This is a genomic window from Janthinobacterium sp. LM6 (assembly GCF_002002885.1).
GTDB classification, from domain to species: Bacteria; Pseudomonadota; Gammaproteobacteria; order Burkholderiales; family Burkholderiaceae_D; genus Janthinobacterium; species Janthinobacterium kumbetense.
This window is the reverse complement of the sequence record NZ_CP019510.1, coordinates 3554323-3779669: the sequence shown is the minus strand read 5'-3', so window position 1 is coordinate 3779669 and position 225347 is coordinate 3554323. Positions and strand designations below refer to the sequence as shown.

215 protein-coding genes and 1 pseudogene (2 of these 216 only partly in view) are annotated in these 225347 nt (G+C 63.7%); 115 read left to right on the top strand and 101 right to left on the bottom strand.

The features are described 5' to 3' along the window. From BZG29_RS16625 to BZG29_RS16610, 4 genes are all read right to left on the bottom strand, one after another. Positions 1-394 carry the 5' portion of an RES family NAD+ phosphorylase gene (locus BZG29_RS16625; RefSeq protein WP_150130949.1) on the bottom strand. The gene continues 287 nt to the left of window position 1, outside the view, so only the first 394 of its 681 coding nucleotides appear in the window; its start codon is at positions 392-394; its stop codon lies beyond the left edge, outside the window. A gap of 6 nt (positions 395-400) precedes the next feature. Further along, positions 401-1045 (bottom strand): hypothetical protein, encoded by a 645-nt coding sequence (locus BZG29_RS28530; protein WP_253192607.1) that lies wholly within the window; start codon positions 1043-1045, stop codon positions 401-403. A 117-nt stretch (positions 1046-1162) separates the two neighbouring features. After that, positions 1163-3037, bottom strand: coding sequence for an alpha/beta fold hydrolase (locus BZG29_RS16615; RefSeq protein ID WP_077405101.1), 1875 nt, complete (start codon positions 3035-3037; stop codon positions 1163-1165). A gap of 13 nt (positions 3038-3050) precedes the next feature. Then, complete coding sequence (locus BZG29_RS16610) at positions 3051-3821, bottom strand: YdiY family protein (RefSeq protein ID WP_077405098.1); 771 nt, start codon at positions 3819-3821, stop codon at positions 3051-3053. 236 nt (positions 3822-4057) lie between these two features. On the opposite strand from BZG29_RS16610, the gene BZG29_RS16605 reads away from it, so the two are divergent. From BZG29_RS16605 to hmgA, 12 genes are all read left to right on the top strand, one after another. Beyond that, positions 4058-4456, top strand: a complete 399-nt coding sequence (locus BZG29_RS16605; protein WP_077405095.1) for a hypothetical protein — start codon at positions 4058-4060, stop codon at positions 4454-4456. 90 nt (positions 4457-4546) lie between these two features. Beyond that, a complete protein-coding gene (locus BZG29_RS16600; RefSeq protein ID WP_077405092.1) occupies positions 4547-5233 on the top strand; it encodes a winged helix-turn-helix domain-containing protein in 687 nt (228 codons plus the stop codon). Further along, entirely contained in the window at positions 5226-6578 is a 1353-nt protein-coding gene (locus BZG29_RS16595; RefSeq protein ID WP_077405088.1) for a HAMP domain-containing sensor histidine kinase, read from the top strand. Before BZG29_RS16600 ends, BZG29_RS16595 begins: the two co-directional genes overlap by 8 nt. A 227-nt stretch (positions 6579-6805) precedes the next feature. After that, the gene (locus BZG29_RS16590; RefSeq protein WP_077405085.1) at positions 6806-7645 is read left to right on the top strand and encodes a DUF535 family protein; all 840 of its coding nucleotides are present in this window, start codon (positions 6806-6808) and stop codon (positions 7643-7645) included. A 112-nt stretch (positions 7646-7757) separates the two neighbouring features. Further along, positions 7758-8732, top strand: coding sequence for a porphobilinogen synthase (gene hemB, locus BZG29_RS16585; RefSeq protein WP_070218449.1), 975 nt, complete (start codon positions 7758-7760; stop codon positions 8730-8732). 114 nt (positions 8733-8846) lie between these two features. Next, positions 8847-10190 carry an MBL fold metallo-hydrolase gene (locus BZG29_RS16580; protein ID WP_077405082.1) on the top strand — a complete coding sequence of 448 codons (1344 nt, stop codon included), beginning with the start codon at positions 8847-8849 and terminating at the stop codon, positions 10188-10190. A 66-nt stretch (positions 10191-10256) separates the two neighbouring features. Continuing rightward, positions 10257-10766 carry a peptide-methionine (S)-S-oxide reductase MsrA gene (msrA, locus tag BZG29_RS16575; RefSeq protein ID WP_077405079.1) on the top strand — a complete coding sequence of 170 codons (510 nt, stop codon included), beginning with the start codon at positions 10257-10259 and terminating at the stop codon, positions 10764-10766. Positions 10767-10776: 10 nt separating this feature from the next. Then, positions 10777-11592 (top strand): helix-turn-helix transcriptional regulator, encoded by an 816-nt coding sequence (locus BZG29_RS16570; protein WP_077405076.1) that lies wholly within the window; start codon positions 10777-10779, stop codon positions 11590-11592. Positions 11593-11767: 175 nt separating this feature from the next. Further along, complete coding sequence (locus tag BZG29_RS16565) at positions 11768-13102, top strand: MFS transporter (protein ID WP_216350310.1); 1335 nt, start codon at positions 11768-11770, stop codon at positions 13100-13102. Positions 13103-13123: 21 nt separating this feature from the next. Next, positions 13124-14857: an FAD-dependent oxidoreductase gene (locus tag BZG29_RS16560; protein ID WP_077405070.1), complete on the top strand. Its 1734-nt coding sequence runs from the start codon at positions 13124-13126 to the stop codon at positions 14855-14857. Continuing rightward, on the top strand, positions 14854-15039 hold the full coding sequence (locus BZG29_RS16555) for a hypothetical protein (protein WP_077405067.1): 186 nt from the start codon (positions 14854-14856) through the stop codon (positions 15037-15039). Before BZG29_RS16560 ends, BZG29_RS16555 begins: the two co-directional genes overlap by 4 nt. After that, entirely contained in the window at positions 15036-16340 is a 1305-nt protein-coding gene (hmgA, locus tag BZG29_RS16550; RefSeq protein WP_077405065.1) for a homogentisate 1,2-dioxygenase, read from the top strand. The genes BZG29_RS16555 and hmgA overlap by 4 nt, the downstream gene beginning before the upstream one ends. 11 nt (positions 16341-16351) lie before the next feature. Here hmgA and BZG29_RS16545 read toward each other — a convergent pair whose 3' ends face one another. After that, positions 16352-17683: an LLM class flavin-dependent oxidoreductase gene (locus BZG29_RS16545; RefSeq protein WP_077405062.1), complete on the bottom strand. Its 1332-nt coding sequence runs from the start codon at positions 17681-17683 to the stop codon at positions 16352-16354. A gap of 154 nt (positions 17684-17837) precedes the next feature. Between BZG29_RS16545 and BZG29_RS16540 the strand changes: the two genes are divergently transcribed. The 4 genes from BZG29_RS16540 (at position 17838) to BZG29_RS16525 (ending at position 24137) form a co-directional block, all read left to right on the top strand. After that, positions 17838-19037 (top strand): sigma 54-interacting transcriptional regulator, encoded by a 1200-nt coding sequence (locus tag BZG29_RS16540; RefSeq protein ID WP_077405059.1) that lies wholly within the window; start codon positions 17838-17840, stop codon positions 19035-19037. 233 nt (positions 19038-19270) lie between these two features. Then, a complete protein-coding gene (locus tag BZG29_RS16535) occupies positions 19271-20362 on the top strand; it encodes an LLM class flavin-dependent oxidoreductase (protein WP_077405056.1) in 1092 nt (363 codons plus the stop codon). A gap of 27 nt (positions 20363-20389) precedes the next feature. Continuing rightward, positions 20390-21544 (top strand): LLM class flavin-dependent oxidoreductase, encoded by a 1155-nt coding sequence (locus tag BZG29_RS16530; RefSeq protein WP_077405053.1) that lies wholly within the window; start codon positions 20390-20392, stop codon positions 21542-21544. A 220-nt stretch (positions 21545-21764) separates the two neighbouring features. Further along, entirely contained in the window at positions 21765-24137 is a 2373-nt protein-coding gene (locus tag BZG29_RS16525; RefSeq protein WP_077405050.1) for a TonB-dependent receptor, read from the top strand. A gap of 64 nt (positions 24138-24201) precedes the next feature. Here the strand turns inward: BZG29_RS16525 and BZG29_RS16520 are convergent, their stop codons facing one another. Then, on the bottom strand, positions 24202-25254 hold the full coding sequence (locus BZG29_RS16520) for an ABC transporter substrate-binding protein (protein WP_077405047.1): 1053 nt from the start codon (positions 25252-25254) through the stop codon (positions 24202-24204). A 225-nt stretch (positions 25255-25479) separates the two neighbouring features. On the opposite strand from BZG29_RS16520, the gene BZG29_RS16515 reads away from it, so the two are divergent. The 8 genes from BZG29_RS16515 to BZG29_RS16480 all read left to right on the top strand — a co-directional run bounded on the left by BZG29_RS16515 (position 25480) and on the right by BZG29_RS16480 (position 33395). Next, positions 25480-26229, top strand: coding sequence for a class II aldolase/adducin family protein (locus tag BZG29_RS16515; protein ID WP_077409142.1), 750 nt, complete (start codon positions 25480-25482; stop codon positions 26227-26229). A 148-nt stretch (positions 26230-26377) separates the two neighbouring features. Continuing rightward, complete coding sequence (locus BZG29_RS16510; protein ID WP_077405044.1) at positions 26378-27451, top strand: ABC transporter substrate-binding protein; 1074 nt, start codon at positions 26378-26380, stop codon at positions 27449-27451. Further along, the gene (locus BZG29_RS16505) at positions 27448-28290 is read left to right on the top strand and encodes an ABC transporter permease (RefSeq protein WP_077405041.1); all 843 of its coding nucleotides are present in this window, start codon (positions 27448-27450) and stop codon (positions 28288-28290) included. Before BZG29_RS16510 ends, BZG29_RS16505 begins: the two co-directional genes overlap by 4 nt. Then, positions 28287-29051 carry an ABC transporter permease gene (locus BZG29_RS16500; RefSeq protein ID WP_077405038.1) on the top strand — a complete coding sequence of 255 codons (765 nt, stop codon included), beginning with the start codon at positions 28287-28289 and terminating at the stop codon, positions 29049-29051. The genes BZG29_RS16505 and BZG29_RS16500 overlap by 4 nt, the downstream gene beginning before the upstream one ends. Further along, the gene (locus tag BZG29_RS16495; RefSeq protein WP_077405034.1) at positions 29044-30309 is read left to right on the top strand and encodes an MFS transporter; all 1266 of its coding nucleotides are present in this window, start codon (positions 29044-29046) and stop codon (positions 30307-30309) included. Before BZG29_RS16500 ends, BZG29_RS16495 begins: the two co-directional genes overlap by 8 nt. Next, the gene (locus tag BZG29_RS16490) at positions 30306-31187 is read left to right on the top strand and encodes an ABC transporter ATP-binding protein (RefSeq protein WP_077405031.1); all 882 of its coding nucleotides are present in this window, start codon (positions 30306-30308) and stop codon (positions 31185-31187) included. Before BZG29_RS16495 ends, BZG29_RS16490 begins: the two co-directional genes overlap by 4 nt. A gap of 33 nt (positions 31188-31220) precedes the next feature. Next, positions 31221-32294, top strand: coding sequence for an ABC transporter substrate-binding protein (locus BZG29_RS16485; protein WP_077405028.1), 1074 nt, complete (start codon positions 31221-31223; stop codon positions 32292-32294). Positions 32295-32342: 48 nt separating this feature from the next. Next, positions 32343-33395: an ABC transporter substrate-binding protein gene (locus BZG29_RS16480; RefSeq protein WP_171985033.1), complete on the top strand. Its 1053-nt coding sequence runs from the start codon at positions 32343-32345 to the stop codon at positions 33393-33395. A gap of 19 nt (positions 33396-33414) precedes the next feature. On the opposite strand, the gene BZG29_RS28680 is transcribed toward BZG29_RS16480, so the two are convergent. Beyond that, complete coding sequence (locus BZG29_RS28680; protein WP_255206395.1) at positions 33415-33537, bottom strand: hypothetical protein; 123 nt, start codon at positions 33535-33537, stop codon at positions 33415-33417. A gap of 162 nt (positions 33538-33699) precedes the next feature. Here BZG29_RS28680 and BZG29_RS16475 point away from each other — a divergent pair, with 162 nt between their 5' ends. Together BZG29_RS16475 and BZG29_RS16470 are read left to right on the top strand one after the other, a co-directional pair. Then, the gene (locus tag BZG29_RS16475) at positions 33700-36393 is read left to right on the top strand and encodes a polysaccharide deacetylase family protein (RefSeq protein WP_150130947.1); all 2694 of its coding nucleotides are present in this window, start codon (positions 33700-33702) and stop codon (positions 36391-36393) included. A gap of 2 nt (positions 36394-36395) precedes the next feature. After that, a complete protein-coding gene (locus tag BZG29_RS16470) occupies positions 36396-36776 on the top strand; it encodes an immunity 22 family protein (protein ID WP_077405020.1) in 381 nt (126 codons plus the stop codon). Here the strand turns inward: BZG29_RS16470 and BZG29_RS16465 are convergent. Beyond that, entirely contained in the window at positions 36761-37981 is a 1221-nt protein-coding gene (locus tag BZG29_RS16465; RefSeq protein ID WP_171985032.1) for a response regulator, read from the bottom strand. The genes BZG29_RS16470 and BZG29_RS16465 overlap by 16 nt on opposite strands. A gap of 149 nt (positions 37982-38130) precedes the next feature. Here BZG29_RS16465 and BZG29_RS16460 point away from each other — a divergent pair, with 149 nt between their 5' ends. Both BZG29_RS16460 and BZG29_RS16455 read left to right on the top strand, forming a co-directional pair. Continuing rightward, the gene (locus BZG29_RS16460; protein WP_253192606.1) at positions 38131-40155 is read left to right on the top strand and encodes a TonB-dependent receptor; all 2025 of its coding nucleotides are present in this window, start codon (positions 38131-38133) and stop codon (positions 40153-40155) included. Between the two features lie 17 nt (positions 40156-40172). Further along, positions 40173-40718 carry an RNA 2'-phosphotransferase gene (locus tag BZG29_RS16455; protein WP_077405011.1) on the top strand — a complete coding sequence of 182 codons (546 nt, stop codon included), beginning with the start codon at positions 40173-40175 and terminating at the stop codon, positions 40716-40718. Here BZG29_RS16455 and BZG29_RS16450 read toward each other — a convergent pair. The 8 genes from BZG29_RS16450 to BZG29_RS16415 form a co-directional block, all read right to left on the bottom strand. Then, a complete protein-coding gene (locus BZG29_RS16450; RefSeq protein WP_077405007.1) occupies positions 40702-41844 on the bottom strand; it encodes an aldo/keto reductase in 1143 nt (380 codons plus the stop codon). The two genes, BZG29_RS16455 and BZG29_RS16450, sit on opposite strands and share 17 nt — an antisense overlap. 12 nt (positions 41845-41856) lie before the next feature. Then, the gene (locus tag BZG29_RS16445; RefSeq protein WP_077405004.1) at positions 41857-42708 is read right to left on the bottom strand and encodes an aldo/keto reductase; all 852 of its coding nucleotides are present in this window, start codon (positions 42706-42708) and stop codon (positions 41857-41859) included. A 109-nt stretch (positions 42709-42817) separates the two neighbouring features. Continuing rightward, positions 42818-43933, bottom strand: a complete 1116-nt coding sequence (locus BZG29_RS16440) for a HupE/UreJ family protein (protein ID WP_077405002.1) — start codon at positions 43931-43933, stop codon at positions 42818-42820. Positions 43934-43941: 8 nt separating this feature from the next. Continuing rightward, entirely contained in the window at positions 43942-45153 is a 1212-nt protein-coding gene (locus BZG29_RS16435; protein ID WP_077404999.1) for a hypothetical protein, read from the bottom strand. 86 nt (positions 45154-45239) lie between these two features. Further along, positions 45240-45488 (bottom strand): hypothetical protein, encoded by a 249-nt coding sequence (locus tag BZG29_RS16430; RefSeq protein ID WP_077404997.1) that lies wholly within the window; start codon positions 45486-45488, stop codon positions 45240-45242. Positions 45489-45506: 18 nt separating this feature from the next. Continuing rightward, positions 45507-47015 carry a DUF4331 domain-containing protein gene (locus tag BZG29_RS16425; protein WP_216350309.1) on the bottom strand — a complete coding sequence of 503 codons (1509 nt, stop codon included), beginning with the start codon at positions 47013-47015 and terminating at the stop codon, positions 45507-45509. 118 nt (positions 47016-47133) lie between these two features. Continuing rightward, a complete protein-coding gene (locus BZG29_RS16420; RefSeq protein WP_077404994.1) occupies positions 47134-47781 on the bottom strand; it encodes an NrsF family protein in 648 nt (215 codons plus the stop codon). Next, positions 47778-48362 carry a sigma-70 family RNA polymerase sigma factor gene (locus tag BZG29_RS16415; protein ID WP_077404991.1) on the bottom strand — a complete coding sequence of 195 codons (585 nt, stop codon included), beginning with the start codon at positions 48360-48362 and terminating at the stop codon, positions 47778-47780. The genes BZG29_RS16420 and BZG29_RS16415 overlap by 4 nt, the downstream gene beginning before the upstream one ends. 130 nt (positions 48363-48492) lie before the next feature. Here BZG29_RS16415 and BZG29_RS16410 point away from each other — a divergent pair, with 130 nt between their 5' ends. From BZG29_RS16410 to BZG29_RS16365, 10 genes are all read left to right on the top strand, one after another. Further along, complete coding sequence (locus BZG29_RS16410; protein ID WP_077404988.1) at positions 48493-49299, top strand: DUF1223 domain-containing protein; 807 nt, start codon at positions 48493-48495, stop codon at positions 49297-49299. Continuing rightward, the gene (locus tag BZG29_RS16405) at positions 49299-49895 is read left to right on the top strand and encodes a cytochrome b/b6 domain-containing protein (RefSeq protein ID WP_077404985.1); all 597 of its coding nucleotides are present in this window, start codon (positions 49299-49301) and stop codon (positions 49893-49895) included. The genes BZG29_RS16410 and BZG29_RS16405 overlap by 1 nt, the downstream gene beginning before the upstream one ends. 11 nt (positions 49896-49906) lie before the next feature. Continuing rightward, on the top strand, positions 49907-50677 hold the full coding sequence (locus tag BZG29_RS16400; protein ID WP_253192605.1) for a molybdopterin-dependent oxidoreductase: 771 nt from the start codon (positions 49907-49909) through the stop codon (positions 50675-50677). A gap of 83 nt (positions 50678-50760) precedes the next feature. After that, positions 50761-51057 carry a pentapeptide MXKDX repeat protein gene (locus BZG29_RS16395; RefSeq protein WP_077404979.1) on the top strand — a complete coding sequence of 99 codons (297 nt, stop codon included), beginning with the start codon at positions 50761-50763 and terminating at the stop codon, positions 51055-51057. 20 nt (positions 51058-51077) lie between these two features. Further along, a complete protein-coding gene (locus tag BZG29_RS16390) occupies positions 51078-51827 on the top strand; it encodes an energy transducer TonB (RefSeq protein WP_077404976.1) in 750 nt (249 codons plus the stop codon). 38 nt (positions 51828-51865) lie between these two features. Further along, positions 51866-53086, top strand: a complete 1221-nt coding sequence (locus tag BZG29_RS16385; RefSeq protein ID WP_077404972.1) for an MFS transporter — start codon at positions 51866-51868, stop codon at positions 53084-53086. Then, a complete protein-coding gene (locus BZG29_RS16380; RefSeq protein WP_077404969.1) occupies positions 53083-53505 on the top strand; it encodes a DUF5071 domain-containing protein in 423 nt (140 codons plus the stop codon). The genes BZG29_RS16385 and BZG29_RS16380 overlap by 4 nt, the downstream gene beginning before the upstream one ends. 140 nt (positions 53506-53645) lie before the next feature. Then, entirely contained in the window at positions 53646-54518 is an 873-nt protein-coding gene (locus BZG29_RS16375; RefSeq protein ID WP_253192604.1) for a hypothetical protein, read from the top strand. A gap of 81 nt (positions 54519-54599) precedes the next feature. Continuing rightward, positions 54600-54926, top strand: coding sequence for a hypothetical protein (locus BZG29_RS16370; RefSeq protein WP_077404966.1), 327 nt, complete (start codon positions 54600-54602; stop codon positions 54924-54926). A 98-nt stretch (positions 54927-55024) separates the two neighbouring features. Then, entirely contained in the window at positions 55025-55666 is a 642-nt protein-coding gene (locus BZG29_RS16365) for a CatA-like O-acetyltransferase (RefSeq protein WP_077409139.1), read from the top strand. Here the strand turns inward: BZG29_RS16365 and BZG29_RS16360 are convergent. Beyond that, a complete protein-coding gene (locus tag BZG29_RS16360; protein ID WP_150130946.1) occupies positions 55663-56421 on the bottom strand; it encodes a helix-turn-helix transcriptional regulator in 759 nt (252 codons plus the stop codon). The two genes, BZG29_RS16365 and BZG29_RS16360, sit on opposite strands and share 4 nt — an antisense overlap. Before the next feature lie 86 nt (positions 56422-56507). Here BZG29_RS16360 and BZG29_RS16355 point away from each other — a divergent pair, with 86 nt between their 5' ends. Further along, positions 56508-57275 carry an alpha/beta hydrolase gene (locus tag BZG29_RS16355; RefSeq protein WP_077404960.1) on the top strand — a complete coding sequence of 256 codons (768 nt, stop codon included), beginning with the start codon at positions 56508-56510 and terminating at the stop codon, positions 57273-57275. Here BZG29_RS16355 and BZG29_RS16350 read toward each other — a convergent pair whose 3' ends face one another. Both BZG29_RS16350 and BZG29_RS16345 read right to left on the bottom strand, forming a co-directional pair. Then, on the bottom strand, positions 57276-57917 hold the full coding sequence (locus tag BZG29_RS16350) for a LysE family transporter (RefSeq protein WP_070218425.1): 642 nt from the start codon (positions 57915-57917) through the stop codon (positions 57276-57278). Between the two features lie 105 nt (positions 57918-58022). Further along, the gene (locus tag BZG29_RS16345; protein ID WP_253192603.1) at positions 58023-59105 is read right to left on the bottom strand and encodes a YeiH family protein; all 1083 of its coding nucleotides are present in this window, start codon (positions 59103-59105) and stop codon (positions 58023-58025) included. A 105-nt stretch (positions 59106-59210) separates the two neighbouring features. Here BZG29_RS16345 and BZG29_RS16340 point away from each other — a divergent pair, with 105 nt between their 5' ends. Genes BZG29_RS16340 through BZG29_RS16330 form a run of 3 tightly spaced genes read left to right on the top strand, consistent with a single transcriptional unit; the run spans position 59211 to position 61268 of the window. Then, a complete protein-coding gene (locus tag BZG29_RS16340) occupies positions 59211-60113 on the top strand; it encodes a LysR family transcriptional regulator (protein WP_077404954.1) in 903 nt (300 codons plus the stop codon). 50 nt (positions 60114-60163) lie between these two features. Then, on the top strand, positions 60164-60736 hold the full coding sequence (locus tag BZG29_RS16335) for a helix-turn-helix domain-containing protein (RefSeq protein ID WP_077404951.1): 573 nt from the start codon (positions 60164-60166) through the stop codon (positions 60734-60736). A 7-nt stretch (positions 60737-60743) separates the two neighbouring features. Then, positions 60744-61268, top strand: coding sequence for a GNAT family N-acetyltransferase (locus BZG29_RS16330; RefSeq protein ID WP_077404948.1), 525 nt, complete (start codon positions 60744-60746; stop codon positions 61266-61268). A gap of 35 nt (positions 61269-61303) precedes the next feature. On the opposite strand, the gene BZG29_RS16325 is transcribed toward BZG29_RS16330, so the two are convergent. After that, positions 61304-62692: a methyl-accepting chemotaxis protein gene (locus tag BZG29_RS16325; RefSeq protein WP_077404945.1), complete on the bottom strand. Its 1389-nt coding sequence runs from the start codon at positions 62690-62692 to the stop codon at positions 61304-61306. 321 nt (positions 62693-63013) lie between these two features. Between BZG29_RS16325 and BZG29_RS16320 the strand changes: the two genes are divergently transcribed. Beyond that, positions 63014-63277 carry a DUF378 domain-containing protein gene (locus BZG29_RS16320; RefSeq protein ID WP_077404942.1) on the top strand — a complete coding sequence of 88 codons (264 nt, stop codon included), beginning with the start codon at positions 63014-63016 and terminating at the stop codon, positions 63275-63277. A gap of 12 nt (positions 63278-63289) precedes the next feature. Continuing rightward, on the top strand, positions 63290-63640 hold the full coding sequence (locus BZG29_RS16315; protein WP_077404940.1) for a hypothetical protein: 351 nt from the start codon (positions 63290-63292) through the stop codon (positions 63638-63640). Positions 63641-63712: 72 nt separating this feature from the next. Here BZG29_RS16315 and BZG29_RS16310 read toward each other — a convergent pair whose 3' ends face one another. Both BZG29_RS16310 and BZG29_RS16305 read right to left on the bottom strand, forming a co-directional pair. Further along, positions 63713-64120 carry a cytochrome c family protein gene (locus BZG29_RS16310; RefSeq protein ID WP_077404937.1) on the bottom strand — a complete coding sequence of 136 codons (408 nt, stop codon included), beginning with the start codon at positions 64118-64120 and terminating at the stop codon, positions 63713-63715. A 157-nt stretch (positions 64121-64277) separates the two neighbouring features. Beyond that, positions 64278-65156: an EamA family transporter gene (locus BZG29_RS16305; RefSeq protein ID WP_171985031.1), complete on the bottom strand. Its 879-nt coding sequence runs from the start codon at positions 65154-65156 to the stop codon at positions 64278-64280. A 407-nt stretch (positions 65157-65563) separates the two neighbouring features. On the opposite strand from BZG29_RS16305, the gene BZG29_RS16300 reads away from it, so the two are divergent. Next, a complete protein-coding gene (locus BZG29_RS16300) occupies positions 65564-66367 on the top strand; it encodes a hypothetical protein (protein WP_150130945.1) in 804 nt (267 codons plus the stop codon). 321 nt (positions 66368-66688) lie between these two features. Next, positions 66689-67102 (top strand): hypothetical protein, encoded by a 414-nt coding sequence (locus BZG29_RS16295; RefSeq protein ID WP_077404931.1) that lies wholly within the window; start codon positions 66689-66691, stop codon positions 67100-67102. An 82-nt stretch (positions 67103-67184) separates the two neighbouring features. On the opposite strand, the gene BZG29_RS16290 is transcribed toward BZG29_RS16295, so the two are convergent. Both BZG29_RS16290 and BZG29_RS16285 read right to left on the bottom strand, forming a co-directional pair. Continuing rightward, positions 67185-69044, bottom strand: a complete 1860-nt coding sequence (locus BZG29_RS16290) for a phytase (protein ID WP_077409137.1) — start codon at positions 69042-69044, stop codon at positions 67185-67187. Between the two features lie 17 nt (positions 69045-69061). Then, positions 69062-71599, bottom strand: a complete 2538-nt coding sequence (locus tag BZG29_RS16285; protein WP_077404928.1) for a TonB-dependent receptor — start codon at positions 71597-71599, stop codon at positions 69062-69064. A gap of 305 nt (positions 71600-71904) precedes the next feature. Here BZG29_RS16285 and BZG29_RS16280 point away from each other — a divergent pair, with 305 nt between their 5' ends. From BZG29_RS16280 to BZG29_RS16255, 6 genes are all read left to right on the top strand, one after another. Further along, positions 71905-72813 (top strand): GGDEF domain-containing protein, encoded by a 909-nt coding sequence (locus BZG29_RS16280; RefSeq protein ID WP_077404925.1) that lies wholly within the window; start codon positions 71905-71907, stop codon positions 72811-72813. Then, positions 72813-73838, top strand: a complete 1026-nt coding sequence (locus BZG29_RS16275) for an AraC family transcriptional regulator (protein ID WP_077404922.1) — start codon at positions 72813-72815, stop codon at positions 73836-73838. Before BZG29_RS16280 ends, BZG29_RS16275 begins: the two co-directional genes overlap by 1 nt. Positions 73839-74112: 274 nt before the next feature. Beyond that, the gene (locus BZG29_RS16270) at positions 74113-75507 is read left to right on the top strand and encodes a class I SAM-dependent methyltransferase (protein ID WP_077404919.1); all 1395 of its coding nucleotides are present in this window, start codon (positions 74113-74115) and stop codon (positions 75505-75507) included. Then, positions 75507-76850, top strand: a complete 1344-nt coding sequence (locus tag BZG29_RS16265) for a HAMP domain-containing sensor histidine kinase (protein WP_077404916.1) — start codon at positions 75507-75509, stop codon at positions 76848-76850. The genes BZG29_RS16270 and BZG29_RS16265 overlap by 1 nt, the downstream gene beginning before the upstream one ends. Position 76851: 1 nt before the next feature. Then, positions 76852-77949, top strand: a complete 1098-nt coding sequence (locus BZG29_RS16260; RefSeq protein WP_077404914.1) for a hybrid sensor histidine kinase/response regulator — start codon at positions 76852-76854, stop codon at positions 77947-77949. Beyond that, on the top strand, positions 77942-78955 hold the full coding sequence (locus tag BZG29_RS16255; protein WP_077404911.1) for a response regulator: 1014 nt from the start codon (positions 77942-77944) through the stop codon (positions 78953-78955). The genes BZG29_RS16260 and BZG29_RS16255 overlap by 8 nt, the downstream gene beginning before the upstream one ends. Before the next feature lie 76 nt (positions 78956-79031). Here BZG29_RS16255 and BZG29_RS16250 read toward each other — a convergent pair whose 3' ends face one another. Continuing rightward, positions 79032-79559, bottom strand: coding sequence for an SRPBCC family protein (locus BZG29_RS16250; RefSeq protein WP_077404908.1), 528 nt, complete (start codon positions 79557-79559; stop codon positions 79032-79034). Between the two features lie 227 nt (positions 79560-79786). On the opposite strand from BZG29_RS16250, the gene BZG29_RS16245 reads away from it, so the two are divergent. Together BZG29_RS16245 and BZG29_RS16240 are read left to right on the top strand one after the other, a co-directional pair. Then, entirely contained in the window at positions 79787-80572 is a 786-nt protein-coding gene (locus tag BZG29_RS16245; RefSeq protein WP_077404905.1) for a DNA/RNA non-specific endonuclease, read from the top strand. A gap of 20 nt (positions 80573-80592) precedes the next feature. Next, positions 80593-80847: a hypothetical protein gene (locus BZG29_RS16240; protein ID WP_077404902.1), complete on the top strand. Its 255-nt coding sequence runs from the start codon at positions 80593-80595 to the stop codon at positions 80845-80847. Between the two features lie 15 nt (positions 80848-80862). Here the strand turns inward: BZG29_RS16240 and BZG29_RS16235 are convergent, their stop codons facing one another. From BZG29_RS16235 to BZG29_RS16210, 6 genes are all read right to left on the bottom strand, one after another. Then, positions 80863-83214: a M20/M25/M40 family metallo-hydrolase gene (locus BZG29_RS16235; RefSeq protein WP_077404899.1), complete on the bottom strand. Its 2352-nt coding sequence runs from the start codon at positions 83212-83214 to the stop codon at positions 80863-80865. Positions 83215-83384: 170 nt separating this feature from the next. Then, on the bottom strand, positions 83385-86249 hold the full coding sequence (locus BZG29_RS16230; protein WP_253192602.1) for a pitrilysin family protein: 2865 nt from the start codon (positions 86247-86249) through the stop codon (positions 83385-83387). Between the two features lie 88 nt (positions 86250-86337). Continuing rightward, positions 86338-86670 (bottom strand): type II toxin-antitoxin system RelE/ParE family toxin, encoded by a 333-nt coding sequence (locus BZG29_RS16225; protein ID WP_077404896.1) that lies wholly within the window; start codon positions 86668-86670, stop codon positions 86338-86340. 1 nt (position 86671) lies between these two features. Then, a complete protein-coding gene (locus tag BZG29_RS16220; RefSeq protein ID WP_077404893.1) occupies positions 86672-86959 on the bottom strand; it encodes a type II toxin-antitoxin system Phd/YefM family antitoxin in 288 nt (95 codons plus the stop codon). Positions 86960-87043: 84 nt separating this feature from the next. Then, a complete protein-coding gene (locus BZG29_RS16215; RefSeq protein ID WP_150130943.1) occupies positions 87044-88030 on the bottom strand; it encodes a diguanylate cyclase in 987 nt (328 codons plus the stop codon). 103 nt (positions 88031-88133) lie between these two features. Beyond that, positions 88134-89039, bottom strand: a complete 906-nt coding sequence (locus BZG29_RS16210; protein ID WP_077404887.1) for a sensor histidine kinase — start codon at positions 89037-89039, stop codon at positions 88134-88136. Between the two features lie 283 nt (positions 89040-89322). Here BZG29_RS16210 and queE point away from each other — a divergent pair, with 283 nt between their 5' ends. The 8 genes from queE to BZG29_RS16170 all read left to right on the top strand — a co-directional run bounded on the left by queE (position 89323) and on the right by BZG29_RS16170 (position 97940). After that, positions 89323-89958 carry a 7-carboxy-7-deazaguanine synthase gene (queE, locus tag BZG29_RS16205; protein ID WP_077404884.1) on the top strand — a complete coding sequence of 212 codons (636 nt, stop codon included), beginning with the start codon at positions 89323-89325 and terminating at the stop codon, positions 89956-89958. Positions 89959-89967: 9 nt separating this feature from the next. After that, positions 89968-90414 carry a 6-carboxytetrahydropterin synthase QueD gene (gene queD, locus BZG29_RS16200; protein ID WP_035819191.1) on the top strand — a complete coding sequence of 149 codons (447 nt, stop codon included), beginning with the start codon at positions 89968-89970 and terminating at the stop codon, positions 90412-90414. Continuing rightward, positions 90407-90916, top strand: coding sequence for a tRNA adenosine(34) deaminase TadA (tadA, locus tag BZG29_RS16195; protein ID WP_077404881.1), 510 nt, complete (start codon positions 90407-90409; stop codon positions 90914-90916). Before queD ends, tadA begins: the two co-directional genes overlap by 8 nt. A gap of 236 nt (positions 90917-91152) precedes the next feature. Further along, complete coding sequence (locus BZG29_RS16190; protein ID WP_077404877.1) at positions 91153-93510, top strand: TonB-dependent hemoglobin/transferrin/lactoferrin family receptor; 2358 nt, start codon at positions 91153-91155, stop codon at positions 93508-93510. Positions 93511-93572: 62 nt separating this feature from the next. After that, a complete protein-coding gene (locus BZG29_RS16185; protein WP_077404874.1) occupies positions 93573-94727 on the top strand; it encodes a ChuX/HutX family heme-like substrate-binding protein in 1155 nt (384 codons plus the stop codon). 152 nt (positions 94728-94879) lie between these two features. Further along, the gene (locus BZG29_RS16180; RefSeq protein WP_077404871.1) at positions 94880-95797 is read left to right on the top strand and encodes an alpha/beta hydrolase; all 918 of its coding nucleotides are present in this window, start codon (positions 94880-94882) and stop codon (positions 95795-95797) included. Between the two features lie 32 nt (positions 95798-95829). Next, positions 95830-96747, top strand: coding sequence for a muramoyltetrapeptide carboxypeptidase (gene ldcA / locus BZG29_RS16175; protein WP_077404868.1), 918 nt, complete (start codon positions 95830-95832; stop codon positions 96745-96747). Between the two features lie 14 nt (positions 96748-96761). Then, entirely contained in the window at positions 96762-97940 is a 1179-nt protein-coding gene (locus tag BZG29_RS16170; protein WP_077404865.1) for a DUF418 domain-containing protein, read from the top strand. Here the strand turns inward: BZG29_RS16170 and BZG29_RS16165 are convergent. Then, the gene (locus BZG29_RS16165; protein WP_077404862.1) at positions 97937-98653 is read right to left on the bottom strand and encodes an SOS response-associated peptidase; all 717 of its coding nucleotides are present in this window, start codon (positions 98651-98653) and stop codon (positions 97937-97939) included. The two genes, BZG29_RS16170 and BZG29_RS16165, sit on opposite strands and share 4 nt — an antisense overlap. A gap of 144 nt (positions 98654-98797) precedes the next feature. On the opposite strand from BZG29_RS16165, the gene BZG29_RS16160 reads away from it, so the two are divergent. Continuing rightward, complete coding sequence (locus BZG29_RS16160; RefSeq protein WP_077404859.1) at positions 98798-99019, top strand: hypothetical protein; 222 nt, start codon at positions 98798-98800, stop codon at positions 99017-99019. A gap of 13 nt (positions 99020-99032) precedes the next feature. Here the strand turns inward: BZG29_RS16160 and BZG29_RS16155 are convergent, their stop codons facing one another. The 6 genes from BZG29_RS16155 to BZG29_RS16130 form a co-directional block, all read right to left on the bottom strand. Next, the gene (locus BZG29_RS16155; protein WP_150130942.1) at positions 99033-99269 is read right to left on the bottom strand and encodes a hypothetical protein; all 237 of its coding nucleotides are present in this window, start codon (positions 99267-99269) and stop codon (positions 99033-99035) included. A gap of 80 nt (positions 99270-99349) precedes the next feature. Further along, entirely contained in the window at positions 99350-99655 is a 306-nt protein-coding gene (locus tag BZG29_RS16150) for a hypothetical protein (protein ID WP_077404852.1), read from the bottom strand. A gap of 233 nt (positions 99656-99888) precedes the next feature. Next, positions 99889-100095: a hypothetical protein gene (locus BZG29_RS16145; protein WP_070259409.1), complete on the bottom strand. Its 207-nt coding sequence runs from the start codon at positions 100093-100095 to the stop codon at positions 99889-99891. A gap of 102 nt (positions 100096-100197) precedes the next feature. Next, positions 100198-100767, bottom strand: a complete 570-nt coding sequence (gene mntP / locus BZG29_RS16140; RefSeq protein WP_070218395.1) for a manganese efflux pump MntP — start codon at positions 100765-100767, stop codon at positions 100198-100200. Between the two features lie 47 nt (positions 100768-100814). Continuing rightward, a complete protein-coding gene (locus tag BZG29_RS16135; protein WP_077404849.1) occupies positions 100815-101669 on the bottom strand; it encodes an undecaprenyl-diphosphate phosphatase in 855 nt (284 codons plus the stop codon). 76 nt (positions 101670-101745) lie between these two features. Then, complete coding sequence (locus BZG29_RS16130) at positions 101746-102366, bottom strand: LysE family transporter (RefSeq protein ID WP_077404847.1); 621 nt, start codon at positions 102364-102366, stop codon at positions 101746-101748. Between the two features lie 172 nt (positions 102367-102538). Here BZG29_RS16130 and BZG29_RS16125 point away from each other — a divergent pair, with 172 nt between their 5' ends. After that, complete coding sequence (locus BZG29_RS16125) at positions 102539-103426, top strand: LysR substrate-binding domain-containing protein (RefSeq protein ID WP_077404844.1); 888 nt, start codon at positions 102539-102541, stop codon at positions 103424-103426. A 9-nt stretch (positions 103427-103435) separates the two neighbouring features. On the opposite strand, the gene BZG29_RS16120 is transcribed toward BZG29_RS16125, so the two are convergent. The 5 genes from BZG29_RS16120 to BZG29_RS16100 all read right to left on the bottom strand — a co-directional run bounded on the left by BZG29_RS16120 (position 103436) and on the right by BZG29_RS16100 (position 107939). Beyond that, complete coding sequence (locus BZG29_RS16120; RefSeq protein WP_077404841.1) at positions 103436-104299, bottom strand: alpha/beta hydrolase-fold protein; 864 nt, start codon at positions 104297-104299, stop codon at positions 103436-103438. 86 nt (positions 104300-104385) lie between these two features. Next, positions 104386-105027, bottom strand: coding sequence for a hypothetical protein (locus BZG29_RS16115; protein WP_150130941.1), 642 nt, complete (start codon positions 105025-105027; stop codon positions 104386-104388). An 84-nt stretch (positions 105028-105111) separates the two neighbouring features. Then, complete coding sequence (locus BZG29_RS16110) at positions 105112-105444, bottom strand: hypothetical protein (RefSeq protein WP_077404835.1); 333 nt, start codon at positions 105442-105444, stop codon at positions 105112-105114. Between the two features lie 25 nt (positions 105445-105469). Further along, entirely contained in the window at positions 105470-106156 is a 687-nt protein-coding gene (locus BZG29_RS16105; RefSeq protein WP_077404832.1) for a hypothetical protein, read from the bottom strand. A gap of 112 nt (positions 106157-106268) precedes the next feature. Continuing rightward, entirely contained in the window at positions 106269-107939 is a 1671-nt protein-coding gene (locus BZG29_RS16100; RefSeq protein WP_077404829.1) for a DUF6138 family protein, read from the bottom strand. Positions 107940-108371: 432 nt separating this feature from the next. On the opposite strand from BZG29_RS16100, the gene BZG29_RS16095 reads away from it, so the two are divergent. Continuing rightward, a complete protein-coding gene (locus BZG29_RS16095; RefSeq protein ID WP_034784631.1) occupies positions 108372-109064 on the top strand; it encodes a DUF3334 family protein in 693 nt (230 codons plus the stop codon). A gap of 59 nt (positions 109065-109123) precedes the next feature. On the opposite strand, the gene BZG29_RS16090 is transcribed toward BZG29_RS16095, so the two are convergent. From BZG29_RS16090 to BZG29_RS16080, 3 genes are all read right to left on the bottom strand, one after another. Further along, positions 109124-109570, bottom strand: a complete 447-nt coding sequence (locus BZG29_RS16090) for a GNAT family N-acetyltransferase (RefSeq protein ID WP_150130940.1) — start codon at positions 109568-109570, stop codon at positions 109124-109126. A gap of 63 nt (positions 109571-109633) precedes the next feature. Continuing rightward, a complete protein-coding gene (locus BZG29_RS16085; RefSeq protein ID WP_077404825.1) occupies positions 109634-110308 on the bottom strand; it encodes a hypothetical protein in 675 nt (224 codons plus the stop codon). A 69-nt stretch (positions 110309-110377) separates the two neighbouring features. Next, positions 110378-110920: a DUF2939 domain-containing protein gene (locus BZG29_RS16080; protein ID WP_171985030.1), complete on the bottom strand. Its 543-nt coding sequence runs from the start codon at positions 110918-110920 to the stop codon at positions 110378-110380. A gap of 223 nt (positions 110921-111143) precedes the next feature. Here BZG29_RS16080 and BZG29_RS16075 point away from each other — a divergent pair, with 223 nt between their 5' ends. From BZG29_RS16075 to BZG29_RS16055, 5 genes are all read left to right on the top strand, one after another. Then, positions 111144-112742, top strand: coding sequence for an ABC-F family ATPase (locus BZG29_RS16075; RefSeq protein ID WP_034756044.1), 1599 nt, complete (start codon positions 111144-111146; stop codon positions 112740-112742). Between the two features lie 236 nt (positions 112743-112978). Then, on the top strand, positions 112979-114112 hold the full coding sequence (gene nadA, locus BZG29_RS16070; protein WP_077404819.1) for a quinolinate synthase NadA: 1134 nt from the start codon (positions 112979-112981) through the stop codon (positions 114110-114112). Continuing rightward, positions 114109-114975 carry a carboxylating nicotinate-nucleotide diphosphorylase gene (gene nadC / locus BZG29_RS16065; protein ID WP_077404816.1) on the top strand — a complete coding sequence of 289 codons (867 nt, stop codon included), beginning with the start codon at positions 114109-114111 and terminating at the stop codon, positions 114973-114975. Before nadA ends, nadC begins: the two co-directional genes overlap by 4 nt. After that, positions 114975-115733, top strand: coding sequence for a transporter substrate-binding domain-containing protein (locus tag BZG29_RS16060; RefSeq protein ID WP_077404813.1), 759 nt, complete (start codon positions 114975-114977; stop codon positions 115731-115733). Before nadC ends, BZG29_RS16060 begins: the two co-directional genes overlap by 1 nt. 115 nt (positions 115734-115848) lie before the next feature. Continuing rightward, entirely contained in the window at positions 115849-116931 is a 1083-nt protein-coding gene (locus BZG29_RS16055; protein ID WP_150130939.1) for a TIGR03118 family protein, read from the top strand. 53 nt (positions 116932-116984) lie between these two features. On the opposite strand, the gene BZG29_RS16050 is transcribed toward BZG29_RS16055, so the two are convergent. Beyond that, positions 116985-117866 (bottom strand): neutral zinc metallopeptidase, encoded by an 882-nt coding sequence (locus BZG29_RS16050; RefSeq protein WP_077404810.1) that lies wholly within the window; start codon positions 117864-117866, stop codon positions 116985-116987. 165 nt (positions 117867-118031) lie between these two features. Between BZG29_RS16050 and BZG29_RS28525 the strand changes: the two genes are divergently transcribed. Further along, positions 118032-118925, top strand: a complete 894-nt coding sequence (locus BZG29_RS28525) for a GNAT family N-acetyltransferase (protein ID WP_077404806.1) — start codon at positions 118032-118034, stop codon at positions 118923-118925. Between the two features lie 6 nt (positions 118926-118931). Here BZG29_RS28525 and BZG29_RS16040 read toward each other — a convergent pair whose 3' ends face one another. Then, positions 118932-119630 carry a hydrolase gene (locus tag BZG29_RS16040; protein ID WP_077404803.1) on the bottom strand — a complete coding sequence of 233 codons (699 nt, stop codon included), beginning with the start codon at positions 119628-119630 and terminating at the stop codon, positions 118932-118934. 106 nt (positions 119631-119736) lie between these two features. Between BZG29_RS16040 and BZG29_RS16035 the strand changes: the two genes are divergently transcribed. Then, positions 119737-120429, top strand: coding sequence for a TetR/AcrR family transcriptional regulator (locus tag BZG29_RS16035; RefSeq protein WP_077404800.1), 693 nt, complete (start codon positions 119737-119739; stop codon positions 120427-120429). Here BZG29_RS16035 and BZG29_RS16030 read toward each other — a convergent pair. The 7 genes from BZG29_RS16030 to BZG29_RS16000 all read right to left on the bottom strand — a co-directional run bounded on the left by BZG29_RS16030 (position 120392) and on the right by BZG29_RS16000 (position 125862). Then, complete coding sequence (locus tag BZG29_RS16030; protein ID WP_077404797.1) at positions 120392-121072, bottom strand: DNA alkylation repair protein; 681 nt, start codon at positions 121070-121072, stop codon at positions 120392-120394. The two genes, BZG29_RS16035 and BZG29_RS16030, sit on opposite strands and share 38 nt — an antisense overlap. Before the next feature lie 190 nt (positions 121073-121262). After that, a complete protein-coding gene (locus BZG29_RS16025; RefSeq protein WP_034756072.1) occupies positions 121263-122039 on the bottom strand; it encodes a peptidylprolyl isomerase in 777 nt (258 codons plus the stop codon). Positions 122040-122149: 110 nt separating this feature from the next. Continuing rightward, positions 122150-122929, bottom strand: a complete 780-nt coding sequence (locus BZG29_RS16020; RefSeq protein ID WP_077404793.1) for a peptidyl-prolyl cis-trans isomerase — start codon at positions 122927-122929, stop codon at positions 122150-122152. A gap of 112 nt (positions 122930-123041) precedes the next feature. After that, complete coding sequence (locus BZG29_RS16015) at positions 123042-123344, bottom strand: BolA family transcriptional regulator (RefSeq protein ID WP_077409134.1); 303 nt, start codon at positions 123342-123344, stop codon at positions 123042-123044. Continuing rightward, the gene (locus tag BZG29_RS16010; RefSeq protein WP_046682773.1) at positions 123344-123973 is read right to left on the bottom strand and encodes a septation protein A; all 630 of its coding nucleotides are present in this window, start codon (positions 123971-123973) and stop codon (positions 123344-123346) included. Before BZG29_RS16010 ends, BZG29_RS16015 begins: the two co-directional genes overlap by 1 nt. A gap of 83 nt (positions 123974-124056) precedes the next feature. Continuing rightward, positions 124057-124458 (bottom strand): peptide-methionine (R)-S-oxide reductase MsrB, encoded by a 402-nt coding sequence (gene msrB / locus BZG29_RS16005; protein WP_034756083.1) that lies wholly within the window; start codon positions 124456-124458, stop codon positions 124057-124059. Positions 124459-124467: 9 nt separating this feature from the next. After that, positions 124468-125862: a protein adenylyltransferase SelO gene (locus BZG29_RS16000; RefSeq protein ID WP_253192601.1), complete on the bottom strand. Its 1395-nt coding sequence runs from the start codon at positions 125860-125862 to the stop codon at positions 124468-124470. Between the two features lie 310 nt (positions 125863-126172). Here BZG29_RS16000 and BZG29_RS15995 point away from each other — a divergent pair, with 310 nt between their 5' ends. Next, entirely contained in the window at positions 126173-127825 is a 1653-nt protein-coding gene (locus BZG29_RS15995; protein ID WP_077404790.1) for a 3-(methylthio)propionyl-CoA ligase, read from the top strand. A gap of 6 nt (positions 127826-127831) precedes the next feature. On the opposite strand, the gene BZG29_RS15990 is transcribed toward BZG29_RS15995, so the two are convergent. Genes BZG29_RS15990 through BZG29_RS15975 form a run of 4 tightly spaced genes read right to left on the bottom strand, consistent with a single transcriptional unit; the run spans position 127832 to position 132703 of the window. After that, positions 127832-129358, bottom strand: coding sequence for a chemotaxis protein CheW (locus BZG29_RS15990; protein ID WP_253192600.1), 1527 nt, complete (start codon positions 129356-129358; stop codon positions 127832-127834). Beyond that, positions 129345-129878, bottom strand: a complete 534-nt coding sequence (locus BZG29_RS15985; protein WP_077404787.1) for a chemotaxis protein CheD — start codon at positions 129876-129878, stop codon at positions 129345-129347. Before BZG29_RS15985 ends, BZG29_RS15990 begins: the two co-directional genes overlap by 14 nt. Continuing rightward, entirely contained in the window at positions 129875-130699 is an 825-nt protein-coding gene (locus tag BZG29_RS15980; RefSeq protein WP_077404784.1) for a protein-glutamate O-methyltransferase CheR, read from the bottom strand. Before BZG29_RS15980 ends, BZG29_RS15985 begins: the two co-directional genes overlap by 4 nt. A gap of 3 nt (positions 130700-130702) precedes the next feature. Next, the gene (locus BZG29_RS15975) at positions 130703-132703 is read right to left on the bottom strand and encodes a PAS domain-containing methyl-accepting chemotaxis protein (protein ID WP_253192599.1); all 2001 of its coding nucleotides are present in this window, start codon (positions 132701-132703) and stop codon (positions 130703-130705) included. A 618-nt stretch (positions 132704-133321) separates the two neighbouring features. Here BZG29_RS15975 and BZG29_RS15970 point away from each other — a divergent pair. Then, positions 133322-135409, top strand: coding sequence for a 3-hydroxyacyl-CoA dehydrogenase NAD-binding domain-containing protein (locus BZG29_RS15970; RefSeq protein ID WP_077404777.1), 2088 nt, complete (start codon positions 133322-133324; stop codon positions 135407-135409). An 84-nt stretch (positions 135410-135493) separates the two neighbouring features. Here BZG29_RS15970 and BZG29_RS15965 read toward each other — a convergent pair whose 3' ends face one another. The 3 genes from BZG29_RS15965 to BZG29_RS15955 form a co-directional block, all read right to left on the bottom strand. Next, positions 135494-136342, bottom strand: coding sequence for an alpha/beta hydrolase (locus BZG29_RS15965; RefSeq protein WP_077404774.1), 849 nt, complete (start codon positions 136340-136342; stop codon positions 135494-135496). Between the two features lie 101 nt (positions 136343-136443). Continuing rightward, positions 136444-136842, bottom strand: a complete 399-nt coding sequence (locus BZG29_RS15960) for a VOC family protein (RefSeq protein WP_077404771.1) — start codon at positions 136840-136842, stop codon at positions 136444-136446. Between the two features lie 101 nt (positions 136843-136943). After that, positions 136944-137237 (bottom strand): DUF2798 domain-containing protein, encoded by a 294-nt coding sequence (locus tag BZG29_RS15955; RefSeq protein WP_077404768.1) that lies wholly within the window; start codon positions 137235-137237, stop codon positions 136944-136946. A gap of 111 nt (positions 137238-137348) precedes the next feature. Between BZG29_RS15955 and BZG29_RS15950 the strand changes: the two genes are divergently transcribed. Both BZG29_RS15950 and BZG29_RS15945 read left to right on the top strand, forming a co-directional pair. Next, complete coding sequence (locus BZG29_RS15950) at positions 137349-138290, top strand: LysR family transcriptional regulator (RefSeq protein ID WP_077404765.1); 942 nt, start codon at positions 137349-137351, stop codon at positions 138288-138290. 113 nt (positions 138291-138403) lie between these two features. Then, positions 138404-138604: a hypothetical protein gene (locus BZG29_RS15945; protein ID WP_077404762.1), complete on the top strand. Its 201-nt coding sequence runs from the start codon at positions 138404-138406 to the stop codon at positions 138602-138604. A gap of 88 nt (positions 138605-138692) precedes the next feature. Here the strand turns inward: BZG29_RS15945 and BZG29_RS15940 are convergent, their stop codons facing one another. Continuing rightward, the gene (locus tag BZG29_RS15940) at positions 138693-140393 is read right to left on the bottom strand and encodes an MFS transporter (RefSeq protein ID WP_077404758.1); all 1701 of its coding nucleotides are present in this window, start codon (positions 140391-140393) and stop codon (positions 138693-138695) included. 233 nt (positions 140394-140626) lie between these two features. Here BZG29_RS15940 and BZG29_RS15935 point away from each other — a divergent pair, with 233 nt between their 5' ends. The 4 genes from BZG29_RS15935 to BZG29_RS15920 all read left to right on the top strand — a co-directional run bounded on the left by BZG29_RS15935 (position 140627) and on the right by BZG29_RS15920 (position 143817). Next, positions 140627-141805 (top strand): acetyl-CoA C-acyltransferase, encoded by a 1179-nt coding sequence (locus BZG29_RS15935; RefSeq protein ID WP_077404755.1) that lies wholly within the window; start codon positions 140627-140629, stop codon positions 141803-141805. A 124-nt stretch (positions 141806-141929) separates the two neighbouring features. Then, on the top strand, positions 141930-142232 hold the full coding sequence (locus BZG29_RS15930) for a Dabb family protein (RefSeq protein WP_077404752.1): 303 nt from the start codon (positions 141930-141932) through the stop codon (positions 142230-142232). Positions 142233-142332: 100 nt separating this feature from the next. Continuing rightward, on the top strand, positions 142333-143328 hold the full coding sequence (locus BZG29_RS15925) for an NADP-dependent oxidoreductase (RefSeq protein WP_077404749.1): 996 nt from the start codon (positions 142333-142335) through the stop codon (positions 143326-143328). 60 nt (positions 143329-143388) lie between these two features. Then, positions 143389-143817 carry a GNAT family N-acetyltransferase gene (locus BZG29_RS15920; RefSeq protein ID WP_077404746.1) on the top strand — a complete coding sequence of 143 codons (429 nt, stop codon included), beginning with the start codon at positions 143389-143391 and terminating at the stop codon, positions 143815-143817. A 115-nt stretch (positions 143818-143932) separates the two neighbouring features. On the opposite strand, the gene BZG29_RS15915 is transcribed toward BZG29_RS15920, so the two are convergent. The 9 genes from BZG29_RS15915 to BZG29_RS15875 form a co-directional block, all read right to left on the bottom strand. Next, positions 143933-144943, bottom strand: coding sequence for a ribose ABC transporter permease (locus BZG29_RS15915; protein ID WP_077404743.1), 1011 nt, complete (start codon positions 144941-144943; stop codon positions 143933-143935). Positions 144944-144967: 24 nt separating this feature from the next. Next, positions 144968-146467 carry a sugar ABC transporter ATP-binding protein gene (locus BZG29_RS15910; protein ID WP_077404740.1) on the bottom strand — a complete coding sequence of 500 codons (1500 nt, stop codon included), beginning with the start codon at positions 146465-146467 and terminating at the stop codon, positions 144968-144970. 77 nt (positions 146468-146544) lie between these two features. Beyond that, positions 146545-147480: an ABC transporter substrate-binding protein gene (locus BZG29_RS15905; protein ID WP_077404737.1), complete on the bottom strand. Its 936-nt coding sequence runs from the start codon at positions 147478-147480 to the stop codon at positions 146545-146547. Positions 147481-147536: 56 nt separating this feature from the next. Continuing rightward, positions 147537-148484 carry a transaldolase gene (tal, locus tag BZG29_RS15900; protein WP_077404728.1) on the bottom strand — a complete coding sequence of 316 codons (948 nt, stop codon included), beginning with the start codon at positions 148482-148484 and terminating at the stop codon, positions 147537-147539. 2 nt (positions 148485-148486) lie between these two features. Further along, positions 148487-149971 (bottom strand): xylulokinase, encoded by a 1485-nt coding sequence (xylB, locus tag BZG29_RS15895; RefSeq protein ID WP_216350400.1) that lies wholly within the window; start codon positions 149969-149971, stop codon positions 148487-148489. A gap of 32 nt (positions 149972-150003) precedes the next feature. Then, positions 150004-151011 (bottom strand): LacI family DNA-binding transcriptional regulator, encoded by a 1008-nt coding sequence (locus tag BZG29_RS15890; RefSeq protein ID WP_077404722.1) that lies wholly within the window; start codon positions 151009-151011, stop codon positions 150004-150006. A 208-nt stretch (positions 151012-151219) separates the two neighbouring features. Next, positions 151220-151957, bottom strand: a complete 738-nt coding sequence (locus BZG29_RS15885; protein ID WP_077404719.1) for an NRDE family protein — start codon at positions 151955-151957, stop codon at positions 151220-151222. Further along, on the bottom strand, positions 151948-152238 hold the full coding sequence (locus BZG29_RS15880; RefSeq protein ID WP_077404716.1) for a DUF4936 family protein: 291 nt from the start codon (positions 152236-152238) through the stop codon (positions 151948-151950). Before BZG29_RS15880 ends, BZG29_RS15885 begins: the two co-directional genes overlap by 10 nt. A gap of 7 nt (positions 152239-152245) precedes the next feature. Next, positions 152246-153361, bottom strand: a complete 1116-nt coding sequence (locus BZG29_RS15875) for a folate-binding protein YgfZ (RefSeq protein WP_077404713.1) — start codon at positions 153359-153361, stop codon at positions 152246-152248. Positions 153362-153537: 176 nt separating this feature from the next. On the opposite strand from BZG29_RS15875, the gene mltG reads away from it, so the two are divergent. The 3 genes from mltG to BZG29_RS15860 are packed head-to-tail and all read left to right on the top strand — an operon-like array spanning position 153538 to position 156234. Next, the gene (gene mltG, locus BZG29_RS15870) at positions 153538-154524 is read left to right on the top strand and encodes an endolytic transglycosylase MltG (RefSeq protein ID WP_077404710.1); all 987 of its coding nucleotides are present in this window, start codon (positions 153538-153540) and stop codon (positions 154522-154524) included. 24 nt (positions 154525-154548) lie between these two features. Further along, positions 154549-155190 carry a dTMP kinase gene (gene tmk / locus BZG29_RS15865; protein ID WP_077404707.1) on the top strand — a complete coding sequence of 214 codons (642 nt, stop codon included), beginning with the start codon at positions 154549-154551 and terminating at the stop codon, positions 155188-155190. 15 nt (positions 155191-155205) lie between these two features. Continuing rightward, positions 155206-156234 carry a DNA polymerase III subunit delta' gene (locus BZG29_RS15860; RefSeq protein ID WP_077404704.1) on the top strand — a complete coding sequence of 343 codons (1029 nt, stop codon included), beginning with the start codon at positions 155206-155208 and terminating at the stop codon, positions 156232-156234. Between the two features lie 63 nt (positions 156235-156297). On the opposite strand, the gene BZG29_RS15855 is transcribed toward BZG29_RS15860, so the two are convergent. Continuing rightward, positions 156298-156651 carry a hypothetical protein gene (locus BZG29_RS15855; protein ID WP_077404702.1) on the bottom strand — a complete coding sequence of 118 codons (354 nt, stop codon included), beginning with the start codon at positions 156649-156651 and terminating at the stop codon, positions 156298-156300. A 199-nt stretch (positions 156652-156850) separates the two neighbouring features. On the opposite strand from BZG29_RS15855, the gene BZG29_RS15850 reads away from it, so the two are divergent. The 7 genes from BZG29_RS15850 (at position 156851) to BZG29_RS15820 (ending at position 161079) form a co-directional block, all read left to right on the top strand. After that, positions 156851-157237 (top strand): VOC family protein, encoded by a 387-nt coding sequence (locus BZG29_RS15850; protein ID WP_077404699.1) that lies wholly within the window; start codon positions 156851-156853, stop codon positions 157235-157237. Between the two features lie 47 nt (positions 157238-157284). After that, a complete protein-coding gene (locus BZG29_RS15845; RefSeq protein WP_077404696.1) occupies positions 157285-157632 on the top strand; it encodes a hypothetical protein in 348 nt (115 codons plus the stop codon). Positions 157633-157714: 82 nt separating this feature from the next. Next, on the top strand, positions 157715-158494 hold the full coding sequence (locus BZG29_RS15840) for a TatD family hydrolase (protein ID WP_077404693.1): 780 nt from the start codon (positions 157715-157717) through the stop codon (positions 158492-158494). Positions 158495-158510: 16 nt separating this feature from the next. Next, complete coding sequence (locus tag BZG29_RS15835; protein ID WP_077404690.1) at positions 158511-159161, top strand: ankyrin repeat domain-containing protein; 651 nt, start codon at positions 158511-158513, stop codon at positions 159159-159161. 296 nt (positions 159162-159457) lie between these two features. After that, a complete protein-coding gene (locus BZG29_RS15830; protein ID WP_077404687.1) occupies positions 159458-160381 on the top strand; it encodes a methyltransferase domain-containing protein in 924 nt (307 codons plus the stop codon). A gap of 99 nt (positions 160382-160480) precedes the next feature. Next, positions 160481-160729 (top strand): hypothetical protein, encoded by a 249-nt coding sequence (locus tag BZG29_RS15825; RefSeq protein ID WP_077404685.1) that lies wholly within the window; start codon positions 160481-160483, stop codon positions 160727-160729. Between the two features lie 152 nt (positions 160730-160881). Further along, positions 160882-161079: a hypothetical protein gene (locus BZG29_RS15820; RefSeq protein ID WP_070218341.1), complete on the top strand. Its 198-nt coding sequence runs from the start codon at positions 160882-160884 to the stop codon at positions 161077-161079. Positions 161080-161136: 57 nt separating this feature from the next. Here BZG29_RS15820 and BZG29_RS15815 read toward each other — a convergent pair whose 3' ends face one another. Continuing rightward, the gene (locus BZG29_RS15815; RefSeq protein WP_077404682.1) at positions 161137-162195 is read right to left on the bottom strand and encodes a phospholipase A; all 1059 of its coding nucleotides are present in this window, start codon (positions 162193-162195) and stop codon (positions 161137-161139) included. Positions 162196-162539: 344 nt separating this feature from the next. Here BZG29_RS15815 and fusA point away from each other — a divergent pair, with 344 nt between their 5' ends. Then, entirely contained in the window at positions 162540-164648 is a 2109-nt protein-coding gene (fusA, locus tag BZG29_RS15810) for an elongation factor G (RefSeq protein ID WP_077409131.1), read from the top strand. A gap of 105 nt (positions 164649-164753) precedes the next feature. Here fusA and BZG29_RS15805 read toward each other — a convergent pair whose 3' ends face one another. Genes BZG29_RS15805 through BZG29_RS15790 form a run of 4 tightly spaced genes read right to left on the bottom strand, consistent with a single transcriptional unit; the run spans position 164754 to position 169413 of the window. Beyond that, positions 164754-165923: an HlyD family efflux transporter periplasmic adaptor subunit gene (locus tag BZG29_RS15805; RefSeq protein WP_077404678.1), complete on the bottom strand. Its 1170-nt coding sequence runs from the start codon at positions 165921-165923 to the stop codon at positions 164754-164756. Positions 165924-165944: 21 nt separating this feature from the next. Beyond that, entirely contained in the window at positions 165945-167411 is a 1467-nt protein-coding gene (locus BZG29_RS15800; protein WP_077404675.1) for an efflux transporter outer membrane subunit, read from the bottom strand. Between the two features lie 5 nt (positions 167412-167416). After that, complete coding sequence (locus tag BZG29_RS15795; protein WP_171985157.1) at positions 167417-168922, bottom strand: DHA2 family efflux MFS transporter permease subunit; 1506 nt, start codon at positions 168920-168922, stop codon at positions 167417-167419. 56 nt (positions 168923-168978) lie between these two features. Further along, positions 168979-169413: a MarR family transcriptional regulator gene (locus BZG29_RS15790; RefSeq protein WP_077404669.1), complete on the bottom strand. Its 435-nt coding sequence runs from the start codon at positions 169411-169413 to the stop codon at positions 168979-168981. A 130-nt stretch (positions 169414-169543) separates the two neighbouring features. On the opposite strand from BZG29_RS15790, the gene BZG29_RS15785 reads away from it, so the two are divergent. Beyond that, entirely contained in the window at positions 169544-170074 is a 531-nt protein-coding gene (locus BZG29_RS15785; protein WP_077404666.1) for an SRPBCC domain-containing protein, read from the top strand. A 263-nt stretch (positions 170075-170337) separates the two neighbouring features. Further along, a pseudogene (locus tag BZG29_RS28520) lies at positions 170338-170526 on the top strand (integrase core domain-containing protein); the annotation flags it as partial. A 140-nt stretch (positions 170527-170666) separates the two neighbouring features. On the opposite strand, the gene BZG29_RS15780 reads toward BZG29_RS28520, so the two are convergent. Continuing rightward, entirely contained in the window at positions 170667-171566 is a 900-nt protein-coding gene (locus tag BZG29_RS15780) for a hypothetical protein (RefSeq protein ID WP_077404663.1), read from the bottom strand. Positions 171567-171788: 222 nt separating this feature from the next. Beyond that, the gene (locus BZG29_RS15775) at positions 171789-172700 is read right to left on the bottom strand and encodes an alpha/beta hydrolase (protein WP_077404659.1); all 912 of its coding nucleotides are present in this window, start codon (positions 172698-172700) and stop codon (positions 171789-171791) included. Between the two features lie 140 nt (positions 172701-172840). Here BZG29_RS15775 and BZG29_RS15770 point away from each other — a divergent pair, with 140 nt between their 5' ends. Further along, positions 172841-176041 (top strand): PAS domain-containing protein, encoded by a 3201-nt coding sequence (locus BZG29_RS15770; protein WP_253192598.1) that lies wholly within the window; start codon positions 172841-172843, stop codon positions 176039-176041. Here BZG29_RS15770 and BZG29_RS15765 read toward each other — a convergent pair. From BZG29_RS15765 to BZG29_RS15750, 4 genes are read right to left on the bottom strand one after another with little or no spacing between them, the layout of a single operon-like run. Continuing rightward, positions 176038-178920, bottom strand: coding sequence for a PAS domain-containing protein (locus BZG29_RS15765; RefSeq protein ID WP_171985029.1), 2883 nt, complete (start codon positions 178918-178920; stop codon positions 176038-176040). The two genes, BZG29_RS15770 and BZG29_RS15765, sit on opposite strands and share 4 nt — an antisense overlap. A 7-nt stretch (positions 178921-178927) precedes the next feature. Beyond that, complete coding sequence (locus BZG29_RS15760; protein ID WP_077404650.1) at positions 178928-180118, bottom strand: hybrid sensor histidine kinase/response regulator; 1191 nt, start codon at positions 180116-180118, stop codon at positions 178928-178930. Further along, complete coding sequence (locus BZG29_RS15755) at positions 180115-180993, bottom strand: CheR family methyltransferase (RefSeq protein WP_077404647.1); 879 nt, start codon at positions 180991-180993, stop codon at positions 180115-180117. Before BZG29_RS15755 ends, BZG29_RS15760 begins: the two co-directional genes overlap by 4 nt. A gap of 28 nt (positions 180994-181021) precedes the next feature. After that, positions 181022-184501 carry a response regulator gene (locus tag BZG29_RS15750; protein ID WP_077409130.1) on the bottom strand — a complete coding sequence of 1160 codons (3480 nt, stop codon included), beginning with the start codon at positions 184499-184501 and terminating at the stop codon, positions 181022-181024. 282 nt (positions 184502-184783) lie between these two features. Here BZG29_RS15750 and BZG29_RS15745 point away from each other — a divergent pair, with 282 nt between their 5' ends. Next, positions 184784-185236, top strand: a complete 453-nt coding sequence (locus BZG29_RS15745; RefSeq protein WP_077409129.1) for an Hsp20/alpha crystallin family protein — start codon at positions 184784-184786, stop codon at positions 185234-185236. Positions 185237-185334: 98 nt separating this feature from the next. On the opposite strand, the gene BZG29_RS15740 is transcribed toward BZG29_RS15745, so the two are convergent. After that, positions 185335-186681, bottom strand: coding sequence for an MFS transporter (locus tag BZG29_RS15740; RefSeq protein ID WP_077404645.1), 1347 nt, complete (start codon positions 186679-186681; stop codon positions 185335-185337). Between the two features lie 217 nt (positions 186682-186898). Between BZG29_RS15740 and cyoA the strand changes: the two genes are divergently transcribed. The 7 genes from cyoA to BZG29_RS15705 all read left to right on the top strand — a co-directional run bounded on the left by cyoA (position 186899) and on the right by BZG29_RS15705 (position 193682). Then, positions 186899-187882: a ubiquinol oxidase subunit II gene (cyoA, locus tag BZG29_RS15735; RefSeq protein ID WP_170909664.1), complete on the top strand. Its 984-nt coding sequence runs from the start codon at positions 186899-186901 to the stop codon at positions 187880-187882. An 84-nt stretch (positions 187883-187966) separates the two neighbouring features. Then, positions 187967-189970, top strand: coding sequence for a cytochrome o ubiquinol oxidase subunit I (gene cyoB / locus BZG29_RS15730; protein ID WP_077404642.1), 2004 nt, complete (start codon positions 187967-187969; stop codon positions 189968-189970). Beyond that, positions 189963-190601 (top strand): cytochrome o ubiquinol oxidase subunit III, encoded by a 639-nt coding sequence (gene cyoC / locus BZG29_RS15725; RefSeq protein ID WP_034788486.1) that lies wholly within the window; start codon positions 189963-189965, stop codon positions 190599-190601. The genes cyoB and cyoC overlap by 8 nt, the downstream gene beginning before the upstream one ends. Next, positions 190598-190984, top strand: a complete 387-nt coding sequence (gene cyoD / locus BZG29_RS15720; RefSeq protein ID WP_034748058.1) for a cytochrome o ubiquinol oxidase subunit IV — start codon at positions 190598-190600, stop codon at positions 190982-190984. Before cyoC ends, cyoD begins: the two co-directional genes overlap by 4 nt. A 77-nt stretch (positions 190985-191061) precedes the next feature. Further along, on the top strand, positions 191062-191823 hold the full coding sequence (locus BZG29_RS15715; protein WP_253192597.1) for an SURF1 family protein: 762 nt from the start codon (positions 191062-191064) through the stop codon (positions 191821-191823). Next, complete coding sequence (locus BZG29_RS15710) at positions 191807-193156, top strand: ATP-binding protein (protein WP_034788477.1); 1350 nt, start codon at positions 191807-191809, stop codon at positions 193154-193156. The genes BZG29_RS15715 and BZG29_RS15710 overlap by 17 nt, the downstream gene beginning before the upstream one ends. Beyond that, entirely contained in the window at positions 193146-193682 is a 537-nt protein-coding gene (locus BZG29_RS15705; RefSeq protein WP_034788474.1) for a response regulator transcription factor, read from the top strand. The genes BZG29_RS15710 and BZG29_RS15705 overlap by 11 nt, the downstream gene beginning before the upstream one ends. Before the next feature lie 13 nt (positions 193683-193695). Here BZG29_RS15705 and BZG29_RS15700 read toward each other — a convergent pair whose 3' ends face one another. The 11 genes from BZG29_RS15700 to BZG29_RS15650 form a co-directional block, all read right to left on the bottom strand. Continuing rightward, positions 193696-194355 (bottom strand): hypothetical protein, encoded by a 660-nt coding sequence (locus BZG29_RS15700; protein ID WP_077404635.1) that lies wholly within the window; start codon positions 194353-194355, stop codon positions 193696-193698. A 274-nt stretch (positions 194356-194629) separates the two neighbouring features. Then, positions 194630-195124: an N-acetyltransferase gene (locus BZG29_RS15695; protein ID WP_077404632.1), complete on the bottom strand. Its 495-nt coding sequence runs from the start codon at positions 195122-195124 to the stop codon at positions 194630-194632. Continuing rightward, positions 195121-195495 (bottom strand): hypothetical protein, encoded by a 375-nt coding sequence (locus BZG29_RS15690; protein ID WP_150130938.1) that lies wholly within the window; start codon positions 195493-195495, stop codon positions 195121-195123. The genes BZG29_RS15695 and BZG29_RS15690 overlap by 4 nt, the downstream gene beginning before the upstream one ends. Before the next feature lie 172 nt (positions 195496-195667). Beyond that, positions 195668-196033: a hypothetical protein gene (locus BZG29_RS15685; RefSeq protein WP_077404626.1), complete on the bottom strand. Its 366-nt coding sequence runs from the start codon at positions 196031-196033 to the stop codon at positions 195668-195670. A 25-nt stretch (positions 196034-196058) separates the two neighbouring features. After that, entirely contained in the window at positions 196059-196856 is a 798-nt protein-coding gene (phnE, locus tag BZG29_RS15680; protein WP_077404623.1) for a phosphonate ABC transporter, permease protein PhnE, read from the bottom strand. Continuing rightward, entirely contained in the window at positions 196853-197665 is an 813-nt protein-coding gene (locus tag BZG29_RS15675; protein ID WP_077409128.1) for an ABC transporter permease, read from the bottom strand. Before BZG29_RS15675 ends, phnE begins: the two co-directional genes overlap by 4 nt. A gap of 17 nt (positions 197666-197682) precedes the next feature. Then, positions 197683-198495 (bottom strand): ATP-binding cassette domain-containing protein, encoded by an 813-nt coding sequence (locus BZG29_RS15670; protein ID WP_077404620.1) that lies wholly within the window; start codon positions 198493-198495, stop codon positions 197683-197685. A gap of 76 nt (positions 198496-198571) precedes the next feature. Continuing rightward, entirely contained in the window at positions 198572-199441 is an 870-nt protein-coding gene (locus BZG29_RS15665) for a putative selenate ABC transporter substrate-binding protein (RefSeq protein WP_077404617.1), read from the bottom strand. A 25-nt stretch (positions 199442-199466) separates the two neighbouring features. Further along, a complete protein-coding gene (gene selD, locus BZG29_RS15660; protein WP_077404614.1) occupies positions 199467-200531 on the bottom strand; it encodes a selenide, water dikinase SelD in 1065 nt (354 codons plus the stop codon). A gap of 104 nt (positions 200532-200635) precedes the next feature. Continuing rightward, positions 200636-201715, bottom strand: coding sequence for a tRNA 2-selenouridine(34) synthase MnmH (mnmH, locus tag BZG29_RS15655; protein ID WP_077409127.1), 1080 nt, complete (start codon positions 201713-201715; stop codon positions 200636-200638). Positions 201716-201794: 79 nt separating this feature from the next. Further along, positions 201795-202937, bottom strand: a complete 1143-nt coding sequence (locus BZG29_RS15650; protein WP_077404611.1) for an NAD(P)/FAD-dependent oxidoreductase — start codon at positions 202935-202937, stop codon at positions 201795-201797. A gap of 89 nt (positions 202938-203026) precedes the next feature. On the opposite strand from BZG29_RS15650, the gene BZG29_RS15645 reads away from it, so the two are divergent. Beyond that, on the top strand, positions 203027-203710 hold the full coding sequence (locus tag BZG29_RS15645) for a TetR family transcriptional regulator (protein ID WP_077404608.1): 684 nt from the start codon (positions 203027-203029) through the stop codon (positions 203708-203710). Here BZG29_RS15645 and BZG29_RS15640 read toward each other — a convergent pair. Both BZG29_RS15640 and BZG29_RS15635 read right to left on the bottom strand, forming a co-directional pair. Then, entirely contained in the window at positions 203707-204396 is a 690-nt protein-coding gene (locus BZG29_RS15640) for an LrgB family protein (RefSeq protein WP_077404605.1), read from the bottom strand. The two genes, BZG29_RS15645 and BZG29_RS15640, sit on opposite strands and share 4 nt — an antisense overlap. Next, complete coding sequence (locus BZG29_RS15635; protein WP_077404602.1) at positions 204393-204851, bottom strand: CidA/LrgA family protein; 459 nt, start codon at positions 204849-204851, stop codon at positions 204393-204395. Before BZG29_RS15635 ends, BZG29_RS15640 begins: the two co-directional genes overlap by 4 nt. A gap of 103 nt (positions 204852-204954) precedes the next feature. Between BZG29_RS15635 and BZG29_RS15630 the strand changes: the two genes are divergently transcribed. From BZG29_RS15630 to BZG29_RS15600, 7 genes are all read left to right on the top strand, one after another. Continuing rightward, positions 204955-205863 carry a LysR family transcriptional regulator gene (locus tag BZG29_RS15630; protein WP_077404599.1) on the top strand — a complete coding sequence of 303 codons (909 nt, stop codon included), beginning with the start codon at positions 204955-204957 and terminating at the stop codon, positions 205861-205863. Between the two features lie 26 nt (positions 205864-205889). Beyond that, on the top strand, positions 205890-206714 hold the full coding sequence (locus BZG29_RS15625) for a glutaminyl-peptide cyclotransferase (RefSeq protein ID WP_150130936.1): 825 nt from the start codon (positions 205890-205892) through the stop codon (positions 206712-206714). Positions 206715-206753: 39 nt separating this feature from the next. Next, positions 206754-207650, top strand: coding sequence for a hypothetical protein (locus BZG29_RS15620; RefSeq protein WP_216350308.1), 897 nt, complete (start codon positions 206754-206756; stop codon positions 207648-207650). Continuing rightward, positions 207647-208294, top strand: coding sequence for a hypothetical protein (locus tag BZG29_RS15615; protein ID WP_077404596.1), 648 nt, complete (start codon positions 207647-207649; stop codon positions 208292-208294). Before BZG29_RS15620 ends, BZG29_RS15615 begins: the two co-directional genes overlap by 4 nt. A 281-nt stretch (positions 208295-208575) precedes the next feature. Next, a complete protein-coding gene (locus tag BZG29_RS15610) occupies positions 208576-210600 on the top strand; it encodes a ferritin-like domain-containing protein (RefSeq protein WP_077404593.1) in 2025 nt (674 codons plus the stop codon). Further along, entirely contained in the window at positions 210600-211526 is a 927-nt protein-coding gene (locus BZG29_RS15605) for a DUF692 domain-containing protein (protein WP_077404591.1), read from the top strand. The genes BZG29_RS15610 and BZG29_RS15605 overlap by 1 nt, the downstream gene beginning before the upstream one ends. Beyond that, positions 211516-212382, top strand: a complete 867-nt coding sequence (locus tag BZG29_RS15600; RefSeq protein ID WP_077404588.1) for a DNA-binding domain-containing protein — start codon at positions 211516-211518, stop codon at positions 212380-212382. Before BZG29_RS15605 ends, BZG29_RS15600 begins: the two co-directional genes overlap by 11 nt. Before the next feature lie 65 nt (positions 212383-212447). On the opposite strand, the gene BZG29_RS15595 is transcribed toward BZG29_RS15600, so the two are convergent. Together BZG29_RS15595 and BZG29_RS15590 are read right to left on the bottom strand one after the other, a co-directional pair. Further along, complete coding sequence (locus BZG29_RS15595; RefSeq protein ID WP_010398340.1) at positions 212448-212696, bottom strand: DUF3297 family protein; 249 nt, start codon at positions 212694-212696, stop codon at positions 212448-212450. Between the two features lie 110 nt (positions 212697-212806). Beyond that, positions 212807-213169 carry a GFA family protein gene (locus tag BZG29_RS15590; RefSeq protein WP_077404585.1) on the bottom strand — a complete coding sequence of 121 codons (363 nt, stop codon included), beginning with the start codon at positions 213167-213169 and terminating at the stop codon, positions 212807-212809. Positions 213170-213325: 156 nt separating this feature from the next. Here BZG29_RS15590 and BZG29_RS15585 point away from each other — a divergent pair, with 156 nt between their 5' ends. The 4 genes from BZG29_RS15585 to BZG29_RS15570 all read left to right on the top strand — a co-directional run bounded on the left by BZG29_RS15585 (position 213326) and on the right by BZG29_RS15570 (position 223403). Beyond that, complete coding sequence (locus BZG29_RS15585; RefSeq protein ID WP_077404582.1) at positions 213326-213706, top strand: hypothetical protein; 381 nt, start codon at positions 213326-213328, stop codon at positions 213704-213706. A 7-nt stretch (positions 213707-213713) separates the two neighbouring features. After that, complete coding sequence (locus BZG29_RS15580; RefSeq protein ID WP_077404579.1) at positions 213714-214049, top strand: hypothetical protein; 336 nt, start codon at positions 213714-213716, stop codon at positions 214047-214049. Positions 214050-214135: 86 nt separating this feature from the next. After that, positions 214136-221740, top strand: a complete 7605-nt coding sequence (locus BZG29_RS15575) for a glycoside hydrolase family 18 protein (RefSeq protein ID WP_077404576.1) — start codon at positions 214136-214138, stop codon at positions 221738-221740. Positions 221741-221927: 187 nt separating this feature from the next. Further along, positions 221928-223403 (top strand): serine hydrolase, encoded by a 1476-nt coding sequence (locus tag BZG29_RS15570; protein WP_077404573.1) that lies wholly within the window; start codon positions 221928-221930, stop codon positions 223401-223403. Here BZG29_RS15570 and BZG29_RS15565 read toward each other — a convergent pair. After that, on the bottom strand, positions 223400-223975 hold the full coding sequence (locus BZG29_RS15565; RefSeq protein WP_077404570.1) for a type 1 glutamine amidotransferase family protein: 576 nt from the start codon (positions 223973-223975) through the stop codon (positions 223400-223402). The genes BZG29_RS15570 and BZG29_RS15565 overlap by 4 nt on opposite strands. Positions 223976-224192: 217 nt before the next feature. Between BZG29_RS15565 and BZG29_RS15560 the strand changes: the two genes are divergently transcribed. Next, a protein-coding gene (locus tag BZG29_RS15560; RefSeq protein WP_077404567.1) for a phosphoethanolamine transferase crosses the window boundary here: on the top strand, positions 224193-225347 show its 5' portion. The gene runs 492 nt beyond the window's last position; the window shows 1155 of its 1647 coding nt (coding positions 1-1155); it begins with the start codon at positions 224193-224195; the stop codon falls past the right edge of the window.

Here is a 225347-nt window from a genome sequence, read left to right as displayed (position 1 = left end):
CTGTCAGGTCGAGCAGTCGCAGCGGCACGCTGAATGGCAAGGTCGCGATCAGCGCTTGTTCCGCCCTGTGCGCGATGTAAAAGGTGCCCGGACGCGTCACGTCGTTTTGGCAAAGCTGGGCTTCCCAGGCCGCCGTGTCGGCATCGCCAGCAATATATATCCAGTGATAGGGGAAACCGCTCGGACCAGCCAGCTCGGCGGGCGGACCGAAGCGGTAGGTACGTTCAACCTTCGCCGGCCAGATGGAGGCCGTGTTCCACGCCGCGCGCACGAGGGCCTGGCCGGCCGGAAGGATGATGATATTGCTCAATAATTCAGTGCGCAGCGATGCCAATGCCGGCAGGCGTGCGGCCATGTCTGGCGGAATTGGTGTTTCTTGCAGTGCAGGCGTCATGCGGGACTAGCCTATGATGTCAGCCATCCCCCTATGCTGCCACTTTGCCGACGCCATGACCTTGCGTAATCTCTCGCTGGCCGGCAGATCCAGCAGCGCCTGCTGGCTGGGATGCACTGCGGGCCGCGTTTCAAACGATTTGCCTGCGAGCATCTCTGCCGGCGAAAGTTCGTTGAGTTCGTCTGCGCTGCTGATCCAGAAGGCATGGATGTCACTACTCGGCTGGCCGGCCAGGATGGCCAGCACGGGCGCGATCAGTTCCGGCACGGGCTGCACAAATTGCCATGCCGGAAATTCCTTGCCGATACTGCGCCCCTTGGGCGTCACGCAATAAAACCGCTGGCTTTCCACGGCGCGATACAGCGACGCCTGCGACAGTTCCACCCATCCTTGCCCAATGACATCGGAGACCTTGAGTTTTGACACGGGAAGCTGGAGCGGCATGCCTGGCGGCGCTGCGCGCAGCGAGGCGCGCGCCGCATCGAGCGCGCGCGTGGCCACGTCGATCAGGCGCTCGCGCTCGGGGCCTTGCGCCAATAGGTCGAGCTGTGCGCTCACCAATTGCGAGAATTGCTCCACTACCCGCAGGTCATTGTCGGTCCATTCCTGGCGCTCGGGCGCCAGGGTGGCGTGATGCAGATGCGCTGTCATGTTCGCTCCTCGGGTATATGCAACAAGCATATCACACACAAGATTATCATGTTTCGCAACTTTATCAAGCGGGGAGCGCATTTTTCCGGCATCGGACAGCAAGATATATGCGGCCGATCAGGGCAGGGTGTCCGGCAGCCGCAAGATCCGCCGTATCTCCAGGATCGCCTGCGGGCTTTCCTGCACGCTGTGCCACGAGGGGATGACTTTTTCCGATTGCGCGCCGTCGAGGTGGGCGCTGGCGTAGGGCACTACGCCGTCGCTCGATTCCGCCAGCGGCAGGTCCGGCGTGTCGTTGCCCATGATGGAGTAGTAGCGCACTTTCGGGCTGATGGGCAGTTCCGCCACCAGGCGCACGAACGGGTCCTTGTCGCTGAGGTTATCGATGCTGTTGGGGATGCGCAGCGGCTCGCTGCTGCCAGTGTCGAGCTGCGCCAGGCTGCCGGCCGCGTCGGACAGCTGGTCGAGCATGGTGATCGGCAAGGTGACGAGGTTGGCGATCCAGCGCGCCACCTTGTGGTTGGCGAACGAGGTGCCGCGGTGCGGCGCGGCGATGAAGATGGCGCGGTTCACCTGCGGCATGGCCGTGAAATTGAGGTAGGGCGCCAGGCCGGCGCGCACTTTTTCTGCCTTCTTGCCCTTCAAATTGTATTCTTCCGTGATGGCGTCGAGCAGGGTGTTGCTGGCATCGGACACCATCAGGCGCGCCAGCACGCCGCCCATGCTATGGCCGATCAAGACCATCTCGTTCGCCGCAATCGCCTTGCCAGCCGGGTCGAACTGCGCCAGGGTGGCGGCCAGCGCCTGGCGGATGGCGGCGTTGTTGGCCGCCAGCGGCGCATTGCTCGGGTAGTAGACCTGCCAGATCTGGTAGCGGCGGCGCAGCTGTTCGTCGCCCATCAGTTCATTCGCCACGTTGATCCACGCTTCCGGGCTGCTGGCCAGGCCGTGCAGCATGACGATGGTGCGCTTGTTCGGGTCGTAGGGCTGCATCAGGTGCACCTGCGGGCGCGAAATGCCGTCGGCGCGGCCGAACAGGGTGCGCAGCGCCTGCACGCCGAAGCCGGAACGGGCCAGCCACAGGCCATAGCCGGCCGTGAAATTGGCGGCCACGGGCAGTTCCTGGCCCGCCATGCGCGTCGATTCGCTGCGCGTCGGGTCGACCAGCATCACCAGCAGCTGCTGCGTGGCCAGCACTTCCTGCAGGCTGTTGCCGTCGAAGCGGATCAGCGCCGTGACGACGGGGAAGCGCGTTTCCTGGTAGGGCACATAGTCGCCTTTCGGCGCCCGGGGCTTTGGCATGACGGCCACCAGGTCGGCGCCGAAGCCGTCGCGCCGGTACACATTGCGCAGGCCGGAAAACGACAGCGAGGTGGCCGGCAGCAGTTCTTCGGGCAGGGTGCCGTCCTCGGGCAGGCGCAGGGCCGACAATTCGCTGTCGATCTGCCAGCCGGCGACGCGGATCACATGGCCGTCCGGCCGGTATTCGCCGCGGTGGCGGAACAGGTTGCCGACAGCCTTTTGCACGGCGTAGTTATAGTAGTCGCGGATTTGCGTCTGGCGCTCTTCGAAGGCGCGCTGGCCCGGCGTGCGCGTCGTGTAGAACAGGTAGGCATACGCATAGCGGGCCGATTCCAGCCAGGCGGCCAGCAGTTCGGCGCTGGCGTGGCCGCCCTGTTTTTCTTCCGCCAGCGCGCTTTCCAGCCACAATTCGGACAGGGTGGCCAGGCGCTGCTCGTCGCTGAGCAGCTCGGAGCGGGCCAGGTCGGCGCGGCAGCTGCCCGTATTGGCTTCGCAGGCGGCGATGTCGCTGCCGATGATGCGCAGCACCTCGCTGGCTGCGGCGCTCAGTTTCCCCGTGGTGAGGATGTCGCCGCGCCGCTGCTGCAGGTAGTCGGCCGGGGAAATCGCGCTGACGGTGACGGCGGCGCAGCCGCTCAGGAGCGCCGCGGCGCACAGGAGGGCGCATACGCGCAGACGCCGCATCAGCATGGCCGGTTCTCGCCTAGAACGAGTAGACCAGGGTCAGCGACGTTTGCGTATCCGTGTTCTTCTTGTCGTCCGGTACGCGCGTGTCGTTGCGGGCGCTGAAGGCGGCCTTCATCTGCATGGTGCCGTTGATTTTCGTGCTGAGGGCCGTCTCGGCGATCGAGTGGGTGTTCGAGGTGCCCCGTTCCACGCTGACCGTTTGCGTAAACATGGCCGACTGGCTGATCTTCCACTTCATGGCGGCCGCGCCGCGCACCGTCAGGCCGTGTTCCGATTCGCCCGCATCATTGGTGCCGCTGAAATAGCCGGGACCGATTTCCACGTCGACGCTTTTGTCGCTCGACTGGTACCAGCGCGAGCCATGACCGACGGCCAGGGTCGAGTACTTGGTGTAGGCGCCGAACTTGTCGTTCACGTGCGAGGCCAGCACGAACAGTTTTTCATGGTCGGCCATCAGCTTGTAGGCGGCCTTGGCGGAGGCGGAAAAGCGTTCCGCCGAGCGTTCGCGCACTTTCTCGCCGTCGTCGTTCGTCGTTTCATCTTCCTTGAAGTAGCCGCTGAAGATGTACTGGTTGCTCCAGTCATCGAGTTCCTGGCGCGCGTCGATCTTGCCCGTGACGGAGGTGCCGACCGTGTTGCCCGAGGTGGTGATGGCGCCCAGTTCGGCGGAAGTGCTCCAGCTGCCGATGGGGATTTCATCGAACAGCATGCTTTGCTTGGTGTCTGCGGCGGCGGCGCTGCCGCAGGTGATGGCCAGCGCCAGTGCGAGAGAGTGGGTCGATTTCATGGCTGTATTTGTCTGTGGCGCGCGCCAGGCGTGCCTGCTGTTCGTTAATGGCAGTGGTGGCTATGCAGGCCGCGGCAAGCCGGGAGGCGCCGATAAACCTGCGCACATGCGCGCGCGGGCGCGGCCAAAAATTGTCGAGGCTGTATTGTACCCGACCCTGCCATCGTTCGCCGCACGCGGCGGCGCGCATGAATGCTGCTATATTATGAGAAATATTGCAAACCTGGCATGCATGAATGATGACGATGAAAATGGCAAGCAAGATTGTTACCTTGATATGGCTGTGCGCTGCGGCGCCAGCGGGCGCGCAGACGCCCGAAGCAGCGCCGGCGCCGGGGCCTGGGCCGGCACCGCAAATGACGCAAACGATGATACGCGAGGCTGTGCGCGCCGTGCTGGCGGAAGAGGCGCAGGCGCGCGACGCTTTGCCGCAGCCGGCCATGCAGCAGGTGACGATACGCGCCGACAGAAAATACGAGCAGTTCGCCGCCGCCTTCGCCGAGGCGAAGGTGCCCGACTGCCTGCACGCCGACGGCTTGAAGCGCCAGCCCACCGGCATCGGCCCGATCGGCATCGGCGGCGTGTATGCCTTGCCCTTCGTGGCGATCGCCAAGCTGCGCGGAAAATGTAACTAGCCGGGGATGCCGCCCGGCGGGGCTGGCAAGTGGCGCGCGCCTGGCGTATGCTGCGCCTATCTGCTGCCCTGATTTTTACAAGGAACTCCCGTGCGCTGCCTGGTCATCGAAGACGAAGCTGAAACTTCCCGCTATATCTGTGCCGGCCTGCGCGAGGCTGGCCACGACGTCACCGCCTGCGACAATGGCATCGACGGCATGCGCCTGGCCTGCGGCGAAGACTGGGATGCGCTGGTGCTCGACCGCCTGCTGCCCGGCGAGATCGACGGCCTGGCCATCGTCGCGCGCCTGCGCGGCATGGGCCGCAACACGCCCGTGCTGGTATTGTCGGCCCTGTCCAGCGTCGACGAGCGCGTGCGCGGCCTGCGCAGCGGCGGCGACGATTACCTGTCAAAACCGTTCGCCATCGCCGAACTGCTGGCGCGCATCGAGGCGCTGCTGCGGCGCGCCGCGCCCGTGCCCGAAGCGACGCAGCTGCAGGTGGCCGACCTGGTGCTCGACATGCGCACCATGCGCGTGACGCGCGCCAACCGGCAAATCGCCCTGCAGCCGCGCGAATTTCGCCTGCTCGAATACCTGATGCGCCACCAGGGCCAGTCCGTCACGCGCGCCATGCTGCTCGAAGCCGTGTGGGACTACCATTTCGACCCGCAGACCAACGTCATCGACGTGCAGGTGAGCCGTTTGCGCACCAAGGTGGACAAGGAATTTTCGCCGCCGCTGATCCACACGGTGCGCGGCGTCGGCTACACCCTGGGCGTGATCGACAGTGCGTAACTGGCACCGCTCGATCGCGGCCCGCCTGGCGCTCGGCTATGGCGTGCTGGTGGTTGTCTCGATCAGCATCGTCTGCGCCGTCTTCTATTTCGGCACCATCGGCGTGCTCGATCGCAGCGTGGACCGCAAGCTGACCCTGCTCTCGGAGCGCCTCGCCGCGCTGTACCAGCAGGACGATGCCAGCCGCACGACGGCGGAAATCGCCCATTTGCTGACCGACCGCACCGACAGCGACACGGAAATCTTCCTGCTGGTGGGCGCCGATGGCCGCCGCGTGGCGGGCAATCTGTCGTCCTGGCCCGACGTGGGCAGCCCCGTGGGCCGCTTGCTGCACCGCGACGTCACGCGCGAAGGGCGCCGGGTGCCCGCGCGCATGCTGATCCGCGACCTGGCGGGCGGCGCGCGCCTGTTCGTCGGGCGCGACATGGAAGAGGGCAAGTCGATCCGCACCCTGGTGCTGCGCTCGCTGGCCTATGGCGGCGGGGTGGCCATCCTGCTGGTGGTGGCGGGCGCCTGGCTGTTCCGCCGCCAGCTCGAGGCGCGCATCGGGCAAATCCGCCGCACGGCGGGGGAAATCGAGGCGGGCGACCTGAGCCGGCGCATCCCCGTCGCCAGCGAGGATGAATTCGGCTTGCTGAGCCGCGACATCAACCGCATGCTCGACCGCATCGAACACTTGATGGAAGGCGTGCGCCACGTGTCGAACGCCATCGCGCACGACTTGCGCACGCCGCTGGCGCGCATCCGCAACAAGCTCGATGGCGCCTTGCGCCAGCATCAGGACGTGGCCGGCTACGAGAGCGCGGCGCAGGCGGCCATCGACGACATCGACGACCTGACCCGCGTGTTCGACAAGCTGCTGCAGATCGCGGCGGCCGAATCGGGCATGCGTCCCGAGAATTTCGACGACATCGACCTGCAGCAGATCGGCGCCGACATCGTGGAAATGTACGAAGCGACGGCCGACGAGCAGGGCGTGCTGCTGGTGCAGATGTATGGCGAGGGCGTGCCGGCGCGCGGCGACCGCAATCTGCTGGGCAGCGCCCTGGCCAGCCTGGTCGACAATGCCATCAAGTACGCGGGCCCGGGCGCCACGGTGGAAGTGTCGGCCGGCAGCGATGAACGGGGCTGCTGGCTGGCCGTGCGCGACAACGGCCCCGGCGTGCCGACGGAGGAATTGCCGAAGCTGACGCAGCGCTTCTACCGGCTCGACAAGAGCCGCCACTTGCCCGGCAATGGCCTGGGCCTGTCCATCGTGGCGGCCATCGCGGCCCTGCATGGCGGCAGCCTGGATATCGAGGATGCGGCGCCGGGCCTGCGCCTGCGCTTGCGGCTGCTGCGCTAGGTTGCCAGTGCACGTGGCATATCCGCACATTACCAACTTGTAACCCCCTTCATTTTCGCCTCCCCCTATCATCCGCTCTACCCCGCGTAGAGCGGCTGCGTGCGCGCAGCGGCCCGTGCCGGGCTGCCTGCGGCCGTCGCCGCGTCCCGTTCAGTAGAGCCGTTTCATGCATACATTTACCGCCACCGGCGACAACGCCGCGCCGCAACCGGCGCCACTGCGCCAGCATGGCCACCGGATCAAGGCGGCGCTGGGCGCGCTCGTCTTTCCCGTGCAGCGCGCGCTGGCAAGCGGTCATCGCCGCGACGCCGGGCCTGGCGGCGCTGGCGCAAGCCCATCCCAGCCTGCGCTACAAGATCTATCGGCCCTACGCCAGCCGCCAGCTCGGTTGCGCGGCGAGAGTGGACCTGCTGTGCGGGCATTACCGTTTCCTGTGGCAGGCGGGCGCGCGGCCGCTGGTGGAATACGCGGCGCGGCGCGCGCTGGTGCTGGCCAGCATCGAAGGCAAGGATGGCGCCAGCTACCGCCTGCAGCTGACGGCCATCCACGACAGCCACCGCGAAGGGGAGCTGTGCCTGCGCCTGACGCGCGACGGCGTGTCGCTGTACCTGGCCAGTTTCCTGTTTCGGTCGCAGCCTGGCGGCGCCGTCATCCAGCTGGGCGCCTTGCAGGGTTTGCGCTCGCCCGCCGGCGCGCAGGCGGTGAAGGAAGCCACGCGGGCGCTGCACGGCTGCCGGCCGAAAAACCTGATGGTGGCCGCCTTGCGCGACCTGGGCGACTTTTTCGGCTGCGGCCACCTGGACCTGGTCAGCAACGCCAACCGCATCGCGCTGAACTGGCGCCGGCGCCGCCATATCTCGTGCGACTACGACCTGGCGTGGCGGGAACTGCATGCGCTGCCCACCAGCGACGGCAACTACCGCCTGCCTTGCGGCCCTTGCCGGATGCCGGAACTGGAGCTGCTGCCGTCGAAAAAGCGCGCCGATGCGCGCCGCCGCGGCGCCATGCTGGTGCAGCTGGCGGCCGACATGCGCTGGCAGGTGGCGGCCCTGTTGCAGCCGCAATGAAAGCGCAGGGCGGCATTTTTTGACCTGCGCGGCTTTTTTGCCGGGCAGCCCGGCGCAAACGGCGCGATCGGCGTATACTTGCTGGCGTTGTTAACCTGAAGCCAGTCACCCCATGCCAGCACAATTCCCCACATCGCGCATGCGCCGCCTGCGCGCGACCCCGCAACTGCGCGAGCTGTTCCGCGAAACCGAGATCAATCCGCGCGACCTGGTCCTGCCGATCTTCGTCGACGAAGGTTCCAGCGATTTCATCGACATCAAGTCCATGCCCGGCGTGCGCCGCATTCCCGAAGCGAAGCTGGCGCAGGAAATCGAGCGCTATGCGCGCGCCGGTTTGCGCTCCGTCATGACCTTCGGCATTTCGCACCACAAGGACAGCCACGGCACGGACACCCTGAACCCGGACGGCCTGGTGGCGCGCATGTCGCGCATCATCAAGGACGCCGTGCCGGAAATGGTGGTCATGTCCGACACCTGCTTCTGCGAATACACGGACCACGGCCATTGCGGCATCCTGCATGGCGACACGGTCGACAATGACAGCACGGTGCTCAACCTGGGCAAGCAGGCCGTCATCGCGGCCCAGGCGGGCGCCGATATCATCGCGCCATCGGCGGCCATGGATGGCCAGGTGGCGGCCATCCGCAGCGCGCTCGACGCGGCCGGCTTCCACGACACGCCCGTGATGGCGTATTCCACCAAGTTCGCCTCCGGCCTGTACGGCCCGTTCCGCGACGCGGCCGGCAGCACCCTGAAGGGCGACCGCAAGACCTACCAGATGGACCCGATGAACCGCCGCGAAGCGGTGCGCGAATCGTTGATCGACGAAGCCGAAGGCGCCGACGCGCTGATGGTCAAGCCGGCCGGCGCCTATCTGGACATCATCCGCGACCTGCGCGAAGTGACGCGCCTGCCGATCGGCGCCTACCAGGTCAGCGGAGAATATGCGATGATCAAGTTCGCCGCCCAGGCGGGCGCCATCGACGAGCGCCGCGTGGTGCAGGAAACCCTGGGCGCCATCAAGCGCGCGGGCGCGGACATGATCTTTACGTATTTTGCGATGGATGTGCTGAATAATCCGTATTGAGGTTTGTCTCTGGCGCGCCGTTAGCGTTCTTTTTCACCCCAAAAGCAAAGTCTGGGGTCGGACCCTCAGGGTCCGACCCCGGGTTCTATGCGGTTGGGTTTATTCAGCTTCCCCATGCCCCTGAAAATCTCCCGCATCCTGCACGCCGGCTATGTCTTCGAATGCGAAGGCACGGCCATCGCCTTCGACCCCATCGTCGAAAACCCGTTCAGCCGCAACTGCCACGCGTTTCCGCCCGTGCGCTTCGACCTGGACGCCGTGCGCCGGCTGCGCTGGGATGCCGTCTTCATCTCGCACTTCCACGACGACCACTGCTCGCTCGACAGCCTCGATGCGCTCGACCGCGCCACGCCTATCTATTTGTACTGCGTCTTCGACGAACTGTTCGCGATGCTGCGCGCGCTCGGTTTTACGCAGGTAGAGAAGCTGCACGTGGACGTGCCCGTGCAGGTGGGCAGCATCGAGGTGATCCCGCGCCGCGCGCTGGACGACGATGTCGACTCGCTGTTCCAGGTGCGCGCAGCGGGCTTGAATGTACTCAACGTCGTCGATTCCTGGATCGGCCCCGAGACGCTGGCGCAGCTGGCCGCCTTCGCGCCCTGGGACATGGTGCTGTGGCCGTTCCAGACCATGCGCGAGATCGCCGTCATCGCGCCGTCGCAGGCAGTGCAGGGGTCAGTCGAGCTTCCCGACGACTGGGTGCCGCAGCTGCGCGCGCTGGCGCCCCGTTACCTCGTGCCCAGCTCCTGCCAGTTCGTGCAGGAAGACTGGTCCTGGTACAACCATGCGATGTTCCCGATTACCTACCGCCGCTTTGCCGATGAAATGGGCGCCGCGCTGCCCGAGACGCATATCTTCCGCCTCGACCCGTCGACGGCCGTGCTGCTCGACGCGCACGGCATGGCGCCTGCCGCGCCGCTGCCCTGGGTCATTCCCGTGGGCCCGCAGGACGTGGATTTCGACTACCGTCCCGATGCGGCGCCGCCCGCCACGGCGGACATCGCGCGCCGTTTCGCCCCCTTGAGCGCCGCCGACACGGCGCTGGTGCTCGATTTCTGCCGCAATGGTTTGCTTGAGCGCTACCGCGACATGGAACTGCCCGAAGACAGCTATTTCCAGGCCCCGCGTGTATGGCGATTGTCGCTGTACGGCCATGACGGCGCGGCCACCATCCTGCATTACCGCACGCACGGCGACTTGATCGACCTCGTGCCGGACACGGGCGAGGCGCCGGGCTGGACGACGCAAGTGCCGCAGGTGAAATGCCACGCGGCGCTGGTGCTGGGTGAATCGCTGACGTCGATGTACATGCGCATCAACGACGGCCCCTTCGACGAAGCTACGCGGGCGGAACTGATGGAAGCCGACATCGTCGACGATCCCTTGATCCGTTGCCTGTTCAACGACGCCATCGGCGCTTACCAGGCGGCGCAGCTCAAGCGCTTGCTGGCCCGCTGAAGAAAATCGCGCGACAGGGTAAGATAAACGATTAATCCCAGTATCTCAGATCAAGGAATGATCAACATGACACAAGACAAGGAAACCGCGATCCTGGCCGGCGGCTGCTTCTGGGGCGTGCAGGACTTGCTGCGCCGCTATCCGGGCGTGATCGCCACGCGCGTGGGCTACAGCGGCGGCGACGTGGCCAACGCCACCTACCGCAACCATGGCACGCATGCGGAAGCGATCGAGATCATTTTCGACCCGACCGCCATCAGCTACCGCAAGATCCTGGAATTCTTCTTCCAGATCCACGACCCCAGCACGGAAAACCGCCAGGGCAATGACCGCGGCACCAGCTACCGCTCGGCCATCTTCTACACCAGCGAAGAACAGCGGCTGGTGGCCGAGGACACGATCCGCGACGTCGACGCCTCCGGCCTGTGGCCCGGCAAGGTGGTGACGGAAGTGGCGCCGGCCGGCCCGTTCTGGGAAGCGGAACCGGAGCACCAGGATTATCTGCAGCGCTTGCCGCATGGCTACACCTGCCATTACATCCGGCCGGACTGGGTCTTGCCGCAACGCGGGCAGTAAGGAGCCAGGCATGCGTTACTGGCGCGTCGAGCGGCCGCCGGCGGAAGGGCAGCTGGACTTCGGGCGTACCCTGGAGCTGATGGCGGCCATCGGCCATGCCGACGTGAACGCCGTCGCCGGGGCAATCCTGAAGACGGTCAGCACGGTCGCGCCCATTGCCCAGTGCACGATCTTTGCCTATGAATTCGGCAACCGTCCCCGCACGGTGGCCGTGGCGGACCGGCGCGGCGGGCGCTTTTTGCAGGATATCGCCGACAGCTACGCCCGCCATTACTATGCGCTCGATGGCAACCAGCGCGTGATCGCCCCGGCGCCGGGGCGGAAAATCGATCCCGCCATCGTGCTGCACCAGCAGGCCAGCGACGAAATCGACCATCCCGGCTACCGCGCCGTCTGCTACCAGAAGCCGAATGTGTCGGACCGCCTGTCCCTGCTGGTGCAGCCGGCCGGCGATATCTGGCTGTCCGTCAATTTCTACCGCGACAGCAGCCAGGGCCAGTTCCAGCCCGGCGAAGTGGCGGGCATCGAAACCCTGTCACCGCTGTTTGCCCATGCCGTCAAGCATCACTACAGCTTGAAGGGCCAGGCCACGCAAGGCGTCGCGCCGCTGATGCTGGCAAGGCTGCGTCAGCATTGCCCCGCCCTGAGCAAGCGCGAACTGGACGTGCTGCGCTGCGTGCTCGAAGGCCTCACGGCCGTGGAAATCGCCGAGACCATGGGCGTGCAGCCATCGAGCGTGATCACGTACCAGAAGCGCGCCTATAAGCGCCTGGGCATTTCCAGCCAGCGGCAACTGTTTGCGCTGTGCATGGCGCCAGCCCCTTAGTCCTTTTGGCGTAGGGATGGCTTCGCCTTTTTGACAGTTTTAGCCGTGAAACGTCCCCAAAATGGGGACAAGGTTTGCGGCGCGCGTCTGCATACTGTGTTGCAAGCCGGGATCACCCGGCCGCTCTCACCCAATAACAATAGCAAGGGGAGAGCGACACCTTATGGAGACAAGCATGACCATCGCCCCCGCGGCCATCCCCGCCACCGCCGTGCCCGTCCTCGACGCGGCCACCCTGCAACTGGAACAGCAAGTGATGCGCAAGGTGTCGCGCCATCTGCTGGGTTTTCTGTTCCTGCTGTTCGTGTTTTCCTTTCTCGACCGCATCAACATCGGCTTCGCCGGCCTGACCATGATGCAAGACCTGGGCCTGTCCGGCACCCAGTTCGGCTTTGCCACCACCCTGTTTTATATCGCCTACATCGCTTGCAGCATTCCCAGCAACATCGTGCTGGCCCGCATCGGCGCCCGTAAATGGATAGGCAGCATGATGATCGCCTGGGGCCTGGCCTCGACGGCGACCCTGTTCGCCAGCGGTCCGGCCAGCCTGTATGCGCTGCGCTTTTTGGTGGGCGTGACGGAAGCGGGCTTTCTGCCCGGCATGCTGCTGTATCTGACCTACTGGTTTCCCAGCGCCTACCGGGCGCGCGCCAATGCCCTGTTCATGATCGCCATGCCTGTCACGGCTGCCATCGGTTCGGCCTTGTCGGGCCTGATCCTGGGGCTGGACGGCCACTGGGGCTTGAAGGGCTGGCAATGGCTGTTCTTGCTCGAAGGCATGCCTTCCGTGCTGCTGGGGCTGGCCGTGTACGGCTACCTGGACGACTCGCCCGCCAAGGCGAACTGGCTGGGCAAGCTGGAGCAGCAGGTGCTGGCGCGCATGCTGGCGGCCGAGCAGAAACCTGTTGCGCCGCAGCAAAAAACGTCCGTGCTGGCGGAAATGCTGTCGCCCACGGTATTGAAATTCGGCGTCGCCTATTTTTGCCTGGTCAACACCCTGGCGATGGTGGCCGTGTGGACGCCATTGATCGTGAAAAGTTTCAATAGCAACGCCAGCAACACGCAAATCGGCTTGCTGGCGGCCATCCCGCAAGTGTGCACCGTCGTCGGCATGATCGCCTGGGGCCGCCGCTCGGACCGCCTGCAGGAACGCCGCTGGCATATCGTCTGGCCCATGCTGCTGTCGGCCGCCGGCTGGTTGTTGACGGCCTATGCAAGCAATCCCGTGGTGCAATTGCTGGGCGTGTGCATGGCGTCGACGGGCGCTTATACGGCCATGTCCGTCTTCTGGACGACGCCGGACCGGGCATTGAGCCTGGGCGCGCGCGCCATCGGCATCGCCGTCATCAATGCCACGGGCAATATCGGCTCGGCCCTGAATCCCGTCGTCGTGGGCTGGCTGAAGGATTTGACGCACAGCTTTGCCACGGGCTTGCTGTACGCCAGCGTGCTGCTGGTGGCGGGCGCGGCCATCGTGCTGACCCTGCCGATCGCCCGCAGCAGCAAATAACATTGTTGAAGAGGAAACATCATGAGCGATACATTCCACCCTTATCCCCATGTGCCGAAAGTGTATCCGCCCGGCAAACCGGCCGGCGCCGCCACGCAGCATGTCCCGGTCCTGATCGTCGGCGGCGGCCCCGTGGGCCTGGCCACGGCCCTGGGCCTGGCCCGCCACGGCGTGCGCTCGGTGCTGATCGAGGCGGACGACGGCGTGTGCACGGGCAGCCGCGCCATCTGCATCTCGCGGCGCAGCCTGGAAATCATCGAACGCCTCGGTGCACTCGACGGTTTTTTAGCCAAGGGCTTGCCGTGGGCGGGCGGACGCAGTTTTTACCGCGACGAGGAAGTGCTGCACTTTACGATGCCGCAAGACGCGAACCAGAAGCTGCCGCCGATGGTTAACCTGGCGCAATACCATATCGAACAATTCCTGCTCGATGCGGCCGAGCGCCGGCCGGAATTGATCGATATCCGCTGGCAAACGCGGGTGACTGGCGTGGACAAGCGCGCCGACGGCGCCACCGTCACCGTGGCGACGCCCGATGAGACCTATAAAATCGAGGCGGATTGGCTGGTGGCGGCCGATGGCGGGCGCAGCGTGGTGCGCGAGGCGCTGGGGCTCAAATTGCAGGGCACCAGCTATGAAGGGCGCTATGTGATCGTCGATATCCACCTGAAGAGCGAGCGCCTGACGGAGCGCCTCGCGTATTTCGACCCGCCGTCGAATCCCGGCTCGACCGTGCTGGTGCACAAGCAGCCCGACGATATCTGGCGCATCGACTACCAGTTGCGCGACGACGAGGATGCGCAGGCGGCCGTGCTGCTGGAAAACGTGGCGCCCCGCGTGGACAGCCTGCTGGCCATGATGGGAGAAACGGCGCCCTGGCATCCCGTGTGGATCACCATTTATAAAGCCAATGCCTTGACCCTGGAAAAATACCGGCACGGCCCCGTGCTGTTCGCGGGCGATGCGGCCCACCTGGTGCCCATCTTCGGCGTGCGCGGGGCGAACTCGGGCATCGACGATGCGGACAACCTGGCCTGGAAGCTCGCCTACGTCGTCAAGGGTCAGGCGCCGCATGCCTTGCTGGACAGCTATTCGGACGAGCGCGTGTTCGCTGCCCGTGAAAACTTGCGCCACGGCACCAAAAGCACGGAATTCATGGCGCCGCCCACGTTTGCCTTCGAACTGATGCGCACGGCCGTGCTGGGCCTGGCGGGCAGGCATGCGCACGTGCGCTCGCTGATCAACCCGCGCCAGACGAGCGCCATCGCGTATGCGCAGTCGGCCCTGAATGCGCCGGATAGCGAGACGTTTGCCGCCGGCCCCGCGCCGGGCACGGTCTTGCCGGAATGCCCGCTGGCGCTGCCGCACGACGGCGGGCAAAAAGCGGGGTATATTACCGATTTGCTCAAGCGCGCAGATGGCCATTTCACGGGACTGTACTTCAGCGAGGACGGGTCTGTACCATCCGCACTGGCGGCGCTGGGCGACACCTTGCCGCTGACGACCGTGGCGATTTCCCGCAGCGGCGCGCAAGGGTGCGCCTGGGACCACACGGCGCAGGTATTCTCGCTGTTCGACGCGCAGCCTGGCACGTTTTATCTCGTGCGCCCGGACGGCCACGTGCTGGGGCGCTGGCGGCAAGTGCAGGCGGGGCAGGTGCTTGAAGCGCTTGCAAAAGCCGGGGTCAGACCCGGCGGGTCTGACCCCAGTACTTTGCGCAGCGGGTCATTAAAAGTTATTAAGGAGGCAGCATGACCGACATCGAACTGGATAATCTTTACACCGAGCTGTGCCACACCATGGGCGGCCTGGGCGAACAGCGTTCGCCCCTGTTCCTGGCCCGCTTCGCCTTGCTGGCCATGGGCGCCATCGGCCGTGCCGATGTGGTGCAGGGCTTGCTGCGCGACGCGGCCGACGGCCTGGCGGAGGGCGCATGATAGGCGCCGGCTACCAAAGCGGCTTCGGCAACGAATTTGCCACGGAAGCCATCGCCGGCGCCTTGCCGCAGGGGCAGAATTCGCCGCAGCAGGCGCCGCTGGGCCTGTATGCGGAACAATTGTCGGGCACGGCCTTCACGGCGCCGCGCGCGCAGAACCGGCGCTCGTGGCTGTACCGCATCCGTCCCGCCAGCCAGCATCCGCCGTTTACCTTGCTGGAAAATACCCGCATCGTCAGCGACTTCCACGCCATGCCGCCGACGCCGCCGAACCAGCTGCGCTGGGACCCGCTGCCGCTGCCCGACAGTAGTACGCCGGTCGACTTCATCGACGGCTGGCAGACCATGGCCGGCAACGGCAGCGCCGAAACCATGAGCGGCTGCGCCATCCACGTGTACGCGGCCAACCGCTCGATGCAGCGCTTCTTTTACTCGGCCGACGGCGAATTGCTGGTCGTGCCGCAGGAAGGCCGGCTGGCCATCGCCACGGAACTGGGCTTGATCGAGCTGGAACCGCAGGAAATCGCCGTGATTCCCCGCGGCGTGCGCTTCCGCGTGACCCTGCCGGACGGCGCGGCGCGCGGCTATGTGTGCGAAAACTTCGGCACGGCCTTCCGTCTGCCGGACATGGGCCCCATCGGCTCGAACGGCCTGGCCAACAGCCGCGATTTCCTCACGCCGCACGCGGCGTTTGAAGACATCGACGGCGCATGTGAACTGCTGGCCAAATTCGGCGGCCACCTGTGGCGAACGACCCTCGACCATTCGCCGCTGGACGTGGTGGCCTGGCACGGCAATTACGCGCCGTACAAATACGATCTGCGCCGCTTCAACACCATCGGCTCGATCAGCTACGACCACCCGGACCCGTCGATCTTCCTGGTGCTGCAGGCGCCCAGCGAAAATCCCCTGTTCGGCGCCATCGATTTCGCCATCTTTCCGCCGCGCTGGCTGGCGGCCGAGCATACCTTCCGCCCGCCGTGGTTCCACCGCAACGTGGCCAGCGAGTTCATGGGACTGATCCACGGCGTGTACGACGCCAAGGCGGCCGGCTTCGTGCCGGGCGGCGCCAGCCTGCACAACTGCATGTCCGGCCACGGCCCCGATGCGCAGACCTTCGACAAGGCGTCGCACAGCGACACGTCCGCGCCCGTGAAGGTAGGCGACACCATGGCCTTCATGTTCGAGACGCGCACCATCCTCAGGCCCACGCCATTCGCGCTGGACGGCGGCCTGCTGCAAAACGACTATTTCGAATGCTGGCAAGGCTTGCGCAAGCATTTTGATCCGGACCAGGCTTAGCCAGGTCCAGCTCAAGTGGCCCGTGCCCGCGTATGCGGGTTGGCGGGCCGGTTCAGGCCCAGGTGGCCGCGCAGGGTGCTGGCCGCATATTCGGTGCGGAACAGGCCGCGCCGCTGCAGTTCCGGCACCACCAGCGTTGTAAATGCCTCGAAGCCTTGCGGCAGCAGGGGCGGCACGACGTTGAAGCCGTCTGCGCCCCGCTCCGCGAACCACTGTTCCATCAAGTCCGCCACCGTTCTGACGGAGCCGATCGCTTGCAGGTGGCCGCGCGCGACCCTGAAGCGCAGCACCAGCTGGCGCAAAGTCAGGTTCTCGCGGCGGGCCAGCTCCAGCTGCTGCAGGAAGCGTCCCTTGCCGTTTTCTGGCGCCTGGTAGGGCAGGTCGGGCAGCGGGCCGTCGAGCGGATAGCCGGATAAATCAAAACCGCCAAATTCCAGGTGGCTGAAATCGACCAGTGCCTGCAGCTCGCCGAACTGGTCCTGCGCCTGCTGGTCCGACTCGGCTACCACCACCGACAGCCCCGGCGTCACTTTCAATTGATCCTCGGCGCGGCCATACTTTGCCATGCGGCCCTTCACGTCCGCGTAGTACGCCTGCGCCACGGGCAGCGAGGTGGCCGAGCAGTACACCATCTCGCCCAGGCGCGCGGCAAATTCGCGGCCCGTTTCGGAATTGCCTGCCTGGACCAGCACCGGGTGGCCCTGCGCGGGGCGGGGCAAGTCCAGCAAGCCTTGCGAGGCAAAGTACCGGCCCTGGAAATCGAGCGCATGGCCCGCTGCCGGCTGGTAGAACTGGCCGCCGGCGCGGTCGGGCCGGTCGAAAGCATCATCATCCCAGCTATCCCACAGCATCTTGGACAGGGACACGAATTCATCGGCGCGCGCATAGCGCTCGGCGTGGCTGCGCGGCGCATCGATGCCGAAATTGCGCGCCGCGTGTTCGCCAAACGAGGAGACGATGTTCCAGCCCGCGCGCCCGCCGCTCAGGTGGTCGAGCGAGCTGAATTTGCGCGCCACGTGGTACGGGTGCTCGTAATTGGTGTTGACGGTGGCGATCAGGCCGATATGGCGGGTGACGGCGGCAATGGCCGACAGCAGGGTAAATGGCTCGAACGGCAGGCCGATGGCGGCGCGGCCCGTGTCCGGCGTGACGTCGCCGGCGCGGCCGATGAAGTCGGCGATAAAAAAACTGTCGAACTTGGCCGCCTCGGCCAGCCTGGCGGCGTTTAGCCACCAGGCCAGGTCGGGCCGTCCGCTGGCGCTGGCCGATGGATGGCGCCAGGCGGCAGGATGGTGGCCGTGGCGTTGTAAAAAGACATTCAGGACAAGCTGGCGTGCTGGCATGGCGGCTCCGTGGTAAGTTGGCGACGTGGCGTTTTGCCTTGACCTTGCAAGCTTCGGGCCAGCATTGGACCGGCGTCCGCATATGCAAAATCCGGATAAGCTAGCGCGGCACCATTCGTTCACGCCTGGAGATGGCGCGCGGTATAGTCGCCCCATGGAACTCTTAGCCCACAATTTCAGCAGCGATTTCGCGCGCAGCGCCCACCTTGCCCGCGGCGCGGGCGCGGGCGCTGACGGCGACAGCGAGGCGCTGGTCGCCTTCCGCGACCCGCAGCAAATGAGCTTGCTGGTGCGCGCCACGGCCTTTGTCTTTGCCGATCCCCGTTCGCGCCAGTTGCACGAGCTGATCGAGCGCATCGCCCCCAGCGAGGCGACGGTGCTGATCACGGGCGAAACGGGGACGGGAAAAGAGCTGATTGCGCGCCACGTGCACGGCTTGAGCGGGCGCGCCGAGCAGACTTTCGTGGCGATCAACTGCGGCGCGTTTTCCGAAACCCTGGTCGAGAGCGAACTGTTTGGCTACGAAAAGGGCGCGTTTACGGGCGCGCAGCAGGGCAAGCCTGGCTGGTTCGAGACGGCCAGCGGCGGCACCCTGTTCCTCGATGAAATCGGCGACTTGCCGCTGGCGATGCAGGTCAAGCTGCTGCGCGTGCTGCAGGAGCGCGAAGTGGTGCGCCTGGGCGCGCGGCGCGCCATCCCCATCGACGTGCGCCTGATCGCCGCCACCAACGTGGACCTGGCCGAAGCCGTGCGGGCCGGGCGCTTCCGCGAAGACCTGTATTACCGGCTGCAGGTGATCGGCCTGCCGCTGCGCCCCCTGCGCGAGCGCCCGGGCGACATCATGCCGCTGACGCGCCACTTCATGGCCATCTATGCGCAGCGCCTGCACCTGGGCGAGGTGGAACTGGGCCTGGACGCGCAAGAGGCCTTGCTGGCCTACCCATGGCCGGGCAATATCCGCGAACTGGAAAACGTCATTCACCGCGCGCTGCTCGTCTGCCGCAGCGGCGTCGTGCGGGCCGAGGATTTGAGCTTGTCGGGCTGGCACCGCGCTCCGGTGCCTGCATCCGCCCCCGTGCCCGTATCGGACGCGTGGGCCGGCGGCGCCGATATCGCCTACGCGGCCCACGGCGCGGCGGGCCAGGACGATTTATTGGCGGCCGAGCGCTTCGCCCGCGCCTGGCAAGCCTTGCTCGACTCGGGCGAAGCCGTGGAATTCGAAGCGATGCAGCAGGAACTGGTGCGCGCGGCGTGGGAGCGTAATGAGCGCAACCAGGTGCGCACGGCCAGGCACTTGAATTTGAGCCGCAATATCCTGCGCACCTTTTTGAAAAAGGCGGGCGCCATCGACTAGGCGCATCAGCGGCCTCCCGGAGCCGGACCCGCAGCGATGCGGCTCCGGCTTTTTTCATGGCTGCTGCGCGCGCAGCAATCTGCTGGCCAGGGTGCAGCCGATTGCTGCCTGGGCAGCAGCTTTGGGCGCCGTTGGGTGTCCAGTGGATGGCATGTTTTCTGCGAGGAGGGTAGGGCAGGCCGCTGCGCGATGCGCATAAGGCCTTTTCTTCGACCCACGACAGGAGTCCACGCATGACCATCGAATTCATCTGGCAATTGCCCACCAGCGGCGACGGCCGTTACGCGGCGCCCGGCATCACGCGCCGTGGCGAACGGGCCGCCGGCGCGCCCAGCCCCCTGCAGGCTGGCGTGAGCGACCCGCGCGGCGCGCGTCCGCCCTTTAACTATTTCGATTATCTGCACCAGATCGCCCGCGCGGCCGATCTTTCCGGCTTCGACGGCATCCAGGTGCGCCACGATACGCAGGGCGATGAAAGCTGGATCGTCGCCGGCTACCTGGCCCGCAGCACGCGCCATCTGAAGCTGATCGCCGAATTCGACGCCGCCTGGGGCTCGGCCGTGTACGCGGCGAAAAACGCCGTCAGCTTCCAGCGTTTTACGGGCGGGCGCTTCGCCTGGCAGATCGGCCATGGCGGCGATGCGGCAGCGCGCCGGCGCCAGGGCGATGCGGCGCCGGATGCCGACATTGTGCCCCGCATCGATGAATTCATCGCGGTGGCGCGCGGCGTGCAGAATACGTCGCCGTTCAGCTTCAAGGGCAGGTTCTTCGAAGTGCAGGACGGCGGCTTCAAGGGGCCGCTGGCGAACCACCCCGTCAACGGCATCTATTTGACTGGCGATAGCCCCGAGGCGCTGGCCCTGTCGGCGCGCCAGGCCGACGTGCATGTGTTCGATGCGGCGCCCGTGGCGCACTTGCAACCCTCTATCGACCGTCTGCACACGCAGGCGCGCCAGCTGGGCCGCGCCGTGGCGGCGGGCCTGCGCATCGATGTGCTGGCCCGCGAAACCTTCGACGAAGCCTTGCGCGATGCGCGCCGCTACCGCGGCGGGGCGGGACTGCCTGACGAAGCCCCGTCGGCTGATGGCACGGCGGGTGGTGCAGCCCTGTTCTGGCCCGGCTTTGCGCAAGCGCAAACGGGCGCTCACGGCGCCCTGGTCGGCAGCTATGCACAGGTCAGTGCGGCGCTCGAAGCCTACGCGCAGGCGGGTGTGTCCAGCTTCGTGCTGGCGGCCATCCCCCATTTCGAGGAAGCCTACCGCATCGGCGAGCACGTGCTGCCCCGTGTGCGGGCCGCTTTGAGCGCGCCGCTGCAAGCGGCCTGAATTCAACCCATTCAAGGAGTAACCCACATGGCTATCGATTTTTTCTGGCGCATCCCCACGCATGGCGAACCGAGTTCGCACCGCGCCCGCACGCCGTTTCGCGGCGACTGGTTTCCCGGCAATGACAACCTGCGCCAGGCCGGCCTCGGCGGCGGCGGCGCCGACGGCTTTACTTACATCGACTACCTGGCGGAAATCGCCCGCGCGGCCGAATTATCCGGTTTCCAGGGCGGTTTGATTCCATCCTTCCCCATGACGGACGAACCATGGGCCATTTCCGCGCTGCTGGCGCGCGAAACGAGCACTTTCCGCTTCATGATCCCGTTCCAGCCCGGCTTCCTGAACCCCGTGGTGGCCGCGCGCATGACGGCCAGCCTGCAGCGGGCCACGGGCGGGCGCGCCCTGTACAACGTGATCACGGGCGGCGGCGGCCCTTCGCAGCTGTGGTGGGGCGATTCGGCCGGCCACGACGACCGCTACACGCGCACGACGGAATTTCTCGACGTGGTGCGCGGCGTATGGCGCGGCGGGCCGTTTTCCTATCAGGGCAAGTTTTACCAGGTGGAGGATGCGGGCCTGGCCACGCCGCTGTCGGAGCAGGATTTCCCCGAGATTTATTTTTCCGGTTCCTCCGACGCGGCCTTGGGTTCAGCTTCGAAACACGCCGATTACTACCTGACGTGGCTGGAACCGTTCGAGCAGCTGCGCGAGAAATTCGCCCGCGTGCATGAAAAGACGGCGCTGCTGGGCCGCAAGATCAAGTGCGCCGTGCGCGTCGACATCGTCGCCCGCGCCACGGAAGAAGAGGCGTGGGACGAGGTGCGCAAGGGCTTTGACGCTGTCGATGCGGCCACCCTGCGCCAGTTCCTCGGTGCCGACGGCGGCGACTCCGTGGGCGCGGCGCGCCAGCGGGGCAACCGCCCGACCACCCTGAACAGCTACAAGGACTTGATCACGGCGCCGAATATCTGGTCCGGCTTCAACCTGCTGCGCGGCGGCCAGACGCAGGGCATCGTCGGCAGCTACCAGCAAGTGGCCGAGCGCCTGGACGAGCTGGTGCAACTGGGCGCCGACGCCTTCATCCTGGCCAGCACGCCGCACCTGGAAGAAGCGTACCGCGTGGGCGAGGAAGTGCTGCCCCTTGTGCGCGGCCACACGGCGGCACTGCTGCGCGCCGCCTGAGTATCCGCTGTTGCCGCGACAGCAGCGCCATCGCCTGCTGTCGCGCAGGCAGCACGCGGCGCCGGCGCTGCTGCCAAATCAACAGCACTATCATGCCGATAGTCTGCCTTTTAAATCAATCACTTAACGACGATTTTGCTGCGCTGCGGCAGCGGGCATGCCCCTTGCAATACAGGTCATCACCATCTCGCGTTTTGACTTTACTCAAGGATAATCACCCATGCGCCGTTCGACTGCCCCCGCCGCCTTTTCTTCTTTCCCCTTTCATTTGACGCCAGTGCGCCGTGCGCTGCGCTCGGCCTTCGCCATCGGCGGCCTGATGCTCGTCCATGGCATGGTCCATGCCGAAGCGCCTGGCGCCGAGGTCATCGCCGCGGCCGACGCGAACGGCGCCGGCGAGGGCGCCGCGCTGCAATCGGTGACGGTGACGGCGCAAAAGCGCGAGGAATCCGCGCAGAAGGTGCCGAGCGCGATCACGGTCCTGGGCGGCAAGGAGCTGCTTGACACGGGCATCGGCCGCTCGGCCAGCGAAATCCTCAATTACGTGCCGAACGCCTCGGCCGGCACGCAGCAGCATGGCCGTCCGCGCTGGTGGATACGGGGCGTGGGCGCGGGCCAGCAGCAGGTGGATTTCCCGAATCCCGTCGGCTTCTACCTCGATGACGTCTACATCAGCAATTCCAGCGCCACGGGCTTTCCCCTGTTCGACCTGGACCGGGTGGAAGTGCTGCGCGGCCCGCAAGGCACCCTGTGGGGCAAGAACACGACGGGCGGCGCCATCAACGTGATTTCGCGCAAACCCTCGTTCAAGTCCAGCGGCTACGCCAAGCTCGATTACGGCAGCTACGACACCAAGCTGGCCGAAGGGGCCATAGGCGGCGCGCTGGTCGACGAGGTGCTGGCGGGGCGCTTGTCCTTCCATACGGAGCAGCAGGACAGGGGCCGCTTCCACAACCAGTTTACGGGCGAGCGCGATGGAAAGCTCAAGGACAGCGCCATCCGCGGCCAGCTCAAGGCCCTGATCGGGCGCGACCTGACGGCGAACCTGAACCTGCACTACCGCGACTACACGACCAAGGGCGCCACCACCACCGTGGCCAGCTATGGCGCGAACGGCGTCTACCGCAACGGCTACGTCCCCAGCACCAATCCCGATGACGTGAGCACGAATGCGCCGGCCGACAGCGACGTGAAACAGGGCGGCGCGCAGTTGAACCTCGAATACGCGCTGGGCGAGCTGACCCTGACGTCGATCACCGGCTATGAAAACTTCCGCAACGAAGCGACGGGCGACAGCGACAATACGCCGCTGGAAGTGGGCCGCAGCCGCTCGAAGGCCAGCAGCCGGCAAGTGTCGCAGGAACTGCGCCTGACGTCGCCGCAAAACGGCACCCTGAGCTGGGTGGCGGGCCTGTTCTACTTCAATGAAAAGATCGATTCCGATTCGGCCGGCGCGCGCCTGCCCAACGGCACCGTGCCGGCGCTGGCGGGCAGCACGCAGCCCGTCGGCTACAACCGCACCGTCTACCAGCACAAGGCGCGCAGCGCGGCCATCTTCGGCAGCACGACCGTCAACTTCAGCGAGCAGTTCCTGTCGACGTTTGGCCTGCGCTGGACCACGGAAACCAAGGATCTCGATTTGCAGCGCGTGCAGGCCGCATCGAACACGGTGACGTTTGGCGATGCGGCCAACTGGTGGAACACGGTCCGGGGCGGCAATTACACGGCCGCCTCGGTGGCCAACAACAACTTCACGTCGAACCCGTCGACCACGTGGAATGCGCTGACCTACGACGTGACGCCCGAATACCGCTTCAGCCGCACCCTGCGCGGCTATCTGAAGTACGTGCACGGCATCAAGTCGGGCGGCTACAACACGAGCGCCACGGACGTGCGGGCATTGAATACGGTGAAGCCGGAAACCCTGAACTCGTTCGAGGCGGGCATCAAGTCGGAGTGGCTGGACGGGCGCCTGAATTTCAACGCCAACGTTTTTCACTATGATTACAAGAACGTGCAGGTCAATATCACGGGCGTGTACAACGGCGACCCCACGCAAAGCGTCAATTACCTGCAAAACGTGCGCAAGGCCCACGTGAACGGCGCGGAATTCGAGATCGAGGCGCAGCCGACGGACAACCTGCACCTCAACGCCAATATCGGCCTGCTGCGCACGGAATTCGACGACTTCGCCATCCAGAACAATGGCGGCGACCGCTCCGGCAATGAATTCGTGCGCTCGCCCCACGTGACGGCCCTGCTGGCAGCCGACTACCGCTACCCGCTGGGCGATGGCGCGCAGCTGGTCTTCAGCGGCGACGTGCGCTACACGTCGAAGCAGTACTATTATGTCGACCCGCAAAATGCCGCGCGCGACCTGCTGAACCAGGGCGGCTTCGCGCTGGCCAATGCGCGCCTGTCGTACGTGCTCCCGGGCGGCAAGCAGCGCATCACGGCATATGCGAACAACCTGGCCGACAAGGTCTACCGCAACCACACGCTTACCAGCTTCGTGCCCGGTGCCGTCAACGGCGACACGGTGATCATCGGCCAGGGCCGCACGGTGGGCGCGTCGTACACGATCCAGTTCTGATGGCGCTACCTTGATCCAGGACAAGGCCGGTGCATGCGCCGGCCTTGTCGTTGATGGCGCCAGCTTACGCCGCCGCTTGCAGCAGGGAGTCGAGCCGCCGCTGCGCCTCCGCCAAAGGCCGGCGGTCGATCCACGCCTCGATATCGACGTCGCGATCGAGAAAACCGTGCTGCAATTGAAAATCCTTTTGCTGGCGGAACAGCGCCACCTTGTCGTCGGACAGGTCGGGCGCCAGGGTCAGGTGAAAACCGTCGCTGTAGGCTTCGGCCACGGCGTCGGCGCCGGCCCGCGTCTCGCCCTGCAGGATGGCCAGCACGTCTTCCTTGTGGCTGCGGGCCCAGTGCGCAGCGCGCAGGGTTTGCGTCAGGAAGCGCACGACCAGCTCGAAATGCTGTTCCAGCATCGTTGCATGCACGGTGATCGGCCGTGGCGTGCCGTTGTTCACGCGGAAGCGCCGGTCGGGCAGGGCGTCGATGGCTATGCCCACTTCCAGTCCCGCCGCGCGGGCCGCTTCGGCCGCCGCCGCGCCTTTTACGTAGACGGCGTCGACTTCGCCGCGCAGCAGCGGCGCGATGCCTTGCCACAGTCCCGCGCCGAGATTGGCTTGCGCCGGCGCCTCGCCGCCCACCTCCACCAGTTGCACGTCGTCGAGCGTGAGGCCGGCCGACGCCAGCACGCCCTTGTAGCCGGCCAGGCTCATGCCGCGCGCGATGCTGCGTCCGCGCCGGTTGTCGCGCAAGTCCTCGGCGCGGAACACGGGCAGCGCCAGACGCTTGCCCTGCAGCTGCGCTGGCGTCGCGATGCCGGAACCGGGGCGCACGAGGATGGCTTGCCACTCGTCGATCCACGTCAGGCCGATCAGCCGCGTGGGCGCCCCTTGCGCGTGCGCGGGCAGGGCCAGCAGGTTGCCGCCTTCGCGCACGAGCGTGGACAGGCCATGGTCGTAATGGTGGCGCGCCAGTTCGCCGCCCACTTCCTGCAGGGTCTTTAGCGCGATGCCGTCGCGGGCGAATTCCTCGTCCAGCCAGCCCAGTTTGTAGGCCAGGCCCGTGGCCGTGGGCACGGGGCAGCGGGTGAACCAGACGGTATCGACGGAGGGGACAGTTACGGTAGTCATGGAATTCCTTGGTGGTGGTGGAAGCCTGGAACCGTGCAGGAAACGTGCCTGCGCCGCTTGCTGGCTGGCCGACAGCGCGTGCGGATGGTGCTGCTGCCGCGCCAGCAGCCGCTGTTGCGCAGGCAGCAGCCATTCACCATTTTCCCGGCGCTGGCGCTGGCACGCGTCTTGCGAAAGTAGAGGCAGGACTGACCCGTATTCCAACCCCAACGAATGGAGCATGACATGACGGACGTGGCACAAGCACAACAAGTACAGGTACAGGAGTTGACGGCGGCCGAACTGGCCTTCGTGGAGCAGGTGCGGCGCGATGCGCAGACCGCCTTCGACGGCTTGCGCGAGACGGGCAGCCTGACGGCCAATGGCACGGTGGGCTTCGTCGAGCGCACGCCGGGCGGCGACAAGGTGGTGGTGGTCAACGATCCGGGGCCGTTCCGCCGCGGCCAGCCCCTGAAGGCGGCCGTGCTGGCGCTGGACGGCACGGTGCTCGTGGGCGATGCGAACAACGGCGGCGCGCGTTACTTGAAACTGTTCCGCGAGCGCCCGGAGGTCACGTCGATCTCGCACGTGCACTCGCCGTCGCTGGGTGCGTGGGCGCAGACGCACCGCACCCTGCCGATCCGCTACGTGCCCGTGCAGCGCTACCAGCTGGTGCGCGAAATTCCCATCTATATCGACCGCCGCCAGCCGGAAGTCGATTTCATCCTCGGCGAAATCGCCCGCAACACGCACGCGACGGCCATCCTGGAAGCGAATGGCGGCGCCACCGTGTGGGGCAAGCAGGGCTTGCTGAAGCTGGCCGAGTTCATCCTGCTGCTGGAAGAGGGCGCGAAAATCCAGATCGCGGCCGAAGCCATCGGCGGTTCGCGCGACTTCGGCCCGGGCGTGCTGCTGCAGCAATGGAAGATGAGCAAGCTGATCGACACGGCGCGCGCGCTGTCCTTGTTGCCTGCCACCGACCTGGTCAACACCTGACCAAACCTGCTGCGCGTCGCGCCTTGCGGCCTGTGATGCTCGCTGTGCCTGTGCACAGCTGCGCTTCTCGGCCACAAATCGCTGCCGCTCGCGACGGTTTTGTCAGGTGTCGTTGTGTAAAAAATATTTAATTAAGAACAGGCCCCAGATGTCATTGAAATTCTTAGGTTTGAGCTGGCGCAAGCTGTCTGTCGCCGTAATTGCAGCCAGCCTGCTGGCGCCAGCCATCGCGGCGGCGGCCGAGCCGCTGCCGGCTGCCGTGCGCATCGCCGTCGTGGCCCGCACGGCGGCGTCCGGCAAGACCGTGTTTGCCGGTTCCGCCGTCCAGGTGGCGTCAACGGGCTGGCTGGCGGCCGAGCTGGGCAAGCTGGGCGTGAAGCTGGAATGGGTGCCCGTCACCACCAATTCCGTGGCGACGCAAGTCAACGAAGCGTTTGCCAACCATTCGATCGACCTGGCGCAGTATGGCGACTTGCCGTCGATTATCGCCAATGCCTCGGGCTTGCAGACGCGGCTGATCTTGCCCGGCGGCAGCGCCAACAACACCTATCTGGTGGTGCCGAACGGTTCCACGGCGAAATCCATCCAGGATTTGAAGGGCAAGAAGATCGCCCTGCACCGTGGCCGGCCGTGGGAATACCCATTTGCCCGGCTGCTCGAAGCGAATGGCATGACCTTGCGCGACGTCAAGATCCTCAATCTCAATCCGCAGGCGGGCGCGGCGGCCGTGGCGACGGGCGGCGCGGACGCCTTCTTTACCCTCAGCGACGCCTTTTTGCTGGAAGATAAAAAGGTCGGCAAGATCATCTGGTCGAGCAAGGCGCCGCCGCAGGACTGGAAGATGCGCGCGGAACTGTGGGCCGACAGCGGCTTCCTGCAACGCTGGCCGCAGCTGGCCCAGCTGGTGGTGACGGCCTATGTGCGCGAGCACCACCGGGCCGCCGGCGCCGGCGGCGAAGAAGACTATGTGCGCACCGAGGCGGCCGCGGGCCAGGTGGAAAGCGTGGTGCGGCGCGAACTGGCGGGCGACCACACGCCATGGCAGGCGCGCTGGTCGCCCCTGTTCACGGCCAGCCTGCGCCAGCATTACGTGGGCGAGGCGGCGTATGCGAAGAGCGCGGGCCTGATCGGGCGGCCGCTGCAAGTCGACAGCCTGTTCGCGCCCCAGTTCGTCAACACGGCGCTGGCGCAGCTGAAGCTGCAAACGTACTGGTCGCCATGACTTCCATCGCCCGCGCCATCGCCTTGCCGCGCGCTCCCGCGCCAGCGCGTGCAGCCTCAGTCCCCTTGTTGCAGCGCTTTATCCGTTCACCCTGGTCCGTGTGGGCGTCGCCGCTGGCCTTGCTGCTGCTGTGGACGGCCGCCACCACCTTCGAGTGGATGCCTGCGCATATTTTGATGTCGCCATGGCAAGTGCTGCTGACGGCGGCGGACCTGGCCGAAAGCGGCGAACTGGGCCAGCACCTGGGCATCAGCCTGTTCCGCCTGCTGGCCGGCTTCGGCCTGGGCGCCAGCTGCGGCCTGGCCTTTGGCGTCGTGCTGGGGCTGTCGCCGGGATTGCGCGCCTATGTCGACCCCACCTTCAATATCCTGCGCCAGTTGCCGACCGTCGCCCTGATCCCTTTATTTATCTTGCTGTTCGGCATAGGCGAGAGTTTTAAAGTGTTTATCGTCGCCAAGGCCAGCTTCTTCATCGTCGCGCTGGCCGTGCATGACGCCATCCGCAACCTGTCGCAGCGTTACTTTGAGGTGGCGCAAGTGTATTGCTTCTCGCGCTGGCAGCGCATCCGCCTGATCGTCTTGCCCGCCATCGTGCCGGCCGCGCTGACGGGCATGCGCATCGCCCTGTCGCGCTCGTGGATGGTGCTGGTGGGCGCGGAATTGCTGGCTGCGGACAGCGGCCTGGGCCAGATGATGGAAATGGGCCGGCAAATGTTCCGCCTCGACGTGGTGATGGTGGGCGTGGTGTTGACGGGCGTGATCGGCTTCGGCCTGGACCGGGCCTGCCACGCGCTGGAAGCACGGCTGATGCGCTGGAAACGGAGTGGAGAGAACTCATGAAGCAACGTTTAAGTGTGATCTTCAAGGGCGCGCTGCTGCCGCTGGCCTTGCTGGGCGCCTGGCAATGGGCTTCCGGCCAGGGCGCTGCCGCGGCCTACATCTTTGTGTCCTTGGGCGACCTGGCGCACAGCCTGCGCGACCTGGTCTTCACGGGCGAGCTGTGGGTGCATCTGCGCGCCAGCCTGGGCCGTACCCTGGCCGGACTGTTGCTGGGCGGCAGCGCCGGCATCGTCACGGGGGCGCTGATGGCGCAGTCGCCGCTGGCGGACCGGTTGATCGGACCCCTGTTCCACAGCATCCGCCAAGTACCGTTGCTGGGCTTGATCCCCTTGCTGGGCTTGTGGGTGGGCAATGGCGACGGCGCCAAGCTGCTGGTGATCGCCATCGCCGCCTTTTATCCCACCGTGCTCAACACCTATGCGGGCATGCGCCAGGTGGAAGGGCGCTTGCGCGAAGTGGGGCAAGTGCTGACCCTGACGCGCACGCAGACCCTGCGCCAGATTTTGTTGCCGGGCGCCATGCCGGCCATCGTCACCGGTGTCACGCATGCGCTGGCGTTCGCCTGGCTCGCTTGCCTGGGCGGCGAACTGCTGTTTTCGGCCGGTCCCGGCATGGGTTCATTATTGCTCAATGGCGAAGTGTCGGGCCGCATGGATGTCGTGCTGCTTGCCGTGCTCGTGATCGCCTTGCTGGCGCAAGCGATGAACGTGGCGTTTGCGGGTCTCGCGCGCTTGCTGGTGAAGGGGCGCAGCAGTGAGTGAATCCCTGCCATTCCAGTCGGACGCGGCCGTCAGCGCCCGCGAAGGCGAGCTGCGCGCCTTCTTGCTGCGCTTTATCGGCTTGACCCTGCTGTCGGGCGTGACCATCGGCATGAACAAGGTGCTGGCCACCTTGCTGGGCTTGCATCTGCACGTGAGCAACTTCCAGCTGGCCGCGATCAGCAGCGCGGAAACCCTGGCCATGGCGCTGGGCACGATTCCGGCCGGCTACATCTTGTCGCGCGGCAACCCAAAGCACTTGTACGCTGGTGTCAGCCTGAGCCTGGCGCTGGCCTTTTGCGTGCTGCCGTGGCTGCCCGGCTGGCAATGGGTGGCCCTGCTGATGTTTTTGGTGGGCCTGTGCATTTCGCTGCGCATCGTGGCCATGAGCACGGTGTTCCTCGTGCGCCTGCCGGAACTGGGGCAGGGCAAGGCGGGCTGGTACAAGGGGACATTGATCCTCGGCATGCAGTTCCTCGGACCCCTGTGCGGCAATTACCTGATCGCCCAGCTGGGGCTGAAGGCAGGCTTTTTGATCTCGGCCCTGATGTTCGCCATCCTGGCCGTGCTGGGCTGGCAAGTGTTGCCTGACAATACGGCGCCGCGCAAGCAGGCAGGACAGGGTGCGCTGCCCGGTGCGGCCAGTCTGCGTGAACTGCTGCGCCTGCCCATCGTGCGCGTAACTTACCTGTTTGAAATCCTCGCCAGCTTCACGGCGTCCAGCGTGGGCGTGTTTTCCATCCTGCTGGCGATCCGCGTGCTGCACTGGCCTGCGCACCACTCCGTCTGGCTGATGGCCGTGCAGGGACTCAGCTGTGTACTCGTGCTGCTGTTCCTGGGGCGTTTCGTGCTGGCCAGCCGCTACCGCGAGCAGCTGTATGGCGGCGCGCACCTGGCCATCATGGGGGCCTTGCTGATCCTGGGTCTGTGGCCCTCCAGCATCGCCTACCTGGCCGCGTCAGTGCTGCTGGGATTGGGCCTGGGCGTGAATAACCTCGTCAATACGGACAATATCGCCCGCGCTCCCGTCGACAAGGCCCGCGTTTCCGCCCATCTGACCCTGTTCGGCATGGTGGGCGGCACGGCCGGCGCGCTGGCGGCGGGCCGCCTGGCCGACCTGACGGGCTTGCGCAATGTGTTCCTGATCTGGCTGTTTCCCTGGCTGGCCGCCTGGCTGGTTTTCCACGGCAGCCGCTGGCTGCGCCGCTCGCCGCCAGCCGCCATTCCTTCCCTCGCCCCCACTGCAGAGAGTGCGCCATGAATGATTTTGTTTCCCCATCGGCCTTGTCGCCGCAACAGCAGCACCTGAGCGGCGGCTTGCAAGTGCAGCACGTGAGCAAGTCGTTTTCCCTGAAAGGCGTGCCGCTGCCCGTGCTCGACGATATTTCGCTGACCATCGCGCCGGGCGAATTCGTCGCCATCGTCGGCGCGTCCGGTTGCGGTAAATCAACCCTGCTGCGCCTGCTGGCTGGCCTGGATACGGACTACACGGGCTTGCTGCTGCACGACGGCGTGCCGATCCGCGGCACGGATTTGCGCCGGGGCCTCGTGTTCCAGGACCACCGCCTGTTTCCCTGGCTGACGGTGCAGCAAAACGTGGCCGTGGCCTTCAGCAATACCAAGGTGCCGCTGGCCGAGCGGGCCGCCCGCGTGGCGGCGGAAATCACGCGCGTGGGCCTCGATGGTTATGCGGATGCCTATCCGCATCAGTTATCTGGCGGCATGTCGCAGCGGGCCGCGATTGCCCGTGCCCTCGTCGGGCGGCCCGACGTGCTGCTGCTGGACGAACCGCTGGGCGCGCTCGACGCGCTGACCCGCTTGCGCCTGCAGCAGGAATTGCGCCGCTTGTGGCAGGACGAGGGCATCACCATGGTGATGGTCACGCATGACATCGATGAAGCCGTCTACCTGGCCGACCGCATCGTCGTGCTCGATGCGCGTCCGGGCAAGGTGCGCCGCGTGCAGGACGTGCCGCTGGCCCACCCGCGCCAGCGCGGTTCGCCAGGTTTCGTTGCCATCCGTGACGGCTTGCATGCGGATTTCAGCGACCTGGACGAATCGCATGCGCCCGTGGCGCGGGAAGAACACCCCAGCAGTTTGTGGGATGGCAATGAATGGGCGCGCAGGATGGCGCTGTAGTTTTTTTGATATCCATCAACCTGGAGAGACAGCATGAGCAATGAAAGTCAGGCAGCAAACCCGGCACTCGACACCCTGTGGTACACGCGCTGCCCCGTCCCGACGGGCCTGGGGATAGCTTTACAGCAAGGCTGGCTGGAAGAAGCATTGCGCGCCAACGGCACCAGCTTGCGCTCCTTGCGCGAGTCGGACCAGGAAGCCGTGCGCGAATCGCATTTCGACCACACCCTGCAAAATTCCGTGCGTCACGGCGGCAATATTCCCGCCCTGTGGGCGCGCGCGGCGGGGCGCGAAACGCGCGTGATCGGCCTGTCGTGGTCGGACGAGACGCAGCTGATATTGACCTTGCCCGGCAGCGGCATCCAGACGGTGCGCGACTTGAAGGGCCGACGCTTCGGCTTGCCCCTGTGGGCCAGGGCGCAGATCGACTTTGCGCGCGCGCAAGCCTTGCGCGGACTGGAAAACGCGCTGAGCCTGGAAGGGCTGGCCGTGGCGGACGTGGAGCTGGTCGATTATGTGGTCAACACGGGCCAGAGCGAGGCGGCGCCGGAAAAGGGCGCAGCGACGAATCTGTTCAGCGGCGCGCAGCGCGGCGGACAAAGCCCGGAATTGCTGGGGCTGTTGCGGGGCGAGGTGGACGCCATCTTCCTGAAAGGCGCCTCGGCCGCCCAGCTGGCGCAGCAGTTCGGTTTGCATACGGTGATCGACACGGGCATCCATCCGGAACCCTTGATCCGCGCCAACAATGGCACGCCGCGCACGCTGAGCGTGGATGCGCACTTGCTGGACAACCATTTTGCTTCCGCCGTCACCCTGGTCGAGCAGGTGCTGCGGGCCGAAGCGTGGGCGCGCGGTCACGCAGATGAGACGCGGCGCTTCCTGGCGCGCGAATCGAATGCCAGCGAGCACTGGGTGCAAGTGGCCTATGGCAAGGATGCGCATTTGCGCCTGGACACGGACCTGGCGGAAACGTCGGTCGCGGGCTTGCAGGATTTCAGCGACTTCTTGTTCCGCTGGAACTTCCTGCCCAGCAAGGTCGACGTGCGCGCGTGGATCGACCCCCGTCCTTTCGAAGCGGCGCTGGCGCAGACGCGCCGCGCCGCCTGAGCGGGAAGCACGTCAACGGTGGCCATGTTCGATGATGAGGAGAATGCGATGCGGCGACGCACGGTGATGGGCGGGCTGGCCTTGCTGCCCCTGGCGGGACAGGCAGTGTCGGCGGTGAAAGCGGCGGGGCCGCCGGCGGCCCTGCGCATCGCCTCGACGGGTTTTGCGGAAAACGGCAAGGCGGAACTGGGCGGCATCGCCTACCGCGTGCAGCAGGAAGGCTGGCTGGCCCGCGAACTGAAGCTGCGCGGTGTCCGGCTGGAATGGCTGCCCGTCACGGGCGACACGGGCGCGACGACGAATGAGGCGTTCGCCAGCGGGCGCATCGACATGGCCGCGTATGGTGACTTGCCGTCCGTCATACTCAACGCGGGCGGCGTGCGCACGCAAGTGATCGTGCCGGCGGGGCGGGGCACGGACCAGTTCCTGCTGGTGCCCACCGGCTCGCGCGCCACGTCCCTGGCCGAACTGAAGGGCAAGCGCATCAGCGTGCACCGGGGCCGGCCGTGGGAACTGGGCTTGCGCCAGCTGATCGCCGACCAGCGCATGTCGCCCACGGATTTCCGCCTGATTAATATGGACCTCAAGCCGGGCACGGCCGCGCTGGCCACGGGCGCCGTCGACGCCTTGTTCATGATCAATGGCTATCCGCTGGAAGACAAGGGCATCGGCCGCATCATCTGGTCCAGCAAGGGCTTGCCGGAACGCAAGATGCGCGCGGAACTGTGGGCACGGCGCGACTTTACGCAAGCCCATCCCGACATCGCGGAACTGGTGGCCACGGCCTGGCTGCGGGCCCAGCACTGGGCGGCGCTCGACGGCAACCGCGAAGCCGTCATCAAGGATGGCACGCGCAATGGAACACCGGACAGCGTGGTGCGCCGCAGCTACGACGATCCGGGCTTGCAGTGGAAGGAGCGCTGGTCGCCCCTGTACGACGACGCCGTGTACCGCCATTACCGCCGGGTGCTGGCGTTTGCGCAGGAACAAAAACTGATCCGGCAACCGTTGACGGCGGAAGAATTGCTGGAACCGCGTTTTGTCGCGGCCGGCTTGAAAAAGCTGGGTCTGGCCAATTACTGGGAACCGGCCAAGGTGTAGCGTCAGCGCGGGACGTGGCTCAATGCGGCAGGCACACGCGTCCCGCCACGTTGATCACGTCGTCGCCCGCATGCGCGCGCAGTTGCAGCAGCATCAGGGCCACGCCCAGCATCAGCGCGGCTGCGCAGAGTTTCTTGTGCATCGTCTTTTCCGTTTTCACTATCTATGGGGGTGTTCAGCGATATTATTGCCGAAATTCATGTGTGCGGGCTGAGCTTGTGCCAAGCGTGCTTTACAATTATGCATCTTGCGCATCCGCGCCATCTGAATGCTATGCATAGTATGTGAAGGGAATGACAAGCCTGTGACTTCCAAGCCGATCAAGATCGCCGCCACCGTTGTCGTGGCACTCGCCGCTGGGGCCGGCATTTATACGTACACCCGTCCCGCCGCCACCGCCGCGCCGGGCGCTCCCGCCGCGGGCAGTCCGGCCGCCGCGCCCCAATCGACCGTCGACACGGCCGCCGTGGCCGCCCAATTCCGCGACTTGCTGGCCAACTTCCGCAAGATTATCGTGCTGCTGGCCGACGAGCAAAGTCTGCCGGAAGGCGCGCGCGACGAAGCGCGTAAAGTGGGGCAGGCGCTGTTCCATGAAAACCAGGAACGCATCGCCAGGCTCGATCTTGCGCTGGATCAATTGACGGCACCCACCAATCCGGGCCGCTTCGAGGCGCTCGACAGCTTATTGACGTATATCGAATCCGATCCCGGCCTGTACGACGCGGACCGTCTGGCTTTCCGCGAACTGCTGCAAAGCATGCTGGCCGACGTGGCCAAGGATTCGTCCTTGCCGGCCATCAAGCTGCACAAGCGCATTTCCGAAGACCTCGACGCGCTGGGCGAGATCGAGCGTAATTACGAGAAGGAAATCCGGCAAATCTTCGGCAACCTGGGCCAGCGCGCCATCGAACTCAAGCGCGAACGGTGGGACGATTATGTGGCACAGCTGAAAAAGCTCTACAGCCGCGAACAGATCCTCAAGGAAAACGGCATTGTCGTACCGTATGCAGTACCTCCAGCCGGTTCTGTGCCCGAAGCCAAGCCGGTGCCAAAAAAAGATGAGGCGGAAATCTTCGGCCTCGGCTTGCCGAAGAAAACCATCGTGCTGACCTTCGACGACGGCCCGCACCGCCGCTACACGGAAGAAATCAGCGCCATCCTGAAACAGTATGGCGTGCCGGCCGTGTTCTTCAACGTGGGCCGCAATCTGGGTAGCCTGGATGCGCAAGGCCACGCCAAGCTGGGCGCGGGCGCGGAAGTGAGCCGCAAGCTGATGAAAGAGGGCTATGCCGTGGGCAACCACAGTTTCAGCCACGCCCAATTGTCGAAACAGACGGGCGACAAGCTGAAGGGCGAAATCCTCGGCACCGATACGCTGTTGAAGGCCATCAGCCCCGAGCGGGCCGCGCTGTTCCGCTTTCCGTATGGCGCGCGCAACAGCGAAGGCATGGCCGCGCTGGCCGATGCGCACTTGAAATCCGTGATGTGGAATATCGATTCGCTGGACTGGGCCGACCCCGTGCCCAGTTCCATCACGAACCGGGTGCTGGCGTCCGTCGACAAGGCGGGGCGCGGCATCGTCCTGTTCCACGACATCCATGAGCGCACGGTGAAAGCCTTGCCTGCCGTGCTCGACAAGCTGATCGCCGAGGGCTATCAATTCGCGGGCTGGGATGGCACGAGCTTCCAGGTGGCGAAAAGCACGGCCCCGGCGCCGGAAAAGGTGCCCGTCACCACCGGTTACGCCAATTCCTGGGCCGTGGTGATCGGCATCGACGATTATGCGAAATGGCCGAAACTGCAATATGCGGTGCGCGATGCGCAAGGCATCCGCGAGACGCTGATCGAGAAATTCGCGTTTGCGCCCGAGCGCGTCGTGACCCTGAAAAATGGCGAAGCGACGCGCAACAATATCCTGGCCGCCTTCCACGACAAGCTGGCGCATGGCGGCGTGCAAAAGAATGACCGCATCTTCGTCTTCTTCGCCGGCCACGGCGCCACGCGCAAGCTCAGCTCCGGGCGCGACCTCGGCTACATCGTGCCTGTCGATTCCGACCCGGCGCAGTTCGCCACGGATGCGATTCCAATGACGGAAATCCAGAATATCGCGGAATCCCTGACGGCCAAGCATGCGTTCTTCGTCATGGATGCCTGCTACAGCGGCCTGGGCCTGACGCGCGGCGCCGGTTCCAGTTCCTTCCTGCGCGACAATGCCAAGCGCATCGGCCGGCAAATGCTGACGGCGGGCGGCGGCGACCAGCTGGTGGCCGACGGCGGACCGAACGGCCACTCCGTGTTCACGTGGACCCTGCTGCAAGGCCTGGCGGGCAAGGGCGACCTGAACGGCGACGGCCTCATCACGGCCACGGAACTGGCGGCGTATGTGGCGCCGGCCGTGTCCAGCGTGTCGAACCAGACGCCCGCATTCGGCAGCTTGCCCGGCTCGGAAGGGGGCGATTTCGTCTTCGAATTGCCGGGCGAGACGGAATTCCTCAGCCCGAACACGACGCAGCTGTCGACGGAAGCCATCGCCCTGAACAGCAAGCTCGATGCCAAGCCGCAAACGGCCAGCGTCACGGTGAAGGATTTGCAGGGCGGCGAACAGAAGATCGTCACGCCGGGCGCCGTGCCGACGTCCACGCGCCAGTTGGCGCAGCGGGCCAACGACCGTGGCTTGCAGCTGTACAAGGAGAAACAATACGCGGCGGCGGAAGCGCAATTTACGGAAGCGCTGAAATTGCGCCCCGACTTTGCGCTGGCGGCGAACAACCTGGGTTTTGTCTTCTACAAGCAGGAAAAATACCGCGAAGCGGCCCGCTGGTTTGAAAACACGGTCAAGATGGATCCGTCGCGCGCCATTGCCTACCTGAACCTGGGCGACGCGTATGCCAAGGCCGGCGATGCCGCCAAGGCGAAAGCGGCCTATAAAACCTATCTGGAACTGGCGCCGACGGCTTCGACGGCGCCGGCCGTGCGGCAAAAGATGGAGAAGCTGTAAGCGTGTGCGGCAGCGTGCCCATCGTCTACGTATTTGCCTGCAACGGGCGCTTTCCCAGCTGGGAAGCGCTGCAGGCCTTCCTTGTGCCCACGTACACGGAAGACGGCGATGCCGTGCCGTCGCCATTCTTTCTGGAAACGGGCCTCACGTCCTATGAGCCGGCCTGTTTCGAGAGCGCCATGCTGGCGTCGGCCGCACCGCTGGCGCAGCTGCTCGACGGCGTGTCGTATGGCGACAGCTGGCTGGCGCAGGCATGCGCGGACGCGCAGGCGCAGGGCGTGCTGGCCGATGCCAGCGTGTGCGTGTTTGCGCCGAACCAGCTGGCGCACCCGCAGCGCAGCTCACTGCATTACGTGGGCAGTTACCGTTACCGGGTGGATTGATCGCCGTCCTGGTGTTGTTCATGTAGTAACTTGTTGACGCTGGCCAGCAGGCTGGTGCCCGAGGTGGTGATGAAGCGGGCGCCGGCCGCCTCCGCTTCCACGCCGTAACTGGCCACCGTATCCTTGCTGCAATACACGATGATGGGTAACGCGGGCTGCGCCTGCCGCACTTCGCGCACCGTGCGCACGCCCGCATCCTTGATGCGCCGGCGGTTTTCCACCCGCGCCATGTCCGTGATGAGCAGCGCATAGGGCTTCTGTTGCAGCATGGCCAGCGCCTGCCGCGTCGAGACCGCCTGGTCCACCTTGATGTTTTCCCGTTCCAGCTGTTCCACCAGCAAGGTATTGTTGCGCGGATGGTCGTCCAGCCACAGCACCAGGCTGGCGGGTTTTTTCTCCGCCGGCATGCCGGCCAGGGCCGTGACTGCCTCGCCCTCGCACGGCGGATGGGCCAGCAACAGCTGCGTCACGGCTTCCTGCATGTCCTCGAGCGATTTTTGCTGCAAGCGACTCAGTTCAGTCACTTCGATTTCCTTGCCGCTTTGCAAGCGCACGGACTCGTTCTTGACCATGCTGTCGGCGCGCTTGATCATGATGGACAGGTAAATACGCGTGAGCAGGTAGCCGATCAGAAAACCATGCACGGAAAAGAACAGCATGATGCCGCCCACGACGGCCATGGCCGTGGGCGTGTCCGTGTCCAGGCTCGGTGCGATGAAGGCGGCCATGTTGCGCGCGCTGCCGGGCAGGCTTTTGAGCTCGATCAAGCCCACGCCGACGATGATTTTCGTCAGCCAGTCCGACACTTCCACCAAATTCGAATTGATTTCCATGGGCGTGGGCGTGCCCAGGAACAGGGTATTGCTGGCGTTGCCCGTCGCCGCATCGGCTCCGGCGGCCGGCGGCTCGTCCGTGGGGCGGTCCTTGCCATTGCTGCGCTCGTCGTGCGGCGCCATGTTGACGGTGCCCGAGGGCAGGGTGCGCGGTATGCCGAACAGGAATCCCAGCAGCATGCCGCTGACGCAAAAGCCCAGGCTCCACAGCAGGGCCGGCACGGCATGGTAGTAGGGCGGCAGCATGGCGCCCGCCAGCACGGCCAGCAGCCCCGCCAGCAGGATGAACAGCAGGATATACGGCAGCACGTCGCGCTTGCGCACGTCGGAGGGGGGATTGCTTGCCTTGCCGGTGCTGTCGTTCAGGTTCACGGTCGCTCCTTGAACAGGCTGAATCCAGGCGCCCATCCGCCGCGTATATATAGCCAGCAGAAGCCTGTACTGACATCATAAAAAGGGGAGACGCGATGCTATTGAGAAAACGCAAACTGGTGGCAGCTTGTGCACTGGCATTGTTGGGCATGGGGCGCCAAGTGGCGGCGCAAGTTCCGGCCGACGGGGCCACAGCGGCCGAAGCGTCGCGCACCGTGCGCGTGACGGGCCACTATGACAACGCCGTCGGCACGTCGGACGCGGCCAGCCAGGGCGTCATTACCAATGAACTGATCGTCAACCGGCCCGCCTTGCGCACGGGAGAATTGCTGGAGTTCGTGCCGGGCCTGATCGTCACCCAGCACAGCGGCGACGGCAAGGCCAACCAGTATTTCCTGCGCGGTTTCAATCTCGACCATGGCACGGATTTCGCCACCCACGTCGACGGCATGCCCGTCAACATGCGCACGCATGCGCATGGGCAAGGCTATTCCGACCTCAATTTCCTCATTCCCGAACTGGTGCAGCGCATCGATTACAAGAAGGGGCCGTATTTCGCCGGCGAAGGCGATTTTTCCTCCGCAGGCAGCGCCCGCATCCGCCTGGCCGACAAATTGCCGCAAGGCCAGGCCAGCGTATCCGTCGGCCAGCACGGCTATGTGCGCGGCGTCGTGGCCGATTCGGCCGCTGCCGGGCCTGGCACCTTGCTGTACGGCCTGGAAGTGAACCGCAACAACGGTCCCTGGGACGTGCCGGAAAACGTGCGCAAATACAGCGGCGTGCTGCGCTACAGCCAGGGCACGCCGGACGACGGGTTCAGCGTGACGGGCATGGCGTATCGCAACAGCTGGAACGCCACGGACCAGGTGCCGCTGCGCGCCGTGGTGTCGGGCCAGATCGGCCGTTTCGGCTCGCTGGCGCCCAGCGACGGCGGCGACACGTCGCGCGCCAGCCTGTCGTACGCGCAGCGCCGCCGCACGGAAAACCGGCTGTTCGAACTGGATGCCTACCTGATCCGCTCGCAACTGGAACTGAACAGCGATTTCACCTATTTCCTCGCCAACCCGGCCACCGGCGACCAGTTCCAGCAAAGCGAGCGGCGCACGGTGGCGGGCGTGAACGCGGCCGAAAGCTGGAGCACGGAGCTGGCGGGACTGCCCATGCGCAACAAGGTCGGCGTGCAGGCGCGCTACGACCGCTTGTCGCCCGTGGGCCTGTACAACACGGCGGAACGGGTGCGGCAGAGTACGGTGCGCGAAGACAGCGTGCGCGAGGCCAGCATCGGCCTGTACGGCGAAAACACCGTGCAATGGCTGCCGTGGCTGCGTTCGGTGGCGGGCTTGCGCTACGACGCCTACCGTTTCAAAGTCGATAGCAGCATAGCCGGCAACAGCGGCGCGGCGAACGACCACGTGGTGTCGCCCAAGCTGTCCCTGATTCTTGGCCCTTGGAGCAAGACGGAATTTTTCGTGAACTACGGAAAAGGTTTCCATAGCAACGATGCACGGGGCACAACGCAGACGCGGCTGCCTGACGGGCAAGCTGCCACGCCCGTGACGCCCCTGGTGCCGACGAAAGGCGTGGAACTGGGCGCGCGCACGGAATGGCTGCCGGGCGTGCAAAGCTCGCTGGCCCTGTGGCGCCTCGATATCGCGTCGGAACTGCTGTTCGTCGGCGACGCGGGCGGGACGGAAGCGAGCCGCGCCAGCCGCCGCCACGGCATCGAGTGGAACAACCATTACATTGCCGCGCCGTGGCTGCTGTTCGACCTGGACCTGGCCGCTTCGCGCTCGCGCTATACGCAAAGCGATCCGGCGGGCAACCATATCCCCGGCGCCATCGACAAGGTGGCTTCGTTCGGCGTAACGGTGACGGACCAGGGCCCGTGGTCGGGCGCTTTTCAATTGCGCTATTTCGGCCCGCGTCCCTTGATCGAGGACAATAGCGTGCGCTCCGCTTCGACGACACTGGCGTATGCGCGCCTGGCGTACCAGCTCAACCGCAAGACGCGGCTGTCGCTCGACGTGTTCAACCTGTTTAACAAGCGCGCCAGCGATATCGATTATTACTATGCGTCGCGCCTGCCTGGCGAAGGGGCGGACGGGGTGAACGACCGGCATTTCCATCCGGTCGAACCCCGTTCCGTACGCCTGACCTTGTCATATGCGTTCTGATAACGGTAGACTGGGGCATGGCAGATCATTTAGTAAATACCAGCAAATTCCTTTCCCTCATCCTGCGCCACGCCCCCGAAAAAATCGGCCTTGCACTCGATACCAACGGCTGGGCCGACATCGGCCAGTTGCTGGCGCAATCGGCCCGGCATGGCCGTCGCCTTTCCCGTGAACAATTAGAGGACGTGGTGGCGCGCGACAGCAAGACGCGCTACGCCATCAGTGGCGACGGCTTGCGCATCCGCGCCAACCAGGGCCATTCCCTGGCCGCCGTCGATATCGCTCTGCCGCCCGCCACGCCGCCCGCCATGCTGTACCACGGCACGGCCAGCCGCTTTGTCGAGGCGATTCGTGCCGGCGGTCTGCTGCCGGGATCGCGCAATCACGTGCACCTGTCGTCCAGCCGCGAAACGGCCGTGGCCGTCGGCGGACGCCATGGCAAGCCCGTCGTGCTGACGGTGGATGCGGCCGCCATGCAGGCGCAGGGCCACGTGTTTTACGTGTCGGCCAATGGCGTGTGGCTGGTTGATACCGTGCCGGCGGGAGTTATCGGCTTTCCCTGAAGGGCGCTTCCACGCCCGAATACGCCAGCACGGCATCGGGCAGCCTTGCCCCTTGTACCCGAATGGCGGCCACGGCCTGGTTCAATTCCGCTATTTCCGCAGCTGTAAACCGAACGGCGGCCGCGCCCAGATTGTCTTCCAGGTGCGCCATCTGCGTGGTGCCGGGAATGGGCACGACCCAGGGCCGCTGCGCCAGCAGCCAGGCCAGGGCAATTTGCGCCGGTGTCGCCTGCTTGCGCAGGGCCCAATTTTTTACCAAGTCCGCCAGCGCCAGGTTGTGCGGCAGGTTTCCCGGTGAGAAACGCGATTCGATTCGGCGGATGTCGCCGTCGGCAAAGCGGGTTTTCGCGTCGATGGCGCCCGCCAGGAAGCCGACGCCCAGCGGGCTCCACGGCACGAAACCGATGCCGAGTTCCTCGCACAGGGCCAGCACGCCATCTTCCGGCCCGCGCCACAGCATCGAGTATTCGCTTTGCACGGCGGAAACGGGCAGGGCGGCATGGGCGCGCCGCAGGGTGGCTAATCCCATTTCCGACAGGCCCCAGTGCAGCACTTTGCCTTCGCGCATCAGGTCCTGCACGGCGCCGGCCACGTCCTCGATCGGCACTTGCGGGTCCACCCGGTGCTGGTACAGCAAGTCGATGCGGTCCGTGCGCAGGCGCTTGAGCATGCCGTCGACGACCAGCTTGACGTGATCGGGGCGGCTGTTGGTGCCGGGGCGGCGCTCGCCCGTCTGCTGGTCGATATTCCAGCCGAATTTGGTGGCGATGACGACGTCATTGCGGAATGGCGCCACACCTTCGCCCAAAATCCTCTCCACCTCGTGCGGGCCGTAGGCCTCGGCCGCGTCGAACAAGGTGACGCCCCGTTCGTAGGCCGTACGGATGATGCGATGCATTTCGGGACGGCCGGGTATCGTCGTCTGGTAGGTGCGGCTCATGTTTTGCACGCCCAGGCCGATGCTCGATACTTCCAGCGTGCCCAGCTTGCGGCGGTTCGCCAGCGCTGCTGGCGCCATAGTCTGCACCACCTGGCCTTGCGCCTGGCCGATCAACGGCGCGGCGGCCAGGCCGCCCGCCGCCAGCAGGAAGCCGCGGCGGCCCGTGCTTGTATCTTTTGTTGGCATGTGTGTTTTCCCTTAAATATCAAGCTTGCGTTCGGCCATCCACTGGACGATGGCGGGATCGCGGTGCGAAAAGAAGCTGCTGACGCCCGTTTCAAGCGTGGCGATGGCGGCCATGTCCGCTTCATCGAGGTCGAAACCGGCGATGTCCAGGTTTTCCGCCATGCGTTCGCGGCGCACGGTCTTGGCCAGCACGGCGATGCCGCGGTGCGTCAGCCAGCGCAAGACGATTTGACCCACGGACTTGCCGTGCTTGCCGGCGATGCCCAACAGCAACTCATTGTGGAACAGGTGGTTGCGGCCCTCGGCGAATGGCGCCCACGCTTGCGGCTGCACGCCGTGCTCGAGCATGAAGGCCACGCTGTCCGCCTGCTGGTGGAAGGGGTTGATCTCGATCTGGTTGACTGCGGGCGCGATGTCGTTGAATGCGATGAGGTCCATCAAGCGGTCCACATGAAAATTGCTCACGCCGATGGCGCGCAGCTTGCCGCTGCGATACGCATCCTGCATGGCGCGCCAGGATCCGTGCACGTCGCCGAACGGCTGGTGGATCAGGAACAAGTCCAGGTAATCGAGCCGCAGGCGTTGCAGCGACTGGTCGATGGCTAGTGCCGTGCGCTCGTAGCCCGTGTCCTGCACCCACAGCTTGCTGGTGACGAACAGCTCTTCGCGGGCCACGCCGCTATGCCGGATGCCCTGGCCGACGGCCGCTTCGTTCAGGTAGGAAGCGGCCGTGTCGATCAGGCGGTAGCCGGAGGCGATGGCGTCGATGACGCTGCGCTCGCATTCGGCGGGGTCGGGAATCTGGAAGACGCCGTAGCCGGCGACGGGCATGGCGATGCCGTTATTCAGGGGGAGGCGGTGCATGGCTGGCTCCTTCGGTAATTGACAGGAGCTACTCTAAGGCGACATCCACTCGTTGATAAGCCGTTGTAATCGACATAGGCTTATAAGCCGTACTAATGAATCTGTCCCTTCATGCGCTGATCAGCCTGATATCGGCCACCCGCTCCACCAGCCACACGCAAGCGACCAGGGCGATGGCCAGCGAGCCGACGGTCAGCACTTGCCGGTACAACCACGTCTTGCGCAGCAGCCAGGCGAGCGGCAGGAAGGCGGCGACGATGGCCAGCTGGCCGATTTCCACGCCCACGTTGAAGCCGAACAGGCTGGCCAGCAGGGAACCCTGCGGCAAGCCCAGGTCGCGCAGCACGCTGGCGAAGCCGAAACCGTGGATCAGCCCGAATACGAAGGCGGCCACGGGGCGCTTGCCGCGGAACAGGGGCAGCAGGTTGTTCAGCGCGGCCAGGATCACGGAAGCGGCAATCGCCGATTCCACCCAGCGCGACGGCAGCGAGACGAGCGACAGGCTGGCCAGGGTCAATGTGATGGAATGGGCCAGCGTGAACGCCGTGACGACCTTCAGCACGTCATAAAAAGCCGTTTTCAGGCCTTGCCGCTGGTCGCGCAAGCCAGGCAGCAGCACGGCCGGCAGCAGCAGCGACAGCAGGAACAGGATATGGTCGTAGCCGATCCAGATATGCCAGATGCCGTGTTTGACATACGCGCCGAACTGGGCCAGGCGGTCGGGCGCGGCCAGGGACAGCGTCTGGCGCGGGCTGTCCGGGTCGAAGATGGCCGTTTGCGTGGCGCCGCCGCTGTCGATCTTGAACAATCCCTTGTGCTGCGGGTCAAGGTCGGCGAACAGCGTGTAGCCGATGCTTAAGGTGGCTGGCGCGGCGTTGCCGGGGCAGGTGGCCGCAAAGCGCAGCACGCTGTAGGCGCCGTCCGTATGCCGGTCGATCAGCTGCTCGACGGCCTTCAAGGGGCAGACGCCCCGGTCGCTGGCCAGCTGCAGGCGCTGCAGCGCGTAGGCGGCGATCGTCGCGTGGCGCGCGCGGATTTCATCCCAGGTCAGCGCGCCGTCGCCATTGCCATCGAGGCCGATGGCGAAATCGAGGTCGCGCAGGGCGATGTCCCATTGCCCGTCGATCTGCTGGCCGTGCACGGCCAGGCGCAGGTAGCTGTCGCTGGGCTTGTGCGCTTGCGCGGGGGCCAGCCAGGCGCACAGGGTGAGCAGCAACGCGAGCATGCGGGCGTTCACAGCGCACCTGCTTTCTTTGCGGCACTAAGTTTTTGCCCATCCTGCGGCCCCAGCTGCCTGACGAGGCGCTGCAGGGCCACGTCTTCCACGCCATGCGCGGCGATCCAGGCCAGCACCGGTTGCGCCGCGGCGTAGTTGCGCGCGGCCACGGATGCTTCCAGCAAGATGCGCATGTCGGGTACTTCCTTCTGGATGGCCCAGTTTTTCTGCGCCAGTTGCAGGGCGGCCGGCACATCCTGTTGCAAAAACAGGGCGAAACGGGCCTGTTCCCGCTGGTGCACGGTGTCGCCGCGTTGCATGGCGGCATTGAAACGGGCCGCCAGTTCCGCCTTTGCCGCCAGGAACGGCGCTTGCTGGCCGGGCAGTGCCTGCAGCGCCAGCGCGTAACGCAGCAGCAGGGCGTCGATGCGCTGCTGCTCTTTCAATAACCTGGCGACTTCCTGCGGGCGCTGCCGGTCGAGCAGGAAATCCGCGTACGCACCCAGCAGATAGCTGTCGCGCGGCTGCCGCGCCAGCGCCTGCTGGTAGCGCGCCTCGGCCAGCGCTGCCTCTCCGCGCCGCGTGGCCATTTCCGCCAGCAGGGTTGCGGCCCAGCTGTCGAGCTCGGGCGCCGCGCCGGTGCTTCTCTGCAGGGTCAGGTCCAGCAGGCGCTCGCTGTTGGCGGCCCGGCCCGTGACGCTGGCGATACTGGCAAGGCAGGTGACGGTGACGAGCTGCGTCGTCAAGGCGGACAGGCGCGCGCAGGCCGCCGTCGCCTGGGCGTAGTCGCCCTGCACGGTGAGGACGGTGGCGCGCGTCAGCCAGGCCTGGCCGTTTTGCGGCTGCTGCGCGATGACAGCGTCGAGGTCTTGCAGGGCGAGACCGAACTTGTGGGTGCTTTGCAATATGGTGGCGCGCAGCAGGCGCACGGCGACGGGCGGCGCCGCTTGCCGCCACCAGGGGGCCAGCGCCGCCTGCGCGTAGCCCAGGTAGCGCGGGTCCGTTTCGCTGCGCGCCAGGGCAATGTAGCGCTGGGCCAGGCTGGTGGCCAGGGCAAGGTCTTGCGGCGTGTCATTCAGTTGCTGGCGCAGGCCGCGCAAGGCGAGCTGCGTGGCGTCGGCGCGGCGCGGCAATTGCTCGATGACGGCGCTGCCGTCTTTCGGCGTGTAGGGCGCGGCCAGCACCAGCACGGGCAGGCAGGCGCACAGCAGGGAAATCGGTGTTTTCATCGTGGACGCCATCGACGGTGGAGTAGGGCGGCAAGGGCGGACGCCGGAGACCGCTGTCTCCGGCGCCCGCACTCAGTGACTGCGTATTACAGCGGTACCGGCTCCGTATTTTCCGGAGAGGTCGCCACGATGGCGTCGATGGCGACGCCGTCCTTGTCATCGCTGGTGGTCAGGATGACGTTGCTGACGGCCACATAGAAGGCGTCGAGCAAGACCACGGGCGGAGGGGTGACGCCGCCGTCGCCGTTATCGCCGCCGTGGCTGCTGCCGCCGCCACCGCAGCCGGCCAGCAGGGTGGTGAGCGCCAGGGCGCCGCATGCATGGAGCTTTTTCATCGTATTCTCCTCGTAGGCTTACAGTTGCGGCGAACCGGCGACAGGGTTTTTCAGGTAAGGAAAACCTGCCGTGAAGTAGGTTTCATCGAGGAAAGCGCCATCCGTGAAGTGCAGGGCGCCGGCCGGGGCGTCGGCCGGGGCGCAGCCGATGTTCAGGGTGCACAGCTTGCCCATGGCCACGCGCAGCACCACGTCGACCACGTCGTCGCCGGGGCGGCGGCCGTTCGGGAAGCCCGCGCTGTCGCCGTCGATGACGCCCAGGCGCTTTTGCGCGCCCACGGCGGTGGGCGCGATCGAAGTGTTCAGGCGCAGCATTTCGGACGCCGTCACGGTGACGGGCTGGTTCACGCCCTTGATGCCTGTCAAGAAGGCGGCCACCAGGTCGTTGCGGGGGAAGTTGGTGGGCGCCTTGGCGCCTGCCGAGCCGAACAGCACTTCCACCAGGGCCGGCACGGTGGGATTTTTCACGTAGTCGGCAAATTGCGCATCGCCCGACGGCTTGCTGGCGTTGAAGCGGTCCTTGTCCTTCAGGCCGATCACCACTTCATTCACCAGCGGCATGCCCAGCCGCGACACTTGCACCCAGGCGCCGCCTTCCTTCGATGCCGGAATGGCGCCCGGTGCCGGGTTCAGCAAGCGTCCCTGGCGCAGGCTGGCCGTGGTCCAGCCGCCGATGACGGGGTCGTTGCCCGCCGTCAGGCAGGCGGTCGGCACTTCCATCTCGATGGCCGTGACGTTCTTGCGTGCCAGGTCATCCCTGGCGGCCGACTCCGCATTCGCGGCGAATTCCGTGGCGGGCGCCTTGATGTTGATCAAGTCGAACGTTTCGCCCAGGTTCACGACGAACGGGTCCTTGCGCTGGCCGACGAACATGCGCGCCGGCGTGGCGCAGCCGGGAATATTGACGGCATACACATGTTGCGCGGCATACGCGGCGTAGTTGGGGATGGCCTTGTTGCCGATATTGTCGACGGGCTTGTCGAAGGTCGTGCCGCCGCCGCTGGCGTTGGTGACGGCGCTCCTGGTACCCGTGCGCCGGTCGCCCCGCACCACGGTCACGCTGTACGTTTCGCGCACGTTCAGGCCGGCCGGGTTGACGCTGTCGATGGCGCCGCCGTTGATGACGAGCGGAATCGAGACTTTCTTGCCGCCCACGGTGAACTGGCCATCCTTGATGGTGTTGGTGAAGCGGAACTGGAAGGTGAGGTCTTCCTTGCCGTCGCCATTGTTGTCGATATGGATTTCGTACAGGGCGTTGGGGTCCATGGCGAAATAATTCGGGCCGCCATAGGCATCCTGCAGGGGAAGGTAGTCGGCCACCAGGGTGGTGTAGGCGCCGCGACCCGCCTCATAGCTGCGGAACATATAGAAGTCGGTGGCGTCGACTTTGGGGTTTTGCGTGATGAATGGCGCTTCGCGGTGGCTGGAAGCGTGGGCCGCTGGCGCGATGGCCAACGTGAAGGATACGGCGAGCAGGTTGCCCATGAGGGCTGCGCCCAGCGCGGTTTTCGAGTGTGACAAGGACATTTCGATTCTCCCGGTTTTTGTTAGCGTTGACAGACAAGTCCAAGAAACTGCAGGCTGCCTGACTTATACGCACGGGGAACGAAAACGGATTCACTGCGTCGAAAAGGAGGTCATTGGCTTACCAGGCCAGCACCTTGGGGCCAAGGGCCGCGCCGATGGCGGTCGGCACCAGCATGCCCAGCACGTACCAGAAACCGACGAAGCTGGCCGCCAGCTCGGGGCAGTGCAGGCAGTAGACGAGGGCCGCCACGGCGCCGGCCGCGAAGCCGGCAGCCGCGCCCGCCAAGCGCAGGCGCGTGGGCGCCAGCTGGCGCATCAGGCGCAGCACGGCGGCCAGGATGGGCAAGGAAAGGGTGGCGATCAGCAAAGGGCAGCTGCGCCAGGTGGCGCCCCAGAACAGTTCGGCGCGCTGCCCGGGCGGGGCTTCCTGCAGGATGAGGGCGCCCAGCCCCCACATCAGCAACAGGGGCAGGGCGAGCAGCAGGGGCAGGGCGCGCGTCGGCGCACCGGGCACGCACAGGCGGCGGGTGACTTGCCAGGCCGCCAGGGAGAGGCACATGACGAAACCGACCTTGATCCAGAAGTCGGGCAGCCGGGCCAGCTGTTCCAGGTTGGGCCGCACGCCCAGCAACACGGCCATCAGCGCCACGCTGCCCAGTACGCCGGCGGTCAGAATGCCTGCGGCGCGCCAGCGGGCGCCCGGGGGCGGCGCGGCGGCCACGTCGGGGCCGCTGGCCAGCATGGCGATCAAGTCATCGGTTTTCATGGTGTCGTTATCCTCAAGTTGGCTGCCAGTGCCTTCAAGCCGCGATGCACGGCCACTTTGACGCTGGCTTCCGAAATCTGCATGGCCGCCGCCGTGTCGCGCACGGACCAGCCGTCGAGCTTGGTATGCACGATGGCGTCGCGCTGCTGCGCCGGCAAGCTGGCCAGCAATTTGCCCAGGTCGCGGCTGGCTTCGGCCGCCTCGGCATCGGCGCTGGAAAACAGTTCCTGCGCGCTATCTTCTTCATCGTACGGCAAGTGCTGCGCTTCGCGCCGTCCATGCCGGCGCAGCCAGTCGATCAATTTATAGCGGGCGATCGCATGGAGCCACGACGTCAGCGGCACGCCCGTGTCATACGTCAGCCGCTGGTTGTGGATGGCCAGCAGACACTCCTGCACCAGGTCTTCCACCTCGTCCGGCCAGCGCTGCAGGCGGCGCCGCAGGAATGCGCGCAAATGGCTGCTGCTGGCCTGCAAGAAGCTGCGATACGCCGCCGCATCGCCATCGAGCCCGCGCAGCATCAAGCCATGCAGCCGCAATTCCGTGCCATGCAGGTGCTCGCTTACAGGTATTCGTTGCATGCAGGCCTTTGGTGACAGGCGTTGGAAAAAATAAATTCAAAAATAATTGAGGGTGGCTGTAACCAATCCGGCCGTTGCGGCGAATTGACAGGCAAGCACGCTTCTTCATTCACTATAACGGGTAGTCATCATGCATATCAAGCACCGCCTTGCCGCCAGCCTCGTTCCGCTCTGCCTGTGGACCGCGACGGCACCCGTGTACGCGCAGCTGGCGGCCGGCCAGCGCTGTGCCGTGCAAAGCGGGCCGCAGACGGCGGCGCTGGTGGAGCTGTACAGCAGCGAAGGCTGTTCCAGCTGCCCGCCCGCCGACCAGCGCCTGAACGCCTTGCGCAGGGAAGCGGGGGCGGCCAGCCTGGTCGTGCCGCTGGCCCTGCACGTCACGTACTGGGACCAGATCGGCTGGACGGATCCGCTGGCGCAGGCGCAATTCGATGCGCGCCAGGCCGAATTGCTGCGCCACCAGCCCCGTCACGTGGCGTACACGCCCCAATTCTTTGTGGGCGGCACGGAATTGCGCGGCTGGGATACGCAGCTGCCGGCCGCCATCCGCCGCATCAACGCGACCGCCGCGCCCGTCAATATCAGCCTGTCCGCCACGCCTGGGGCGGGTGGAAAATTATTGCTGGAAGCCAATGCCAGCGCGCCGGACGGGCAGACGGGCGGCCAGCTGTACGTGGCCATCAGCGAAAGCGCCATCGTCTCGAAAGTGCTGCGCGGCGAAAACCGCGGCGCCACCCTGCATCACGATGCGGCCGTGCGCCTGTGGCTGGGACCAGTTGCGCTGGCGCAAGGCCACGCCCGGCTGCGCCGCGAGGTCAACTTGCCCGCCAGCTGGCGCCCGGAGCAGCTGCAAGTGGTCGCCTTCGTGCAGCGTGCCGACAGCAGCGCCATCCTGCAAGCCGTCAGCACGGCATCCTGCGCGAAGGGGGTGATGTGATGAACGGAGAAGCGAGCGTGATCCACCCCGCCTGGCTGCGCCTGACGCACTGGCTCAACGCCGTGGCCGTGGTAGTGCTGGCCGCCAGCGGCTGGCGCATCTACAACGCGGCGCCATTTTTCCCCTTCGAGCTGCCGCGCGCGCTGACTCTGGGCGGCTGGCTGGGCGGCGCCCTGCAATGGCATTTCGCCGCCATGTGGCTGCTGGTGGCCAATGGCTTGCTGTACCTGATCATCAATATCGCCTCTGGCAGGCTGCGGCGCCAGTTCTTTCCCCTGACGCCGCGCCTGCTGCTGGCCGATTTTATCGCCGCGCTGAAGGGCAAGCTGGCCCATGCGGATCCGCGCCGCTACAACATGGTGCAGCGCGCCGCCTACCTGTTCGTCATGCTTGACTGCATCGTGCTGGTGCTGTCCGGCCTGGTGCTGTGGAAGTCCGTGCAGTTTCCCCTCTTGCGCGAACTGATGGGCGGCTACGAGAGCGCGCGCAGGGTCCACTTCATCGCCATGGCGCTGCTGACGGGCTTTGTCGGCGTGCACTTGCTGATGGTGGCGCTGGTGCCGCGCACCCTGGTCGCCATGCTGCGCGGCCGCTGAAGGAGATGATCATGAAAAAAACCATCCTCGTGCCAAGGCAGGGCCAGGCCATGCTGGACGACGCCTTGCGCCAGATCAAGCAGCCGTCGCGCCGTTTGTTCCTGCAGCGCAGCCTGACCCTGGGCGGCTTGTCCTTGTTGACCGGTTGCAACGTCGGCGACCCGTCCGGCATCGAGACAGCCCTGACGGCCGTCTCGCGCTTCAACGACACGGTACAGGGCTGGCTGTTCGACCCGACCAAACTGGCGCCGACGTATCCGGACTCCATGATCACGCGGCCGTTCCCCTTCAACGCGTATTACGGCGAAGATGAAGTGGAAGAGGTCGATGGCGACGCCTGGCGCCTGGAATTGAGCGGCTTGATCGCCGACAGGAAGCCGTGGACCCTGCCGCAGCTGCGCGCCTTGCCGCAGGAAACCCAGATCACGCGCCACATCTGCGTGGAAGGCTGGAGCGCCATCGGCAAGTGGGGCGGCGTGCCGTTTTCCCACTTCCTGAAGCGGGTCGGTGCCGACACGACGGCAAAATACATCGGCTTCAAGTGCGCCGACGATTACTTTACCAGCATCGACATGGCCACGGCCCTGCATCCGCAAACCATCATGGCCCTGACCTACGACGGCCAGGAATTGCCGCCCAAGTACGGCTACCCCATGAAATTGCGCATGCCGACCAAGCTGGGCTACAAGAACCCGAAGCACATCCAGGCCATTTTCGTGACGAATACGTATCCGGGAGGGTATTGGGAGAATCAGGGCTACAACTGGTTCGGCGGCTCTTGAACAATTTTGGCAGTACCCGCAGCACGGCAACAGCTTTACCACCGGGCAATCTTGCCCATATAACCCAGAGACAAGGACATATCATGAAAACCACGTTCAGCACCTTCGCCGCCATCCTCGCATCCGCCATCCTCATGTCGGGCGCCGCGTTTGCCCAGGACGCCATGAAGAAAGACGCCATGGCCAAGGATGCCCCGGCCGATGCCATGCACAAGGATGCCATGGGCAAGGACGGCATGCACAAGCCGATGGCGAAGAAACACATGAAGAAGGACCACATGGCCAAGGATGGCATGGCGAAAGATGCCATGGCAAAAGACGGCATGAAGAAGGATGAAATGAAAAAGGATGGCATGGCCAAGGATGCGATGGGCAAATAAGCGGGCAAGCGAGGTTTTGCATGGGCAGGCGCACCATCCATCGCCGGATGGCGCGCCTGCCGTCGTTTGGCCAGCGGCTTGCTGATGTTCATGGCAATTTGCTAAAATTGAAAACTTATTTAATAGCAATTGCTGGAGTAACGATGCCGATGCATGAAGCAAGCTTCCCATTACGCTGTGCGGCAGCGGTGCTGGCCATCCTGCCCGGGCTTGGCCAGGCGATGCCGGGCGCGACCTGTCCGCCGCAAGTGTATCCGCGCGAGGCGCGCCTGTATGAACTGGAAGGTAAAACGAGCATGCGCTTTTCCGTGGGGCAGGATGGCAAGGTGGCAACGGCATCCGTGGCACGCAGTTCGGGGTGGAAAGTTTTGGACGATGCGGCGCTGAGCAATGTGCGGCAGTGCGTATTTCCTGCCGATAGAGCGGCCAAGGAAAATTTTAGTGTTCAATATGTATGGGACCTGGACGATACCGAGCTCTTGCGTCCCTTGCTGGTACCCGGCAGCTGCCAGCCTTCCCCGCGCGTCCAGGGCTATAACAACCTCGACAAATCGGCCAGCAATGACAGCGGCGTAGTGCTGCGCATGTTTATCGGCAGTGAAGGAGCCCCCGCACGCATCGTGGCCGAAGCGCCAGGCCTGCCAGCGGAACTGGTCGAGGCGGCTGTTGCCTATGTGCAGGGTTGTCGTTTTGCCATCGATCCTGAAGTTGGCGGCACGCGTAGCTGGAGCACGTATGGCAAGGTGCTGCTGCGCCGCCAGGCCCTGTAGTAAGCTTGCACTCTCCATATTGTTTCCCCGCCGAAGTCATGACCGAACCGTCCGCCGCCGCTGTTGCCACCGTATCGTCCCCCTCCGACAAATCGATCCGCCGCCGCTCGCTGTTCGCCGCCTGCAGCGCGCATGCCGTGCATGACGGCTTGACGGATGTGATCTATGTGCTCCTGCCCATCTGGCAGGCGCAGTTTGCCATCAGTTACGCCATGGTGGGCCTGTTGCGCGGTTCCTACTCGGGCATGATGGCCGGATTCCAGCTGCTGGCCAGCCGCCTGGCGAAGCGCTGGGGGCGCGAGCGCATGCTGGTGGGCGGCACGGCGCTGGCCGGCGTCGCCTACCTGATCGCGGGGCAGGCGGGCGGCCTGGCCGTCTTGCTGATCGCCTTGCTGCTGGGCGGCCTGGGCGCCAGCACGCAGCATCCGCTGGCGTCTTCCATCGTCACAGACACGCACGAGGCGGGCGGCGGCGTGAAGGAAGCGCTGTCGCACTACAACTTTGCCGGCGATATCGGCAAGACCCTGATTCCCGCGCTGGTGGGCTTGCTGTTATTGGTGTGCAGCTGGCAAGCGAGCGTCTCCTTGCTGGGCTTGCTGGGCCTGGCGGCGGCCGGCTTGCTGTGGTGGCTGCTGCCGAAACCGGGCGAGCTGCCGGCGGGCGCGAAGAAGGCGGGCAAGACCATCGCCGGCAGCGGCTCGAAGGCGAGCTTTCGCGCGCTGCTGGCCACGGGCACCCTGGACAGCGCCGTGCGCATGGGTTTTCTCACCTTTTTGCCATTCTTGCTGAAGAGCAAGGGTGCGGGCACGGCCGGCATCGGTGTGGCGCTATCGCTGCTGTTCGTGGGCGGCGCCTTCGGCAAGTTGCTGTGCGGCTACCTGGGCGCGCGCATCGGCATGATGAAGACCGTGTGGCTGACGGAATCGATGACCTCGCTGCTGATCGTGCTGGCCTTGTGGCTGCCGCTGGCCGGCGTCATGGCCATGCTGCCCCTGCTGGGACTGGCGCTCAATGGCACCTCGTCCGTGCTGTATGGCGTGGTGCCGGAATTGGCCGAACCCGGCAAGCGCGAGCATGCGTTCGCCCTGTTCTACACGGGCAGCATCGGCGGCGGGGCGCTGTCGCCCGTGCTGTTCGGCGCGCTGGGCGACCATACGAGCGTGCACATGGCCCTGCTGGCGCTGGCGGCCGTATTGCTGCTGACCTTGCCGCTGGCGTGGAAGGTGCAGCGGGGCCTGGCGCACGGCGGCATCTCATGAAACGGACCGGCAAGACGCCCCGCACGCCTCTGCCGTTGCCACGCGATAAACACGATACGCGGAACGCGCGAGCACTGGTTGCCTTGAGCTGGGAGGAAATCCGTCCAGCCATGCCGCAGATTCTGGAATGGACGCAAGATGTCAATTGGCCGGTGGCCGGCGTGCTCCTGCCGTATCTTGCCGGCATCGGTGTGCGCCTTGCTCCGTATATAAAAACGGTGCTGGCCGGTAATGACGAACCATGGAAGTACTTTATATTGCAGGGCATCGTGCGCCATTCACGGGAGCTGGCATTCGAATTGGACGGGGAATTGCAACGCTTCGCCCATGCACCGACAATGGGAGAACGGGAAGAAGGCGTGGCCGAGGTGGCCCGGGAAATTCTGCAATGCCAGATAATAACTGCGGTCGGCCAGTAATCAGGGGCATTATTGTAAGAAATTAGTATTGAATGTGCGTGCGTGTGGCCATTCCTGTAAGAGATAGGAGACAATCCGGGCCGAATATATTTCGACCTCCGGGTTGTAAAACCCTCCCTATCATTTAACAGGAAGATTACATGGGCAATTTTAGTATCCCGCAAACCAATAAAGCACTCGCCGTGTATTTTCATGGCAAGACGGTGCCTATGCTGTTTGCGGTATTTGCGGCGATCCTGGCGGCAGTGGCAGGTTTTGTCTTGTACCTGAGCACGACCATCCCTCAGAAAACACTGACCGATACGCAGGCCATGACCTTGCGCAATGGCGCCAAGCTGGGCACACACAGCAATTTGACTATTTTGTACGGCACGGCGGCTTTTCTATTGCTGCTCGCCGTGCTGGTGCTGGTCATGCGCGCGATAATGCTCAAGCGGCGGAAAAGCCGTTTTGAATTGCATGAAGACGGTGTGGTGCATGAATTGAACGGCATTCGCAGTTACGCCGCCTTTGCCGATATCGAGGATCTGTATCTGTTTGCCGGCGGTTCCACCGCCATGACCGGCATGATCAATAACCTTGCCTACCGCACGGGCGCCGACCAGCCATGGATATGGGCTACCGGGGAACTCAAGCGCTTTGACGAATTCATGGACGACTTCCGCTCCCGTTACCTGGAATACCGCATGCCCGTCTTGAAGCAAAAGCTGGCGGACGGCGAAAGCGTGACTTTCCGCTATATCAGCAGCGGCGATGTGTACAAGAAGCGCTTGTTCGGTAATTTCCTGAATGTCAAGACACAGGAACTGGCCTTGTCCGCACAGGGCTTGCATGTGGACGGCGTCACCTGGCCTGGCGCCAGCCTGAAGTGCATGAATCAGAATGACTGGACCGAAAGGCTGACGATCAAGGATGCGGCCGGTACGACAGTATTTTCATGCATCGGCACGGGTATCCTGAGTTTCGACCTGTTCGCCAATATGCTGGACGACGAGATTAATCAGGCCGGGTAAAGTTCCCGCGGAAATATGCCTCCCGTTACGGGGAGGCCAGCGACCGGGCTATCCCGGTCGGCGGCCAAATTCAGATAAAAAATGAAAACACATTTACTGTCGAATGACGAATATCAAAAAACGTTTCATGCGCCTATGCTGAAGGTGACTGAAACCGCCAGGGAAGTCGTCGATCTTTGGGCATATGCCGATCTGGTCATCGGCAGTGACTTTGGCGACGCCGCGGACTGGAATTGGCAGGTCGCGCATATTTATGAATCGTCGGATGGAAAGTTTCAGCATATCGGCATTCCCGTTCCCCGCGATGATACTTATTTGACGGTGATCGTCGATATGCACGGCAGAAAAATCCTGGGGCATGTTTTTCTTGATTTGCGCGCCAGGCAGTCAAGTCGCAGTGAGCAATAACAGGGAGCGATTGGTGCTGCATGTCGCATTGGCAAGCTATTGGCAAGCCGGTACGGCATGACTTGCCCGCCAGCACCCTCGTCGACTACACTCGCCGCATGAAAAATTTTGCAAAGCGGCGCGACCGCTATGATTTGTTCCGGGCGTTTGACAATCCCCTAGTCAACATCAACTTCCAGCTCGACGTGCCGGACTTCCGGCCCTGGTGCAAGGAACGGAAAATCCCCGTGTTTCACTTTTTCCTGTTTTGCCTGCTCAATACGGTCAGGGATATCGACAACTTCATGTACCGCATCTACCAGGGCGAAGTGATCCGCATCGACGATTTTCCCGCCTCGTACACCGTCATCAACGGCGACGAGAATCTCAACTACACGCGTTTCGCGATGACGGACCAGCTCGACCTCTTCATCGAACGCAGCCTGGCGGCCAAGCGCTTAGCGGAAGCCAGCGCTGCGCTGATCAATACGGGCGAGGGCGAGACCGAGCGCGAGCAGCGCAACAATATCTTCATCACCTGCCTGCCGTGGCTGGAACTGGCGGCCATCGAACACCCGATCCACCGCCACCGCGACGCCGACATCCCGACCTTTACCTGGGGCAAGTTCGGCCCCGCGCAGCAGGATGGCCGCATGCGGGTGCCGTTTTCCGCGCAAGCCCACCATGGCTTTGTCGATGGATACCATGTGCAGAAACTGGCGCAAGCATTGTCGCAGCGCATCGCTGCCACCATTGCCTAGGCCAGATAGTCGCTGGGCGCCTGTCCCAGCACGCGGCGGAAGGCGGCCGTGAAGGCGCTGGGGCTGGCATAGCCGAGGTCGAGCGCGACACGGGTGACGGCTTGCCCGTCCGCCAGCCGCGTGATGGCCGCCAGCAGGCACGCTTGCTGGCGCCATTGGGCAAAGGCCAGGCCCGTCTGGGCGCGGAATTGCCGCGTAAAGGTGCGCCGGCTCATGCCGGCCTGCGCCGCCATCGCATCGAGGCTGCTGTCCAGGCTCGGTTGCCGCAGCATGTCCATGCACAGGCGCGCCAGCCGGGGTTCCTGCGGCAAGGGCGCGTTCAGGGGCAGGGGGCTGGCGGCGGCAATCTCGTCGAGCAGCAAGGCCATCAGTCGTCCCGCGCGCGATGCTTCCGCATACAAGGCTTCCACGGTCACGGCTTCGGCCAGCAACTGGCGCAGCAGCGGCGAGGCGTCCAGCACCTGGCAGTGGGATGGCAAGCCCATCCCGGCGATGGCCGGTGCGTCGATAAACACGTTGTGCATGGTCACGGCGCCATGCATGCGCATGCCGTGCGAAAGCCGGGCTGGTACCCAGCAAGCCCGTTGCGGCGGCACCAGCCAGTTGCCTTGCGGCGTGTGCACGCTGATGACCCCGCGCGCCGCATAGGCGAATTGTCCGCGCGCATGGCTATGGCTGGGAAAGACGGTATCGGCGGCATGGTCGCGCGCCGTGGCGATCAAGGGGCGGGGTACTTCCGTATAAAAATCATCCATGGCCCATACTCTACAGTATTTGACCTGCCATCGAAGGCGGGCCGCTTGCCGGCCGCTTACCATTACACTCTTTTTCAGGAGTGAACATGCACAATACCTATCATCGCGTGGGCCATGGCCCGCACGCCGTCATCGTCCTGCACGGCTGGTTTGGCGACGCCCACGCTTTTTCTCCGATGGAAGCGGGTCTCGACGGCGGCGCGTTCAGCTATGTCTTCATGGATAATCGCGGCTATGGCGGCATGCGTGGCGCGGCCGGTGAGTATTCGATGGATGAAGTCGCCCGCGACGCGCTGGCCTTGGCCGATGCGCTGGGTTTTGCCACCTTCAGCGTGGTGGGCCACTCGATGGGCGGCATGGCGCTGGAACGGCTGGCCTTGATGGCGCCCTTGCGCTTGCGCAAACTGGTGGCCGTGGCGCCCGTGCCCAGTTGCGGTGTGGCGTTCGACGGGGCGGCGCGGCAACCGTTTCTCGACGCCAGCGGCAACGTGCAGGCGCGGCGCGCCATCATCGACCGCAGCACGGGCGGGCGCTTGCCTGCCGCCTGGCTGGACTGGAAGGCGCAATATTCGTGGGAGAGTGCGGATCGGGCCGCGTTTGCACGCTACTTCCTCGCGTGGAGCGGGACGGATTTCAGTGAAGAAATCAAGGCGGCGCGCGTGGAACTGCCGTTGCTGGCGCTGGTGGGGGAGCATGACCCCCGTTTTGACGCGGCCCTGATGCGCCGCACGTATCTGGCGTGGTACCCGCAAGCCCGGCTGGAGGTGCTGGGCAATGCGGGACACTATCCGATGAATGAAACGCCGCTGGCCCTGGCGGCCAGCATCGAGGCATTCTTGACAGAAAAAGACTAGTTACGCTGCCTTGCTGCGCAGGCGCAGCAGGCTCAGGCCCAGCAAGACGAAGGCGCCGCCCGTGATGCGGTTGAACAGCTTGGCGCGGCCCGGCGTGGCCAGCTGGGTTTTCAGCAGGCGCGCCAGGTTGGCGTAGAACAGGTGGGCCAGCATGGCGCAGGCGACAAACGAGGTCGTCAGCACGGTGAACTGGATGGCCACGGGTTCGCCCGGCGTGATGAATTGCGGAAACAATGCCGAGAAGAACAGGATGGCCTTGGGATTGGTCAGCGCCACCGTCAAGCCCTGGCGAAACAGTTTCCAGAATGAATTTGGATTCGCCGCGCCTTGCACCACGGGCGCATCGGCCACGACGCTGGTTTTGCTGCGCCATTGCTTGATGCCCAGGAACACCAGGTACAGGGCACCAGCCAGTTTCAGCAGCATGAAGGCCGTGGCCGAGGTGGCCAGCACGACGCCCATGCCGGCCATGGCCACGCCGGAAATGATGAACAAGCCGAAACCATTGCCCATGCTGCTGATCATGGCGCGGCGCGGGCCGACGGCGATGGCGTTCGAGATGGCCAGCAGGACGGCCGGGCCGGGAGAAAACGTGACGAGCAGGGCGACGCTGCAGAAAAGCAGCCAGTTCGAGAGATGCATGGGTGTTCCTGGGTGGGGCCGGAGCCGGATTGAGAGTCAAAACACGCTTATTGTACGAAGTTTTCGACTCCCGTGTCGGCTACCCCGGCCCGACACGGGCGAGTGTTATGCAAACAGGCTGGCGACCACATGGTTGATGGCGGCGCCGCCGGCGATCAGCCAGCAGAACAGCAGGCCGGCCAGCAGCAGGGGCTTGATGCCGGCGCGGCGGATGGCCGACATGTGCGTCGTCAAGCCCAGGGCCGCCATGGCCATGGCCAGCAAGGCCGTATCGAACTCGGTGATGGTGGCCACCATGCTTGCCGGCAGCAGGCCCAGCGAATTGAAGGCGACCACGCCGATGAAGATGAAGGCGAACCAGGGGATGGCCAGCTTGGCCGCCTTGTCGTGGCCGCCGTTGCCACTCCGGGCCTTGCTGCGCGCCAAGACCGCCGACAGGATGACGAGAAACGGCGCCAGCATCATCACGCGCACCATCTTGGCGATCACGGCCGCATTCGCCGCCTCTTGCCCGATCGACTTGCCGGCCGCCACCACTTGCGCCACCTCATGCACGGTAGAACCGATGTACACGCCGAACGCGGTGGGCGTGGCGCCCAGCACATGCCAGCCCAGGTTCCACCGGTACAGCAAGGGATACAGGAAGATGGCGATGGTGCCGAACACAACGACGGTGGAGACGGCTACGGTGACATCCTCGCTGCGCCCCTTGACGACGGGCTCGGTCGCCATCACGGCCGCCGCGCCGCAGATGGAGCTGCCCGCGCCGATCAAAATGGCGCTGTTGCGTTCCAGTTTGAATACCCTGGTGCCGAGGAACATGGCCAGGCCAAACGTGGACGCCAGCACCAGCGCGTCGATGGCGATGCCGGCCAGGCCGACCTGGCCGATATCCTGAAAGGTCAAACGGAAGCCGTAGAGGATGATGCCGAGTCGCAATAATGTCTGTTTGGAAAAGGCCACGCCCGCACCGCAGGTGGGCGCCAGGCGGCCATACACGCTGTTACCCAGCACGATGCCGAGCATGATGGCCAGGGTGAGCGCGCTCATGCCGTGGCTTTGCATCCATTCCAGCTTGCCCAGCGCAATGGCGCCCCAGGCGATTACGCCGCTGAGCAGCAGGCCGGGCAGCAGGCGGCCGTAGCGGTCGCTGAAACTTGTTGTATTGGTGCTTGAGAGGGAAGACATGCCGTACTCCATGTTTTTATGCGTATGGCATGACTGTACAGTTCGTCGATTAAATGGTAAAACGGATTGTTTTTGTATGTTTAACCGATAAAATAGGTAAATTAGATGGCATTGACCTTGCGGCAGTTACAGATTTTCCTGGCCGTGGCGGACACGGGCAGCACCAGCGCGGCGGCCGAACACATTGCGCTGTCGCAATCGGCCACCAGTGCGGCCCTGAATGAACTGGAAACCTTGCTGGGCGCGCAACTGTTCGACCGGGTGGGCAAGCGTTTGCTGCTCAACGACAATGGCCGCTTGCTGTTGCCGCAGGCGCGGCAGATGCGCGACGGGGCCGCCAGCATCGAGCGCCAGTTCGCGGGCGCCGACCCGTCCGTGCCCGTCAGCCTGCAGATCGGCGCCAGCACGACCATCGGCATTTATCTGCTGCCGCAGATCCTGGCGCAGGCGGCGCAGCAGTACGGCCGCAGCATCCCGCAAGTGACGATTGCCAACACGGCCGACATCGCGGCCGCCGTGGCGGAATTCCGTGTCGATATCGGCCTGATCGAAGGGCCGTGCCACGAGCCGGGCTTGCTGGTGGAGCCGTGGCTGACGGACCAGATGCTGATCGTGGCCGCGCCCACGCACCCGCTGGCGCAGCTGCGCCATCTGCTCAGTTTTACGGAGCTGAACCAGGCGGGCTGGCTGCTGCGCGAAGCGGGCTCGGGCACGCGTGAAGCCGTGGAGCAAGCCTTGGTGCCGTATCTGCACTATCTGCGCGCCGCGGGCGAGTTCAGCAACTCGGAAGCGATCAAGTATGGCGCGGCAGCCGGCCTCGGCATCGCCTGCCTGTCGCGGGTGGTGGTGGCCGATCTGCTGGCCAGCGGGCAACTGGTGGAACTGGACACCATGCTGCCGCCCCTGGGGCGCAACTTTTACCTGATCCGCCAATCCAAAAAGATCCTTTCGCCCCGTTTGACGGGTTTCCTGGAACTGTGCCGCCACGCTTCGCGCATGGCGGGGTAACACGCTGAAACAGCTTGACTGTTTTTCATATGAGGGATAAATTCCCATATATGGAAAATTCGGCACTCACAGAGAACGATACGGAACAGCGGCTGGCGGCGCGTTTAAAACAGTTGCGCGTGGAGCGGGGCTGGTCGCTGGATCAGCTGGCCAGCGCCAGCCAGGTCAGCCGCGCGACGTTATCGCGCCTGGAAAATGGCGAAGTCAGCCCGACAACGAACGTGCTGGGCAAGCTGTGCGCCGCGTATGGCTTGGCGATGTCGCGCTTGCTGCGCATGGTGGAAGACGATTTTCCGCCCCTGCTGCTGCGGGCCCAGCAAAGCGTGTGGAGCGACCCGGACACCGGTTTTATCCGCCGCTCCGTCTCGCCCCCGGCGCGGGCGCTGGCTGGCGAAGCGCTCGAATGCGAGCTGGGCGCTGGCGTGACGATCGCCTATGCGGCCTCGCCCCGGCCCGGCATGGAACACCATCTGTTACTGCAGCAAGGCAAGCTGAATGTGACCGTCGACGGCCGCTCGCACGATTTACTGGCCGGCGACTGCCTGCGCTACCAGCTGCACGGCGCCAGCGCGTTCATGACGCCGCCGGACAGCGGCGCCCGCTATTTTCTCTTTCTCGTCTGAGGTCGCCATGCCCGCATCGCTGCGCCATTTTTCATCCACCGATATACGCGAACGCCTGCCGGAGCTGGGCACGCTGCTGCAGGCATGCGTGCACGACGGCGCCAGCATCGGTTTTATCTTGCCGTTCGACACGGCGGCCAGCCAGGCGTTCTGGACGGACAACGTTTTGCCGGCCGTCACGCGCGGTGTGCGCCTGTTGCTGGTGGCCGAGGTGGAAGGGGCGGTGGCGGGCGCCGTGCAGCTGGATTGGGATACCAATCCCAACCAGGCGCACCGGGCCGAAGTGCGCAAGCTGCTGGTCGCACCCGCTTTCCGCCGGCGCGGCCTAGCGCGCCAGCTGATGCAGGCGCTGGAAGAGCAGGCGCGCCTCTTGCGGCGCAGCCTGCTGACCCTGGACACGCGCAGCAGCGACCATGCCGAACCGCTGTACTTGTCGCTCGGCTACGTTGCGGCGGGCAGCATCCCCGGCTATGCGCTGGCGCCGGCCGGCGACCGGCTGGACGCCACCACGGTCATGTACAAGCAGCTATAGCGAATTTATCGCGGCGCGGCGATGAGCTGGCGAACTCAGGCTTGCAGCCGCGCTCTAACGCTTGCGGCAGACAGGTTTGCCGGCGCGGTAACAGCGTGAGTGGTCTGTGCGGCTACCAGGCTGATGCCGTGCGCGGCTTGCGCTGACACTTGGTCGCGGCTCAGCTTGAAAATGCCCACCGTGCCTGACAGTAGAGTGGCGCGCTGCTGCATGCTGGCCGCCGCTGTCGATGCCTGTTCCACCAGGGCCGCGTTTTGCTGCGTCACCTGTTCCATTTGCACGATGGCGGCATTGACTTGTTCGATGCCGGACAATTGTTCGCCGCTGGCCATGCTGATTTCGCCCATGATGTCCGTGACGCGGTGCACGCTGGCCACGATGTCGCGCATGGTGGCGCCGGCCGTATCGACCAGTCGCGCGCCTGCGTCGACCCGCTCGACGGAGTCGCCGATCAGTTGCTTGATTTCCCTGGCCGCGCCGGCCGAGCGTTGCGCCAGCGTGCGGACTTCAGCGGCCACGACGGCAAAACCGCGCCCTTGCTCTCCGGCGCGCGCCGCTTCAACGGCCGCGTTCAAGGCCAGGATATTCGTCTGGAAGGCGATGGCGTCGATGACGCCGATGATGTCAACGATCTTTTTCGACGAAGCGTTGATCGAGCTCATGGTATCGACCACTTGCGCCACCACCGTGCCCCCTTTGCCTGCCACAGCGGCGGCCGATTGCGCCAGCTGATTGGCTTGCCGTGCGTTATCGGCATTTTGCTTGACGGTGCCCGTCAGCTCGTCCATCGAGGCGGCCGTGCGTTCCAGCGAACTGGCTTGTGCCTGCGTGCGTTGCGACAGGTCCAGGTTGCCGGCGGCGATTTCGCCCGAGGCGCCCGCGATGTCGTGCGTGCCGCCGCGCACCTCGCCCACAATCGTGATCAAGCTGGCATTCATGTCTTTCAGGGCTTGCAGCAGTTGCCCCACTTCATCGCGGGAATCGACGCGGATATGTTCGCTCAAGTCGCCGCCAGCCACCTTGCGCGCCACTTTGACGGCGTGCCGCAAGGGCCGCACGATGCCGCTGCTGATGAACCAGGCCGTCGCCAGGCTCAACACGCCGCCGACCAGGCCCAGCGCAATGATCAGGACGCTGGTATCGTGGGCGCGGGCCATGGCCGCCTCCGCCGCCGTGCGCATCTGCGCCGATTGCGTGGCGATCTGCTGGTCGAGTTCGCGCAGGGTGGGTTGTTCCTGCGTGCTGTTGCGCGTGGCCTGCAATTGCGCGATGCGCGCATAGCGCTGGTTCACGCTGCTGTCGATTTCCCCGCTCACGGTCGACAACTGCCATGTGCTGATGACCACCACCACGGCCAGTAAAAGCGAAGTGAGCAAAAAGCCTGTCGTCAGGCGCACACCGATACGTATGTTTGAAATATTCATGTCCCCTCAGCTGTTGTCCCATGGTGGCCGTCTCCCATGCCTGCGGCAGGGCGTGGCGCTTGTCCCCTGAAGTTGCTGGGGTGAAATGAGTGTAGCAGTGCGGTACTAAGTAATCTATAAATATTTCCATATTGGAATTAGTCACTGCCTGTTTAGCAACAGCAGCATGGTTTATTGCCAGATAAAATCACTCGCCGTATTACAGACGCGTCCTACCTCGATACCCGGCATCGTCCGACTGGCGCATGCCGGTGCCGCGTCTACACTGTTCCTTGCACAGACCCGGCGGCGGGTCTTTCTTCTTATTCACAGGAGGCTGACATGGCGAATATCCAGGCAGGATCGGACGGTGCGGCAAAACAGGAAATGTCGGCCAAGCGCCTGAACGTGGTCGACTGGATCTCGATGATCCTGCTGATCGTGGGCGGCTTGAACTGGGCGCTGGTGGGCTTGTTCGATATCGATATCGTGGCCCGTATCCTGGGCGCCATGTCGACGGCGTCGCGCGGCGTGTACGTGCTGGTGGGACTGGCGGCGCTGTATTCCATCTATCTGTGCGTGCGCAAGCTGCCGGCCAAGCCCTAGACGGGAGGACACATGCCTGTTGGTGCCAGCCCCAAGCGAGAACGCGAATTCAGGCAACTGGAAAAAGAGTTCAAGCAGGAAGGGCGCTATCCGGGCCGTGAGGACGAGGTCGCCGCGCGCATCGTGAACAAGCAAAGGGCGCAGGCGGGGGAAACGCGGGAGGCGCCGAAGCGGGAAAAGGCCAGCAGCCCGGCCTCGGATGCACCGGCGTCAGATCTGCCCATCGCCGGCTACCAGCACCTGACGGTGGCGCAGATCCGCGACAAGCTGGGCGGTTTGTCCGCCGCCCAGTTGCGTCGCTTGCGCGACTATGAAGCGGCGCACAAGAAGCGCAAGGGCGTGCTGCAAGCGCTGGGAGCTTGATCTGGCGTCAGGACTTGATGCCGTGTGCGCGTACATGCATGCGCGCTGGTTACATCCGCTTATTTCACGCGATTACTGCGTGCGCAGGTAGGCCAGCAGATCGGCCACTTGCTGCGCATTGCCGATGCCCCAGAAGCGCATGTTATTTCCAGGAATGAAATCGCTCGGTGCTTGCAGGAAGCCGGCCAGGTTTTGCTCGGTCCAGATGATATTCGCGTTTTTCATGGCTGCCGAATACTTATAGTCGGCGGTGGCGCCGGCCTTGCGGCCGATCACCCCCGTCAGCTTGGGGCCGAAGCCGCCGCGCGCCGAAGGCCCCACCTGGTGGCAAGAGGCGCACTTGCGAAACGCGGCCTTGCCCGCTTCGGCATTGCCCGTGAGGGCGGCAGGAGCGGTCGCCTGTGCGGCGGCGACTGGCGCCAGCAGCAAGGCTGCGGCGGCAAGAGGAGAGGACCAGCGAAAAAGAAATGGGGATGTCATCGGTGAGGCGAAAGTGCGCGATATGGCAAGTAATGACGCATTTTACAGGCGGGCATCAAAACCTGCCCGTCAGCTATGCAACCATGCCAGGCTAGCCATGCCAGGCGGCTAGGCGAGGGGACGGTGTCGCAAGCGCTGCGGGACAGGCTCCATACCGCTAGCGCTTGCCGCCCTGTGCACCGAGCGCCGCCATGGCCGAGGCAAACACGATGCAGGCGATGGCCAGCCACTGGGTCAGGCTCAACAGTTCTCCCAGCACGGCCATTGCCGCCAGGGCGCTGACGGCCGGCGCGGCGCTGCTGAACATGCCGAACACCCCTTGCGGCAAGCGGCGCAGGGCAAAGATTTCCAGCGAATACGGCAGGGCGCTGGACAGCATGGCAATGGCCAGGCCCATCAGCGCAATCGATGGCGCCAGCAAGGCCGTGCCCGAATAGGTGATGCCGATGGGCACCGTCACCATGGCCGCTACCGTCATGCCCCAGGCCACGGCTTGGCCACCTTGCAAGGTCGAGGCCCGCTTACCGAAGATGATATACAGCGCCCAGCACAGCGCCGCGCCCAGCGCGTAGGCCACGCCGACGGGGTCCAGGCTGCCCGGACTGCCTTGCAGTGGCAGCAATAAATACAAGCCGAACGCGGCGCAGGCGACGGCAAATAAATCGCGGGGCCGCCGCGACGACAGCATGGCCACGGCCAGCGGCCCCGTTACCTCGATGGCGACGGCGATACCGATCGGTATCAACGCAAAAGCCCGGTAAATCAGCAAGTTCATCAGCCCCAGCACGGAGCCGTAGACCAGCAAGTTCAGCACATCCTTGCGCGTCAGCCGGTAGCGCCAGGGCCGGAATATCGCCAGCAGTATCAGCGCCGAAAATCCCACCCGGTATGCCGTAATCCCTTCCACGCCAATGACAGGAAACAGATTCTTCGCAATCGCCGCCCCCAGATTGACGGAAATCTGCCCTCCCAATACGGCCAGGGAAGGGAGCAGGATGCTGTCGGAGAGGGGGGAGGTCGAGGCGGGGGAGGTCATGGGGCGCCATTTTAATACGCAACAGGCCGCCAGTCGCTGGCAGATTGGTAAGCCGAGGAGATTTAACGAGGTAGTTGCTGACATGACTGGCGCATCGCGGCTTCTTTTTCGATATCATGTTGCAAAATGCGCTACAGTTGTGGAATCGTTTACTAATGATCGGGAGTAGCCGCTCCTAATCGAATAGTCTTTTAATTAGCACATTAAAGACTGATACTAATGCTAATCGGCATTTCGACTAAAAGAGTCGGTAATCGGCTGCGGATTCAAGCGGTCGTTCGCGGCAGCGTGACAATGTGTGAATTTTTCCGCTTGGCAATCCGCTATGCTCTTGTGCCGCCATTGGTCATAAACGGCCTCTCATATAGAACGTCGGGCCTTACCCATTTACGTGATCGGAGTAAATATTGAATGCCACTACGCAAGAAGAACAATTAAATGTTTCAAGCAATTCGACTCCTTCTGGGCCTGCAAAAAACCACGAACATGACGGGGTTCTGCAGAGAGAGAGAGCCGCAGCGATTGCCGGAGAAATTGCAAGCTCCGAGTCCATATTGAAAGGGGAGACTCGGCAAACTATTTGGATTCAGCTGCTCGTTGTCCTGGCTTTGGTAGCAACGGGTTTAGTTATATGGAAAGATTTAAGTGGTTGGGCTATAGGTGGGGCTGCCGTTGCAGATTTCGTTTTCATAACGCTGCTGGTCGGTCACATGGACGGTATCTATAAAATACAGGGACAGATAGATCGCCTTAACGCAGAATGGACGATCCTCAGAGAGTTACCTCTTTCTGACGCAAAGGACTCGTCGTCGTACTTTCAGAACCTCGTGACTATCAACGTCACAAATCTCAAGGAGTATTATTTCTTAGTCAAACAGCACACCAATGGTAGCTTTCGCGCCGCAATCGGTGCAGGCATCATTGGCTTTCTTCTCATTCTCTTAGGACTTCTCGCCGGATACTTGAAATCTGACCTTGGCACCGTCACATACATTGCCACAGGAGCAGGATTAATTACCGAATTCATTTCGGGAATATTCTTTTTTCTCTACAGCAAAACAGTACGTCAGCTGAAGGATTATCACGACAGCTTAATTGATGTTCAGAACGTTCTTTTGTCATTGAAGCTCCTTGAATCAGTGGATGACCCTGCGCTGCGCGCGCCGATGATTACAAGAATGTTGGAATACCTCATGGGCATCAAAAGTTAATACCTCTATCGGCCTAGCTGTCGAAACGCTGATACTGTGCTCTTATTCCTAGTACACTGTGCTCCTTTAGCGATAGTTGAGGGGCCGCATATAGAACGTCGCTATCGTCCGTTCGGGGGTACAGACGTTACAAGTTTTACCTGTTTTGCGGAGTAAACGGCCCTTTCTTGCATTCATTGATATTATTAAAGATGGTAAAGTTTAATGTCATTGCTGTGCGCATTGACAATAGTTGAATGAATATGGTGAAGGCAGGGCAATCCTGCATTTCTTGCTGTTTATCGCGCCGTATATTTGCTTGTAACTCAGGAGAAGTATTGAATGACTGTTTTCAGTATCGGCAACACCAATTTTGAAGTGGATGTAGCGAAATCAAACATTAGTCTGGAAGCGCATGGCAGCGGCATGCTGGAGCTCAATATCGATATCCATGGGGATGACGATGTGTTCATGCGCTTGACCGAGCCGGAGGATGCGGAATGGTCGTGGGCGCTGTATCCGCCGGCGTTTTTCCTGCACGGCTTGCGCATACCGGAAGGGCAGGGAGGAGCGCTGGCGATCGGGATGCTGGATATGCATCCCGAGGCGGAGGAATCGGGTATCTATATGATGGAATATAGTGACGTGTCGGCTGTCAACATCATTGAATTGTCGGCGGATCGACTAGCCATGTCGGGCATGGTGGACTTGTGCGGCAAGCGCCTGCCATTTCATATCGATATGCCGCGCAGATAGTCTCGGGGCCAGGCTCGTCGGGATTGGGATGCGCCCCATTAGGGCGCATTCCCCCGGCGGGGCCGGCCCCGCTCCAGTCTGATTATTCCAGCTTCAACGCCTTCGCCACATCCCCCCACGCTACATACTTGAAGTTCTGCGGGCCGTCCGGCAGGCGCTTGTAGCCGTCCTGGATTACCAGCATGCCTTGCGCGTATGCGCCGCCCAGGTTGGCGGAAGTCACGTCGAGGCCGTCCGTTTCCGAGGTGCCGTCTATGCCGGCGGGCAGGTTGAAGCCCACCTTGAAGCGGCCGCGCACTGTATACGGCGCTTGCGCGTCGAGCACCACGTAGCTGCTGTCGCCCTGGCTGGAAACGATCAGGTAGCCGGTGTCCGGCTTGGCGCCGGGCTGGCGGTAGATGGCCATGCCTTCCACGTCGGCCGTCAGGTTCGCGCCCACGGGCAAGACCATGGACAGCGCGTCCGGCTTGGCGGCGTCGGCCGAGGTGGTCCACACGCCGCGCGTTTCCTCACCGAGGAACAATCTGGCGTTGGCGTCGTCGGCCACGCAGCCTTCCGGCTGGGTGGCGACCTTGAAGCTGCGCAACAGAGTGGCGCTGAACTTGTTGTCTTCCAGACCGATGCTGTACTGCTGGAAAGTGCCGTCCTTGTCGTTGATGAACGCTTGCACGCCGCCGCTGGCCGGTTGGTACAGACACATGCCGTAGATGCTTTTCAGGCCGGTAGGGAAGCGGCCCGCTTCCGCCACTTCGCCGCTGGCATTGATCGTGAACAACATCATGCTGTTATCGTCGCGCTGGGTAGCGACGGCCAGGTCGACCTTGCTGCCATTCAACTGAATATTCTGCCGCACGTCGACGTTGTTCAGGCGGCCCACTTCCAGCAGTTGCGTCTGCTTGCCTTGCAGGTCGTAGACGAGCAAGCCTTGCTTCTTGTTGGTGCCGAGGATGCGAGAGTCGGCCGGGTTGCTGGACAGCCAGATGGCCGGATCGTCGGCCGCGTCGCCCTGGCGCGCCATCGGCGCCGTTTGCGCCTGCGGGGCGATGATGGCCACCGCAGGCTGCGTTTCCGCTTGGCCAGCCCATTTCAAGGGCCGCGCTTGCCAACCTTTCTTGCCGCGCAGCAGCAAGGAGTCCTTGTCCAGCGCCAGCTGGCTGTCGCCCTTGCGCACGTGCAGGGCGACGGCCTGGGCTGGCTGCGCCGTCCATTTACTTCCCTGATGGGTGACCAGGTGCAGTTTTTCCGCCTTGCCGTCGAGCACGGCCACGCCGCCCGGCAACACGGCCAGCGCGCCGGCGCCGCCATCGAGCTGGCCATACGGTTTGCGCAGGGCCACCACTTCGCGCTTGCCCATGCCTTCGGACTCGGCGTCATACGCCCACACGCCCATGTTCGACTCGCTCACCAGCAGGCGCTGGGCGCCATCGTCGGCGCGGCAATGTTTCGCGTGCGGCGGCAAGGCCAGTTTGCGCACCAGGCTGCGCTGCTCGCCCTGCATCACCCACTGTTCCGCTTGCCCATCCTTGCCGATCAAGAACAGATGAGCCAGCTGCTGGGCGTCGCGGTACAGGCAAGACGCTTCCACGGAAAACGTGGGCACGGGAAATGGCGCCAGCTTCACGAGCTTGCCGGCTTGCACATCGACGGAAACGGGCAGCGGGCGCTGCGTGTCCGCTTCCAGGAAGACGGCCAGCACCTTGCCGCCATCGCTGCGCGTGTCGAGTTGCTTGGCGCGCACGGCGATGCGGTCCTGTTCCTGGCCGGCTGCGTCGAACAGGCGCAAGCCATGCTTGTCGAGTAGCAGCCAGCCGCCGCCGGGCAGGCGCGCCAGTTCCTCCGCTTCCTGCGTGAAGGAAGGCACAGCGTTGGCAGGCGCGGCTTGCGCCGTGCCCGCGAGGCAAAAGGCAGCCAGCAAAGCGCTGCAGAGTACGGTTTTTTTCATGTTGTTGAGAATCATCATCAGAAGGCGCTGGCTTTCAGGCTCACTTTAAAGGTGCGGCCATATTGTTCGTTCTGCACGTTGTATTGCTTCGTGCCCTGGTAGACATAGTATTTTTCGTTGTTCAGGTTAGCCGCCTCGAACATCAGCTGGAATTGCTTGTTTATCTGGTACGACAGCGAGAAATCGAGCTGTTTCTGGCTGGCGACGATATGGTCCTGGCTTGGGTCGAGGATGTCGCCGCCCATTTCCAGCAGATAGGGCGACTTGTAGTTGAGGGCCAGGCGGGCGCTGACCGGGCCTGTTTCATAGCCCAGCATCAAGTTCATCACCTGGTTCGACTGGCCCGGCAGGCGGATGTCGCGGTTCATCTGTTTGTTCGTCGCCTTGTCGAAGCGGCCGATTTGCGCGCTCGAGGTGCTCAGGGTGCCGTTCACGCCGACGAGGAAACGATTGAACGGCGCCGGCAGCATGCGCAGCGGCTGCATGTAGGCCAGTTCGATGCCTTTCACTTTTGCCGCGTCGCCGTTCGCATACGACGTTGCCGTCGTGTAGCCGGCCCACTGTCCCGTGCCGGCCAGGTTGGTCGTGTACGTAAAATTCTTGATGTCCTTGTAGAAACCATACGCCGACATCACGCCGTCATTGCCCAGGACTCTTTCGATGCCCAGGTCCAGGTTGTTGGCCTTCAGCGGCTTCAGGTCCGGGTTGCCGATCACGGCTTCCGTATTGCTGGCCAGGCTGATGCCCGGCGCCAGCTGGCTGAAGTTGGCGCGCACCACGGCTTGCGTCCAGGCGGCCCGCACGCTGGTATGTTGATCCAGGTCATAACGGGTTTGCAGGTTCGGCAGCCAGTTGGTGTACGAGCGTTCGCGCGTCAATGGCGTGGCGACGCCGGCGCTGTCCACTTGCGAGCCGTTTGCTTCGAAACTGGTGCGTTCGGCGCGCACGCCGCCGAGGATGTGCCAGGCGTCGAAGTCATAGCTGTTTTGCACATACATGGCGTTGATGTCTTCATGCATGCGGTAATCGTTGATGATGGATTCCGTGGCCAGGCGCGCCTTGGCGCGGTCCAGTCCCGCCACGCGGGCACGGATGAGGGCCGGGTCCAGGGCCACGCCGATGTTGCCCAGGTCATAGTCGAGATTGTGGCCCTGCACGAAGTTGCTCATCGAGGTGGAACCGGCGCCCCAGTAATTGCCGCTGGACGCCTTGCTGCTGTTATATACCCATTGATCCGTGTCATTGGTCTTTTCGCGGCGGCTGACTTTCGCGCCGAACTTCAGGGTGGCGATGTCGAACTTGCGCGCCAGGTCGATGCGCGCGTGGCGTTCATTGTCCTTCGAGTAGCGTTTTTGCAGGGTGATGGCGTTCAGTGCATAGCTGGCCGGGTCGTACAGCGAGGCGGGGCCGCTCAATTTCGGTTCCTGCGTATCCGTGAAACTGATGCCGGCGAAATTGCTGGTGCCGCGGAAACGGCCATCGTTCAGGGATTCCGGCGTGTCTTCCGTGGCGCGGCTCAGGCCGCCTTTCACGTCCAGGGTCCAGTCGCCCGATTTCTGCTGCGTGCCCAAGACCAGGGAGCGCACTTGCTGCGTGTACTTGCGCTGGCGGATGCGGCGCTCGGCGCGCGCGCTGGCCGTCTGGCCTTCGGCCAGGCTGCCGCCCGCGATATTGCTGATGGTCAAACGGTCGCGCACTTCATCGTCGGAAAATTCGCTCACAAAAGAGCGCAAGAACCAGCTGTTGCCCGCTTCCGGGCGGTAATCGAGGTTGACGGCCAGGGCGCCGCGCTTGCGCACGGGCAGGTAGTCGCGCAATTCCAGGCCCGACAATTTCCCCTTGCTCCAGGCGCCGCCCGTTTCCACGTCATCCGAGCCGAACGAGCGCTTTTCCGCGCTCAGGCCGGCTGCCACGCCCAGCTTGCCGTCGAGGAAGCGCTGGGCCCACAGGGCGCCGCCGCTGGGGCTGGTCTTGCCCGTCTTTTCATCGTAGCTGGCGCCCACGTTGGCCGACAGCAGCTTGCCCGGCAAGTCGAAGGCGGACAGCGATTTGACTTCGACGGTGGCGCCCAGCGAGTTGGCGTCCATTTCAGGGAGTAAAGTCTTCGAGACTTCCAGCGTGCGGATCAGGCCGGCAGGCAGGATGTCCAGCGCCACGGCGCGGCGGCCCGCTTCCGGCGACGGCACCAGCGCGCCGTTGATGGTCACCGCATTCAAGTCCGGCCCCAGGCCGCGCACCGTGATGTAGCGGCCTTCGCCCTGGTCGCGCTGCACGGACACGCCCGGCAAGCGGGCCAGCGCCTCGGCCGCGTTTTTATCGGGCAAGCCGCCGATATCGTCGCTGCTGATGACGCTGATGATGTTGTCGGCTTTCTCTTGTGCGGCGATGGCGTTGCGCAGGCTGGCGCGCTGGCCGCTGACGACGACGGTGGCGGCCGGCTGGCCATCCGCATCTTGCGCTTGCGCATGGCTTTGGCCGCTGAAGACGGCCATGACGCCGAGGGCCAGGGCCGTGAGGCGCAGCGGGGAGGGGAAGGAAGTGTGCATGGTTTTCATGAAGAGCTCGGTTAGGGGAGGGAACCGGGCGGATTCTAGGCAGCAAATATGACGGTTGCGTGACAGGCAAGGGCTTGCCACCTTGAAAACAACGGCCTGTGCGCGCTTTCCAGCTGGAAATGAATCATGGTGAGCTGAAATGACCCGCCAGCGCAGGGCGCATAGGGCGCGGCATGCCGTATTTACAGGACGGTAACTAGTAATGCTGAGCCGTTTGCACCTGCCGCACGGGCGCGGGGCATGTCATCGTGCCGTCATGGGCGGGCGCTATCGTGGCGACAGCACCACTTTTAAAGGTTTCCCACATGCTGCCGTTGCACCGTAACAGCCTGATTGCCGCCGCGCTCGCGTTGCCCCTGTTCTTGTTCCTGTACGCCACACTGGGGCACCTTAAACCGTTTGCCATCTGGAAGTGGATGGATATCGTCTGCGAAGGCGGCACGGCCGTCATGGCGGGCATCTGGTTCTTGTTTACCCTCAGCAGCCGTCCCCGCGGGCTGGTGACGCGCCTGATCGCGGGCGGCCTGTGCGCCATCATGCTGGGCTCCTGGGCCGATTGCCTTGACGAATTCTTTGCCGTCGATAAGAGCGCCGTGTGGGATAACTGGCTGGAAGCATTGATTCCGTTCGGCATGCTGGTGCTGACGATCGGCATGTATTACTGGCGCCAGGAACAGTTCCGCCTGAACGAGCACCTGCAAAAGCGCGAACGCCTGTTCCGCGACCACCGCGCCTTCGACCGCATCACGCAGCTGGCCGACGCCAGCTACCTGCGCACGCAGATGCGCCTGGAACAGGAGCGCCGGCCCGGCCTCGATTGCGCGCTGGTCTTGCTCGACATCGACAGCTTTCATTTGATTAACCGCGAATACGGCCACCGCGAAGGCGACCGCGTGCTGCAAGCCGTGGGTCACATGCTGCTGTTGAACCTGCGCAATGACGACTTGCTGTGCCGCTATGCGGGCGACCGCTTCGCCGTGCTGATGCCGGGCGTGTCGCGCGAGGATGCGGCCGCGAAGGCGCGCCACCTGTGCGCCATGGTGGGGCAGATGCGCCACCACGCCAACGACAACCGTGAAATCCGCTTGAGCCTGCGGCATGCGTGCGCGCTCACCGATGGCGTGCCGGAAGTGGTGTTGGCCGAGCTGAGCCGGGCCGTGGAAACGCCCGGCCGCAGCGCCGGCCCCAGGGCCAGTTCCGCCGCGCCTGCCTGATGCCGCTGAACCAGCAGGGCGACCCCAGCATCGCGGCCCATCACCAGCCGGCGCTGGTGCTCGATTATGCGCGCAGCCGCGAACTGGCCGTGGCGCCGCTGCTCAAGGGCACGGGTCTCGATGGCGGCGCGCTGCCGTCCGCGGAAAGCCAGGTCAGCGCCGCGCAATACCTGCAATTGCTGGCCAACGTGGCGCGCGGCCTGGACAGTGCCGACACCAGCTTCATGCTGGGCCAGCAAATGCTGCCCGGCCATTACGGCGCGGCCAGCCATGCCTTGCTGCAGGCGCAGAATCTGCGCCAGGCGCTTGGCATCCTGTGCGGATTTCATACCTTGCTGTGTCCGCTGTTGCAACCGCGCTTGCGCGAGGCGGGCGACATGCACGTGCTGTATTGGGTCGATGCGTTCGGCGCGCCCAGCCAGCTGCCGTTTCTGGTGGAAATGCACATGACGGCGCTGGTGGCCATGTGCCGCTGGCTGGCCGGCGAAGCACTGCCGTGGCGCTTCTGCTTCAACCGCGCGCGGCCCCGCCACGTGGAGCAGCACGAAGTGCATCTGGGCCAGGCGCTGCGTTTCGATTGCCAGGTGGACGCCATGCTCATCGATTCCAGCTGGCTGGATAAGCCCTGGCCGCGCGGCAATGCGACGGCGGCGGCGCTGGCCTTGCGCGCGGCGGCCGTGGCGCCCGTGCCGGCGGCGAGCCTGCTCGGTGCGCTGTACGACTATCTGCTGGCGAACATCCGCTGCGCGCCGACCCTGGAGCGCACGGCGCAGGAGTTCGGCGTCAGTCCCGCCACCCTGAAACGCCACCTGGCGCGCCATGGCACGCATTTCCAGGCCGAGCTGGACCAGGTGCGCGCGCACAAGGCGATCTATCTGTTTCAGGCGCATGGCTACGACAACGATGCCGTGGCCGCCTACCTTGGCTTTCATGATGCCACCAACTTCCGCCGCTCGTTCAAGCGCTGGACGGGGCAAACGCCGCAGTTATTGCGTCACGCACTGGCCTTGTTTGTTGCTGGTTAAAGACGTTCCGCACGCGGCGTTGCGCGCCAGCGCCACGGACAGTCGTTCCTGCGGGAACAATTGCCCGTTCTGCTACATCCATAGTACACTCGATCAGAGAGCGAACAGACGCGCTTTGAGGCGCTCCGGCACGGCGTCACGCGACGCCGCAATACCGTCATCCTGATGGCGGTGCCGGCGGCAGACGACCGGTGTGCCGTGCCTTAACCCAGCCTGGAAACTGGCGTCACCCGTGGGGTGCGCCGGAAACCGGGCAACTTGATAATGCTCAATCGTGTATTCACAATCGCAGATCGATCCAGTCGTCAGTTTCCGCAACACCCAGGGTGAGGCGGTGCGCGGCACGATTTTCAACTTGCAGCGCAATTCGCTGGTCATGGAAATCTATAATCCATACTCGATTGTGCAGGTCAGCGAGGTGCTCAATGACGTAACGGTGCGCATGGGGGCGAAAAACGCCTACGTGGGCAAGGCCGTCGTCATCAGCAGCGTCAACACGGGCCTGACCGCCATCGTTTCCGTGACCCTGATCGACGAGTGGCGCGAGCTGAGCGACGTGGTGGTGGTCAAGGGCGCCGTGCAGAAAGAGTCCAGCGCCTTTGTTGCCGGCTGGGGCGAGCGCTTCCGCATCCGCCGCGATTACCAGATCGTCGTCAACGAAATGCGCGCCTTCCTGTCGGAAGTGTCGCGCTGGGTCGAGCAAGTCGACTTGTCCGACTCGCTGCCCAAGGAAAACGGCCGGCTGCGCCCCGATATCTTCGACGAACTGGCCTTGCCGCTGATGGAGCAGACCCAGCTGTATCTGCGCCAGCTGGAAGTGGAAGCGTCGCTCGTCGAGGAAGAGCGGGCGCCCGCGCACCGCGCCTTCGCCCAGGCGGCGCTGCATCCATTGATCCTGCGCGCGCCGTTCGTCTTCCGCACGTTTACCAAGCCGCTCGGTTACGCGGGCGATTACCAGATGGTGAACCAGCTGCTGGACGACCCGCGCCAGGGGCCGAGCACGTACTTTCAGATCGTCAATGCGGCCTTCCTGCAGGCGGCCGTAGCCACGGCGCACCGCAACCGCATCGATATCCTGACGGAATTCCTGTCGCAGAAAGCGGCCGCGGCGCGCGCTGCCGGGCGCGTGTATAAAGTGCTCAACGTGGGCTGCGGCCCGGCCATCGAGGTGCAGCGCTTCCTGGAAACGTGCCCGGACGCGCAGTGGCTGGCCTTCGAACTGGTCGACTTCAGCAGCGAGACCCTGGACTGGACGCGCGCGCGGCTGACGACCATCATGCAGCGCACGGGAAGAGTGGTCGAGATCGATTATGTGCACGATTCCGTGCACAACCTGCTCAAGCGCCGCCATGGCGCCGGTATCACGGGCTTGCCCGGCAGTTTCGACGCCGTGTATTGCGCCGGCCTGTTCGACTATCTGTCCGACAAGGTGTGCGCGCGCCTGCTGATGCACTTCGCCTCGCGCGTGGGTCCCGGCGGGCGTCTGCTGGTGACGAATGTGCACGCGGATAATCCGGGCAAGTTCGGCATGGAGCATTTGCTGGAATGGCATTTGATCTATCGCAATGAGGCGGGCCTGTCGGCCTTGCTGCCCGAACATGCAACGGACCCGAAAATCTATGTCGACGCCACGGGCGTGAATGTGTTCGCGGAAGTGAGCATTCCTTGATGGATACTCCAGGCCTGCACGCCGGCTATACGGCCGTTTTGCGCGACTTCCGCCTGGAATTCAGCCGCGGCGGGGCGTACACGGGCATCGTGCTGATCCTGCTGGGCATGGGCCTCGATTCGGCCCTGTATCCGGACAAGCAGTCGGCGTTTACCAGTGCGCGCATCCTCGTGTCCGTGCTGATCTTTTGCGTCGTGCTGGCCATGCGCACGCGCTGGGCGCAGGACCGCATCCAGGGCTTGACCTTTGTCTGGCTGATCCTGCCGCAAATCATGATCGCCTGGATGATCGCCGTCACGGAAGGCGCCACCTCGATCTATTACGTGGGCATGACCCTGGCCATCTATTCGTCGGGCATCGTGCTGGCCTTCGGCTTGTGGCAGAATATGGTTTTCGGCGCCATCTCCTGCCTGCTGTATGTGGGCGCCTGTGCCTGGCATGCGGGCGGCTTCGACCTGGCGGGTACGTTTGTCGTCAATTGTTTGTTCCTGATCATGTCGGCCAGCATCAGTGCCGTGTTTACCTATTTCAATGAGCGCGCCCGCTTCATGCTGTTCCAGCTGAAGGCGGAAGTGGCGCAAAAGAACACGCAGCTGGAAGAAACCAACAAAAGTCTGGCCGATATCAAGGGGCAGATGCTGCAGCAAGAGAAAATGGCTGCCATCGGCACCCTGGCCGCCGGCATGCTGCACGAGGTAAACAACCCCGTGAATTTCTGCATGATGGCCATCGAGGTGGCCATCGAAGACCCGGCCGCCAAGCAAAGCGCGCTCGTCAGCGAATGCCTGGCCGACGCCAAGCAGGGCATGCTGCGCGTGCAGCACATCGTGTCCGATTTAAAAACCTTTGCCTACCGCAAGAGCGGCAACCAGCTGGAGACGGGCCACTTCCAGTTCCGCAGCGCGCTCGACGCGGCCATCCGCCTGGTGGGCCATGAAACGAAGAATGTCAGCATCAGCCACGACTTGCCGGTCGACACCCTGGTGCGCGGCGACGAGGCGGCCATCGTGGGGGTGCTGATCAACTTGCTGGGCAATGCCGTGCTGTCCATGCGCAAGGGCAATGCGCCGCCGTTCGAGATCCGCATCACGGCCCACTGGGACGAGAACCGCCTGCGCATCAGCGTGCGCGACAACGGCCCCGGCATCGCCCCGGAAAACCTGGCGCGCGTGTTCGAACCGTTCTTCACCACGCGCGAAGTGGGGCAGGGCCTGGGTCTGGGCCTGAGCATCAGCTATGGCGTGATCGAGCGCCACGGCGGCACCCTCACGGCCGAAAGCGTGCTGGGGGAATGGGCCAGCATGAATTTCGACTTGCAGCGCTCCGATTGGGAGGGCCGTTAGCATGGATAACGATAGCCGCGCCAGCGTGCTGTACGTGGACGACGAAGCGCTCGCCTGCAAGTATTTCGAGCGCGCCGCCGGGGCCCGCTACCGCGTGTTGACGGCGCTCAGCGTCGATGCGGCGCTGGCTTTGCTGGCAGACGAGGCCGGCCAGATCGACGTGCTCGTCACCGATTACCGCATGCCGGACCGCCTGGGCAGCGAATTGCTGCAGGAAGTGGCGCAGCGCTATCCGCACATCGTCTGCATGCTCGTCACCGCGTACGCGGACAAGGACGTGCTGCTCGAACTGATCAACGGCGGCACCTTGTTCCGCCTGCTGGAAAAACCGCTCGACCTGACCGTCATGCAAACGGCGCTGCAACTGGCCGTGCAGACGGGGCGCGAGCGCGCCGCGCGCCGCCAGGGCCTGGTGGCGATGGAAGAATCGCTGGCGTTTCTTGCGCATGAATTGAACACGCCGCTGGCGGCCATCGCCAATTTTGCGCGCGGCATCGCCCGGCGCGCGCAGGCGGAGGCCGCGCCGCAGGCCGAGATCGGCGAAGCGGCCGCCTTGATGCACGACAATGCGCGCTATTGCCTGTCGGTCCTGGCCAGCTTTGTCGACACGGTGCGCCTGGCCAGCGCCGGGCCCGGCATGCAGGGCGGACGCCGCGCCGGCAGCGCGCGCCAGCTGCTGGCCGCCTTGCTCGACAGCTATCCCTTGAGCACGGCCCAGCGCGCCGCCATCACGGTGGACGTGGGCGACGATTTCTCCATTGCCGAGTCGCCCAATTGCGTCGCGCTGATCCTGTCGTCCGTGCTGGCGAATGCCTTGCGCTCGGCCGGTGAGCAGACTCATCCGGCGATCGGCATCCGCATCGACGCGGGCCGCATCATGGTGCGCGACAACGGTGCCGGCATCGCCCCCGAGATTGTCGAACAGCTGTTGATCGACCCCGTCAGTGCCAGCGGCGACGAAGGCAAGGGCTGGGGCATGGTGTTTTGCCACCGCATGATGCAGTCGTTCGGCGGCAACCTCGACATCGCCACCGAGTTTGGCATTTCCACCACGGTAACCCTGAATTTTCCAGTACATATAAGGAACGAGCATGATTGACGCCAATCTGCGTTTACCGGCTCAGCGTGAGCCGGCGCAAGGCTTGCCGACGATACTCTATGTCGATGACGAGGCCAACGCCCTCAAATACTTCCAGCGCGCCATCGCGCCGCTGGCCGACGTGCTGACGGCCACCTCGGTCGAGGAGGGCAAGCGCATCTTAGACGAGCAGGCCGACCGCATCGCCGTGCTGGTGTCGGACCAGCGCATGCCGGGCGCCTATGGCAACGAGCTGCTGTCGTATTGCTGGGACCGCCATCCGCACATCGTGCGCATCCTGACCACCGCGTATTCGGAGCTCGAACATACGGTGGAAGCCGTCAACCAGGGGCAGATCCACCGCTACATCCAGAAGCCGTGGGATATCGCGGCGTTGCGCATGGAACTCAAGCAGGCGCTGGAACTGGCGCGCTTGCGCAACGAGCACGCGCAATTGCTGCGCGAAAAGCTGATGGTGCGCCAGCGGCAAGCCGTCGCCAACCGCATCGGCACCCTGTATGCGCTGTGCGCCAGCCTGGCCGGTCCGGAACAGCAGCTGCCCGTGGAAGCGTATTTGTCGGCGGCCCTGACGGCCGGCGTCACGCCGCCCGAGCCGGACTGGCTGTTGATGGATTATGCCGACCTGGTCAGTTCGGAAGCCTTCCGCGGCACGGCCTTTGCCGCTGCCGTGCGCCAGCAGCTCGACACGCTCGAGCGCGAGCATCCGGGGCGCGGCGTGGAACAGGCGGTCGACATGCTGCTGCCCGTGTTCGGCGCGGCGCTGCAAAACCAGGGCGGCACGGCGCTGTTCCTCGATGGCCGGCTGTTGACGGAATTCCTGGAAACGCCCACCACCACGCCCGTCTCGGCCATCCACTCCTTCTGGCTGGCCAGCTTGCTGTGGCTGGCGCGGCGCGGCTGGTCCTTGCAGCTCAGTAAAACGGAAATGGGCTTGCAGGGCAAGGTGGTGCAGGCTGAACCGGCGCTCACGCCGGATCACCTGGCGGCCTGGATCGAGCAGTTCTAGGCGGGCTGCCCCGCAAGGGGCGGCGCCAACGACAACAGGGCCGCGCGGCCCTGTTTTTCATCGCGACGGGGAAGGCTTAGCGCTCCGCCGCCGCCTTCAGGTTGTTCAAGCCCTTCTCGAAATCCTTGCCGATCATGGTATCCATGCTGACGAAGACCGTCATGACCTTGCTCACGTAAGGGCTGGGACCTGTCATGGTCCAGTTCACCTTGGTGCTGTCGCCTTCTTGTGTCATGGCAAACGTGGTGGTGTTATGGCTTTCGAACGGCTTGAGGAAGTCCAGCTTGATGACGGTGCGTTCGGGCTGGGCCGCTTCCGTGATTTCCATGCGGCCGGCGCCCACCTTGTCATTGCCCGTCCACGCATATTGCGCGCCCAGGCCGTTGGCGGGGCCCGTAAACGTGCGGCGCATGGCCGGATCGAGCTTTTCCCACGGCGACCAGGCGGCCCAGTAGTGGAAGTCCGTGATCAGGGCGGCGATTTTCTCGGGCGGTGCCTTGATGGTGATTTCGCGCTGGACACTGAAGGTGTCGGGTTTGGTGGTGGCATAGCCGAGGATGGCGGCGACGACGACAACGATCAGCAGCAGGGTTTTTTTGATCATATGCTCTCCAAATCTTGAATGGTCGATGCGAACGAATCAAGGCAATCTTAGCAGATATGAATGGCTGTGCGCGGCCTGTTGGCCTTTATTTGCGCCAGCTCTGCACAGGGCCGCCCGCACGCCCGCCTGCACGCCCGTTCACCGCCGCGCACGCCAGGTTTGCGCGGGTTTGTGGCGAGGGTCGCCGTCCGCTAGAATGCTGGCCTGCAAAGATTTCAGAGGGAAATATGATTCAACGATCGATCGCCAGGCTGACCCTGGCGTGCGGCCTGCTGGCTTCCGCCTTTGCCGCGAACCTGGCGCATGCCGATGCCTGTCCTGCCCATTACGTCGATGGCCGCAAGCCGGAAATCACCAACCCCAAGCTGGACGTGGCAACCAGGGAGCTGTGCTACAACGTGTTTGGCGTGATGCATTCGGGTATCACGCGCACGCCGCTGTGGTCGGCCGAGCACTTGACGGCGAACAACCTCGAAGCGGCACAGGACTTGTCGCGCGAAAATTCCTTCCACGCGGAGCGCAAGCTGCCCGCCGCCCAGCGCGCCGAGCTGGCCGATTATGCGCGCAGCGGCTTCGACCGTGGCCACATGGCGCCGAACGGCGACATGCCGGACCGCCAGAGCCAGCGCGACAGCTTTACCCTGGCCAACATGGTGCCGCAGGATGCGCGCAACAACCGCTATGTGTGGGCCGGCATCGAGGGCGCCGTGCGCAAGATGGCGAAGAAAGAGGGCGACCTGTACGTGATCACGGGGCCGGCGTTCATTGGCGGCAACCTGCGCAAGGTGGGACGAGTCATCGTCCCCAGCCACCTGTACAAGGCCGTGTACAGCCCGCGCCAGCGCGCCGGCGCCGCCTACTTCATTGAAAACGTCGATACCAAGGCGTATGAAGTGCTGAGCATTGCGCAACTGGAAGACAGGATAGGCATCGATCTGTTACCGTCGCTGACGCGGCAGCAAAAGTTGCGCATGCTGAGTTTGCCCAAGATCAATAGCAAGTCGAAAAAATAATCCCTTTGAGAGGAAATCCCATGTGCGCAAAGAAATTCGTCCCGTACGCCAATGAAAGCGATGTGCTGGAGATCGGCAGCCTGAGCATCGAAAACCGGATCGACCGCATCAGCATCAGCGGCGACATCGACCTGACCCTGGACAAGCCGGGCCTGGCCCTGGCGAAACAGTTGCAAAAACTGCTGGGCGACGTGGTGGCCCAGCTGGAGAAGCAGGACTTGCCCGACCAGCTGCCGCCGCCCGAAGTGACCTCGGTGGCCAATCCCTTCGAGTGACGCTGGCGGGGACGTCTACGGCGCCGCCTTGGCGGCGCGATAGTAGCCTTTCCGGCTGAGTTCTTCCGGTGCATTCGCCACTTCATACGCGGTCAAGGCGATGGCGATGGCCGAGTATTGCTGCGCCGCGCCGAATGGCTGCACGTTGTCGTACGTGTCGAGCAGCGTGTGATGCACGCGCGCATAGTCGAAATCGCCGAGCACGGTAAATTTCGGCGTCGGCACGCCATGCAGGCTGAAGACGGCGTCATCGCTGCCTGCCCGCGCGCTCATCGCCTTGCCGGCATCGCGCGGCACGTCGTTGATGCTCGTGGCGAAGCCGAACACGGGGTGGATGTCTTGCAATGCCCGTTCGACACGGCCGAACACGGGCTGCCAGGCCGTGGGAATGGCGATGCCGTCGATGGCGCCGGGCCGGCCGTCGCGGTTGAGCATCATGACGATATGCTCCAATTGTCCCGCATGCCGCTCGGCGAACGCGAACGATCCCTTGCGGCCGATTTCCTCCGCGCCGAAGGCCACCAGCATGATGGTGCGGCGCGGCTTCGCCCCGGAGAGCGCCAGCAGGCGCATCGCTTCCAGCATCGTGGCCACGCCGCCGCCATTGTCGGCCGCGCCCGTGCCGCCGTCATAGCTGTCGAGGTGGGCGCCGATCAGCACGATTTCCTCCGGCTTTTCCGTGCCCGGAATGCGGGCGACGACGTTGTGATACGTCACCGGGCCCGGATAAAACCAGTTGCGGATGTCAAACTCCAGGGTGACGGCTTCACCGCGCGCCAGGCGCTGGCGGATGTCGGCATACTGTGGCGCGGCCAGCTTGATGTCGGGCAAGGTCGGCAGGGCCGCCCACGCGGCGGGCGCGGCGCTGGCGGCATACAGCGGTTCTTCGCCGGACTGGATGGTGCCGAGGGCGCCCGCCTGCATCAGCACCCGGGTGATGGCCCTGGGCTTGTGGATGGTGCTGCCATCGCGCCCGCCGCCCCCGTTTTCACCGCCGATCAGCACCCATTTGCCCTTGAATTGCGCGGCGCGCGCCTGCGCCTCTTCCAGGGTGGCCGGTCCCATCATGGCCAGGCCCTGCTGCACGCCACGCGTGCCGGCCGAGTAGGCGGGCGTCGCCAGGCGCAGCGGCTGCTCTTCGGGTGCCAGCATCTTGCCCGACCAGGGGCCGCGGTTGAAGCCGGCTGGCATCTGGCCCGCTTTTTCCAGTTCGGCTTGCACGCCCCATTGCCGCAGTTGCATGCGCGCCCATTGCGCCGCATGCGTGTAGGCGTCGCTGCCGGCCATGCGGCCGCCGAAGCGGTTGCTGAGGATGTCGAGCCAGTCCATCGCGCGTGGCTCGCCGGTGCCCAGCGCAACAATCCGGCGCGCCGTGGCGTCGCCGGACGGCGACGTTGCGGCTTCGATGCCGGCATTCCTGCCGGACAGCGTGGCGACGAAGGCGGGCAGCCTGCCTTGCCGGCGCGCCGCCAGCGCCGCATCCAGCTTCGCGGAACGGTTCAGCTTATCCTGGCGCAACAGGGTTTCGTAGGCGCGCAGCACGCCCTGCATGCCCGCCAGGTCGCTGGCGCTCTGCTGCCCGGCCTGCTCCGGGTGTTCGATCTGGAAGGCCATCGCGCTGGCCAGGTATTGAAAGACCGTTGCCTCGCGGATGGCCGGCCGGCTGGCGATGGAAAGCCAGCTTTCCAGCGCGCTGGCCGGTAGCGTGAAGTCGGGAATCGCTTCGATCCATGCGCCCAGCCAGGCGCCGTCGCGCTGTTGCACGGCCAGCGGATCGCGCTGCGCCTCTTGCGCCATCTGCACCGCGCGCGCGCGCTCGGCCGGCGTGGAAGGGCCGCGCGCGGCGCCGCTTGCCGCTGGCGGTGCGGCTGGCAGCGCGGGCGCCACATAGCGTTCCCTGAGCCGCGTGCCGCTCACGGGCTTGGGCTCGTTCTCATCGGTTTCGACCAGGCGTTCGCCGCTCAGCGCATCGCCCCTGGCTTGCAAGGTCCAGCGTATCGTCACGTCGGTGCTGACCTCCTTGCCGTTGCGCCCCGTGCTGATGCGCTTGCCGCCATGCCGGAAGACGGTGCCGGCGGGACCGTTTGTCCCGTGCACCGTGCGCGGCGCGGTGAGCTGGCCCCGTTCGTCGAGCCACGCGATCGTCGCGCGCAAGCCGCCTTGCTCTTCGCTAATGTCGAGGATGCCCGTGTCGATCAGGTCGGCCTCGACGCCATTCGTCGTGGTCGTGCCCGTCGCCGTCCGGAATTGCCACTGTCCGGCGAGGGCCGGCGCTTGCGCGTACAGGGCGCCCGGCAGCGCGGCAGCGGCGAGGATGCAGCTGGCGTAAAGGTGGGGATGGAACAGGTGCATGGTTGTCCTTGTCATGGTTTTCACTCGGGAAGAGTCGAAAAACAGTATGCGGATAACCAGATTGCCAAGATGCTACTTTCCGACCAAGGCCGGGATTTGCGGAATGAAGGCGGGTTTGGCCGCGCCGAATGCCAGGTCAACCCCATCCGGCAAGCTGCATCGGACGAGGTTGATCTGGCACAAACTTACTTGGCGAACGCCTGTGCCGCCGGCGTGACGGTGACGGCTGCCGGTTGGATGCCCAGCTTCATCGCGCCGATGACCTTGTCTTCATCGAGCAGCGCCTGCGGCTTGTTGCCGTCGTACTTGATGGGCGAAAACGCGTCGCTGACGAGCTTTTCCTTCAAGCCGGCCGCATCCTTGGCGACGATCACCACGGACAGGTTCTTTGCCGACAGATGCTGTTTGATGGCGCGGTTGACGTCTTGTACCGTCAGTTTCGACAAGCCGTCACGCATCAGCTTGGTGAACTCGGGCGTGCCATACCATTGCGAATCGAGCGCATAACCGAGTTGCTGGTCCTGCGTCGACGTCATGACGAAGACGTTCTTCATCAGGTAATCGCGCGTGGTGGCGAAATCGTCCTGCGTCAAGCCATTGTCGACCAGCTTGCCCAATTCCGTCAGGGCCACGCGCAGGGCGAAATGGGCGTTGTCCGGCGCCACGGGGCGGATCCAGATTTCGAACAGCTGCGCCTTGCGGCCCAGGTTCGGGTTCGGGAAGAACTGGTACATGCCGCGCGGGAAGGCTTCGATGTACGCGTAGTCGCCATAGTTCATGCCGCGGATTTCACGGATGCGCTGGTACAGGTAGGAATTCGAGGCGCGGTGTTCGCCCAGCCACGTCTTCGCCAGCCACAGGGCGGGGAAGTCCGGGTGCGTGCGCGTCACCTCCAAAGGCAAGCCGAAGGAAATGGCCGTGGCGCGCGTGTTTTTCTCGATGATTTCCACTTCCAGGCCCTGCGCCTTGCGGCCCGCGGGTTTCACGGTGGCGGGCAAGCCTGGGCCGGCCGGCAGGCTTGCCAGCGCCTGCGTCAGCGAGGCCGTCATGGCGTCCGACACGTCGCCGGAAATGCCGACCTTGACGGCGCCTTGCGCATACGCGCTCTTCCAGAACTGTTTCACGTCGTCCAGGGTGATGGCGTCGATGCCGGCGACCGTGCCCAGCACGGGGTGGCCGTACGGCGTGCCCGCATACACATTCGTTTGCAGGCGTTCCTTGGCGAATTCCTCTTCGTTATTGTCCTTCAGGTCCAGCAGCAGCGCGTTCTTTTGCGCATCCTTCAGGCGGCGGAAGTCGTCTTCGCGGAAACCGGGCGAGAGCAGCAGCGGCAGGGCGATGGCGTTGAACTGGGTCCAGTTATCCCGGTGGATGGAACCCGTAAAGGTCGTCATTTCCTTGTCCGTCTGCTGGCTGAAACTGCCGGCCAGCGGGAACAGGGCCTGGTTGACTTCGTCGATCTTGCGCTCGGACGAGCCGCCCGACGCCACCATGGATGCCGTCAGCGCGGCCAGGCCTTCCTTACCTTGCGGGTCTTGCGCGGAACCGGCCGTAAACAGCAGCTTGTAGCGGATTTGCGGCAGCGCGGACTTTTGCACCAGCACGTCGAACTTCGCGGTCGAGGCGGCCGGCAGCAGGCTGGCCAGTGTCGGCGTGGCGGCGATGGCGGCCGCCATCGGCTGGTGCGACAGGGTCGTCACCACCAGGCCCTCGTCCGTCAGGTATTTGCGCGCGGCCGCCTGCAGGTCGGCCGGCGTGAGCGTATCGATCAGGCGGTAGTACTGGTTGATGGTGGCGTAGGAACGGTCGAAATGCACGAAGGACGCCAGGGTGCCGGCGATCTGTTCCGTGTTGTCGAGCGAGCGGATCAAGCCGTATTTTTCCGCCGACTTGGCGTCCGCCAGGTCTTTGTCGCTCACTGGCGTGTCGCGCAGCCGCGCCACGGTGGCCAGGATGGCGTCGCGCACGTAGACGGCATCGTCGATGTTCTTCACGCGCGCGCCCAGCACGGCCAGGGTCGGGTCGACCCGGTCCGGCGTCATCTCGAACAGCTGGTCGACCTTTTGCTCGTTCTGCACCAGGCGTTTATACAGGGGCGAGGTGCGGCCGAAGGACAGCGACAGCAACGTCGCCAGCGCCGCCTGGTCCTTGTCCTTCACGGAAAACGCGGGCGCGTGGAAGCCCACGGCCACCCACGGCAGGGTCGGCGTGGGCCAGGCCACGTGCTTGTAGACGGGGCCGCGCGGCTTTGGCTCCACGGGCACGGCCGCCTGCTGCTTGCCGCGCTGCCAGCTGCTCCAGTATTTTTCCACCAGCGCGATCGCTTGCTGCGGTTCCACGTCGCCGGCGATGATGATGGTGGTGCGCTCGGGACGGTACCAGCGGTCGAAGAAGAGCTTCGAGTACGCGTACTGGTTCGGCATGTCTTCGATGTCCTGAATGAAACCCATCGTCGTGTGCTTGTAGGTATGCGTCGTGTAGGCGCTGTCGCGCATCACTTCGAACAGTTTCGACACGGGATTGGCGCTGTTCTTGTTGTATTCGCCCAGCACGGCACGCGATTCCGTCTTGAACGCGTCTTCCGCATAGTCGAGGTGCTGGAAGCGGTCCGCTTCCACCTTCAGCACGGTTTCCAGGTCTTGCTTGGCAAACGTCGTGTGGTAATTGGTCAAGTCGTCGCTCGTATACGCGTTCTGGCGCGCGCCGGCGCGGGTGATGACTTCCTGGTATTTCTCGGGCGGATAAGCCTTGGTGCCGCGGAACATCATGTGTTCGAAGAAGTGGGCGAAACCGGACTTGCCCGGTTCGACTTCGTTGCGCGAACCCGTCTGCACGGGAATCTGCAGCGAGACGAGGTTCGGGAAGCCGGTCGGCACGATGATGATCTTCAAGCCGTTGGGCAAGGTCTTTTCCGTGGCCTTGAACGGCAGCAGATCGGCCTTGGCGGCGGTGGCGCCGTGGGCAGCGGCCGGCTTGACGGGCGCGGCGCCCAGGTTCGACGAGGCCATGGCCGACAGGGCCAGGGCGAAAGCGGGTAATAAAGCGGGCATGATTCTTGACACGAGGGCTCCTTCTTTTTTGGATGTTATGAAAGTGCAACGCCGCAGCATAGAATATTCGTGCCGCCCTGCATAGGGGCTAACAGTCGGGCCGCAGGATGCGTGTCGTCAGATGCGTCAGAAAATCGCGCCGGGTCGCCAGGAACATGCGGATATACACGATGTCGTGCGCCCGGACATGGTGATACACGACGCGGATTTCTTCGCACAGGCATTGCCGCACATCCATGCCGAGGTCGCGGGCGGCTTCGACGGGGGTGCCGCTGGCGGGGAGGGTCTTGAGATCGGCGAATAATTGCCGGAAAGCCAGGAGCAACTGCGCATGGGCCGCCGCCGCATGGCGCGCCTGGAAGTCGCTGCGCAATTCCCTGAAATCGGCTGCGGCGCTGTTCAGCACGACGATGCGCGTCATCTCAATCCTGGTCGAGGCTGGCCAGGAAATCTTCTTCGGACACCACGTCGCCGCGCGCGTTGTCCCGGTTGCCCATGGCGATCAGTTTCATAAATGCATGCTGTTCCTGCATCTGCCGCGCCTGCCGCTTGCCTTCCTGATAGGCATGCATCGACAGCACGACCATCTTCGCTTCGCCATTCTGCGTGATGATCAGCGGTTCGTCCTGACCCGCGTCAAAGCTGCTGACGATTTCCGTCGTGTGGGCCTTCAAATAGGAAATCGGCTTGATGCGTTCCTTGAGGTCCATGGCGGCTCCGCGATTGAATGTAAATTAGATCGGACTAAATATACGCCAAATTTGGTCGTGTTTCCTGATGCGGGCACTTGCCGCTTACGTCAGCGTCGTTTCCGGCAGGCTGATGCGGTTGCGGCCCAGGTGCTTGGCGCGGTACAGGGCGCAGTCGGCCGTGTGGATCAGTTGGCCCAGTTCCGTGCCGGGGCCGGGCAAGGCCGTGGCGGCGCCGATGCTGACGGTGACGCAGGCGCCGTCGGGACGCTTGCGCGGCAGTTGCAGCCGTTCCACGCGCTGGCGGATGCGTTCGGCCACGATGGCCGCGCCCTTCAGCGACTGGTTCGGCAGGATGACGGCAAATTCCTCGCCGCCGTAGCGCGCCACCAGGTCGTTCGTGCGCATTTCGCTGGCCACGGCGCCGGCCACCTTGCGCAGGCACAGGTCGCCGCCCTGGTGGCCGTGGCTGTCGTTGTATTCCTTGAAATTGTCGACGTCGACCATCAGCAGCGACAGGGGCTGGCCCTGCCGCTGGGCGCGCTGCCACTCGGCCAGGAGGGTGTCGTCGAAGCAGCGCCGGTTTGCCAGGCCCGTCAGGCCGTCGCGCGTGGCCAGGCGTTCCAGTTCCACGTGCGCGCGTTTTTCATCCGTCATGTCGCGCAGGGTTTCGACGACGGCGATCAGCTCGTCGTGGTTGCCATAGATGGGGCTGGCATCGACGGCCAGGTAGCGGCGCCGCCCCGTGCGCGGCATGTCGCACCAGTTTTCCGCGCACAGATTGCCGCCCGAGCTGCTGCGGTATTGCTGCTGGGCGTGCAGCGCGCGCATGTCGCCGCCGCGCCCGGCCAGCAGCAGGTCGGCCAGGGTGGGGCGCTCGTCGTTGTAGAAGCAGCGGCCCGGCTCGCGCGTGCGCAGCACTTCGGCCGCGGGCACGCCCGTCAGCTGCTCGCAGGCGCGGTTCCAGATCATGACCTGGCCATGCACGTCGAGGACAAAGGTGGGCACCACCAGCAACTCCATCATCTTGACGGCGAAACCCTGGGCTGCATCGCAGGGCGATGCGCTGGCATGAGCATGGCTATCCGGCATGTAAGCATCCTTCTTGGGGTGAATGGGGCTGGCTCGTTGGCCATGATGCAGTGCAGCGGGGCGGAGGGTGTTGATATTGAGCAATACTTATTGCGCAATACGATCAGTCGTGCAGCAGGGTCGCCTCCTCGCAGTCAGCCAGCGGCAGGGACAGGCGCAAGGTGGTGCCGGCGCCGCTGCGGCTTTCGATGTGCAGGCTGCCGCCGGCGGCAGCCACGCGCTCATGCATGCCGGACAGGCCGCAACCGAGGCGCGGCGGCGAGCCCGACAGCCCGATGCCGTCGTCGCTGATGCGGCATGCCAGGGCGGCCCCCTCTTGTTGCAGGCTCAGCTGGACATGCGTGGCGCGCGCATGGCGGGCGATGTTCGCCAGCGCCTCCTGCAGCACGTGATACAGCAGGGGGCCGTGCGCGCTGCCGGCGGCGGCGTCGAGCCGGTAGTCGCAGCTGCAGTCGATGCCCGTGGTGCGCTTGAAATCCGCCAGCAAGCCGTCGCACGCCGCTTGCAGTCCTGCGTCGAGGGCGGGCGGGCGCAGGTCGTGGATGACGCAGCGCAGCGCCGCGATGCTGAGGTCGATATTGCGCGCCATCATGGCCAGTTGCCGCGCCAGCAAGGGTGCGGCGTCATGCGTGCTGGTCTGCAGCATGGCCAGGTCGATTTTCAGGGTCAGCAGATGCTGGCCCAGGTCGTCGTGGATGTCGCGCCCGATGCGCAGGCGTTCCTGCGCGCGCGCCTTGTGCTGTTCGCCGGCCAGGCGTGCCTGTTCCGCCTCCGCGCGCAGCTGTTCCAGTGCCTGCAGACGCAGCGCCAGGCGGTGCTGGCGCCACAGCAGCAGCGCCAGGGCGCCGAGCAGGATGGCGCAGGCCAGTGTTGGCGGGGAGGGCGTGCCGGCCTGCTGCATCGACCCGGCGGCATGGCCGGCGTGCAGGGCCGCGAGTGCGGCCGCCGCCAGGCAGGCCAGAATACTCAGGCGGTACGGCGGGCGTAGCCAGCGTTGCAGCATGTCCATGCTCCCTTAAAGTTTTCCATCAGGCAATGTTCTTACAGAAAATATATTAACTTGGGATTATTTATATTGTCTAAACGCAAAAGCCGCGCAGTTTTGCCCGCCCGTGTCGCTTTCCGGCCCCCGGATGCCGCAGCGGCAGGTGACGGGCACGGCATTTGCACGGGAAGTGTCGTGGCGGCATATAATAGAGGGTTGTCAATCGGCTTTTGCGGTAACGGCGCCACGCGCCGGCTCCGATGCGTTCGCCCTGCGCGATGACGCCAGCCAGCTCTTAGGAAATACAGTGACTTATAGCATCAAAGAGATTTTTTATACCCTGCAGGGCGAAGGTGCGCACGCGGGCCGTCCGGCCGTGTTTTGCCGCTTTTCCGGCTGCAACCTGTGGACGGGCCGCGAAAGCGACCGCGCCACGGCCGTGTGCCAGTTCTGCGACACGGATTTCGTCGGTACCGATGGCGAACTGGGCGGCAAGTTCAAGACGCCGCAGGAATTGGCCGCGCTGATCGACAGCCTGTGGCCGGCCAGCTATACCGCCAGCAAATACGTGGTGTTTACGGGCGGCGAACCGCTGCTGCAGCTGGACACGGCCCTGATCGACGCCATGCACGCGGTCGGCTTTACCATCGCCATCGAAACCAACGGTACCTTGCCCGTGCCGGCCGGCGTGGACTGGATCTGCGTCAGCCCGAAGATGGGTTCCACCCTGGTGGTGCACAAAGGCAATGAAATCAAGGTCGTCATCCCCCAGTTCCAGCAAGACCTGGCCGCCTACGAACAACTGGACTTCGAGAACTTCTTCGTGCAGGCGATGGACGGCCCCCTGGCCGCGCACAACATGAAGCTGGCCATCGAAACGTGCAAAAGCAACCCGAAGTGGAAGCTGAGCCTGCAAACCCATAAACTCCTGCAAATACCTTAACAAAACAATATGCTGACTATCACACGCAAGCTCGAATTCGACGCGGGCCACCGCATTCCCGACCACAAAAGCCAGTGCCGCAACCTGCACGGCCACCGCTACACGGTGGAAATCACCCTGGTCGGCAAGGTCATCGAAGCGGAAGGCAATTCCGACAACGGCATGATCATGGACTTTTCCGACGTCAAGACGCTGGCCAAGCAGCACCTGGTCGATGTCTGGGACCACGCCTTCCTCGTGTATGAAAAAGATACGGCCGTGCGCGACTTCCTGGCCAGCCTGCCCGACCATAAAACCGTCGTCATCGACCGTATCCCGACCGTGGAAAACCTGGCGCGCATCGCCTTCGAGATCCTGAAAGCGGCCTTTACCGACCATTTCGGCACGGGCTTGCACCTGCATAAGCTGGTGCTGCATGAAACGCCGAATTGCTGGGCAGAAGTGACCGATGATTGAAACGCACGCTGGCGCGCAGGACGCGCGCTATATGCAGCTGGCCCTGGAGCAGGCCCAGCACGCTTGGGACCTGGGTGAAGTGCCCGTCGGCGCCGTCGTCGTCAAGGATGGCGAAGTCATCGCCGTGGGCTACAACCAGCCCATCGGCCGCCACGACCCCACGGCGCACGCGGAAGTCATGGCCTTGCGCGCGGCCGCCGAAAAGCTGGGCAACTACCGCTTGCCCGGCTGCGAGCTGTACGTGACGCTGGAACCGTGCGTGATGTGCTCGGGCGCCATGCTGCATGCGCGGCTGGCGCGCGTGGTGTACGGCGCGGGCGACCCGAAGACGGGCGCCTGCGGTTCCGTGCTGAACCTGTTCGAGCAGCCGGCGCTGAACCACCAGACGGCCATCGTTGGCGGCGTGCTGGCCGACGAGTGCGGCGCTTTCCTCAAGCGTTTCTTTGCCGAACGCCGCCGCGCGCAGGCGGAAGCGCGCAAGCTGGCCCATCCTCCGGCCTGATTTCGGCCCAGGCAGGGCAGGGTCGCCATGGCCTTGTCCCGCGTGCCAGCCACCCCGGCTGGCATTTTTTATAATTGTTGCGAAATAACATCTGTCTAGACCACTTTGCCATTCTCAAATGAGAATGATTCGTGTTACAGTATTGTTTTCGCCAGCAAACTTTCCTTATGCATCGTTAACACTTTCGTTATCGATCCGGGTTCAAGAGCCAGCCTCCACTCTTAAACCGGATCATCATGACTACAGTGCTTCTGCAGCGTTCCGCTGCGCCCGTCGTATCTCCCGTTCTTGCCCGCCGCCACAACCTCGTGCTGCGTGCCGCCTTGCTGGGCTTGTTCGCCGCGCCGCTGCTGCCTGCCGTGGCGCAAACGGCCGCCATCAACGCGGGCACGGCCGCCCAGGAACCGGCCAGGCTGCCTGTCTTCCCGGAAATCGTCGTCAACGCCAAGCAGGATTACGAACGCCGCGCCGGCACCAAGACGGTGATCCGCAGCGACGACCTGGAGCGCCGCAACGTGACGGACATGGCCGGCGTCGTGCGCTATCAGCCGCTGATCAGCACGCCAATGGCGGCTTCGGGCGGCGGCGGCATGTGGGATGGCGCGGGCAATACCGGTTACAACATCCGCGGCCTGGAAGGCAACCGGGTCAGCCTGGAACTCGACGGCATTTCCCTGCCCGACGCGTCACCGAAGCCGGACAGCAGTAACATGAACGCGTTTGGCATGGGCCGCGATTATTTTGATCCAGAAACTTTCCGCGAAGTGCGCATCGATTCGGGCACGACGGCCGTCAGCGGCGCCAATCCCGGCCTGGGCGGCGGCGTGGCCTTCATCACCAAGTCGCCCGAAGATTACCTGGGCGAAGGGGTGGACCATTATGTGGCGTATAAATACGGCCGCGCCACGGTGGACCGCAGCAATGCGCACACCCTGACGGGCGCCGCCAAGATTGGCGCCAATCTGCAAGGCCTGGCCGTGTACGTGCACCGCGACGGCGAGCAGCTTGACAGCCGCGGCAGCGCCACCGTCAACCCGGATGACTGGCATTCGAACGCCTTGCTGTCGAAGCTGGTGTGGGCCTTGCCGGGCGAACAAAAGCTGGACTTGACGGTCGACATGTTCGAACGCAAGAACAAGCGCGACCTCAACAATAAAGTCAGCGCCATGTACCCGGACGGCGTGCAGCAGGATTCCACCACCAAGCGCACCCGCGTCAGCCTGGGCCACGAGGTGGTGCTGAAGGATTTCGCCCTGTTCGACCGCCTGACCTCGAAAGTCTACCTGCAGAATGCGAAGATCGAGGACAAGAGCAAGGGGCGCTATGTCTACCGCGGCAACGCCCAGCGCGCCATCGATACCAGCTTCAAGAATGACAGCATCGGCTTGAGTTCGGAAGCGTTCAAGCAGCTCAACGCGGACAACGCGCTGCTGTACGGCGTGCAGCTGGAACAGGCCAAATCGCGCCGGCCCTGGATGGAAGACCGCACCCTCATCGCCACGGGCGAGCACCAGATCACGCGCAAGAACCGCATGGCCGACATGGATGTCACCAAGCTGGCCCTGTACGTGCGCGACGACCTCAGTTTCGACCTGGGCGGCAAGAAAGCCGTGCTGACGCCGGGCCTGCGTGCCGACTACCGCAAGCTGGAGCCGAAAAACCTGCAGAACTACCTGATCGGCGTGCCGAATGCGGCCAAGGAAGTGCGCAAGGAGAGCGATTCCTACTTCACGCCGAGCCTGAGCCTGTCCGTGGAAGTGCTGCCGCAAATGCAAGCCTACGCCACGTTCACGCGCGGCACGCGCCTGCCGACGGCGATCGAACGCACGGGTACCTATGATTCCATCAGCTATACGGGCACGGGTAATGGCTATGCCGTGCTGGGCAATCCGAATCTGGGCAAAGAAACCAGCAAGGCGTATGAGCTGGGGCTGAAAGGCGACGTGACCAGGGGCTTGAGCATGCAGGCGTCCGTCTACCAGACGGAGTACAAGAATATGATCGAGTACGTGGCGCAAGAGCTGGATCCGGTGAATTACCCGACCCTCACCCTGGGCCTGTTCCGTCCGGAAAACATCGGCAATGCCCGTACCTGGGGCGCCGAGCTGAGCCTGCGCGCGGAGCTGGGCACCTGGTTGCCCGCCATGCAGGGCTACCGCGTCGACCTGGCCACGGGCGTGGCCAAGGGCCGCTCCTTCAATACCCTGACGGGCGACAGCGGCGGCCTGGCCTCGGTGGCGCCGGCCAAGACGGCGCTGACCTTCGGCTATGACCATGCGAACAAGTTGTTCGGCCTGGAACTGACGGCGCTGCATGCCGGCGAGAAACAGGCGCCGAACGATTTGCTGATGGGCTCGACCGCACCGCTCTTCAAGGTGCCGTCGTACACCATCTTCGACCTGTCGACTTACTGGAACGTGCACAAGAACGCCAAGATCATCGTCGGCGTGTACAACTTGACGGATCGCAAGTACTGGGATTACGCCGCCGCGCGCAGCCTGGCCGCCGGCACCACGGCGGCCAGCCGCCTGGAGATCGAGCGCTACGCCAAGCCGGGCCGCAACGTCGCCGCCAGCCTCAGCGTGAATTTCTAAATTTTTACCGGGGGAGGGGCGCCTGTCCCTCTTTTTTCCATGTTTGATTGAATGGTCTCTCTATGAAGTTATCCAAACTCGTTCTATCCCTGCTAGGCAGCCTGCTGATTGCAAACGCATACGCGGCCCCAGCCACCCTGGCGGAACGCTGGTCCACCTTGCGCACGGAGCAGCCGAAGCTGCAGATCCGCGACGCGGCGCGCGCGCTGGGTGTATCCGAAGCACAATTGCTGGCAACCAACATCGGCAAGGGCGTCACGCGCCTGCAGGCCGACGGCAACCAGCCGCGCGAAATCATGCGCGCCGCGCTGGACCTGGGCATCGTGCAAGCGATCACGCGCAATGAAAACGGCGTCATCGAAACGACGGGCGTCGCCAGCAAATTCAAGCAGGCGGGCGACAAGTCCGAGCAGGCCGACGCCAAGGACCCGGAAGCGGCAGCGCGCCAGCGCAATATCGCTGGCGGCTACCTGGGCGGCCAGATCGACCTGCGTTTCCACTTTGAAAACTGGAAATACGCATTTGCGGTAGAACAAGCAGGCCGCGACGGCAAGCCGACGCGCAGCCTGCAATTTTTCGACGCCAACGGCACGGCCGTGCACAAGATTTACCTGCGCAACGAGCCGGGCGTGGCCGTCTACGATAAATTGGTGACGGCCTTCCGCATGCCCCAGCAAAGCGCTGAATTGAACGTGCTGGCCGTGGCGCCGAAAGCGGCGGAAAAGCCGGACAGCGAAATCGACGTCAAGGAATTCCAGCTGGCCTGGAAAGACATGACGGACGTACACCAGTTTGCGCAAATCATGCGCGAATTCCACCTGTCGCGCGAACAGGCGCTGCGCCTGGCGCCGGCCGGCGTGGTCGAGCGCGTGACGCCGCAAGCGCTGCGCACCCTGCTGGAAAACACGGCGAAGGACAAGGTCGCCATCATGGTCTTCCTGGGCAATGAAGGCTTGACGCAGATCTACAGCGGCAAGATCGAGAAAACCATGGCCGCCGGCGGCTTCTTCAACGTGCTCGACCCGGATTTTAATTTGCACATCCGCGACACGGCGCTGCGCAGCGGCTGGATCGTCAAGCGCGGCGGCGTCACTTCCGTCGAGTTCTTCGACAACGACGGCACGCAAGTGGTCTCTTTCTTCGGCGTGCGCGAGCGCGGCAAACCGCAGCCGCAAAGCTGGGTGGACCTGGCCGATTCCTTGCCTAAGGCCAAGTAAGTAGCAGCAGAGTTGCCGCGCGCCGTACCGGCGCGGCAACACTTCAGATGTACTTCCGCATGAGTCATGATGGCAAGATCACAATAGTGGTATGCTGACTCCATGGCCGCAGCGATCGTGCCTGCGTGCTGGTTTCTGGAAGAGAGGCAATCATGGCAACCATCATGGCGAACGGCCTCAACATAGCTTATGAGAGCCACGGCAACCCCGATGACCCGTGCGTGCTGCTGGTCATGGGCCTGGGCATGCAACTGATTGCCTGGCCGGCGGACTTCGTCGAAGGCATCGTCGAGCAAGGCTTTCGCGTCGTGCGTTTCGACAACCGCGACAGCGGCTTGTCGAGCAAGATGGCGCTGGGGGGCAAACCGTATCTGCCGCTGGCCTACGTGAAAAACCTGCTGGGCTGGCCCCTCAAGACTTCCTACACCCTCGATGACATGGCGGAAGACGCGCTGGGCTTGCTGGCGTCCCTGCGGATTGCCCAGGCGCACGTGATCGGCGTGTCGATGGGCGGCATGATCGCGCAAGTGATGGCGGCGCGCGCGCCGCTGCAGGTGCTCAGCCTGACTTCCATCATGTCGAGCAGCGGCCGGCGCGGCTTGCCCGGCCCCACGCGGGCCGCGCGCAATGCGCTGTTGCAACGCCCGAAACGCAACGCCAGCCGCGCCGAACTGATGGCGCACATGGCCGCCACCGTGCGCGTGATCGGTAGTCCCGCTTATCCCGTGTCGGAAAAACTGCTGTACCAGCGCATCGAAGCGGCGTTGCAGCGCGGCAGTTGCCCAGAAGGCGTGGCGCGGCAAATGGTGGCGATTGCCGCCTCGGGCGAGCGCACGGCTTTGCTGCCGAGCATCAATTGTCCGGCGCTGGTGATCCATGGCGCGGCCGACCCGTTGATCCCCGTCGCCTGCGGCATCGATACGGCGGCGCTGATTCCCGGCGCCCGGCTGGAAGTGATCGAAGGCATGGGGCACGACATGCCGCCCCAGCTGATCGAGCGCCTGCTCGCCTTGATCGATGTGCATCTGCAAGGTAAGATGGCGCCCCAGATGCGCTCCCAGCCAGCCTAGGCGCGCCCACCACTTTTGAAGGCACGGGCATTTTGAAGATACCTGAGATTGGCATCGCCATCGTCGCGCCGGGCGGTTGTGCGCCCGACGAGGCGGCTTTGGCGCGCGGCATCGCCCGCTTGCAGGCGCAAGGCGCCACCGTCCACAATTACTACGACCCCGAGCACACCTTCCAGCGCTTCGGCGGCACGGATGCGGGCCGCCTGGCGCAGCTGAACGCGGCAGCCGCCGACCCGGCAGTGCAAGTGGTGATCGCCTTGCGCGGCAGCTACGGCATCAGCCGCATCCTGCCCGACATCGATTTCGACCGCATGGCGGACAGCGGCAAGCTGTTTGTCGGCTACAGCGACTTCACGGCCTTCCACATGGGCTTGCTGGCCAAGACGGGCCGCGCCAGCTTTGCCGGCCCCATGATTTGCGACGATTTTACGCGTGACGAGCCCGAGCAATTTACGCTGGATCAACTGTGGTCGTGCCTGGCCGGTCCCACGCACACGGTCACGGGCGCGGCGGCGGGCAATCCGCAGGTCGAGCTGACGGGTAAATTGTGGGGCGGCAACCTGGCCATGCTGGTTCACTTGCTGGGTACGCCGTATTTCCCCCAGATCGATGGCGGCATCCTGTTCCTGGAAGACGTCAACGAACACCCGTACCGGGTCGAGCGCATGCTGCTGCAACTGCTGCACGCGGGCGTGATCCAGCGCCAGCAAGCGGTCGTGCTCGGCGATTTTTCCGGCTATAAACTGAGCCCGATGGACAAGGGCTACGATTTCGACGCCATGCTGGCCTACGTGCGCCAGCGCCTGCCCGTGCCCGTGCTGACGGGACTGGAATTCGGCCACATCCGCCGCCGCGTCACCTTGCCGTTCGGCGGCCAGGCGCGGCTGCAATCGGATGCGTCCGGCTTCAGCCTGCAGGTGGGCGATTACCCGACCATGGCGCGCGCCTGAGCGCCCTCGGTCCCATGAGCGCCAGACCCGGACGCCTGCTGCAGCTCGATGTGCTGCGCGGCCTGGCCGTGTTTGGCATCTTGCTGGTGAATATCTGGTCGTTTGCCTGGGGCAGCCTGTCCTTGCGCTACGGCACCTTGCCGGCGCAGCCGCCAGTGCTCGACCAGCTCGTCATTTTCGGCGTGGCGGCGTTGGCGCAATTCAAGTTTTACCCCATCTTCGCCTTTCTGTTCGGCGCCGGTTTTGCCTTGCAGACACGTTCCCTGCGGCGCCAGCTGGGGAGCTGGGAGGCGGCGCAAGCGGCTTACCGGCGCCGTTTGCGCTGGCTGCTCGTGTTCGGCCTGCTGCACGGCTTTTGCATCTGGAGCGGCGACGTGCTGACCTCGTATGCCGTCGCCGGCATGCTGATCCTGCCCCTGCTGTCCGCCAGGCTCAGCCGCGTGCGCAACCGCGCCTGGCTGGTGGCGGCCGGTTTTCTATTATTCATGTGCCTGTTGATTCCTGTGGGCCAGCAGGGCGGCGCGCCGGACATCGCGCGCGACCTGCAAGCCTTTGCGGAACGTTACGCGGTCTACACGCAGGGCGGCGCATGGGCCGTCGCCAGGCTGCGCGCCAACGATTTCCTCGTCTCCTTGCTGTACTCGGCCGTCATGCTGCCGCATATCGTCGTGCTGTTCTTGCTGGGCATCTTGTCCGTGCGTTTCGGCTGGCTGACGCAGCCGCTGCGCCACCAGCGCCTGTGGCGCCGGGTGCGCGCCGTGGGCCTGGGCGCAGGCTTGCCGTTCAACCTGCTGGCGGCGGGAGCCGTCGCGTGGCAGGTGGCCGATCCGTATCAAACCGTGTTTGACACGGCCCTGTTCGAAGTGGGCCTGTTCGCCGGCGGCCCCGTGCTGGCGGCCGGCTATGTGGCCGCGCTGATGCTGGCCGGCCCCTTCATGCTGCGCTGGCTCGGTGCATGGCTGGCGCCCGTGGGACGCATGGCGCTGAGCAATTACCTGCTGCAATCGCTGATCGGCACCTGGCTGCTGCAGGGGCCGGGCCTGGGCTGGGGCGCCAAGTTGCGTCCCGCCGAGATGCTGGGCCTGGCGGTCGTGATGATGGCGAGTCAGGTGCTGCTGAGCCGCTACTGGCTGCGCCATTTCAGGCAAGGCCCCATGGAAGCGCTGTGGCGCCGCCTGGCGCGCCTGCCTTAATCCGTACCCCAGTCGAATGTACTTTGCGCCGCGGCCGGCGGCGGCGCCTTGGCCCTGGCGGAGGGCACCAGCGGATTGTCGACGGCATGCCATTCGAACAGGTCCGCGTCGAGCATGCAGGTGCGCGCCAGGTGCAGCGCCTGCTCGGGTGTCAGGGCGGGGTCCAGCCAGCGGTGCGCGTCTTCCCGGCTGACGGCCACGGGGCGGCGGTCGTGGATATCGACCATGCCGCCCATACTGTCGGCCGTCACCAGCACGAAGCCGGCTTCTTCCCGATTGACCTTGTAGGGACCGAACTGGGCCAGCGCCAGCAGGAACAGGGGCGCGCGGTCCTTGCGGTGGATGTGCCACGGCTGCTTGCCGCCTTTCTCGCCCGTCCATTCATACCAGCCGGAAACGCAGACGATGCCGCGTCCCGCGCGCAGCAAGGGTTTCCAGTAGGCGCCGGCGAGCTTTTCCAGGCGGGCATTGATGGCGATGGGGATTTTCTTCTTGCCGGGAGCGGGCGTGGCCTGCGCCGCCCAGGCGGGGCGGTAGCCCCAGAAGACATCGTCGACCCGGTGCACGCCATCCTGGATGTGCAGGATGGGCCGGTAGGTGCCGGGCGCGACGTTCAGGTGCGGTTCCGCCTCGCTGTCGAACACCGCGTCGGTCCAGCCGAAGGATGACGCCAGCACGCGCGCCGTGTCATTTTGATCGAATCGTCCACACATGGGGAAATCATACCCGATCGCCTGCCGGCGCGAGCGCGGCGCGCGCCCTTTTCGTGAGTGTGGTCAAACGTACAGACGTGGGCGGCCGCAAGGCGCACAGTGAAAGCCAGTCAGGTCCCTGACGTTTCTTGCATCGGAGGAATTATGCCTTTTGAAAATCCCACCATCCACAAAGGTTTTACCATCAGCGCCACGGCCAGCCAGCGCCGCGACGGTCGCTGGGTCGGCTCGTACGTCAGCCAGAACCAGGCGTGCGGCGCCTATGCGGACACCTGCGATTACGACGATTGCAGCAACGAAAAAGAGGCGCAGCAACTGGCGCTGTCCGTCGGCTGGCGCCTGGCCGATGGCTTGCCGGCACGCTGAGGCAGCTTGCCGGTCAGCGCTTGCGCCGCAGGGCCAGCAGCAAGCCGGCCACGGGGAAGAGCAGGGCGGTGCCCAGCCGTACGGAGGTCAGCGTAGCGGCCTCCGCGCTCACCACATGCGGCAAGGCCAGCAGCAACAGGGGCGGGGGGACGGCGATGGCAAAGAAAAACAGGTACCACGAATAGCCATTCTTCTTGGCCAGCAAGGCGATCAGGGCGCAGCCGACGAGGAAGACCAGCGGTAAATTCACATATTCCATATTCTGCGTTTTCATCCGGGAAAGCGCGTCATTATACGCGCGCCCAGGGTAGCCGGATGGGCTCGCCGGCGTCAGTTGCCGACGAAATCCGGCGGCTGCGGCGCCTGCTTTCCGGCGAGCGGCGCATCGGCCGGCAGCAGGGCCTTGATGGCGCCGTTATAGATGAGTTCCTGGGCATACGCCGAGGCCTCGATCAAGGCCGCGTGCACGGACTTGAAACTGCTGGGCGTTTCAATCAGCACGGGCTTGGCGTACACCTGCAAGGTATCGCCGCGCTTGCTGATCAAGATCATGCCCCGGTAGCGCCCATCCTTCTCCAGCGCCCCCGCCACATGAAATTCATAGCCCCTGATCTGGTGTTTTTGTTCCTGATCCATGTTTGCCGCCTCCAGACCTGATTGTGGTGGCTCAGACCTTTTTGAGCGTATCAAACAGCTGAGTGTTTGATTTGTATCAATACGTCCCTTGAACGCATTCAACTAGCGTATCGACGCTTGCTGCAAGCGTAGCGAGCGGCGGCGATTTGCGGCTAAGAAGCGCAACCGTACATGAGTACGGTGAGCATCGCAGGCCGCAAAGCGCCCCGCGCAGTAGCTTGCGGCAAGCGTCATCAGCCAGCGCGAATGGCGCGGATCTGCTGGGCGGTTTCTTCGATCTCGCGATACGCTTCCTGGATATAGCCATTGATCGGATGCCCGTCCATCCACTCGAAATAGGCGCGCTCGTCGTGCTTGATGGCAAAAGGGACGTGGTGGTCGCGTATCGATTCGGCCGTTTCGCGCACCAGCGAGGCAAAAAGCAGCTCCAGAGTTTCCATGATGGTCACCTTGCGAGACAGGAATGCAGAGCCTTGAATGTAGCACAAAGTGGCGCGTCGCCTGCGCCGCCGGCCATGGCGTGCGCAGGTCTTGCCCAGGCCTCAGGCCGGATGGCCGATATGCTCGTACAGGATCACGCAGCCGATGACGATCAGCACCAGGCCGCCCACCAGTTCGGCGCGCCGTCCGGCCACCGTGCCCAGCACGCGGCCCAGCATCACGCCCAGGGTGACCATGACGAAGGTGGAAAAGCCGATGGCGGCGGCCGTCACGACGATGTTGGCGCCCAGCAAGGCCAGGCCCGCGCCCACCACCATGGCGTCGATGCTGGTGGCCAGGCCCGTCACGGCCAGCACCCAGAACGAGTGCGACTGGGCCGGCGCTTCTTCCTCGTCGGCATCGGAAAGGGCATTGCGTATCATTAGCAAGCCGATGATGCCCAGCAGGCTGAAGGCGATCCAGTGGTCCCACGCTTCCACGTAGGGCGCGGCCACGCTGCCCAGGGCCCAGCCGATGATGGGCGTGATGGCTTCGATGACGCCAAAGATCAGGCCCGTGCGCAGCGCTTCGCGCCATTGCGGTTTGTGCAGGGCGGCGCCCTTGCCCACGGCTGCCGCGAAGGCATCGGTGGACATGGCAAGCGAGAGGGCGGCGGTGGCGGCGAAATTCATCGTTGGCTTTCAGTAGAGCTGGCTGGGATGTGAGAAACCCGGCGATTTTACCCTACGTACAAGACGATCATGGAAGCGACCAGGCAATACGCGCCAAAGAAATGCCAGCGCCCCTGTTCCAGCCAGCGCGACAGCCAGCGCAGGGCCAGCAAGCCGGCCAGGAACGAGAGCAGCATGCCCAGCAGGCTGGGACCGAGCAGGTGCAGCAGGCTGTTGCCGTGTTCCAGATGGTCGAGGCTGCCGTTTGCCACGGCCTGGTAGAAGCGCCAGCCTTCCTTGACCAGCACGGCCGGCGTCAGCACGACGGCCAGGGCGAAGCTGAATTCCTCGGCGCGGCGCTGCGGCACGCCCATGGCGATGCCGGCGGAAATGGTGGCGCCCGAGCGGGAAAAGCCCCGGAAAGGCAGGCACAGGCCCTGCACGGCGCCGATCAGCATCGCCTTGCCGACGGACAAGGTGCCATGCTGGCGCGCCTGCAGGCGCGACGACACAATGATCAGCACGCCTGCGGCGGCCAGGGCGGCGGCCATCAGCTTCGCGTTGCCGAACAGGTGCTCGATTTCAAAGCCGGGCGCATCCTTGCTCATGACGTGCGTAATGCCTTTCAGCAAGCCGAAGCCGACGATGCCCGTCAGGGCCGTGGCGGCCACGAGCAGCAGGGCATTGCTGCGGAAGGCAGTGGCCGAGCTGAAGTACGTGGCGCGCCAGGATTTCCAGAAATACACGATGACGGCGAACATGGTGCCCGTGTGCAGCATCACCAGCAGCATGGTCAGCTCCGGCGACGTCGGGTCCAGGCCCATCCATTTTTCCGCCATGATGACGTGGGCGGAGCTGGACACGGGCAGCAGCTCGGCGAAGCCCTGGACGATGGAAAGGATGAAAAGTTGCAGGAAAGTCATGGGTATCTGTACTCGGCGGGGGAAGCAGGGCCGCCGATTTTACCCGCCGGATGCGGCGGGCACGTCCCGCGCCAGATTACAGTTTGTCCATGTTGGCGCAGGCGAGCGCGACGCCCAGCGCCATCAGGACCGCACCGATCAGCCGGTCGATGGTCCGCTGGTGGCTGACCATGCGCAAGCGGAAGCGCGCTTGCGAGAAAAAGACGGCCACCAGGGCGAACCAGGCCAGATGGATGGCGGACATGCACAGCCCGTAGCCGAACTGGACTGCCAACGGCGTGCCGGGCTGCACCACCTGGGTGTAGGTGCTGATGACAAACAGGGTCGTTTTCGGATTCAGGGCATTGGTCAGAAAGCCGTTGAGCAAGATTTGATGCCGTGGCACGCAGGCGTCGCCGTGCAGGTCGATGACGAGTCCGGCGCGGTTGGCCCAGGTGTTCCAGCCTATCACGGCCAGGTAGAGGGCGCCGGCCAGCTTGATCGCCGTAAATAGCGCAGGCGAACCGGCGATGAGCAGCGCTACGCCAAACATCGTATAGAACACGTGCACTTGCACGCCCAGCGCGATGCCGAGCGCGGCCAGCAGGCCGGCGCGGCGGCCATGCAGATAGCTGTTGCGCGTGACCATCGCGAAATCGGGGCCGGGGACGATGGAGGCCAGCAGGGTAATCAGGGCAACGGCAAGCAATGTAATCATGAGTCTTCCTTGGGCAGTGGTGGCGCCCGCACGGCCATCGGTGACTATTTCTCGCTTGTGCGGCAAGGAAACGGCGCGCATGCGGGCTGCCGGAAGACAAATTATCCCTAGAATGGCGTTCCATGAAAAACGATGATATCTTGCGGATATGTGTGAGAAAAAATGACAGATCATGACTAGGCAGGCGGCGCTCGGCACCTTGCGGTTCTTCGAAGCCGCGGCCAGGCTGGGCAGTTTCGTCCAGGCGGCCGCGGAGCTGCACGTCACGCACGGGGCGGTCAGCCGGCAAATCCGCCTGCTGGAAACGTCGCTGGGCACGCCCCTGTTCGAACGCCGCAACCGCGGCGTCTTCCTCCTGCCGGCCGGCGCGCAGTTGCGCGATGCCGTCCAGCAAGCGTTCGAGCGGCTCGACGCCGCCCTCGAAGCCGTGCGCCAGCCGGTGCGTCAGGGGCCGCTGGTGGTGTCGTGCGAGCCGACGATCGCGATGAAATGGCTGATACCGCGCCTCGGCGACTTTTACCGGCGGCATCCCGAGGTGCCGCTGCACCTGTTTGCCTCGGGCGGGCCGGTGGCGTTCCAGCGCGACGCGGTGGACGTGGCGCTGCGCCGCAACGATTTTCTGTGGGATACGGGCTTGCATGCGGAAAAGGTGTGCGATGAATGGATCGCGCCCGTGTGCGCGCCGGCCCTGCTGCGGCAAGGCCGGCTGGACCTGTCCGCGCAGCGCCTGCTGCACACGGCGTCGCGCCCGGCCGCCTGGGCCCACTGGCGCGCCGCCGGCAAGGACGCCGATGGCGGCGGCCAGGGCGACAGCCAGACCTACGAGCACTTCTATCTGAGCCTGCAAGCGGCTTGCGCCGGCCTCGGCGTGGCCATCGGCTCTGTCTTCATGGCGCGCGAAGACCTCGACAGCGGGCGCCTGGTCGCGCCCTTCGGGTTCCGGCGCGACGGCAGCGGCTATTTCCTGCTGTCGCCGCTGCCGTTCGACGGCGACGCGCGCCGCACCACCTTGCTGCACTGGCTGCGCGAGCAGATGGGGCAGGCGCTGCCGGCGCCGTAGCCGTCCCCCTTATTGCGGCGGCGTGGCCGGCTTGAAGACGCTGCGAAACGCTTTCAGGGCGGCAGGGTGATAGATCGTGCCGTGGGTTTCTTCCGGCATCTTTTCCACATGCCATTGCAAGTCGCGCGGCGCCTGTTTTTCCAGCACGTCGGCCAGGCGCTGCACTTCCACGGCGATGCCTGCCTCGCTGCTGGACGCCAGGTACAGGCTGTGCTTGCCTGGCGTGCCTTTCGCCAGCAGGGCTGCCGCCTGGCGCGGCAGGGCGCCATGATTCCACCACAGGCTGGGGTCGAAGGCCAGGTAATGGTCGAACAGCTGCGGTTCCAGCAGATAGGTTTCCACCACGAACAGGCCTCCCAGCGATTCGCCGACGATGGCCGTCTCGCCCGTCGTGCGGTAGCGGCGCTTGACTTCCGGCATCAGTTCATCGCGGATGAAGGTCCGGTAGGCTTGCGCGCCGCCCACGACGGGGGCGATCTTGCGGTCTTCCGCATTCCCGGTCGGGCCCGTCAAATCGCGCCGGCGCTGCGTGTTCTGCATGCCGACCAGCATGAACGGGCGCATCGTGCCATTCGCCACGGATACCTGCAGCAAGCCGGCCACGTGCAAAAAGTCTTCGGCCACGCCGCCGTCCGGCATGTACAGCACGGGCAGCGGGGCGTCGGGCGGCGTATCCCAGGCGCGCGCCATGTACACATTGATGTGGCGTTTTTCTTTCAGCGCCGGCGAATCGATGCTGAAACTTTCGCCGATGACGAGAGGCGCGGCTGCGCTGGAGGAAGCGGCAGCGGCGGGCGCGGCATTGGCGAGATGGAAGGAGCTGGACAGCAGCAGGGCGGCGGTGAGGTGCAGTGCAAGGCAAGAGCGGCGCATGGTTTCCTGTGATAAGTAGTTGGATCGATGGCATGTACTCGTATAGACATGCCATCAAGCAATTCTATCTTATCTTTGATGCAGCCTTACTTGATCGTCAAGAGTTTTCGCTCGAGCACGATACCGGCCTTGTCGATCGTGTAGGCGACCAGCAGGGCGCCATCGTCGGCGCAGGCGTGGCAGGTGATCAGAGGCGTGGAAAACAGCACGCTCTGGCCGCCATCGGCCGTCGCCGTGCTGCCGACGAACTCGGCGGGCGCAAACGGCATGGCATCCGGGTGGGCGGCCGTAAACGCTTGCCAGGCAGGCGTGGCGCGGTCTTCCTCGCGCACGGAGTGCTCGTCGACGTCGATGGCGGCGCCATCGCTGCCGATCAGCAAGGTGCCTTCATTCGTGTTGGCGCGAAACGGATAGGTGACGGTGGCCAGCGCCACCTTGCCCAGCGGGCGCCAGGCAGAGATGTAAGCTGCCATGTTTGCCCTGACCAGCATCCTGGCGGCGGCGATGGCTTGCGGATGCGCACCGGTACGCTGCATGGTGCGCAGCATGCAGACGTCGGGCGCGGAGTGCGATTGCCCGCTGCGGCAGGTTGACAGCGAGCGTTCCTGCCACACGGCACGCGCATCGATGGGCCCCGTCTCTTCGGCATGGACTGCCTGCATGGCGACCAAACCGGAAAAGGCCAATACGGCGCAGCCGGCTACATGGCGGGAGATTGATGTGGGCATGGGGAGTCCTTTCAGTGCGGGAAACAAAATAGCGTCACCGATTATAGAAGGCGGGCCGCGCCGGCCTGCGCACCGCAGGCCCGTTCAGCGTTTCTTTGCCGCCGCCTGGCGCAAGGCCTTCGCTTCCTGCTTGTTGGGGATGTGCGGGCGCGTGGCCAGCTCCGCCTTGACGGCGGCGACGGCGGCGCCGAACTGCTGCTCGGCCTGCGCCGGGCTGGCGCCCGCATAGTCCTGCTGGTTGGACTGGGCAGCACGCAGCCGGCGCAGCAGCGCCAGCAATTGCTTGCCGTGCAGGCTGGCCAGGTCTTGCGCCAATACCTGCTTGCTCAGCGCGCCTTCCACGTGGTCGGGATCGAGCAGGCGCAGCAGGGCCAGGCCTGCCGGCTGGGCGACGGGTGTCAGTTTGGGTTTATCCACCGGCAGTCCATAGATGAGTGAAGGATTACAGGTATTCCCAGATTTCATCGAAAGTTTCGCGCGCGAAATCGTTGCGCCAGGCTTCCGAGTTCTTTTCGCGGCTGACGGCAAATACGGCGCGCCACGCCTGTTTCGGCGAGCTCGTGTAGGTCGCGGCGATCTTTTGCAGGCCGGCCTTGCATTGCTCGACCTTGCAGCCGCTCTTCGCCAGTTGCTGGGCGGCAGGCGCCCATGCCAGCGGTACCTTGACGATCTGGCATTCGAAGCTGACGGCGGCCGTCTGGATGCCATTTTCCACCGTCACCGGGTCCGCCTTGGTGGCCTGGCACGCGGCGCCCTTCTTGGCGGCGATGACGTTCGCCGCCAGCAATTCGGCGGCCGGCGTCACGGCCGCGCGCATGGCTGCGGGGAACAGGTCGGCGATCAGCTTGCCCGTTTCCGTTGGAAACTTGGCGTCCGCTTCCTTCAAGTCGCTGTACGACGCGTATTCGGCGCTCTGGTGGCCGGCCAGGCGGGTAGGGCGCAGGTAGGCGTTGAGCTTGGCGACGCTGGCTTCATCCTGGTTGATGATGGTCTTGATGTACAAGTCGGCCACATCGAGCGGGGCCAGTTCCGCGGCGTCGGCGGCGATGGCGGGCTGGGTCAGCGCCACGGCGGCGGCAAAGCTTGCCGCCAGCAGGACGGTGCGCGATATTTGTTGTGTTTGATGCATGTATTTTCTCCACGATTCAATGTCAAGTACCAAAAGATGCCTTAAGGCAATTCTGGCGCCGCGCATTATAGATGGTGAAAGTCATAACGTTGCGCACAGAAGGTTGCGCACCTCAGGCGTCCGCCTTGCTGGCCGCTTCCAGCAAGGCCAGCAGCAGCTCCTTGCGCCGGCCTTGCGCCTTGCGCGCCAAGGTGGCCAGTTTTTCCAGCTTGCCCCAGATCGGATACAGCATGTGCTCGACCAGATAGCCTTCCAGCCCCTGCAGTTGCTGGCAGAACAACTCCAGTTTCTCCACCTCTTCCAGTTCCGCCTGGATTTTTACTTTTGCGTTATCCGTGCACGCGCGCAGGCACGCCGCCAGCACGGGAACGGACTCCGTCGTCACGCCATGCCGTTCGGCGAAGGCGGCCGTGAACTGGTCCTGCACGGACTGGTGTTCCTCGTCGACGTTGGCCATGTAGTGCTGCACCAGCGGAAAATAACGGGCGTCGAGCAAGCCCAGGCCGAACGTGGCGTAACTGCCGGGCATGCAATTCTTTTCGCCTTCCGTGTCGGCATAGAACTCGAATTGCTCGATGGCCGCGCGCGCATACGCTTCCAGCTGCGGCTGCAGGGATGCATGGGCGAGGGCGTTGGCAAAGAAGCGGTGCGTGTCGGACCTGGCCAGGCCTTTCAAGGGCAGATATTCCTTGACCTTCGACTTGAGCTTGATCTGGTAGTTTTTCGGGAAACCGTTGTTCAGCAAATGCGTGATGAACGCGAGCGCCTGCGCATACGCGCCTTCTTCTTCCTGGGCAATCGTGATGCTGATCGTGGCAAACACATCGTTGGCGCGGCATTCCAGCTGGGCATTTTTCAGGTGGATGGCGTCGGGCGCGAAAGTGCCGCTGCCTTCCTTGAGCATGCGCACGGCCCGCTCGCTGCCCAGTTCGCGCGCGATTTCCAGGAATTTCAGGCCTGTCGATTTGGCATAGCTCGGTTCATGGCGCAAGATCATGACGGCGCCGTACAGCAGCAGGTCGATGGGCGCCAGCGCCTGCTTGTCAAGCGCCGCGCCCGTTTTCAAGGTGTATTCGGTGGCACGGTAGCTTGATTGCTGCATATCATAGAACTGCGGCAGGAACTGCTTTTCCGCCCACGCCGACACGGCCTGGATGATATCGCTGCGGTGTTCTGCCAGCGCCTGTGGCCGTGACTTGTTCAGTTGCTCGATGCGCTCGAATTGGGTGATCGTCCAGGCGATATCGGGTTGCGGGAACAGGTGGGGATCGAGCAGGTGGCGCGCCAGGAAGAAGGTTTCCAGCTTTTTCGTCGGACGGTTGCCGTGCTCGAGTTTTTGCGCGACATACGCGTGTATGTTCTCCAGCAATGTCTGGCGCTTGCCTGCGTTGACATATTCGAGCAGGTCCAGGTGCAGCATGCCCTGCGCCGTCTGGAACTTGCCGCGAAAGCTGAAGCGGTAATCGACGAAGGGCGTGTCGGCCAGTGTTTCCAGCTTCGCCCGCACGAGGGCGGCCAGCCGGGGCGCGATGCTGTCGCGCACGACGGCTTCATCGAGGCGCGATGGCGTCCTCGGTGCGACATCCTCGGTATCGGCCAGATGGAAATCGTCGGCCGTGGTGCGTCCCGGTTTGTAGTCGAGCAGGAAATCGTTAAAGATTCCCATTTGCAAGGTTGTCCGCTTCACGGCGGCTTCCAGGTCGGTGCGCTTGAGGCGCTCGGCAAACCACGCTTCGATTGCCGCCGTCATTTCCGCCGTTGCCTGTTCTTGCAGTGTGCTCATCGTCTGTTGCCTCTCCATTCATGTTGCGTTTGCGCTATTGATGCGCGGCAGTATAAAACATGCCGCCCGGGCGCGCCGCGCGCAACGGTGTCCGGGGCGGGCGAAGAGCGTGATCTTTCGCACAATGTTGCATGCCTGGCCGCTTTGCAGCGTATGGCAACGCCGCTTTTGTATTTCTGCACAGATCATCAAGTAAATGCAGGTATGGCTGGACGGAAATGTTACATCTGGGTATTCTGCGCATGATACTTATTTCTATACAGAAAAAGGTAAGAGGGCGGTTGGCGTCGGCGGCAACGCGGCGCGCGCCGCCACGCAAGGTCAGGCATGCAAAGGTGAAGTCGTCCGCCAGCTGAGCGAAACTGTCAGGTTTCGGCTCGCGGCGGGCAGGGAACAGTGCTGTCATCTTTAAAATAGTAGGAGAGGTTGCTCATGGATGCAGAAAAGGATGTTGTGTACGGTACAGAAGATTTGTTGATGAGTTTGTGCAACTCGGTGGTTCGGGTGCTCAACGTTGCAACGCAAAGCAAGGTCAATTATTCAGGCATGGTGCAGCGCATCACCAAGACGGGCCTGAAGCCGGACATCGGCTGTTTCGTCATGTTCGATGGCGGTTTCACGGGCCTGGTGGTGCTCAATTTTGCCGCCGATACGGCGATGGAAATCTACGAGCGCTACATGTTGCACATGGGCATGCCGAAGTCGGAGCTGGCCAGCTTCTACACGTCGGACGAAGTGTCGAACATCATGGGCGAGCTGATGAACCAGATCGTGGGCGACTTCACGGGCAAGGTGCGGCGCGAGCTGCAAACGAATATCACCCAGAGCCAGCCGAAGATGCTGGTGCTGAACAAGCAGGTGATGCTCAGCGTCGATACGCCGCTGGACCGCCCGGAAATGCGCCGCGTCACTTTCTATACGGAAAAGAACAATATTTTCTATCTGGAACTGGCGATCGACCGTACCGAGTTCATCAAGTTGCACGATTTCGATTCGCGCGAAGTCGACGCCGACTCGCTGATGGATGGCGAATTCGCGAACCGCGAACGCGACGCTGCTCCCGCGCCCGCAGCGGAACCGGAAGACGACGACAACGCCGACCTGCTCAAATCGCTGGGCATGTAAGCAGATGTCGCTGACAATGGCTGGCGGCAGGTTTGCCGCCAGCCATTGTCGTTTACGGCCTACAAGGTCTTGCTCATGAATACGCGGCTCGTCCCTTCCGGACTGCAGGCGATGTCACCGAAGCGGCGCCAGCCGCGCCGCTCGTAAAATTCGGGCGCCTGGAAACTGATGGTGTACAGCACCGCCGAGGCGCAGCCGCGCCGGCGTCCTTCCTCTTCGAATTGCGCCAGTATCTGGCTGCCCAGCCCCAGTCCCCGCAAGGCGGCGGGCAAATAAAACAAATCGAGAAACAGCAGGCCCAGCGAGGTCCGGCCCATGGCGCCGCCCAGCACCCGCTGGCTGTCGCGGTCGCGCACGACGACACTCAATACCTGCCTGTCGCTATAGCCGGTGATGACGTCGTTGTAGGCATTCAAGCCCTCGAGGATGGTTTGCTCGACCTCCGCGTCGATCGTGGCGCTGATGCAGATGGTGTAGGGTAATTGGATGGGCGGGTGTGCGGGCATGCTCGAAAAGGGGATAATAAATAACTGTATGAATATACAGTATTTCACCTGTTCGCGCCTGTTTTATTGCGGCAACGTCAATGTTTCCATCCGGCGCATGCCGACCATGCCGCGTTGCTGGCTGTCATCGAGCGACCAGTACTCGAGCGCATATGCATAACTGCCGTCGATGATGGTCAGCGACTCCTTCTGGCGGCCGTTGGGCGCCTTGTAGTACAGGCGCCGCGCGGGCCTGCCATCGACCTGCTGTTTGAACGATTGCGGCGAAATATGGGCGCGCTTGCCCGTCTTGCCGGCCATCGACATGGCCGTGATCGTCACATAAGCCCGGTCCGGGCACCTCGCCAGCAGGTGCGCGCCGCTCAGGACGGTCGCTTGCGCCTGTTCCAGCGGGAAACCGAACGGCTGCATGCCGACGATATCGTGGCACCCCATCTGCTGCGCCAGGGTGCTCAACACGGCCGGATCGAGCGCGCTGCCAAGGTGTTTTTCAGCGGCCTGCGCCTGCCCCAGCGCCAGGCGGCGCTCCAGCTCGGCCAGCGAAATGTCGCTGGGCACGGGCAGCAGTGCCGGGGCGTCCGGATCGGCGGCGCTGGACGTTTCCGCCTGCATGCGCGCGGCAACGGAGTGGCTGCGCTCGGCGGCGGCGATCCCATCGTGGGCGTGGGCGGATGGTGCGGCGCCGGCCAAGGCCAAGGCCAAGGCCATGGCCAGCGCCAGGGTCGTGTGTTTCAGCATGAAATCTCCTGCAATCGGATACAAGTGGCACGCATTGTGTATCAGATTGCCTGCGCATGCGCGCTTCTTCTAGCGTGCGGCCATCGCCGACGCAATCTCGATCGAACTCAGCTTCCAGCCCCACACGCCGTGGCGCAGCAGGACCAGCGCGCCTTCCTGCGCATTGCCATCCTTCGCCCGCACGATGAAGGTGTTCAGGCCGGCATAGCCGGCAGAATAGTCGGCCTTCTTGCGTGCGCCATCGGCGGGCCCATCTGCCGTGTTACTTGCTTGCGGGCTGACGGCGCTCTTGTTGACCAGCGCCACCACGCCGGCGGGCGAGACCATGGTGTCGACCATCTTGCCCAGCATGGCGCTGGCGATCGACTGGCCCAGCGCGGCCAGCGGGTTGCCGCTGCCGGCGGTCGCCTCGATGCTGCGCGCCATGCTCGCTTCCAGCTGCGTCTTGACGCTGGCGCGCAGGGCGGAGAAGTCCACGTGTGCGGCCAGCGCGTCGGCGTTGCGCTCGGCCAGCGCGGTCTTGATCTGGTGCAAGGTGTAGTACGGCGAAGCGTAGGCGGTGGCGGCAATGGCAATGGCGGCCACGGCGGCGGCGATGGTGATTTTTTTCAAGTGATGCCTGTGAGGTGAAGGGTAGAAAACAATGCCACGCAGCGTAGCGGCTAAATGGGAATACGGCAATCATATTTTCTTGCCATTATTTCTGTGCTGCATGCCTGCGCATAGGCTCCGGCTGCGCTTGCCGGGCCACTATAGAGTGGAAGAGGGTGGGTGCTGTATAATGGAGGAAAAGTACTTAACTAGCTGTTTTAACTGAATAAAGACCTAATATCACATGCTTTCAACCGCAAATATTACGATGCAGTTTGGCGCCAAGCCATTGTTTGAGAATATCTCCGTCAAGTTCGGCGACGGCAACCGCTATGGTTTGATCGGCGCGAACGGCTGCGGCAAGTCGACGTTCATGAAGATCCTGGGCGGCGACCTGGATCCGTCGGGCGGCAACGTCATGCTCGATACCAACGAGCGCCTGGGCAAGCTGCGCCAGGATCAGTTTGCGTTTGAAGACATGCGCGTCCTCGACGTCGTCATGATGGGCCACACGGAAATGTGGGCCGCCATCCAGCAACGCGACGCGATCTACGCGAACCCGGAAGCGACGGACGACGACTACATGCAGGCCGCCGAGCTGGAAGGCAAAGTTTCCGAATACGACGGCTACACGGCCGAGTCGCGCGCGGGCGAACTGCTGCTGGGCGCCGGCGTCGCCATTGACCTGCATCAAGGCCCGATGAGCAATGTCTCGCCAGGCTGGAAGCTGCGCGTGCTGCTGGCGCAGGCGCTGTTCTCGAACCCGGACATCCTGCTGCTCGACGAACCGACGAATAACCTGGACATCAACACGATTCGCTGGCTGGAAGACGTGCTCAACGAGCGCAACTCCACCATGATCATCATTTCCCATGATCGCCACTTCCTGAACCAGGTGTGCACGCACGTGGCCGACATGGATTACGGCACCCTGAAGATTTATCCAGGCAACTACGACGAGTACATGTTCGCCTCGACCCAGGCGCGCAACCAGCAGCTGGCCAACAACGCGAAAGCGAAAGACAAGGTTGCCGAGCTGCAGGAATTCGTGCGCCGCTTCGCCGCGAACAAATCGAAGGCCCGCCAGGCCACGTCGCGCGCCAAGCAGATCGAAAAGATCAAGGTCGACGACATCAAGCCATCGTCGCGCGCCTATCCGTTCGTGCGTTTCGACGGCGAAAAGAAATTGCACCGCCTGGCCGTGGAAGTCGAGAATATCTCGAAAGGCTTCGACCGCCAGCTGTTCAAGAATTTCAGCATCATGGTTGAAGCGGGCGAGCGCATCGCCATCATCGGCGCCAACGGCGCCGGCAAGACCACCATGCTGCGCTGCATCGCGGGCGACATCGCCGGCCTGCAGCCGGACCAGGGCCGCGTGAAGTGGGCGGAAAACGCCAACGTGGGCTACATGCCGCAAGATCCGACGGAAGATTTCGCCAAGGATACGAACCTGACCGACTGGATCGGCCAGTGGACGAAAGAGGGCGACGACGACCAGGCCGTGCGCTCCATCCTGGGCCGTTTGCTGTTCGGCGGCGACGATGTCAAGAAGGCCGTCAAGGTGCTGTCCGGTGGCGAGAAGGGCCGCATGATGTACGGCAAGCTGATGCTGGGCCGCCACAACGTGCTGATGCTCGATGAGCCGACCAACCACATGGACATGGAATCGATCGAATCGCTGAACATCGCGCTGGAAAAATACGCGGGCACCCTGATCTTCGTGTCGCATGACCGCGAATTCGTCTCTTCGCTGGCCAACCGCATCATCGAGATCAAGGAAGATGAAGTGGTCGATTACCGCGGCAATTACGAAGACTACCTGAAGAGCCAGGGTATCGATTAAACGCCTGATCAAACCTACTGCGCGTTGCGCTTTGCGGCCTGTGATGCTCACCGTGCTTCAGCACGGTTGTGCTTCTCGGCCATAAATCGCTGCCGCTCGCTACGGTTTTATCAGGCGTTTGGAAAGCTGGTGGTGTACTCTGGTATCACCACACCGACGCGCCGCGGTCCTTTCGTTCCGGCGCACCTGCTTTATTGCAATCGTGCCGGTCTATCCCGTTTTTGTTTGACACAGCCATGCAAACTTTAGCCATCAAATCCGTCGAGTACGAACATCCACAAGACGGAGCCAGCTGCACTGCCCACGCCTGGGCACGCACGCCAGCGACGCCTTCCCCGGCTGAAAAAGCCGAACTGATCACGCGCATCAAGCGCTTGCTGATCGAGCGCGAAGCCGTGCTCGTTGCCCACTACTACGTTGATGCTGACCTGCAAGACCTGGCGGAAGCCACGGGCGGCTGCGTCTCCGATTCCCTGGAAATGGCCCGCTTCGGGCGCGACCATCCGGCCAAGACCCTGGTCGTGGCCGGCGTGCGCTTCATGGGCGAAACGGCGAAAATCCTCAGTCCCGAGAAAACGGTATTGATGCCCGACCTCGACGCGACCTGTTCGCTCGACCTGGGCTGCCCGGTGGATGAATTCACGGCCTTTTGCGACGCCCATCCGGACCGCACCGTCGTCGTCTACGCCAACACCAGTGCAGCGGTCAAAGCGCGCGCGGACTGGATGGTGACGTCGTCCATCGGCCTCGACATCGTTGCCCATTTGCATGCGCAGGGCAAGAAAATCCTGTGGGCACCCGACAAGCACCTGGGGTCGTATATCCAGAAGGAAACGGGCGCCGACATGCTGCTGTGGCAGGGCAGCTGCCTCGTGCACGACGAATTCAAGGGCATCGAACTCGATTTGCTCAAGGAAGAGTATCCGCAAGCCAAGGTGCTCGTGCATCCGGAGTCGCCCGCCAACGTGGTGGCGCTGGCCGACATGGTCGGTTCCACGTCGCAAATGATTGCGGCAGCGCAAACCATGGACACGGACACCTTCATTGTCGCCACCGACAACGGCATCCTGCACAAGATGCGCGCGGCCGCGCCAGGAAAACGTTTCATCGAAGCGCCCACGGCCGGCAACAGCGCCACCTGCAAAAGCTGCGCGCACTGCCCGTGGATGGCCATGAACGGCTTGCTGAACCTGGCGCAGACGCTGGAAAACATGCACAACGAAATCCACGTCGATCCTGCCGTCGGCCAGCTGGCCGTGCGCTCGATCAAGCGCATGCTCGACTTCGCCGCCGCCAAGAAGGCAGGCTTGCAGCCGGGCGCGGACCTGGCAAAAGAAACTAAATTGTTCCAAGGAATCGGTCCAGCATGAGTACCCTCGTTAATTCTTTCGCCCCTTTCGATCCCGCCCTGGCGCGCGCATTCGAAGGCAATTTGCTGGCCGCCTTGCTGGAAGACGTGGGCCAGTGCGATCTGACGGGCGAACTGGTGCCGCCCGACCACATCGTCACGGCCCGCGTCATCGTGCGCGAAGCGGCCGTGCTGTGCGGCGCGCCGTGGTTCGAAGGCATCATGAAAAGCCTGGACCGCAGCATCGACATCGTCTGGCATTACGCCGAAGGCGACATGATGACGGCCGACAGCGTCGTGTGCACGATTCAAGCGCCGGCGCGCGCCTTGCTCACGGCCGAGCGCAGCGCCCTCAATTTCCTGCAGTTGCTGTCGGCCGTGGCCACGGCCACGCGCCGGTATGTCGACGTGGTCGCCGGCACCAAGGCGTCCATTCTGGACACGCGCAAGACCTTGCCCGGCCTGCGCCTGGCGCAAAAGTATGCGGTGCGCGTGGGCGGCGGCAAGAACCAGCGCCTGGCCCTGTATGACGGCATCCTGATCAAGGAAAACCATATCGCGGCCGCGGGCGGCGTCAGCCAGGCGCTGGAAAACGCGCGCAACCTCGACGCGGGCGTGCCCGTGCAGATCGAGGTGGAAACCCTGGCGCAATTGCAGGAAGCGCTGGACGCGGGCGCCGTCTCCGTCTTGCTCGATAACTTCAGCAATGACATGATGCGCGAGGCCGTGGCCCTTACCAACGGCCGCGCCTTGCTGGAAGCGTCGGGCGGCGTCAACTTCGACACCGTGCGCGCGATTGCCGAAACGGGCGTGGACCGCATTTCGATCGGCAGCCTGACCAAGGATGTGCAGGCCACCGATTACTCCTTGCGCATCGTCGGCTGATGAGCGGAGCGGGGCGGCGCCTGCTGGCCTTGGCGCTGCTGTGGCCGGCATTTGCCGCGCCGCTGCAGGCGCGCGAGCTGCTGGCCGTGGGCGCGCAGTTCGAGCGCGTCTTCGAGTATCAAAACAGTGGCGAATATGGCGGCCTGGGCGCGGAACTGCTGCGCCTGATGGCGGCGCGCACGGGCAATACCGTGCGTTTTCGCATGGTGCCGTGGGCGCGCGCGCAAGCCATGCTGGTGCAGGGCCAGGCCGATATCCTGATCGGCCCCTACAAGACGCCCGAGCGTATCGCCAGCATGGCGTTTTCCGACAAGCCGTTTTACCAGGACCAGATGGTCTTTTACACGCGCCAGGACGCCAGCTTCGGCTGGGACGGCGATTACGCGGCGCTGAAGAACCGCCGGGTGGTGCTGCTTAATGGCTGGGCGTATGGCGCGGACTGGGAGCGCGTGCGGCCCGGCTTGCAGGTCAGCGTGGCGAATAACGTGGAAAACGGCTTGAAGATGCTGGTGCACAACCACGTCGACGTCTTCGTCAGCAACCGCCGCAATACCGATCCCGTGATCGCCCGCCTCGGCTATGGGCGCCAGGTGAAACCCTTGCCCAAAGTCATAGAAGTGCAGAATGGCTATTTTGCCTTTCCCCGCTCGCCCGCCTTCGACAAGCTGCGCCTGCAATTCGACCAGGAATTGAATAGCCTGATCGAGACGGGCGAACTGAAAAAGCTGGGCAAACGCTACGACGTCGGCGTGCCCTGACGGGGCGCAGGCCCTATCTGCGCTGCGCTTGACGCGGCTCAAGCGTCCGGCACGGTCCGCTTATACCCTGATAGCAGGCAGCGCAACTCTGCCCATCACGCAGAAGGGGAACGCCATGAAAACGCATACCACCAGGCAGATTGTTTGTGCCTGTCTCGCCGCCGCGCTGGCCAGCGTGCTGTTTGCCTGCGGCGGCGGCCACCACCATCACAAGCCGCCGGCCCTGAACGCATATGCGGCGACCAGCCTCGTGTCCGATACGGCCGCGCTGCCGGCCGCGCACACGGATCCTAACCTCGTCAATGCCTGGGGCGTGGCGTTCAATCCGCGCGGCTTCGTCTGGGTGGCGGCGAATGGCACGGCGAAGTCGACCTTGTACGATGGCAACGGCGTGCCGCAATCGCTGGTGGTCAGCACGCCGGCAGGGCCGACCGGCATCGTGTTTAACGGCACGCAGGATTTCAAGCTGAGCCAGAATGGCGTGACGGCGCCCAGCCCCTTCATCTTCGCCAGCGAAAGCGGCAGCATCTCGGCCTGGTCGCCCACGGTCAGCCCCGTCACGGCCCTGGTCGTGTATGACGGCAGCGCCGGCAGCAGCGTCTACAAGGGCCTGGCGATTGCCGCCCGTGCGGGCGCCAACTACCTGTATGCGGCCGATTTTCATAACGGGCGCGTCGACGTCTTCGATGCCAGTTTCGCCAGGGCCAGCTGGCCTGGCGCGTTCAGCGATCCAGGCTTGCCGGCCGGCTATGCGCCGTTCGGCATCCAGGCCATCGGCGAGCGCATCTATGTCGCCTATGCCATGCGCGAAGCCAGCGGCGACGACGAGGAGGCGGGCGCGGGCCTGGGCATCGTCAATGTGTACGACACCGGCGGCACGCTGATCAAGCGGCTGGTGAGCGGCGGGGCCTTGAATGCGCCTTGGGGCATGGCGCTGGCGCCGGCCGACTTCGGCTCTGCCAGCAATATGCTGTTAATCGGGAATTTTGGCGATGGCAGGATCAACGCCTATGACAGCGCCACGGGCAAGGCTGGCGGGCCGCTGCTCAAGCCCGACGGCACGCCGCTGGTGATCGATGGCTTGTGGGGCATCGCCTTCGGCAATGGCCTCAACAGCCAGCCCGTCAATACCCTGTTCTATGCGGCCGGGCCGGCTGACGAGGCGCATGGACAATATGGGCGCATCGACTTGAAGTAGTGGCACGGGCAGGCGCGCCGTGTTCAGTGCGCCTGCAACCGGCCGGCAAGGGCCTACAGCTGGCGCGCCTCGAAGGTGTTGCACTGGGAAATCTGGCCGCTCTCGATGCCCTTGCTGAACCAGCGCACGCGCTGCTCCGAGGTGCCGTGCGTAAACGAATCGGGCACGACATGGCCTTGCGACTGGCGCTGCAGTGCATCGTCGCCGATGGCCGTGGCCGCTTTCAGGGCCGCTTCCACGTCGCCCTGTTCCAGGATCTTGCGGTCGGCGTTCGCGTGATACGCCCACACGCCGGCAAAGCAGTCGGCCTGCAATTCCAGGCGCACGGACATGGCGTTGGCCTGGCGCTCCGACTGCGTGCGGCGGGCATTGTCGACCTTCTCGGACAAGCCCATCAGGTTTTGCACGTGGTGGCCCACCTCATGCGCGATCACGTAGGCCTCGGCAAATTCGCCCGAGACCTTGAAGCGCTGCTGCATCAGGTTGAAGAAATCGAGGTCCAGGTAGACTTTCTGGTCGCCGGGGCAATAGAAAGGCCCGCTGGCGCTCTGGCCCGTGCCGCAAGCCGTCGGCGTGCTGCCGGAAAACAGCACCAGCTTGGGTTTCACATAGCTGCCGCCTTCGGCCTTGAACAGGGCGCCCCACGTATCTTCCGTATCGGCCAGCACGGTTTTCACGAAGCGGGCCATCTCGTCCGACTCGGGCGGCTGGCGCGCGGGCGACTGGCTTTGCTGGGTGCTGATCTGGCCGCCACCGCCGCTGAGCAGGTTGAGCAAGGTCAAGGGATTGACGCCCAGCACATACGAGCCGATGAGGGCGATGACGATGGTGCCGATGCCGATCGAGCGCCCGCCAAAACCGAAGCCGCCGCCGCCGCCGTCTTCGCCACGGCGGTCTTCCACATTGTCGCTTTCGCGATTGCCTTCCCATTTCATGATATCTACTCCTGCTGCGATTTGCGATTGATTGGTGACGCCGCAAGATGCGTCTGGCGACGAATCTTATGACGAGTCTTATAATTATCGCAGCAAACTGCGCCGCGACAGGAGCGACAGTGTTACGCTTTGCAACTTTCCACCCACATCACAACAGGTACACGCATGGCGCTTGCCAACGATACACGCATTTCTCCCGTCGCGGTGGTCCAGGCCCAACTGGACGCCTACAACGCACACGACGTGGATGCCTTGCTGGCCATCTACGCCGATGACGCACAGCAATTCCAGCATCCCGATACCTTGCTGGCCACGGGCGGCGGGCAAATCGGCCCCCGTTTCACGGCCCGCTTCGCCGCCAGCAAACCGCAGGCGCAGTTGCTCAACCGCATCGCCTGCGGCAAGCTGGTGATCGACCATGAAATCGTCCATGGCGACACGGACGATGGCGTGTCGGCGCAGGAACTGGTGGCGACGTATGAAGTGGAGCAGGGACGCATCAGCCGCGCCTGGTTCAGCCTTGGCGCTTTGAGCAGCTTGCGCGTGGCGCTGCCGGCCGACGTGCCTGCCATGAACGCGCTGATCGCCCGTTCCGGCGTGGCGTTGAGCGCGGGATTTTATACGCGGGAACAGGCCGAGTCCGTGACGCGCCACGTGTTCGGCGTCGATACGCAGCTCGTTGCCGATCGGACATATTTCGTCATTGAACGGGAGGGCGCCGTGCTGGCTTGCGGCGGCTGGAGCCGGCGCGCCACCCTGTATGGCGCCGACCGCGCCAAGAGCGGCCCGGACCCGCTGCTCGATCCGGCCAGCCAGCCGGGCCGCATCCGCGCCTTCTTTGTGGAGCCAGGCGCCGCCCGCCAGGGGCTGGGCAGCATGCTGATGCGCCATTGCGAACGCCAGGCGCTGGCCGCCGGTTTTGCTGCCCTGGAACTGGCCGCCACCTTGCCCGGCGTGCCGCTGTACCTGGCCAGCGGCTTTGCCGTGACTGAAGATTTTTATTTGGACTTGCCTGATGGCATCAAACTGCCGCTGGCGCGCATGCACAAGCGGCTGTAAGGCAGCCTACCAGGGCAGCGGCGCCTTTTCCCCGTTGGCGTGCTCGCCGTAATACAGTGATGGCAAGAAGCGCGACAGGTAGGTAAATTCGCTGTAGCAATGGCGCAGCAAGTTCAGGCCCAGCACGTCGGGCACGTCGCGCACGGGGTTCAGGCTATTGCGGCCAAGCAAGAAGCGGCTGCGCAGCACGCAGCCCGTGGGGGTGTCGCGCGTCAGGTGCAGCATTTCGCCATCGAGCGGGTCGCCCTGCGGATCGAGCACCACGTGGTCGCCGAAGCCGATGCGCGCGCAGACGGCGGCCGACAGGGCGCCGCTGTCCCTGGCCTGCTGCAGTTGCGCCGTATCAAATACGTCCTTCGGATCATGAAACTTCAGCTTGGCTTTCACGGGCGGAATGTCGCCCAGCGATTCCACTGCCTCGATCGAGGCGCCGTAGTAACTTTCTCCCTTTTTCCACGCGCTGTTCCAGCCATGATGGGCCACGTGATCGTGCGGGTGCCACCATTTGATGTGCTGCGTCGTCTCGAAAAACGTAAACCACCAGTCCAGCATGCGCCCGCTGCAGCCGTGCAGTTCCGTGCGCGCCGCCACCAGCAGGCAACCGTTTTCCAGGCGCGTGACGCCCGTCTCCAGGTGCAGGGGAAATGGGTCGAGCAAGTCGCCCGTGCTGGTAATGCTCCATGGGAATTCAATATGCTGCGTCATGTCGTTCTCCTTTGTTGGGTGAGCCAATTATATATTAAAGAAACGCATTGCGTTTCCTAAATATGTTTCAGTGTAAAATTGCTCATCGATCAAGCTTGGAGCTGGCATGCAGGAAGAAGAGAGCAAGGCCTTGCGCGGACGGGGCCGTCCGGCACGGCCGCCCGAGGAAGCGCGCGAGGCGGCCGTGCAGGCGGCCACCTGGCTGCTGCTGCACGAAGGCTATGCGGCCACAACCATGGAAGCGGTGGCGCGCCATGCGGGCATGGCAAAGAAATCGCTGTATCAATACGCGGCCAACCGCGAGGAACTGGTTGCCCTGGTGGTGCGCGGCTGGACGGATGCTTTCCTGCCGGCCATGGCGCACGATGCGGCCGGGCCTGGCGAGGTGTTGCCGCTGTTAAAAGAGATCTTGCAGGCGATGGCGGCGCGCGTGCTGACGGCGGACGCCGTCGGGCTGTTCCGCCTGCTGTGCACGGAGTTTCCCGCCCGCGCGGATTTGCTTGCCGTGTATCAGCGCAATGGCATCGAGCGGGGCACGGCCCTGCTGGCCGACTGGCTGCAGCGCCAGGCCGCGCGCGGCCATCTGGCGCTGCAGGATGGGCGGGATGGGCGCGATGGCCACGAAATGGCCGGCTTGCTGCTGGCCATGGTGATTGCCGAACCGCTGCGGCAGATGGCGCTGGGCTTGCTGGCGCCCGCGCCGGCCTGGGATGCCGCGCCGCGCATCGATGCCGCACTGCGCCTGCTGGGCGGCTCGGCCTTCAGCGTGGCTGGTGCTTCAACGCTTCGCGGTAACTGAGCGGCGATAGTTGCTGGCGGTGCGCGTCGGCAAACGCCGTCACGGCCTCGGGCGCGTGGCGCGCGTAATCGCGCAAGGCCCAGCCGATGGCCTTGCGGATGAAAAACTCGTCTTCGTGGGCCAGCGCCAGTGCCGCGTCGAACAGCCAGGCGGCGTCCGTGTCGGCGCGCCAGCCCAGCTGGTGCAGCATGGCGATGCGGCGCAGCCAGAAGTCGTCATGGCGCAAGGCGCCCTCCATGTGCGCATGGCCGTCGCCGCCGCGCTGCCGTTCCGCCTGCAGCACGTCGCCCGCGATGCCCGCCATGCCGTCCACGCTGTCCCACCATGCGCGCTGGCGCGCCAGGCTGAGCAGGGCGGGGAGGTGTTCGATGCCCAGCTGGCGCCGGTGCAGGGCCAGCATGTCGAGCGCCACGTGCTGGTATTCGCGTTCCGGCTGTTGCCACAGCAGTTGCGCGTGTTCCAGCAAGGCATCGGCACCGATGCCTTGCAAGTCCGCCAGCAAGCCCCTGGCGGCCAGCCGCCGCTGCGGCGCTGCTACGCCCAGGAAAACGAACTGGTCGCGCATGTAGGCCTGCATGGGCCCCGCACGGCCCGGTTCGGCAACCGCTTCCAGCGCGATTTTTAATTCTTCATGTAGATTCATGGCATCTCCAGGCGTAAAAAAAGCGCTCCGAAGAGCGCTCTTGTCCAGCTAGCCAAACGACTGATAGAAGCGTAGCGAGCGGCAGCGATTTGTGGCCGAGAAGCGCAACCGTACGAAAGTACGGGGCCGCCGAGGCGGTGAGCATCGCAGGCCGCAAAGCGCGACGCGCAGTAGCTTATATCAGGCGTTTTTATTGGATTTTGGCTTTTTTCATCAGTTCGTCGCGGTAGGCGGCGAGTTTCTTCTGTTGCAGCGACTCGGCCACCTGGCCCTTGACTTCTTCCAGTGCCGGCAACTTCGTCGGACGGGTTTCTTCCAGCTTGATCACGTGGAAGCCGAATTGCGATTGCACCGGCGTTTGCGTGACCTGGCCTGGTTTCAGGGCCACCATGGCGTCGGAGAATGGCTTCACGTACGAAGCCGGGCTAGCCCAGTCCAGGTCGCCGCCATTGGCTGCGGAACCGTCTTTCGACACTTTCGCCAGTTCTTCGAATTTGGCGCCGCCTTTCAGCTTGGCGATGATGTCTTTCGCTTCCGCTTCGGTGGCCACCAGGATGTGGCGCGCATGGTATTCCTTGTCGCCCGCTTGTGCCTTGAACTTGTCGTACTCGGCCTTGATTTCAGCGTCCTTGACAGGGTTTTTCTTGACGTAGTCGGCCAGCAGGGCGTTGATGATGATGCTTTGACGGGCATTGTCGATCTGCGACTTGACTTCCGGACGCGTGCCGTAGCCTTGCTTGTCGGCTTCCTGGATCAGCACTTCACGGCCGATCAGGTCTTTCTTGATGGCTTCGCGCAATTGCGGCGAATCGGCTTGCTTGCCTTGGGCGACGACTTGCTTGACGACCTGGTCGACGCGCGACGAAGGGATGGCCTTGCCGTTCACGGTGGCCACGTTTTGCGCGAACGCAGGGATCGCTACAACGGCGACCAGGGCTAAGATCAGGCGGGCTGGCTTCAAAATCATGTTCATTCCTAAAAATATACTAAAAATCGATACGCGCGACTGCCGTGCAGTACGCATTCAGGCGCAGAATACACGACCGGCGCCGAAAAGGGCGCCGGGGAGGTCAGTTCTTACTGAACTTTCGCTTTTTTGATCATTTCTTCCTGATACGCTTGCAGTTTCTTTTGCTGCAGCGCTTCGGCGATCTGTGGCTTGACTTCTTCCAGGGTCGGCAGTTTTGCCGCGCGGGTGTCGTCCAGCTTGATCACGTGGAAACCGTTAGGCGTTTGCACCGGGGTGTCGGTGACCTGGCCTTTTTGCAGTTTCACGAAGGCGTCGGAGAAGACTTTCGGGAAGGACGATGGTGCTGCCCAGTCCAGGTCGCCGCCGTTGTCGGCCGAACCGGCATCTTTCGATTGCTTGGCCAGGTCTTCGAACTTGGCGCCGCCTTTCAGCTTGGCGATGATGTCTTTCGCTTCCGCTTCGGTAGCCACCAGGATGTGGCGCACATGGTATTCCTTGTCGCCGGTCTGGGCCACGAAACGGTCGTATTCGGCCTTGATTTCAGCGTCGTTGACCGGGTTCTTTTTCAGGTAGTCGCCGACCAGGGCGTTGATGACGATGGCCTGGCGCGCGTTCTCGATTTGCTGCTTGACTGCTGCATCTTTACCGAAACCTTTGTTTTCCGCTTCTTGCATCAGCACTTCACGGCCGATCAAGTCCTTCTTGATCATTTCGCGCAGTTGCGGCGAATCCGGTTGCTGGCCTTGGGCGACGACTTGCTTGACGACTGCATCAACGCGCGACGATGGGATAGGCTTGCCATTAACAACGGCAACATTTTGCGCAAAAACAGGTACCGCGACAACGGCAAGTAGTGCGATCAGCAAGCGGGCTGGCTTAAAAGTCATTATTAAATCCTGTTAGGGAAAGTTTCGTAAAAAACGCATGGAAAGAAATCCAGGCATGGCGCCAGAAGCAACGGCATACCCAAGTGATCCGGGTACGCCAAAAACGCCATCCTTATGCTACCTCGGACGGCGCCAATGCCACAATCGCCAATGCATGTATCTCATTATGCATCATATCGTGCACGGAATCATACACCAGTCGATGGCGCATGACGAGCCTGAGCCCCTCAAAATGACTAGAAATAATGCGTAGATTGTAATGGCCTCCGCCCGAGGCGGCGCCCGCATGGCCCCGGTGGCGCGCCGAGTCGTCTTCCAGCACGCACTCCAGAGGGGAAAGTGCCGTTTCCAGGCGGGTACGGATGCGCTGCATGCGCGTTTCCGGCGCGGTGTTTTCGGTGCTGGTGGTGCTCATCATGCGTCTTCCTTGATATGTTTTGCCAGGAACAGGGTTTGCGCCACGATAAAGGCAAAGAAAATGCCCGTCGCGCCGAACGCTTTAAAACTGACCCAGGCGGCCATGTCGCCCTTGTACAGCACGAAGGCGACGAACAGGTTCAGCGCGCCGATGGCGCCAAAGAAAATGATCCATGCGGCCAGCAGCTGGTTCCAGACGGCATCGGGCAATTGCACTTGCGCTTCCATGGTCTTGCGGATCAGGTTTTTCTTGAAGCCCACGTGGGCAATCAAGAGGGCCAGGCCGGACAGCCAGTAGATCAGGGTCGGCTTCCATTTCAGGAAGAAGTCGTCATGCAGGTAGATGCTGGCGCCGCCGAACACGACAAAGATGAACAGCGACAGCCACAGCATGCCGTCCACCTTGCGCCCGCGCAACAGCAGATAGCTGACCTGGCAAGCCGTGGCGACGATGCCGACGAGGGTGGCAAGTATCCACGGCGCCTGGTCGGCCTTGATCAGGCCGCCAGACACGAAGCCGGACAAATATTGCTGCACGAAATCGTGCGTGGCCGCTTCATACATGCCGCCCAGTTTGAAGGCGGCGAAGAAGGCGATCAGGGGGAAGAGGTCGAATAGAAATTTCATGGCGAGACTTTACACTGGTCTTATTAAAATCATCTTAGGAATGGCTTAGGAGCAACCGAGTTGCTCCCAGGCGATTCTGTGTCTCACGGCTGCGGATCGAAGCGCAAGGAGGCCGAGTTGATGCAATAGCGCAATCCGGTGGGCGGCGGGCCGTCCGGGAAGACGTGGCCCAGGTGGGCGTCGCAGACGGCGCAGACGATTTCCGTGCGCACCATGCCGTGGCTGCGGTCGACGATTTCCGTGACATTCGCCGGGTCGAGCGCCTGGAAATAGCTGGGCCAGCCGCAGCCGGAGTCGAATTTCGTGTCCGAGGCAAATAGTGGCGTGTTGCAGCAGACGCAGGTGTAGACACCGTGTTCGTGGTGGTCCCAGAACTTGCCCGTGAACGCGCGTTCCGTGGCCGCGTGGCGCGTGACTTCGTATTGCATCGAGTCGAGCATGGCGCGCCATTCGGCGTCGGTTTTCTTGACTTTATTCGTGGTCATAAGGACTCCTTAGGATGAGCAGCTGACTTCAAGGTGGCTGGCCCAGTCGGGCGGCAGGGCCGCATAGTGCTGGTGTTCGGGCTGTTCGTCAAATGGCTTTTGCAATATTTCCAGCAATGTCGCCACTTCCGTGTAGTCCTGCTGCTGGGCTTTCTCGATGGCCACTTGCGCCAGGTAGTTGCGCAGCACGTATTTCGGGTTGACCTGGTTCATGGCGGCACTGCGCTCGGCATCGATACTGTTTTCCTGCCGCAGGCGCGCACGGTAGGTTTCCGCCCACGCATCGAAGGCGGGGCGGTCGATGAACATGTCGCGCAGCATCGTGTCGTGTTCGGGGGCGGCCACCTGCAAGGTCGCCAGCGCGCGGAAGAAGTTGGTGAAATCCACGTGATTGGCTTGCATCAGTGCAAACATGCTGTCGAACAGCGCCGTATCGTCGTCCTGCACCGTGCGCAAACCCAGCTTGGCGCGCAGCAAGCTATTCATCTTGTCCGCAAAGGCCGGTTGGTAGCCGTCCAGCGCCGCCTGCGCCAGTTCCACTTCGCCGATCAAGGGCAACAGGGCCTGGCCCAGCGCATAGCAGTTCCAATGGCCCACCTGCGGCTGGTTGGCATACGAGTAGCGGCCCTGCTGGTCCGTATGGTTGCAGATGTGCTCGGCGTCAAACGCTTCCATGAAGCCGAAGGGGCCGTAATCGAGCGTCAAGCCCAGGATGGACATATTGTCCGTGTTCATGACGCCATGCATGAAGCCCACGGCTTGCCAGTGCGCAATCATGTGCGCCGTGCGCACGCACACTTCGGCCAGCAAGGCTTGATATGGATTTGATGCGGCGCGCAAATGGGGATAAAAACCGTCGATGACGTAATCGGCAAGGATTTTCAGCTCGTCCGGCTTCTTGCGGTAAAACCAGTGTTCGAACGAGCCGAAGCGCACGAAAGTGGGCGCCATGCGCGTCACGACGGCGGCAGTCTCGACCGTTTCGCGCATGATGCCTTGCTGCGAACCCATGATGGACAGCGCGCGCGAGGTGGGAATGCCCAGCGCCGCCATGGCTTCCGAGCACAGGAATTCGCGGATGGACGAGCGCAGCACGGCGCGCCCGTCGCCCATGCGCGAATACGGCGTGGCACCGGCGCCTTTCAGCTGCAGTTCCATCGGGCCGTGTTCGGTGGCGATATCGCCCAGCAAGATGGCGCGGCCGTCGCCCAGCTGGCCGGCCCAGACGCCGAACTGGTGGCCCGAATACACGGCCGACAGGGGAATCGAGCGCTCGGCAACCGTATTGCCGCTCAGCAGCTCCACGTAATCGGGCCCGGCCAGGCGCGCGGCATCGAGGCCGACCAGGCTGGCGGCCGGCGCGCTGGCGGCCACGAAATACGGGGCGGGCAGGGGCGTGGGCATCAAGCGCGTATAGAACGCGGGCGGCAAGGCCGCAAAGGCGTTATCCAGTGGTAAGGTATGAGCGGTGATGGCAATTCCAGTCAGATAAGAGGGACCGGCAAGGTGCGCCAGCCTGGAAGACGATTTTACCGCACGGCGCCAAGCTGCGTGGCGGGCGCGGAAATGGGGGCCAATGCGGCAAAAAACGGAATCGAAAATTCCATGTTGCAATGCAATATCGAAATGCGTTGACGATTTCCGCACGACCGTACGAAACTAAGGAAAATCTTTAAATTCCAACAATAACCGAGTATCCAAACCAGGAGACACGATGTCGGCATTTCCCTTGAGTCCAGTGATGGGCCAGATGATGAATCAGCCCCTGCTGATTTCCAGCATTATCGAGTTTGCAGCGCGTCATTATGGAGGCAGCGAAATCATTTCGCGGCGGGTGGAGGGCGATATGCACCGCTACACCTACCGCGATTGCCACCAGCGCGCGCGCCGCCTGGCGAACGCCTTGCATGGCCTCGGCGTCGGCATGGGCGACCGGGTCGCCACCCTGGCCTGGAATGGCTACCGCCACCTGGAAGCCTATTATGCCGTGTCCGGCTCGGGCGCCGTGCTGCACACCATCAATCCGCGCCTGTTCCCCGACCAGATCGCCTACATCTCGAACCATGCCGAAGACCAGGTCTTGCTGTTCGACCTGACCTTCCTGCCCGTGGTGGAGAAAATCGCCGCCGACTGCACCTTCGTGCGCCATTTCGTGCTGATGTGCGACCGCGACCGCATGCCCGCCAGCAGCACCATCCCCGACCTGCTGTGCTATGAAGACTTGATCGCCACGCATTCCGACGATTACGCCTGGCCCCTGTTCGATGAAAATGCGGCCGCCACGCTGTGCTACACGTCGGGCACGACGGGCAACCCCAAGGGCGCCCTGTATTCGCACCGCTCGACCGTGCTGCACGCGTACGCGTCGGCCATGCCCAGCGCCCTCAATGTGCGCGCCTCGGACACCGTGCTGCCCGTCGTGCCCATGTTCCACGTGAATGCCTGGGGCTTGCCGTATTCCGTGCCCCTGTCCGGCGCGCGCATGGTGTTTCCCGGCGCGGCGCTCGATGGCAAATCGCTGTATGAATTGTTCGAGGCGGAAAAAGTGACGTTCTCGGCCGGCGTGCCCACCGTCTGGCTGGGTTTGCTCAATCACGCCTTGCAGAATAACTTGCAGTTTTCCACCTTCCGCCGCACGGTGATCGGCGGCGCCGCGTGCCCGCCCGCCATGATGGATACCCTGATCGACAAGTTCGACATCGAGGTCATCCACGCCTGGGGCATGACGGAAATGTCGCCGCTGGGCACGGCCGGCGGCTTGCAGACCAAGCACCTGGACTTGCCGAAGGAAGAGCAGCGCAAGATCCTGCAAAAGCAGGGCCATGCGATCTACGGCGTGGACATGAAGATCGTCGACGACGACGGCAAGGAATTGCCGTGGGATGGCGTGGCCTACGGCCATCTGCTGGTGAAAGGGCCGTGGATCATTTCCTCGTACTACAAGAACGAGGGCGGCGACGCGCTGCAGGATGGCTGGTTCCCCACGGGCGACGTGGCCACCATCGACGCGGACGGCTACATGCAGATCACTGACCGCAGCAAGGACGTGATCAAGTCCGGCGGCGAGTGGATCGGCACCATCGACCTGGAAAACCTGGCCATGGCGCACCCGGCCGTGCTGCAGGCGGCCTGCATCGGCGTGTTCCACCCGAAATGGGACGAGCGCCCCGTGCTGGTGGTGGTGCTGCGCCCCGGCATGGATGTCACGCGCGACGCCTTGCTGCAGTTCTTCGAAGGCAAGATCGCCAAGTGGTGGACGCCGGACGACGTGCTGTTCATCGACGCCTTGCCCATGGGCGCCACGGGCAAGATCCAGAAAAACAAGCTGCGCGAGCAATTCAAGGGGCACCAGTTGCCGGGCATGTAAACCAGCCTAGGCCGCCTGCGGCAGCGCCGACCCCAGCTTTTCCAGCAAATGATCGCACTGGAAGACGGACAGGGTCTGGCGCTGCGCCTCCGTGCCGATATCGATCATTTCATCCATTTCGCTGCGCAGGTCGTCATGCTCCCCCGTGCGGATGATTTGCGGCGCCGCAAAGCGCTGGCTGTCGGAAATCGTCATGATGTTATCGACATGGTCGACGAGAAAACCGTAGCGCTCGGCGCCCCGTTCCACGATCAGAATCTTGCCCGCGCCGGCGTCCGGCAAGGCCGGCATCGCGTACAGCTGGCGCAAGTCGATGATGCTGATCATTTGCTGGCGCAGGTTCAGCATGCCGCGCATGCAGGCCGGCATGCCCGGCGGCGTGGTGATGGCGCCGCTAAAATCGATGATTTCGCGCACTTGCCCGATTTCCACGGCGAAGCGGGTTTCCACCGTAAATGTGATGTAGACGCGGCGCTGCGCCTTGCGCGTGGCGGCGGTGCTCGCGTCGGTGTCGGCCGGGTACAGGCGCGCGTGGCCGTCGCGCATTTCGACGATCTCCGCCTGCGACAGAATTTCCTTGTGATCCAGGAAAATGATGTCGCCCAGGCCTTCTTTCGTGATGCAGCCGGCAAACATGGCGGCGCGCGCCTTGCTCAGCAGGGGTATCGGCAGCACTTCGTCGCCAAAGAAATGCACGATGCTGTCGACGGAATCGACGAGGAAGCCCACGGTCGTGTCATCGAGGCGCACGACGATGATGCGCTGGTCGCCCGTCGTCGCCGTGGCGGAGCGGGGCGCCTGCAGCAGGGCGCCGAAATCGACGACGGCCACCTGGTTGCCGCGAAAATGCATGCGCCCCAGGCACAGTTCGCTGTTCAGCAGGGAACTGTGCAGCTCCGGCACGCGGATGATTTCCTGGATGGCCAGCATTTCAAAGGCAAACGTGGCGCCCGCCGCATGGAAGCTGACGCACTGGCGGCGTTCGCTTTGCGCATGGTAGCGGGCCGTGCTCAGCCTGGCGCCCGTCGCCTGCAGGGCCAGCACATGGGGCACGTTTTCGATGCGCAGCAGCGCGTGCGGGTCGAGTACCTGCAGCAGGCGCGCGCCGCCGTCCTGCAGGATCGTGCCGGCGATGACGGCGTGGCTGTCGCCGGCCGCATATTGCAAGGCGCTGCGGGCGCTGGCGGGCACGCGCAGGATTTCGCCCGTATCCTGAAAGACGATGCCGATCAGCACTTGCTGGAAATCGAGGATGGCGATCTTGTCCGTGGCCACGGCGCGCGGCGCGTCGGCGCGGAACAGCCGGCCCAGGTTGACCACCGGAATGACGCTGCCGCGCAAGGTGAACATGCCTTCCAGGTACGCGGGCGCCAGGGGCAGGGCGGTGACTTTGGCGGGATAGTTGACCACCTCGCGGATGCAGCTGGCGGGCAGGGCGAATTCGTCGTCGCCCAGGTGGAAGGAGCCGAACAGTTCGGTGGCCGTGTCGCTGGCCCCCTGCGCTTGCAAGCCCGTTGCTTCATGCATATCCATATGCGCCTTCCTTGCGTGGAATCAATTCGGGTTGCGTCACCACATCGGTGACGGCATAGCTGTGCTTGGCACAATCGATCAGCAACTGGCGCCCGTGGCGGCCGCCCAGCGCGCAAAAACTGACGTGCAAGCCGCACTGGTCCAGGTATTTTTGCGCCGCTTCCGCGTTTTGCCGGCCCACTTGCAAGCGCCCGTTGCGCGGGCCGAACATGCTGGCGCCGCCCGCCAGCACCACTTCGATATCGGCGTAATCGGCCTGGCGCACGCCCATCAGGCGCAGCAGCGAGGGCACGGCCTGGCTCACATAGCGTGCATTCGGGGTGCCAAGGGCGCCGTCGGTACCGGGCGCTTCCGGCAGCAGGCAGTGGGCCAGGCCGCAGCACGGGCCATTCTTCCAGATGAAGCCGATGCCGATGCAGGAGCCGAGCAAGGCTTGCAGCTGCTCGCCGTGCGTGCCCACGCTAAGTTGCCCCATGCCAACATGTTGCAGCGGCAGCTTATGCTCGATGATGATGCTCATGCGCTACCCGCCTTATAAATCATGGGAAACTCGAATTGATAGCCGGTGCCGAGGCGGGCGATGGTTTCCGACTCGCCCAGGATCAGCCGGCCCTCGTCCTTCAGGCTCAGGCGCGCCTGGCGCAGCACGGTTTCCTGGTGCTCGGCGTCGAAATAAATCAGCACATTGCGCAGGAAGACCAGGTCGAAGCGCTGGGCCGGGCGCAGCGCTTCCAGCAAATTATGCTGGGCAAAGCTGACGTGCTGGCGCAATTCCTCGTTGACCTTGACGCCGTACGGCGCGGGCGTGAAATATTTGCGCAGCAAGTCCGGATGCGACAATCGGATGCGCTCGACGGAGCGGCCGCTGTACTGGCCGGCCTGCGCCGCACCGAGGATCTGCTGCGAAATGTCGCTGGCCAGGATCTGGTAGCGGAAGGCGGGCGCCTGCAGCCTGAATTGCTCGCACAGCATGGCGATCGAATACAGTTCTTCGCCGCTGGCGGCGGCCGCCGACCAGATGGCGAGGCAGCCGTCCGGATGCGCGCGGGCCCAGGCGGGCAGATAGCGGTCGCGGAAATAATCCCAGATGGACGGCGTGCGGAAGAACAGGGTGTCGTTGGTGGTCACCAGGTCGATGAAATGGGCCACCTCGTCGCGGTCGCTGGCCACGCGGTCCAGGTAAGCCTGGTAGCTGTGCAGGGACAGCGCCTGCAGCCGTGGCTGCAAGCGCCGTTCCAGCAAGACGCTCTTGCGCGCCGTCATGGCGATGCCCGTATGCTGGCGCACCAGCGCGATCAGGGTCGTCAGCACCTCGGGCGTCAAGGTGGCCGCGTGGCTCATGGCCTACACCACGAAGCCGGAGACAGTCTGGTTCAGGCTGCCCGCGCGCTCGTTCAAGCCATCCGTCGAGCGGGCGATGCTGTCGCAGTTGGCGGCCGACTTTTCCGTTTCCTCGGCAATGTACTGGATCGCCGTCGACACTTCGCGCGCCGTCAGCAGCTGCTCGTTGGCCGCCTTCGAGATATCCGAGATGGCCAGGGTGGTCTTCGCCACGCCCGAGACGATCTTGTCGAAGGCGTCGCTGGCCTGGCGAGAGATTTCGCTGCCCGTCGAGACGCGCTTGACGGATTCGTTGATCAGCTTGGAAATTTCCTTGGTCGCCTGCGAGGAGCGCTCGGCCAGCTTGCGCACCTCGTCGGCGACGACGGAAAAGCCCAGGCCGTGCTCGCCCGCGCGCGCCGCCTCGATGGCCGCGTTGAAGGCCAGCATGTTCGTCTGGTTGGCGATTTCGCTGATCACCTTGACGATTTCGCCGATGTCTTCCGACGAGCGGTTGATCAAGTCCATCGCCTCGATCGACTTGGCGACGGCGCGCGCGCCCGCTTCCGCTTCCTGCTGCGTGGCTTTCGCCAGGTAATCGGCGTTCGAGGTGTTTTCTGCGATGGAATTGATGGAAAAGGTCAGGCCGTCGATGGAGGCGTTCATTTCTTCCACCGTGGCGCCCAGCGCCTGCGTGCCCACGGCCACGCCCGTGGCCCGTTCGGCGATCGCGTGCGAGGCGTCGGCAAAGCCGTTCGCCGCCGACACCACGTTGCCGATCACGCCGCGCAAGTCGACGATCATCTTGCTGATGCCGCCGGCCAGCAGGTCGATCGGCTCGTCGCCCTCGGGCACGATATTGCAGGTCAGGTCGCCTTGCGCCGCGCGCGCCACCGACTCGAGCAGGGCATTGACCTTGCGGCTGTCGTTGGCGGCCTTGGACTGGATGCTGTTTTCCAGGTTCACCTGTTCGCTGATGTCGATGGCGAACTTGACCACCTTATACGGCTTGCCGTTGAGGTCGAGGATGGGGTTGTAGGTGGCCTGTATCCACACCACCTTGCCATGGTTGCCCAGGCGCTTGTAGCGGCCCGCGTCGAATTCGCCGCGGTTGAGCTTTTGCCAGAATTTCTTGTACTCGGCGCTGCTCGCATACTCGGGCTCGCAGAACATGCGGTGGTGCTCGCCCTTGATATCGCTCAAGTCATAGTCCATGACGGCGAGGAAATTGTCGTTCGCGTCCAGCACATTGCCCTGCATGTCGAATTCGATCACGGCCTGCGCCTTGCCGATGGCGCTGACCTTGCCTTCGTATTCGGCGTTGTGCTTTTTCAGGGCCGTGACGTCGCTGGCGAACTTGACTACCTTGAAGGGCCGGCCTTCCGTATCGAAAATGGGGTTGTACGAGGCATTGAGCCAGATTTCGCGGCCGTCCTTGGTGACGCGCTTGTATTCGCCCGCGTCGAACTGGCCTTGCCCCAGCTTCTGCCAGAACTGCGCATAGTCGTCGCTGTTGGCGTAGTCGGGCAGGCAAAACATGCGGTGATGCTTGCCCTTGATCTCGTCGAGCGTGTAGCCGACGGACTTGAGGAAATTGTCGTTGGCGTCGAGGATGGTGCCGTCGAGCCGGAACTCGATCACGGCCTGGGCCTTGCTGATGGCCTCGATCTTGCCTTCGTAATCGGCGTTGCGGCGCTTGCTGGCCGTGATGTCGGTGGCAAACTTGATGACTTTATACGGCTTGCCGTCCGCGTCGAGGATGGGGTTGTAGGACGCGTTGATCCACACTTCGCGCCCATCCCTGGCGCGGCGCTTGTATTCGCCCTGGTCGAACTCGCCGCGTCCGAGTCTGGCCCAGAAGTCGGCGTATTCGGCCGTTTTCACATACTCGGGGTCGCAGAAAATGGCATGGTGCTTGCCTTGCACTTCGGCCAGGGTATAGCCGACGACGCGCAGGAAATTGTCGTTCGCATGCAGGATGGTGCCGTCGAGTTCGAATTCGATGACGGCCTGGACACGGTTCAATGCAGTATTTATCGCTTGTAAGTCCAGATCCTGGGAGTGGCTGACATGGCTGGCTGCGTCCATAGTATGTCCTTCGGTATGAGAAGAGGAATGGGAGCGATAGGCTGCTGTTATTATTTTTTCTGCTATCCATATAAGACAGCGATGTTATTGCAGCGGTCGGCATCCGGTGATAATCGGTGAGAATGTGCGCGATGAACGGCCGCCAGTGTTTTCCCTGCGGTGTGCCTTATTGTAGATAAATTGTAGAGTATTGATTTGAATCAACAATTTTATTATTCCCCAGCATCCGGTGAAAAACAAGGGGCGGGAATAAATAATGTCAAAACTGTCGCAATTGGCCCATGCCGGCATATAACAAACGCATTTCCTTACATAATAAAACGGCGTTATTATTATTGTGTTTTTATTATTTAAATGAATATCCAAGTGATAGCTTCTACTGAAGCTTGCTGCATGCAGCAGAATCTTTCCGCAAACGATGTTGTACCATGGCGTACCATGCTGGCGCCTGCGCGCGCACGACAAAAATAATACGAGCGTTCTTTTATGCGGTATAGTGAAGCTTCATCCCTTGCAACCACCTCATCGCTGAGCAAAAATCAATAAGGAAGAGACATGAGTGCTGAATATCAAGTGAACGGCGCCGTTGCCGTCATTACCCTGGCCAACCCGCCCGTCAACGGCCTGGGCCTGGCGACGCGCACGGCCGCCGTGGCCGGCATCCGCCAGGCGCTGGCAGACGAGTCCGTCAAAGCTATCGTCATCACGGGCGCCGGCAAGGCATTCTCCGGCGGCGCCGATATTAAGGAATTCAATTCGCCCAAGGCGCTCACGGAACCAACGCTGCACACCCTGATCAATGTCGTCGAGCAATCGACCAAGCCTGTGGTGGCGGCCATCCACAGCGTCTGCATGGGCGGCGGCCTGGAGCTGGCGCTCGGTTGCAACTACCGCGTGGCCGCGCCTGGCGCGCAGATGGCCTTGCCGGAAGTCAAACTCGGCATCTTGCCGGGCGCGGGCGGCACGCAGCGCCTGCCGCGCGTGCTGGGCCTGGAAATGGCCTTGAACATGATCGTCTCGGGCACGCCCGTGGCGTCGGAAAAACTGGCCGGCACGGCCCTGTTCGACGAAGTCATCGCGCCCGGCGCGGACTTGCTGGCCGCCGCCGTGGCCTTCGCCACGAAAGTGGGCGATGTGCGCCCGCTGCCGAAAGTGCGCGAGCGCAAGGTCGATTACCCGAACCACGAAGCGTTCCTGCAGTTTTCGCGCAATACGGTCAAAGCCATGTCCGGCCCGTTCCCCGCACCGCTCAAATGCGTCGATGCCGTGGCGGCCGCCGTGACGATGAAATTCGACGAGGGCTTGAAGTACGAGCGCGAACTGTTCATGCAGCTGGTGCAGTCGCCCGAATCGAAAGCCCTGCGCCACGCCTTCTTTGCCGAGCGGGTGGCCAGCAAGGTGCCCGACGTGCCGGCCGATACGCCCGTGCGCAGCATCGCCAGCGCGGCGATTGTCGGCGCCGGCACCATGGGCGGCGGCATCGCCATGAACTTCGCCAACGCGGGCATTCCCGTGATGCTGCTGGAAACCAAACAGGAAGCGCTGGACAAGGGCCTGGCCACCATCCGCAAGAATTATGAAAACACGGTCAAGAAGGGCAAATTGACGCAGGACAAGGCCGAGCAGCGCATCGCGCTCGTTTCCGGCACGTTGGCGTATGCCGATATCGCGCAGGCGGACATCGTCATCGAAGCCGTCTTCGAAGAACTGGGCGTCAAGGAAACCGTGTTCAAACAGCTCGATGCCGTCATGAAGCCGGGCGCCATCCTCGCCTCGAACACGTCGACACTGGACCTGGACAAGATCGCCGCGTTCACCCAGCGCCCGCAAGATGTGATCGGCACGCATTTCTTCAGCCCGGCAAATGTGATGAAACTGCTGGAAATCGTGCGTGGCAAGGAAACGGGCAAGGACGTGCTGGCCACGGCGCTGGCGCTGTCGAAAAAGCTGAAGAAGACGGGCATCGTCTCGGGCGTGTGCGACGGCTTCATCGGCAACCGCATGATCGAGCAATACAGCCGGCAAGCCGGTTTCCTGCTGGAAGAAGGCTGTCTGCCGGAGCAGGTCGACAAGGCGGTCGAGAAATTCGGCTTCGCCATGGGCCCGTTCCGCATGGGCGACCTGGCCGGCAACGACATCGGCTGGGCCATCCGCAAGCGCCGCTACGTGGAAAAACCGGAAGTGAGCTACTCGAAGACGGCCGATCTGCTGTGCGAACTGGGGCGTTATGGCCAGAAGACGGGCGCCGGCTGGTACGACTACAAGCCGGGCGACCGCAAGGCGTACGCGTCGGAACAGGTCAACGCCATGATAGTCCAGCATTCCGCCGACATCGGCGTGGCGCGGCGCAAGATCGGCGACCAGGAAATCGTCGAACGCCTCGTGTATGCGCTCGTCAACGAAGGCGCGCGCATCCTGGAAGAGGGCATCGCCCTGCGCGCCTCGGACATCGACATGGTGTATCTGACGGGCTACGGCTTCCCGCTGTTCCGCGGCGGCCCGATGTTCTACGCGGACACGGTCGGCTTGCCGAACGTGCTCGATACGATAGCCAGCTATGCCAAGGGCCGCCACGGCGAAGCGTGGACGCCGGCGCCGCTGCTGGTGAAGCTGGCGGGCGAGGGCAAGGGTTTCAACAGCTAAGAAACCCAACGGCAGATACCGGGGGCGGACCCTGAGGGTCCGACCCCGGATTTTGCTGCTGGGGTTAAATGCCAGCGATATTTATTATTTCTTCTTCGCCACCATCTTGACCGCTTCGTTGACGATGACGGGGTTGTCCTTCTGAATGTAGTAGCCGGCGCCCGTGATGCGCTCGACGGCCGGCGCGCCGGACAGGCGCTGCCAATCCTTTTCCTGGGCCCGCACGACGTTCTCGAACGAGCCCATTTCCTCGATGCCGAACTTGTCGCGCACCAGCAGCATGGCGGGCACGCGCAGCGGGCTGCCCATGTCGACGTGCTGCAGGCATTGCGTCTGGGCATCAAATTCGGCCGATTCCGTACTGTTGAACATGAGTTTACGCCGCGTCTTGACGAGCATGGCGTAGGTGGACGCGTCCGTCTGCAGGCGGTTCCATTGCTGCGGGTGCGTGGGATCGAGCAAGACCAGGCCGGCCACGTCCTGCGGGTACAGCCTCGCATACACATACTGGTACAGCCCGCCCAAGCCATGGCCGACCAGCACATACGGCGGTTTCAGGCCCGCCTGCGCCAGCAGGGCGCGCTGCTGGGCAGCGATGGTGCACGGGTCGCGCGGCGTGGTGGTTTTCTTGCTGTCGCCGTAGCCGGGACGGTCGTAGACGAGCACGCGGTGCTGTCTGGCCACTTCGGGCGCCACCTTGGCCCACACGTCCTTGCCATCGCCCATGGCCGACTGGAACACGACGGGCAAGCCGCCCTGGCCGCTCAAGGTGTAGGCGATGCTGGCGTCGGGCAAGGCGGCCGTGGCGGGAATGCCTGGCGTGGCCGGGGTCGATGGCAACAGCGAGCAGCCGGAAAAACAGCCTGCCAGCAGCAAGCCGGCGCTGGAGAGGAGCATGGTGCGCGCGGGGCGGCCGACGAATAGATGATGCATGAAGCTCCTTCTTGGTTCACTGCCCGGTATGGCGTGCCAGCCATTATAGGCAAAACCATATGGAAGTGGAAATGCCGAACAGAAGGGGATTTCCCGTCCTGTCAGCCGGCGTCGGCGCGGTGGCAGACGGCTTCGATGCGGTTGCCGTCCGGATCGAACAAAAAGGCCGCGTAATAGCTGGCGTGATAGTGGCGCAAGCCGGGCGCGCCCAGGTCGATGCCGCCCTGCGCCAGGCCCGCCTGCCAGAACGCTTCCACGGCCGCGCGCGAGGGGGCCTTGAAGCAGCAATGGCGGCGCGGCGCGTCGTCGGGCGCGGGACCGAGGCGCACGGAAAAGTAGCTGCGTTCGGGGTGTTCGGCATCGCTGCGCTCGCCATAGCCTATCCACGCATTGGCATGGTCGCTGCCCACCTTGGGCACGCCGAGCGCGGCGAAGATGGCGTCGTAGAAACGCTCGGCGCGTTCCAGGTCGCTGACGGTGAGGGAAACGTGGTCGAGCATGGGCACTCCGCAGTAAAAACAAGGACGGCCATAGCATAGCCCGGATCAGGGCGGCCGTGGGCGGGAGTGACCGAGTGATACTGCCGGTGGCCGACTGCTGGTTAAGGGCGGCGGGCGCACGCACATGGCGCATCGGCTGCGCAGGCGGGGCAGGCTGGCGCCGGGCGCGTCAGCCGGGTGACGATATGGCGGCTGATGACTTGCACGCGGGGCGCGAACAGCATCACGGCGCAGAAGGCCACGGGCCAGGCGGCAAAGAACGCGTGGCGCCAGCGGGGCAGGAAGTCCGCCTGCAGGCCGATATTGAGCCAGGTGACCCAGGCGCTCATCAGCAGGGTCATGACCAGCGACATCAGGAAGGCAAATACGCAACGCAAACGCAGGGCTTCGGACATGGGACACTTTCAAAATGGTAAGGAAAGGCCAGCGTAACAACTTGCAGCAATCTATACTAGAGCCATATTTTTAATTTCAAATTCCGAAAATGCAATCATGCTCGACGAATCATGCTTGATGACCTAGCCCTGTTTGTTTCCATTGTCGAGGCGGGCAGCCTGCATGCGGCGGCCGTCAAGGAAGACTTGCCCGCCGCCACCGTCACGCGCCGGCTGCAAAAGCTGGAAAGCCAGCTCGGCTACCGCTTGCTCAACCGCAGCGCGCGCCGCTTGCAGCCGACGGCGGAAGGCTGGCAATACTACGAGCAGTGCCGTCCCCTCGTACACGCCCTGCGGCAGGCGACGCAGCAGCTCGATGCCAGCCTGTCGGCCGTCTCGGGCAGCATCCGCGTGCTGGCACCCGTGAACTTCGCCAGCGGCTTGCTGACGCCTGCCTGGGTCAGCTTCATGCAGAAGTATCCGGACATCCGCCTGGAGCTGGAACTGTCGAACCTGCTGCAAGACCTGGTGGGCAGCGGCGCCGACCTGGCCATCCGCGTGGGCGCGCTCGACGATTCCTCGCTGATGCAGCGCCGCCTGGGCAGCGCTTCGCTGGTGATGGTGGCCGCGCCCGCCTACCTGGCGCGCGCCGGCGTGCCGCGCGACTTGCAGGAACTGGAAAAGCACGAGCTGATCGTGGCAGAACCGCTGCGCTCCTGGCGCTTGCGGCGACCCGGCGACGGCGCCGAAATGCTGATCGAACCGCAGGCGCGCCTGCGCGTGAACGAGATGCGCCTGGCCGTGGAAATGGCCGACGCGGGCATCGGCATCCTGCTGTGTCCGCTTTTGCAGTGCCGCACGGAGGTGGCGCGTGGTTCGCTGGTGCGCGTGCTGCCCGACTGGATGCCGCAGCCGCGCCACGTGTACGCCGTGTGGACGCAGCGGCGCTACCTGCCGGCCCGCGTGCGCGTGCTGCTCGAGCACCTGGCGGCGTTTGCGGCCGGCAATCCGCTGTTGAACGGGGAGGCCGGCGCTGATCAGCGCGTTGTGCCGGGTATCCTTTCCAATAAGTAATACCGAGCGCTTGTACTTTTCGTCAAGATCGCGTTAAGATAAAGCTGCCCGCTTATCCAGTAGGCAATCTGGTGTTTTTTCGCGCAATCCCGTTCCTATCCATGAGAGTAGCAATGAAATATCTGATCATTCCCTTCTTGCTGGCCATCACTGGCTGTGAAGTACTGTATGACGCAAACCGGGACAAGATCGGCGAGTATTGCAACAGCCTTAATAATTTTGACGACCGCAACGCCTGCCGCAAGCGCAACCAGACCAGCTACCAGGAATACGTGCAGCAGCGCGACCAGCTGAAAAAGAAAAACGATAAGTAAGCTTGCCGCCACATAAAAAAACGCCGCTGACCAGTCAGCGGCGTTTTGCTTTGCGGACCCCGGTCTTGCGGCCGGGGCTTGCGCCGGATCAATCGTCGGCGTAGATATTGTTGTCTTTGGTTTCCTTGACGAACAGGGTGCCGATCACGACAGTCGCCAGGGCGACGACGATCGGATACCACAGGCCATAATAGATGTCGCCCTTGAAGGCCACCAGCGCGAAGGCCGTGGTCGGCAGCAGGCCGCCGAACCAGCCGTTGCCGATATGGTAGGGCAGGGACATCGAGGTGTAACGGATACGCGTCGGGAACATTTCCACCAGCATGGCGGCGATCGGGCCATACACCATGGTCACGTACAGCACCAGAATGAACAGCAGCAAGACGACCATCGGCTTGTTGATCTGGTCCGGATCGGCTTTCGCAGGGTAGCCCGCTTCCTTGATGCCGGCGCCGATTTCTTTCTTCAGCGCCGCTTCGTGGGCCTTGCTTTCCGCATCGAAGTTCAGGCCGTCGGGCGTCATGACGGCGTTGAACGAGCTAAATTCCTTCGTCCCGATGCGCACCTTGGCGATTGAGCCGGCCGGCGCGTCTTCCTTCGTGTAGTTCACCGAGCTGTTCGACAGGAAGCCGGTGGCGATGTCGCACGACGAAGGGAACTTCTTGGTACCCGTCATGTTGAACTGGAAGTGGCAGGAGGCCGGATCGGCGACCACCACCACTGGCGAGTTCTTCAGTGCCGCTTCCAGCTGCGGATTGGCGAAGTGGGTCAGGCCGTTGAAGATCGGGAAGTAGGTCGCCGCGGCGATCAGGCAGCCGCCGAGGATGATGTACTTGCGGCCGATGCGGTCGGACAGGCTGCCGAAGAACAGGAAGAACGGCGTGGCCAGCAGCAAGGCGACGGCGACGAGCACGTTGGCCGTTGCCAGGTCCACTTTCAGGGTCTGGATCATGAAGAACAGGGCGTAGAACTGGCCCGTGTACCACACGACAGCCTGGCCGGCGGTCAGGCCGATCAGGGCCAGGATGACGATCTTCAGGTTTTTCCACTTGCCGAACGCTTCCGTCAGCGGGGCTTTCGAGGTCTTGCCTTCGGCCTTCATCTTGGCAAACGCCGGCGATTCATTCATGGCCAGGCGGATCCATACGGAAATACCCAGCAGGATGACGGAGACGAGGAAGGGAATGCGCCAGCCCCACGCTTCGAAATCCTTCTCGCCGGTCGCCAGGCGGGTGCCCAGGATGACCATCAGCGACAGGAAGAAGCCCAGGGTGGCCGTCGTCTGTATCCACGCCGTGAACGCGCCGCGCTTGCCTTCAGGCGCGTGCTCGGCCACGTAGGTGGCTGCGCCGCCGTATTCGCCGCCCAGCGCCAGGCCTTGCAGGATGCGCAGGATGACGAGGATGATCGGTGCGGCGATGCCGATGGACGCATGGCCCGGCAGCAAGCCGACGATGAAGGTGGAGCCGCCCATGATCAGGATGGTGATCAGGAAGGTGTACTTGCGGCCGATCATGTCGCCCAGGCGGCCGAAGACCAGCGCGCCGAACGGACGCACGATGAAGCCGGCGGCAAAGGCCAGCAGCGCGAAGATGAAGGTGGTGGTGGGGTCGCCGATGAAGAATTGCTTGGCGATGATCGATGCCAGCGAACCGTACAGGTAAAAATCGTACCATTCAAAAACGGTGCCCAAGGAGGACGCAAAGATGACCTTGCGTTCCTCGGGCGTAATCGGCGTTCCCTTGGTGGAAATTTTCCGTACGTCGGCCGAGCCGGATGGTGATGCCATGGTTTGTCTCCCTATGTTTTATAGTGAACTGGTGCCGAGGTCTTTTTGACCATTCTTGCAACAGCTTGGGGCGAGTGTGTTCTCCGAACCTTACGTCATGCTTGCTTGAAACTTACATCAAGCTTACAAATTGCCATTCATTTCAACTTTGCGAACGACCGTACTTAAATGTGCTATTCTGATTCCGCAGATATACCACCCGACCATATAACATTCCCACAAGGAGACACAGCATGAATGAAGCCGTCATCGTATCGACCGCCCGCACGGGCCTGGCCAAGTCCTGGAAGGGCGCGTTCAACATGACGCATGGCGCCACCCTGGGCGGCCATGTGCTGGCGGCCGCCGTCGAGCGCGCGCGCATCGAGGCGGAGGAAGTGGAAGACGTGCTGGTCGGCTGCGCCTTTCCCGAAGGCGCCACGGGCGGCAACATCGCGCGCCAGGTGGCCTTGCGCGGCGGCTGCCCCGTCACGACGGCCGGCATGACCGTCAACCGTTTTTGTTCCTCGGGCTTGCAGGCCATCGCCCTGGCGGCGCAGCGCATCATCGCCGGCGAAGGCGATATCTATGCGGCGGGCGGCGTGGAATCGATTTCCTGTGTGCAAAACGAGATGAATACGCATATGTACCGCGACGTCTGGCTGCAGCAGCACAAGCCGGAAGTGTACTGGCCCATGCTGCAGACGGCCGAGACCGTGGCCAAGCGCTACCAGATTTCGCGCGAGCGCCAGGACGCCTATGGCGCGCAAAGCCAGCAGCGCGCAGCAAGCGCCCTGGCTGCCGGCCTGTTCGACGCGGAAATCGTGCCGATGACCACCATCATGGGCGTGGCCGACAAGGCCAGCGGCATGCTGGTGTCGCGCGAAGTGACGATTGCCGCCGACGAAGGCATCCGCGCGGACACGACGTATGACGGCGTGGCGAAGATCCGCCCGGCCATTCCGGGCGGCGTCATCAGCGCCGGCAACGCCAGCCAGTTTTCCGACGGCGCTTCGATGGCCATCGTCATGAATGCGAAAGTGGCCGAGGCGAAAGGACTGCAGCCGCTGGGCATCTTCCGCGGCTTCGCCGTGGCCGGCTGCGAACCCGATGAAATGGGCATCGGCCCAGTGTTTGCCATCCCGAAACTGCTGAAAAAAGCGGGTTTGACGGTGGCCGACATCGGCCTGTGGGAACTCAATGAAGCGTTTGCCGTGCAAGTGCTGTATTGCGCCGACACCCTGGGCATCCCGATGGACCGCCTGAACGTCAACGGCGGCGCGATTGCCGTCGGCCACCCGTACGGCGTGTCGGGTGCGCGCCTGACGGGCCACGCCTTGATCGAAGGCAAGCGCCGCGGCGTCAAATACGTGGTGGTCACCATGTGCATCGGCGGCGGGCAGGGCGCCGCCGGGCTGTTCGAAGTGCTGTGATATAAGTAAACCAGTCTGCGGGCGGCTTCCAGGGCCGCCCGTTTGCATTCCGCGCCCTGTTCCTGCAAGACGCGCCGATAGCGGTTACAGTAATGCTTCATTAATAAACAAGCAGCCTGCCGCCATGATCAAGCACATCGTTTTCTGGAAACTCAAAGACCACGCCGAAGGCGCCGACCGCGCCGCCAATGCATTGAAACTGAAAGCCCTGCTCGATTCCTGCTCGGACCTGGTGCCCGGTATCTTGAAATTCGAGGCAGCCGTGGCCCAGCCGGGCCTGGAAGCGACCTACGACATCGTGCTGTACAGCGAATTTGCCAGCCGCGAGGCGCTCGACGCTTACCAGAACCACCCCGAGCACGTGAAGATCAAGCCGTTCTTTGGGGCCGTGCGGGAAGCGCGGCAGTGCATGGATTACGAAGTGTGAAAACCCGTTAACCCCAAACGAAGGGCTGGGGTCAGACCCTCAGGGTCTGACCCCGGTATTTGCTCTGGGGTTTAGATTGTTCGTCCAACAAGGAGCCTTCATGACCACCTACCAACGCATCGTCCTCGCCTCGCGCCCCACGGCTGAAGTGCAGCCGGATAACTTCCGTTTGGAAACTGTCGAGATTCCCGCCATCCAGGATGGTCAATTGCTGGTGCGTAACCAGTATCTGTCGCTCGACCCCTATATGCGCGGACGCATGAGCACGAATAAAAGCTATGCGGCGCCGCAGGCGCTCGATGAAACCATGATCGGCGGTACGGTGGGCGTGGTGCTGGAATCGAAGCATCCGAAGTTTGCCGTGGGCGACACTGTCGTGGGCACTTTGGGCTGGACGGAAGTGGCCGTATCCGACGGCACCATGCTGCGCAAGGTCGATACGACGCACATCCCAGCCTCCGCCTACCTGGGTTCCGTCGGCATGCCGGGCATGACGGCGTGGTATGGCTTGAACCAGATCATGGCGCCGAAAGCGGGCGAAACCGTGGTCGTGTCGGCCGCCAGCGGCGCCGTGGGCAGCGTCGTGGGGCAGCTGGCGAAACTCAAGGGTTGCCGCGTGGTCGGCATCGCGGGCGGCGCGGACAAGTGCGCGTATGTGGTGAATGAACTGGGTTTCGACGCCTGCGTCGACTACAAGGCGGGCAACCTGGCAGCCGACTTGGCGGCGGCCACGCCGGACGGCATCGACGCCATCTTTGAAAACGTGGGCGGTGCCGTGTTCGATGCGGCCCTGGCGCGCACCAACGCGTTTGGCCGGATCGCCGTGTGCGGCTGGATCGCCGGCTACAACGGCGAACCGACGCCGCTCGACAATGCGCGCTTCATCCTGACCAACCGCCTCACCGTGCGCGGCTTCATCGTCTCGGAACAGCCGGAATTCTGGCCGCAGGGCCTGGCGGAACTGGGCACGCTGGTGGCGACGGGCAAGCTGAAATTCCGCGAATCCGTGGCCGACGGCCTGGCCAGCGCGCCCGAAGCCTTCATCGGCATGTTGAAAGGCCGTAACTTCGGCAAGCAGCTGGTCAAGCTCAGCTGATCACCCTGTGGAAAGGCAGGTCGTGCGACAATTGCGGCCTGTCTCTTTCTACATTACACCATGACCAAGCACACCATCCGCCTCGGCGACTGGGCCACCCTGGGCCCTGACGCCACCGCCATCCGTTTTGAAGTCTTTGTCGATGAACAGAAAGTGCCGGCCGAGATCGAACTCGACGACATGGATAGCGTCTGCCTGCACGCCGTCGCCTACGATGACGCCGGCAACGCCATCGGCACGGGCCGCTTATTGCCCGATGGCCACATCGGCCGCATGGCCGTGCGCCAGCCGGGCCGCGGCACGGGCGTGGGCGGCGCCATTTTGACCTTGCTGATGGACAAAGCCCGCGAACGCGGCGATGCGGCGGTGGTGCTGAACGCGCAAACCGTGGCCGCGCCATTCTATGCGCGCCACGGTTTCGTGCAGCAGGGGGAACAATTTGAAGAGGCGGGGATTGCGCATGTGGAGATGCGGCTGGCGTTGATTTAATCAGTGAGTGCGGGAGTGCCCCGCACCGCGTTCAGGGCAAGGCGCATTGCCGAAGACAGTACGAATAGTACGGCTAGGCAATGCAACGCAGCCATGGACGTCGTGCGGAGTGCTCCTAATTCTGCGCGTGGGACTGGCGCCATTTATCCAGGATCACCGCCAGCACGATCACGACGCCCTTGGCCACATACTGCCAGAACGACGACAGTCCCAGGATCGTCAAGCCATTGTTCATCACGCCGATGATCAAGGCGCCGATGACGGTGCCCCAGACGGAACCGACGCCGCCCATCAGGCTGGTGCCGCCGAGCACGACCGCCGCGATGGCATCGAGTTCATAACCGGTACCCCAGTTGCCGTTGGCCGCATACAAGCGGCTGGCCGACATGGCGCCGCCCAAGCCCGCGAACAGGCCGCTGATCGTGTACACAAACATCAAGACGAGACCGACTTTGATCCCCGTCAAACGGGCCGCCTGGATATTGCCGCCGACGGCGTAGATATGCAGGCCCAGGGTGGTCTTGCGCAAAATAAACCACGTCAGCACGACGACGGCGGCCGCCAGCCAGATCAGCCAGGGCACGGCCAGGAAGCTGCCGTTGCCCATCCATTCGAAGCTGGGGATTTCCGTGTTCAGCACGCTGGTGCCATCGGCCAGCAGGTAGGCGGCGCCGCGCAGGGCCGTCATGGTGCCCAGGGTCACGACGAAGGGGTTCAGGCCGACGAGGGCGACCAGCACGCCGTTCAGAGCGCCCAGCAGCAGGCCGACGATGAGGAAGGCGGGAATCGAAAAGCCGGCGAACTGGGCCGACAGCGACATCAGCATGCCTGCCACGGCCGAGACGGCCAGCACGGAGCCGACGGACAAATCGATGCCGCTGGTCAAAATGACGAACGTCATGCCGGACGCCAGCACGATGTTGATCGACACCTGGCGGAAGATGTTCATGGTGTTATTGCTGGTCATGAACGTCGACGTGCCGTCGGCCGAGAAATACACGGTCAAGCCGTACATGGCCAGGTACAGCACGACCAGCACGGGCAGCATGCCCAGGCGGCGCATCAGGTTCGAGGCATTGAAGGGTTCGCCGGCGCGCGCGGCGCCGCCTGTGGTAGTAGTTGTCATGTTGAATCTCCTGAATGATTATTCTTATGCCGCTTCCAGCTGGGTGGCATAAGCAAGGATGTTTTCCTGCGTGATGTCGTCGCCCGTCACTTCGCCCGTCAGGCGTCCTTCGCACATCACCATCACGCGGTCGCAGATGCCGACCAGCTCGGCCAGTTCGCTGGAAATGCACAGCACGGCCGTGCCCGCGTCCGCCAGCTGGTGGATGATCTTGTAGATTTCGCTCTTTGCGCCCACGTCCACGCCCCGCGTCGGTTCGTCGAGGATGAGGACCTTGGGCGCGATGGCCAGCCAACGCGCCAGCAAGACTTTCTGCTGGTTGCCGCCGGACAACCCGCCGACGATGCCGTCCGGGCCCGACACCTTGACGTTCAGGTTGCTGATCGCCTCGCGCGTCAGCTGGGTCAGGGCGCCACGGTTGACCACGCCTGCCGTCGCATGCTTGGACAGGATATTCATCGACATGTTTTCCATGGCCGACAATTGCATGAACAGGCCCAGGCTCTTGCGGTCCTCGGGCAGGTAGCCGATGCCGTGGCGGATGGCTGCCAGCGGCCGCTGGATGTGCACTTCATGGCCATCGAGCCACACCTGCCCCGATGCTTTCTTGTCGGCGCCAAAGATCAGGCGCGCCAGTTCCGTGCGGCCCGCGCCCACGAGGCCGGCGAGACCCGTCACTTCGCCCGCATGCAGGGAGAACGAGGCGGGCTTGACCTTGCCGCCGCCGACGTTTTCCACGCGCAAGCGCTCGGCGCCCCGCGTCGTGCGCCGCTGGTGCGAATAAAAGTCGTCGGCGGGGCGGCCCACCATCATTTGCACGACTTTCTTTTGATCCAGCTCATCCTTGCCCAGCTCGCCCACATAGGCGCCGTCGCGCAGCACGGTGATGCGGCGCGCCAGGCGCTCCACCTCGGCCATGCGGTGGCTGATGTAGAGCACGGCCAGGCCCTTGTCGCGCTGTTCTTCGATGATGCGGAACAATTGTTCGGTTTCCCGGTCGGACAGGGCGGCGGTGGGCTCGTCCATGATCAGGATGCGGCTTTCATGCACGAGGGCGCGGGCGATTTCCACCTGCTGCTGCTCGGCGATCGACAGGGTGGACACCATGGTGTCCGCGTCGAAGCGGGAACCGAGGTCGGCCAGGATGGCGTTCGTGCGCGCGCGCATCTCGCCGCCCTTGACGGTCCAGAACGGTCCTTGCGGCTCGCTGCCCATGAAGACGTTCTGCGCCACCGTCATGTTCTTGGCCACGCTGAGTTCCTGATAGATCAGGTTGATGCCGAGCGCGCGGGCCTCGCCCGGGTTGCGGATGCGAATCGGCTTGCCGTCGAGGATGATTTCGCCCGCGTCCGGCGTGTACACGCCCGACAGAATCTTCATCAGGGTACTCTTGCCGGCGCCGTTTTCGCCCATCACGGCATGGATTTCGCCGCTGCGCACCGTCAGGTGCACGCCGCGCAGCGCGCGCGTGGCGCCAAAGCGCTTCTCGATGCCGCGCATTTCAAAAATAATATCGTCGCTCATGACTGTCCTTCCTTGCTGGTGAAACTGGCGCCGCCTGGCAACTGGCCGGCGGCGCCGCGTGGTTCAGGTCAGGCAGATCAGTTCTTTACCCAGCCCGTGTAGGTGGCGACGTTTTCCTTGGTGATGGCCGGGGTCGGCAACAGCACCATGGTCTGTTTCGGCGTGCGGCCGTTCATGATGTCGTAGCCCATCTGCACGGCGTCGGTGGCCATGCGGTACGGGTTTTGCGCCGAGGTGGCGGCAAACAGGCCGGCCTTGTTTTTCAGGGCGTTCTGGCCATCGGGGGCGCCATCGACGGCCGTGATCAGTTTCACGTCCGTGCGTTTCGATTGCTTGATCGCCAGTTCGGCGCCGATGCCCGTCGGATCGTTGATGGCGAACACGCCGTCGATCTTCGGATGGGCCGTCAGCAGGTTCGACATCACGGTCATGCCGCCGTCGCGGCTGCCGCCCGCGTTCTGGTTGTCGGACAGGATTTTTATGTCCTTGAAGGCGGCCAGGGTTTTCTTGCAGCCGTTCACGCGGTCGATCACGGACGTGACGGGCGGGCCGTTCAGGATCACCACATTGCCCTTGCCGCCGATCTGCTTGGCCAGGTAGGCGCACGACACGTCGCCCGCCATGGTGTTGTCGGACATCACGGTGGCCGAAGCGCCCACGGCGCCCACGTCGACGGCGATCACGACCACGCCCGCATTGCGCGCTTTCTTGATGGCTGGCGCGATGCCCTTGGAATCGACGGCATTCAGGATGATGATGTCGGTCTTGTTGGCAATAAAGTTTTCGATCTGGTCCACCTGGGTGTTCAGGTCATACTTGCTGGAAACAGTCGTGACTTTCACGCCGGGGCCGCCGAGCTTTTTCGCGCTTTCTTCCGCGCCGCGGCCAATCGCCACGAAGAACGGGTTGGCCAGGTCGCCCACGCTCACGCCGATGGATTTCAGCGGTTTGTCGGCGGCGAAGGCGCCGCAGGCGGCGGACAGCAGCAGGGAGGCGGTAATGACTTTTTTCATGAGGATCTCCAAGGGTTTTTATTGTAAAAACAAACGGTGCTACGGGTGAAAAACTATTAATTTCTTAACTTTTCGATCATGGCATCCAGCTTGCCCGCATCGACGGCGAAGCCGCGTATGCCTTCGGCCAGCTTTTCGGTCGCCATCGCATCGTCGTTCAAGGCGTAGCGGAAAGCGGCTTCGTCGTAGGTGACGGCCGGCTGCGCCGCGCCCAGGTCGCCGCCCAGCGCGCGCTCGAACGGCGCATCCGCCGCTTCGAGCTTGGCCAGCAGATCCGGGCTGATGGTCAGCAAGTCGCATCCTGACAGGGCCGTGATCTGGCCCACGTTGCGGAAGCTGGCGCCCATCACTTGGGTGGCGATGCCGTGTTGCTTGTAGTAATTAAAGATACGCGTGACGGACTGCACGCCTGGATCGTTGGACAGGCTGCGCGCCGCTTCGTCCCATGCCGCGCCCAGCGATTTTTTATGCCAGTCGTAGATGCGGCCCACGAACGGCGAAATCAGCCGCACTTTGGCATCGGCGCAGGCGACGGCCTGGCAAAACGCGAACAGCAGGGTCAGGTTGCAAAAGATGCCATCTTTTTCCAGTTCGCGCGCCGCCTGGATGCCTTCCCAGGTGGCGGCGACCTTGATCAGCACGCGCTCGCGTTTTACGCCAGCCTGCTCGTACAGGGCGATCAGGCGGCGCCCGCGGGCGACGGTGGCGTCGCGGTCAAAGCTCAAACGGGCATCGACTTCCGTCGACACGCGGCCGGGCACGACTTTCAAAATTTCCAGGCCGAAGCGCACCAGCACCTGGTCGACGATGTCGTCCAGCGACGCGGTTTTGTGCGCGGCGACCGTGCTTTCCAGCAAGGGCGCGTAATCGGGCTGCAGCACGGCCTTTAAAATCAGCGACGGGTTGGTGGTCGCGTCTTGCGGCGCGAAGCGCGCCAGTTGCAAAAAGTCGCCCGTGTCGGCGACGACGGTGCTGTGTTGCTTCAATTGTTGCAGCTGATTCATTACTATTCCTTATCACTGAGTTGGTGCAAGGCTTGCACGGCGGGAAACAGGCTACGGTAGCGGCCGTAGCGGATGCTCAAGGCTGCGCTGTGCGCGGCATCGGGCAGGAAAGTGTTTTTGATGGGCAAGCCGGTGGACAGCAGCTGGCGCTGGCCGATGGCGGCAAAGCCCAGCTTGGCCGCGCCCAGGCTGGCCGACAGTTCGCTGTTGTGCAGGGTGCGCATTTCGCGTCCCAGCACATTGGCCAGCAATTGCGCCCAGTACTGGCTGCGCGCGCCGCCGCCCACCAGCATGCAGTGGGGAACGACGGCGCCTGTCGACGTGACGGCCGCCATGGCGTCGCGCAAGGCAAAGGCCACGCCTTCGAGCACGGCGTAACCGAGCTGCGCCGGCGTGCTGTCGTGGCCCAGTTGTAAAAAGGCGCCGCGCACCTGCGGGTCGTTGTGCGGCGTGCGCTCGCCCGACAGGTAGGGCAGGAACAGCGGCGCGGAAGGGGCGACGGGGGCGTCGAGCGGCAAACCCGCTTCCACCAGCGCCAGCAGCGCGGCTTCGTCGGGCTGGCCCAGCACGCCGGTGGCCCAGCGCAAACAGCTGGCGCCGGACAAGATCGCGCCCATCGCATACCAGCGGCCGGGCAGGGCGTGGCAAAAGCTGTGCACGCCGCCGGCCGGGTTGCCCAAGGGCGCTTCGGTCACGCTGACGATGGCGGCGCTGGTGCCCAGCGAAATGAAACTGTCGCCGCCGTTGACGGCGCCGATGCCCACGGCCGAGACGGGGTTATCTCCGCCGCCACCGGCCACCACCACGTTCGCGGGCAAGCCCAGCTGGTCGGCGATGGCATCCGGCACGGTACCGGTGGCGGCGTCGCCTTCGGCCAGCGCCGGCATTTGATCCAGGCGCAAAGCGCAGGCGGCCAGCATGGGGGCGTACCAGGCGCGAGCGGCCTCGTCCAGCCACAGGGTGCCGGCCGCGTCGGACATGTCCGTGAGTTTGATCCCGGTCAATTGCAGGCGCAGATAATCCTTTGGCGACAGCAGGCAGGCGATGGCGGCGAAGGCGGCCGGCTCATGCTTTTGCAGCCACAGCAGTTTCGGCGCCGTCAGGCCCGCCATGGGCAGGCTGCCCGTCACGTCCGCATAGGCGGGATAGTCGCGCGCCAGGGTTGCGGCCTCGGCTTCGGCGCGCGCATCGTTCCACAGGATGGCGGGACGGATCACGTTGTCGTTGCTGTCGAGCAGCACGGCGCCGTGCATCTGGCCCGACAGGCCGATGCAGGCGATGTGTGCATAGTCCTGCGGCCAGCCGGCGCGCAGCTGGGCCAGCGCCTGGACGCAGGCGGCCCACCAGTCCTGCGGCGCCTGTTCGGACCAGCCCGGCTGCGGGCGGCTGGTGTCGATGCGCACGGACGCCTGGCCGCGCACGGCACCTGCGCTGTCCATCAGCACGGTTTTCAGTTCGGAGGTACCGAGGTCGATACCGAGGGAAATCGCTGGATGCATGGTGTGTCTATATGTAAAGGTCAGGGGCAGCCGCAGGAATTGCGTACGCGCAAGGTTGGCGACAAACGCTGCACGTGCTGGGCGCGGCCCGGATTGGCGATGCGGTCGATCAGCAGATCGACGGCCATGGCGCCCAGCTCTTCGAGCGGCTGCGCCATCACGGTCAGGCGGGGGCTGAAATAATCGGCCCAGTCGAAATCATCGAAGCCGGCCAGCGCAACGTCTTGAGGTACCGCAATGTGCGCGTCGCGCAAGGCATGCATGGTGCCGATGGTCATCAGGTTATTGCCGGCGACGATGGCCGTGGGACGCTGTGCGGCGGGCAGAGCCAGCAATTCGCGCGTGGCCGCGCCGCTGCGCTCCAGGTTGGAGTCGCCCGAGCGCAGCAGTGCCGGGTCAAACGCGATGTTGGCGCGCTGCAAGGCCAGGCGGTAGCCCGCGATGCGCTCATCCGTCGTGGACAGGCCGGGCGCGCCCGCGATGAAGCCGATGCGGCGGTGGCCGTGGACGGTGATCAGATGGCTGACCAGCTCGGCCGTGGCGTGCGTGTTTTCGACGCCCACCTGGTCGAAGGGCTGGGGCGACATGCGGTCGACCAGCACGGAAGCGATCTTGTTGCTGGTCAAATAGTCGAGGGCGCGGTTGTGCGGATCGCCGGACGGCGCCAGCACGATGCCGTCGACGCGGCGCTGGTGCAAGTTCTGCACCACTTTCAACTCCTGTTCGGGGTCGTCATGCGTATCGGAAAACAGCATCATCAAGCCATGGCGCGTGCAAGCCGCCTCGATGGCGCGCACGGTTTCGCTGAAGTAATGATTGGTGAAGGCGGAAATGGCCACGCCGATGGTGCCCGACGAGGAGCCGGCCAGCGCACGCGCCAGCATGTTCGGCACATAGCCGATCTGCTGCATGGCCGCGTTGACGGCGGCGACGGTTTTCGGGCTGACCTTGCGGGTGCCGTTGACTACGTGAGAGACGGTCGACAGCGATACGTCCGCCGCCCGCGCTACATCTTCCATGGTGGCCATGGTGTCTCCTGAGGTATTTTTTATTATTGTGTACTGCGATTGGGTGCGGCTGTGTCGCCGCGATTGAAGCTATCGTAAACAAAAGAAAGCGCTTGCGCAAGCGCTTTCTTTTTTTGTGCGAACGATATTTTGCAAGGCAAGAAAGCTGCGCGGGAGGGAATGGATGGGGGAAACAGGGCGGAGCCGGACGGTGCCGGCCCCGCAGCAATTACTGAATCACCAGCTCGTGCAATTCGCCGGGAGAGTCCGGGAACAGTTTCACGACGGTGGAGGTGCGCGTGCCGTAGCCCGGCGTTTCGATGCAGACGGCGGACAGCACGCGTTCAAGGTCGAGCGGCACGCCCGTGTCCGGCAAGCGGAAGTCGGGCGCGCGCGTGGTGTCGGCCAGCATGTCGAAGTACGCTTCGTCGGGCGCGCCCTGGCACAGCAGGCTGGCGAACTGAGCCTTGGTTTTCAGCACCTTCGGCCACGGCGCGTCGAGCAGGGCGTTCGACAGGCCGTAGATGCCCGGCTCCAAGGGCTGGCCATTGCGTGCATCGCCGTCGCCCCGGTTGGAAAACCAGATCAGGGTATCCGCGTCGCCCAGCACCAGGTTGAAACCGTTGTAGGCTTTGCAGCCGGGGCGGATTTGCGCGATGTAGTCTTGCGGCGACATGTCGCCGGCCAGATAGTCGGCCACCAGGGCGCCGCGCGAGGGGGCGTCCGGGTTGCGGTCTTGCGGGCTGCGGATATTCGTGATGGCGGCAAAGCGCGAGCTGCCGCTGCCGGCCTGGGTGATGCCCATCCAGCTGCCGCCCGCCTGCAGGTCGCGGCCCGCATACACTTGCGGGTGCTCGGGCCAGGCGCCGGCGGGGGCGCTGGCGCGTTCATAGAATTCGTCGCGGTTGGCGGCGGCAATCAGCGGGATGTGCGGATTGACTTTCCAGGCAAAAACGATCAGGCACATGGGGGCAAATCCATGAACACTTCCGTATGCCGCGCGCCAGCCGTCAGGGACAGCAAACCCGCTTCCTCGGCCGCGCTGGCCAGCAGTTCCGTAAAGCCTTCGCCGACGACGGGGTAGATTTCCATCCACGTCTGCAAGCCGTCCTTGGCTTCCGGACGGCGCTTGAGTTGCGGCGCCACGCCGGAAGCAGCCGCCAGCTTGCCTTGCAGGGCGCGCACCCGCGCTTCCAGCGCTTGGGCGTGCTCTTCTTTTACCTGATAGTAAACGTACAGATCTTTCATTGCATTCTCACAAGTCGAGTGCGTCGAGCACGTAAGGCATGGACAGGAACTGCACGGCGGCGCCCTGGGCCGAGCCGTAGCGCACGGCGCCGGCGGCGCTTGAACCTTCTGCTATCGCCCCCAGCTTCATTTCGACGAGGGCGTCGATGCCGCCGTCGCCGTTGGGCGCCGCGTTGACGACCATGCCGCAAGGCTGTTCGGGGTCGCTGACGGCAAACAGTTCGCCGCCGGCGACGACGGATGCATCGGCAATGCTGACGAGGGTGGTGCGGCGCTTGAGCTTGCCCAGGTACTGGCTGCGCGCGACGATTTCCTGGCCCGGGTAGCAGCCTTTCTTGAAATTGACGCCGCCCAGCAGCTCGAAATTGACCATCTGCGGCACGAATTGCTCTTGCGTGGCGGCCGTGATCTGCGGGATGCCCGCGTGGATGTCCGATAATTGCCAGGCGTCATTGCCGCCCTTGGCCAGCTGTGTCGTCAATGGCGTCCACGCGTCGCGCGCCGTGGCGGCCGACGTCAGCCATTCATAGCGGGGGCTGCCGAAGGCGTCGGCCACGCGCAGCAGGGTGCCGGAAACGTGTTCGACCTTGCTGAACGGCGTGGCGGGCAGGGCGGGGAACCAGGCGGACAGGGCCGCGATGGCTTGCTTGCCGCCGAGGCCCAGGACGACCTGGTTCGCTTCGTCGCCGGATGCATCGTGCAGCTTGGCCTTGGCGCGCAGCACGAACATCTGCAGCCGCTTCTGGATGGCTGGCTGTATGGCGCGCGGCAATTGCAGATAAATGGTGGTGGCGTTGCGCCACATCAGGAAACTGGCCAGCATCCGGCCTTTCGGCGTGCAGTAGCCGGCCAGGCGCACTTGCTCCTGGTTCAGGTGTTCCACGTCGTTGGTCAGCTGGCCGTGCAGGAAACTGGCTGCCTCGTCGCCGTTCAAGCCGATCAAGCCCTGGTCCGTGATGGCCGCGACAAAACCTTCTTGTAGCTGGGACACTGTCAGGGACTGGCCGAAGTCGGCGATAGGGGCGGCGGCGATGGGGGCGGTGCCGTCAGGCGCGCCATCGATGGCAGCGGGGCGGGCGCCTTGGGCGGTTAAAAATTGATTCCAGTTATTCATAATTTCCATTAGATCAGCGATTAAGCATTATCATTACGGGTTCATTATAGTGATGTCGCGCAGATTGCGTCGGCAGCGGCAAGATTGCCAGTGTTGGCGCCGCTTTGCGCGTACTTGCTTCACAAATGAACGATCATAACAAGCGGACGTTGGCCATCAGCGCCCGCATCACAAGAATCGGAACAATGGCTTTCTTTAAAAAACTTGTAGTCAGCTCGGTCATCGCCGCCATCGGCGTCGGTGGTACTTTTGTGTACTGGGCGCAGCAGCCCATCACCACGGACGGCGAAGCGATTCCGTTTACGATCGCGCCCGGCAGCGGCGCGCATGCGGCCGGCCAGCAGATCGCGGACGCGGGCGTTCCCATCGTGCCCATCCTGTTCAACATGCTGGCGCGCATCGAAGGCAAGACGTCGAAGATCAAGGCCGGTTCCTACGAGCTGAAACCGGGCACGACGCCGCAGCGTTTGATTACGCAACTGGCGCGCGGCGAGTTCGCGCAAGAGTCCTTGACCATCATCGAAGGCTGGACCTTCAGGCAGATGCGCATGGCGATGGCCAGCCATGCCGGTCTCAAGCACGATACCGTGGGCCTGTCCGACAAGGAACTGATGGCGAAGATCAGCCCGGAATACGTGCTGCCGGAAGGCTTGTTCTTCCCGGACACGTATCTGTTCGCCAAGGGCGCCAGCGAAATGCAGATTTTCAGGCAGGCGCACGCGGCCATGATCGGCCGCCTGTCCGAAGCGTGGGACAAGCGCGACCCGGCCTTGCCGTATAAAAACCCGTACGAGGCGCTGATCATGGCTTCCATCGTGGAAAAGGAGACGGGACAAAAGTCCGAGCGGGCCATGATCGCCGGCGTGTTCGTCAACCGCCTGAAAACAGGCATGCTGCTGCAGACGGACCCGACCGTGATCTATGGCATGGGCGACAACTACCAGGGCAAGATCCGCAAACGCGACCTGGAAGCGGACACCCCGTACAATACCTATACGCGCGGCGGCTTGCCGCCCACGCCGATCGCCCTGGCTGGCGCGCAATCGCTGACGGCGGCGCTGGCGCCGGCCCGCACGCAGGCGCTGTATTTCGTCGCACGCGGCGACGGCACCAGCCAGTTCTCGGCCAACTTGCCCGACCATAACCGCGCCGTGAACCAGTACCAGCGCTAATATCATTATCAGATCAAGAGTTTCATGACACCACACTATCAACCCCGCTTCATCACCTTCGAAGGCATCGATGGCGCGGGCAAGTCGACGCATATCGGCTTTGTCACCGACTACCTGCAACAGCGGGGCGTGACCCTCGTCTCGTCGCGCGAACCGGGCGGCACCAGCCTGGGCGAAAAGCTGCGCGAACTGCTGCTGCATGAAAAGATGCACCTGGAAACGGAAGCCTTGCTGATGTTCGCCAGCCGCCGCGAACACATCGCGCAAGTCATCGCGCCCGCGCTCGAGCGCGGCGAATGGGTCATTTCCGACCGGTTCAGCGATGCCAGCTTCGCCTACCAGGGCGGCGGGCGCGGCATGGACTTGCGCAAGATGGAGCAACTGGAAGCGTGGGTGCACCCGCACCTGCAGCCGGACCTGACGTTCCTGTTCGACGTGCCGCTGGCCGTGGCCCGTGCCCGCCTGGATGCCACGCGTGCGCTCGACAAGTTCGAGCAGGAGCAGGCGGACTTCTTCGCCGCCACGCGCAACGAATACCTGCGCCGCGCGGCCCAGTTCCCGGAACGCTTCCGCATCATCGATTCCACGCAAAGCATTGCCGACATCCAGGTACAACTGGCAAAGCTGCTTGATGTACTGCTCGAACAAAGTGTTGCAACACGTTGATTGACAAAGAATAATATGACAAGCTCTCTCTATCCGTGGCAACAGGACGCCTGGCAGCAATTGCAAGCCTTGCGCCCGCGCATGCCGCACGCCATCCTGTTCCATGGCGCGCAAGGCATCGGCAAGGCCGACTTCATCGAGCATTTCGCACAGGCATTGCTGTGCGAAGACGTGCGCGCCGACGGCCATGCCTGCGGCGCCTGCGCCTCGTGCGGCTGGTTTAGCCAGGGCAACCATCCCGATTACCGCCGGGTCCGTCCGGAAGCGTTGGAAGACGACGTGGCGGACGACGGCGAAGAGGGCGAAGGCGCGAAGAAAAGCGCCAAGACCAAGACGCCGTCGAAAGACATCAAGATCGAGCAGATCCGCAACCTGGCCGACTTCATGAACATTTCCACGCACCGCCAAGGCTTGCGCGTGGTGGTGCTGTACCCGGCCGAGGCGCTGAACACGCCCGCCTCGAACGCCTTGCTGAAGACGCTGGAAGAGCCGCCGCCGGGCACCTTGTTCCTGCTGGCCTCGAACAGCCTGGACCGATTGCTGCCGACGATTTTGTCGCGCTGCCGCAAGTTCGCCTTGCCGATGCCCAGCCATGAGCAAGCCTTGACGTGGCTCAAGCAACAAGGCTTGAACGATGCGGACAGCTGGCTGCGCGAGCAGGGAGGCGCGCCGCTGGCTGCGCTGGCTCAGTCCGAATCTGGTGGTCGCGAGGAAACGGAACAATTGTTGCAAGTCTTGGCTAACCCTGGCGTGGAAGCGGCCCTGAAAGCGGCGGACAAATTACAGAAGTCTCCGCTGGCGCCGCTGGTCGCTTCCTTGCAGCGCTGGTTGTACGACGTGTTTTCCGTCAAGCTGTCCGGCACCATCCGCTACTACCCGCGCCACCGGCGCGAACTGGAAGCCTTGGCGGGACGCATCAACGTCAGCCGTTTGATGGCCGCCATCAAGGCCGCCAACGAACGCCGGGCGATTGCCGAACATCCCTTGTCGCCCAAGCTGTTCCTGGAAGACATGCTGCTCGACTACGCCTCAAGCTGCCAATAAAATCAAACACTTGTGCTGCGAAGTTAATCTGGATTGTGCGCTGCTTTGCCGGTTCGGAATGACTTAGCCGCAGGTGCGCGTGCAACTGCGGTACTGTACTTCGCACGCTTGCTGGCGCTCGGCACGCCGGGCGCGGAAGGCCTGGGCCTCGGTCGGGCGCAATTGCTCCGCTTGCGCACCGGCCTCTTTGCCGGCGGCAACGTAGGGATTGCTGCTCGGCTTCATCGACAGCATGGGGCTGGTATCGTTTTCCGTGGCGCCTTGCGCTTGCGCGCGGCAATCCTGGCGTGCCGAGGCGCAGACGGGCTGGCACAGGCCCGCATCGGGGATGGCCTTCGGCGCATCGCGCTTGTCTTGCGCATGCGCTGTCAGGGCCAGGCTGGCCAACAGTATCAAAGGGCCGGCAACTTTCAGCATGAACACTCTCCACGGTTCCGCGCGTAACCCCATGGTTGCGCATCGGCAAGCTACTATACATCTTGATAATATTTTTGCCTACCCATGGAAGTCAAGGCCGGCCACTTCCCCGGCCAAGTCCGTTTGCCATGCCGGGAACGCGGTGTTACAGTCAGTCATCCTTGCAAACCACGCGGCTGCGCCGCACCGGAGGCGTCAAATGAAACGAGTCACTGGCATCGGCGGCATCTTTTTCCACGCGCAAGACCCGGCCGCGCTGCGCGCCTGGTACCAGCGTCACCTGGGCCTGGACGTGCAGCCGTGGGGCGGCGCCGCCTTCACCTGGACGGACGCCGACGGCAAACCCAGCGCCGGCACCACCATCTGGTCCGTCGCGGCCAGGGACAGCGAGCAATTCGCACCCGGCAAGGCCTCCTTCATGATCAACTACCGCGTCGACGACCTCGACGCGCTGCTGCAAGCCCTGCGCGACGAAGGTTGCAACGTGTTGGAAAAGGCGCCCGACTCCGAATATGGCCAGTTCGGCTGGGTCATCGATCCCGAGGGCAACAAGGTGGAGCTGTGGCAGCCGCCGGAGGGACAGTAGGCGGCGCACGCGCTGGCAGGAGCGCACACGAGTATGAAAGAAAATACATGAGCTACCCGAGCAAAGTCATTGACTATGCACCGGAAAAGATGCGCGCCTTCCACGCGTATGGCTACGAGCACATCGATTGCCGCCAATTTGCGCTGGCGCCGGAAGCCGTGCTGGGAATGCGCGAGCAAGCCTTGCCTTACATCGACGAAGCCAGCCGTCATTTTTACGCGCTGGGCTGGCAGGGCGATGGCGAGGTCGAGCTGCTGTGGCTGCCGCCGTTCGTGTTTCCCCTGTCCATGCGCGTCCCTACGCAAGGCATCGTCATCTGGCACGTCAAGCAGGAGCGGGATGGCGTGTCATTCCTCGTTTCCCCGATTCCGCTGCCCTTCGAGGAATTTGCCTGAGGGATGGGGGCGCAGTCGGCGGCAGGGCGGATTTGCGCCTTCCCCCTGCCAGATTCCGCCCGCTCCGGTACAATCCCGCCTTATGTATATCGATTCCCATTGCCATATCAATTTCCCCGAGCTGGCTGCTCGCATGCCCGAGATCCTCGCCAAGATGGCCGAGAACAAGGTGACCCATGCCCTGTGCGTGTCCGTCGACTTGCCGGACTTCCCGCAGGTGCTGGCCCTGGCCGAGCAGTATCCGCACATCTTTGCTTCCGTCGGCGTGCATCCCGACTACGAGGATACGCCTGAGCCGTCCGTGGAAGACCTGGTCCGGCTGGCCGACCATCCGAAGATCATCGCCATCGGCGAGACGGGCCTCGACTATTTCCGCCTGACGGGCGACCTCGAGTGGCAGCGCGAGCGTTTCCGCACGCACATCAAAGCTTCAAGAATCACCCGTAAACCCTTGATTATCCACACAAGAGCGGCCAGCGAAGATACCATACGCATCATGCGCGAAGAGGGCGCGGGCGTGTCGGACGGCGGCGTGGCCGGCGTCATGCATTGCTTTACGGAATCCCTGGAAGTGGCGCGCGCCGCCATCGACATGGGTTTCTACATTTCCTTTTCCGGCATCGTCACGTTCAAGAGCGCGAAAGACTTGCAGGCCGTGGCCCTGGAAGTGCCGCTCGAACGCATCCTCATCGAGACGGATTCGCCGTACCTCGCGCCCGTGCCGTTCCGCGGCCGCATGAACGAACCCGGCTATGTGGCCCACGTGGCGGAATACCTGTCGACCTTGAAAGGCATCCCGCTGGACCAGGTGGCGCGCCAGACGACGGATAATTTCTTCAAGTTATTCAATCAGTTGCCATAACTTCTTAAGGTCAGACATGATGAAAAAACTCGCGTTGGCGATGCTGCTGTGCTGCGCGGCGGCCAGCCACGCGGCGCCGGAACCGGACGCCTTCTTCCGCGCCGTTTCCGTCAACAACGACAGCGGCGTGCGCAGCATGCTGGCGGAAGGCATGAATCCGAACCAGCCGGACGCGCAGCGGGGCGACATACCGCTGGTGCTGGCCCTGCGCGATGATGCCGATAAAGTATTCAAGCTGCTGCTCGACGCCCCCGGCATCGACCTGGAAGCGCGCTCGGCCAATGGCAACACGGCGCTGATGATGGCGGCCTACAAGCACAAGCTGGAGGCCGTGAACGCCTTGCTGGCCAAGGGCGCCAAGGTCAACCAGAGCGGCTGGACGGCGCTGCACTATGCGGCCTCGGCTGGCGACTTGCCCATCATGAAAATCCTGCTCGACCGCGACGCCATGGTCGATGCGCGCGCCCCCGCGAATATCACGCCGCTGATGTTTGCCGCCCGCGAAGGCCAGGAGGGTGCCGTCAAGCTGCTGCTGTCGTGGGGCGCGGACGCCAGCCTGAAAAGCGACCATGGCTGGACGGCCGTGCAGTTCGCCCAGGCGGGCGACAAGCCCGGCGTGGTCGCCATCATCGAAGCGGCACAGAAGGCGCGCGCGGCACGTAAATAAGTACATGCAATAAGTACGTGCAATAAATACATGTAAATAATGTTTTAATTTCAATACTTTCCATGCCAGCGCTGAAACTGGCATGGAATTGCCTCTCACCTCAGCCCTTTGTTCTCCCTGCCGATTAACGATAATGATTATGTCGCATTAATCAGGAGATACCTCGCATGGGTCATCACATCACCGTCAGGCGCCGGCTGTATTGTCGCCGCCCCTCGCGCAGCCCGTGCGATATCACTGCTTTCTGGAATGACAAAACCGATCGGCCATCGGAGCCAGGCTCCAAGAGGACAGACATGCTGAATGAACGAGAAATCGAGAGTTGTTACCTGGGGCAATTTATCCCCGTCCATTACCACCACAATATGTTGATGGACCAGAACCGCATGCACGGGTTCAAGTCGGCGATCGATTACGCGGTAAAACCCGGCATGAAGGTGCTGGAACTGGGCGGCGGCACGGGCGTGCTGTCGTGGTTTGCGGCCGCGCGCGCCGACAAGGTGTGGTGCGTGGAATTCAATCCGGACATGGTCAAGGAAGCGCGCAAGATGCTGGCGCTCAACCCCAACGGTGAAAAAGTCGAAGTCGTCCACGCGGACGCCTTTGAATACCTGCCGCCGGAGCCCGTCGATGTGGTCATTTGCGAAATGATCCATGTCGGCATGCTGCGCGAAAAACAGGTGGAAGTGATCGAATCGTTCAAGCGCCGCTACCTGGCCCGCTTTGGCGGTCCGCTGCCCATCTTCCTGCCCGAGGCCGTCATCATGGCCGTGCAGCCGATGCAGCAGGAATACGATTTCGAGGGTTTTTATGCGCCCATCGTGCAATTCCAGGAAACTACGGCCATCCATCCTGGGGTGCAGGAACTGGCGCCGCCGTCCGTGTACAGCATCATCGACTTCAGCCAGCCGACGGACAGCGTGTTCGGCTTCGACGGCAAGTTTGTCGTCGAGCGCAGCGGCACCTTGAACGCCTTGCGTTTCGTCACCAAGAACATCCTGGCCGTCGTGCCCGAGCGTTCGACCACCATCGACTGGCTGAACCACTACATGTGCTTGCCGCTGGCCACGCCGGTCGCCGTGAAGGCGGGCGACGTGCTGCAGGTGAGTTTCCAGTACCGCGCGGGCGGTTCGATTCCCTCGCTGGAAGCGTCGATCCGCGCGCAGGTGATCTACGATGTCAACTTGCAACCGGTAGTACAAAACGCCGTCTACGCATAGGATCGTTAATTTCAAGGCAACGCCGCAGCGATTTCATCCTGCGGCGTTTGTCCATTCAGGGTATATTCCGTCTTTTACCCACTGGACAGCTTTACTATCATGGAACAGATCGATCAGCGTTACCTCGTGCAACAGAACAAAATCAGCGATGGCGAGACCAGGCCGCCCGTGTTTGCCAAGGTAATGCGCAGCAAGGAAGGCGTGTTTGAAGGCGTGTCCTTCATCAAGTCGAAGGACAAGGCCACCATCATGACCATCGAAGATGCCAACCAGGCCATCAAATGGGCCACCAGCAAGAAGCCGAATGCGCATGAATACGTCACGAAAGTGATTTGCGTCGGTCAATAAGCCCCGTTCATTCCCGTTTTCGTACCGTTCATCCCCGCAGCGCGCAGTTCATCGCATGGCCGTTGCCGCCGCGGCGGCGCTTTACTATAGTGCTGTCACGGTAGCGGGGCAAGCACGGCTTGCTCCGCACATTTCATTTGAGGGGGAACGCAATGCTGGGATTCGTGCTGTGGCTGCTGCTCTTGCTGGTGTGCTGGCCCCTGGCCTTGCTGGCCCTCGTGCTGTATCCGCTGGCCTGGCTGCTGTTGCTGCCATTCCGCTTGATCGGCATCGGTGTGGAAGGCGTGTTCGAATTGCTGCGCGCCATCGTCATGCTGCCGGCCCGCGTGCTGGGCGGCGGGCGGCACTGAACTGGTTTTCCCATAAAAAAATGGCGCCCTCGGCGCCATTTTTGTTTGCCGTGCCGCTTACAGGTCGACCATGAAGCCGGCGCCGATCGATTTCTGCGAATAGTTGTAGTCGATCAAGCTCTGGCCATAGCCGGAAAACAGCTGCAGATAGCCTTTCAGGTTGGCTTTCAATGGGAAAGCCCAGCTGGCCTGCATGGAGCCATGCTTCTTGCTGAAATTGCGGCGTGCCGTCACGGCGTACTCGTGCCCCTTGTTGCGGTAGCTCACGCGCAAGTCGCCATGTCCCAAATAATCGGTGATGTCGATATTGTCATTGTCGACCGCGCTATTGTCGAGGCGGTGCCAGACGCGCGCGGCGACGGCCAGGTTATCCTTCTCCATGCCCAGCTCGGCATACACGCGGTTCCAGCTGCGCGACAGGGTCGACGTCTGGCCGTTGGACTGGTGCACGAGGCCGAAGTTCAGGTAATTGAATTCGATGCCCGCGAAATTCTTGTTGATTGGCATGACCAGCATCAGTTCCGGCTGGTAATTGGTCTCGCGGAAGGGGCTCGACGCCTTGCGGTTATACGCTTGCCAGAAACTTTGCTGCGTGTAGCCGAACCACATGTCGATGGGCGTGCCGGCGATGTCTTCCAGCAGCTTCATCTTGAAGCTCAGCTGGAAAGTCAGTTCCACGTGCTGGCTCTTGATGCCGCCCGGCGTGAAATCCTGGAACGGTTCATCGTTCGAGGCGTCGCTGTAGTTGGCCAGCAGCAAATAAGTGTCGCGGTGCGGGCGGAAGTTGAACAGGCCGCGCTTCGAGGCATCGTTCAGTTCCCACGATTGCTGGGTGCGCGAAATTGGCGCCTCCGGCGGCGCCGCGCCAGCCTGCGCGATGGCGGGAATGGCGGCGTTGACGGCGTCCGGCGTGGCCACGCCAGGCGGGCTGACAAACGTGAGGGGGGCGACCTCGGCGGCTGCCGCCAGGGTGACGGCCGCCGTGGCAGGGTCGCCGCCGGCGGCGATGGTGGCCTTTTCCGCCGCCTTGGCCAGGGTGTCGAAGCAACCGAGGCGGGCGCTGGCGTCACCGAGCACGGCGCAACGCTGCATTTGCTGTTCCAGTTCGCCGGCCATGGCCAGCGCCGGGGACGCCAGCAGGGAAGAGAGAATTATTTTTCTTAGTCGGATAGTCATAGGCTGAGTGGGGCATGTCGTTCGGTGCGCACCTGGGCTGCATGCCGGCGGCGTCGCCTTACACGATAAATCACCGTGCGTTTTGATTTTGATTAATCTTTGTTGGATTAATAAAGTTGAAAGTATAGCGGATTACCTTGTTTATCCCGTGCGGCTACCGTGCGCGCGGCCGACAGTGTTGTGCGCTTGGTAAACGGCCCTCCGCCGTGCCGCCCAAATCGATGTCTGCTACACTGGAAAACCGGTGCTGACACTGGCGCGCCGGGCTAGCCATGGAGATTGTGATGACCCGCAAAACACCTATCGAGCGCTACCGCAACATCGGCATCAGCGCCCATATCGACGCCGGCAAGACCACCACCACCGAGCGCATCCTGTTTTATACGGGGGTGAATCACAAGATAGGCGAGGTGCACAATGGCGCCGCCACCATGGACTGGATGGAGCAGGAGCAGGAACGGGGCATCACCATCACCTCGGCCGCCACCACGGCCTTCTGGAAAGGCATGGCCGGCAACTTCCCCGAACACCGCATCAACATCATCGATACGCCCGGCCACGTGGATTTCACGATTGAAGTCGAACGCTCGATGCGCGTGCTCGACGGCGCCGTGATGGTCTACGATGCCGTCGGCGGCGTGCAGCCGCAATCGGAAACCGTCTGGCGGCAAGCCAACAAATACCACGTGCCGCGCATCGCCTTCATCAACAAGATGGACCGGGTGGGGGCGGATTTCTTGCGCGTGCGCAAGCAGATCGCCGAGCGCCTGAAGGGCGTGGCCGTGCCCATCCAGCTGCCCATCGGCGCGGAAGAGCATTTTACGGGCGTCATCGACCTGCTGAAAATGCGCGCCATCACCTGGGACGACGCCAGCCAGGGCGTGCAGTTCAGCTATGGCGACATCCCTGCCGAGCTGCTGGCGCAGGCGCAGGAGTGGCACGAGCACCTGGTCGAACACGCGGCCGAGGCCACCACGGAGATGACGGAACGCTACCTGAATGGCGACACGTTCACGGAAGCGGAACTCAAGCAAGCCTTGCGCGCGCGCACCATCCGCAATGAAATCGTGCCCATGCTGTGCGGCAGCGCTTTTAAAAACAAGGGCGTGCAGGCGATGCTGGACGCCGTCATCGAATACCTGCCGTCGCCGATGGAAGTGCCGCCCATCATGGGCCACGACGAGCACGACAAGGAAGTGGAGCGCCACCCGGCCGACGACGAGCATTTTTCGGCTCTGGCCTTCAAGATCATGACGGACCCGTTCGTGGGGCAGCTGACCTTCTTCCGCGTGTATTCGGGCGTGGTGAACTCGGGCGACATGGTCTACAACCCCACCAAGAGCGCGCGCGAGCGGCTGGGGCGCATTTTGCAGATGCATGCGAACGAGCGCAAGGAAATCAAGGAAGTGTATGCGGGCGACATCGCCGCCGCCGTGGGCCTGAAAGCCGTCACCACGGGCGACACCCTGTGCGCCATCGATCACATCATCGTGCTGGAAAAGATGATCTTCCCGGAACCCGTGATTTCCCAGGCGGTCGAACCCAAGACCAAGCCGGACCAGGAAAAGATGGGCATCGCCCTGAACCGCCTGGCGCAGGAAGACCCGTCGTTCAGGGTACATACGGACGAGGAGTCGGGCCAGACCATCATGTCGGGCATGGGCGAGCTGCACCTGGAAATTCTGGTCGACCGCATGCGGCGCGAATTCGGCGTGGAAGCCAATGTCGGCAAGCCGCAGGTGGCGTACCGGGAAACCATCACGCGCGCGGTGGAAGATGTGGAGGGCAAGTTCGTCAAGCAGTCGGGCGGACGGGGCCAGTACGGCCACGTGGTGCTGAAGCTCGAACCGCTGGAACCGGGCACGGGTTACCAGTTCGTCGACGCCATCAAGGGCGGCGTGGTGCCGCGCGAATTCATCCCCGCCGTCGACAAGGGCATCATCGAAACCCTGAAGGCGGGCGTGCTGGCCGGCTATCCGGTCGTCGACGTGAAGGCCACCTTGACCTTCGGTTCCTACCACGACGTCGATTCGAACGAAAACGCGTTTCGCATGGCCGGCTCCATCGCCTTCAAGGATGGCATGCGCAAAGCCCACCCTGTGCTGCTGGAACCGATGATGCAGGTGGAGGCGGAAACGCCGGAAGAGTTCATGGGCAACGTCATGGGCGATTTGACGGCCCGGCGCGGCATGGTGCAGGGCGTGGACGACATCCCGGGCGGCGCGGGACGCATCGTCAAGGCCCTGGTGCCGCTGGCGGAAATGTTCGGCTACTCGACAACCTTGCGTTCGCTGACCCAGGGCCGCGCCACCTACACGATGGAATTCAAGCATTATGCGGCCGTGCCCAAGCATATACTGGACCAGGTGGCGGCGGCGGGGAAGGCGAAGTAACGTAGCGGGTGCTCGATAGGGGCGTGTCTGCTGATGAGGCAAAGTAAGGCTGGGGTCAGACCCGTCGGGTCTGACCCCGGATGTCGCTTGAGTTCAACGGACGGTTTAATGGGCAAGGTTTTGCGCAATAATCGCATCGGCCATCTTCTCCGCCTCATCCACGGGCTGGCTCAGCGCCTGGGTCGTGTAGACCGTGCTGGCCGCCAACGGCTGGTCCAGGGTTGCCCCTTCGCCATGGCTGGTATCGACCGTCACCGTGGTCGACAGGCCGATGCGCAGCGGGTGGGCGGCCAGTTCTTTCGGGTCGAGCGTGATGCGCACGGGCACGCGCTGCACCACCTTGATCCAGTTGCCCGTGGCGTTTTGCGCCGGCAACAGCGAAAACGCGCTGCCTGTGCCGGCCGACATGCCCAGCACCTTGCCGTGGTAGACCACCTTGCTGCCATACAAGTCCGTTTCAATCGTGGCCGCCTGACCCACGCGAATATTGCGCAATTCGGACTCCTTGAAGTTCGCATCGACCCATAATTGATCGAGCGGCACGATGGACATCAGCGGCGCGCCCGGCGTCACGTGCGAGCCCAGCTGCACGTTGCGCTTGGCGACATAGCCCGAGACGGGCGCGACCACGGCGTTGCGGCGCACGGCCAGCCACGCCTGCAGCACGTCGCCCTTGGCCGACAGCACGGCTGGATGGCTGGCCAGGTTCACGCCCGCCACGCCCGATTTGGCCGACTCGGCCTGGCGCTGCGCCACCGTCAGGGCCGCTTTCGCATTGTCGACGGCCTGTTTCGCATGGGCAAGGTCTTCGCCCGAGATCGTCTGGTCCGCCGCCAGCGGCGCGCGGCGAGAAAGGTTGCCCTGCGCCGTGGCCAGGGCCAGGCGGCGCTGCTCGATGACGGCGTCGTACTGCGCCACGCTGGCATAGCGTTCGCGCTCCTGGCGCACGACGTTGCCCAGCCGTGCCTGCGCCTGGCTCAGGGCCAGCTCCGCATCGATGGCGTTCAGCGTGATCAGCGGGGCGCCCGCTTTCACCATCTGCGTTTCGTCGGCGCGGATGGCGTCGACATTGCCCGTCACTTGCGCGGAAAGGGTGACCAGGTTGCCGCCCACGTAGGCATTGTCCGTGACTTCTTCCCTGGACAGCACCAGCTGATAGTAGGCGGCCCAGGCCGCGCCAGCCACGAGGAAGGCGGCCGTGATGGTGATCAGGACGGCCTTGCGCTTGCCCGGGTTGTCGGTGGGTGCGGAGGTGGAGGTGGTATCGCTGCTCATGGTGTGTTCCGTAATCGATGGTTATTGTTTGGTGGTGACGGTGGTGACGGTGTTGGCGCTGGCGGCAAAATCGCTGCTGCCCCGGTAGCCGCCGCCCAGTGCCACGGTCAGGCTGATTTCCGCGTCCTGGCGCTGGTTTTGCAGCTGCATGCCCAGGTCCACCTGGCCGCGCACGGTCATTTCCGCATTCAGCTGGGTGGCGCGGTCGGCCAGACCTTGCTTGAGCCGCGCATTCGCGTTGCGCAGCTGCGCTTCGCTGGCGCGCAGGTTTTCCTGCTGCAGCCGCAGCTGGTTTTCCACGCCCTGCACCCTGGCGCCCGCCTGCGCCACGTCGCGCACGACATGGAAGACATTCTGGTTGTAGTCGGCGATCAGCTCGTTGCGTTCGCTGCGCGCGCCAGCCAGCTGCGCCTGCAGGCGGCCGCTGTCGAACAGGGGCAGCGACAGGGCCGGGCCGATGAACAGGGTGCGGCTGCCCGATTGCAGCAGCTTGCCCAGTTTTATCGCATCGAGGCCGAACGAGGCGCCCAGGTCGATATCGGGGTAGAACGATGCCTGCGCCGCCTCGATTGTGCTCATGGCTGCCTGGACTCTCCAGCGCGCCGCCTGCAAGTCGGGCCGGCGCGCCAGCAATTCCATGCCCAGCTTGCCGGGCAGGGCGTGCGGCAGCGGCTGGGCCTGTTTCGGCTGCAGGCTGGACAGGGCCGAGGCATCCGCACCCAACAGCGCGCGCAAGGCTTCCCGTTCCGTGACGACCTGCGTTTCCAGCAAGGCGATCTGCTGCTGCAGCAAGCTCAAACGCGTTTGCGCGGACAGATGGTCGTCGCTGACGCCGAGGCCGTTGGCGATGCGTTTTTCCTTGTCCAGCACCAGTTGCTGCTGCAGTTGCACCAGCGCATGCAGGTTGTCCATGCGTGCCCAGCCGTTTTGCATGCTGAAATAGTGGCGGGCGATCTCGGCCGCCAGCATCTGTTCGGCCATCGCGTACTCGGCGCGCCGCGCATTGACTTCACCGAGGCTGGCGGCGATCTGCGCCTTGTGCTTGCCCCACCAGTCCAGGTCGTAATGGGCTTGCACGCCCACCGTGACTTCGTTGTAGTAATTGCCGCCGATGGGGGCGGGCATCAGGCCATTGCCCGAATAGCGCTGGCGGCTGGCATTCGCGCCCAGATCGATCCTGGGGCCGCGCTGCGCGTGCTGTGCGTCAAACGCGGACAGGGCCGAGCCGATACGGGCATTCGCCACCGCCAGGTTCGGGCTGGCGGCCAGCGCCTGTTCGATCAATTGATTGAGCTGATCGTCCTGGAACTGGCGCCACCACTGGGCGGCGGGCCAGCCTTCGCTGGCCAGGTGGATGTCGGCCGCCAGTTGCACGGTGGCCAGGTCTTGCTGCGGCAACTGTTGCGTGTCGGGCGCCATGCTGGCGCAGCCGGCCAGCGACAAACTGAGCGCCAATATGCGCAGGGAGAGTTTCATAGGTGTGTGCATGAGGGTTATTCCATGGCCGCGTGGTCGACCACGACGGGCGCATTCTTCTTCGGTGGTTTGATCAGGAGCAAGAGCGGCAGCACGAGGATGGTCAGCCACATCATCAGCCAGAAGTCGTCGAGATAGGCGATCATCGATGCCTGCCGCGTGATTTCGCCATTCAGGGCCGCCATGCCCGTGCTCGTGCCCAGGTCGAACACCTGGGCGATGCCAGGGTCATGCAGGGCCGGGTTGGCAATATTGATGTGTTCCGTCAGGGACGCATGGGCGATCTGCGTATTGCGCACCAACAAGGTTTGCACGAGGGCGATGCCGATGCTACTGCCGATATTGCGTACCAGGCTGTAGATGGCCGTGCCTTCCGCCCGCATCTGCGGCGACAGGGTGGCGAACGTGGCCGCGCTCAGCGGTACGAAGACGAGGCCCAGGCCGATGCCCTGGATGATGCCGTTCCACACGACGGTCTTCGGCACCAGGTCCAGCGTGAAATTGGCCATTTGCCACAGCGAAAACGCGGTAATGGAAAAACCCACGCCCAGCAGGATGCGCGTATCGATCTTGCCCGTCAGCCTGCCGACGATCAGCATGGCCAGCATCGTGCCCAGGCCGCTGGGCGCCGTCACGAGGCCGGCGATGGCCGCCGGATAGTTCATCAAGCCTTGCAGCATCGACGGCGTCAGCGCGCGGGTAGCGAACAGCACCATGCCGACGATGAAGATGAACAGCAAGCCGCTCACATAGTTCGAGTTTTTCAATAGGCGGTAGTCGAGGAAGGACTTGCCGGCCGGACGCAGCGCCGTGTGGGCGATGAAATAACAGAGGCTCATGGCCAGCACGATGGCTTCGATCCACGTTTCCGTGGAAGAAAACCAATCGTTCTGCTCGCCCCGGTCCAGCAGCATCTGCAGCGCGCCGATCGACAGGCTCAAGGTGGCAAAGCCGAACATGTCAAAGTTCATGCGGCGGTTGGGCGGGTCCTTGCGGATGTAGCGCCAGATGCCGTAGAAGGCCATGGCGCCGATGGGGATGTTGATGAAGAAGACCCAGCGCCAGCTGTAGCTGTCCGTCAGCCAGCCGCCCAGGGTCGGTCCCAGGATGGGGCCGATCATCACGCCCATGCCCCAGATGGCCATGGCCGAACCGTGCTTTTCGCGCGGATTGATATCGAGCAAGACCGCCTGCGACAGCGGCACCAGCGCCGCGCCGAACACGCCCTGCAGCAGACGCGCGGCGACGATCTCGGACAGGGTGCCGGACAAGCCGCACAACACGGAGGCGAGCGTAAAACCGGCCACGGAGACAAGAAAGGTGTTTTTCTGGCCGAAACGGTCGCACAGCCAGCCCGTCAGGGGCGTGGCGATGGCGGCGGCAACGATGAACGAGGTCAGTACCCAGGTGATCTGGTCTTGCGAGGCGGACAGGCTGCCCTGCATGTGGGGCAGGGCGACGTTGGCGATGGTGCCGTCGAGCGCCTGGATGATGGTGGCGAGCATGATCGAAATCGTGATCATGCGCCGGTTCAGGCTGGGGTCTTGCGAGGCTGGAAGGGCCGCTGTCGTCACGGAAGTCACGCAAACTTCTCCGTCGCAGCCTGCAGGCCTTCGAGCAGTTCGGTGGCGGCACGCAGTTGATCGGGGTCAATGCCCTGCAGCAGCTCCTTGCGGAAGCCGTCCGCTTCCTTGCGCACGGTGTCATACACCTGCAGGCCCGCCTCGGTCAGCACCACCAGCTTGACGCGGCGGTCCGTTTCCGACGGCTGGCGCTGCACGAAGCCCGATTTCACGAGCCGGTCCAGCATCGACACCATGGTGGGGTTTTCCACGCCCAACTGGTGCGCCAGTTCGCTTTGCGAGGGCGGCTGGGGCGACTTGGCGATCATGGCGATGCACATCCAGCTTGCTTGCCCCAGGTCCAGGTCTTTCAGGCGCCGGTCGATGGCATGGCGCCAGCCGCGTGCCGTCTTGTGGAGGGCGGCGGAAAAGCGCTCTTCGATAGAAGTCATAAAGTGAGTCGTCTAATGGTTAGGTGTCTAACTAATATTTTAGCATGCCTCTTTGGCAGGCGTACAGGCCTTCCCGTTTGTCTACGCCGCTGTTACATTAGTGCCAGTCCATCACCCTCAGGAGACCGCAATGAGCACCGCAGAACAGAAGCAGGAAGGACAGCACCGCGACAGCAGCGACTTTGTCATCACGCAAACTTTCGACGCGCCGCGCGAGCTGGTGTTCCAGTCGTGGGTGGAGCCGGAACGCCTGGCCCAATGGTGGGGCCCCGTCGGCTTCGAATTGAGCGTGCTGGCGCTGGATCTCAAACCGGGCGGAGTCTTCCACTACGGCATGCGTGCCGACAATGGCTATGAGATGTGGGGCAAGTTCACTTACCAGGCGATCGAAGCGCCGGAAAAGATCGTGTCCATCCTGTCGTTTGCCGACAAGCAGGGCAATGCCGTGCAGCACCCGGTCAGCGCCACCTGGCCACTGGAGTCGTTCAATACCATGACCCTCACCGAGGAAAACGGCAAGACGACGATGACTTTGCGGTCGACGCCGCATAAGGCGACGGATGAGCAGCATCGGACTTTCCTGGAAGGGCATGAGTCGATGACGCAGGGGTTTAAGGCTACCTTCGCCCAACTGGCACAGTACCTTGCGCGTGTTCAGTGAGCGTATTGTTTTGAACGGCGGGCCAGAGCCGCGGACCTGAGAAAATGGCCATGGCTGCGTTGCTTGGGCTCGCCGTACATGCGTACTGTCTTCGCCCGCGCGCCTTGCCCTGGCCATTTTTCAGGCCCGCTGGGCCCGGGGAGCCTGTTTTGGAGGCGAGGACCTGTTCTTGCTGTCGTTGGCAGTTTGCGGTTGAGGAAGGTCTGCGTCCGCCTGCGGATTCAATCGGTCAACGCAATATTCTAACCTAAACGCCCAGGTTACAACAGAACGCCCACATCGAGCGCTATAACTGAACAGTGCGCTACGACTGGCTGGCCCATCATTTGTTTGAAATCCTCGATGAGATTCAGAATTTTGCAACTCGCTGGCTGCGGACTTATGATCACGACCGGCCCAATATGACACTTAGTGGTATCACCTCGAAACAGAAACTCGCCTTGGCCGCTTAACCTCTACTTTTAGCGCGCTCTAAAAAATTGGGGATTATCTTTGGTGAGGGAATTACCTAGCAGATCATTGTCAACTTGAATTTATCGCTCCTTGTATCACTGCGTAATGGCCAGCGGTGCAAGGAGAGGGTGGATGGATGTTACGTGTTTCCAGTGTCTTGCACTATTGAGAGAAGCATAGGCACACCCGAACCATTTGCATCCATGACATGTTTATCATGATTTCTAAAGTCATTGAAATAGTCGATTATCTCATCTAAATTTGGGCTATTTCTAAGTTTACCTTTTATCGCGCCTCCCCCCATCCGCAAGACATCGTTGACGATAGAGGACCATCCACCGTCGCATCTGTCAGCATAATCATAAGTTTTTCCAGCTGAAAACGTTAACAACCTGTACAGAAAAAAGCTAAATTTGTGTTTGTGATCAACGCTCCAAGGACTCAACCTAACGTTTGGTTTGTTGTTCAGAAGTAAAAGATATTGAAATGCGCTACTCCTTTGTTCTTCCCATGAAGGCATTGTCCGGAGATCTGTGCCTAAAGAAGTATTTTCCCAAAATGAAGACGCATCATAAGAAAATTTATCGTCTAAGTCGTAAAGCCATCGCTGAGTCGCATTATCAATAGTTTCGGTTTTTTTTGCTTGGAAGAAGCTGGCTTGAGAAGTGATTACATTCTTTTTGCTGTCAACGAATACGTGTAAGCACAGCAAGTCTGCCAGTTCGCACTTCTCTGTTGGATTTGTCCCCTTCTGTTTAGCGCTATTCCCTAGAGTGCGTACTATATACGGCCGTTGATGCGTATATACGCCACCAAATTTCACGACAAACCTAGATTGCGAATCATTGATTAATTTAGCTAAATTTATATTTAAATAGTCGACTCCCTTACCCTTATCCATCACAAAGCTTTTAATGATCTTTGGTTCGGAAAGTGAGAAATCACAAGCGCCCCACGCACTGTCAATGTGATTTATTATTTGATTTTTATGCGTTGCTATAATTTCAATTGCTTCCGATATTTTGTGATGTTTATTCATGGTGAGTCAAACTGAGAAATATAATGGATGTGTATACACTATTCTATAAGGTTGCTCTTGGCTAATAGCGGCGCTAAGCATAACGGATTGCCAAGCAATAAAACTCACACATTGTCACCCCGTAATGAACGATAGTTTCTGGCCGACTGCTGCCATCATCCTCAGACTTTAACTTATTCGCCAGCCCTGCCATATGGCTTGAGGCGGAGGCTGGCTCGTTTACTACACCTTTCCACCCGCCATCCCCAACATCCCCCGCACCACCGGAAAAATCATCCCCCAGGCATTCGACGTCGCCGCAATCTCGTCATAATGGCTGGCGCCGGGCAAGATCAGCACCTCCGCATGGTCGCCGGCCAGCTTGGCCTTGGCCGCATAGTCGTGCGCGACGCGGGGTGGGGAGATGGTGTCGAGCTCGCCTGTGATCAGGACGGTGCGGCTGCCGTTGGGGATCAGGTCGGCGGCGTTGGTGTCGCTGTAGATGTCGGGGCGCTCGGTGCTGGCGCTGCCTGCCAGTTGCGCGATGTCGCGCTCGCAGCTGGTCTTGATCAATTCCTTTTCATGGCGCAGGTCGGCCAGGCCGCCCAGGCTCAGGATATTTTTTACTGGCAAGTACTTGTCGCGGTACAGGGGGCTGGTCTTTGGCAGCTTTTCCCTGCCGGCGATCCATTGCACCAGCTGGCCGCCGGCCGAGTGGCCCATGGCGAGGATGCGGCTCGTGTCGAGCTGGTACTGGGGTGCGTGCTGCTGCAGGCTGTCCAGCGCCGCGTGCATGTCTTCGTAGGTGCCCGGATAGCCGCCGCCCGGCTCGTCGACCCGGCGGTACTCGACATTCCACACGGCGATGCCTTGCGCGACGAGGGCGCCGGCGACGTTGCGCATCTGCTTGATGCCGCCGAAGGCCACCGTCCAGCAGCCGCCATGCACGAGCACGACGACGGGGAACGGTCCGCTGCCGTCGGGCCGGAACAGCTGCGCGTATTGCGACGGCGCGGGGCCATAGGCGATCTGCGCCGTGGGCGGAGGGCCGTTCAGGGCCAGGTAATCGTCCAGGCTCATGGGGACGGCGACGGCGCCGTGGGCGGAGGCGAGCAGGGCGGTGGCGATCAGGGAGGATGGCAAGGAGGTAGGCATGCTGGAATTCGCTTGAGAAGAGAGCAACACTTTAGCATAGGCCCGCGTGGGCGCAGAGATCAAGCGCTGAGCTGTTTTCCTCCTGCAAGAGGGGTGCCCCATGGTATATTTCGGGCATCAGTTTTCCCCTTATCGACACGGTGCACGCAAACAACATTCTTTCCTTGCTGGACGCCGAGCATACTGCGCTGGGCAGCATCGCGGCCGGCGCCGACCTGGCTCATGCATTGGAGCATTTGTTGCTGGCGCTGCAAGACCTGGCCGAGGGCGGCGCGCATGCCTGCCTCTTGCTCATCGACGAAGCCGACCGCTTTTGCGGCCTGTCCGCGCCCAGCCTGCCGCAAGACCTGTGCCTGGCCCTGCGCCACGGCGGCGACCAGCCATCCCCGTTGGGTACGGCGGCCTTTTCCGGCGCGCCCGTGTATTGCGGCGACATCACGCGTGACGTGAATTGGAGCGCGGGGCGCAAGGAAGCCATGCTGCACGGCTATCGCGCCTGCTGGGTCGCCCCCGTCTTCGGCGCCAAGGGGCATATCCTGGGCGTGCTGGGCCTGTTTTTCCAGGCGCCATGCCATCCCACGCAACCCGAGACCGAATTGCTGGCGCTGGCCGCTCGCGTGGCCGCGCATGTCATCGAGCGGGGCCAGCTGGAACAGGCGCTGCACGACAGCCGCGAACATTTTCATTACGCCATAGAACTGAACACGCAAGTGCTGTGGACGGCCGACGTCGACGGCAAGCTCGATTATGTGGCGCAGCGCTGGCGCGAATGGACGGGCGGCAGCGGCCTGGGCACCAGCTGGCTGGACGCCATCCACCCCGAGGACGTGCCCCATTCCCTGGCGGCCTGGAGCGAAGCGGTGGGCAGCGGCCAGCCGCTGGACCAGGAAATGCGCGTGCGCCGGCAGGACGGCCGCTACCGCTGGGTGCATTCGCGCGCCTACTGCCGGCTCGACGAGCGGGGCCAGCCCGTGAAATGGTATGGCTCCTGCGAGGATATCGACGAACACTGGCAGGCGCGCAATGCCTTGCTCGACAGCGAAGCGCAGTTCCGTTCGCTGGCCTCGACCATGCCCAACCAGGCCTGGCTGGCGCATGGCAGCGGCGCCACCTACTGGGTCAACCAACAGGTGTGCGAATACACGGGGCAATCGATGAAGTCGCTCGTGTCCACCGGTTTTCGCCAGTGCGTGCATCCGGACGATGTGCAGGCCACGCAAAAAAGCTGGGAGCGGGCCGTCGCCACCGCCAGCGCCTACGAACACGAATTCCGCATGCGCCGCGCCAGCGACGGCGCCTACCGCTGGTTCCTGGCGCGCGCCTTGCCCCTGTTCGACGAGGCGGGCACGGTGCTGCGCTGGGTGGGCACGAATACGGACGTGCAGGAACAGAAGAACGTGCTGGAAAAAATGGCCTACCTGAATTCCTCGCTGGAAGTGGAAATGGCCAACCGCACGGCCGACCGCGACCGCATGTGGCGGCTGTCGACCGACATCATGCTGGTGGCGGACCTGGCCGGCATGATCATCGCCGTCAATCCCGCCTGGAGCAAGATTCTCGACCGGCCTGAAATCGAGTCGCTGGGCATGGATTTCATCAGCCTCGTGCATCCGGACGACCGCATGGCGGCCTTGAAGGACTTGTCGCGCCTGGCCCACGGCGCGCCCACCTTGCGCATGGAAAACCGTTACCGCCGCCGCGATGGCGGCTACCGCTGGATTTCCTGGACGGCCGTGCCGGCGCAAAAGCTGATCCACGCCATCGGCCGCGACGTCACGGACGAGAAGGAGGCGCGGCTGGCACTGGTGCGCAGCGAGCAAGCTTTATTGCAGGCACAGAAGCTCGAATCGATCGGCAAGTTGACGGGCGGCGTGGCCCACGATTTTAATAACGTGCTGCAAATTATCTCGGGCAATTTGCAGTTGCTGAAACTGACGGTGGCCGACAATCCGCAGGCGGCCAGGCGCCTCGCTTCGGCGGCCTCGGCAGTCGAACGGGGCGCCAAGCTGTCGTCGCAACTGCTGGCCTTTGCGCGGCGTCAACCGTTGCGGCCGCTGGTGACGGACCTGGGACGCTTGCTGCGCCGCATGCATGAGCTGATCCGCCGCGCCCTGGGCGAAGCGATTGCCGAGGAAACCTTCATCAGCGAAGGCTTGTGGCATACCCTGGTCGACCCGAACCAGATGGAAAACGTGCTGCTGAACATGGCCATCAACGCGCGCGATGCGATGGACAAGGGCGGCCGCCTCACTTTTACCTTGAGCAATGTCACGCTCGATGCGGACTACGCCAGCCGGCATGCGGACGTGCTGGAAGGGCAATACGTGCTGCTGACCATCACCGACACGGGCCACGGCATGGCGCGCGACGTGATCGACCAGATTTTCGAGCCCTTCTTCACCACCAAGCGCGAAGGCGAGGGCACGGGCCTGGGCTTGTCCATGGCCTACGGCTTCATCCGCCAGAGCGCGGGCCACATCAAGGTGCACAGCGCGCCGGGCGCCGGCACGACGTTCAAGATTTATCTGCCCCGTTCGCTGGAAAAGCTGGCCGAGCCGCCGCCGGGCCTGACGGGCCCCGTGCTGGGCGGCAGCGAGACTATCCTCGTGGTGGAAGACGATGCGCCAGTGCAACATACGGTGGTCGACATGCTGCGCGGCCTCGGTTACGACGTGCTGCATGCGGATGACGGCGCCTCGGCCCTGGCCCTGCTGGGCACGGGCGTGGCCATCGACCTGCTGTTTACGGACGTCGTCATGCCGGGGCCCGTCAGCAGCAAGGAACTGGCGCAGCAGGCCAGGCTGCTGCTGCCGGAACTGGCCGTCTTGTTTACCTCGGGCTATACGCACAACGCCATCATGCAGGGCGGGCGGCTGGATCCGGGCGTTGAATTATTGAGCAAACCCTATCAGCGCGAAGACCTGGCGCGGCGCATCCGCCATGTGCTGGCCGACCGCCGCCTGGTGGGCGCGCCCGACCCGTCCGGGCGGCGCATCCTGCTGGTGGAAGACAATGACGATGCGCGCGAAATGACGACGGAAATGCTCAATATGCTGGGCCACACCGTGCACGGCGTGGCCAGCGCCGAGGAAGCCTTGCCCCTGCTGGCCATGCCTGGGCTGGACGTGCTGGTGACGGACATCAGCCTGCCCACCATGTCCGGCCTGGAACTGGCGCGGCATGCGCGCGCGCACTGGCCGCAGCTGGACGTCGTATTTGCTTCCGGGCATGATTGGGGCGCCAGCCTGATGCAGGACGCCAGCGCGCGTTTCCTGCGCAAGCCGTTTGGCCTGGAAGAGCTGGCCGGCGCACTGAAGGCGCGCCGGCTCGACGTTTACTAAGCCGGCGGCAGCAAGGCTTGCTGCAACTGCTCGACGGTAAATGGTTTCACCAGGAAGCGCGCTTGCGGGTCCAGCACGCCGGAATTGGCCGGCGCGTGGCCCGTGGAAAACACCACTTCCAGCCGCGGATGGTCGCGCGCCGCCAGTTCGGCCAGCTCGGCGCCCGACATGCGCGGCAGGCTGATATCGGTCAGCAGCAGGTCCAGCCCCGGCGTGGCCAGCAGGGGCAAGGCTTCCTCGGCCGTGCCCACGGCCAGCACCGTATGTCCCAGCATGGCCAGCAGGTCGCCCGTCATGGCGCGCGCGTCCGCATTGTCTTCCACCAGGAGGATGTGACGCATACCCGGCGGCGCTGTTGCCGGCTGCGGCGCCAGTTGCGCGCGGTACTGGTGCAGGGCTGTCACGTGCTGGCGGTTGGCCAGCAGGTGGCGGATGCGCCGCGCCAGGTCTTCGCGCCGGTATGGCTTGCTCAACAATTCCACGCCCGGTTCCAGCCGCCCGCCCTGCATGATGGCGTCCTGCGTGTAGCCCGAGGTAAACAGCACGGCCAGCTGCGGCAGCAGCACGCGGGCCTGGCGCGCCAGCGCCGTGCTGGCGACCTTGCCTGGCATCACCACGTCCGTAAACAGCAGGTCGATGGGCACGCCGCTGCCGATGATGGCCAGCGCGCTTTCGCCATCGCTGGCGCGCAGCACGGCATAGCCGAGGCCGCGCAACATGTCCACCACCGTCGTCTGCACCTGCACGTCGTCTTCCACGACGAGGATGGTTTCCTTGCCGCCCAGCACGGGGCCGCCCAGTTGCAGCGGCAGCTCCGTTTCCGCTTCGAGCGAGCGCGGCAGATAGATGCGGAAGGTGCTGCCATGGCCCGGCAAACTGTCCACGGTCAGGTGGCCGCCGCTCTGGCGCAGGAAGCCGTACGCCATGGACAGGCCCAGTCCCGTGCCTTCGCCTTCTTTCTTGGTCGTGAAGAACGGTTCGAAAATCTTGTCCAGCAGTTCCGCGGGAATGCCCGTGCCCGTATCCGACACGGCCAGCTGCACGTAGTCGCCGGGCGCCACGTCCGCATGGCGCGCCGCGTAGTCGCTGCCCAGCACGCTGTTGCTGAGTTCGATGGTCAGCTGGCCCTGGCCTTCCATGGCGTCGCGCGCGTTGATGGCCAGGTTGAGGATGACGTTTTCCAGCTGGTGCGGATCGACCAGGGCGCGCCAGCAGTCGTCGGCCAGCAGCAAGCGCGTTTCGATGGTTTCACCGGTGGCGCGCCGCAGCAGCTCTTCCGTCGCGCGCAGCAGTTGCGCCAGGTCCGTCACCAGCGGTTTTAGCGGTTGACGCCGCGCAAAGGCCAGCAACTGGGCCGACAGCTTGGCGCCCCGTTCCACGGCGGCCGAGGCGCTGGCGATGCGCTTGGCGGCCAGCGGGTCGTTGTCCAGGGTCAATTGCAGCAACTGCAGATTGCCCGAGATAATTTGCAGCACGTTATTGAAGTCGTGGGCCACGCCGCCCGTCAGCTTGCCCAGCGCTTCGAGCTTTTGCGATTGCAGCAGGGCCATCTCGCTGTGGCGCAACGATTCCTGCATGCTGCGCAAGGTGCTTTCCGCTTCCTTTTCCAGGGTGACATGGCGTCCGGTGGCAAACACCAGGTCGCCTTCTGGCGCGGCTACCCACGACAGCCAGCGGTGGCCGCCATCGCGGTGCCGGTAGCGGTTTTCAAAGCTGGGCATGGCTTCTTGCGACACGTGCGCCAGCGCCTGGCGCGTGGCGGCGGCATCCTCGGGCAGCACGAAGTCGAACAGGCTGCGGCCCAGCATTTCCTCGGGCAACCATCCCAGGATGGCGCCGGCGGCCGGGTTGACGGCGGCAAAGCAGCCTTCGGCATCGATGGCCACCATCAAGTCTTGCGCGCTGCGCCACAGCCGCTCGCGCTCGCTGTTGCGCGCGGCCAGGTCCGCTTCCAGCTTCTTTTCCACGGTGATGTCGCGCGCGCTGCAATACACCTTGTCGCCTTCGGGCACGGCCACCCACGACAGCCAGTGCCAGCCGCCCAGCTTGTGGCGGTAGCGGTTTTCGAAGCGCAAGGCGGGCTGGCCCTGGTTGGCCGCATCCCAGGCCGCATGCGTGCGCGGCAAGTCTTCGGGATGGATCAGTTCCAGGAAGCGCGTCGTGCGGATTTCTTCGGCCGACCAGCCCAGGGTGGCTTGCCAGGCGGGGTTCGAATGCTCGAAATAGCCGTCCAGGTTGAGCACGCCCAGCAAATCGGGGCTGACGTTCCAGGTGCGGCCGAACTCGCGCGTGCGCTCGGCCACCTGCGTTTCCATGCTGGCACTGAGGGCGCGCAGGCGCGCTTCCGCCTGGGCCCGCAAAATGGTCGACCAGACCCGTTCCGACACTTGCACGGCCAGTTCGATCTCGTCCGCATGCCACAGGCGGGCCGCACTGCTGTGCACGACGAACAGGGCCGCCAGCCGGCCCTCCTTGGCGATGGGAATGTTCAGGAAGGCACGGATGCCCAGGCGCGCAAACGTGGCCAGCGCGGCCGGCATGGCCGTGCGCGGGTCGCTGGCCACATCGCTGACGGCCAGCGCCTGGCCGGCCGCCAGCGCATCGGCAAGGCGGGCCGCATAATCGCCGAGGAAATACTCGCCGGCGGCGCCCGGCGCCAGACCGTCGCTCCACGCATGCTGCAGGGTAGGGCACTGCAGGGTCTGGTCAATATCGAAACACGCCACTTGCTGGGCGCCCAGACGCTGGCCCAGCAGCTGGGCCGAGAGGGACAGGATCTCGCCCGTGTCTTGCAGCAGGCGCAGCCGGCGTTCCAGTTGTAGCAGGAAGGCCACGCCGCTGGCGCCGGCCTGGCTGCGGGGGGCGGATGTGCTGCTCATGGGGGCCTCAGCTGCCGGCCAGCGGCAGGGTGACGCTGAACAGGGCGCCATTGCCGGGCTGGCTTTGCAGGGTGATGGCGCCGCCGTGCGCATCGACCAGCTGCTTGGTGATGAACAGGCCCAGGCCCAGGCCGCCCGTGCGGTCCTGGTGGATGACGCGCTCGAAGGCGTCGAAGATGCGCTCCTGGTCGCGCGCATTGATGCCGATGCCATGGTCGCGCACTTCGATGACGGCGCTGTTCTGCGTGTGCGCCAGGCTGATTTCCACGGGCTGGCCCTGGCCGTAGCGCACGGCATTGCTGATCAGGTTGACAACGATCTGCTCGACGCGGAAGGCATCCCAGTAACCGTGGATGGGTTCGAAGGCCATCACTTCCAGCACGCTGCCCGTCGTGGCCGCATACGGCGCCAGGTCGTCCGCCACGCGGCGCACCAGGCTGGTCAGGTCGACGGCTTCGCGGCGGATCGACAGCTTGCCGCTGGTGATGCGCGAGACGTCGAGCATGTCGTCGATCAGGCGCACCATGCTGCGGATTTGCCGCCCGTCGCGCGCCACCATCTTGCCCAGCTTTTCCGGTTCGAAGGCGGCCAGGTTGCCCCGTTCCAGGTTGACGGTGCGCATCTGCGTCTCGAGGAACAGCGTATTTAATGGCGTGCGCAGCTCGTGCGCCACCATGGACATGAATTCGTCGCGCAGGCGCAGCGAACGCTGCAGCTCCGCCTGCGTGGCGCGCAATTCTTTCAGCAGCGCTTCCTGCTGCTGGCGGCTGTGCTCGAGCGCCTGCACCTGGCGCCGCGTCTCGCTGCGCTGCTGGTGCAGGGCGACGAAGACGTTGACCTTGCTTTGCACGGCATTGATGTCGAGCGGCTTGTGCAGGAAATCGACGGCGCCGCTTTCATAGCCCTGGAAGGCGAAATTCATTTCCTTGCCGGCCGCCGTGACGAAGACGATGGGGATGTGGCGCGTCTTTTCCGTGCCGCGCATCAGTTGCGCCAGCTCAAAGCCGTCCATTTCCGGCATTTGCACGTCGAGGATGGCCAGCGCGAAATCGTGTTCCAGCAGCAGGGCCAGCGCTTCCTCGCCCGAGGAGGCCTGGTAGACGCTGCGGTCGCTCTCGCGTATCAGCGCATTGAGCGCGCGCAAGTTTTCCGGCAAGTCGTCGACGATCAGCAGTTTGGTGCTTGTTTCATTCATCATGTTTCATTCCTGGCATGGCTTTGCCGTCCAGCGTAGTGGGAAGCGGCGTGCGATGGCGCACGCTTGCGGTAGAGCTTTTCGGGACCCGGCAATGGCTCGAAGTCGGCGGCAAAGCGGGTGAAATGCGTGCTTTCCTTGCTGCCCAGGCCCAGGAAACCCCGGTGGCACAGCGAGTCGTGGAACAGGCCCAGGGCCCGTTCCTGCAAGGTTTTGTTGAAGTAAATCAGCACGTTACGGCAGCAAATCAATTGCGTTTCGATAAAAACGCTGTCCGTGGACAGGCTGTGGTCGGCAAAATTGATCCTGTCGAGCAGGCGCTGCTGGAAGCGCGCCGTCGCATGCTCGGCCGTGTAGTAATCGGTCAGCTGGCCCAGGCCGCCCGCGGCCAGGTAGTTGGCGCCATACTCATCGAGCCGGTGCAGCGGATACACGCCGCGCGCGGCCGTGGCCAGCGCTTGCGGATTGATGTCGGTGGCGTAAATCGTGCTGCGTTCAAGCAAGCCTTCCTCGTGCAGCATGATGGCCAGCGACAGCGCCTCTTCGCCCGTGCAGCAGCCGGCCACCCAGATGGTCGGCGACGGGTAGGTTTTCAGCACGGGCACCACCTGTTCGCGCAAGGCGCGGAAAAACGCCGGGTCGCGGAACATTTGAGTGACGGGCACGGTCAAAATCTGCAGCAGCTTGCCAAAGGCGGCGGCATCGTCCAGCACCAGCTGTTGCAAGGCAGTCAAGTCGGCGCAATGCAGGCGTTCGAGCGCCTGATGCAGGCGCCGGCGCTGCGAGGGTAAAGAGTAGTCGCGGAAGTCATAGCTGTAGCGCTGATAGATTGCTTCCATCAGCGCCTGCAGTTGCGCGTCCGTGGTGCGCAGGGACATCAGCGCCGCTCCCGGGCATGGCGTGTCATCACATGCGTTCCATCTTCGGCATCCACACACGCAGCAGCGAATACAAACGGTCCAGGTCGATCGGTTTGGCCAGGTAGTCGGAAGCGCCCGCCTGCAGGCATTCTTCCTGGTCATTCTTCATGGCCTTGGCCGTAATCGCGATGATGGGCAGCTTGTTGTAGCGCCCATCGGCGCGAATCAGACGCGTCGCTTCCAGGCCATCCATGCCCGGCATCATGACATCCATCAACACGAGGTCGATATCGTCCACGCTGTTGAGCTTGCTGATGGCTTCGAAGCCGTTGCGGCCGATTTCCACCACCACGCCTTTCTGTTCCAGCGCATTTGTCAGGGCAAAGATATTGCGCACGTCGTCGTCCACCAGCAAGATCTTGCGCCCTTCGAAGACCCGCTCGCGGCTGCGCACCTGCTGCAGCATGCCCTGGCGCTCGCTCGACAGTTCCGATTCCACCTTGTGCAGGAAGAGGGTGACTTCGTCGAGCAGGCGTTCGGGCGAACGGGCGCCCTTGATGATGATGGAGCGCGAATACTTCATCAGGTCCGCTTCTTCCTCGCGGCTCAGGTTGCGGCCCGTGTAGACGATGACGGGCGGGAATGAGCACAGCTCTTCATGTTCCATGCGTTCCAGTAACTCGTTGCCCTGGATATCGGGCAGCTTCAAGTCGATGATCATGCAGTCGAAAATCTGTGTTTTCAGCAATTCCAGCGCCTGTTCGCCCAAGGCCACGGCCGTGATTTCCACGTCGTCGTCGCTGATCAGGTGGACCACGCTTTCGCGCTGGCGTTCGTCGTCCTCGACCAGCAGGATGCGCTTCATCTGCTGCGTAAACTTCGATTCGAGCTTGCGGAACACTTCCTTCAGCTGCTCGCGCGTGCGCGGCTTGGTGGCGTAGCCGATGGCACCCAGTTGCATGGCTTCCTGGATCTGGTCGTTGCCGGAGACGATGTGCACGGGAATGTGGCGCGTCAGCGGGTTTTCCTTGAGCTGCTGCAAGACCAGCAAGCCGGGGCGGTCCGGCAAGCCCATGTCGAGCAGGATGGCGTCGGGCAGGAATTCTTGCGCCAGGCGCAAGCCTTCGTCGGCGCCATGCGCCACCAGGCAGCGGTATTGCATTTCATGCGCGAGGTCGAACAGGATGCCGGCAAACGACGGTTCATCCTCGATCACCAGCACGGAACGCTGGCCCGTCTTGACGGCCGGCACACTATTGCGGTCATCCTCGAAGGTGGGCAGCGGCACGGGCTTGGCGGCAGGCGCCGCCTTGGGCGCGGCGGCGGGTTTTGCGGGCGCTTGCGGCGCGGCGGCGGGCACCGTGACCGCTTCCGCCGCGCGTTCCGGCATGACGGCCGGCAGCACGAGGGTGAACGTGCTGCCCTGGCCGGGTGTGCTGGCCAGCTCGATGCTGCCACCGAGCAAGGCGGCCAGGTCGCGCGAAATCGACAGGCCCAGGCCCGTGCCGCCATAGCGGCGGCTGGTGGTGCCGTCGGCCTGGTGGAAGGCGTCGAAAATCTTGTGCTGCTGGTCGCCGGCGATGCCGATGCCCGTATCCTGCACCTGGAAGCGCACCTGGCCGGCCGCAGCGGTGCTCACGTGCAGGGATACGCTGCCCGTGTCGGTAAACTTGATGGCGTTCGACAGCAGGTTTTTCAGGATTTGCTCGAGGCGCTGGCGGTCGCTGACGAATGACGGCGGGGCGTCCGGCGCCACCTTGACGTCAAACACCAGTTTCTTTTGCTGTGCCTGGGCGCCGAACAACATCTTCATGCTGCTGAGCAGCTCGTCGAAGGGCACGGCTTCCGGCGTCAATTCCAGCTTGCCCGCCTCGACCTTGGAAATGTCGAGGATATCGTTGATGAGGGTCAATAAATCGTTGCCGGCCGAATAAATGGTTTGCGCGAAGGTCACTTGCTCCGGCGTCAGGTTGCCGCTGGTGTTGTCCGACAGCAGCTTCGACAGGATGAGCGAGCTGTTCAGTGGTGTGCGCAGTTCGTGCGACATGTTCGCCAGGAATTCGGATTTATAGCGGCTGGCCCGCTGCAGCTCTTCGGCGCGCGCTTCCAGCTGTGCATGGGCTTCGCCGATGGCCATGTTTTTCTGGTCCAGCGACAGCGCCTGCACGGCCAGCTGCTCGTTCGACTGTTCCAGTGCCGCCTTTTGCTCTTCCAGGTGGGCTTGCGACTGTTCCAGCACGCGCGACTGCTCGCCCAGCTCTTCATTGGCCGTGCGCAATTCTTCCTGCTGCACTTCCAGTTCTTCATTCAGTTGCTGGGTTTCTTCCAGCACGTTTTGCAGGCGCTGGCGGTACAGGGCCGCTTCCAGCGAAGTGCCGACATTCGCGGCAATCAGGTTCAGCCATTCCTTGGCGCGGGCACTGACGGGATGCGTAAAGCCCAGTTCGATGACGCCGTTGACGAGGCCTTCGTTGTTGACGGGCGTCAAGACCAGTTCCAGCGGCGTGCCGCGGCCCAGGCTTGACGTCACGGTCAGGTAATCGTCGGGCACTTGCCGTACATGCTTGAGGCGCTTTTCGCGCGCCGTCTCGCCCACCAGGCCTTCGCCCAGCTTGAAGACGGGCTTGTCCTTCACGCCCTGGTCGTTGAAGCCGTACACGGCCGTGCGGCGCAGGCTGCCATCCTCGTCGACGACGTACAGGGTGGCGACGGCCACGTCGAGGCGGTGGGCGAGGAAGTCCAGCACGTGCCGTCCCAGTTGCGGCAAGCCCAGCTGGCCGCTCGTGTGGGCCGCCAGTTCCGTTTGCCCCGTGCGCAGCCACGCCTGCTCCTGCAGCACGTCATTATCCTTGCCGCGCTGCTCAAGCGCATCGTTGTAGATGTCGGACAGGCGCAGCAGTTCGCGCCGTCCCAGGTAGGCGAGCAAGCCCGACAATCCCAGGCTGAGGATGAGGAAGACCACCACGGCCAGCATGGTGCGGCTTTCGGCCGTGTCGGCCCGTTCCTGGCGCAGCCGCTGCTCCATGGACAGGAAGGCGAGGAATTCGCGGCGGATTTCGTCAAATTCCAGCTTGCCTTCGCCCTGGCGCACGCGCGCGAGGAATTCCTGGTTGCTGCGGCGCTGGGCGATCACGCCTTCGGCATAATCGAGCCACTGGCCTTGCAGCGCGCGGATGCGGCGCAAGCGGTCCACCTGGATGGGACTGTCGGACACCAGTTCGAGCAGGGTGCTCATTTCGACGGCGATCTTTGCCTTGCCCGATTTATATGGCGCCAGAAACGTTTCGTCGCCCGTCAGCAGGTAGCCGCGCATGCCTGTTTCCAGGTCGACGGACAATTTCATGACCTCGTTCGCATTGCCGATCACCCGTTCGGAATGCTCGACCGAGCGCAGGGCCGACAGCAGGTAGGCGATCAGGGCGACGAACACGAGGGCCGTGACGACCCCGATGACCAGCGGCAAGGTGACGTTGCGGGCGAGGATGCGGCGAAAGCTGAAGGAATCGATCGGGGTCTTGGTATTCATCATGTCCGTGTAAGGCTGTCGCGAAAAAATCAATTTTAATTGAAATGCAAGTTTTCTGGTGGTCAAGTATGGCGTGCGCTAGCATAACAGTCTTGTGCCCAATTGCCGACTCGCACGCCTGTGCAAAGCGCGGCAACACACAGATCAAAGTGGTGGGAAAATCAAGCTGGCCACGATTGAGGCAGATCAACGAGATTGGCTGTTGTCATCCTAAGATGCAGAAGGTGGCGGCGTCCTTGCAGGCGGCCGCCGTGTGCAAGCCAGCCCATGCAGGAGGACATCATGGCCAATCATTTGATCCACCGCGATCCGCAGCATCCGCTGGGGCGTTTCGACCCCTTCAGCGATATGGAAGAATTCATGCACGATTTTTTTGCGCCCGCCTTGCGGCTGCGCGAAGGGGGCACATCGCGCATGCGTGTCGACATTTCCGAAACCGAACAAGCCTATCAGGTGCAGGCAGACATTCCCGGCGTCAACAAGGACGACATCAAGGTGTCCATCGACGGCAACCGCGTCTCCATCAGCGCGGAACTCAAGGAGGAAAGAGTGACGCGCGACGGCGGCGGCAAGACCGTGCGCAGCGAACGCGAGTATGGCCAGCAGTACCGCAGCTTCGTGCTGCCGCACGAGGTGGACGAGGCCGGCGCGCAGGCCCGCTATGAAAATGGCGTGCTGCTGCTGGACTTGCCGAAGAAAGAGGGCACGGGCGGACGGCAGCTGGCGATACAGTAAGCCGGGTCGGGCTCCAGATACAGCCTGGGGCATGAAAAAACGCCGGGCGGTGCCGGCGTTTTTTCAGTGCTGCGCGCGCTGCGCTGTATACATATATGTCAGTCGCGGATTTCCAGTGCCCGGTTCAGGCTCAGCGCGGCCAGAGAGGCGACGGCGCCTGACAGCAGGTAGAAGCTGACATAGGCGAGGCCGAAGTTGGCTGACAGGCCCAGCGCGACCAGCGGGGCGAAGCCGGCGCCGACCAGCCATGCCAGGTCGGACGTCAGGGCCGCACCCGTGTAGCGGAAGCGGGCAGGGAAGTTGGCCGTCACGGCGCCGGCTGCCTGGCCGTAGGACAGGCCCAGCAGGCTGAAGCCCACGAGGATGAACACGTCCTGGCCCGTATTGCCGCCGCCCATCAGGGTCGGCACGAAGGCGCTGAAGATGGCGATCAGCACGGCCAGCACGCCCAGGGTGGTGCGGCGGCCCACTTTATCGGCCAGCAAGCCGGAAATCACCACGCCGACGGCGGCCAGCACGGCACCCAGCATCTGGATTTGCAGGAAGTCCGGCGCGGAACGGGTCTGGTAGACGGAAATCCACGACAGCGGGAACACGGTCACCAGGTGGAACAGCGCATAGCTGGCCAGCGCGGCGAGTGCGCCGATCAGCACGTTGCGGCCCTGGCCGCGACTCATTTCAAACACGCTCACGGGCTGCAGTTCGCGTTCGTCGAGCAGGCGCGCATATTCATTCGTCGACACCAGGCGCAGACGGGCAAACAGGGCCACCACGTTGATGGCGAAGGCGACATAGAAAGGATAGCGCCAGCCCCAGTCGAGGAAGTCTTCATCCGTCAGGGTGGTCAGCATGAACCAGAACAGGCCGGCGGCGATCAGGAAGCCGGCGGGCGCGCCCAGTTGGCCCAGCATGGCGTACCAGCCGCGCTTGTTTTCCGGCGCGTTCAGGGCCAGCAGCGACGGCAAGCCATCCCAGGAACCACCGAGCGCCACGCCCTGGCCGATGCGCAGCACGGACAGCCAGACGATGGCGGCAAAGCCCAGGTGGGAGTAGGTCGGCAGGAAGGCGATGCCGGCCGTCGACACGCCCAGCAGGAAGAGGGCGAAGGTCAGCTTGGCGCTGCGCCCCATGCGGCGCTGGATCTCCATGAAGATCACGGTGCCGAACGGACGGGCGATGAAGGCGAACGAGAAAATCAGGAATGCATATAAAGTACCTTCCAGGCGTTCTTCGAATGGGAAGAAGACGCGCGGAAACACCAGTACCGAAGCGATGGCGTAGACAAAGAAGTCAAAGTATTCGGAAGCGCGGCCGATGATCACGCCGACGGCGATCTCACCAGGGTCGATATGCGATTCGACCGTGCCGGCCCCGCTTGCGTCGCGCAGGGAGTGAGGGGAAAAGTCGGCGGGTACATCCCCGCTGTGTATGCGCGTGCTGGACATGATGATCGTCTCCAATATAGTTTCGAGTTCGGCCAACGCGTAACATACCCCGGGTGTCTCACGCCCGGAGTAGGACTATTCAATAGATAGCTGTAGGAAAACTCCGCAACTACCGAGTGAAAATCCGAGCAAGGGGTAGGACAAAACGTCCAATTGCCAACGCGCTCCAGTGAGAATACAGTACCATATCTTCATCCCCTGTACTGGACTTTCCTGTATGTTTTCATTAAAAGTTCGTCGCGGACTGCTTCTTTTACCTCTCGCATTGTTGGCTGGTTGCAATACGGTGGTACTGAATCCGTCCGGAGACATCGCAGTTCAGCAAGGCAATCTGATTGTCATCTCGACATTGCTGATGCTGTTGATTATCGTTCCGGTAATCGCCCTGACCCTGCTTTTCGCATGGCGCTATAGAAAAAACAACACCGCGGCCAAATACGAGCCGGACTGGGACCACTCGACTCGCCTCGAGCTGATCATCTGGGGCGCGCCCCTGCTGATCATCATCGTGCTGGGCCTGCTGACCTGGATCAGCACCCACACCCTCGATCCTTATCGTCCGCTGAGCCGTATCGACGCCAACCGTCCGATTCCTGCCAGCCACAAGCCGATGATCGTCGAAGTCGTGGCGCTGGACTGGAAATGGCTGTTCATCTATCCGGAGCAAGGCATCGCTTCCGTGAATGAACTGTACGCGCCAGTCGATCGTCCGATCCGCTTCAAGATCACCGCGTCGTCCGTCATGAACTCGTTCTTCATCCCCGCACTGGCAGGTCAGATCTACGCCATGCCTGGCATGGAAACGCAGCTGAATGCCGTCATCAACAAGCCTGGCGTCTACAAGGGCTTTTCCGCCAACTACAGCGGTGCCGGTTTCTCGGGCATGCGCTTCAAGTTCCACGGCGTGAATGATGCGGACTTCGACAAATGGGTGGAGTCGGCACGTGCCGGTGGCGGCGCGCTGAACCGCGACGACTACCTGTCGCTGGCCCAGCCTAGCGAACGCGACCCGGTCCGCCGCTACAGCGCCGTACCTAGCGATCTGTACAAGGCAATTCTGAACCGCACCATCGTTTCCGACGCCCTGTGCGTGACGCCGGTCGAGCCATACAAATTGACGATGGCAAAAAGCCCGGTAGCGGCCGTAACGGCAGTAGTCGCTAGCGATGCAGTAGTTGAAAAGGGCGTTCAAGCCAAGTAACGACTGCATGAATCCCGCAGCGCATTGCGCTGCAGATACTGGCGCCGCTTGCCTGGCGCCTCCCTTTTTTCTCTGAGAGTAACAATGCTAGACCATATTGATCTGACGAAGCTTATATTCGGCCGTCTGACTTGGGATGCAATTCCATTTCACGAACCTATCCTGCTGGCGACCTTTGCAATGGTCGCCCTGGGCGGTATCGCACTCGTTGCGGCACTGACGTATTTCCGCGTCTGGGGTACCCTGTGGCGCGACTGGATCACCAGTATCGACCATAAAAAAATCGGTATCATGTACATGATCCTGGGCCTGGTCATGCTGCTGCGCGGCTTTGCCGACGCGCTCATGATGCGCACCCAGCAGGCGATCGCCTTCGGCGACAATGCCGGCTTCCTGCCACCGCATCACTACGACCAGATCTTCACCGCCCACGGCGTGATCATGATCTTCTTCGTCGCGATGCCTTTCGTGACGGGTCTGATGAACTACGTGGTGCCGCTGCAAATCGGCGCGCGCGACGTGGCTTTCCCTTTCCTTAACAACTTCAGCTTCTGGATGACCACCATGGGCGCTGCCCTGGTCATGGCTTCGCTGTTCGTCGGCGAATTCGCCCGCACGGGCTGGCTGGCGTATCCGCCGCTGTCGGGCATCGTCGGCAGTCCGGACGTGGGGGTAGACTATTACATCTGGTCCTTGCAGATTGCCGGGGTCGGGACGCTATTGTCCGGTGTCAACCTGATCGCCACCATCGTCAAGATGCGCGCGCCAGGCATGACCTGGATGAAAATGCCGGTCTTCACCTGGACCGCACTGTGCACCAACATCCTGATCGTCGCCGCCTTCCCGGTGCTGACGGCCGTGCTGGCCATGCTGTCGCTGGACCGCGTTGCAGGCTTTAACTTCTTCACGACGGAACTGGGCGGCAACGCCATGATGTACGTCAACCTGATCTGGATCTGGGGTCACCCTGAGGTCTACATCCTGATCCTGCCGCTGTTCGGCGTGTTCTCGGAAGTCGTTGCCACCTTCAGCAGCAAGCGTTTGTTCGGCTACGCCTCGATGGTGTACGCCACCTGCGTCATCATGATCCTGTCGTACCTGGTATGGCTGCATCACTTCTTCACCATGGGTTCGGGCGCCAGCGTCAACTCCTTCTTCGGCATCACGACGATGATCATTTCGATCCCGACGGGCGCGAAGATCTTCAACTGGCTGTTTACCATGTACCGCGGCCGTATCCGCTTTGAACTGCCCATGCTGTGGACGATCGGCTTCATGGTCACCTTCACCATCGGCGGCATGACCGGCGTCTTGCTGGCCGTACCTCCAGCGGACTTCGTGCTGCACAACAGCCTGTTCCTGATTGCCCACTTCCATAACGTGATTATCGGCGGCGTGGTGTTCGGTGTGTTCGCTGCAATCAACTACTGGTACCCGAAAGCCTTCGGCTACAAGCTCGACGCGTTCTGGGGCAAGTGCTCGTTCTGGTTCTGGTTCGTCGGCTTCTACCTGGCCTTCATGCCGCTGTACGTGCTGGGCCTGATGGGCGTGACCCGTCGTGTCAACCACTTTGAAGATCCATCGCTGCAAATCTGGACCATCATCGCCTGGTTTGGCGCCGTCTCGATCGCACTGGGCATCGCTTCCATGCTGATCCAGTTCTTCGTCAGCTACCGCAACCGTCACGCCCTGCGCGACGTGACCGGCGACCCATGGGGCGGCCGCACGCTGGAATGGTCGACGTCGTCGCCACCGCCAGACTATAATTTCGCCTTCACGCCGCAAGTGCACGAACTCGATGCATGGACCGACATGAAGAAACACGGTTACCAGCGTCCGACGTCCGGTTTCACGAAGATCCACATGCCGAAGAACACCTGGGCTGGTTTCGTGATCGCCGCACTGTCCGCACTGGTCGGTTTTGGCCTGATCTGGCAAATGTGGCTCGTCGCCGCCGTCGGCTTCGTGGTCATGATGATTACGATCATCGTCCATACCTTTAACTACAAGCGCGATTACTACATTCCTGCGGAAGAAGTGGTCCGTACCGAAGACGCTTATACTAAATTGCTGAGCAGCCATGTCTGATACCATCGCCCATAACACCGGCGCCGCTGGCGCCGCACCAAGCACGCGCAGCTACTTTGTGCGCGAGCACCACCCGGAAAACGGCAGCTTGCTGGGTTTCTGGCTCTACCTGATGAGCGATTGCCTGATCTTCGCCTGTCTGTTCGCCACGTACGCCGTGGTCGGCCGCAGCTACGCGGACGGCCCGACGGGCGCCGCGCTGTTCGACCTGCCGCTGGTGGCCGTCAACACGGCCATGCTGCTGTTGTCGTCGATCACCTACGGCTTCGCCATGCTGGCCATGCAGCGCAAGCAATTGCGCAGCACCCTGGTCTGGCTGGGCATCACGGGCCTGTTCGGCCTGGCCTTCCTGTCGCTGGAAATGTATGAATTCATTCATCTGATCCACGAAGGCGCCGGTCCGCAGCGCAGCGCGTTCCTGTCGTCGTTCTTCGCCCTGGTCGGCACCCACGGCTTGCACGTGACGTTCGGCGTGATCTGGCTCGTGACTTTGATGTTCCAGTTGAACAAGCATGGTCTGACCCCGGAAAACGGCCGCCGCATGATGTGCCTGTCGCTGTTCTGGCATTTCCTGGACGTCATCTGGATCGGCGTCTTCACCTTTGTCTACCTGATGGGAGTGCTGCCATGAGCGACCACCACACACACGGCGATAGCCACCACCATGACAACCACGATCATGGCAGCTTGAAAAGCTACACCATCGGCTTCATCCTGTCGGTGATCCTGACGGCCATTCCTTTCTGGCTGGTGATGACGAAAGCCATCACCAATTCGGGCACCATGGGCCTGGTCCTGCTGGCGTTCGCGGCGGTTCAAGTGGTGGTGCACATGGTGTACTTCCTGCACATGAACACCAAGTCCGAAGGCGGCTGGAACATGATGGCGCTGATCTTCACGATCATGATCGTGGGTATCGCCATGGCCGGTTCCCTGTGGGTGATGTACCACATGAACCACAACATGATGCCGGATCTGATGCCTGAGTACATGCATACGAAAACGGCTCCATGATGAGTCAAACGCGCCCAGACAGCACCGGGCGCGCCCCTGGCGCCGCATCGCAAGATGCCGCGCCAGGCCCACGCGGCATGGCTGTGCATTATTCAAGCATTGCACTGGCCTTGCTGGCGGGGATCTTATTTGCCGGTTTCTGTGCCCTGGGCACCTGGCAAGTCAAGCGCCTGTTCTGGAAGCTTGACCTGATCGAGCGCGTCGAACAACGCGTACATGCGCCCGCAACGGACGCACCTGGACCGGCAGCCTGGGCCAGTGTCACGCAGCAAACGGATGAATACCGCCATGTGCGACTCTCCGGTACGTATCTCCCCATTTTCAATACCCTGGTGCAAGCAACGACGGCACTGGGCAGCGGCTACTGGTTAATCACGCCATTGCGCCTGGCCGACGGCAGCACCGTGCTGGTCAACCGCGGCTTCGTAACCAAGCGCGCCGGCATCGCCGCCGGCACGCCGCCCGGCATCGTCGAGGTCGACGGCTTGCTGCGCGTCAGCGAGACGGGCGGCGGTTTCCTGCGCGAAAACAGTCCAGCCACGCAGCACTGGTATTCGCGCGACGTGGCCGCCATCGCCGCTTCGCACATGCTCACCAACGTGGCGCCATATTTTGTCGACGCCAAGGCAAAGTCGGAAACTGCCGTTGACGCCCCCGTCGGCGGCCTGACCGTGATCTCGTTCCACAACAGTCACCTGGTGTATGCGCTGACGTGGTTCGCGCTGGCCTTGATGGTAGCCGGTATCACGTGGTGGATCGTGCGCGAGAACAAGCGCCGTCGCGCGCGTGGCAAGAAGCTTGATCCATCGCAAGAAAGCGACCATGCCGGGCAGGATTGAGATCCTGCCCAACCGCGAGGTCTTAGAACGCGGCGCCGTGGCGGCCGAGATGGAACATCCGGCCGGCCACCAGAACATGAAGCTGCTGATCCAGCTGCGCTGGCTGGCCGTGATCGGCCAGATCAGCACGATCTTCGGCGTGGGCGTGGGACTGGGCATCGCCTTGCCCGTGCCCTACATGCTCGAAGTGCTGTCCTGCCTCATCGCCTTCAACCTGGCCAGCCTGCTGCGCTGGCACGAACGCCAGCCCGTGTCCAACACGGCGCTGTTCCTCGCCCTGCTGGTCGACGTGACCGTGCTGACGGCCCAGCTCTACCTGAGCGGCGGCATCAGCAACCCGTTTGCCTTCCTGTACTTACTGCAAGTCATTCTCAGCGCCGTGCTGCTGGAAGTGTGGTCGACCTGGATCATGGTGGCCATCACCAGCCTGTGCCTGGCGGGCCTGGCCTTGCTGCCCGGCCCCTTGATCCTGCCGATCGACCCGGAACGGGGCTTTTCCAGCCTGTACGTGCAAGGCTTGCTGATCTGTTTTATCTTGAACGCCGCCTTGCTGGTGGTCTTTATTACACGCATCAACCGCAACCAGCGCGCCGGCGACGCCAAGGTGGCGGACTTGCGCCAGCGCGCGGCGGAAGAAGAGCACATTATCCGCATGGGATTGCTGGCTTCGGGCGCCGCGCACGAGCTGGGTACGCCGCTGGCGACCCTGTCCGTGATCCTCGGCGACTGGCGCCGCATGCCGGAATTGAGCAAGAACAGCGAATTGCTGGAAGAAATCACGGAAATGCAGGCGCAATTGCAGCGCTGCAAGAGCATCGTCAGCGGCATTTTGTTGTCGGCGGGCGAGGCGCGCGGCGAATCGTCCGTGAAAACGACGATCAACACCTTCCTCAACGACCTGGTCGACGAATGGCGCACCAGCCGCCCGATCCAGGATTTCGAGTACGATAACCGCATCGAGCACGACGTGCCCGTCGTCTTCGATTCGACCCTGAAACAAACGATTTGCAATGTGCTCGACAATGCACTGGAAGCGTCGCCGGAGTGGCTGCGCTTCGAAGCGACGCGCGAAGCGGACGCCTTGCACCTGGTCATCACCGATGCGGGCCCCGGCTTCGAGCCGTCGATGCTGACGCACCTGGGCAAACCGTACCAAAGCAGCAAGGGCAAGCCCGGCGGCGGCCTCGGTCTGTTCCTCGTGGTGAATGTCGCGCGTACCCTGGGCGGTACGGTGACGGCGCGCAACAGGGTGCAGGGCGGGGCGGTGGTGCACCTGGCCTTGCCGCTGGCGGCCATCAAACTGGAAAGAGAAAGCGACCACCATGCAGGATGACCGTCTGTTACTGATCGTGGAAGACGATGCCGCGTTTGCCCGCACCCTGGGCCGCTCGTTCGAACGGCGCGGCTACCAGGTCATCCTGGCCACCAATTTCGACGAGGCGAGCGCCTTGCTGGAACAGCATTGCCCCGACTACGCCGTCGTCGATTTAAAGCTCAATGGCAATACCTCGGGCCTGGCCTGCGTGCAGATGCTGCACCAGCACGACCCGGAGATGCTGATCGTCGTGCTGACGGGCTACGCCAGCATCGGCACGGCCGTCGAAGCCATCAAACTGGGCGCCTGCCAGTACCTGGCGAAGCCGTCGAACACGGACGACATCGAAGCGGCCTTCGGCCACGTGGCCGGCAACGCCGACATCGAACTGACGAACCGCGCCACCAACATCAAGACCCTGGAATGGGAACGCATCCACGAAATGCTGGCCGAGACGGATTTCAATATCTCGGAAACGGCGAGAAGGCTGGGCATGCACCGGCGCACCCTGGCGCGCAAGCTGGAAAAGCAGCGGGTGAAATAGGGCGCCGCGCCAGCTAGTCGTCGGCGAACGTCAGCTCGAGCACGCTGTCGTCGCTCCAGTCCTGTTCCCGCAGCGGCGGCGTGAACGACCTGACGCTGAAGGGCACGGGCGCGCTCTTGCCATTAAAACTGATCGTTGCCGCCGTGATGCGCCGTGGTTCCGAAAAGCTGTAGGTTCCCTTTTGCGACACGAAATTGCACGGCCCGCCCAATGCGCTCATCGTCGTGCGCATGGCAAAAGGCAAGGTTTCCTTGTCGATGGCCCAATGGACTTCGCACGCCAGCCGCAGGTCGCCCAGGCGGCGCAGCGTGTCGCTGGTCGCCGCGCTCCTGACGTAGGGTATCCACCTGACCGAGCCCGCCTTGCGGTTTACGGTCAGTTCGGCCTTGTCATACAGCGGACCCTGTTCGACGGGCAGGGTGAAAATATTGTCTTCCCCCAGCGGTATCGCCATGCCCGTCTCGTCGCTTTCCAGCCGCAGCGCGATGGCGTGCATGTCGACATCGGCACGGCGCGGTTCCAGGATGAAACGCAATTCGGCGCCGGGCGCCAGCGCATGTTTTTCCTCGAAGCGTTTAATGCCCTTGAGCATGGCACTGTAAGGCTTCCAGTCCGGGTCGCGGATGCCTTTCACGTTGACCGACGCCGCCGCATCCTGCCCGGCCTGTTCCACGGCTGGTTCCGTATCAGCGCAAGCTTGCGCCGCAGCACCGCACAAACACAGCAAAAGCCCCGCTCGTTGAATGGCACGCATACCTGATCTTTCTATTCATGAATGAAAACGCGAGTGTAGAAAAAAACACCGGTATGAGCAGGTTTTTAAGACAGAGCGTCAATTGGGATGAATGAAGTGCTTGAAACCGCTGTTTTCCCGGATTCGATGGCAAGATATCTCCCGGCCGCAGACTGGCCGGATACATAACAAATTCTGGCCGAAAATAAGGCCGTTATGCCGGCGCCCGCCACTCCATCTTCTGCACCTTGATATGCGGATGGCTTTCCAGCGCTTCCCATTCCGGTAAAAAGACAAAGCCCTGTTTCAGGTAAAACGCGGCGGCGCGGGCATTTTCCGGTGCCACGTCGAGCACCAGCCGGGAATGGCCATTGTCCACGGCGCATCGTTTCACGGCGTCGACCAGGCCTTGCGCCACGGCCAGGCCCCGGTATTCCGGATGTACCCACATGGCGATCAGATGGCACTCGCCATTGCCGGCCACGACCTGCGCGGCCAGGCCGATGGGCTGTTCTGCATCGAAGGCGAGGAAAAAGGTGCGCTGCGGCGTGCTGACGGCGCGTTGCTGCCAGTCGGCGTCCGAAAAAGCGGCCGCGCTGGCGTGGCTGGCGCCAAAGGCCGTGGGGGCGTCAAGCAGGGCGGCCAGGCGCGTGGACTTCAGCGCCGGCCAATCGGCGGCGCTGGTGGGGCGGACGACGATGCGGTTCAAATCTGTGACATTTCTTCACTGGTGGGCATGGCCGTGGACGAGGAAATCTTCTTGTACGCTTCCGCCAGCATCCTGACGGTCGCCACGTCGTTCACGCTGCGCGCCTCGATGACTGTCTCGCCCGCAGCGATGGTGATGTCGCCGTTCGCATAGCTGGCGGGAAAGCGCCGCTCGGTGATCTTGTTGGTGAGGACATTGCGCGCATAGCGCAGCACCACGAGCCGCTCGCCTTCCTGCCTGATGACGACATAGTTCGGGACGGTGGTGCGTTCCAGTTTCCAGGTGCCGATAAAGTCTTCGACAGGCGCGGCGCTGGCGTTGGTGAGCAGCGCACAGCCGGCGGCGAGGGTGCTCAGGAGCAGTTTTTTCATGATGGACAAGTCTATGCAAAGGTGGCCCGCATCGCAGGAAAATACGTCACAGATGCTTGAATGGCGTAGCGCCCGTCCTGGGGATGGCGCCATCCATTTAAGTATTTGGCAATATTAACAGGAACTCGGACTTGCGCATTCGTATTTGTGGCGTGCAACTTACGCGTGCAACTTACGATTGGTCCCACACTTCGATGGTCAGCAGTTGCCCGGCCTGGCAGGCGGCGATGCGCTCCGGGTGCACTGTAATGCTGCCGGGCCAGCCCGTGGGCTTGTCTTGAAGAAACTCACCGTCCTGTGCCTCGGCAATGCCTGCTTGCAGCAGTGGCGCGATGACGTCCGCCAGGGCCGTGTAGCGGTTGGGAAAGCCGTTGAAGGCCAGCTGGGTTGCCTTGCCTTGTGTGCACAATTGCGCGATCCAGTCCGCGCCGAACAGGCCCGCTTCCCAGGTGGCGAGAAATGCGTCCTTGTTGATTTTCGTCATATCGGCCAGCTGTTCCGGCGTTTCTGTCGAGATAATGGTCCACCAGCCTGACATGGGCGATCCTTGCGAAAAGTAAAAATTAACGGGTCATGGCGCGGCGCAGCAGGTAGCTGAGGCCATCGACGGCGGCCACCATCAGCAGCATGGCGACGATGACGGTGGCGGCGTTCTGCATCTGGAACAGCGACAGATGGTACTTCAGCATCTGTCCCAGGCCGCCCGCACCGACGACGCCGAGGATGGCGGCGGCGCGGATATTGTTTTCCCAGCGGTACAAGGTGTAGGACATCATTTGCGGGCTGCATTGCGGCAAGGTCGCGTACAGGAAGGCCACGGCGGGGCGCGCGCCGTTGATGCGCAAGGTCGCCGCCGGCAAGGGCGGGCAATTCTCGAAGGCATCGGCAAACAAGCGGCCCAGCACGCCCACCGTGTGCAGGGCCAAGGCCAGGGTGCCGGCAAACGGGCCCAAGCCGGCGGCGATCAGCAAAATCGACGCCCAGACCAGTTCGGGAATGGAGCGCAGCACATTCAACACGCCGCGCGTCGCGTTGCGCGCCAAGTGACCAAAACGGCCGCTGGCGGGCAGGGCCAGCAGCGCGCCCAGGATGGCGGCGATCACCGTGCCGATGGCCGACATGGCAAGTGTTTCAAAGGTAGCAATGCCCACTTTCATCAGGAAGGGGCCGGCCAGCTCGGGCGGGGCGAAGCCGTGCAGGAAGTCGGCGCTCGTGCGCACGGCGTCCGCGCTGAAGAATTCTCCCCATTTCAAGGGCAGGGTGGCGAAGCTGGCGATGACCAGCAGCAACAAACCGGCCAGCAAGGCCCAGGTGGACCAGCGCACAGGCGCAGGGACGGGCAACATCGGTTCCGTCTTCATGCCAGCCTCCGGCGCAGCATGGCCGAGACGGCGTCGGCGCCCGCCACCAGCAGCACGAAGACCATCAGCATGGTGGCCAGTTCATTGCCTGCCATCATCTTCATCGATTCATCCATGCGCTGGCCCAGGCCGCCCGCGCCGACAAAACCCATGACGACGGAGCCGCGGATCGCGCATTCCCAGCGGTAAATCGTGTACGACACCAGTTCGGCGGCCGATTCGGGCAGGGCGCCGTACAGCAAGGCTTTCAAGCGGCCGCTGCCGTTGTGCAATAAGGCGTTGCAGGCGGATGCATCCGACGATTCGAGGATTTCCGCGTACACCTTGCCCAGCATGCCGCAATAGGTGAGTGCGATGGCGATTACGCCCGCCGTCGGCCCGAGTCCCACGATACGCACCAATAACAAGGCCCAGACCAGTTCCGGCACGCTGCGCAGCAGCACCAGCAGCGCACGCACGCAATGGCGCAGCGCGGCGGCCAGCGGCGACACCCGGCCGGAGCCGAGGCGCGAAATCGACAATCGCTCCGTCACCAGCAAGGTCAACGGTATGGCGCCCAGCATGGCCATCGCCATGCCGGCCGTGGCCATGGCGATGGTTTCCCAGCTGGAAATGGCCACCAGCTGCAAAAATTCCAGCGAGTGGGCGGGCGGCACGAAGCTGGAAATAAACTGCCAGGTGGCCGCCAGGCTTTGCGCATCCCATAAAATCCACGGCTTGAATTCCGCCTGCACCAGCATCGGCCACAGCACGAGCAGCACGATGGCGGCGCCGGTCAGGCGGCCGCGCCAGGCGGGGTCGCGCGGCATGGGGGCGTTGGTACTCTTCAGCAAAGGGGCCTCGCGGCGTCCAGCTGCGTTTCCACGGCCTCGAACTGCGGCGCCGTATCGGCCTTGTTGCGGTACAGCTCGGCGATCATGGCGTCGCTGACCTCGCTGGCAGGCAAGTCGAAGACGATCTTGCCGTCACGCAAGGCGACGATGCGCGTAAAGCAGGCGCGCGCGATCTCCACCTGGTGCAGGCTGCAGATCAGGGTGGCGTTGCGCGCCGTCGCTTCCGCTTGCAGCACGTGGATCGTTTGCAAGGCGAGCGTGGGGTCGAGCGCGGATAAGGGTTCGTCGACGAGGAACACTTCTGCATTTGAGACGAGTGCGCGGGCCATGCCGCAGCGTTGGCGTTCGCCGCCGGACAGGCGGTCGACCCGTGCATACAGCTTATCCTGCAGGTTGAATTTACCTAAAGCTTCCCACGCGGCGCGCGGGTCGACGGGCGCGACCAGCGAGCGGATGGCCGTCCACAAGCTCCATTGCGGCAAGCGGCCCGCCAGCACGGCGTTGACGACCCGCTGGCGCGGCGGCAAGGGCGGCGTTTGCGGCGCCAGGAACAGGCGCGCGCGCAAGGCGTGGCGCTCGGCGCTGGCAAGTTGCCAGGGAGAACTGCCGAGTATGCGCAAGCTGCCGGACTCCGGGCGCAGCGCGCAAGCCAGCGTGTGCAGCAAACTGGTCTTGCCGGCGCCGGAAGGGCCGATCAGGGCGATCTGCTCACCCTGGGCCACGTCGAGGTCCAGCTCGCGCAGGGCCAGCGCATTGCCGGCGGCGCCCGCGTGGTGGACGCTGACCTTGTGAAGTTGGAATGTCATGCTATGTGTTGGTGCAAATGAGGGCTGGGGTCAGACCCGGCGGGTCTGACCCCGGATTTCTGCTGCGTGTCGAAAATTACTTCAACAGCTTCGCGTCGCGCGCGGCCGCTTCGATATCCTTGTAATTCTCGGCCTTGGTCGGGATGAACTTGGTGGCGCGCTGCAGTTCGAGGATTTCCTTGCCTTCAGGCGTGGATGGGTCCAGCGCCAGGAAGGCGTCCGTCAGCTTCTTGCGCACGACGGGGTTCATGTCGGCGCGCACGCTCCAGTTGTAATCGTAGTAGCCTGGAGTCGTGTAGAACACGCGCACCTTGCTTGGGTCGACCTTTTTCGCTTCGACCAGCTTTTCCCACACGGAAATGTTCAAGGTGCCCGCATCGACCTTGCCGCCGGCCACGGCGGCCACGGTGGCGTCATGCGCGCCGGAAAACGCGATGCGCTTCATGTCCGTGTCCGGGTTGATCTTGGCGGCCAGCAAGTAGTAGCGAGGCATCAAGTGGCCCGAGGTCGACGATTCCGAGCCGAACGTGAAATTCTTGCCCTTCAGGTCGGACAATTGATTGATGTCCTTGCTGGTGGTCACAAATACCGAGCGGAATTTCGTGTCTTCCTCGCGCTGCACCAGCGGCACGATCTTGCCGCCGCTGCGCACGTTGGCTTGCACAAACGTAAAACCGCCGAACCAGACCATGTCGAGCTTGTGATTGATCAAGCCTTCGACGGACGCCGCGTAATCGGTGACGGGCGTAAATTCCACCTTCATGCCCAGCTTTTTTTCCAGGTAGCTGCCCAGCGGCTTGAACTTGCGCTGCAATTCCGTCGGCGCTTCGTCGGGGATGGCGGATACGCGCAACACTTGCTGCGCCTGCGCCAGGCCGCTGTGGATGGCCAGGGTGGCGGCGACGGTGGCCAGGATGGCGGGGAATTTGTTGGAGAATGTGGTCATGGGACTGCCTTTGAAAGATTGTTCATTAATATACGGAAACCCCGGTATTGCCATCCTGCATCTCGCCGATGACGACGGCGTCGCCAAAGCCTTCGGCGCGGAAAATCGCCAGTACTTGCTCGACGGCTTCCGGCGCGCACGCCACCAGCAGGGGGCCGGCCGTTTGCGGGTCCGTCAGGATCGCCTTGTCGATGGCGCTCAAGCCGTCGTCGAGCTGCACTTGCGCGCCGTAGCCCTGCCAGTTGCGGCCGGACGCGCCCGTGATGTTGCCGTTTTGCGCCAGTTGCTGCACTTGCAGCAGCAGCGGCACGTCAGCCATGGCGATGCGCGCCTGCAACTTGGCGCCGCGCGCCAGTTCCAGGGTGTGGCCCAGCAAGCCGAAGCCCGTCACGTCCGTCAGCGCATGCACGCCGTCCAGCAGGGCCAGTTTCTTGCCCGGGGTATTCAATTTGGTGGTGTTGGCGATCAGCGAGGCGTAGCCATCCGCGTCCAGCGCATTCTTCTTCAGCGCGGCCGACAAAATGCCCACGCCGATCGGCTTGCCCAGCACCAGTTTATCGCCGGCGCGCGCGCCAGCGTTGCGCTTCACCTGCGACGGGTGCACGAGGCCCAGCACGACCAGGCCATAGATCGGCTCGACGGAATCGATGGTGTGGCCGCCCGCGATGGGGATGCCGGCCTGGGCGCAGATGGTTTCGCCACCCTTTAAGATGAGGCCGATGGTTTCCACCGGCAGCTTGTTGATCGGCATGCCCACCAGGGCCAGCGCCATGATGGGCGTGCCGCCCATGGCGTACACGTCGGAAATGGCGTTGGTGGCGGCGATGCGGCCGAAGTCGAACGGGTCGTCGACGATGGGCATGAAGAAATCCGTGGTGGCGATCAGCGCCTGCTCGTCGTTGAGCTGGTAGACGGCCGCGTCATCCGAGGTTTCTATGCCAACCAGCAATTCTTTCGGCAGGGGAAAGCCGCCGCTGCCTTTTAAGATGTCGGCCAGCACGCCGGGCGCGATCTTGCAGCCGCAGCCGCCGCCATGGGCAAATTCGGTCAATCGGATGGGGGTATTTGGTGTTACTGCGCTATCTGACATGGGAGTTCCTGCTGATGTTGTGTACTGCTATGATCATTTTTACCCCAGACGCAAAATCTGGGGTCGGACCCTCAGGGTTCGACCCCGGTATTCTGTCTTTGGGTTCATTGCTTTCCGTCTCCGACGATAGCACATAATGCGCGCGCGGCTTGCTCAAAGGCATGTTCTGAAATGTCGGGCAAGACCAGCGGCGTCGCCTGGGCGTAGCGGCTGAAGTTGCGGGCGATCGATTGCCGGTAGACGGGGTCGTAATGCTGGACCAGCAGTTCTTCCACCAGTTCGGCCATGCGGCCGGCAGTGGCCAGTTGCTGCCAGTGGGCAATTTTCTCCTTGCCATGCAGCTGCGTCAACAGGGCCAGCTGCACGTTCAGGCGCACCGGGTCGCCGACGAAATGTTCATAGTCCTGCATCAGCAATTGCACGCGCTGGGCCGTATCGAGCCGCACGTCCGTGCAGGCGGCCGCGCGCATCTTGTCCATCAGCGCATCGGGCACGCGCAGCCGGCCCACTTTCTTGCTTTCCGATTCGATGAAGACGGGCAGCGCCGGGTCGAAAGTACGCAGTTGCTGCCACAGCGCGCTTTCAAACGCTTTTTGCGCCGGCTGGTCCGCTTCGGGCAAGCCGCCCAGCACGGAGCCGCGGTGGGCCGCCAGGTCTTCCAGGTCGACCACCTGCGCGCCTTGCCTGTCCAGCACTTGCAGCAAACGGCTCTTGCCGCTGCCCGTGGGGCCGCACAGCACGTTGATGAAGTCGAAGCGTTCGGGCAGGGTGGCCAGCTCGGCATTCACGTGGCGGCGGTAATCCTTGTAGCCGCCGTCGAGCTGCGTGACGGGCCAGCCGATGCGCGCCAGGATGTGCGCCATGGCGCCGCTGCGGTTGCCGCCGCGCCAGCAGTACACCAGGGGTTTCCAGTGCTGCGGATGGCCGAGGAAACCGTCTTCGATATGCCGCGCGATATTCTTTGCCACCAGCGCCGCGCCCAGCTTCTTCGCCTCGAAGGCGCTCGTCTGCTTGTATAAAGTGCCGACGCGCACGCGCTGCTCGTCGTCCAGCACGGGCAGGTTGATGGCGCCCGGCAAATGGTCTTCCGCGAACTCGGACGGGCTGCGCACGTCGATGATGGCGTCGAATTCATGCAGGCATGGCAGGATGTCGCTGAAGGGCTGAACTGCGGGGTATTTCATCGTGGCGCGGCTGCTGGGAATGGGGAAAGACGTATTATCCCCGATAAAGGCCGCTGGCGTGGGGCTTTGGCGCCGCCGTTCACACTTCGCGCGCCGGGCCGCCATCTTGCATGCCTGTAAAGAACCGCACCAGGCTGTGCGGCGCATCGTCGTCGAAGCACAGGCGCAGGATGCGCTCGGACTCCGCCGCAGCCGCGCTGCTGCGCACAAACAGCGCCGTTTCATACGCCAGCAAGGCCGCTTCCACGTCGCCCGGCTGCGCGGCAAGCGCCTGCGCCAGCTCGGCGCCGTCCAGCATGGCCAGGTTGGCGCCTTCGCCGGCCGGCGCCATCAGATGGGCTGCATCGCCCAGCAAGGTTACGCCCGCCACGCGCTGCCAGCGGTGGCCGACGGGCTGCAGGTGCACGGGACGGGGCACGGGCGGCGTGTCCGCGTCCGTGATCAGGGCTGTCAGCGCCGGCGCCCAGCCGGCAAACTGGGCGGCGATGGCCGCCCGAGCGGCGGCGGGGTCGGCAAAATCGATGCCGGCCAGCCATTCTTCGGATTTACTCAGGGCCACATACGCATGCAGCACGCCATCGGCTTCGCGGTGGGCCTGGATGCCTTTGCCGGGCGCCAGCGCGAACAGGGCGCCTGCGCCCACGGCGTGCGCGCTGGCCCGGTGGCGGCGGTCGCTGTCGAACAGATACGTTTCAATGAAGGCAATGCCGCTGTAGGCGGGCTGTGCGCTGGAGAGCAGCGGCCGCACCCGGGACCAGGCGCCGTCCGCGCCCACCAGCAGGTCGCTGGCCGCCGTGACGCCATGCGCAAACTGTAAAAGGTGCTGGCCGCCGCCCAGCGTTGCGATACTGGTCAATTTGTGGCCCCAGCGCACGCAGCCTTCAGGCAAGGCTTCGAGCAGGATGCGGCGCAGTTCGCCGCGCGCCACTTCGGGACGCCCGCCCGTGCCATCGTCGCCTTCGTCGTGCAAGACCGTGCCATGCTGGTCGAGCACGCGGCTCGCTTCGCCGCCCGCGTGGATGAGGGCGCGGAAGGCGTCGTGCAAGCCGGCCGCCCGCAGCGCTTGCTGGCCCGTATCTTCGTGAATATCGAGCATGCCGCCCTGGCGGCGCGCTTGCGGCGACGCATCCGCCTCATACACGGTGGCGGCGATGCCGTGGACGTGCAGCACGCGGGCGAGCATCAGCCCGCCCAGGCCCGCGCCGATGATGGCGATATGCATGGTGATCCTTCAGATGGTTTTCAAAACAATAATGGAACAGCGTTCCAGAGGAATTTTGCGGCAAGCCGCCATCTGTGTCAAGATAAGCGATGCCAGATACCGTAGCGACCCCATCACGACGCGCCGACTCGCTGACGCGCGACACCATCATCGATGCCGCCATCGTCCTGCTCGACACGGCGGGCGAGGGCGGCCTGACCTTCCGCGCGCTGGCCGCGCGCCTGGCGACGGGAGCGGGCGCCATCTACTGGCACGTGGCCGACAAGGATGATTTGTTCACGGCCGCCAGCGACGCCATCGTCGTCCGCGCCATGCAGGACGCCCCGCCTGACGATACGCCGCAAGCGGGCATCCGCGCCGTGGCGCTGGCCATGTTCGAGGCCATGGATGCGCATCCGTGGCTGGGCTCGGCCCTATCGCGCGCGCCTGGCCAGCTGCCCACCGTGCGCATCCTGGAGCGCCTGGGCCGGCAGGTCGATGCGCTGGGCGTGCCGCAGGACCGGCAGTGGATGGCGGCATGCGCCTTGCTCAATTATCTGCTGGGCGTGAGCGGACAGAACGCGGCCAATGCCGTCATCGCCCGGGAACGGGGGCTGGAGCGCGCGCATTTCCTCGACACCCTGGCGGGCGCCTGGTCACGCCTCGATGCGCAGGCGTTTCCGTTTGCCCGCAAGGTGGCGGGCCAGCTGCGCGCGCACGACGACCGCGCGGATTTTTTGGCGGGAATCGACCTGATCGTGCATGGCTTGCAGGCGCTGCAAGGGGGCCGCTAGCCCAGCAGATGCCCCAGCAGGGGCGCCAGCAGCACCGTCACGACGCCCGAGAAAATCATCGTCAGGCTGGCCACGGCGCCTTCTTCCGTGCCCACGCGGCGCGCCACGGAGAGTCCAAAACCGTGCGCGGCCGCGCCATACGGGGCGCCGCGGGCGATGCGCATGCGCAAGGGCAGCAGTTTTAATAGCGGTTTGCCCAGCATCAAGCCGAACAAGCCCGTCATCACGACGAAGATGCCCGTCAGCTGCGCCGAGCCGCCCATGTGGCGCGACGCTTCCAGCGCGAATGGCGTGGACACGGAACGAGCCAGCAAGCTGCGCGCCATGTCGCCGTGCACGCCAAATACCCGGTCCAGCAGCAGGGTGGCGGCGACCGATGCCACGATGCCGGCGCAGCTACCCAGCGACAAGGCCAGCCAGTGCTTGCGGATCAGCTTGCGCTCCTGGAAGATGGGCAGCGCAAACGCGATGGTGGCCGGGCCCAGCAGCCACGGCAGCCAGCGCGTTTCGCCGAAATACGTGGCGAACGGCGTCGATGTCGCCTGCACGATGACGATCAATATCGCCGAGGTGCAGATGGCCGGCGTGAGCAGGAAATGCGGATGGCGGCGGTGCAGCGCCTGGTTGGCGTAGAACAGCACCAGGGTCAGCAGCAAAAACAGCAGCGACAGCAGCAGGGTGCTCATGCCGCCGTCCTCGCGGCGCGCCGGCGCAGCAGCTTGTTCAGACGCAGCTTGCGTTCATAGCGGCACACCCATTCCACCGTCAACGCCGTGGCCAGCATCACGCTGGCAAAGCCCAGGCCGATATTCACGAACAGCATCAGACCTTGCGTCTTCAACAGTTGCGTAAATTGCACCACGGACACAACCAACGGTATAAAAAACAGCAGCATGTTGGCCAGCAGCCAGTTGGCGCCCAGTTCGATGGCGGCCGGGCGCACCCAGCCCGCCAGCAGCAGGGCCACCAGCACGAACAGGCCGACGACGCCGCCGGAAAACGGCAAGTGCAGGGCGGAGGCGGCCGCGTCGGCCAGCCACCAGGCGGCGATCAGCACGCCCACTTGCCACATGGTCTGCGCGGGCTGGCGCCAGGCAGGGATGGAGAGTGGGGCGGTGGTGGAACAAGGGACGGCTTTCACGGCGGGCTTTCAAACGGCAGGGGGAGGTTTTCATTGTAGTGAGCCTACATCAAAAGATAAAATGACTTAAACTCATGATTATCATTCGATTTTGGAATGCATCATGGATATCCGCTCCTTGCGCTACTTCGTCGAAGTGGTCGAACAGAACAGTTTTACGCGCGCAGCCAGCAAGCTGCATGTGACGCAACCCACCGTCAGCAAGATGGTCCAACAGCTGGAACAGTCGCTGGACCTGGCCTTGCTGGACCGCGCCGGCAAACGGTTTACCTTGACGGACGCGGGCAAGGTGGTGCTGTCGCGCGCGCATGAGCTGCTGGCCCTGCATGCGGAACTGAAGGTGGAATTGCGCGACCTGCAACATCTGGAACGGGGAGAATTGCGGGTCGGCGTGTCGCCGCAAACGCACTCCACCCTGGCGCCGTGGCTGGCCGAATACCACCAGCGCTATCCGGGCATTGAACTGAAAATGTATGAAAGCGGCACGCAAGCGATCGAGCGCGACTTGCGCACGGGCACGGTGGAGCTGGGCACCATGCTCGACTACCCGGGCAACGCAGCCACCTGGCAAGATTTCGAAGCCTTGCCCCTCGTGCGCTCACCGCTGTGCCTGCTGGCCGCGCCCGGCTCGCCGTGGCAGGGACGCGCTTCCGTCGCCCTGGCCGAACTGGCCGACAGCCCTTTCATTTTCTATGGCGCCGCGTTTGCCCTGAACGACATCGTGCTCGATGCCTGCCAGCGCGCCGGTTTCGCCCCGCGCATCACGGGCCGCAGCGGTCAGTGGGACTTTATTGCCTCGCTGGTGCGGCTGGGCGTGGGCATCTGCCTGCTGCCGAAGATGTATTGCGACACGCTTGATGCCGCGCAATTTGACGTCATCCCCCTGGATGGCCCGCCCGTGGAGTGGAACCTGATGCTGGCCTGGCGCCGCGGCGGGCGGCTGTCGTTTGCCGCCCGCGCCTGGCTGGAGCTCGTCAGGGCGCGCATGACGGACGCGGCACGTTTACAATAGGCACTCGCCAACTTCCGTCCGACCAGATGAACATCAACGCCAAGGTTACAGCCAAAATCAAACGCACGGCAGGCTCGCTGCTGCTGGGATTGTTATGCACCGTGGGCCTGATGAGCGAAATGGGCTACGCCCAGGCCGCCATTCCCGTGTATGGCTATTTCGTCAAGAATACCTATCCGCACGATACCCAGGCGTTTACCCAGGGCTTGCTGTTCAAGGATGGCCATCTGTATGAAAGCACGGGCCAGAACGGCCAGTCGTCCTTGCGCAAGGTGGAATTGACGACGGGCAAGGTGCTGCAGAAAAGCATGCTCGACAAGAATGTGTTCGGCGAAGGCATCACGGATGTGGGCGATGAGCTCCTGGGCCTGACGTGGATTTCGCAGACCGGCTATGTCTTCGACGTGAAGACCTTCAAATTGAAACGCAAATTCAGCTACGCGGGCGAAGGCTGGGGCCTGGCCAGCGATGGCAAGTTCGTCTACATGAGCGACGGCACGTCCGCCATCCGCGTGCTCAATCCGAAAACCCTGGCCGAGGTGCGCCGCTTCGAGGTGAAGGCCGAAGGCCGCCCCATCGAACGCCTGAACGAACTGGAAATGGTCGACGGGCAACTGTTTGCCAATGTGTGGGGCGCGGACGTGATTGCCCGCATCGACCCGGCCAGCGGCAAAGTCGTCGGCTGGATCGACCTGACGGGCTTGCTGCCGCCCGAACAGCGGGGCACGGCCAATCCCGACGCCGTGCTCAACGGCATCGCCTGGGATGCGCGCGGCAAGCGCCTGTTTGTCACGGGCAAGCTGTGGCCCAAGCTGTTCGAGATCGAGCTGATCGAAATCCAGCGCCGTTGATGTTTCCTATCGGACAGTGTTGCTGGCGAGGAATCGTCTATGATGCTGTTCCTTCGCCCCGTGCGACCTTCACAGGATGCCATGCTGTTCTTTCCTTTACACCGCCTGGCGGCCGCCGCCAGCTTGCTGGCCGCCGTCTTGCCCGCCGCGCAGGCGCAAACGCCATACGTGCCGGTGATGCAGCAATACGGCGACTTTGTCGTCACGCGCGACCGCCACGACCCGCTCGTCACTTTATCTTTCCGCAAGCACGGCTATTGGCCCGGCGGCGCGCGCGAAGTGGTGGAAGTGCGGCCCCTCAAGGCCAGGCGCGAAGGCCAGCCCATGCTGCTGGCCTTTACCAAGGGCTATACGGGCCAGGGCACCATCCTCATCGGCGTGCAGAATGGCGAACCGCTGATGCGCCCCCTCAGTCCCATGCAGCGCGACGACATGGTGCGCACGGAGCGCGACCCCGAATGGGGCGTGCCGCAGCCGGGCCGCAGCGAGGTGCTGCTGTTTGCCCGCGACGGCCGCGCGCTCGATACGGACACGGGCGAGCTGCTGTGGTTTGACATGCCGGGCATCGTCACGGGCGATTACGCGCCCGCCATGCTGGTCTCCGTCTCGCCCGACGGACGGCGCGGCGCCTATCTGGCCCGGAGGCTGACCAGCTTGCAGGTCTTCGTCGCCACGCGCGACGACGGCGTGGCCGGCGTCCTGGCCTTGCCACCGGACACCTATCAACGGTGGCTGAAGCCCTTGTCGCAGGCCGCTTCCGAACAGGCGGGCGCCGCCATCAAGGCGCGCCAGGGCCGCACGGATTCGAACCGCATCCGGCGCGAGCTGGAACTGGCCTGGTTCGGCCAGCAATTTCAATGGAAACAAGGCAAGGGCGGCTGGCAAGTGACGGGCCTGGGCCTCGCTTCCGCGCCGCCGGAGGGAAAACAGCCATGAGCATACCTAGACTGATCGCCGGCTGCCTCGCCGCCACCTTGCTGGCCGGCTGCGTGCACGGCGAAATGTTCCCCAAGGATTATCTGGCGCAAGACATTGACAAGCAACAAGCCCTGCTGGAACTGGACGTGGTCTTCGGGCAAGCGCCCGATGACAAGCTGACGTCGCGCGTGACGGCCCGCAATACCGTGGAATACACGGGCGCGCCGCATATCGTCGTGCCGTTCTACCAGAAGGGCCTCGGCTTCGACCAGGGTTTTGCCGGCACCTACATGTTTGCCGTGCCCTATCCGATCGCCAAGGTCGAGACGGCCACGGCCAGCAGCCGCGTCTTCGGCCAGAAACTTGACGGCCAGCAGCCGGGCAGCCCGCGCTACCGCTTCCGCGTGCCGGGCAAGGCGCAGTGGAACAGCAATGAAACCTTCATGCTGGGCTTTGAGCGCAAGGGCCGCCGCGAAGAAATCACTTTCCGTTTCAGCAACGAGCAAAGCTGCCCGTCCGCCTTCCTGGCCACCACGCCAAAATACGGCTTCCCCATCAAGGTGGTCGCCACCTTCAAGGATAACAAAGGCTGCCTGAAAGTATGCGACAGCCGCGACCAGTGGCCCGGCTTCTGCGCCTTCCAGCCGCCGCCCGGCGCCTGACTATCACCATGCAAGCCACGCGCCGGCGTTGGACGGCGCCGCGCTTATACACGCGCGCGTTTTGCCGATTCTATTCAATTGTCATCGAATGACGGCGTAAAACGCTTATTTGTACGCTGAAAACCCGGCTGAATTGACGCAGATCAATACCGCAGCCAGCGCATAAATCTTGCCGCAAAAGTATCTTTCTCAGGCGTATGATTTCTGTGCCGTGAACAGCGCACGCAGATGGCGCGGCGCGGCCCGATATCCGAAACGCATCCTCCCTGTGGAGATACAGAATGAAAATGCCCGTTTTAGGAAGCACCCAGCCCGCCATCACCAGGCGTCCGCTCGACATGCTGGACACCGACAAGGCCGCCGTGCGCGCCATCGCCCAGGCGGCCGTCAGCGTCGAGCTGTTCACCATTCCCCTGTACATGGCCACCATGTATTCGATCCAGGGCACGCACCAGATCAACTCGAAAGGCATCACGTACTACGAAGGCCGCCAGTGGCCGGGCATGGGCACCACGGCGCGGCCCGAACTGAAGGAGCAGAAGGCCTTCAATATCATCTTCAGCGTCTTCATCCAGGAAATGCTGCACCTGCAGATGGCGGCCAACCTGGCCACGGCCATCGGCACGGCGCCGTGCTTCACGGGGTCGGAGCTGCAATCGCAGGACCACGGCTGGACCTGCTATGGCAAGAGCTGCACGCTGATCCCGCACATCGTCGACTTGCGCGATACGGCCGACTATAGCCACGTGCGCGTCAACCTGGAAGAGTTGAACGCCAACCAGTGCGACCTGTTCCTCGCCATCGAGCAGCCGGAAAAGCAGGCCCGCGCCCAGTTGGCCGAGTTCGACAAGCACAACCACACCAAATATTTCCCAGAGGTACCGTTCGTGGGCTGGACGCCGGGCAAGCACGTGCATGATCTGCCCCTGTTCGGCACCATCGGCTACATGTACGAATGCTATGCGCGCTACATCAGCATCGAATACGCGGATGGCCAGACCCTGTGGCAAAAGCTGTTCGTCAACGGTTCGGTGCAGCAAGACATGTTCAACAGCCAGGTGCAGGGCCATGCACGGGCGGAATTTCCCAAGTTCGACACCTGTTTCGGCCCGCAAGACCAGGATGGCGGCCAGACGGGCTCGTTCAACAAGGCCATCGACATGATGGCGGCCATCACGGACCAGGGCGAGGGCAGCGCAACGGCCATCCAGCGCTACCGCCGCGACGCGGCGCAGCGCCTGATGGCCGTGCAGCCCGATTACCGCGAAGACCTGGCCGCGCTGAAGTGCGATTATCCGTCCTACGCGAACAATGGCAAGGATGCCGAATCGCGCGACGCGCAGGCGCGCCACGACAGCGCCCCGTTCGACCACTACGAGCGTTTCGGCCAGGTGAAGGCCATGCTGCCCGTAAAAACCTGGGCCGGCTGGCACCAGGAAGGCGGGCGCTGGAGCGAGGCCATGCTGACCAACGAGCGCTACAACCCGGCCACCGCGCCGAAGAACATCCCCGCGCCGGCGGCCGTGGCGGGCGCCCTGAACCGCCTGAAGGATGCCAGCGGCACATTGGGGATGCTGAGCACGGTCGCCACGGGCGCCATCTACGGCATCACTTCCGTGCTGGACAAGTACTGGCTGAACCAGCAACTGGACTTCCCGTATCCGTCGATGGTGGGCGCGGGCGACCGCATGGCCATCTGCTGGGCCGTGCTGGGCCAGGCGCCGAACCTGGCGACGGGCGTGCCGCTGGCCGAGAAAAGCGTGCTGTACCACGCCTGCCAGGGCATGCACCTGGAGGGCGAAGCGTCGTCCACCTGCGCCGCGCTGGCCGTCTATCACACCTGCCGCGGCTCCAACGGCTGCCATGCCCAGGGCGGCTGCGGTTTTGCCCAGGCCGACACGGGCGGCTCGTCCTGCGGTCACTCGGTCAAGCTTGCCGCATCGCCGGGCTCGCCGTGCTATGTGCCGCCACCGCCGCCGCAGCCCGATAAAGTCTACAGCGCGCCCAGCGACAACAAATGCGGGGGCTTCGGCGGCTGCGCCGTGCCGATTTCGGCCTCGCAGCTGTATCCGAACACCACGGACAAGGAGCCGCCCGAGCCCGCCACCATGACCCTGTACGATTTCGGCCCCGCGCCTGACCACCGCAGCATTCCGCTGGGCCAGAGCATGAGTTTCGCGCTGGGCGACAATGTCTACGACAAGGCCTGGGAAGCCTACGGCAAGGTGATGGCGGCGCGCGGCACGCCGGTGGGCGCGCCGCCGCCGCCCACCGACCTGCGCCTGGCTTTGCCGCCGTCGACCTGATGCGGGCCACGCATGGGGTGCCGCCGCGCCTGGGCCTGCCGAACCTGGGCCTGGGCGTGGGGCTGCGCCCGCCGCACTATGAACACATCCTGCGCCACGGGCCGCAGGTGGACTGGTTCGAGATCATCAGCGAGAACTTCATCGACAACCACGGCTATGCGCGCCATGTGCTCGAGCAGGTGGCGGCGCAGGTGCCCATCGTCATGCATGGCGTCTCGCTGTCGATCGGCAGCAGCGATCCGCTCCATCTCGGCTACCTGCGCAAGCTGCGCCAGCTGGCCGAGGAGATCCGCCCCGCGTGGATTTCCGACCACCTGTGCTGGACGGGCGCCGCCTCGCTCAACAGCCACGACTTGCTGCCGCTGCCGCTGGACGAGGCCAGCCTGCGCCACGTGGCGGGCAGAGTGCGGCAGGTGCAGGAATTCCTGGGCCGTCCCCTGGTCCTGGAAAACCCCAGCACCTACGTGGAATTTGCCCAGTCCAGCATGCCGGAATGGGAATTCCTGGGCCGCCTGGCCGAGGATACGGGTTGCGGGCTCTTGCTTGACGTCAATAATGTCCACGTCAGCGCGCATAACCACGGCTATGACGCGGCCGCCTACATCCGCCAGTTGCCGCACGCGCACATCGTGCAGATCCACCTGGCCGGGCCTACCGTCTGCGGCGCCGTGCTGATCGACACCCACGACGCGCCCGTGCCGGCCGCCGTCTGGCGCCTGTACGCGCTGGCGCAGCGGCTGACGGGCGGCGTGTCGGCCCTGCTGGAATGGGATGCCGGCATTCCCCCGTACCCGCAGCTGCTGGCCGAACTCGGCAAGGCGCGCGCGGCCGAACGGGGAGAATTCGCCGAGGCGGCGCCCGCCACGGCTGCCGCCGCCGTGTCGGCGCCGCTGGGCTTTCACCTGGAGGCTGCCCATGCCCCGTAGCGCCGATGGGGAAGCCCGCGCACCGCTGGCGCAGTTGCAGGCGTGGTTCCTGACGGCGATGACGGCGCCGGGCGGCGCGGCGCGCGGCGTCCAGCTGGCCAGCGAGCGCCATGGCCTGACGCAGGAGCAAGTATTGAAACGGGCCAGGGGCGGGCCGGCGCCGCTGCACATCCATGCGGACGGCTATGTGCAGCGCCTGCTCGAATGCCTGCAGGCCGACTATCCCGTCTTGCGCAAGGTCATGGGCGACGAGCTGTTCGCCTTCTTCGCCCGCGCCTATGTCTGGCGCCACCCGTCCGCTTCCGCGACCTTGTATGACCTGGGCGGCGGCTTTGCCGATTTTCTCGCCGCCAGCCAGCGCGCCGCTGGCGCGCAAGGGGCGGCCTTGCGCTTTCCCGTGGAACTGGCGCAGCTGGAACGGGCGCGCAGCGAGGCGGGCAGGGCGCCGGGCCTGGAAAAGCTGGCGCCGCCCATGCTGCCTTCCGGATTGGACTTGCTATTAGGAAATGCACCGGCCTGGCGCCTGGCGCCGTGCACGCGGCTGCTGGCCCTGTCGTTCCCCCTGTGCGACTATTGGCAACGGGCGCAGGCCGCGCCCGGCGACGCCGTGCCGGCCCAGCCGGAGGCCAGTCCCGCCTTTGTCGCCATTACGCGCATGCATTACCGGCTTGCCATGCACGAGCTGCAGCCCTGGCAGTTTGACTGGCTGCAGGCGCTGGCCGGCGGCGCGCCGCTGGCGCAGTGCGCGCGGCAGGCGGCGCAGTCCAGCGGCAGGGCGGCGGACGAGGTGCTGGCCGACGCCATGCTGTGGCTGCCCATGGCGGCCGCGGCCGGGCTGGTCGCCTGCGATGCCTGAAAAACAAGCGGCGGACGCAAAAAAGGCCGATGAAAATCGGCCTCGATGACAGCTGAATGCGTTGCTTAGCGGTAAAACGCTTCGACTTTGCCCTTCAGCTTGATCTGCAGCGGACGGCCGCGGCGGTCCAGCGACTTGGTGGAAGCGACCTTGATCCAGCGTTCGCTAATGCAATATTCTTCCACGTCAAGACGTTCCTTGTCGTTGAAGCGGATGCCGACGTCGTTCTCGAACACGGCGGCAACGTGGTAAGGGCTGCTGGGGTCGATCGACAGGCGATCGGGCAATGGGGGTAAGGTGGTGGTATCGTTCATGGGCGTAATTATCGCCCAGAATGCCGATCCAGACAACGGGAAGTGCACGCTTATCTGGCCGCCCGCGACATGGCGCAGCCGCATTTCCTTTCCCGGCCATCCTTCTTGCCTCACAGATGCCGCGTTTCCTGCGGCGGCGTGTCCCACACATCGTGCCAGCCATCGACAAAGGTGACGGGTACCCGCGCCAGTTCGGCGGCAGACGCATCGTCGAGGCAGTTGACGCTGATGCCGACAAACGGACCGCTGCGGGGCGAATCGCCGCGGCCGAACGGGCGCACGCCGCAGTGGCGGCAAAAGTAGTGGCGTTCGCGGCCGGCGCCGAAGCGGTATTCGCTGAGGTCCGCCTCACCGGACAGCAGGCGGAAGGCCGAGGGCGGCACGTGGCTGGCCCAGCAGCGCACTTTCAGGCAGAACGAGCAGTTGCAGCGCAGGCTGGGGGCCGCGAGGTCGATCTCGGCCGCGAAGCGCACGGCACCGCAGTGGCAACTGCCATGACAGGTTTTTTTTCATCGTGGCCTACTTTACAGCGTTGCCGTACCGTCATGCAACTGTTGGCACGGCGACAGTGCGGCATCCGCCAGGCCGCGCACTATAATGGCGCCTGTTCAACAGAGAGGAGTTGCAGCATGGAAATGGCCATCACAGACAGCCTGCGGCAGCTGGCATACGCGCAGGCCGCCGCCTTCGTGCAGACGCTCGACCGGCGCGATCCTGTTGCGCTGCAACGCGACTGGGGCCTGTCGCCCGGCGTGGCCGACGAGATCATGGAGATGCTCGACAGCTATTTTGCGGCAAACCAGGCGCTGTCCCTGGCGCCGCTGGCGCAAGCCTTCGTGCCGGGCAAGGGCGGCCGCGCGGCCGTCGATGTGTATGCCACCGACGCCGGGCCGCTGGGCCTGGAATGCATGCTGCTGGCCGATGGCCAGCCGGGCGAAGCAACCTTGCACCTGGAAATGTCCGGCCACGACGGCGCGCTGCGCCTCCACTATCAATACATCGGATCCTGAGAACAGCATGACCGCACCGATCAGCAAAACACAGCAGCGCATCTGCGACAAATTCGGCTTGCCCGCGCAAGCACCGGAACCCATGGTGGCCCTCGCCATCGGCAGCCTGGACCAGTCACCCATCTATGGCACGCGCATCGTGCTGCCGGAAAACGGCACCATCAGCTGGTTCATCCACTGCGGCGAACACGACGATGCCAGCGGCTTTTACCAGCCCCTGCATGCGGACCACCTGCACGACATGCTGCCGCAGGTGGTCGATTACCTGGCCTTGCCCAGCGGCGCCAAGTTCATCCTCGACCGGGAAGGGTATGAGGATGTGTGGCTGGACGGGGAAGAGTAGGCGGGCGATGTAAGTTTTGCTCAGTTTTAAATCTTGCCTGTGGAATAGACTTTCATCTCCTTAATCTCCCTGGGAACGGAGCCGAGATGACAAAGTCTAGCGCAGAATACGGATTGAAATGGCAGTTCCACAAGCGCAACGGGGTCGACACGATCGTGTTGCTGAACACCAGCCAGCAGGAAATTGCTATTTCCAAACTGGAAATCACCCTGAATATCGCCATTGGCACCGTCACGGGGAGAAACAGCCTCGATGCCATCATGGTGGCGAAAAAGATCGATGAGAAGGACTGGCCGAAGAAGAAGGAAGAGTTTTTCCTTGAGGAAATGAACAAGCACGAAGGTCCGCTGGACGTACGGGCGCTCGCCGGCACGGACGCGTTCTTTGCGCCATGGGGCGCGCTGGCCTCGTCGGACGAGCATCCGGCGGAATATTCGCGCGCAGTGAGCTACAAGGGAGGCGACTATGTAGCCGTGGTCAGTGTCGGCACGGAAGCAGCGGGCCGCATGGATCCGGGCGGCATGCCGGAATATGTCTACCAGGTCCGCTATCTGCGCAAGCCGGCCGTGATTCCGGCCAACCTGGGCCGCGACTTGTCGTATGTCAGCAGTTTCAAATACCTGGTCTGCCGCTCCTCGATCGACGGCCTGACCCGCCTGCCAGCTATCCGCGTCCAGCTCGACGGCGGCACAGACTGGCTGGACGTGCCGCTCGACCTGCTGCAAGCGAGCATGGGCGACAAGCGCAGCCGCGTGACCGACCAGTCCTGCCGCGGCCTCGTTTCGGCCGCCGCCTTTTCGCGCCGCTCGCTCGGCTATTACGCGAACTATTTCGGCTACCAGCGCGACGTCTTCATCCGCGACGTGCCGTTCCAGAACATCAATGAGTTGTCGTACGGCATGTTCACGATCAATCCGGACGGCACGCCCGCCAGTTCCGACCACTGGGGCGACGACTGGCAGCTGTCCTCGCTGCAATTCATGAAGCAGCTCAATCCCGACCTGAAAGTGCACCTGATCGTCGGCGGCTGGCCCAAGGTGGTGGAATTCGACGTGGGCGACTGCGTCACCCTGCGCGAGATGCAGGAGTCTGCGGCGCGCGATGTGCCGCTCAACGACGGTGTCACGATCAGCCTGTACCGCGTCAAGGAGGGCGAGGACGGGAGCGAAATGTACTACCGCCTGTGGCAGCCGCTGACGGTGAACGGCAGCGTGCTGCAACCCAGCGCGACAGCCACGCGCTTTGCCTGGGGCAAGGGCTTTTTGACGCAGTATCTGAGTGGGTACTGGGGGAATGTCGCCCTGGTGCTTGGCAGCGCGATTGTCGGCAACGGCGGGCGCCAGGACTATCCGGCGGAATACAGCGTGCGTATCCAGCTTGCGCTTGCGGCCGCCTTGCAGCAGAAGATCCAGCCGGCGGCAGAGCTGTTCAGCATGGTCGGCACCGATCCGGCCAAGGCCCGGCGCTTTGCCGAGGCGATGGTGCAGAGCGTGGTGCTGATGGGCTTTGACGGCATCGAGATCGACTGGGAGTATCCGGGCAAGGAAGACGGCGCCGCGTACGTGCGCATCCTTGAGGCGCTGCGCGCCGCCGAAGCCAACGTCAGTTTCAATCCCGAGAAGCGCAAGATTTACCTGGGCATCGCCTCGCCGGCCGCAGCGGCCAAGATCCGCCTGATCGACAGCGGAGATGTGCCGTCCGGCACAGACACCTACTGGCGCCCCATCGGCCGGTTGGTCGACACCATCCACATGATGACGTATGACTACGGCGGCCCCTGGCTCGCCTATTCGGATTTCAACGCGCCCATGCTGCCCGCGTCCGACGCGGGTCCGGGCGAACAGCCGAGCGGCGTGCGCGAGACGCTCGCCACCATGCTCGGCTATGCCGACCGCCTGTGCTTCACGCGCCAGCAACTGTCGCTGGGCTTGCCCATCTACGGGCGCGGCGTCAAAGTGGTGCCGGAAGCGGGCGGCCAGCGCGATCCCGACGCGCGCCTGGGCATCAATTGCCGCACGGATGGCCCCGCCGAAGGGCAGTTCGCCGACCAGCCCGGCACCTATCTGTACAGCCATATCGCCAGCCAGATGAAGCTGGGCAGCCGCTCCGACAAGTTTCCCAATTTCGTGGCGCCCGGCCTGCATCCGAAGGCGAGGGCGCCGTATCTGTACGTGCCGGCGCGCGATGGCCAGCCGGCCATTTCCGTGACGTATGACGATCCCGCATCGATACGCGAGAAGATACGCCATGCCAAGACGGAATCGCTGGGCGGCATCATGGCCTGGGACTTGTCCGGCGACTTGCCGGCCAGCGACCCGCGCTCGCTGCTGCGCGCCATTGGCGACGAACTGCGCCAGGAACGCCCGGCCGCGCAGCCTGAGCTGCTGGCCTTGCCCGATTCCAGCCTGTACCGACGCGCGGCCAAGGAGGGCACGGCGTTGCCGGCCCGGCCCCTGTGGAGCGTGGGCCGCGACTATGGCGCGCCGCTGGAAAGCCGCGACATGGCGGTGAGCGCCCCGGTGCTGGCGATGGCGGCCCTGCCGGGCGGACGCCTGGTGCTGGCCCTGGCCGATGGCGCCGTGCAGATCATGGCGCCCAACCGCGCCGTCGCGCCGTGGGAGTGGGAAGCGCGCGCCGTCTGGCACCTGGCCGCTCCGGCGGTCGCGCTGCTGGCCTTGCCTTCCGGCCGGCTGCTTGTATTGCAGCAAAATGGCGAACTGGCGCGCATCGATGCGCAGGACGGCACGACGCCCGTGCAGCGCATCGCCACGGGGCTGGCGCCGCAGGCGGGCAGCTTGCTGGCCGGCTGGGGCGAACAGGCACTGTGCTTCGACGGCACGGCGCTGCGCACCGTCACGGCGCCGGTCCGGCGCGAACAGGCATGGCAAGTGTCGCCGCCCATGCCGCTGGCGGCAACGGCGCTCGTCGCGCTGCCGGGCGGCTTGCTGCTGAGCGGCGCGGCGCGCAGCGCGGAACTGCCGTCGGTGGCCGTGTGGAAGATCGATGGCGGCAAGCTGGTCTTGCAGGCGGCCGTGCCCCGTTCCGGCAGGGAAGACTGGGGCGCCATCGCCTTCCTGAGCGCCTTGTCCGACGGCGCCGTGGCGGCCCTGACGGCAAATGGCAACTACCAGGCCTATGGCCCGGCGGCGCTGCAGCCGGAACGGCCGCAGGCGGCCACCTGGGCCGCGCTCAGCGACGGAGAGCAAGTCGGACGCGCGCTGCTGCCGCTGCCGCAGGGCGGCTTTCTCAGCATCAGCGACGGCGCCTACATGTTCTGGGGCCGGCGCGGCACCGGCTATGTGATGCTGCAAAGGCTGAGCAGCAGCCGGTCGGCCGACGCGGCCGCCGTGCTGGACAACGGCGACGTGGTGATCGCCAAGGGGCGCGAACTGCGCTACCTGGCGGCGCGTGGCTGGCCCCGCGCGCAGGCTGGCCTTCAGTCCAGCTGGAATTGGCGCGATGCCGACGATGGCCGTTCCTGGCTGCATCACCTGGCCGCCGCCGGCAACCAGACCGGCATGGCGCAAGCGCTGGCCGAAGGCGCGCCGCCCGAGCTGCAAGCCACCGATGCGGCCAGCGGCGCCCAGGAAAGCCTGGCCGAAACGGCCTTGCGCGCGCAGCACTGCGCCATCGTGCCCCAGCTGACGGCGGCTGGCGCGCCCTTGTGGAGCGGCGGCAACGCCGAACGCACGAGCGCCTTGCTGAACGAAGCCGTGCTGGCCGCCTTGCTGCCGCCGGAACTGCTGGCCAGCACGCCGTATCTGTTGCCCGACCTGCCGCCGGCCGGCGCGCCGATCGCGCCGGCCACGGCGGCCTTCCTCAGCGACAATCCGCGCCTCGCCACCCTGATCGCCACGGCGCTGGCGCCCGTGCTGCCGGAAACGGCGCGCCAGGTGCAGCATCTGGTGCAGGACTACGCCATCGACGACGCCTTGCTGGCGGCCGCGCGCGGCGAGGGCGATACTTGCCTGATGCATGTGCTGGTGCCGGACGGCGCCCGGGCCGACGATTGCAAGCAGGCCGAGGGCGTGGGCGAGGATTTGCGTCAGGTGCTGGCGCAGCTGCTGGGCCAGCGCCATGCCGACCCGGACGCCTTCATCGCCGCCATCGATGCCGTCTGGACGGCGGCGGACAAGGCGCGGCCTTGGCGCCGCCAGGAGTGCCGCCAGTTGGTGGCCGCCGCCGCGCGTCCCAAGCGTCCGGACGCCTACCGCCTCGTCAGCGAACCGGCCGTCTACGAGCAGGCGCTGCTGCATTACGCCGCGCTGGTGGAGCTGGGCTGGCCGGCGCCCGCCGTTGAACCGCAGGCAAGCCTGGCCCAGCGCGCGCCGGCCCACTATCGCATGCTGATGCAGGCGGGCCGCGACGCCCTGACGCCGAACGGCTGGGACGATCCCGTGCTGCGCACCGACCTTGCCAAGCGGGCCTTGCCGAACGAAGTGACGGCGTTGCTGGAAATGGCTCCGTGGATGGCCGCGCCCATGGGGGCGGCGGCCGATGCCCTGATCGGCGGCATGGGGGCAGCCGTGCGCGCCTATCACCAGCAGGAACTGGACGCCGGCCGGCTCGTTGTATCCGATCTGGCGGCGGTGCAGGACCCGTACACGGCACTGGGCGAATTTTCCGGTGGCGCGGCCATGGCCGGCCTGGCCATGCAGCAATTGCTGCTGTGGTCGTGCACGACGCCGCAGGGCGCCGCCCTGGCCTTGCCCGCCGCGGCCGCCTTGCTGGCCCTGCGCGCGCCTGCACCCTGGATACCGCAAGGCGATGTGAATGCCTATGCGCAACAGTGGTTCAGCTGGGCGGAGGATCCGCCTTACCTGGCGCAGGACCCGACGGCGCTGCCGGAACAGACGGACGCCGTCTCGCCGTTGCCCGCGCGCAGCAGCAATGCCCCCGTGCGCCGCGTGCTCGATGCGGCCGATGCGTCGGCCGTGCCGCCCGCGCCCGACATCGACGAAGAAGCCAGCCGCCGGCGGCGCCTGGAACAGAGCGTGCGCGCCACGCAGATGAAATTCATGGTGCAGACGTGGCAAAACAATATGCTGGTCGACAGCAAGCTGCAGGCGCAGGAAGACGAGCGCCTGCTGAAAAGCCCGTACACGGCGCGCATCGACGCGCTGACCCGCAACGCGGCGCAGGCCGATGCGACCCTGAGCAATACCCGCGCGCGCCGCGAGCTGGTCAGGGACCTGGAAAACAAGCCGTTCGGCATGTCGGCGGCCGAGCTGCGCAAGGCGGGCATCGACGTCAAGTTGCCAGCGGGCATGCGCGACGATCAGCTGTTGCCCGACGACCTGTATGACGACGCTCTCGAGCACGAACATGCGCGGCTCGACGGCGTGGAAAAGGACGCGCTCGCGGCGCGCAGCAAGGCAATCGGCGAAGTCGACAGCCTGCGCCGCAAGCGCGACATGGACCCCCAGCGCCTGCGCCAGCTCGAGCAGCAGGCCAAGCTCAAGGGGCAGCTGGAGGCGGCGCAGCGCAAGATCAGCAAGATGCAGGATTACGCGCTGCTGGCCGACAGCATCGCCCACTATGGCGCCTCGGCGCTCGACTGGCTGCACGACAAGGGCGTGATCTCGGGCAAGTTTGCGGAAGTGGCCAAGACCATATTGACGTGGGCCAACCGCATCGTTCAGGTCGGCATCGCCGTGGCCACCATCGCCTACGGCTGGAAACAGATGCGCGCCATGCAGGGGCTCGGGTCGATCGGCAAGGGCGGCGGCATCTCGATGATGTTTTCCATCGGCATGGCCGCGTTCAATATCGTGCAGTGCGCCATCTTCGGCCCGCCGCCCGACCCGATGGAGGAAATGTACAAGGCCTTGAGCAAGCAGATCGAAGAGGTGGGCAAGGCCTTGCAGGAAAGCCTGGCCGCCATGTCGCAGCAGCTGGCGTCGATGCAGGCCGGCATCTACAGCCGCCTGGACGGCATCGAGGACAAGATCGACGGCCTGGGCCGGGAACTGGGGCGCCAGATGGCGGAACTGTCGGCGCAGATGGACGAAGGCTTCGCCGCCGGCCGCGCCGAGACGCGGCAAGCCACGGGCCAGTTGCTGTTGGCCATGCAGCGGGGCTTCGACAGCGTCGAGCGCCGTTTCGACCTGATCGAGGACAGGCTGGGCAGCGACTTGCATTACCTGCAAGAAATGATGACCGTCAGCCTGATGGACGACTATGCGACGATGGATATCGCCATCGCCAACGCCGAGACGGAAAACCTGCACGCGGCGACGGCAGCGGCGGACGATGGCCCTCGCCTGGCCGACGATCCCGTGCGCTTGGCCGACTACCGCAACCGGCTGGTGAACGGCGTGCGCAACAAGCTGCTGGGCCTGCCGCGCCGGAAGCTGGAAGACACGCTCGACAGCAGCTGGCTGCAAACCTGGCCGCTGCCGGCCGGCGTGGCGACGCGCCAGGCGGGGCAGGTGAGCATCAACCGCATCGGCGACTGCCATGACTTTTATGTGCGCCGCAGTACGGGGGCCGAGGAAGCGAGCCAGCGCGTGTATTTTTCTGCCGCCTATGGCAAGACGCTGGCCAGCCGGCTGTTATGGGTGTCCGAACACCTGGTGCAGTTTTCCGACCATCCGCAGGGCATGCTTGCCGACCTGGACGAACTGATCGTGGCGCCGTCGGAAACGCTGCAGGGCTTTCTCAGCGATTTTGCCGACAATCAACCGTTCCTCGACGGCTTGATCGACGACTATGTGCAGGCGCTGGCCAGCCTGGCGGCGCGCTGCCGCGCCATCATTCCCGCCCAGAACAGCCAGGAATGGCGGCTGCCGCCGGGCAGGCTGGGCGACGCGGCCTTGCTGCATGGCTTGATGTTCGACGCCGTGCCCGTGCTCGACCTGGCCGAGCTGGAAGTGGAAAGCGTTGCCGCAACGCAATTGGCCGAGCGCGCCAGCCACCTGGGCAGCCTGTCGCGCTTCCTGACCAGTCCCAGCCTGGGCTGGCGCGCCGTCAAGCTGCAGCGCGTGCTGGCCGTGGCCCACGTCTTGCGCGTGGCCGACCTGTCGCTGGCCAGCGACGAGGGGCAAGTCACGCTGTGGGTAGCCTTCCGCGGCGCGCGCCAGCCGGTGGCGCAGCTGCGCCTGGTGGCAGGGCAGGTAGTCGACAGCCAGTTGTTGATCATCGGCAATAGCCTGCTGGTGCAGATCCAGCGCGCCCTGCAACCGGTGCAGCAGCGCTGGATCGCGCAGTACAACGGCCGCATCGGGGCCGATGCGAAGGCGGAACTGGCGGCGCTCGACGGCAGCGTGGCGCGCCTGATCCAGTTCATGGCGCTGGCGGGCCTGGCCGAGACGGCCATGTCGGAAACGCTGAGCCTGATCTGGACGTCTGGCCGCCTGGCTGCCTACCTGGCCAGCCAGGCCAGCCTGGCGAGCAGTGCGCAAGGCAACCAGTTCAGTCCGCCCGTAGCCGCCATGCTGCAGGCGGGTCAGGCCGGTGCCGATGCGGCGCGTGCGCGCTTGCGCGCCACCCTGGCGGCGCGCGCCGGGCGCGAGGCGGACGATGTGGGGCGCGATCCCCTGGTCGACCGGCTGCGCCAGGAAACGCATGCGCTGCTGGAACGCGCGCTGGCGCACCGCGCCATGCTGCAGCGCTGTGTCTTGCCGCCATTGCTGGGCGCGCTGGACCCGGAACCGGCGCCCAGGCTGCAGGGGGAGGGAGCCTTGACGTAGGCAAGCCGGTTCAAGCACTTCTATACATTTTTTTGTAATAGTGCTATTTTGCAATAGTGGCCCCGCCAGGGCCGCCATGCGCCGCATGCCCGGCTTGGCCGGATATGCGGCGCTTTGCCGTCCGGGCCGCGCCAGCGCGGCAGGCCCGCTTGCCCAGCATGATCCAGATACGAGAGAGAGCCGTACGATGCGTGTTCATTTTTCATCCGCCGCCCTGGCCCTGGCGCTCGCCGCAGCGTTTCCGGCCGCCGCCATCGGCGCCGGCGCCGTGCCGGCCACGCAGCAGCAAAGCCAGGCCCAGCGCGATATCGCCGCCTTTGTGCGCAGCGAAATGCAGGAGCGCCAGATTCCTGGCTTGCAACTGGCAGTGATTCAGCATGGCAAGGTCGTGCTGTCGCGCAATTTCGGCGTGGCCAGCCTGCAATACCAGGTGCCGGTGACGGATGCCAGCCTGTTTTCCATCAATTCGGCAACGAAAGCGTTTGCGGGCGTGGCCGTGATGCAACTGGTGCAAGAGGGCAAGATCGACCTGGCGGCCCCGATCGGCCAGTATCTGAAGGGCTTGCCGCCAGCCTGGCAAACGGTGACGGTGACCCAATTGCTCAACCATACCTCCGGCTTGCCAGACGTGCTGGACCAGCGCAGCGGCAAGCTGGTGGGGCCGCAGCCGGACGATGCCGCTGCGGCGTGGACTGCCGTGCAGGCGCTGCCCGTGGAAGCCCAGCCAGGCGAGCGTTACCGTTATAACCAGACCAATTACGTGCTGCTGGCGCAATTGATCGAGCTGCAAGGCGGCCAGCCCTTTACCGCTTTCATCCAGCGCCGGCAATTCGACGTGGCCGGCATGCCGCACAGCGGCTTTGGCGATGCAAAGGACGTGGTCGCCAACAAGGCCAGCTCCTACGTGCTGGACCGGGGCGGCAAGGGCTACCGCAACGTGATCGAGGATTTCCCCGTGTTCATGCGGGCCGGGGCCGGCATCAACAGCAATACGGGTGAACTGGCGAACTGGCTCGTCGCGCTGCAGTCGGGGCGCTTGCTGGCGCCCGCCAGCGTGAAACGGCTGTGGCAGCCGACCAGCCTGAACGACGGCAAGCCGGCGGCATGGGCGCTGGGCTGGCCCACCATCGGCCGCGATGCGCACCGCGCCGTGGCCGGCATCGGCGGCGGTCGCTCGGCCTTCTATGTGTATCCGGACGATGGCCTGGCCATCGTTATCCTCAGCAACCTGGCCGGCGGCCAGCCGGAACAGCTGATCGATACCGTCGCCGGCTTTTACCTTCCCGCCCTGCGCCAGCAGCGGGGCGGCGCATATGCGGCGCACTTGTTGCGCCAGCAGGCGGCCAGCGCCGGTTTCGACGGGCTGGACAAGAAACTGGCGGCCATCCGGCGCCAGCACGGCTTGTCCGCCCCCACCGAAGACGACTTGAATGCCTGGGGCTACCGCCTGCTGGGCCGGCAGCAGCCGAAACAGGCGGCGGCCGTCTTCCAGTTGGGCGTGCAACTGTACCCGCAAGGGGCGAATGGCCACGACAGCCTGGCCGAAGCGTACGAGGCGGACGGTGCGAAGGCGCAAGCCATCGCGCATTACCGCCGCTCGCTGGAACTGGACCCCGGCAATACCCACGCCACCGAGCGCCTGCGCGTGCTGGGCGCAAACTAGCTGGCCGTCTTGCCGTGCTCGGCGCCGTGCATGGCCAGGTAGGCGGCCAGGTTGTCATCGGCGATGCCCAGGGCGCGCAAGACTTCCCGCGTGAAGGTGACGGGCGCCGTGCCGGGCGCCGTGATGATGCGCTGGTCGGCCACGGCCCACGGCACGTCCTGGTACAGGGCGGCGCCCGCATAGCCGGTACCGGCCAGGTTGTCGGCGGAATTGGAGGTGTGGCGCACGGTGTCGAGCACGCCGGCTTGCGCCAGCACGCGCGTGCCGTCGCAAATGCCCGCCAGCACGACATTCTTGTCGCGGGCGGCGCGCAGCAACGGGCCGAGGTCGGGCGCCTTACCGCTTTGCCAGTGGCTGCCGCCACACACCATCAGCAAGTCGAGTTCCTCGAGATTGACCTCTTCCAGCGCCAGTTGCGGCGTGACGAGCATGCCGCCGGACGACGTGACGGGCAAGCCGCCCGGCGTGGCGAACTGCGTGTAAAAGCCGTAATACAGGCGCGCCGTGGAATTGATCAGGGCGGTTTCCCAATCGGCAAAGTTCTCGGTCAGAATGGTAATGGCACGTGTCATGAAAAGTCCTGTCGCAGGTGGTGATATCAATATGAATACAGGCTGGCTGGCCTGTCGGTGCCGAAAGCATAATAAAAAGCACTGACAATTTCTGTCAGGAGCCCACGCAAAATGATGGCACGAGTTGCAACAGCCTGCGCTACAATCGCAGGCCCGTTACCGCGGGCCTGACCCTGTTCCATGTACGCTTGTTGATTACCTCCTACTTGTCGCCTCCATGCTGATTCTGTTTTGCCGTGTCCTGTTCAGCATTGCTGGCCTGCTGCTGTTCTTCCTCTTCGATCAGTTAAGCGCGAACGAATGCCTGAAATTGAGCATCCTGCTGGCGGCCTGCCTGCTGGGCGTGGGCGGCGTGCTGCATGCGTGGCGCGGCAATGCCGGCGCCAGCGCGATTACCGTGCTGGTGCGCGTCGTCGTTCCCGTGTTTTACCTCGATGCCGCCATCAAGGGCTTCTTGCGTGGCTATTTTGGCATGCGGCCGAATCCCAATGCGGTTTTACAGGCGATGTTTGCGACAGATCAAGCCGAAACGGGAGAGTTTTTCCTGCACAACAGTGTCGCCCTGGCGCAAGCGGCCGGCTGGTTCGTGCTCGTGACGGCGGCGGTGCTGCTGGCCGACCGCCAGCTGCAGCGCTGGCAGGCCGGGCGCGACAGTACGCCGCCGGGCTTGCTGCAAAAGGGCTTTGCCGTCTTCATGGCCGCATTTCTCGTGTCCTTGCACGTCAATACCACCATGCGGCGCGAAAATCCGGCCCTGTTCTGGCCGCTGCGCTACCAGCAATACAGCGCGCAACTGGAGGCGATGAAGTCCATGCAGCACGCGCTGACGACGGCCATGGTCGCGCCGCGCGACTGGAACGTGCGCTATGCGGGCGAGGATGCCCGCACCGTCATCCTGGTGATCGGCGAGAGCACCAACCGCGCCTCGATGTCGCTGTATGGCTATCCGCGCGCCACCACGCCCCAGCTCGACGCCCTGCGGTCGAAGCTGCTGGTATTTAACGATGTGATCTCGCCGGCCGCCAGCACGGTGGAATCGATGATGACCATGCTCACGCCGGCCGATATCGGCAACCCCGATGCGTGGATGGGCAAGCCGAACTTGCTGATGCTGGCCGAAGCGGCCGGCTACAAGACGTTCTGGGTGTCGAACCAGACGCGCAACGATGGCTGGATCGGGCTGCTGGCGGGCGAGGCCGATGAAAGCGACTTCATCAATTACGGCACCGGCCGTGGCGAAAACAATTTTGATGGCAACCTGTTCCAGCCATTCGCCCATGCACTGCGCGACGCGGCGCCGAAAAAGCTCATCGTCGTGCATTTGCTGGGCGCGCATCCCAGCTATGACATGCGCTACCCCAGCCGTTTTGCG

Excerpts from the sequence above, each read along its gene's own strand:
- BZG29_RS28530 (WP_253192607.1), bottom strand. The coding sequence starts at position 1,045 with ATGACAGCGCATCTGCATCACGCCACCCTGGCGCCCGAGCGCCAGGAA.
- BZG29_RS16615 (WP_077405101.1), bottom strand. The coding sequence starts at position 3,037 with ATGCTGATGCGGCGTCTGCGCGTATGCGCCCTCCTGTGCGCCGCGGCG.
- BZG29_RS16610 (WP_077405098.1), bottom strand. The coding sequence starts at position 3,821 with ATGAAATCGACCCACTCTCTCGCACTGGCGCTGGCCATCACCTGCGGC.
- BZG29_RS16605 (WP_077405095.1), top strand. The coding sequence starts at position 4,058 with ATGATGACGATGAAAATGGCAAGCAAGATTGTTACCTTGATATGGCTG.
- BZG29_RS16590 (WP_077405085.1), top strand. The coding sequence starts at position 6,806 with ATGGCCACCGGATCAAGGCGGCGCTGGGCGCGCTCGTCTTTCCCGTGC.
- hemB (WP_070218449.1), top strand. The coding sequence starts at position 7,758 with ATGCCAGCACAATTCCCCACATCGCGCATGCGCCGCCTGCGCGCGACC.
- BZG29_RS16580 (WP_077405082.1), top strand. The coding sequence starts at position 8,847 with ATGCCCCTGAAAATCTCCCGCATCCTGCACGCCGGCTATGTCTTCGAA.
- msrA (WP_077405079.1), top strand. The coding sequence starts at position 10,257 with ATGACACAAGACAAGGAAACCGCGATCCTGGCCGGCGGCTGCTTCTGG.
- BZG29_RS16570 (WP_077405076.1), top strand. The coding sequence starts at position 10,777 with ATGCGTTACTGGCGCGTCGAGCGGCCGCCGGCGGAAGGGCAGCTGGAC.
- BZG29_RS16565 (WP_216350310.1), top strand. The coding sequence starts at position 11,768 with ATGACCATCGCCCCCGCGGCCATCCCCGCCACCGCCGTGCCCGTCCTC.
- BZG29_RS16560 (WP_077405070.1), top strand. The coding sequence starts at position 13,124 with ATGAGCGATACATTCCACCCTTATCCCCATGTGCCGAAAGTGTATCCG.
- BZG29_RS16555 (WP_077405067.1), top strand. The coding sequence starts at position 14,854 with ATGACCGACATCGAACTGGATAATCTTTACACCGAGCTGTGCCACACC.
- hmgA (WP_077405065.1), top strand. The coding sequence starts at position 15,036 with ATGATAGGCGCCGGCTACCAAAGCGGCTTCGGCAACGAATTTGCCACG.
- BZG29_RS16545 (WP_077405062.1), bottom strand. The coding sequence starts at position 17,683 with ATGCCAGCACGCCAGCTTGTCCTGAATGTCTTTTTACAACGCCACGGC.
- BZG29_RS16540 (WP_077405059.1), top strand. The coding sequence starts at position 17,838 with ATGGAACTCTTAGCCCACAATTTCAGCAGCGATTTCGCGCGCAGCGCC.
- BZG29_RS16535 (WP_077405056.1), top strand. The coding sequence starts at position 19,271 with ATGACCATCGAATTCATCTGGCAATTGCCCACCAGCGGCGACGGCCGT.
- BZG29_RS16530 (WP_077405053.1), top strand. The coding sequence starts at position 20,390 with ATGGCTATCGATTTTTTCTGGCGCATCCCCACGCATGGCGAACCGAGT.
- BZG29_RS16525 (WP_077405050.1), top strand. The coding sequence starts at position 21,765 with ATGCGCCGTTCGACTGCCCCCGCCGCCTTTTCTTCTTTCCCCTTTCAT.
- BZG29_RS16520 (WP_077405047.1), bottom strand. The coding sequence starts at position 25,254 with ATGACTACCGTAACTGTCCCCTCCGTCGATACCGTCTGGTTCACCCGC.
- BZG29_RS16515 (WP_077409142.1), top strand. The coding sequence starts at position 25,480 with ATGACGGACGTGGCACAAGCACAACAAGTACAGGTACAGGAGTTGACG.
- BZG29_RS16510 (WP_077405044.1), top strand. The coding sequence starts at position 26,378 with ATGTCATTGAAATTCTTAGGTTTGAGCTGGCGCAAGCTGTCTGTCGCC.
- BZG29_RS16505 (WP_077405041.1), top strand. The coding sequence starts at position 27,448 with ATGACTTCCATCGCCCGCGCCATCGCCTTGCCGCGCGCTCCCGCGCCA.
- BZG29_RS16500 (WP_077405038.1), top strand. The coding sequence starts at position 28,287 with ATGAAGCAACGTTTAAGTGTGATCTTCAAGGGCGCGCTGCTGCCGCTG.
- BZG29_RS16490 (WP_077405031.1), top strand. The coding sequence starts at position 30,306 with ATGAATGATTTTGTTTCCCCATCGGCCTTGTCGCCGCAACAGCAGCAC.
- BZG29_RS16485 (WP_077405028.1), top strand. The coding sequence starts at position 31,221 with ATGAGCAATGAAAGTCAGGCAGCAAACCCGGCACTCGACACCCTGTGG.
- BZG29_RS16480 (WP_171985033.1), top strand. The coding sequence starts at position 32,343 with ATGCGGCGACGCACGGTGATGGGCGGGCTGGCCTTGCTGCCCCTGGCG.
- BZG29_RS28680 (WP_255206395.1), bottom strand. The coding sequence starts at position 33,537 with ATGCACAAGAAACTCTGCGCAGCCGCGCTGATGCTGGGCGTGGCCCTG.
- BZG29_RS16460 (WP_253192606.1), top strand. The coding sequence starts at position 38,131 with ATGGGGCGCCAAGTGGCGGCGCAAGTTCCGGCCGACGGGGCCACAGCG.
- BZG29_RS16455 (WP_077405011.1), top strand. The coding sequence starts at position 40,173 with ATGGCAGATCATTTAGTAAATACCAGCAAATTCCTTTCCCTCATCCTG.
- BZG29_RS16450 (WP_077405007.1), bottom strand. The coding sequence starts at position 41,844 with ATGCCAACAAAAGATACAAGCACGGGCCGCCGCGGCTTCCTGCTGGCG.
- BZG29_RS16445 (WP_077405004.1), bottom strand. The coding sequence starts at position 42,708 with ATGCACCGCCTCCCCCTGAATAACGGCATCGCCATGCCCGTCGCCGGC.
- BZG29_RS16440 (WP_077405002.1), bottom strand. The coding sequence starts at position 43,933 with ATGCTCGCGTTGCTGCTCACCCTGTGCGCCTGGCTGGCCCCCGCGCAA.
- BZG29_RS16435 (WP_077404999.1), bottom strand. The coding sequence starts at position 45,153 with ATGAAAACACCGATTTCCCTGCTGTGCGCCTGCCTGCCCGTGCTGGTG.
- BZG29_RS16430 (WP_077404997.1), bottom strand. The coding sequence starts at position 45,488 with ATGAAAAAGCTCCATGCATGCGGCGCCCTGGCGCTCACCACCCTGCTG.
- BZG29_RS16425 (WP_216350309.1), bottom strand. The coding sequence starts at position 47,015 with ATGTCCTTGTCACACTCGAAAACCGCGCTGGGCGCAGCCCTCATGGGC.
- BZG29_RS16420 (WP_077404994.1), bottom strand. The coding sequence starts at position 47,781 with ATGAAAACCGATGACTTGATCGCCATGCTGGCCAGCGGCCCCGACGTG.
- BZG29_RS16415 (WP_077404991.1), bottom strand. The coding sequence starts at position 48,362 with ATGCAACGAATACCTGTAAGCGAGCACCTGCATGGCACGGAATTGCGG.
- BZG29_RS16410 (WP_077404988.1), top strand. The coding sequence starts at position 48,493 with ATGCATATCAAGCACCGCCTTGCCGCCAGCCTCGTTCCGCTCTGCCTG.
- BZG29_RS16405 (WP_077404985.1), top strand. The coding sequence starts at position 49,299 with ATGAACGGAGAAGCGAGCGTGATCCACCCCGCCTGGCTGCGCCTGACG.
- BZG29_RS16400 (WP_253192605.1), top strand. The coding sequence starts at position 49,907 with ATGAAAAAAACCATCCTCGTGCCAAGGCAGGGCCAGGCCATGCTGGAC.
- BZG29_RS16395 (WP_077404979.1), top strand. The coding sequence starts at position 50,761 with ATGAAAACCACGTTCAGCACCTTCGCCGCCATCCTCGCATCCGCCATC.
- BZG29_RS16390 (WP_077404976.1), top strand. The coding sequence starts at position 51,078 with ATGGGCAGGCGCACCATCCATCGCCGGATGGCGCGCCTGCCGTCGTTT.
- BZG29_RS16385 (WP_077404972.1), top strand. The coding sequence starts at position 51,866 with ATGACCGAACCGTCCGCCGCCGCTGTTGCCACCGTATCGTCCCCCTCC.
- BZG29_RS16380 (WP_077404969.1), top strand. The coding sequence starts at position 53,083 with ATGAAACGGACCGGCAAGACGCCCCGCACGCCTCTGCCGTTGCCACGC.
- BZG29_RS16375 (WP_253192604.1), top strand. The coding sequence starts at position 53,646 with ATGGGCAATTTTAGTATCCCGCAAACCAATAAAGCACTCGCCGTGTAT.
- BZG29_RS16370 (WP_077404966.1), top strand. The coding sequence starts at position 54,600 with ATGAAAACACATTTACTGTCGAATGACGAATATCAAAAAACGTTTCAT.
- BZG29_RS16365 (WP_077409139.1), top strand. The coding sequence starts at position 55,025 with ATGAAAAATTTTGCAAAGCGGCGCGACCGCTATGATTTGTTCCGGGCG.
- BZG29_RS16360 (WP_150130946.1), bottom strand. The coding sequence starts at position 56,421 with ATGGATGATTTTTATACGGAAGTACCCCGCCCCTTGATCGCCACGGCG.
- BZG29_RS16355 (WP_077404960.1), top strand. The coding sequence starts at position 56,508 with ATGCACAATACCTATCATCGCGTGGGCCATGGCCCGCACGCCGTCATC.
- BZG29_RS16350 (WP_070218425.1), bottom strand. The coding sequence starts at position 57,917 with ATGCATCTCTCGAACTGGCTGCTTTTCTGCAGCGTCGCCCTGCTCGTC.
- BZG29_RS16345 (WP_253192603.1), bottom strand. The coding sequence starts at position 59,105 with ATGTCTTCCCTCTCAAGCACCAATACAACAAGTTTCAGCGACCGCTAC.
- BZG29_RS16340 (WP_077404954.1), top strand. The coding sequence starts at position 59,211 with ATGGCATTGACCTTGCGGCAGTTACAGATTTTCCTGGCCGTGGCGGAC.
- BZG29_RS16335 (WP_077404951.1), top strand. The coding sequence starts at position 60,164 with ATGGAAAATTCGGCACTCACAGAGAACGATACGGAACAGCGGCTGGCG.
- BZG29_RS16330 (WP_077404948.1), top strand. The coding sequence starts at position 60,744 with ATGCCCGCATCGCTGCGCCATTTTTCATCCACCGATATACGCGAACGC.
- BZG29_RS16325 (WP_077404945.1), bottom strand. The coding sequence starts at position 62,692 with ATGAATATTTCAAACATACGTATCGGTGTGCGCCTGACGACAGGCTTT.
- BZG29_RS16320 (WP_077404942.1), top strand. The coding sequence starts at position 63,014 with ATGGCGAATATCCAGGCAGGATCGGACGGTGCGGCAAAACAGGAAATG.
- BZG29_RS16315 (WP_077404940.1), top strand. The coding sequence starts at position 63,290 with ATGCCTGTTGGTGCCAGCCCCAAGCGAGAACGCGAATTCAGGCAACTG.
- BZG29_RS16310 (WP_077404937.1), bottom strand. The coding sequence starts at position 64,120 with ATGACATCCCCATTTCTTTTTCGCTGGTCCTCTCCTCTTGCCGCCGCA.
- BZG29_RS16305 (WP_171985031.1), bottom strand. The coding sequence starts at position 65,156 with ATGACCTCCCCCGCCTCGACCTCCCCCCTCTCCGACAGCATCCTGCTC.
- BZG29_RS16295 (WP_077404931.1), top strand. The coding sequence starts at position 66,689 with ATGACTGTTTTCAGTATCGGCAACACCAATTTTGAAGTGGATGTAGCG.
- BZG29_RS16290 (WP_077409137.1), bottom strand. The coding sequence starts at position 69,044 with ATGAAAAAAACCGTACTCTGCAGCGCTTTGCTGGCTGCCTTTTGCCTC.
- BZG29_RS16285 (WP_077404928.1), bottom strand. The coding sequence starts at position 71,599 with ATGAAAACCATGCACACTTCCTTCCCCTCCCCGCTGCGCCTCACGGCC.
- BZG29_RS16280 (WP_077404925.1), top strand. The coding sequence starts at position 71,905 with ATGCTGCCGTTGCACCGTAACAGCCTGATTGCCGCCGCGCTCGCGTTG.
- BZG29_RS16275 (WP_077404922.1), top strand. The coding sequence starts at position 72,813 with ATGCCGCTGAACCAGCAGGGCGACCCCAGCATCGCGGCCCATCACCAG.
- BZG29_RS16265 (WP_077404916.1), top strand. The coding sequence starts at position 75,507 with ATGGATACTCCAGGCCTGCACGCCGGCTATACGGCCGTTTTGCGCGAC.
- BZG29_RS16260 (WP_077404914.1), top strand. The coding sequence starts at position 76,852 with ATGGATAACGATAGCCGCGCCAGCGTGCTGTACGTGGACGACGAAGCG.
- BZG29_RS16255 (WP_077404911.1), top strand. The coding sequence starts at position 77,942 with ATGATTGACGCCAATCTGCGTTTACCGGCTCAGCGTGAGCCGGCGCAA.
- BZG29_RS16250 (WP_077404908.1), bottom strand. The coding sequence starts at position 79,559 with ATGATCAAAAAAACCCTGCTGCTGATCGTTGTCGTCGTCGCCGCCATC.
- BZG29_RS16245 (WP_077404905.1), top strand. The coding sequence starts at position 79,787 with ATGATTCAACGATCGATCGCCAGGCTGACCCTGGCGTGCGGCCTGCTG.
- BZG29_RS16240 (WP_077404902.1), top strand. The coding sequence starts at position 80,593 with ATGTGCGCAAAGAAATTCGTCCCGTACGCCAATGAAAGCGATGTGCTG.
- BZG29_RS16235 (WP_077404899.1), bottom strand. The coding sequence starts at position 83,214 with ATGACAAGGACAACCATGCACCTGTTCCATCCCCACCTTTACGCCAGC.
- BZG29_RS16230 (WP_253192602.1), bottom strand. The coding sequence starts at position 86,249 with ATGCCCGCTTTATTACCCGCTTTCGCCCTGGCCCTGTCGGCCATGGCC.
- BZG29_RS16225 (WP_077404896.1), bottom strand. The coding sequence starts at position 86,670 with ATGACGCGCATCGTCGTGCTGAACAGCGCCGCAGCCGATTTCAGGGAA.
- BZG29_RS16220 (WP_077404893.1), bottom strand. The coding sequence starts at position 86,959 with ATGGACCTCAAGGAACGCATCAAGCCGATTTCCTATTTGAAGGCCCAC.
- BZG29_RS16215 (WP_150130943.1), bottom strand. The coding sequence starts at position 88,030 with ATGCCGGATAGCCATGCTCATGCCAGCGCATCGCCCTGCGATGCAGCC.
- BZG29_RS16210 (WP_077404887.1), bottom strand. The coding sequence starts at position 89,039 with ATGGACATGCTGCAACGCTGGCTACGCCCGCCGTACCGCCTGAGTATT.
- queD (WP_035819191.1), top strand. The coding sequence starts at position 89,968 with ATGCTGACTATCACACGCAAGCTCGAATTCGACGCGGGCCACCGCATT.
- tadA (WP_077404881.1), top strand. The coding sequence starts at position 90,407 with ATGATTGAAACGCACGCTGGCGCGCAGGACGCGCGCTATATGCAGCTG.
- BZG29_RS16190 (WP_077404877.1), top strand. The coding sequence starts at position 91,153 with ATGACTACAGTGCTTCTGCAGCGTTCCGCTGCGCCCGTCGTATCTCCC.
- BZG29_RS16185 (WP_077404874.1), top strand. The coding sequence starts at position 93,573 with ATGAAGTTATCCAAACTCGTTCTATCCCTGCTAGGCAGCCTGCTGATT.
- BZG29_RS16180 (WP_077404871.1), top strand. The coding sequence starts at position 94,880 with ATGGCAACCATCATGGCGAACGGCCTCAACATAGCTTATGAGAGCCAC.
- BZG29_RS16170 (WP_077404865.1), top strand. The coding sequence starts at position 96,762 with ATGAGCGCCAGACCCGGACGCCTGCTGCAGCTCGATGTGCTGCGCGGC.
- BZG29_RS16165 (WP_077404862.1), bottom strand. The coding sequence starts at position 98,653 with ATGTGTGGACGATTCGATCAAAATGACACGGCGCGCGTGCTGGCGTCA.
- BZG29_RS16160 (WP_077404859.1), top strand. The coding sequence starts at position 98,798 with ATGCCTTTTGAAAATCCCACCATCCACAAAGGTTTTACCATCAGCGCC.
- BZG29_RS16150 (WP_077404852.1), bottom strand. The coding sequence starts at position 99,655 with ATGGATCAGGAACAAAAACACCAGATCAGGGGCTATGAATTTCATGTG.
- BZG29_RS16145 (WP_070259409.1), bottom strand. The coding sequence starts at position 100,095 with ATGGAAACTCTGGAGCTGCTTTTTGCCTCGCTGGTGCGCGAAACGGCC.
- mntP (WP_070218395.1), bottom strand. The coding sequence starts at position 100,767 with ATGAATTTCGCCGCCACCGCCGCCCTCTCGCTTGCCATGTCCACCGAT.
- BZG29_RS16135 (WP_077404849.1), bottom strand. The coding sequence starts at position 101,669 with ATGACTTTCCTGCAACTTTTCATCCTTTCCATCGTCCAGGGCTTCGCC.
- BZG29_RS16130 (WP_077404847.1), bottom strand. The coding sequence starts at position 102,366 with ATGATTACATTGCTTGCCGTTGCCCTGATTACCCTGCTGGCCTCCATC.
- BZG29_RS16125 (WP_077404844.1), top strand. The coding sequence starts at position 102,539 with ATGACTAGGCAGGCGGCGCTCGGCACCTTGCGGTTCTTCGAAGCCGCG.
- BZG29_RS16120 (WP_077404841.1), bottom strand. The coding sequence starts at position 104,299 with ATGCGCCGCTCTTGCCTTGCACTGCACCTCACCGCCGCCCTGCTGCTG.
- BZG29_RS16115 (WP_150130941.1), bottom strand. The coding sequence starts at position 105,027 with ATGCCCACATCAATCTCCCGCCATGTAGCCGGCTGCGCCGTATTGGCC.
- BZG29_RS16105 (WP_077404832.1), bottom strand. The coding sequence starts at position 106,156 with ATGCATCAAACACAACAAATATCGCGCACCGTCCTGCTGGCGGCAAGC.
- BZG29_RS16100 (WP_077404829.1), bottom strand. The coding sequence starts at position 107,939 with ATGAGCACACTGCAAGAACAGGCAACGGCGGAAATGACGGCGGCAATC.
- BZG29_RS16095 (WP_034784631.1), top strand. The coding sequence starts at position 108,372 with ATGGATGCAGAAAAGGATGTTGTGTACGGTACAGAAGATTTGTTGATG.
- BZG29_RS16090 (WP_150130940.1), bottom strand. The coding sequence starts at position 109,570 with ATGCCCGCACACCCGCCCATCCAATTACCCTACACCATCTGCATCAGC.
- BZG29_RS16085 (WP_077404825.1), bottom strand. The coding sequence starts at position 110,308 with ATGCTGAAACACACGACCCTGGCGCTGGCCATGGCCTTGGCCTTGGCC.
- BZG29_RS16075 (WP_034756044.1), top strand. The coding sequence starts at position 111,144 with ATGCTTTCAACCGCAAATATTACGATGCAGTTTGGCGCCAAGCCATTG.
- nadA (WP_077404819.1), top strand. The coding sequence starts at position 112,979 with ATGCAAACTTTAGCCATCAAATCCGTCGAGTACGAACATCCACAAGAC.
- nadC (WP_077404816.1), top strand. The coding sequence starts at position 114,109 with ATGAGTACCCTCGTTAATTCTTTCGCCCCTTTCGATCCCGCCCTGGCG.
- BZG29_RS16060 (WP_077404813.1), top strand. The coding sequence starts at position 114,975 with ATGAGCGGAGCGGGGCGGCGCCTGCTGGCCTTGGCGCTGCTGTGGCCG.
- BZG29_RS16055 (WP_150130939.1), top strand. The coding sequence starts at position 115,849 with ATGAAAACGCATACCACCAGGCAGATTGTTTGTGCCTGTCTCGCCGCC.
- BZG29_RS16050 (WP_077404810.1), bottom strand. The coding sequence starts at position 117,866 with ATGAAATGGGAAGGCAATCGCGAAAGCGACAATGTGGAAGACCGCCGT.
- BZG29_RS28525 (WP_077404806.1), top strand. The coding sequence starts at position 118,032 with ATGGCGCTTGCCAACGATACACGCATTTCTCCCGTCGCGGTGGTCCAG.
- BZG29_RS16040 (WP_077404803.1), bottom strand. The coding sequence starts at position 119,630 with ATGACGCAGCATATTGAATTCCCATGGAGCATTACCAGCACGGGCGAC.
- BZG29_RS16035 (WP_077404800.1), top strand. The coding sequence starts at position 119,737 with ATGCAGGAAGAAGAGAGCAAGGCCTTGCGCGGACGGGGCCGTCCGGCA.
- BZG29_RS16030 (WP_077404797.1), bottom strand. The coding sequence starts at position 121,072 with ATGAATCTACATGAAGAATTAAAAATCGCGCTGGAAGCGGTTGCCGAA.
- BZG29_RS16025 (WP_034756072.1), bottom strand. The coding sequence starts at position 122,039 with ATGATTTTGAAGCCAGCCCGCCTGATCTTAGCCCTGGTCGCCGTTGTA.
- BZG29_RS16020 (WP_077404793.1), bottom strand. The coding sequence starts at position 122,929 with ATGACTTTTAAGCCAGCCCGCTTGCTGATCGCACTACTTGCCGTTGTC.
- BZG29_RS16015 (WP_077409134.1), bottom strand. The coding sequence starts at position 123,344 with ATGAGCACCACCAGCACCGAAAACACCGCGCCGGAAACGCGCATGCAG.
- BZG29_RS16010 (WP_046682773.1), bottom strand. The coding sequence starts at position 123,973 with ATGAAATTTCTATTCGACCTCTTCCCCCTGATCGCCTTCTTCGCCGCC.
- msrB (WP_034756083.1), bottom strand. The coding sequence starts at position 124,458 with ATGACCACGAATAAAGTCAAGAAAACCGACGCCGAATGGCGCGCCATG.
- BZG29_RS16000 (WP_253192601.1), bottom strand. The coding sequence starts at position 125,862 with ATGCCCACGCCCCTGCCCGCCCCGTATTTCGTGGCCGCCAGCGCGCCG.
- BZG29_RS15995 (WP_077404790.1), top strand. The coding sequence starts at position 126,173 with ATGTCGGCATTTCCCTTGAGTCCAGTGATGGGCCAGATGATGAATCAG.
- BZG29_RS15990 (WP_253192600.1), bottom strand. The coding sequence starts at position 129,358 with ATGGATATGCATGAAGCAACGGGCTTGCAAGCGCAGGGGGCCAGCGAC.
- BZG29_RS15985 (WP_077404787.1), bottom strand. The coding sequence starts at position 129,878 with ATGAGCATCATCATCGAGCATAAGCTGCCGCTGCAACATGTTGGCATG.
- BZG29_RS15980 (WP_077404784.1), bottom strand. The coding sequence starts at position 130,699 with ATGAGCCACGCGGCCACCTTGACGCCCGAGGTGCTGACGACCCTGATC.
- BZG29_RS15970 (WP_077404777.1), top strand. The coding sequence starts at position 133,322 with ATGAGTGCTGAATATCAAGTGAACGGCGCCGTTGCCGTCATTACCCTG.
- BZG29_RS15965 (WP_077404774.1), bottom strand. The coding sequence starts at position 136,342 with ATGCATCATCTATTCGTCGGCCGCCCCGCGCGCACCATGCTCCTCTCC.
- BZG29_RS15960 (WP_077404771.1), bottom strand. The coding sequence starts at position 136,842 with ATGCTCGACCACGTTTCCCTCACCGTCAGCGACCTGGAACGCGCCGAG.
- BZG29_RS15955 (WP_077404768.1), bottom strand. The coding sequence starts at position 137,237 with ATGTCCGAAGCCCTGCGTTTGCGTTGCGTATTTGCCTTCCTGATGTCG.
- BZG29_RS15950 (WP_077404765.1), top strand. The coding sequence starts at position 137,349 with ATGCTTGATGACCTAGCCCTGTTTGTTTCCATTGTCGAGGCGGGCAGC.
- BZG29_RS15945 (WP_077404762.1), top strand. The coding sequence starts at position 138,404 with ATGAAATATCTGATCATTCCCTTCTTGCTGGCCATCACTGGCTGTGAA.
- BZG29_RS15940 (WP_077404758.1), bottom strand. The coding sequence starts at position 140,393 with ATGGCATCACCATCCGGCTCGGCCGACGTACGGAAAATTTCCACCAAG.
- BZG29_RS15935 (WP_077404755.1), top strand. The coding sequence starts at position 140,627 with ATGAATGAAGCCGTCATCGTATCGACCGCCCGCACGGGCCTGGCCAAG.
- BZG29_RS15930 (WP_077404752.1), top strand. The coding sequence starts at position 141,930 with ATGATCAAGCACATCGTTTTCTGGAAACTCAAAGACCACGCCGAAGGC.
- BZG29_RS15925 (WP_077404749.1), top strand. The coding sequence starts at position 142,333 with ATGACCACCTACCAACGCATCGTCCTCGCCTCGCGCCCCACGGCTGAA.
- BZG29_RS15920 (WP_077404746.1), top strand. The coding sequence starts at position 143,389 with ATGACCAAGCACACCATCCGCCTCGGCGACTGGGCCACCCTGGGCCCT.
- BZG29_RS15915 (WP_077404743.1), bottom strand. The coding sequence starts at position 144,943 with ATGACAACTACTACCACAGGCGGCGCCGCGCGCGCCGGCGAACCCTTC.
- BZG29_RS15910 (WP_077404740.1), bottom strand. The coding sequence starts at position 146,467 with ATGAGCGACGATATTATTTTTGAAATGCGCGGCATCGAGAAGCGCTTT.
- BZG29_RS15905 (WP_077404737.1), bottom strand. The coding sequence starts at position 147,480 with ATGAAAAAAGTCATTACCGCCTCCCTGCTGCTGTCCGCCGCCTGCGGC.
- tal (WP_077404728.1), bottom strand. The coding sequence starts at position 148,484 with ATGAATCAGCTGCAACAATTGAAGCAACACAGCACCGTCGTCGCCGAC.
- BZG29_RS15890 (WP_077404722.1), bottom strand. The coding sequence starts at position 151,011 with ATGGCCACCATGGAAGATGTAGCGCGGGCGGCGGACGTATCGCTGTCG.
- BZG29_RS15885 (WP_077404719.1), bottom strand. The coding sequence starts at position 151,957 with ATGTGCCTGATCGTTTTTGCCTGGAAAGTCAATCCGCACATCCCGCTG.
- BZG29_RS15880 (WP_077404716.1), bottom strand. The coding sequence starts at position 152,238 with ATGAAAGATCTGTACGTTTACTATCAGGTAAAAGAAGAGCACGCCCAA.
- BZG29_RS15875 (WP_077404713.1), bottom strand. The coding sequence starts at position 153,361 with ATGGAAATTATGAATAACTGGAATCAATTTTTAACCGCCCAAGGCGCC.
- mltG (WP_077404710.1), top strand. The coding sequence starts at position 153,538 with ATGGCTTTCTTTAAAAAACTTGTAGTCAGCTCGGTCATCGCCGCCATC.
- tmk (WP_077404707.1), top strand. The coding sequence starts at position 154,549 with ATGACACCACACTATCAACCCCGCTTCATCACCTTCGAAGGCATCGAT.
- BZG29_RS15860 (WP_077404704.1), top strand. The coding sequence starts at position 155,206 with ATGACAAGCTCTCTCTATCCGTGGCAACAGGACGCCTGGCAGCAATTG.
- BZG29_RS15855 (WP_077404702.1), bottom strand. The coding sequence starts at position 156,651 with ATGCTGAAAGTTGCCGGCCCTTTGATACTGTTGGCCAGCCTGGCCCTG.
- BZG29_RS15850 (WP_077404699.1), top strand. The coding sequence starts at position 156,851 with ATGAAACGAGTCACTGGCATCGGCGGCATCTTTTTCCACGCGCAAGAC.
- BZG29_RS15845 (WP_077404696.1), top strand. The coding sequence starts at position 157,285 with ATGAGCTACCCGAGCAAAGTCATTGACTATGCACCGGAAAAGATGCGC.
- BZG29_RS15840 (WP_077404693.1), top strand. The coding sequence starts at position 157,715 with ATGTATATCGATTCCCATTGCCATATCAATTTCCCCGAGCTGGCTGCT.
- BZG29_RS15835 (WP_077404690.1), top strand. The coding sequence starts at position 158,511 with ATGATGAAAAAACTCGCGTTGGCGATGCTGCTGTGCTGCGCGGCGGCC.
- BZG29_RS15830 (WP_077404687.1), top strand. The coding sequence starts at position 159,458 with ATGCTGAATGAACGAGAAATCGAGAGTTGTTACCTGGGGCAATTTATC.
- BZG29_RS15825 (WP_077404685.1), top strand. The coding sequence starts at position 160,481 with ATGGAACAGATCGATCAGCGTTACCTCGTGCAACAGAACAAAATCAGC.
- BZG29_RS15820 (WP_070218341.1), top strand. The coding sequence starts at position 160,882 with ATGCTGGGATTCGTGCTGTGGCTGCTGCTCTTGCTGGTGTGCTGGCCC.
- BZG29_RS15815 (WP_077404682.1), bottom strand. The coding sequence starts at position 162,195 with ATGGCCGGCGAACTGGAACAGCAAATGCAGCGTTGCGCCGTGCTCGGT.
- fusA (WP_077409131.1), top strand. The coding sequence starts at position 162,540 with ATGACCCGCAAAACACCTATCGAGCGCTACCGCAACATCGGCATCAGC.
- BZG29_RS15805 (WP_077404678.1), bottom strand. The coding sequence starts at position 165,923 with ATGAGCAGCGATACCACCTCCACCTCCGCACCCACCGACAACCCGGGC.
- BZG29_RS15800 (WP_077404675.1), bottom strand. The coding sequence starts at position 167,411 with ATGCACACACCTATGAAACTCTCCCTGCGCATATTGGCGCTCAGTTTG.
- BZG29_RS15795 (WP_171985157.1), bottom strand. The coding sequence starts at position 168,922 with ATGATCACGATTTCGATCATGCTCGCCACCATCATCCAGGCGCTCGAC.
- BZG29_RS15790 (WP_077404669.1), bottom strand. The coding sequence starts at position 169,413 with ATGACTTCTATCGAAGAGCGCTTTTCCGCCGCCCTCCACAAGACGGCA.
- BZG29_RS15785 (WP_077404666.1), top strand. The coding sequence starts at position 169,544 with ATGAGCACCGCAGAACAGAAGCAGGAAGGACAGCACCGCGACAGCAGC.
- BZG29_RS15780 (WP_077404663.1), bottom strand. The coding sequence starts at position 171,566 with ATGAATAAACATCACAAAATATCGGAAGCAATTGAAATTATAGCAACG.
- BZG29_RS15775 (WP_077404659.1), bottom strand. The coding sequence starts at position 172,700 with ATGCCTACCTCCTTGCCATCCTCCCTGATCGCCACCGCCCTGCTCGCC.
- BZG29_RS15765 (WP_171985029.1), bottom strand. The coding sequence starts at position 178,920 with ATGAGCAGCACATCCGCCCCCCGCAGCCAGGCCGGCGCCAGCGGCGTG.
- BZG29_RS15760 (WP_077404650.1), bottom strand. The coding sequence starts at position 180,118 with ATGATGAATGAAACAAGCACCAAACTGCTGATCGTCGACGACTTGCCG.
- BZG29_RS15755 (WP_077404647.1), bottom strand. The coding sequence starts at position 180,993 with ATGTCCCTGCGCACCACGGACGCGCAACTGCAGGCGCTGATGGAAGCA.
- BZG29_RS15750 (WP_077409130.1), bottom strand. The coding sequence starts at position 184,501 with ATGAATACCAAGACCCCGATCGATTCCTTCAGCTTTCGCCGCATCCTC.
- BZG29_RS15745 (WP_077409129.1), top strand. The coding sequence starts at position 184,784 with ATGGCCAATCATTTGATCCACCGCGATCCGCAGCATCCGCTGGGGCGT.
- BZG29_RS15740 (WP_077404645.1), bottom strand. The coding sequence starts at position 186,681 with ATGTCCAGCACGCGCATACACAGCGGGGATGTACCCGCCGACTTTTCC.
- cyoA (WP_170909664.1), top strand. The coding sequence starts at position 186,899 with ATGTTTTCATTAAAAGTTCGTCGCGGACTGCTTCTTTTACCTCTCGCA.
- cyoB (WP_077404642.1), top strand. The coding sequence starts at position 187,967 with ATGCTAGACCATATTGATCTGACGAAGCTTATATTCGGCCGTCTGACT.
- cyoC (WP_034788486.1), top strand. The coding sequence starts at position 189,963 with ATGTCTGATACCATCGCCCATAACACCGGCGCCGCTGGCGCCGCACCA.
- cyoD (WP_034748058.1), top strand. The coding sequence starts at position 190,598 with ATGAGCGACCACCACACACACGGCGATAGCCACCACCATGACAACCAC.
- BZG29_RS15715 (WP_253192597.1), top strand. The coding sequence starts at position 191,062 with ATGGCTGTGCATTATTCAAGCATTGCACTGGCCTTGCTGGCGGGGATC.
- BZG29_RS15710 (WP_034788477.1), top strand. The coding sequence starts at position 191,807 with ATGCCGGGCAGGATTGAGATCCTGCCCAACCGCGAGGTCTTAGAACGC.
- BZG29_RS15705 (WP_034788474.1), top strand. The coding sequence starts at position 193,146 with ATGCAGGATGACCGTCTGTTACTGATCGTGGAAGACGATGCCGCGTTT.
- BZG29_RS15690 (WP_150130938.1), bottom strand. The coding sequence starts at position 195,495 with ATGAAAAAACTGCTCCTGAGCACCCTCGCCGCCGGCTGTGCGCTGCTC.
- BZG29_RS15685 (WP_077404626.1), bottom strand. The coding sequence starts at position 196,033 with ATGTCAGGCTGGTGGACCATTATCTCGACAGAAACGCCGGAACAGCTG.
- phnE (WP_077404623.1), bottom strand. The coding sequence starts at position 196,856 with ATGAAGACGGAACCGATGTTGCCCGTCCCTGCGCCTGTGCGCTGGTCC.
- BZG29_RS15675 (WP_077409128.1), bottom strand. The coding sequence starts at position 197,665 with ATGCCGCGCGACCCCGCCTGGCGCGGCCGCCTGACCGGCGCCGCCATC.
- BZG29_RS15670 (WP_077404620.1), bottom strand. The coding sequence starts at position 198,495 with ATGACATTCCAACTTCACAAGGTCAGCGTCCACCACGCGGGCGCCGCC.
- BZG29_RS15665 (WP_077404617.1), bottom strand. The coding sequence starts at position 199,441 with ATGACCACATTCTCCAACAAATTCCCCGCCATCCTGGCCACCGTCGCC.
- selD (WP_077404614.1), bottom strand. The coding sequence starts at position 200,531 with ATGTCAGATAGCGCAGTAACACCAAATACCCCCATCCGATTGACCGAA.
- mnmH (WP_077409127.1), bottom strand. The coding sequence starts at position 201,715 with ATGAAATACCCCGCAGTTCAGCCCTTCAGCGACATCCTGCCATGCCTG.
- BZG29_RS15650 (WP_077404611.1), bottom strand. The coding sequence starts at position 202,937 with ATGCATATCGCCATCATCGGCGCGGGCCTGGGCGGGCTGATGCTCGCC.
- BZG29_RS15645 (WP_077404608.1), top strand. The coding sequence starts at position 203,027 with ATGCCAGATACCGTAGCGACCCCATCACGACGCGCCGACTCGCTGACG.
- BZG29_RS15640 (WP_077404605.1), bottom strand. The coding sequence starts at position 204,396 with ATGAGCACCCTGCTGCTGTCGCTGCTGTTTTTGCTGCTGACCCTGGTG.
- BZG29_RS15630 (WP_077404599.1), top strand. The coding sequence starts at position 204,955 with ATGGATATCCGCTCCTTGCGCTACTTCGTCGAAGTGGTCGAACAGAAC.
- BZG29_RS15625 (WP_150130936.1), top strand. The coding sequence starts at position 205,890 with ATGAACATCAACGCCAAGGTTACAGCCAAAATCAAACGCACGGCAGGC.
- BZG29_RS15620 (WP_216350308.1), top strand. The coding sequence starts at position 206,754 with ATGATGCTGTTCCTTCGCCCCGTGCGACCTTCACAGGATGCCATGCTG.
- BZG29_RS15615 (WP_077404596.1), top strand. The coding sequence starts at position 207,647 with ATGAGCATACCTAGACTGATCGCCGGCTGCCTCGCCGCCACCTTGCTG.
- BZG29_RS15610 (WP_077404593.1), top strand. The coding sequence starts at position 208,576 with ATGAAAATGCCCGTTTTAGGAAGCACCCAGCCCGCCATCACCAGGCGT.
- BZG29_RS15605 (WP_077404591.1), top strand. The coding sequence starts at position 210,600 with ATGCGGGCCACGCATGGGGTGCCGCCGCGCCTGGGCCTGCCGAACCTG.
- BZG29_RS15600 (WP_077404588.1), top strand. The coding sequence starts at position 211,516 with ATGCCCCGTAGCGCCGATGGGGAAGCCCGCGCACCGCTGGCGCAGTTG.
- BZG29_RS15595 (WP_010398340.1), bottom strand. The coding sequence starts at position 212,696 with ATGAACGATACCACCACCTTACCCCCATTGCCCGATCGCCTGTCGATC.
- BZG29_RS15585 (WP_077404582.1), top strand. The coding sequence starts at position 213,326 with ATGGAAATGGCCATCACAGACAGCCTGCGGCAGCTGGCATACGCGCAG.
- BZG29_RS15580 (WP_077404579.1), top strand. The coding sequence starts at position 213,714 with ATGACCGCACCGATCAGCAAAACACAGCAGCGCATCTGCGACAAATTC.
- BZG29_RS15575 (WP_077404576.1), top strand. The coding sequence starts at position 214,136 with ATGACAAAGTCTAGCGCAGAATACGGATTGAAATGGCAGTTCCACAAG.
- BZG29_RS15570 (WP_077404573.1), top strand. The coding sequence starts at position 221,928 with ATGCGTGTTCATTTTTCATCCGCCGCCCTGGCCCTGGCGCTCGCCGCA.
- BZG29_RS15565 (WP_077404570.1), bottom strand. The coding sequence starts at position 223,975 with ATGACACGTGCCATTACCATTCTGACCGAGAACTTTGCCGATTGGGAA.